Genomic DNA, 202,914 nt, shown 5'->3' on the forward strand with positions numbered 1-202,914 from the left:
GCGCGATGGCGTCAGCAAATCGCAGAACAGGTCACGCTTGGCCTGATAGAAACCCGGCAGCTCTTCGACGTGTTCAGGGTGCTCGGCCATGTAATCGGCCAAGGCGTATTGCAGCGGTGTGACACCACAGAAACTGACGTATTGGTGCACCTTGCGCAGCTCGGCGGTCAACGCCGGCGGCGCGACGACGTAGCCGGTTTTCCAGCCGGTAACGTGGTAAGTCTTGCCGAAGGAGCTGACTACGAAGGCGCGCTGATACAGCTCTTCGTGCGCCAGCACGCTGACGTGCGGCACGCCGTCGAACACCAGGTGTTCGTAGACTTCGTCGCTGATCAGATAGATGTCGCGATCACGGATCAGCGCCGCCAGTTGATCCAGCTCGGCACGGCTGATCAAGGCGCCGCTGGGGTTGTGCGGGGTGTTGATGACGATCATTTTCGTGCGCGGACTCAGGGCCGCGGCGAGCTTGTCGAAATCAATGGAGAAGTCGTCCGGGTTCAACTGCACATGCACGCAACGACCGCCCGCCAATTCCGTCGCCGGTTCGTAGCTGTCGTAACAAGGATCGAACACGATGACTTCGTCGCCGCTGTGGATAACCGCCTGAATCGCACAGAAGATCGCCTGGGTCGCACCCGGCGTGACCGTCACTTCGCTGTCGGCATTGACCTGCACGCCATAACTGCGAGCGATTTTCAGCGCAATCTGTTCGCGCAGCGCCGGCAGGCCAGTCATCGGCGAATACTGGTTATGGCCACTGGCAATATGCCGACCGACCGCGTCACGCAGCGACTGCGGGCCGTCAAAATCAGGGAAACCCTGGGACAGGTTGATGGCTCCGGTTTGCGCCGCGAGCTGAGACATCTGCGTGAAAATAGTGATGCCGACATTCGGCAGCTTACTGGTGATCATCGGGGGTTCCCTGCTCAACACCCGGCTCTGACGACGGCGCGGGAGAGCCCGAGGATAGCCCATCCGGCGCCCATAAAAAAAGGGCGCCGGATGGCACCCTTCTCTCATTCGTACAACACCAAACACTGTGGCGAGGGGATTTATCCCCGTTCGGCTGCGAAGCAGTCGCAAACCCTATCAATGCGGAGTGCCTGTTACACCTTCGCCACAGGTTTTGGGGCCGCTACGCGACCCAACGGGGATAAATCCCCTCGCCACAAAAGCCCGTCAGCAAGCGGCGATTTACTTCTTGTCGCGGCGCTTTTTGTCGGCTTTCTTGCTGTGCGACATCATCCGACGCTTCCTGTTGACCTGGCGGTCGGTCAGCGTGTTTTTGTTGCCTTCGTACGGGTTCTCGCCGCCTTTGAACTCGATGCGGATCGGCGTACCGACCAGCTTGAGCACACGACGGTAAGTGTTCTCCAGATAGCGCACATACGACTTCGGCACTTTCTCGATCTGGTTACCGTGGATCACGATGATCGGCGGGTTGGCACCACCCAAGTGAGCGTAACGCAGCTTGATCCGGCGGTTGTTGACCATCGGTGGCGCGTGCTCGCCAACCGCGTCTTCGAGAATCTGGGTCAGACGGTTGGTCGGCCAGCGGGTGACCGCCGACTTGAACGAGTTCTGTACGGACGCGTAGAGGTTGCCCACGCCGGTACCGTGCAGTGCCGAGATGAAGTGGATGTCGGCGTAATCAACGAAGAACAGACGACGCTGCAGCTCGACCTTGACGAAGTCGCGCTCGCTCGGCGTCATGCCGTCCCACTTGTTGATCGCGATCACCAGCGCACGACCCGACTCGATGGCGAAGCCCAGCAGGTTGAGGTCGTGATCGACCACACCTTCGCGGGCGTCCATCACGAAGATCACCACGTTGGCGTCTTTGATCGCTTGCAGGGTTTTCACCACGGAGAATTTTTCGACTTCTTCGTGGATCTTGCCGCGCTTGCGCACACCGGCGGTGTCGATCAGCGTGTACTTCTCTTCATTCCGTTCGAACGGGATGTAGATACTGTCGCGCGTGGTACCGGGCTGGTCATAAACGATTACCCGGTCTTCACCGAGCATGCGATTGACCAGGGTCGACTTGCCGACGTTCGGACGGCCGATGATGGCGATCTTGATGCCGTCTTTTTCGCTTGGGCCAGGAATGCGCTTGGCTTCCTCGCCTTCGGCAACGATTTCTTCTTCGCCGTCTTCCGGGTCTTCTTCGTCTCTCGGGAAATCACCCAGGGCGATTTCCAGCATCTGGGTGATGCCACGGCCGTGAGCACCGGCGACAGGAATCGCGTGGCCCATGCCCAACGGAGCGAATTCAGCGCGGGCCATTTCCGGGTCGATGTTGTCGACCTTGTTGGCTACCACGTAGGAACGCTTGTTACGTTTGCGCAGGTGTTCGGCGATCATCTGGTCGGCGGCGGTGAAACCGGCCTTGGCATCTACCAGGAACAGCACGACATCTGCTTCTTCAATGGCCAGCAGCGACTGCTCGGCCATTTTTTCGTCCATACCGTGCTCGTCACCGGAGATACCACCGGTGTCGACCAGAATGTAGGAACGCCCTTGCCACTTGGCCTCACCGTACTGGCGATCACGGGTCAGACCGGACAAATCGCCGACGATGGCGTCGCGAGTCCTGGTCAGGCGGTTGAACAAGGTGGACTTGCCGACGTTCGGTCGGCCCACCAGGGCGATTACGGGAACCATGCGGCTCTCCACTTCGTTATTTCAGAAAATACAAAAGCCGCTGCGAGGCAGCGGCTGGTGCTCGGGGCAACACTGTGGGTGTTCTCTGTGGGGCGAGCCTGCTCGCGAAAAACGCCAAGGCACCGAGTTTATTCAGGCCGTCTGCGTAATCGTTGACGCCCATCGCGAGCAGGCTCGCTCCCACATCCACACTCACAAGTGAAGCTGCCTGGGGGTGTTAACCCCAAGCATAGTTGTTACTTGATGGTCAGGGCTTCCAGTTTGCCGCTGTTGCCATATACATAAATCGTGTCACCCACCACCAGCGGACGGGCACGCAGGCCGTCGCTGTCGATGCGCTCACGGCCGACGAAACGACCGTCAACCTGGCTCAGCAAGTGCAGATAACCTTCCAGGTCACCGACTGCAACGTAGCTGGAGAACACTTCCGGAGCCGACAGTTGACGACGAGCCAGCGAATCGTTGCTCCACAATGCTGTGGTGGAACGTTCGTCGACGCCTTCAACGGTGCCCGAGGACAGGCTCACGTAAACGCTGCCGAAACCCTGAGCAATACCGGCGTAGCTCGACGCATCGCGCTGCCAGAGTTGACGACCGCTTTCCAGATCCAGTGCCGCAACGCGACCCTGATAGCTGGCAACGTACAGCGTGCCGCCGGACAACAGCAGACCGCCGTCGATGTCGACCACGCGCTCCAGTTCCGAACGGCCTTGTGGAATCGCGATCCGTTGTTCCCACACCGGCACGCCGTTGGAAATGTCCAGAGCGACCACTTTGCCAGTCGACAGGCCAGCCACCGCGAGGCGGTTGGTGACGAGCGGCGCACTGGTGCCACGCAGGGTCAGGACGGCAGGCGTGCTGTCATAGACCCAGCGCTGAGTACCGGTGGAGGCATCCAGACCGATCAGACGATCGTCCTGAGTCTGCACCACCACGACGTCGCCGTTGTTGGCCGGCGGCGCGAGGACTTCGCTGTTCACACGAGCGCGCCACTTCTCTTCACCGTTGATGGTGTCCAGAGCAACGACTTCGCCACGCAGCGTACCGATCAGAACCAGACCGTAACCCACGCCAACAGCGCCGGAGACTGGCAGATCAAGATCCTTTTTCCACTTCACATCGCCGTTGCCACGATCCATGGCCATCACCACGCCGGTCACATCGGCCGCGTAGATGGTGTCACCGTCGATCGCCGGCACCAGCATGTTGTAGGTTTCGCCCTGACCGTCACCGATCGAACGACTCCACTGCTTCTGCAGAACCACTTCTTCTTTGAAGTCGGTCAGTTCGGCCGGTGGCAATTCTTTCTTGCTGTTGCTGCTGCAACCCGCGGCCAGAAGGGCCAGAGCCAGCAATGCTGCATGCTTCCAACGGATCACGTCACGCATCCCCTTTGGCCAGGTCGTCGAGCTTGATTTGAAGGCCACCGACCGCCGCTTCATCCGACAGTGCCGCCTTGGCTTTTTGATACGCCTTGTTCGCGTCATCGGTGCGGCCCAACTGCACCAGCAGGTCGCCCTTGAGTTCTTCGCGAGTGGCCAGGAACGCTTTGTCGGCGTCGCCGTCGAGCAGTTTCAGGGCATCTTCAGCCTTGTTCTGCGCGCCGAGCACCTGCGCCAGACGCTGACGGGCGATTTCGCCCAGCGCCGGGTTGGCCGGTTTGTCGACGATGGCTTTCAGTTCGGTCGCGGCGTCGTCCAGCTTGCCGCTGTCCACAGCCACTTTGGCCACGAACAGGCTGCCGTATTGCGCGTAGGCAGAACCGCCGAATTCGCTGTTGAGCTTGCCGGCCAGATCAGCCACGCGCGCTGCATCAGGCTTGCCGTCAGGCGTCAGCGTGGTTTCCAGCAGTTGCTGATAGAGCACCGAGGCGCCTTGCGACTGGTTGCTCTGATACTTGTGAAAAGCCTGCCAGCCGAACACGATGACCAGCGCCAACAGGCCGCCGGTGACCAGAGGTTTGCCGTTGCGTGTCCACCAGTCCTTCAAATCCGCCAACTGTTCGTCTTCGGTACTCGACACCCCAATACTCCTTAATCGCTAAATCGGCTGTTTGGACAGCTTCAACCCTGCACGACGCAGGTGGCCAGGTGAGCGGCGAGCGCATCCCAGGCAATGCTTTGTTGTTCGCCCTGGCCACGCAGGGGTTTGAAACCTACCACTTGCTGGGCCATTTCGTCGTCACCGAGGATCAGTGCGTACAGCGCACCGCTCTTGTCGGCCTTCTTGAACTGGCTTTTGAAGCTGCCGGCGCCGGCATTGACTTGCAGGCGCAGGTTTGGAAGTTGATCACGAACACGTTCAGCCAGGGCCAGACCGGCCAATTCAGCCTCTTCACCGAAGGCGCAGAGGTAGACGTCGACCTGACGGGAGATTTCTTCCGGGATCTGCTCAAGGGTTTCGAGCATCAGCACCAGACGCTCGATGCCCATGGCGAAACCGACGCCGGTGGTTGGCTTGCCGCCCATCTGCTCGACCAGACCGTCGTAACGGCCGCCCGCGCAGACAGTGCCCTGAGCGCCGAGCTTGTCGGTGACCCATTCGAAAACGGTTTTGCTGTAGTAGTCGAGGCCGCGCACCAGCTTCGTGTTGAGCACGTAAGGAATGCCGACGGCATCCAGACGCGACTTCAAGCCTTCGAAGTGTGCACGCGACTCCTCATCGAGGTATTCGGCCATTTTCGGCGCATCGACCAGCACCGCTTGAGTCTCGGCATTTTTCGTGTCGAGCACGCGCAGCGGATTGGTTTTCAGGCGACGCTGGCTGTCTTCGTCGAGCTTGTCGTGGTGCGCCGAGAGGTACTCGACCAACGCTTCACGATAACGCCCACGGGATTCGCTGGTGCCCAGGCTGTTGAGTTCGAGCTTGACCGCATCACGGATACCCAGCTCGCCCCACAGGCGCCAGGTCATGATGATCAGTTCGGCGTCGATGTCCGGACCGTCGAGATTGAACACCTCCAGACCGATCTGGTGGAACTGACGATAACGGCCTTTCTGCGGACGCTCGTGGCGGAACATCGGGCCGATGTACCAGAGTTTCTGCACCTGGCCACCGCCAGTGATGCCGTGTTCGAGCACAGCACGCACGCACGCCGCAGTGCCTTCCGGACGCAGGGTCAGGGAATCACCGTTGCGGTCTTCGAAGGTGTACATCTCTTTTTCGACGATGTCGGTCACTTCGCCGATCGAGCGCTTGAACAGCTCGGTGAACTCGACGATCGGCATGCGGATCTGCTTGTAACCGTAGTTATCCAGCAGACGTGCAACGGTGCCCTCGAAATAACGCCATAGCGGGGTTTGTTCGGGCAGGATGTCGTTCATGCCACGAATGGCTTGCAATGACTTGCTCACTTTAAATCCTTAAATTCGTTCGGCTCTTCAGTCAGGGTCAGCCGCGCGCAATTACGGCAGCGTCAGCTTCGACCTTTTCGGCCGCTTTCTGGCGGATCAGCTTTTCCAGGTGATCCACCAGATTTTCATTCGTCAGTTTCTGCGCCGGCTTGCCGTCGATGTAAATCAGGTTTGGCGTGCCGCCGGTCAAGCCGATATGGGCTTCCTTGGCTTCGCCGGGGCCGTTGACCACACAACCGATCACCGCGACATCCAGCGGCACCAGCAGGTCTTCAAGGCGCCCTTCCAGTTCGTTCATGGTTTTCACCACATCGAAGTTCTGCCGCGAGCAGCTCGGGCAGGCGATGAAGTTGATGCCACGGGAACGCAGATGCAAAGATTTGAGAATGTCGTAACCGACCTTCACTTCCTCGACCGGGTCGGCCGCCAGCGAGATGCGAATAGTATCGCCAATCCCTTCGGCGAGCAGCATACCTAGGCCCACGGCGGATTTCACTGTGCCCGAACGCAATCCGCCGGCTTCGGTGATGCCGAGGTGCAGCGGCTGGACGATTTCTTTCGCCAGCAAGCGGTAGGCTTCGACGGCCATGAACACGTCGGACGCCTTCACGCTGACCTTGAAGTCCTGGAAATTCAGGCGTTCGAGGTGTTCAACGTGGCGCAGAGCGGACTCAACCAGAGCAGCCGGGGTCGGCTCGCCGTATTTCTTCTGCAGGTCTTTTTCCAGCGAGCCGGCGTTGACGCCGATGCGGATCGGGATCCCGCGATCACGCGCAGCATCGACCACCGCGCGAACACGGTCTTCACGACCGATGTTGCCCGGGTTGATGCGCAGGCAATCCACGCCCAGTTCGGCCACGCGCAGAGCGATCTTGTAGTCGAAGTGGATGTCGGCAACCAGCGGCACTTTGACCAACTGCTTGATCTTGCCGAATGCCTCGGCGGCGTCCATGTCCGGCACCGAAACACGGACGATGTCGACGCCAGCAGCTTCCAGGCGATTGATTTGCGCGACAGTGGCGGCAACGTCATTGGTGTCGCTGTTGGTCATACTCTGCACAGCGATAGGCGCATCGCCGCCCACCGGCACATTACCGACCCAGATCTTGCGCGAGACGCGACGTTTGATTGGAGATTCGCCGTGCATGACTTATTGACCCAACTTCAGGCGAGCAGTCTCGCCACTGGTGAACGGAGCGATATCGACCGGCTGGCCGTTGTAGCTGACCTGTGCAGCGCGGGCAACACCCAGACGCACGCTGAGCGGTGGCTTGCCGGAAACTGATACGTTGTCGCCTTTATGCTTCAGGCCGCTGAACAACACCTTGCCGCGACCATCGGTAACCTGAGCCCAGCAATCGGCGTTGAACTGCAGTTGCACCTGACCGTCGCCAGCAACCGGAGCGGCCGCTTCTGCGGTGGGTGCAGGCGCAGCAGGAACGACTGGCGCAGTGACAGTTGGCGCTGGCGTAGCAGGAACGTTTGGCGCTGGCGTGGCCGGAGTGGCGACAACCGGCGCTGGCGTATGTACCGGAGCGGTTGGCGTAGCAACCGGTGCAGTTGGTGCGGTTACCGGGGCGACCGCTTCAGCACCGGTCGATTCAGCAGTGGTTTCAGACTGAGGCAGGGCCAGCGCAGTCGACGTATCGGCTTGATTCTCCTCGACAGCCTGGTCTTCCGGCTCATCGATCGGGTGAATCTGCGTCGTGCCGTCGGCACCCTCGACTTCAACGTGTTCAGGCGTCAGGCCGATCAGGTCCTTGGTCCGCAGCGAGGTCTGGTCCTGCCACCAGACGAAACCGCCGCCGATGACTGCAATCAGCAGCAACAAGCTGACGATGCGCAAGATGGTGTGGGAAACCCGCACCGGCTCTTCGATACGGCCGAGGGCGTGGACGTTGCTGCCCTGGGAATCGGTGCCGGTGGACTGGTCGAACTGCTGGACCAGAACGGTCTGGTCCATGCCGAGCAACTTGGCGTAGGCGCGAATGTAACCGCGAGCAAACGTGTGCCCCGGCAGCTTGTCGAAAGCGCCGGTTTCCAGATTGCTCAGGGAGGTCACGGTGAGGTTGAGCTTGAGGGCCACTTCGGCCAGCGACCAGCCATTGCTTTCGCGGGCCTGGCGCAGGGTCTCACCGGGATTAACGCGATTCGCTGCTACAACTTCGGGATGCGCCGCTTTCATCATTGCTCCGACAGGTATTGCTGATATTCCGGCGTACCGGGATAGAGTCGTTTTAATTGCAGGCCGTAACTGGCGGCCTTGTCGCGATCTTCAAACACTTTTGCCAGCCGAACGCCGAGCAATAGACTACGTGCATTTTGTTCGGTTAGCAGGCTGAAACGGTCGTAATAGTCACGTGCGGGCACATAATGCCTGTCTTCGAAGGACAACTCAGCCATTTCCAGCAAGGCACGTGGCTGCTGGCGGTTCAAACGCAGGGCCTTTTCCAGCTGTTGCTGCGCCAGATCACGCTGCCCCAGCTTCGAAGCTGTCATGCCGAGGTTCTCGAACACGCGCGAACGCTCAGGATACAGGGTATCGGCGGCGGCCTGTTCAAAACGCTCGTAGGCTTCCTTGTAACGCTGTTCTTCGTAGAGAAAACTGCCGTAGTTATTGAGGATGCGCGCATCGGCGGGACGGGAAGACAAGGCTTTGCGGAAATGCTCGTCAGCAAGTGCTGGCTCCAATTCGGCCTGAAACACCAGCCCGAGGGCCGCGTTGGCGTCGGGATCGGAGCTGTCCAGCTCCAGCGCTTTCTTCAGTGGAACCTTGGCCCGCTCGGTCATGCCTTGCTGCAAGTATCCCAGCCCCAGCTGCACATAGGCAGCCCGCGCTTCATCGCGGCCCTTGCTGGTCTTCATCGGGTTGTAGTCACCCGACAGGACACAACCAGCACACAGGCTGGCCAACAGCAACAGCAGCGCAAAGCGCAGGGACATAGAGATCCTCTCTTAGTTAGTGTTCGCGGCGTTCTGTGCCAGATCGCTGTCGGCGTTCAACTCACGCACGGCGATGTAACGTTCGCTGCGACGGGTGCGATCCAGCACCTGCCCTACCAATTGACCACATGCGGCGTCGATGTCTTCACCACGGGTAGTGCGGACAGTGACGTTGAAACCGGCCTGATGCAACTGATCCTGGAAACGACGGATCGCGTTGTTGCTCGGACGCTCGTACCCGGAATGCGGGAACGGGTTGAACGGAATCAGGTTGATCTTGCACGGAATGTTCTTCAGCAGCTCGACCATCTCGACGGCGTGTTCAACCTTGTCGTTGATGTCTTTGAGCAAGGTGTACTCGATGGTCAGCACTCGCTTCTCGCCCAAAGACGACATGTAGCGCTGGCACGACTCGAGCAGCATCTTAAGCGGATATTTCTTGTTGATCGGCACCAATTGGTTACGCAATGCGTCATTCGGTGCGTGCAGGGACAACGCCAGCGAGACGTCGATGTGCTTGGCCAGCTCATCGATCATCGGCACCACGCCCGAAGTGGACAGGGTTACGCGGCGCTTGGAAATCCCGTAGCCGAGGTCATCCATCATCAGATGCATGGCGGCGACGACGTTGTCGAAGTTCAGCAGCGGCTCACCCATGCCCATCATCACCACGTTGGTGATGGCACGGTCGACGGTTGCCGGGACACTGCCGAAAGATTTGTTGGCAATCCACACCTGGCCGATGACTTCGGCGGCGGTGAGGTTGCTATTGAAGCCTTGCTTGCCGGTGGAGCAGAAACTGCAATCCAGGGCACAGCCTGCCTGGGACGAAACGCACAAGGTGCCGCGCTTGCCCTGCGGAATGTACACGGTCTCGACGCAGCTGCCGGACGCCACACGCACCACCCACTTACGGGTGCCGTCGGTGGAGATGTCCTCGCTGACCACTTCCGGACCACGGACCTCAGCAATAACCTTGAGCTTGTCGCGCAAGGCCTTGCTGACGTTCGTCATGGCGTCGAAATCATCGACACCAAAGTGGTGAATCCATTTCATTACCTGACCGGCACGGAAACGCTTCTCCCCGATTGAGTCGAAGAATTTTTCCATTTCCTGTTGAGTCAGACCCAGCAGGTTGGTTTTTACAGTCGATGTAGTCATGGATTCACCTTCACTCTTAAGCCAATGCTTAGCGAGTGGTTACTTCAGTAGCTGCGAAGAAGTACGAGATTTCACGAGCAGCTGCGGCTTCGGAGTCCGAACCGTGAACAGCGTTGGCGTCGATGGAATCAGCGAAGTCAGCGCGGATGGTGCCGGCAGCAGCTTCTTTAGGGTTGGTAGCGCCCATCAGCTCACGGTTCAGAGCGATAGCGTTTTCGCCTTCCAGAACCTGAACAACAACAGGACCGGAGATCATGAAAGCAACCAGGTCGCCGAAGAAACCACGAGCGCTGTGCTCAGCGTAGAAGCCTTCAGCTTCAGCTTTGGACAGTTGCTTCAGTTTCGAAGCTACAACGCGCAGGCCGGCTTTTTCGAAACGAGTGGTGATTTCGCCGATGACGTTTTTTGCAACAGCGTCAGGCTTGATGATGGAGAAAGTGCGTTGAACAGCCATGGTGTAACTCCAGAAACGGTAATTTGCGAAAAATTAAACCCGCGAATTATACGCGGGTTCTTGGGTATTGCCTAACCTGCGAGGACGATCAGTCCAATTCTTCAGCCCAGAGCGTCTGAACCGCTTCCAACACCTTCTCGCCAACTCGACCAGAGGTATTGTCAAAATCAGGCAGCTCTTTGATCCATTGCTGCAGATCGACGAAATTGACAGAAAACGGATCTACACCCGGCTTGGCCTCGGCCAACTCTTCTGCAATACGTTGAACATCATTCCAACCGTAGCTCATGACAGTCTTACCAGTCAGTGCGGCGCTTCAGCCGCATGGTTAAGCGAATATTTCGGAATCTCGACGGTGATGTCTTCTTCACCGACGATGGCCTGACAGGCCAGACGCGATTGCGCTTCCAGACCCCAGGCACGATCGAGGAAGTCTTCTTCCAGCTCGTCGGCCTCTTCCATCGAGTCGAAACCCTCGCGGATGATGCAGTGGCAGGTGGTGCAAGCGCAGACGCCGCCGCAGGCGCTTTCCATCTCGATGTGGTGTTCGTGGGCCAGTTCGAGAATCGATGTGCCGGGCGCAGCCTCGACCACCATGCCTTCAGGGCAGAACTTCTCGTGGGGCAGAAAAATGACCTGCGGCATCAGATATCCTCGATTTCATTCAGATTGCGCCCCGACAGAGCGGCTTTCACCGTCAGATCCATGCGGCGGGCAGCAAAAGCATCGGTCACTTGCGACAGACGCTTGGTCTGCTGCTCGATGGCGTAACCATCAGTACCTTTCATCAGTTCAGCCAGTTCCTGCAGCTGCAGGTCGATGACCATGCGCTCTTCGGCGTCGAGCAAACGCTCGCCATCAACCTCCAGAGCACCCTGCACAGCTTCGATCAGGCGCTGGGCATCGACTTGCTGCTCGCGCAGAACGCGGGCGACTTTATCGTCATTGGCATGCTGGAACGAATCTTTGAGCATTTTGGCGATTTCGCCGTCGGTCAGACCGTAGGACGGCTTGACCTGAATGCTCGCCTCAACGCCCGAACCCAGTTCACGGGCAGAAACACTAAGCAGACCGTCGGCATCGACCTGGAAGGTCACGCGAATTTTCGCCGCACCCGCCACCATCGCTGGAATGCCACGCAATTCGAAGCGCGCCAGCGAACGGCAGTCACTGATCAGCTCGCGCTCACCCTGCAGGACGTGGATCGCCATGGCTGACTGGCCGTCTTTGTACGTAGTGAAATCCTGTGCGCGAGCGACGGGGATGGTGGTGTTGCGCGGAATCACCTTTTCCATCAAGCCACCCATGGTTTCCAGCCCCAGGGACAGCGGAATCACGTCGAGCAGCAGCAGTTCGCCGCCATCGCGCTTGTTGCCAGCCAGGGTATCGGCCTGAATCGCGGCACCAATGGCCACCACTTGATCCGGGTCGATTTCAGTCAGAGGTTGACGACCGAAGGCTTCGGCAACGGCTTCGCGAACACGCGGCACGCGCGTCGAACCGCCAACCATGACCACAGCATGTACGTCGTCAAGCTCGATGCCGGAATCGCGAACGGCACGGCGGCAGGCTTTCAGGCTGCGCGCGACCATTGGCTCGATCAGCGTATCGAAGGCTTCACGGGTCAGCGGTGCTTTCCAGTCGCCGTAAGCCACTTCAACGCTGGCCGCATCGGTCAGGGCTTCTTTGGCCGCGCAAGCAGTTTGCAGCAGATTGCGTTGTGCGCCCGGATCGAGATCGGCGGACAGGCCCGCGCTCTCGATGATCCAGCCGGCAATCGCGTGATCGAAGTCATCGCCGCCCAGCGCGCTGTCGCCGCCAGTGGCCAGAACCTCGAAAACACCGCCAGTCAGACGCAAAATCGAAATATCGAAGGTACCGCCGCCGAGGTCATAAATCGCGACCAGGCCTTCAGCGTGCTGATCCAGACCGTACGCCACAGCGGCCGCAGTCGGTTCATTGAGCAGACGCAGCACGTTCAGCCCGGCGAGTTTTGCCGCATCTTTGGTGGCTTGACGCTGAGCATCGTCGAAGTAGGCCGGAACGGTAATCACCGCGCCAACCAGTTCGCCGCCCAACGTCGCTTCAGCGCGCTGACGCAGCACCTTGAGGATATCGGCGGAGACTTCGACCGGGCTTTTCGGGCCTTGCACGGTGTCGATGAACGGCATGTGCGATTCGCCACCGACAAAGCGGTATGGCAGTTGCTCGCCCAATTGCTTGACGTCGGACAGACCACGACCCATCAAGCGCTTGACCGACAGCACGGTGTTCAAGGGATCGGAGGCGGCAGCCAGCTTGGCCGACTCGCCGACTTCAACGCGATCAGCGTGATAACGCACAGCGGACGGCAGGATGACCTGCCCGTTTGCGTCGGCCAACGGCTCGGAAAGACCACTGCGCAACGCAGCGACCAGCGAATTGGTAGTGCCCAAGTCGATACCCACAGCCAGACGACGCTGGTGCGGTTGAGGACTTTGGCCGGGTTCGGCGATCTGCAGTAGGGCCATCGTGATCAGGACTTATCTGTATATCAGGCGTGCGACCGGAGCGGCACTGGGTTAATCGTCGAGGCGCTCTTCTAACTGGCGCACTTCGTAGGTGAGCTTGTCGAGGAACTGCATGCGCCGCATCAGGCGTTCGGCCTGTTCGCGTTGCGCCGCATCATTCCAACAGGCTGCGAAGCTTTCGTTGAGTTCTTCCTGAGCCACTTTCAAGCGCCGCTTGAACACCGCGACACCGTCGAGGTCGGCACTGTCCTGGAGGTCTTCAAGCTCTTCGCGCCATTGCATCTGCTGCAGAAGAAACTCGGGATCATGGACAGTGACTTCCATCGGCACTTCATGCCCGCTGATGGTCAGCAGGTAGCGTGCGCGCTGGGCCGGACTCTTGAGCGTCTGATAGGCGTCGTTGAGACGTGCAGACTGCTCGAGTGCCGTCCGCTGCTCACGCTCGGAAGCGTCGGCAAAGCGGTCAGGATGAACGCCGCGCACCAACTCACGATAGCGCGTGGCCAACTGCTCGAGATCCAGACGGAAACTCGGTTGCAGCTCGAATAAAGCGAAATGACAAGGAATACCCACGACAAGCCTCAGATGTTGAAGCTTTCGCCGCAGCCACACTCACCGCGTACGTTGGGGTTGTTGAACTTGAAGCCTTCGTTCAACCCTTCCTTGACGAAATCGAGCTCGGTGCCGTCCAGGTAGGCGAGGCTTTTCGGGTCGATGATCACTTTTTCGCCGTGACTCTCGAACACCTGATCCTCTGCAACCACCTCGTCGACAAACTCCAGCACGTAGGCAAGGCCGGAACAGCCTGTGGTGCGAACACCCAGACGAATCCCTTCACCTTTGCCGCGCCCGTCGAGGGAGCGCCGCACGTGTCGAGCAGCCGCTTCTGTCATGCTGATAGCCATCGGTGACTCCTTACTCGTCGCCAAATCTTGAAAGTCAGATCAAGCCTTTCTTCTGCTTGTAATCGCGAACTGCCGCTTTGATAGCGTCTTCTGCGAGTACGGAGCAGTGAATTTTCACTGGCGGCAGGGCCAGTTCTTCGGCCAGCTGAGTGTTCTTGATGGTTTCTGCTTCGTCCAGGGTCTTGCCCTTCATCCACTCGGTGGCGAGGGAGCTGGAAGCGATAGCCGAACCGCAGCCGTAGGTCTTGAACTTGGCATCTTCAATGATGCCAGCTTCGTTGACCTTGATCTGCAGGCGCATCACGTCGCCGCACGCCGGAGCGCCGACCATGCCGGTGCCGACATCAGGATCTTCCGCGTTCATCTTGCCGACGTTGCGCGGGTTTTCGTAGTGGTCGATGACCTTTTCGCTGTAAGCCATGATTCTCAATCCTCACTCATCAGGGCCGCTCTTCAGACCCTGCAACTGCGCTGCGTAAATCGCCGCGTCGCTACAGGATCTGTATCCGGCGGCTTCTATATTTAGTGTGCCGCCCACTCGATTTTCGAGATATCGACGCCGTCTTTGTACATGTCCCACAGCGGCGACAGAGCGCGCAGCTTGGTAACGGCCTCGCAGACTTTCTGCGCGGCGTAGTCGATTTCTTCTTCGGTGGTGAAACGGCCGAAGGTGAAGCGGATCGAGCTGTGTGCCAGTTCGTCGTTGCGGCCCAGGGCGCGCAGTACGTACGAAGGCTCCAGCGACGCCGATGTGCAAGCCGAACCGGACGATACCGCCAGATCCTTGAGCGCCATGATCAGCGACTCGCCTTCAACGTAGTTGAAGCTCAGGTTCAGGTTGTGCGGAACGCGGGCGGTCAGGCTGCCGTTGACGTACAGCTCTTCCAGATGCTCGACCTGCTTGTAGAAGCGGTCGCTCAACGCTTTGATACGAACGTTTTCGGCCGCCATGTCTTCTTTGGCGACGCGGAACGCTTCGCCCATGCCGACGATCTGGTGGGTCGCCAGGGTGCCGGAACGCATGCCACGCTCGTGACCGCCGCCGTGCATGGTCGCTTCGATGCGCACACGCGGCTTGCGGCTGACGTACAGCGCGCCGATGCCTTTAGGGCCGTAGGTTTTGTGGGCGGAGAACGACATCATGTCGACTTTCAGTTTCTGCAGGTCGATGTCGACCTTGCCAGTGGACTGAGCAGCGTCGACGTGGAACAGAATGCCCTTGGCGCGGAGCATCTCGCCGATCGCGGCGATGTCGTTGACGGTGCCGATTTCGTTGTTCACGTGCATCACGGAGACCAGAATGGTGTCTTCGCGCAGTGCCGCTTCAATCATCGCCGGAGTGATCAGGCCGTCTTCAGTTGGCTCGAGGTAAGTCACTTCGAAACCTTCACGCTCCAGTTGGCGCATGGTGTCGAGGACAGCCTTGTGCTCAATCTTGGAGGTGATCAGGTGCTTGCCCTTGGAGCCGTAGAAATGCGCCGCGCCCTTGATTGCCAGGTTGTCGGATTCGGTAGCACCGGAGGTCCAGACGATTTCGCGCGGATCGGCGTTGACCAGATCGGCCACCTGACGACGGGCGTTTTCGACGGACTCTTCAGCCTTCCAGCCGAATACGTGGGAACGGGACGCCGGGTTACCGAAGTTTCCGTCAACCAGCAGGCATTCACTCATTTTTTGCGCAACGCGCGGATCGACCGGGGTGGTCGCAGAGTAATCAAGGTAAATCGGCAATTTCATGGACTATCTCCTAAATCAGGGCTGGCGTGCCGCTAGCTCTTTGGCTGTCATTCGACGGCGGACGCTTCAATCTTGTCCAGGCGTGGCGCCTTGCTGTTGCAACGGCGCTGGTCCTGACGCTGGGCTACTTCTTGCACCTCACGGCGAGTTACAAGATCAGCCAAGCTGATACCACTTAGAAATTCGTGAATCTGCAGGCTCAAATCGCACCACAGATGATGGGTCAGGCACGTGTCGCCGGAATGGCAATCGCCCTGGCCCTGGCATTTGGTCGCATCGACCGATTCGTTTACCGCATCGATCACCTGGGCGACCTGGATGCCCTGCATGTCGCGGGACAACTGATAGCCACCACCCGGACCGCGAACGCTGGAAACCAGGTTGCTGCGGCGCAGCTTGGCGAACAGCTGTTCGAGGTAGGACAGGGAGATGCCTTGGCGCTCGGAGATATCGGCCAGGGACACGGGCCCGTGCTGCGCGTGCAACGCCAGGTCAAGCATGGCGGTCACGGCGTATCGGCCTTTTGTAGTCAGTCGCATGGACAGTTACCACGGAGTTCAGAATGGGGCGAGTATGCAATTCCCGAGTATTTAAGTCAACTTTAAGACCTAGTACTTTAGTCAGGATTACCCGCAAAAGAGCGCGCGAATGATAGCAGGCTCTGCGGCCTAATGGCACACCCGCTGACGGATGCCACTGCAGGAGCTGCCGCAGGCTGCGATCTTTTGATTTTGCTCTTTACCAGATCAACAGATCGCAGCCTTCGGCAGCTCCTACAGGGGCGCTAGCTGGCCTTGGATTCGTCTTTGCCTTTGACGCAGGCGAAGTCTTCTTCACGCAGCTCAGGCAGATCTTTCGCACAGTAATTGCTGCCCAGATCCTTCAGCGCGCCACACATGCCTTCCAGACGCCCGTCCACCGCTTGCAGGTGATCGAGCAACTGACCGATGGCGCGCGCCACCGGGTCGGGCATGTCTTCGCTGACCCCGTAGGCATCAAAACCGATCTTCTCGGCCATGGCCTTGCGCTTGGTTTCCTGCTCTTCGTCGGATTTGACGATGATCCGCCCGGGAATGCCCACAACGGTGGCGCCCGGCGGTACTTCTTTGGTCACAACAGCGTTGGAGCCGACCTTGGCACCCGCGCCCACGGTGAACGGGCCGAGTACTTTGGCGCCCGCACCCACGACCACACCATCACCCAGCGTCGGGTGGCGCTTGCCTTTGTTCCAGCTGGTGCCACCGAGGGTCACGCCCTGGTAAATGGTCACGTCATCGCCAATCTCGGCGGTTTCACCGATGACGATGCCCATGCCGTGGTCGATAAAGAAACGACGACCGACTTTGGCGCCCGGATGAATCTCGATGCCGGTCAACCAGCGACCGAAGTTCGACACCAGCCGCGCCAGCCATTTCAACTCGTTGCGCCACAGCATGCCGGCCAATCGATGAATCCAGATCGCATGCATGCCGGGGTAGCAGGTCAGGACTTCAAAAGCGTTACGCGCCGCCGGGTCTCGATGAAAAACGCTCTGGATATCTTCACGCAAACGCTCAAACATCATTTAGTCCTTCCGCTTAAGAAGCTCACCACGGGCCGCTTTTTGGGTTTCCGTGAGGATGCCACGCAAAATATTCATTTCCGCCCGGCTGACCGAGCTGCGTCCGTACAACCGGCGCAGGCGCGCCATCAAGTGCCGTGGCTTTTCCGGATCGAGGAATTCGATGGCGACCAGCGTCTGCTCCAGATGCTCGTAAAAGCGCTCCAGCTCATCCATGGTCGCCAGCTCGGCGCTTTTCACCGAAGCCACTTCTTCTTTCTCGATCTTGCTCGGCTGACCTTGTGCGGCCAGCCAGGCCATGCGCACTTCGTAGCTCAACACCTGCACCGCCGCGCCGAGGTTCAGCGAACTGAACTCAGGGTCGGAGGGGATGTGCACGTGAAAGTGACATCGCTGCAGCTCGTCATTGGTCAGGCCGGAATCTTCACGACCGAACACCAAAGCAATTTCGGCGCCCTGCCCGGCCTCCTCGACCACTTTGGTGCCGCACTCGCGCGGATCCAGCAGTGGCCACGGAATGCGGCGATCACGGGCACTGGTGCCGAGCACCAGATTGCAGCCAACCAAGGCGTCTTCCAGGGTGGCGACGACTTGTGCGTTTTCAAGGATGTCACCGGCACCGGAGGCGCGAGCATCGGCCTCGTGATGCGGAAACAGGCGCGGTTCGACCAGCACCAGTCGCGACAGACCCATGTTTTTCATGGCGCGCGCGGCCCCGCCGATATTGCCGGGGTGGCTGGTATTGACCAGGACGACACGAATGTTCTGCAGCAAGGGAGGCGCTCTCGGACACAGGAAAGGGGTGCAAATCTTACAGAACAGCCTACCGTTAAGCTATGAAAGCGAACAGCGTCCTTCACCTGAAGAAAAGTTCTGATAGAATGCGCGGCTTTCTTTAACAACCTTAGGTGACACATCCATGCAGCCCATGCTGAATATCGCGCTGCGCGCCGCCCGCAGCGCCAGTGAACTGATCTTCCGCTCCATCGAGCGCCTGGATACCATCAAGGTCGACGAAAAAGACGCCAAGGATTATGTATCCGAGGTCGATCGCGCCGCTGAACAGAAAATCATCGACGCGCTGCGCAAGGCTTACCCGAACCACTCGATCCGCGGCGAAGAGACCGGCATGCACGCCGGTACCGGCATCGAAGGCGAAGAGTACCTGTGGATCATCGATCCGCTGGACGGCACCACCAACTTCCTGCGCGGCATTCCTCACTTCGCTGTCAGCATCGCCTGCAAATACCGCGGTCGCCTGGAACACGCAGTGGTTCTGGACCCGGTTCGCCAGGAAGAATTCACCGCCAGCCGTGGTCGCGGCGCTCAACTGAACGGTCGCCGCCTGCGCGTCAGCGGTCGCACCAGCCTCGACGGCGCCCTGCTGGGTACCGGCTTCCCGTTCCGTGACGACCAGATGGACAACCTGGAAAACTACCTGGGCATGTTCCGCGCCCTGGTTGGCCAGACTGCCGGCATCCGTCGCGCTGGCTCGGCGAGCCTGGACCTGGCTTACGTAGCTGCCGGTCGTTTCGATGCATTCTGGGAGTCGGGCCTGTCCGAGTGGGACATGGCTGCAGGCGCCCTGCTGATTCAAGAAGCTGGCGGCCTGGTGAGCGATTTCACCGGCGGTCACGATTTCCTTGAAAAAGGCCACATCGTTGCCGGCAACACCAAATGCTTCAAGGCAGTGCTGACGGCGATCCAGCCGCACCTGCCGGCTTCGCTGAAGCGCTAAGCGTTACGCGAAACAAAAAAGCGCCCTTCGGGGCGCTTTTTTATTGCCTGGAATCCTCCATCACACCCAGTAGGAGCTGTCGAAGGCTGCGATCTTTTGATCTTTGTTTTTTTAAAAACCAACATCAAAAGATCGCAGCCTTCGGCAGCTCCTACACAGGAATCGGGCTTTTGTAAGCACAAAAAAAGCACCCCGCAGGGTGCTTCTTTCTAAACGGTCGGTCTTTTATTGACCTGGCTCATTCTGCGACAGGATCAGCTTGCCTTCCTTGTCGACCGGAATCTGGTTGCCCGGATCACGATCCATACGCACTTTACCTTCCTTGCCATCGAGCGAGTAACGCACATCGTAACCGACGACCTTGTCGCTGATGTCATTCACGGTGTTACAGCGAGTCTGGGTCGTGGTGTAGGTGTCGCGGTTCTGCATACCTTCCTGCACCTTGTTACCGGCATAACCGCCACCGACCGCACCAGCCACCGTGGCAATCTTCTTGCCGGTGCCGCCGCCGATCTGGTTACCCAGCAAACCGCCCGCTACCGCACCGATTGCAGTGCCGAGAATCTGATGCTGATCCTTGACCGGCGCCTGGCGGGTCACGGCTACATCCTTGCACACTTCACGTGGAGTCTTGATCTGTGTTTTAACCGGTTCGACGGCCAACACTTGCGCATACTCAGGGCCGCTTTTAACCAGGCTGTAGGTGGCAACAGCACCCCCGGCAGTCACACCGACAGCACCCAATACCGCACCAACCAGCAACGACTTGTTCACATGAACCTCCTGACCATCACATGCGGGACATGCCCGCGCTTCTCCCAGCCTTGGAGCATAAAAAAAGGCGCGAGTTCAACTCGCGCCTTTGTTGGGCTGACAGCCGGAAAAACGATGGCCGTTATGGACGGTCGTCGACTTCCTTCTCGGTGTTCGCCGGAGGAATCAGATCCTCGGTGCTCAGGTTCAGCCAGATCAGCACCACGTTCGCGATGTAGATCGACGAGTAAGTACCCGCCAGCACACCGATGAACAGGGCGATGGAGAAACCGAACAGGTTGTCGCCACCGAAAAACAGCAGTGCCGAGATTGCCAACAGGGTGGAGATCGAAGTCGCCATGGTCCGCAGCAGGGTCTGAGTGGTCGAGATGTTGATGTTCTCGATCAGCGTTGCCTTGCGCAGCACACGGAAGTTCTCACGCACCCGGTCGAATACGACGATGGTGTCGTTCAGCGAGTAGCCGATGATCGCCAATACCGCCGCCAGCACTGTCAGGTCGAAAGTGATCTGGAAGAACGACAGGATACCGATGGTCACGATCACGTCGTGGATCAGCGAAACGATGGCGCCGACCGCGAACTTCCACTGAAAGCGGAAAGCCAGGTAGATCAGGATGCCGCCGAGCGCCAGCAGCATGCCGAGGCCGCCCTGGTCGCGCAGCTCTTCACCGACCTGCGGGCCGACGAACTCGACACGCTTGACCGTCGCCGGGTTGTCACCGCCGAGTTTCTGCAGCGCTTCCGCGACCTGATGACCCAGTTGCGGGTCTTCACCCGGCATGCGCACCAGCAAATCGGTGGTTGCACCGAAGCTCTGCACGATGGCTTCGTGGTAACCCGAAGTCACCAGCTCTTCACGAACCTTGGTGACATCGGCCGGACGCTCGTAGGTCAGCTCAATGAGCGTACCGCCGGTGAAGTCCAGACCCCAGTTCATGCCCTTGTGGAAGACACTGAAAACAGCCAGTACCGTAAGAAACACTGTGACGCCGAACGCGAAGTTGCGAACGCCCATGAAGTTGATTGTACGTAACATGGCAGCCCCTTAAATCCACAACTTCTTGAAGTCACGTCCGCCAAAGATCAGGTTGACCATTGCGCGGGTCACCATGATGGCCGTGAACATCGAGGTAAAGATCCCGAGGGACATGGTCACTGCGAAACCTTTGACCGGGCCGGTGCCCATGGCAAAGAGAATCCCGCCAACCAGCAAGGTAGTCAGGTTGGCGTCGAGAATCGCGGTGAATGCCCGGCCGAAGCCTTCGTTGATTGCACGCTGCACGGTCATGCCGGCGGCGATCTCTTCACGAATCCGCGAGAAGATCAGCACGTTGGCGTCGACCGCCATACCCATGGTCAGCACGATACCGGCGATACCCGGCAGGGTCAGCGTTGCACCCAGCAGTGACATCAAGGCCAGCAGCAGCACCATGTTCACTGCCAGAGCGACAGTGGCAATGATGCCGAAGAAGCGGTAGATGGCGATGATGAACAGCGACACGAACAGCATGCCCCACAGCGACGCATCGATACCTTTGGTGATGTTGTCAGCACCTAGGCTCGGGCCGATTGTGCGCTCTTCAGCGAAGTACATCGGCGCCGCCAGACCACCGGCACGCAGCAACAGCGCCAGCTCGGAGGACTCGCCCTGACCGTTCAGGCCAGTGATGCGGAACTGAGCACCCAGTGGCGACTGGATAGTCGCCAGACTGATGATCTTTTTCTCTTCCTTGAACGTTTGCACCGCGACGTCTTTCTCGACACCGTCGACCACTTGCTTGACGTAAGTGGTGACCGGACGCTGTTCGATGAAGATCACCGCCATGCTGCGACCGACGTTCGAACGGGTTGCGCGGCTCATCAGCTCACCACCGTGACCATCCAGACGGATGTTCACTTCAGGCGTGCCGTGTTCGCCGAAACCAGCCTTGGCGTCAGTGACTTGGTCACCAGTGATGATCAGACCACGCTCGATCTGTGCCGGCGGACGCTTGCCTTCACGGAACTCGAAAGTTTCGGAGGTAGCTTTAGAAGCGCCAGGCTCTGCAGCCAGACGGAACTCAAGGTTGGCCGTCTTGCCGAGGATACGCTTGGCTTCGGCAGTGTCCTGCACGCCTGGCAGTTCAACCACGATGCGGTTGGCGCCTTGACGCTGAACGATCGGTTCGGCAACACCCAGCTCGTTGACGCGGTTACGTACCGTGGTCAAGTTCTGCTTGATGGAGTATTCACGGATTTCCGCCAGCTTGGCCGGGGTCATCGCCAGACGCAGCACCGGTTGACCGTTGAGGTCGGCCGGAACAATGTCGAAATCGTTGAAGTTCTTGCGGATCAGTGCACGGGCCTGTTCGCGGGAGTCTTCATCGCTGAAGCCCAACTGAATGGCACCGCCCAGTTGCGGCAGGCTGCGATAACGCAGTTTCTCTTTGCGCAGCAGGCTCTTGACGTCGCCTTCGTAGACTTTCAGGCGTGCATCGAGGGCTTTGTCCATGTCCACTTCCAGCAGGAAGTGCACACCACCGGACAAGTCCAGACCCAGCTTCATCGGGTGCGCGCCGAGGTTGCGCAGCCATTGCGGGGTGGTCTGTGCGAGGTTCAGCGCGACGACGTAGTCATCACCCAAGGCCTTGCGTACAACGTCTTTGGCCGGCAACTGATCTTCAGCCTTGCTCAGACGGATCAGACCGCCCTTGCCGTTTGCCGCCAGCGTAGCTGCCTTGACGTTGATGCCGGACTCGTGAAGCGCGGTGCTTACGCGGTCCAGATCGGCTTGATTGACCTGCAGGGCCGTGCTGGCGCCGCTGATCTGAATGGCCGGGTCATCGGGGTATAGATTCGGAGCGGAATAAATCAGACCGATCGCCAGCACCGCCAGGATCAGAATGTATTTCCACAGAGGATATTTGTTCAGCATCACGCCGCCCGTTATGACGCGGGGCGCCTTGCGCGCCCCGTCGATTGAGTAGAAGTTGTTGCCCTTAGATCGCTTTCAGCGTGCCTTTTGGCAGCGTGGCGGCGATGGCGCCTTTCTGGAACTTCATTTCCACGGTGTCGGAAACTTCCAGAACCACGAAGTCATCGGCAACTTTGGTGATCTTGCCGGCGATGCCGCCAGTGGTCACAACTTCGTCGCCCTTCGCAAGGCTGCTCAGCAGGTTCTTCTGCTCTTTGGCGCGCTTGGCCTGTGGACGCCAGATCATCAGGTAGAAGATGACCAGGAAGCCGACCAGGAAAATCCACTCGAAGCCGCCGCCCATTGGGCCGGCAGCAGCCGGTGCAGCCGCGTCAGCCATGGCGTTAGAGATAAAAAAGCTCATTTAGCACTCCAGTTGCAAATGTTGAATCTTGGGGTCAGAAAACTCAGTCCAAAGGCGGAACGGGGAGCCCGCGTTTGGCGTAGAAGGCATCGACAAAGGCGGCCAATGTACCCTGTTGAATAGCCTCGCGCAAACCAGCCATCAGCACCTGATAATGGCGCAAGTTATGGATGGTATTGAGCATGCTTCCCAGCATTTCGCCGCACTTGTCCAGGTGATGCAGATAAGCGCGAGAGAAGTTCTGGCAGGTATAGCAATCGCAGGTCGGATCCAGCGGCGATTCATCATGGCGATGAAACGCGTTACGGATCTTCAGCACGCCTGTATCAATGAACAGATGCCCATTGCGGGCATTACGGGTTGGCATCACGCAATCGAACATGTCCACACCGCGGCGCACACCCTCAACCAGATCTTCCGGTTTGCCAACGCCCATAAGGTAACGAGGTTTGTCAGCCGGCATCATGCCCGGCAGATAATCCAGAACTTTGATCATCTCGTGCTTCGGCTCGCCTACCGACAGACCGCCGATGGCCAGGCCATCGAAGCCGATCTTGTCGAGGCCTTCGAGCGAGCGCTTGCGCAGATCCTGGTGCATGCCGCCCTGCACGATGCCGAACAACGCTGCGGTGTTTTCACCGTGGGCGTTTTTCGAGCGCTGAGCCCAACGCAGCGACAACTCCATCGATACGCGCGCGACGTCTTCGTCAGCCGGGTACGGCGTGCATTCGTCGAAGATCATCACAACGTCCGAGCCGAGATCGCGCTGAACCTGCATCGACTCTTCCGGGCCCATGAACACTTTGGCGCCGTCGACCGGAGAGGCGAAGGTCACGCCCTCCTCCTTGATCTTGCGCATCGCGCCCAGGCTGAATACCTGGAAGCCACCGGAGTCGGTGAGGATCGGGCCTTTCCACTGCATGAAATCGTGCAGGTCACCGTGTTCCTTGATCACTTGGGTGCCGGGACGCAGCCACAGGTGGAAGGTGTTGCCCAGAATCATTTCTGCGCCAGTGGCGACGATGTCTCGCGGCAACATGCCCTTGACCGTGCCGTACGTGCCGACCGGCATGAAAGCCGGGGTCTCGACGGTGCCGCGCGGGAAGGTCAGACGACCACGACGGGCCTTGCCATCGGTGGCAAGGAGCTCAAAGGACATGCGACATTCGCGACTCATTCTGTTTCCTCTGGGCCGGTTTCTTTAGGGGCAGTAGGTGCGGGATTGCGGGTGATGAACATCGCATCACCGTAGCTGAAAAAGCGGTAACCGTTGTCGACGGCAGCCTTGTAGGCAGCCATGGTCTCGGGATAACCGGCAAATGCCGAAACCAGCATCAGCAGCGTGGATTCCGGCAGATGGAAATTGGTCACCAGGGCGTCGACCACATGGAACGGTCGGCCCGGGAAGATAAAGATATCGGTGTCGCCACTGAACGGCTTGAGCACACCATCACGCGCGGCACTCTCCAGCGAACGCACGCTGGTGGTGCCGACCGCAATCACCCGACCACTACGCGCACGGCACGCGGCGACCGCATCAACCACGTCCTGGCCGACTTCCAGCCACTCGGTGTGCATGTGGTGATCTTCAAGCTTCTCGACGCGCACTGGCTGGAATGTACCGGCGCCCACGTGCAGCGTAACGAACGTGGTCTCGACGCCCTTGGCGGCAATCGCCTCCATCAGCGACTGATCGAAATGCAGCCCTGCAGTCGGCGCCGCCACCGCACCGAGGCGCTCGGCGTACACGGTTTGATAACGCTCGCGATCCGAACCTTCGTCCGGGCGATCTATATAAGGAGGCAACGGCATGTGCCCGACGCGATCGAGCAGCGGCAACACTTCTTCAGCGAAGCCCAACTCGAACAACGCATCGTGACGGGCGAGCATTTCTGCCTCACCACCGCCGTCGATAAGGATCTTCGAACCCGGCTTCGGCGACTTGCTGGAGCGCACATGGGCCAGCACGCGGTGCGTATCGAGCACCCGCTCAACGAGGATTTCCAGCTTGCCGCCGGACGCTTTCTGCCCGAACAGCCGCGCCGGAATCACCCGGGTATTGTTGAACACCATCAAATCGCCCGGGCGCAAATGCTCAAGCAAATCAGTGAATTGACGGTGTGCAAGGGCGCCGCTCGGCCCGTCAAGGGTCAGCAGGCGACTACCGCGACGCTCGGCCAAAGGGTGGCGGGCGATCAGCGAATCAGGGAGCTCGAAAGTAAAGTCAGCAACGCGCATGATGGGGTTCGTCTAGCAGGGCCGGAAAGTCTAGCGGAAATATTGAAAATTCTCTATGTACCTGATTGACCGACGGTAATCTCATCTCTATACTTCGCCGCCATTGAGCCCTGATGGCGGAATTGGTAGACGCGGCGGATTCAAAATCCGTTTTCGAAAGGAGTGGGAGTTCGAGTCTCCCTCGGGGCACCAAAATTAAGAAAGGTCTTGCTTAGCAAGGCCTTTTTTTTCGCCTGCAATAAAGCCTCCTATCCATGTAGGAGCTGCCGCAGGCTGCGATCTCTTGATCTTCAGCTTCTCGTCCGACGAAAAACCCAAGGATCAACACCATGGAAACCTCTCTGGAAACAGTCGCCCTTTTCTCCCTCAAGCTCGCTTACGAGGAAGAAGGCCTGAGCCCGATCCTGCGGGACGATATGGTCATGGGTGATTACCAGAAAGACATTTTCGAGTTGTTGGTGAAACGTGGTGATATCGAGACCATTCAATTCAAGATGAATGAATGCCTGGATCTGGCGCTGGATGCACTGGGTGGTATCGATAAACCGCTCGGACGTGAACTGCACAAGTTGTCAGCCGACTTCAGCCAGGCGCAGTCGCTGGAGCAACTCGATCAGCCGCTCCTCGCGCTCAAGGGTTATTTGAAGGACATTCTGTAATCAGACGCGCAATCTTTTGCCCACACTCAGGCTGAAGAAAAAACCCGCAGATCACTTGCGCACTTTTACCACTCGAATGTTGATCGGAAACCCACCCGCGCCCTTCAGTTTCTTCCATCCCACGTACTGGAATATCAAGTCCTCGTCGATGGGGTCGCCCCTCTCTACCATTGCTCCGCCCAGCACCGCGACTTCCTTATAGACGGCGCAGCTGCCCGAATTGGGGCCGACGACGTAGACCACATAGGGTTTGACGTATTGCACGGCGCGCAAATGTCGGCCGCATTGCCAGTCGACCGTAATCATCAACGTCTTCAGATACGCTTCGCCATCCGTTTCCGATTCCTCGGCGAGTTCCTTGAGCTTGCCGATGCCGCCGACGTCGCTAAAGCCCAGAGCGCGGGCGCGTTTGTATTCCGGGGACTTCTCGTGTTCGGCCTGAGCTTTGAAGTATTGCTCCTGAAGCTCTGCGACCAGGACCGGCTCTTCCTTGTTCCGTATCTCGAACGCCTGGGCGATGACGTTTTCGCAACGGGCATATTCGGGAGAGGCAAGGCTTGCCTGGGCGAGGTGATCGCGATGGACGTAAAGCGTGTGATTCAAGCTGTCGACGCGGTTCATCGCTTGTCTGGTCGTCATGGTCGCGCTTTGAACCTTGTTCACTACGTCCTGAAAACTCTGACAATCGGAGAGGTAGCCTTTCCAGGCGACCTCCGGGGTTTCATCCCAGCCGGCAAGCGCCGGAGTCATTACGGTGGCGAAGGTGATTGCGCAGAGCAGGCGCGAGGCTGAAGCGAAAGCGGGCATGTGTATTCCGTTACGTGGATGAGGCAGTGGCGCGACGCTACTATTTTGCTATCTTGCCGTCCACCTGCGCTGGACGGTTTATGTGGCTGTATCGCCGATGCGGTCGCTCTGTTTTTCGCTCTCGACTTTTAGTCTGTTTTGATATCTTGCCGACCATTCTTGCAACTGGCGCGAAAGTGCTGGCCGGTTATCGAAAGTTTAAGGAAAGGATTGAATGGACACGCTGTGGGTATTGATGTTTTTCGTCGTCTGGGCGGGCATGTGGTATTGGGTCGTAAAGAACCGCGGGAGTTGGCCATTATGGTTCGGCCATATTGCCGGAATAGCGGCGGGTTTTATCGTCGCTTTCGTGATCTATATGATCGTGCGCGGGCTCACTCCTGGAGAGCCAACAGCGCCTGCATCCGCGCCCACTGCCAGCAGCGTCAAGGCACCTGAAGCCAAAAACACCGACAGCACCAATAACGGCGAACTGCTGGGATTCGTTGCACACGCACCGGCAAGCCATTCCTCTGGGCCGGACTCACCCCTGCTGCCGAGCGATAGCGAACGCTATCCGCGCCTTTCCACTCCCTTGCTGGCTTCAACGCTTGAGTCTGGCTGGAAAAGTGAATATGCAAAGTTGCGATCCGGTGCGGACATGGCCAAGGGTAACAATGGGCCGCTGGCCAATCTGATATGCCGGTCAGTGGCGAAAACCACACTGCGCTTTCCCGAGTCCGCCATATTCGACGATCTCGAGTACTACCGCTATGACAGCTTCAAGGCCCAGACCTATTCCGTCGTGAATAGAATCAGCGGGCAAAACATGCAAGGTACGCAGGTTAACCTCGGATTCGATTGCGCCGTGCAATTCGTCTCGGGTAATGGGGTGAACGACGATCAATGGCGGTTGCTTGAATTGAACATGCGCGGTCAGCAAAGTCTTCGTCCGCCTTCAGGTAGTGCGCTGGATGAAGATTTGCCGGTGTATGTCGCCAAAAAGCACGACAACCCAACGCCGTCAGCCGACTCTGGACTGCTAAACAATTATCGCGACGCCATACTCAGTTCGCGCTCCGAAACAGCGTTCGTTGAAAAAATGGACACTCAACAGCGCGCGGCGCATGTGCAATTGCGTAAAAACATCGCGGGAGTACCCGACGCCAACAAACGCCTGCTCGCATTTTTAATGTGTCAGCCCTTTGTGCACAGCGCCCTGCAAATTCCCGAATCGGCACTGTTTGCTGACAGCAAATCACTCACGTCGCAACGCTACAAAGATCAAATCTACACCAGCGCTAACTTTATGAAGGTGAAGAACAGCGCCGGCAACTATGTTGGTTACCGCTTTGAATGCACGTTACAGGCATCACCCGACAAAACCGACGGCAATGACGACTGGAAGCTGCTGGACTTGAGATTCGAACAGAACGGCAACTAGGCAGTTTGGGGCAAGGCAGGCCTGCGCATCGCTTTGTCCCGTGGCTCGACGCTTGTATTTTGCTATCTTGCCGAGCGTCGTCAGAATTCATGCTCAAGCGACTCAGCCTTGAGGCTTTTGAAGGGTTAAGGAAAGGATCGAATGGAGTTTTTACGCTTACTGGCTTTTGTCGCAGTCTGGGGTTTCATGTGGCGCTGGGTGGTGAAAAACCGCGGTAACTGGAATATTTTCTACGGCAATATCGTTGGCGCGGCGGGCGGTGTCATTGTGGCCTTGGTGATGCTTTCCATCACGCTGTCGTTGTACCCGATGGCAGACGAACCGGAAAAAAACCAGGCCGAAAAAACCGTGGTGCAGAACCCCTCGCCCAATGCGGTGATGCCTGAAGCCGAGCCCGCTCCTGTTGCAGCACCTGCTCCTGCACCTGTTTCAGTGCCAACACCTGCACCTGCGCCTGCGCCTGCTGCGTCGTCCAGCAACCTGCCGGCCTACGTTGCCAGCAAACCACAGAACGAGCCTTCCCCGCCTGACTCCGCGCTCATGCCTTTCTACAGCCAGCGCATGGCGACTTCGATGTCGGAAAAGAAGCTCGAAGACGGTTTGGGCAAAAACTTCACGACGTTGCGCCAGATGATGGGCACCGACCCAAATGCCGATAAATCGGTGATGGCAGCGGTCATGTGCGTTCCGTTCGTCCAGCGCGCCATGCGTTTTCCGGCAGCGGCGGCCATTACCCAGCAACCGAAAACCAACAGCAAATTGTTCAAGGAGCAGACCTACACCATCACCAATACCGTCACCGGTCGTAATATGCTCGGCGACGATGTTCTCTACCGTTTCGATTGCTCGATACAGCAGCTGCCAATCAACGAGTCGGGATATGCCGACTGGCGCTTGCTGGATCTGAAGCTGCAGAAAGCGGGTTCTTAAGTCTCGTTTAAGAGTTCAAGGCGCCGGCTGCGTTATCATCGCCGACCTCTGCGCCTTGAGCTTTGATCCCGGATGTCCACCCAACCTGATGACCTGAATTCGCTGCCTCCGGTTGTGGCCGGCCCGCTGCTGCGCCGGCTGGAGCCCACGCGACTGGTGCTGTGGCTGGTTGGCACGCGCGAACTGTCGCTGACCTTGCGTCTGCAAGGTGTAGGCGATATCCCTCTTGATGGCGGGAAATGCACGGTCATTGCCGTAGGCCGTCAGGCGTTCATTCATCTCATCGATGTCAGTCTCGAAAGCGCCCTGCCCTTCGACACCTTTATCGACTACGACTTGCTCATCGATAACCAGCAACGCATCGCCGATTGGGCGCCACGCTTGCTGTATGCGAATGCCACTTGCCCGAACTTCGTCCTGCGTTCGCGGATTGATCAACTGCTTCACGGCTCCTGTCGCAAGCCGCATCACCCGGCGGCGGATGGCCTGCTTTGCGTCGATCAACTGTTGGCCGACGAGTCCGATCCGCGCCAGCGCCCAGCCCTGTTGATGATGAGCGGCGATCAGGTTTACGCCGATGACGTCGCCGGCCCGATGCTGCGGGCGATTCATGCCTTGATTGCGCGCCTCGGCCTGTTCGACGAACACCTCGAAGGTGCGGTGGTCAGCGACAGCGCCAAACTCTACGAACACCCGGCCAGCTACTACCACCGTGCGGATTTGTTACCGGCGCTGGAGAGCAACGAGACATTGCGCGAGCGATTTTTCGGCGGTGCGCGTAAGCCGATTTTCACCAGCAGCAGCGCCGACAATCACCTGGTGACCTTCGCCGAAGTCATCGCCATGTACATGCTGGTGTGGTCGCCGATGGCATGGTCGCTGGTCAATCCGACAGCGCCGGCCCTGACACCTGAACGTCTCAAGCGCTACAGTCTTGAACAGACGCGCATTGATGCCTTCAAGTCCGGCCTCGGCAATGTTGCCCGCGCACTGGCGCATCTGCCGAGCCTGATGATTTTCGACGATCACGACATCACCGATGACTGGAATCTTTCCGCGCAATGGGAGGAAACGGCCTACGGTCATCCATTCTCCCGGCGCATCATCGGCAACGCGCTGATCGCCTATATGTTGTGCCAGGGCTGGGGCAACAATCCCGACGTCTTCAAGGAGCTATTGGTGAAAACCCTGGGGCTGAGCGCCAGCGGTGATGACCAGTATCTCGACCGCCCGTTGCAGGACGATTTGATCGACGACCTGCTGCGCTTTCAAAATTGGCATTTCGTTTTGCCGAGCAGTCCGGCGCTGGTGGTCATCGACACCCGCACCCGGCGCTGGCGCAGCGAAATGACGCTCAAACAACCTTCCGGACTTCTCGATTGGGAAGCGCTGAGCGAACTGCAACAGGAACTGCTCGATCATCCGTCAGCGATCATCGTTTCACCGGCGCCGATCTTCGGCGTGAAGCTGATTGAAACGGTGCAAAAGGTGTTCAGTTGGTGCGGTTATCCACTGCTGGTCGATGCTGAAAACTGGATGGCCCATCGCGGCGCAGCGCAGGTGATCCTGAATATTTTCCGCCACTCGCGCACACCTGGTAACTACGTGGTGCTGTCCGGCGATGTGCATTATTCCTTCGTCTACGAAGTCCTTATCCGACACCGCAAGGCCGGCCCACGAATCTGGCAGATCACCAGCAGCGGCATCAAGAACGAGTTTCCGAAAACCCTGCTGGAATGGTTCGACCGCCTCAATCGCTGGCTCTATTCGCCGCGCTCACCGCTGAACTGGTTTACCAAACGCCGACGCATGCGCATCGTGCCGTACACGCCGGAACATGCTGAGGCTGGCGAACGCCTATGGAACTCAGCGGGGATCGGTCAGGTGTTTTTCAATGAGCAGGGGCAGCCGCGCGAGATCGTTCAGCACAATTCGAATGGCAAGGCGAAGACACGGATGCTGGCGCCGGATCTGGCGGATTATCCGGACTAAGGCCTGCACCGAAAATGTGGGAGCGAGCCTGCTTGCGAAAGCGGTCGATCATCCAGCAGAGATGTCGACCGATAGTCCGCCTTCGCGAGCAGGCTCGCTCCCACAGTGCTACCTGCAAACAATCAATGCGCGATCAGTGCTCGCCCCACACCTCTGACAATCATCTCCACCTCCCGCTCATCAATCGTCAGCGGTGGCAGCAGCCGTATAGTCTTGCCGCGCGTGACGTTGATCAACAGCGCATGATCGCGTGCAGCGATCAGAGTCAGATCACGCACTGGTTGTTTCAGCTCGATACCGATCATCAAACCCTGCCCCCGAATCGCCAGCACATTGGGGTTATCCGCCAGTTCTGCATGCAGGCGAGTCAGCAGGCGCTCACCTTGAATCCGCGCGTTTTCCAGCAAACCCTGTTCTTCGATGATATCCAGTACCGTGCAACCGACCCGGCAGGCCAACGGATTACCGCCAAAGGTGCTGCCATGGCTGCCCGGCGTAAACAGATCCGCCGCCCTGCCCCGCGCCAGACACGCGCCGATCGGCACACCATTGCCCAGCCCTTTTGCCAGCGTCATGACGTCCGGCACGATGCCTTCGTGCTGAAACGCAAACCAGCGGCCCGTGCGGCCGATTCCGGTCTGGATTTCATCGAGCATCAAGAGCCAGGCGTGGCGATTGCACAATTCGCGCAGGGCCTTCAGGTAACCGGGTGGCGCCAGTTGCACGCCGCTTTCGCCCTGGATTGGCTCGACCAGAATCGCCACGATGCGCTCGCCATGTTTGTCCTGCAGCTGCTCCAGCGCAGAAAGATCACCGAACGGCACTTTGAGGAAATCCCCCGGCAATTCGTTGAAACCCAGGCGCACCGCCGGGCCATCGCTGGCCGACAAGGTGCCGAGTGTGCGGCCATGGAACGCGTTAGCCATGACCACCACCAGCGGCTGTTCGATGCCTTTGCTCCATCCGTACAAACGCGCGAGTTTCAACGCCGTTTCGTTGGCCTCGGCGCCCGAGTTATTGAAGAACGCACGCTCCATCCCCGACAGCTCCGTCAGCCGTTTGGCCAGTTGTTGCTGCCAGTCGATGCTGTACAGATTCGACGTGTGCAGCAGCAATCCCGCCTGCTCGCTGATCGCCGCAACGATCCGCGGATGCGAGTGACCGACATTGGTCACCGCGACACCGGCGACCGCATCCAGATACTCGCGACCGGCCTGATCCCACAGGCGAGTGCCCAGGCCCTTGATGAAACTCAGGGCCAGCGGTTGGTAGGTGTTCATCAGGGCGGCGGTCATGACTTCAAACTCCAGTGAAGGTCGGTGTGCTGGCAGTATGGTTAGCCACCCGAACTGGATAAACTCGGCAAAACTTCAATCATTTAAAAGCAGAGCTTGATAATGGACCTGTTTCAGTCGATGGGTGTTTACGTCAAAGTCGTCGAAGCCGGGAGCATGACGGCGGCAGCGTTGCAGTGCGACATGTCGACAACCATGGTCGGCAATCACCTGCGGGCGCTCGAACAACGGCTCGGCGTACAACTGCTGCAACGCACCACCCGACGTCAGCGACTGACCGAGTTCGGCAGCGTTTACTACCTGCGTTGCCTGGATGTGCTGGGTCTGGTGGCGGACTCCGAACGCCTCGCCGAACAAGCCCTCGATGAGCCGCGCGGCCTGCTGCGTATCACAGCGCCGCTGACCTTTGGCGTCGAACGCCTGGCCCCTGCGCTCAGCGAGTTTTCCCTGCAGTACCCGCAAGTCAAAATGGACGTGGTACTGACCAATAGTCGCCCGGATCTGCTCGAAAGCGGTCTTGATGTGGCGTTCAGGCTCGGTCATTTCGAGCAATCGAATCTGATCGCTCGTCCGTTGATCGATTACACCCTGACCGTCTGCGCCTCTCCGGAGTACGTGGCGCGACGCGGCATGCCGAAAACCCCGGAAGACCTGCAGCAACATGATTGCCTGTCATTCGCCTATCCGGCCGGCGATGACTGGCAATCGGTGGAAAAACGCTGGCGCCTCGGCGGGCCGGACGGCGAAATCATGGTCGATGTCAGTGGCCCCATGTTGATGAATACCTCAGCCGGTCTGCATCAAGCTGCACGTACCGGAATGGGCATCGTGATGCTGCCCGACGCTCTCGTTGAACAAGACTTGCGCGACGGCAAACTGGTGAAGGTCATCCACGACTACCAACCGCCCAGCCGCCCTCTGCATCTGCTTTATGCACCGGATCGCTATCGCTTGCCGAAGCTGCGCCGATTTGTTGAATTCGCGATGCAGACGTGGGGTCGGTCCTAGCGCGCAATGCACTTGAACTACGATCAGTGAAGGGCCGACAGGGAGTTGGGCGAAGGGGCCGAGGCATTTTTTGCCACCCTGGGTTTCGAGACGTCAGTGATTGCCATGGAGCGACCGAGGCTCAAGTAACGAGCCTTGATCAAGACCCGTCCTTCACCAACACCGGTTTTTCCTGATAACGCTGCGCGAACACCTGCTTCAAGTTCGCCACTTTCGGCATGTCGTTGATCACGATGTAGGGATAGCTCGGATGCTCGGTCAGAAAATCCTGGTGGTAATCCTCCGCAGGATAGAAGCCGTTGTAGCTTTCCAGTTTGGTGACGATGGGTTTGCTGTAGGCATGAGCCGCATCCAGCTGGGCGATGTAGGCCTGCGCGACCTTCTGCTGATCGGCGTTGACCGGGAACAGTGCCGAACGATATTGCGTGCCGCTGTCCGGGCCTTGGCGATTGAGTTCAGTAGGGTTGTGCGCTACCGAAAAGTAGATTTGCAACAGGCTGCCATAGCTCACCTGGGTCGGGTCGAAGGTGACCTGCACTGACTCGGCGTGGCCGGTATCGCCTTCGCTGACGCGCTCATATTCCGCCGTGTTGGCTGCGCCACCAGCGTAACCCGAGACAGCTTTCTGCACCCCTTTGACATGCTGAAAAACACCCTGCACTCCCCAGAAGCAGCCACCGGCGAACACGGCGGTTTCGCTGTGCGCCTGAGTGATTTCGTCGAGGGTCGGTGGCGGGATCACGACGGCATCCTCACCACCAAGCGAGAACGCCGAAACCTGGCCAATCACTCCGGCCACTGCAACTCCCAACAACATGCGACGCCATGTGATTTTCATTTCAATGACTCCTGATCAACCGAAGGTAAAGGCATAGGCCGAGACGCCCGGGTCGAGAAACTCGATGCTGAAGGTTCGATCCTTCACGCCATCGTTCTGTCGCACCAGTTGATACAGGCGTTGTTCGGTGACGCGTCCGGTGCCGTCAGGGGCGACATCGACGCCATGCGCATCGCCCGGCGCCTGACCGTCAATCGTGACTTTGAAGCGCACCGGTTTGCCGTCCGCGCCCGGGCCGAGCACCAAGTGCAGGTCACGGGCATGGAAGCGATAGACGATGCGACTGGCCGGGGCGCTGGCGGTGGCGCGTTCGGCACCGACCGCCCATTGGCCGCCGAGGCTCCAGTCGTTCAGGGCCAGCTTCTGCGGCGGGTTGTAGGCTGCGCTCTTGTCAGGCTCCAGGTTGTTCTGGGCGACGAAATGTTCCGCACGCTGATAGCCGACGTAAGTTTCCGGCGACTGCACTTCGTTCATGTCCGGCGCCAGTTGCACGCCTTTGGCGTCGGCATTGATCAAGCCATCGGCCACGGTTTTCGCCCCGGCTTCGTGCAATAGTTGCTGTATGACACGTTCCGATTCGGCGTAGTCCCCTTCGCCAAAGTGGTGGTAACGAATGCGTCCCTGGGCGTCGGCAAAGTAATGCGCTGGCCAGTACTCGTTGTTGAAGGCGCGCCAGATCTTGTAATCGTTATCGATGGCCACCGGGTAATTGATGCCCAGCTCTTTCATGGCTTTGCTGACGTTGCCGACATCGCGTTCGAAGGCGAATTCCGGCGCGTGCACACCGATGACCACAAGGCCTTGATCGCGATACTTCTCAGCCCAGGCCTTGACATACGGCAAGGTGCGCAGGCAGTTGATGCAGGAGTAAGTCCAGAAATCCACCAGCACCACTTTGCCCTTCAATGCCAGCGCATCCAGCGCTGGCGAGTTGAGCCATTGCACGGCGCCGTCCAGTGACGGCAGCTGGCCTTCTACCGGCAAGGTGCCCGGTGCCTTCGCAGCCATTTTCATCGCTCCGCCAGCCGCCATCATGCTGCCATTTGCGGCGGTGTCAGAGGCTGGAATCTGCGCCATCATCGTGCCGTTGGCATCGGCAGACTTACCCGACAGTTTGCCAACCAGCGCCTGCTCCAGGCCGCCAGTGGACGCCGTCGAAACCCGAGCGAGAATCCCGGTGTCGAGGCCCAGCGCAATCGCAGCAACACCGGCCAGCATCGCCGCGCCCAGCCCCCGGCGAATCCACTCACCGGTACCGATCGAACGTTTCATCAGCGCGAAAACCTTACCGCCCAGCAGCAGTGCCGCGGCCAGCGAGGTAGCGGCGCCCGCCGCATAGGCGAGCAATAACAGCGTGGTGGCGACGCTTGCCCCTTGCAGTGCGGCACCGGTCAGAATCAGCCCGAGAATCGGCCCGGCGCATGGCGCCCAGAGCAGCCCCGTGGCGACGCCGATCAGAAACGAAGCGCCGGGACGCGGGCGATTGTCCTGCCCGGCGGCCTCCGACAAACGACTGCCGGCGGAGACCAGTGGCCGGGTCAGCCGTTCGGCCACACGCGGCAGCAACAAGGTCAGTCCGAACAGGGCAACGAACAGCAACGCGAGCCAGCGCCCGTACTGATTGACTTGCACCACCCAGCCGCCGCCCACCGCCGCCAACGAGGCGACGAGCGCGAAGGTCACGGCCATCCCCGCCAACAGCGGCAAGCCACTCTTGATAAACGGCTGCCCGGTGCGAGCGAAGACAAAAGGCAAAACCGGCAGGATGCACGGGCTGACAATCGTCAGCACACCACCGAGATAAGCGAGAACCAAGAGCCACATAAATTCGTCCTGTCTGAAATGAAGTGCGCTTACGCGTCATGGCTCAAGCCGCCACGGCTTTGAAGGTCATCGCCAGACCGTTCATGCAGTAACGCAGGCCGGTAGGCTTGGGGCCATCATCGAAGACATGGCCCAGATGACCACCGCAGCGTCGACAATGAACCTCGTCGCGGGACATGCCGAAAGAGCGATCCTGGTGTGTCGCCACCGCATGCTCCAGCGGCGCCCAGAAACTCGGCCAGCCGGTGCGGCTATCGAATTTTGTTTCGGAAGAAAACAGCGCCAGATCACACCCGGCGCAGGCAAATGTACCGACGCGATGCTCGTCGTTGAGCGGGCTGGTATAGGCCCGCTCAGTGCCCTCTTCACGCAGGACCTGATACTGCTCGTCACTCAGGAGCGCGTGCCATTGACTGTCGCTGTGAGTCACTTCGAACGCCTCGTCGGCGCGCGCCTCACTGACCAGCGCAGCGTCAGTCGACAATTTTGGCAATACACCCGCCACCAAGGCTGCAACCCCTAGCCCGCCGCCCGCTAACAGAATCTGTCGCCGTGAAAACATGGCCGTCTCCAAAAATTCCAGATGCCTTTCATGGAACACAGCCTAGGCTTGGTTTGATCGCCAAATCCTCACGGGAAGTTAACGAATTCGTGATAACTCACCCGCAGGAAAACCCGCACAATGCGCGTCACTGCGCCGAAGGATTGAGCTTCATGGAACAGACCAAACGCGTTCTCGTGGTCGAGGACGACCTGCACATCGCCGACCTCATTTGCCTGCATTTGCGCGATGAGCAATTCGACGTGACCCACAGCGCCGACGGCGACGAAGGCATGCGCCTGCTACAGCAAGGTCACTGGGACGCACTGATCCTCGACCTGATGTTGCCGGGGGTGGACGGTCTGGAAATCTGCCGCCGGGCCCGCGCCATGGCCCGTTACACACCGATCATCATCACCAGTGCCCGCTCCAGCGAACTGCACCGGATTCTCGGCCTCGAACTGGGGGCCGACGATTACCTCGCCAAACCGTTTTCCATGCTCGAACTGGTGGCGCGGGTCAAAGCCCTGTTGCGCCGGGTCGATGCCATGGCGCGCAATCTGAAGATGGACGCCGGCAGCCTCAGTCTCGATGGCCTGAACATCGATCCGATCACCCGCGACGTCAGCCTCGACGGTCAACGTCTGGACCTGACGCCACGGGAGTTCGACCTGCTGTATTTCTTCGCGCGCCAACCGGGCAAGGTGTTCTCGCGCATGGATCTGCTCAACGCTGTCTGGGGCTACAGCCACGAGGGTTACGAACACACGGTCAACACCCACATCAACCGCCTGCGAGCGAAGATCGAAAAGGATCCGGCACAGCCCTCGCGAATTCTCACGGTGTGGGGCCGTGGTTATAAATTCGGTACCGAGCAGCCATGAAACTGACCCTGACGCAGCGCCTGTCGCTGGTTTTCGCCGTGCTGTTGCTGGTGTGCTGCGGCACGTCGGCATGGCTGCAAGTACGCTCCAGCCAGATGCATGAACTGGAAGTGGTGCAGGGCTTGTCACGGGATCTGGCACAACACATCGCCCACGACACGGTGCTGATGGACAGCAACGGTCTGATGCCCGGTGCCGTGCGCGAACTGTTCAGCCAGTTGATGCTGGTCAACCCGAGTGTCGAGGTGTATCTGCTCGACACCGAGGGGCGCATTGTCGGCAATGCCGCCCCCGAAGGCCGCATGCGTCGTCAGCAGGTCGATCTGGCGCCCATTCGCCAATTGCTCAACGATCAGCCGTTGCCGATTCTCGGTGACGATCCGCGCAGCGTCGACGGGCGCAAGGTGTTCAGCGCCGCCCCGCTGCAGGTCAACGGCAAAGCCGCCGGTTATCTTTACGTGGTGCTGCTCAGCGAAGCACATGACCGCTACGCCGAGCGCGGGGCGACCAGTGCCGCGCTGAACACTGCGCTGCTGTCGATCGGGCTGGTTGCCTTGCTGTGCCTGATTGCCGGCCTCACGGCGTTCAATCTGATTACCCGGCCGTTGCGGCGACTTACCGAAACGGTCAGCCGTTTTGACATCGATGGCGCGCCGCAACCGGTCCCGGCACCTGTGGATAAATCAGCCGACCCGGATGAAATTGCAGTCCTCGACGCGGCGTTCCGGCAAATGCAGAACCGCCTCGGGGAACAATGGCGCTCACTGACCCGCCAGGATCAGGAACGCCGCGAACTGGTGGCGAACATCTCACACGACCTGCGCACGCCAATGGCCTCGCTGCATGGTTATCTGGAAACCCTGTCGCTGAAGGACGCGACGTTGTCGCCGGAAGAGCGTCGGCGCTATCTGGGCATCGCCCTTGATCAAAGCCGCAAGGTCGGCGGGCTGGCGCAATCGCTGCTGGAACTGGTGCGCCTGGAACACGGGTTTGTACAACCGGTGCTGGAGCGTTTTTCGCTAATCGATCTGGTGCAGGACATCTTCCAGAAATTCGAACTGACGGCGGAGGCACGGCAGGTCGAACTCAAGGCCCATTTCGTGCCGAACCTGCCAACGGTCTGCGCCGACCTCGGGCTGATCGAGCGGGTACTGACCAATCTGGTAGACAACGCGTTGCGTCATACACCTCAGGGCGGCGAGATCGAGTTCGATCTGACACCTCACGGCGCCTTGGTTGATGTCACGGTCAGTGACACCGGACCCGGTATCGCTCCCGAGTTGCGCGAAGGTTTGTTCCTGCGCCCGTTCAATATCGGCGGCGCACGGCGTGACGGGGGGTTGGGTCTGCGCATCGTGCACCGCATCCTGCAATTGCATGGCCGAGACATTCAGTTGCTCGACATCAGCGGGCGCGGCGCGACGTTCCGCTTCTCACTGCCAACGGATCAGCAAACCGCCGAACAGTGGATGATGCGTTCAATGAATTTGAACAGCCCAGGCAAATAGTTGAGACCGCCGGCCCGTTGCTCCGTGACAACGCCGCCGCGCTCCCCTAAATTAGTCGGCCTGAAAAAGCCCTCGGGCTTGCTCATCTCAACTCAAGTTAAAAAGTAGTGAAATTTCAATGTCCGATTTCAACACCGCTGAATCCGTAGTCACCGAATCGTCCAAAGCGGAATACGAAAACTCCATCAATCTTTCACAACACCTGCCACAAGCCAAAATCATCAGCGAGATGGTCCTGGATGCGTTCCAGTCGACCCGCGAGAGCGACCAGATCCGCGAACTGCGCGCCGCGATCCGTCAGGCTCACGACAGCTTCGATGACGACAAGGCCTACGAACTGATGGGCGAACTCAAGGCCTTGAAAGACGCCGAAACCGCCGACCTAGCGGCCCTTGAAGACCTCAGCAGCAAGTTCTCGATCGGCCGTATCCTGTCGAGCTTCAAGGACGATCCGGCATTCCATGAAATCGTCTACGGCCTCGCCCTCAAAGTGCTGAACCAGACCCACCAGGCAATCAGCAACCCGAGCGGTGGCAAGAGCAAGATCGCCAAGAAGAAAGAAGTCGAAATCTTCACCATCAGCAAGGACGGCAGCAGCGTGACCCTGCCAATGCGCACACCGCGTTCACGTCTGAACGTTGACCGTGCAGCGCTGGAGTTCCTCGGTTTCACCTTCGTCGGTGAAGGCGAAGAAGCGGAACTGGAAAGCGAAGTTTTCGTTGATAACGCCGGCACCGAGCAGGCGGTAAACCGCAAGAACATCATCACCGCGCTGCAACAGCAGACCGCGTTCGATGGCTACAGCATCGCCGCGCAGTAATTTTCAGCGCTGACGAAAAAGCCCCGCACTGGGATTCAGTGCGGGGCTTTTTTTGTTTTCGACTTTGGTTTAGTGAGATGGCCTACACCGAGGCCCCTCATCGGAACGCCGCCCGCCCAGCCCTCTCCCGAGGGAGAGGGAGCCGATTGGGGGATATTGTAGAAGTACGCCGAAATGAACGTGCTGTGCCGAATCCATAATCGCCTCGATCTGTCAGGTCGGCGTATATTTTGAGAACCCTTCGGTCAGCCCCCTCTCCCTACGGGCGGTCCGACGTTTCGGGAGGGCTAGGGTGAGAGCAATTCGCGAAATCAGACTCAGGCCGATGGATGCAACGCCACAATCATATCCACCTCGATCGCCGCATTCTTCGGCAACTGATACACCCCCACCGTGGTGCGCGTGTGCCGACCGGCATCACCCAGCACATGACTGAACACATCCGAAGCACCATTGGCCACTTCACTCAGGTCAACAAAGTCCGGCGTCGACTTCACATACACCGTCACCCGCAACAACGCCTTGATCTTGTCCAGCGAACCTACCGCATCAACAATCAGCGCCAGACAACGCATCGCACTGATACTCGCGGCGGCTTGAGCATCCTCGAGGTTCAGCTCCAGCCCAACACGACCGGGATACTGAATCTTGCCGTGAGTGCGCGGCACCATCCCGCTGATGTACAACTCATCGTGATGACGGATCAGCGGCGCGTAATTGCCGCCAGCGGTGTTCTCACCATTAATGTCGTAGTTCAGCTCTTGGGCCAAGGCAATAAAGCGCTCGTCGCAGGTCATCCTCTCAGTCATTTCGCCCAGCCTTGTGATCGATGCATGAAGAAACGCAGGTTGAGACAGTGGAGCACTTGCAAATGACAAGGCGCTATCACTGTCATGTTGGATCCAAATCTATGGGGTTTACCGGAAGTCTGCAACCGCCAACCCAGCAAATTCAGTGACGTTGCGATTCGCGAGCAGGCTCGCTCCCACATTTGATCTGCGTCGATCACATATCCCCCTGTGGGAGCGAGCCTGCTCGCGAATGGCAGCACATCAAATCAGCATAATCCACCCAACAAAAAACCCCGCACATCTCTCAATGTGCGGGGTTTTTCTTCAAGCCTTTCAGCCTTACGGCGCGTACGTCAGCAGCAACTCTGCCGGCACCTTGAAGTCCAGGGACATCATGACGCTCAAGGCAGTGATGGTGAAGATCGAGAACACGAACAGCTTGCGTGCCCAGACGGTGTCATCCACTGCTTTGTAGCCGGTCCAGGCCATGTACAACCAGTACATGCCCATGGCCGCGGCGACGGCGAGGTAGCTCATGCCGACGTAGCCGCTGAAGGTCAGCATCAAGGTCGCCACGAGGAACGCCAGGATGTAGAGCAGGATGTGCTTCTTGGCCACTTGAATCCCACGCTTCACTGGCAACACCGGAATCGATGCGGCCAGGTAATCGTTGAAGCGGAAGATTGCGATGGCGTAGGAATGCGGCATCTGCCACAGGCTGAACATCACCAGCAACGTCAGCGCGGCCATGTCGAAGCTATTGGTTACGGCAACGTAACCGATCACTGGCGGCATGGCGCCCGACAGACTGCCCACCAGCGTGCCGTGAACCGACTTGCGCTTGAGGTACAGGCTGTAGAAGCCGACGTAGATAACGAAGCCGATTACCGCGAACAGGGCAGCCAACGGGTTGGCCACCTTGTACAACAAGGCAACGCCGAGAACACCAAGGATGGTCGCGTAGACCAGGGCCAGTTTCAGGGAGATCAAGCCCTGCACCAGCACACGGTTTTTGGTGCGTTCCATCTTCAGGTCGATGTCGCGGTCGATGCAGTTGTTGAACACGCAACCGGAGGCAACTACCAGGGATGTACCGATCATGGCAGCCAGAAACACCGCCAGATCGACATGCCCTTTCGAGGCCAGGAAGAACCCGCCTGCCACAGAAAGCACGTTACCGAAAATGATCCCCGGTTTGGTGATTTGGATAAAGTGCTTGAGCGACATCGGGTCTACCTCACTTCGCCATCATGTACGTGTGGATGCTGAACATGATCCACAGCGACAGGCCAACCAGCAGCACAATCACGATCGCGGCGAACACGAAGGCAATCACGTTGTTACGTTGCGCAGCCGAGCGATCCAGGTGCAGGAAGTACACCAGGTGGACAACCACCTGGATCACGGCGAATGCCAGGACGATCATCAAGGTGATCGACTTTGGCAGCGACGGGTACATGACCAGTGCAAACGGGATAGCTGTCAGGATCACCGACAGGATGAAGCCGATCGCGTAGGACTTGACGCTGCCGTGGCTGGCGTCGTCGTGGCTGTCATGGGAGTGTGCGTTAGCCATTACAGGGTCCCCATCAGGTAAACAACGGTGAATACGCAGATCCACACCACGTCCAGGAAGTGCCAGAACAGGCTCAGGCAGCTCAGACGGGTCTTGTTGGTCGCCGTCAGGCCGTGCTTGTTGACCTGGTACATCATGATGCCCATCCAGATCAGACCCGCCGAAACGTGCAGACCGTGGGTACCGACCAGGGTGAAGAACGCGGACAGGAAGCCCGAGCGGCTAGGACCGAAGCCCTCGGAGATCAGCAGGTGGAACTCGTTGATCTCCATGGCGATAAAGCCAGCGCCCAGCAGGAAGGTCATGAACAACCAACCCAGAACCTGCTGCTTTTTACCCTTGTACAACGCCAGCATGGCGAAGCCGTAGGTGATCGAACTGAACAACAGCAGAGCGGTTTCGCCCAGCACGTATGGCAGTTCGAAGATGTCGTGGCCGGCTGGGCCACCGGCAACGTTGTTTACCAGTACCGCGTATACCGCGAAGATCGACGCAAACAGAATGCAGTCGGTCATCAGGTAGAGCCAGAAACCGTATACGGTCATCTCGCCCGAATCGTGGTGATGGTCATCGTGCCCATGTTCACCATGGGCGTGTCCAGCATTGGTCACTAAATTCGACATGGTTTAAGCCTGTTCCAACGAGGTTTCAACACGGGTGGCGGAGGCCGGGATTTTCCCTGCCGCGACCAGACGCTTGTGCTGCTCGGCTTCGATACGTTCGATCGTTTCAACCGGAACCATATAGCCCTGGTCGTCACGTGCAGCGTGGATCACGAAGTAGACGACGGTGCCTACCAGGCTCGCGATCGCCAGCCACCAGATGTGCCAGATCATCGCGAAACCGAACACGGTCAACAGCGCGCCCATCACAACGCCCGTGGCGGTGTTGTTCGGCATGTGGATCGGCTCGTACTTGGCCGGTTGCTGGTACGCAGTACCGTTTTCCTTGGCTTCGGTGAACGGGTCGATGCAGTCAGCCTTAGGCAGCACAGCGAAGTTGTAGAACGGTGGTGGCGACGAGGTCGACCATTCCAGAGTGTGTGCATTCCACGGGTCACCGTGATCGCAAATGTTCTCTGGCTTGTTGCGGTCACGCACACTGACGTACAGCTGAATCAGTTGGCAGGCGATACCGGCAGCGATCATCACCGCACCGAACATGGCAACGTACAGGTACGGTACCCACTCAGGGTTGGTGGTAGCGTTCAGACGACGGGTCATGCCCATGAAGCCCAGTGCATAGAGCGGCATGAAGGCGACGAAGAAGCCCGAGATCCAGAACCAGAACGCTGCTTTACCCCAGCCTTCGTGCAGCTTGAAGCCGAACGCTTTCGGGAAGTAGAACGCGAAACCTGCGATGTAACCGAATACCGCACCGCCGATGATCACGTTATGGAAGTGCGCGATCACGAACAGGCTGTTGTGCAGCACGAAGTCAGCACCCGGGATGGCCAGCAGTACGCCGGTCATGCCGCCGATGGCGAAGGTCACCATGAAGCCCAGAGTCCACAGCACCTGGCTGGTGAAACGCAGACGACCCTGGTAGATGGTGAACAGCCAGTTGAATAGCTTCACACCCGTCGGGATGGAAATCAGCATCGTCGCCAGACCGAAGAAGGCGTTGACGCTGGCACCCGAACCCATGGTGAAGAAGTGGTGCAGCCAAACCATGAAGCCCAGTACCGAGATCGCGCCCGAGGCGTAGATCATCGAGTGGTGGCCGAACAGTTTCTTGCCGGTGAACGCCGAGATCACTTCCGAGAAGATGCCGAATGCCGGCAGGATCAGGATGTAAACCTCAGGGTGGCCCCACGCCCAGAACAGGTTGACGTACATCATTGGATTGCCACCAAGTTCATTGGTGAAAATGTGGAAATCCATGTAACGGTCAAGGGTCAGCAGTGCCAGGGTAGCGGTCAGGATCGGGAACGAAGCCACGATCAGAACGTTTGCCCAAGTGCAGGTCCAGGTGAAGATCGGCATGTCCATCAGTTTCATGCCAGGGGTACGCATTTTCAGTACGGTCGCGAGGAAGTTGACCCCCGTCAGCGTCGTACCTAACCCGGATAACTGTAGCGCCCAGATGTAGTAGTCCATACCCACGCCAGGGCTGTATTGCAGACCCGACAATGGTGGATAGGCAACCCAGCCGGTCTTGGCGAATTCGCCGACGCCCAGGGACAGGTTGATCAGTACTACGCCGGAAACCAGCAGCCAGAAGCTCAGGGAGTTCAGGAACGGGAACGCAACGTCACGCGCACCGATCTGCAGCGGCACTGCAAGGTTCATCAGGCCGGTGAAGAATGGCATCGCCATGAAGATGATCATGATCACACCGTGAGCGGTGAAGATCTGGTCATAGTGTTCAGGTGGCAGGTAGCCAGGCGAACCCTCGGTGGCCATGGCCAACTGGGTACGCATCATGATGGCGTCGGCAAAACCGCGCAGCAGCATGACCATGGCGACGATGATGTACATCACGCCGATTTTCTTGTGGTCTACCGAGGTCAACCACTCGGTCCACAGGTAGGTCCACTTCTTGAAGTAGGTGATTGCAGCGAACAGCGCCAGACCACCGAGCGCGATCATGGCGATGGTAATCATCACGATCGGTTCGTGGAATGGGACTGCTTCCCAACTTAATTTACCAAACATCGTTTACTCCTCTGCCCCGGCAGCTGAATGCGAACTCGAGTCAATTTCCGTGGCCGCCACTTCTTTCTCTTTCTTCTCGTGCTTCAGTGGCTTGCCCGGCTTCATACCTTCGTACTTGTCGACGATGATCTGGAACTGGTTCGGCGTGACCGAGGAGTAGAGCTCGACTGGGTTGTTCTGGCTTGGCTTGGCAAGGGCTGCGTATTCAGCTTGATCAAGCTGTTTAGGTGACTTCTTGACTTCACTGACCCAGGCGTCGAAATCTTCCTGAGTGGTGGAGATAGCTTTGAACTTCATGCCGGTGAAACCCGCGCCGCTGTAGTTGGCGGAGATACCGTCCATTTCAGCGTTACGGTCAGCGATCAGGTGCAGCTTGGTCTGCATGCCCGCCATCGCGTAGATCTGGCCGCCCAGACCCGGGATGAAGAACGAGTTCATCACAGCGTCAGAGGTGATCTTGAAGTTGATTGGCGTGTGCGCCGGGAACACGATCTTGTTGACCGTGGCGATGCCTTGTTCCGGGTAGATGAACAGCCACTTCCAGTCCAGCGCAACCACTTCAATGGTCACTGGCTTGACGTCGGATTGAATTGGACGATACGGGTCCAGTTCGTGGGTCGAAATGTAAGTGATGTAACCCAGGGCAATGATGATCAGGACGGGGATGGTCCAGACTGCCACTTCGATTTTGGTCGAGTGCGACCATTTCGGGGTGTAGACGGCGTTCGTGTTCGACGCGCGGTATTTCCAGGCGAACAGGAAGGTCATGACGATAACCGGCACAACGACCAACAGCATCAGCAGGGTCGCGGTGATGATCAGGTTTCGCTGTTCCAGGCCAACCTGGCCCGTTGGATTGAGCAAGGTCATGTTGCAGCCTCCCAGCAACAACGTGCCGAGCAGCGGCACTAGGCCTAGTAATCTGGGGTACCTGTTTTTACTCATCTCACGACCTCTAAAGCAGCTTGCGCAATGCAGTTGGGTTTTGATCGCCAACACTTCACCCTGCCAAGGGTTGGCATTTTCTTTGGATTGAATAAGGGCCGCCCGTCGCGCGTCAGACGCTCGACAAATCCTGGGACAGCGGTCAGTTCTTATTCGAATTCGTGGTCAAAGGCCTTGTTACAGACCAATTCCATTTGGTGCGGAAAGTTGGAAGGCACCGACACCTGGGTGTCTTGAAAGCCTCGCGACTCACTCGACACCCGACTTTCTGCACAGCGCCTTATTAAAAAGTGTTCCTTAATAAAGGCTGAACAGTGCCGGGAATTCAGTGCGGGCGATTGTAGATAGGTAGCGCCCTATACACCATGTCTTATCCCGAAATAATTTTTATCCGTTCGAGCAACAATCCATCGCCATTTTTGCAAAAGTGCCGCATGTTATCGAAATCGATTCTCAACAAAAACACCAAAATTTGTAGGTGTACCCGCCTCAGTTCAGACAGCTCTGCAGCTCGTTTCTCTACGCAGGATCAGCGCAAAGCCCGATACCCCAAGGGTTCTGGCCATTTGCCAAGGCTTGTTAAAACTGCCTGATCTGGCACTTGCGTGCAAAAGCCGCAAAACGCCGAAACAGACCAATGTTTTTATGTAACAAGAGACCAATCAGGCCCTTCGCGACACCCTGCGACACAGCGCGTGTGACAACATGTCGCACACTCGCCACACCCTCTATTGCCGTTCGTCACGGTGTTTTCACCAACGCCGTGAAATGCAAAACGCCCCGATTGGCTGATCCGCAAATCGGGGCGTTTTCTGTATCGGCCAGACCGCCGATTAGTTGACTCAGCGCAGCGCTTTGCGATTACGCGAGGTCAGCAGCGGCACCAGAATCACCACCAGCACGAACGCCACCAGCGCCCATTGCGCCAGCGACAGACCGAGAATCGGCGGATACGGCGTCGAGCAGAAACCGTCGACCTGGAAGCCCAACGGGAAGATCTTTGCCAACGGCAAGCCGTCGACAATCGGCTGCAGCACATCAATGCCGCAACTCACTGCCGGATAGAACTGGGTGTACACGTGATGCCCCGCAACGGCAGCACCGGCAATCGCACAAATCACCACCAGCACCTCGAACACGGTGATGCTGCGGCGCGTGCGCATGGCCGCGCCGATAAACGCGAACAGTGCGATCAGCAGCAATGCATAACGCTGCAGGATGCACAGCGGGCATGGCGCCTCGCCCAGTACGATTTGCATATAAAGCGCGCCACCGATCAGCGCCAGACAGATGATCCCCAACAGCACCAGAAAGCGCCGCTCACGGCCCAACCGAATCGTTTCCTCGCTCATCGCGTTTCCCTTTAATGTCCATGGTTCAGCCGGCCGACGGCTGAAAGTTGTCGCAAGTCTACACCGGGGGAATAAACGATAAAGCGGTTAAGGAACCATTAAGTTGTAGGGATGTTTTGCAAATCAGAATGGTGTAACGGCCATCGCGGGCAAGCCCGCTCCCACAGGATTGGCGGCGCACAAAAAATCTGTGAACGACGCCTGACCTGTGGGAGCGGGCTTGCCCGCGATGAAAGCGACTCGGTCTTGGATCATTCCAAAGCCGAAGCCGGCCCGAAGAACTCGTAACGGCTCTGCTTCTCCGGCACACCCAGTGCTTTCAGGTGACGCTTGATCGCGCCCATGAAACCCTTCGGCCCAAGGAAATAAGCGTCTACATCGCGGTGTTCCGGCAGCCATTCGCCCAATTGCTCGAGGCTCAACATGCCGACCTTGTCCGCCGCCGGGCTAACGCCATCGTCCTCGGCGTAGCAGTAGAAACGCTTGAGTTGCGGATGACGTGCCGCCAACCCATCGATCCAGTCACGGAACGCATGCACGCTGCCGTTGCGCGCGCAGTGGATAAAGTGCACCGGACGCTCGGTTTCCAGCGCCGCCTCAAGCATCGCCAGCGTCGGCGTGATGCCGACGCCACCGCTGATCAGCACCAGCGGTTTGTCACTCGCGGTCAACGTGAACTCGCCCGATGGCGGGAACAACTGAATGCTCGCGCCGACGTGCAGTTGATCGTGCAAGTGATTGGACGCACGGCCACCCGGTTCACGCTTGACGCTGATGCGGTACTGACCTTTGTTGGCCAGCGCCGACAGCGAATAGTTGCGGCGGACTTCTTCGCCGTCGAGGATCAGCTTCATGCCGATGTACTGACCCGGTTCGGCCGCCAGGATCGGGCCTTTGTCCGCCGGCTCAAAGTAGAAGGAGATGATTTCCGCACTCTCCTCGACCTTGGCCACAACAATGAACTCACGCGCGCCGCGCCAGCCGCCGACAGCATGCTCCTTCTGGTCATAAATAGCCGTTTCGGCGCCGATCAGGATGTCCGCCAGTTGTCCGTAAGCCGCACCCCAGGCGCTCATCACTTCGGGAGTAGCGATCTCTTCGCCGAGGACTTCGGAGATGGCGCGCAACAGGCACGTACCGACAATCGGGTAGTGTTCCGGGAGGATCTGCAGGGCCACGTGCTTGTTGATGATCTTCGCCACCAGATCACCCAACTGGTCGAGCTGATCGATATGGCGGGCGTACATCAATACCCCGTTGGCGAGGGCACGCGGTTGATCGCCGCTGGCCTGATGCGCCTGGTTGAACAATGGGCGCACTTCAGGGTATTCAGAGAGCATCATGCGGTAGAAGTGCGTGATCAGCGCCTCACCGCCGCTTTCCAGCAGGGGCACGGTGGATTTGACGATGGCACGATCCTGGACGCTAAGCATAAGAGTGACTCCTGAGCTTTGTTGAAAAGTTACCTTAGGCCTATCAGCTTTCGTGCCAACTTTTTAATCCATACAAATCAATAACTTAAGAATTACGTAGTCATATCGACTCAAGTGGCTTTATAGTCATCGCGACTACATCTTGTCTCTTTGACTACAAGACCATGACTGCCAAATCCCTGCTGACCACTTTGCTGCCTCTAGTCTCCGACCTGTCTCGCGAATTGCCCGAGGGCGAGCGTTATCGACGTTTGCTTGAGGCCATGCGCGCGCTGCTACCGTGCGATGCCGCCGCGTTGTTGCGCCTCGACGGCGAATCGCTGGTGCCGCTGGCGGTGGACGGCTTGAGCACCGACACCCTCGGCCGGCGCTTTAAAGTCAGCGAGCATCCGCGTTTCGAAATCCTCCTCGCCGGGGCCGGGCCAACCCGCTTCGCTGCCGACAGCGATTTGCCTGACCCTTATGACGGGCTGGTCGACGGCCTCGACGAACACCTTGAAGTCCACGACTGCCTTGGTTGCCCTCTGTTTGTCGATGAAAAACTCTGGGGCTTGATCACCCTCGACGCGCTTGATCCCGAACGCTTCGAACCGATCGAACTCGATGCTCTGCAAGCCTTCGCCAGCCTTGCGTCAGCCACGGTCAACGCCGCCGAACGCATCGAGCGCCTGGCCATGCGTGCTGAAGACGAGCATCAACGCGCCGAGGTTTACCGTCAGGCCAGCGGCCAGCAGAACCGCGAAATGATCGGCCAGAGCAAAGCACTTAAACGCTTGGTGGAAGAAATAAACCTGGTCGGTGGCAGTGATCTGACCGTGTTGATCACCGGTGAAACCGGGGTCGGCAAAGAGTTGGTGGCGCAGGCAATCCACGCCGCGTCACCGCGCGCCGACCAACCGATCATCAGCCTCAACTGCGCCGCCCTGCCGGACACCTTGGTGGAAAGCGAACTGTTCGGCCACGTGCGCGGCGCGTTCACCGGCGCGACCAGTGATCGTCGCGGCAAGTTCGAACTGGCCAATGGCGGCACGCTGTTTCTCGACGAAGTCGGCGAGCTGTCGCTGACGGTGCAGGCCAAGTTGCTGCGGGTTTTGCAGAGCGGGCAACTGCAGCGTCTGGGCTCGGACAAGGAGCATCAGGTCGACGTGCGCCTGATCGCGGCGACCAACCGTGACCTCGCGGAAGAAGTGCGCAGCGGTCGCTATCGTGCCGACTTCTATCATCGCTTGAGCGTGTACCCGTTAAAGGTGCCGGCGCTGCGTGATCGCGGGCGTGACGTGTTGTTGCTCAGCGGTTTTTTTCTCGAGCAGAACCGCTCGCGCATGGGCCTCAACAGCCTGCGTCTGAACAGCGACGCCCAGGAAGCCCTGCTCGCCTACACTTGGCCGGGCAACGTGCGCGAACTGGAACACTTGATCGGCCGCAGTGCGCTGAAGGCATTGGGAAACTGCAAAGTGCGGCCGAAAATCCTCAGCCTGAGCGCGGCGGATCTGGATTTGCCGCGTGAGGTTGTGGATAACCCGGTTGAGCCGGTTGCTGGCGCTGTGGCCGAGATGCCGCTGATCAACGGTGATTTGCGCAGTGCCACTGAGGAGTATCAGCGCCGCTTGATCAGTGCCGCGCTGGAACGCAACCAGGATAACTGGGCGAGCGCGGCGCGGGAACTGGGGCTGGATCGTGCGAATCTTGGGCGGATGGCCAAGCGTTTGGGGATGAAGGGCTAGAAGCACACCCTCACCCTAGCCCTCTCCCACTGGGAGAGGGGACTGATTGGGGGATATTGAAGAGATCCGCCGACGTGGACCTGCTTTACCGAATCCATGATCGACTCGGTCGTTCAGGTCGATGTACAACGCCAGACACCTCGGTCGGCTCCCTCTACCTCTGAGAGAGGGGACTGATTGGGGGATATTGAAGAGATCCGCCGACGTGGACCTGCTTTACCGAATCCATGATCGACTCGGTCGTTCAGGTCGATGTACAACGCCAGACACCTCGGTCGGCTCCCTCTACCTCTGGGAGAGGGGACTGATTGGGGGATATTGAAGAGATCCGCCGACGTGGACCTGCTTTACCGAATCCATGATCGACTCGGTCGTTCAGGTCGATGTACAACGCCAGACACCTCGGTCGGCTCCCTCTACCTCTGGGAGAGGGGACTGATTGGGGGATATTGAAGAGATCCGCCGACGTGGACCTGCTTTACCGAATCCATAATCGACTCGGTCGTTCAGGTCGATGTACAACGCCAGACACCTCGGTCGGCTCCCTCTACCTCTGGGAGAGGGGACTGATTGGGGGATATTGAAGAGATCCGCCGACGTGGACCTGCTTTACCGAATCCATGATCGACTCGGTCGTTCAGGTCGATGTACAACGCCAGACACCTCGGTCGGCTCCCTCTACCTCTGGGAGAGGGGACTGATTGGGGGATATTGAAGAGATCCGCCGACGTGGACCTGCTTTACCGAATCCATAATCGACTCGGTCGTTCAGGTCGATGTACAACGCCAGACACCTCGGTCGGCTCCCTCTACCTCTGGGAGAGGGGACTGATTGGGGGATATTGAAGAGATCCGCCGACGTGGACCTGCTTTACCGAATCCATGATCGACTCGGTCGTTCAGGTCGATGTACAACGCCAGACACCTCGGTCGGCTCCCTCTACCTCTGGGAGAGGGCTGGGGTGAGGGGCAGTGATCGAGAGAACAGCGATCAACTCAAGCCGACTACCCGACAACTAACCTAAAGCCCCACCCGTTAACGCCGATAACCCGGCATCAATAGTTTCTGGCGATTTCCACCCTCGCCCACCACCTTTTTCCACAGAAGGTTCATATGTCTTCCACCAAAGCCCGCGCAGATTCACTTTCGCTTCTGCTGTTTACCTTGCGCAGCGGCAAGCTGATGGCGATCAACCTGCTGAAAGTCAGTGAAATCATCCCCTGCCCGCCGCTGACCAAGCTGCCGGAGTCGCACCCGCACGTCAAAGGCATCGCCACCCTGCGCGGCGCCTCCTTGTCGGTCATCGACCTCAGCCGCGCCATCGGCGAACGTCCGCTGGAAGACCCGAACGGCGGTTGCCTGATCGTCACCGACGTCAGCCGTTCCAAACAGGGTCTGCACGTTCAAGCGGTAAGCAAAATCGTCCATTGCCTGACCACCGACATCAAACCGCCGCCGTTCGGTTCCGGCGGCTCGCGCGCCTACATCACCGGCGTGACCTCCGTCGACGGCACGCTGGTGCAAGTGCTCGACATCGAAAAAGTCATCCACAGCATCGCCCCGGCTCAGATCGAAATGGCCCCGACCGACCTGACCATGGAAGACGCTGACGTCCTCGGCAACGCGCGGATTCTGGTGGTCGACGACAGCCAGGTGGCGCTGCAGCAATCGGTACACACCCTGCGCAACCTCGGCCTGCAATGCCACACCGCGCGCAGTGCCAAGGAAGCCATCGATTGCCTGCTCGATCTGCAAGGCACCGCACAACAGATCAACCTGATCGTCTCCGACATCGAAATGTCCGAGATGGACGGCTACGCCTTCACCCGCACCCTGCGCGAGACGCCGGATTTCTCCCACCTCTACGTATTGCTGCACACCTCGCTCGACAGCGCGATGAACAGCGAGAAGGCACGTCTGGCCGGAGCGAACGCGGTGCTGACCAAGTTTTCTTCGCCAGAGTTGACCCAGCGCCTGATCGAAGCGGCCAAGCACGTCGCCGCGCAAGGGCACTGAGTCTTGGTCGAGGCGTATTGTTTTTTGATGCGGCGCGACCTCGGCGAGGACGTACCGACCGCCCCATTGCCGCAAGGTATCGAACTGTCTGTTTACCGCGCGGAACTGGCGCCAGCGGTGCATCGACTGATGCAGATCGGTTTCCGCGAAGGTGGCGGCCGGGTGCCAGCACTGGAAGACTGGCAGCAGCGGTTTGAAAACGATCCCGAATACGATCCGACGTTGTGTTTCATCGCTTGCGATGCCGAGGGCGTGGTCGGCGTGGCGCAGTGCTGGACGAGTTCGTATATCAAGAATCTGGTGGTGCATCCGCGCGCTCAGGGCCTGGGATTGGGCCGCGCGCTGCTGCTGAATGCATTCAAGGTGTTTCAACAACGGCGTGAAGGTTTTGTCGATTTGAAGGTGCTGGAAGACAACCTGCGGGCGCAGCGGTTGTATGAAAGTGCCGGGATGTATGTGGTGCGCCGGGAGTTGGTACCGGAACTGTAAGATCAAAAGATCGCAGCCTTCGGCAACTCCTACAGAGGATCACAGGTAGGAGTTGCCGAAGGCTGCGATCTTTTGACTTTAAATCAGGCAACCAAAAACCCTTGGCAGACTCCAACCTTGGCCACTCACGACCAAGGATGCCCAACATGAAAGCCCTCACCGCAAGCCTGCTCTGCCTCTCCGCCCTCGCCTCTCAGGCCCACGCCTCCAGCCCCGACGCCTGGGCCGCTTACGACAAAAATGTACTCGCCAGTTGCACCAAAGCCAGCGGCCTGAAAAACGCCAAACCGGTCGGCACCCCCGCACAATTCGATGACCGCGTTGGCTACACCGCCGTATTGCTGCAAGGCCAATACCCGCAAAAACACATGAAAGGCCAACAGGGCACCGAGCTGTGCCTGTACAACAAACAGTCCAAAACCGCCTTCGTCACCGAGTGGGACTCGATCCGGCCGACCGGCAAAACCCAGTGACTGGCGCACAACTTGCTTCGAACCGGGCCTGTGCGGTGGTTTTCCGCCACCGTCTCACACCCTGATTGAAGACAGATCGCTCAATGAATACGACGTTTTCCTGCGTAGGCTGCGGCAAATGCTGCACCGATCATCATGTCCCGCTGACCTTGGCCGAAGCCCGTATGTGGGCGGCGGATGGCGGCCAGGTGATCGTGCTGGTCGAAGCCTTTCTCGGCAATGGCCTGGGTTTACCGGCGCACCAGCGTGAACATGCCGAACGCCGTTCGGTGGTGGTGCGCAGCGGCGCGACCGCTGCGCACGTGGCGATCACCTTCGCCGCCTACAACGTCGGTCCCTGCCGGAATCTTGACGAAGACAAGCTGTGCCGGATCTATGCACGGCGACCGTTGGTGTGCCGCATTTACCCGGCAGAAATCAATCCGCATATCCCGCTCAACCCTGCGGCCAAGGATTGCCCGCCGGAGTCTTGGGAACAGGGGCCGGTATTGATTGCGGGTGGCGAGTTGGTTGATCAGGAACTGATTGAATTGATCCAGCGATCACGTCAGGCGGATCGTGATGACATCGGTATCAAGGATGCGATTTGCGCAATGCTCGGGATTCGTACCACGGCATTAAAAGGTGACGGGTTTACTGCCTATCTGCCGAACATGAGCGCGTTTGCGTCGGCGATCGATCAGGTGCGCGCGCAACCGCCGGGCGAGGCCCTGAGTGAATGGCTGTTTCATGTGTCCGGGGATGATATCGCCGGGCAGGTGCTGGCGGCCGGGGCGCAAGTGGTGAGCGAGCCGGCGCAGACTTATGCGTTTATCTCGCTGCGCGCGGCCTGATCCAGATTAACGGTGATCGAACGTCCATCGCTGGCAAGCCAGCTCCCACAGGGTTTTGCGTCGTACACAAAATGTGTGAACACCCGAGAAAACTGTAGGAGCTGGCTTGCCAGCGATGAGGCCCGCCCGGTCAACCTTGATCGCGAACTTGCCGCCGCACGCGGCAATAAAACTCAGCGTTTGCCCATAGAACGACGAGTGCCCGGCGGCGCCATGCCCGGGGTCTTGGTGTGACCATTCTTCGCGCCGTTCTTGTACCACGGCTGATTCGATTCTTTGGCGCCAGCCAGCTCACCCGGTTTGAAGGGGAACTTGAAGGCCGGAATCTCGGCTTTGGTTTCTGGGGTGTCGGCCACTTCAGCCGGGACATCGCTCACGGCGTCGTCAACCGGCGGTTGGGTTGGGGAAGTCATAAAAGCTCCGCAAAGCAAAAAGTCGGGCCCGATCAGTGAGCCGCAAAGGCGCGCAGTATACCTGTGCGCCTTCGCTCGGCACCTGAAGATTTGCAGCACACGCCGAACGGCCTACAGGTAGCTGATGGTGACGATGCCTTTGTCGGTCGAAGTCTTCAGAGCTTGATAAGTCATCGACATCGGCAGCGATTGATGGCTGCAAGCATTGCGATAAGTGTCCACATCGATTTTCAGGCCCGGTTTGATTTCGACCTGACGAGACTCCGTTGCGGACAACCCACCGACACGTCCGACCGCACAGCCGGAGTCAACGATTTGCCCGGTAAAACGGATCTCGCCGGATTGACTGCCAGGCGCGGCGAAGGTTGTGAGTGGAAGCAGGAGAAGCACGTACGGCAGAGCGGTTTTCAGCTTCATTTCAAGACACTCCCGGGGTGAGCGGCCCAGAGAACCCGGGCTACACAGAGTTTATCCGCGAGCAGGGACGGATCTTGAGAAGCATAGTTGGCAAACGAGTCCCGAATGGGGAACGATCAGTGCCTTTTTGGGACCGGCTAACGAAATGGACCAATAGAGATGTATCGCCAGTTCAGGCGCCTTCGCGAGCAAGCCCGCTCGCACATTTTGAACGCATCCCCCTGTGGGAGCGGGCTTGCTCGCGAAGAACGATGACGCGGTAGACCTGCAGATCAGGTTTGCGGAGACCCCGCCGTCAGGGCGGAACCCTCAGCCGCCGTTACCGCAGCAACGGATATGTACACAGCGAAACTGACAGCGCTGACAGCCAGCCGTCACCCTCCTGACCCGCAAACAAGTTTATAAAGACACCAACCCTGCCCAAACTCCGTCCGGCGCCCACCCCGCATGCGAATCCAAAAGAACAAAGCCCTGCTCGCTACCCTATTGATCGTTCTCGCAGGCGCAGGTCTGTGGTACGCCCTGAAACCCGCCCCGACCAAACTCGCCACCCCCACCGCCATCCCCGTGCGAGTCATCGCAGTCAGCGCAAAAGACGTCCCCCGCTACACCAGCGGCATCGGCTCCGTACTCTCATTACACAGCGTGGTTGTGCGCCCGCAGATCGACGGCATCCTCACCAAAATCCTCGTCAAAGAAGGCCAACTGGTCAAAGCAGGCGACCTGCTGGCCACCATCGACGACCGCTCCATCCGCGCCAGTCTCGACCAGGCCCGCGCCCAACTGGGCGAAAGCCAGGCACAACTGCAAGTCGCCCTGGTCAACCTCAAACGCTACAAACTGCTCACCGTTGACGACGGCATCTCGAAACAGACCTACGACCAACAACAAGCCCTGGTCAACCAATTGAAGGCCACCGCCCAAGGCAATCAAGCCTCGATTGATGCGGCACAAGTACAACTTTCCTACACGCAGATCCGCTCTCCGGTCACCGGCCGCGTCGGTATTCGTACGGTCGATGAAGGCAACTTCCTGCGCATGACCGACACCGCCGGACTGTTCACCGTCACCCAGATCGACCCGATCGCCGTCGAGTTTTCCCTGCCCCAGCAAATGCTGCCGACCCTGCAAGGTCTGATCAGCGATCCGCAACGCGCCCAGGTCAAGGCCTACATCGGCGCCGACACCGATGGCGAAACCGGTAACCTGCTCGGCGAAGGTCACCTGACCCTGATCGACAACCAGATCAACGCCAACACCGGCACCATTCGCGCCAAGGCCGAATTCGACAACGCCAGCCAGAAGCTCTGGCCCGGCCTGCTGGTCACGGTAAAAATTCAGACAGCCCTCGACAAGGATGCGCTGGTCGTCCCGCCCACCGTCGTACAACGTGGCCTCGACCAACACTTCGTTTACCGGGTAAACGGCGACAAGGTCGAAGCCGTACAAGTGCAGATGGTTTACCAAGGCAGTGGCGAGGACATCATCAAAGGTGTGCAGGCCGGTGATGTACTGGTCACCGATGGCCAGTCGCGGCTCAAACCCGGTTCGACCGTGCAAGTGATGACCGAGCCGGCGCAGGTGGTGCAAGCGGAGCCGAAACCATGAAGGCGCACAAAGGCGTCTCCACGTGGTGCATCGATCACCCGGTCGCCACAATCCTGCTGACCATCGCGCTGGTGCTGGTCGGTTTGATTGCCTTCCCGCGCTTACCCATCGCCCCACTGCCGGAAGCGGAATTTCCTACGATTCAGGTGTCCGCGCAGTTGCCCGGTGCCAGCCCCGACACCATGGCTTCGTCCGTGGCCACGCCGCTGGAGGTGCAATTCAGTGCCATCCCCGGCATGACCCAGATGACGTCGAGCAGTGCGCTGGGCTCAAGCCTTTTGACCTTGCAATTCACCCTCGATAAAAGCATCGACACTGCCGCGCAAGAAGTCCAGGCGGCGATCAACACCGCCGCCGGCAAACTGCCCAAGGACATGCCGACGCTGCCAACGTGGAAGAAGGTCAACCCGGCCGACAGCCCGGTGCTGATCCTCAGCGTCAGCTCGACGCAAATGCCTGGCACCGAACTCAGCGACCTGGTGGAAACCCTGCTCTCGCGTCAGATCAGCCAGATCGACGGCGTAGGACAAATCAACATCACCGGTCAGCAACGTCCGGCTATCCGCGTGCAAGCCTCGGCGGACAAACTCGCGGCGATCGGCCTGACCCTCGCCGACATTCGGCTGGCGATCCAGCAGACCAGCCTCAACCTCGCCAAAGGTGCACTGTACGGCGAATCGAGCATCTCGACGCTGTCGACTAACGACCAGTTGTTCCATCCTGAGGACTACAGCCAACTCATCGTTTCCTACAAGGATGGTGCCCCGGTTCACCTGCGCGATGTCGCCAAAGTCGTCAACGGTTCGGAAGATGCCTACGTGCAAGCGTGGGCCGGCGATCAACCCGGTGTGAACCTGGTGATCTCGCGCCAGCCCGGCGCCAACATCGTCGAAACCGTCGACCGCATTCAAGCCGCCCTCCCCGGCCTCGAAGCAATGTTGCCGGCCTCGGTGCAAGTGAAAACCCTGATCGACCGCACACAAACCATTCGCGCTTCGCTGCATGAAGTCGAAATCACCCTGATGATCGCGATTCTGCTGGTGGTCGCGGTCATGGCGCTGTTCCTGCGCCAGCTGTCGGCGACCCTGATTGTCTCGGCGGTGCTCGGCGTGTCGTTGATCGCCAGTTTCGCCCTGATGTACATCCTCGGTTTCAGCCTGAACAACCTGACGCTGGTGGCGATCGTTGTCGCGGTCGGCTTCGTGGTCGACGATGCGATTGTGGTGGTGGAAAACATCCACCGCCATCTGGAAGCCGGCGACGATATGCGCGAGGCCGCGATCAAAGGCGCGGGCGAGATCGGTTTCACCGTGGTCTCGATCAGCTTCTCGCTGGTGGCAGCGTTCATTCCGCTGCTATTCATGGGCGGCGTGGTCGGGCGACTGTTCAAGGAGTTCGCCCTGACCGCGACCTCGACCATCATGATTTCCGTGGTAGTTTCGCTGACTCTCGCGCCGACGCTGGCGGCGCTGTTCATGCGCAAACCGGTGCACCACGCCCACGACAAACCGGGTTTCAGCGAACGCCTGCTCGGCTGGTACGAAAAAGGCCTGCGCCGCGCCCTCGCCCATCAGAAATTGATGATCGGCGTATTCGGTTTATCGCTGGCAATGGCCATCGGCGGTTACATCTTTATCCCGAAAGGTTTCTTCCCGATTCAGGACACCGGTTTCGTCCTCGGCACCACCGAGGCCGCTGCGGATATTTCCTACGGCGACATGGTAAAAAAACACTTGGCGATGGCCGAAATCGTCGCAGCCGATCCGGCGGTGCAGGCGTTTTCCCACTCGGTCGGCGTGTCCGGCAGTAACCAGACCATCGCCAACGGCCGTTTCTGGATTGCCCTGAAAAAACGCGGCGACCGTGATGTCAGCGCCAGTCAGTTCATCGACCGCATCCGTCCGCAATTGATGAAAGTCCCCGGCATCGTCCTTTATCTACGCGCCGGGCAAGACATCAACCTCAGCTCCGGGCCGAGCCGTGCGCAGTACCAATACGTACTGAAGAGCAACGACGGCGCGACTCTCGCTACCTGGACGCAACGCCTCACGGAAAAACTGCGCAGCAACCCGGCGTTCCGCGACATTTCCAACGACTTGCAACTGGGCGGCAGCATCACCCACATCAGCATCGATCGCAGCGCCGCCGCACGTTTCGGCCTGACCGCGAGCGATGTCGACGAGGCGTTGTACGATGCGTTTGGCCAACGGCAGATCAATGAATTCCAGACCCAGGTCAACCAGTACAACGTGATTCTGGAGCTGGACACCAAGCAGCGCGGCAAAGCCGAAAGCCTCAACTACTTCTACCTGCGCTCGCCGCTGAGTGGCGAGATGGTGCCGCTGTCAGCACTGGCCAAATTCGACGCACCGACCATTGGCCCGTTGTCGATTGCCCACGACGGCATGTTCCCGGCGGCCAACCTGTCGTTCAACCTCGCACCCGGCGTGGCGTTGGGTGATGCGGTGATTTTGCTCAATCAGGCCAAGGCCGAGATCGGCATGCCCACCGCCATCAGTGGCAATTTCCAGGGCGCGGCGCAGGCGTTCCAGAGTTCGCTGGCCAGTCAGCCATGGCTGATTCTTGCGGCGCTGGTGGCGGTGTACATCATTCTCGGTGTGCTTTATGAAAGCTTCGTGCACCCGCTGACGATCATCTCGACGCTGCCGGCGGCAGGCTTGGGTGCGGTGATCATGCTGTGGATCTGCGGCCAGGATTTCTCAATCATGGCGTTGATCGGCCTGGTGTTGCTGATCGGTATCGTCAAGAAGAACGGCATCCTGATGATCGACTTCGCCCTGGAGGCGCAGCGTCATCGAGGCCTGTCGCCGCAGGAGGCGATTTTCGAGGCGTGCATCACGCGGTTCCGGCCAATCATCATGACCACCCTCGCCGCCCTGCTCGGCGCACTGCCGCTGATGCTCGGCTACGGCACCGGCGCCGAACTGCGCCAGCCGCTGGGGATCGCGGTGGTCGGCGGTTTGCTGGTCAGCCAGATGCTGACGTTGTTTACCACTCCGGTCATATACTTGTGGCTTGAGCGGCTGTTCCACAGGCCCAAACCAGCGCCCGCAGCGGCGTTGGCGACCACAGACTGAGGCAGGGTCATGCGCGTTCTGATTATCGAAGACGAGGAAAAAACTGCGGACTATCTGCACCGCGGTCTGACGGAACAGGGTTACACCGTGGATCTGGCCCGCGACGGCGTCGAGGGTCTGCATCTGGCGCTGGAAAGCGACTACGCGGTGATCGTCCTCGACGTCATGTTGCCGGGCCTCGATGGCTTCGGCGTGCTGCGCGCATTGCGTGCGCGCAAGCAGACCCCGGTGATCATGCTCACCGCCCGCGAGCGCGTTGAAGACCGCATCAAAGGCCTGCGCGACGGTGCCGACGACTACCTCGGAAAACCGTTTTCCTTCCTCGAACTGGTCGCACGTTTGCAAGCCCTGACCCGGCGCAGTGGCGGCCATGAACCGGTGCAGGTGAGCATCGCCGATCTGTGGATAGATTTGATCAGCCGCAAGGCCACCCGCGCCGGCACGCGGCTTGACCTGACCGCCAAAGAGTTTTCGCTGCTCAGCGTGCTGGCTCGCCGGCAAGGTGAAATCCTCTCGAAAACCGCGATTGCCGAGATGGTCTGGGACATCAATTTCGACAGTGACGCCAATGTCGTCGAAGTCGCGATCAAACGCCTGCGCGCCAAGCTCGACGGGCCGTTCGACGAAAAACTGCTGCACACCATTCGCGGCATGGGTTATGTGCTGGAGAGCCGTGGTGTCCAGTAATTCGATTGCCCTGCGCTTGAGCGGCATGTTCACGCTGGTGGCGCTGCTGGTGTTTCTGTTGATCGGCGGCGCGTTGTATCAACAGGTCGACAAAGGTTTGGGGTTGCTGCCGGAAGCCGAGCTGGATGCGCGTTACAGCGTGCTCGAATCGGCGCTCAATCGCTTCGGCACGCCGGAGCATTGGCTGAAGATCAACGCCAAGTTGAAGCTGCTCGGCGAAGAGGACAAGCGCATTCGTTTCTGGGTGGTCAGTGGCGATCCGGGTTACGAATACGGTCAGCCGGATGCGGCGATTCGTGCGTTCGCCCAAGGCCCGCCAGGCATGCACGACATGCAGGTGGCCGACCATGCTTATCCGCTGAAAGTGCTGTTGACCGAGTTGCCGGCCAAGGATCAGCGCCCGCCGCTGCGCTTCATGATCGGCATCGATACCGAGACCTTTCACGAGACCCAGCACAACTTGCTGATCGCGCTGATCGGGCTGGCGATTGTCGGTGTGTTGATGGCTTCGGCACTGGGTTATTGGGTGGCGCGGATCGGCCTCAAGCCGCTGATCAAACTGTCCCACGAAGCGCAACGACTGGCACCGCCGCTCAGGGCCGGGCGCTTGCGTTTGTCGCCGCTGCCGCCGGAGCTGGAGCAGTTTGTCGACTCGTTCAATTCGACGCTGGAGCGGGTCGAACAGGCTTACTCGCGGCTGGAATCGTTCAACGCCGACGTCGCTCATGAATTGCGTTCGCCGCTGACCAACCTCATCGGCCAGACGCAAGTGGCTCTGACCCGTGGGCGCTCTGCCGAACATTATTTCGAAGTGCTGCAATCCAATCTTGAGGAGCTGGAACGGCTGCGTTCGATCATCAATGACATGCTGTTTCTCGCCAGTGCGGATCAGGGCAACAAGGCGACCAAACTCACCTCGACTTCGCTGGCCGATGAGGTGGCGACGACGCTGGAGTATCTCGATTTCATCCTCGAAGACGCGCAGGTTGAGGTGCAGGTCAGCGGTGATGCGCAGGTGCAGATCGAGGTCGCGCATTTGCGCCGGGCGTTGATCAATTTGCTCAGCAACGCGGTGCAGCACACCGGGGCGGGTCAGGTGATCGAGGTGCGGATCGAGGTGGAAGAGCATCAAGTCAGCATCGGCGTGGCCAACCCGGGTTCGCCGATTGCCAGCGAGCATTTGCCACGCTTGTTCGAGCGCTTTTATCGGGTTGATGCGTCGCGCAGCAACAGTGGCAATAACCATGGGTTGGGGTTGGCGATCGTTAAGGCGATTGCGCTGATGCATGGCGGGGATGTGTTTGTGCGCAGTGATCGGGGGATGAATACCTTCGGGATTTATTTGCCGGTTTGAAGCAGATCAACAGATCGCAGCCTTCGGCAGCTCCTACAGGTGACGATCGTTCCCAGGCTCTGCGTGGGAATGTATCCAGTGACGCTCTGCGTCACAGGGACGCGGAGCGTCCCGGGCGGCGTTCCCACGCAAAGCGTGGGAACGATCAACTTTCCCCCTGTAGGAGCTGCCGAAGGCTGCGATCTTTGCTTTTGCTGTAACAGTCATTTATGAAAATCGAGCTGTTTCCCATCGCCCGGCAACCTTATCTTTGCCCGCACCAAACAGCACTCGCCAAGCGAGAAGGTTTTCCAGATGTCCAACAGTATGGGTATTGCCAGCGCTTTCGTTTTGTCCTCATTGATCCTGTCGCCGATGGCGATGGCTGAAGAATCGCAGTCGTTCGTGGCGCAAAATGTCGCTCGCGCTCAGGCATTCGATCAGCATCAGGCCGAAGTGATGGCCAAGGCGCAAGACGCCACACAAGCCCCGCAGGCAGCAACTTCCCAGGCTCAAGCATCCGAGAAAGACAGCTGAGTCGCGCTCCGCGCCAACGTTTCCCTCGACGCGGTTGTTTGGCTCTTCCCGTTCAACCGTCGTCATTCCAGGCCGCTGCCTTTCAGCGGCCTTTTTTCGTTGTGGTCTGAAAGCCGTTTGGTTCGTCTGTAACAACAAGAAACATCGAGCGCCTCAAAATATAGAGGCGCCAGTTGACCCAAGGAGCTCCATCGCACGTGCGTTACCCAGTCCGCTTCACCCCGCTGTTCATTGCAATTGCCGCAACGATTGCCCCCGCGGCCCACGCCGACGAACCCGCCAAAGAAGGCTTCGTCGAAGGTTCGAGCCTCAACCTCAACGCCCGTAACTACTACATGAATCGCAACCGCTTGCAGAAAGCGGACGACAACATCGAGTGGGGCCAGGGCTTTCTCGGCATCTTCAAGTCGGGTTACACCGAAGGCACGGTCGGCTTCGGTATCGATGCCCACGCCATGCTCGGGCTGAAACTCGACGGCGGTGGCGGCACGGACGGCTCAAGCATCTTGCCGGTCCGAGAGAATGGCGGCAAAGCACCGGGGGCTTTCTCAACAGCCGGTGGCACGCTGAAAATGCGCGCATTCGATACCGAATTGAAGGCCGGTGATCTGTTCCTCACCAATCCGGTGATTGCCGGCGGTGACAGTCGCATGCTGCCGCAGACTTTTCGCGGCGTCAGCCTGACCAATCACAGCTTCGACGGCTGGCTGATCGAAGGTGGCCAGGCCAGTTTCACCAAGCCGTACAACCAGAGCGGTCACAAACGTATCGGCACGTCCTACGGCACGCTGGCCGATGGCGACGAGAGCCAGCACCTGAACTGGGCCGGTGTCGCATGGAGCGGTGTCGAAGGCTTGACCAGCAGTCTTTATGCCTCCGAGCTCAAGGATATCTGGAACCAGTACTACTACGACCTCGACTACACCTGGCAGTTGAACGATCTGGTCAGCCTCAACCCGGGCCTGCACTTCTATCACACGCAAGATACCGGCGATGCGCTGATCGGCGACATCGACAACAACACCTATAGCCTGCATTTCACCGTGGGTGTCGGTAGCCACAGCGTCACCGCCGCGTATCAGCGGGTCAACGGCAATACGCCGTTCGACTACATCAGTCAGGGCGACAGCGTTTACCTCGACAACTCGCAGCAATACTCGGACTTCAACGGCCCGAACGAACGCTCGTGGAAGCTCAAGTACGCCTATGACTTTGCCGGTGTCGGCGTGCCGGGTCTGACCTCGGCGGTGTCGTACTCGCGCGGCACGGTGGACCTGACCAAGGTTGACCCGGACAGCAAGGGTTACGCCAACTGGTACAGCGCTGAAGGTCGCAACGCCAAGCATTGGGAACGCGATCTGGATCTCAAATATGTCGTGCAAAGCGGCCAGGCCAAAGATCTTGCGGTACGCCTGCAATGGGCGACCAACCGTAGCGGCAACGGCTATGGTGCGATTGATACAGACACCGATGAATACCGCGTAATCATCGACTACCCGATCAACGTCTTCTAAGATCAACGTAGGAGCTGCCGGAGGCTGCGATCTTTGATCTTGATTTTAAAAACAAGATCAAAGATCGCAGCCTCCGGCAGCTCCTACGCTTATAAGATCCTCCCAACCGACGCCCAATCATGATCGCGAGCCGTACCCCACCCGTTGCGGGCAAGACCGGACGCCCCGAACTGCTGCTGATCTGCGGCAGTTCACTGACCGTGATCGCGATTTTATGCATCGTCACTTTCCTGCTGATCCGCGAGCACGCCAACGCTCGGGAATCGGCCACCCGCAGCGCCACCACCATTGCTCAACTGATTGATGCCGACGTACTGCGCACCGTCGAACTGTACGACCTGACCCTGCAAGGCCTGATCGCCGCCGCCCAGCGCGATGACCTGCAAAACGTCTCGCCGCAGATACGCCATCTGGCGCTGTTCGACCGTTCCACCACGGCGCGCTTCAAGGGCGACATCCTCTTGCTCGACAAGCACGGAGACGTGGTCGCCGACTCTTCACGGGTCGAAGCGAAACCGGGCAATTTCGCCGACCGCGACTACTTCCTCGCCCACGCCTTCAACCGCGACATTGGCATGTTCATCAGCCGTCCGTTCAAGACCCGTTGCGATTGTGATGAAGCCAATCAATGGCGAATCAGTTTCAGCCGGCGGATTTCCTCGGACACCGGCGAATTCACCGGGGTGGCCGTGGCGTCGATGAAACTCGACTACTTCGATCAGTTGTTCAACAGCCTCGACATCGGCAAAGGCAGCACGCTGAACATCATCGATAACGACGGCGTGCTGCTGGCGCAGAAGCCTTATCTGCAAAGCGACTCCATCGGCAAGAGCTTCGGCAACCGGCCCAACGTCATACGAATCCTGCGCGACAAGGACGGCAACGGCAGTTTCACCAGTACTTCGAGCATGGATCAGCAGCAGCGCCTTTATACCTATTCACGGGTCGGCAATTTGCCGCTGACGGTGATGGTTGCGCTGTCCAGCGATGAGGTGTTCGCCACCTGGCGCCGTACAGCGATCCTGATCAGCGGCGCTACCGGCGTGTTGTGCATTGGTTTGCTGTGGCTGACCTGGCTGCTGGCTCGCGAGTTGCGTTTGCGCCAACGGGCCGAGCGCGAACTGGCGCAACTGGCCGCGACCGATGCGCTGACCGGTGTCGCCAATCGTCGGATGCTTGATCAATCGCTGCGCCACGAGTGGTTTCGCGCGCAGCGTTCGGGGCAGCCGATGTCAGTGATGATGATCGATGCCGACCACTTCAAGGCGTTCAATGACCGGCATGGGCATCAGTCCGGGGATCAGGCGCTGCGGGAGTTGGCCAAGGTCATTTCGGCGAATGTACGGCGACCGGCGGATCTGGTCGCGCGTTATGGTGGCGAAGAGTTTTCGGTGATTCTGGCCGAGACCGACAGCCATGGCGCGCAGCAGATTGCCGAGCATACTCGTGAGGCGGTTGAGCAGTTGCCGTGGGTTGCAGGGGCTGATCGACCGATGACGGTGAGTATTGGAATCGCGACGTGGACGCCGGCGAGTGAGATGACGCTGGAGCAGTTGTTGTTTGTGGCTGACAAAGCGTTGTATCAGGCCAAGGACAACGGGCGAAATCGTGTCGTCAGTTCTTAAGATCAAAAGATCGCAGCCTGCGGCAGCTCCTACGGGGGTATGTGATCCCATGTAGGAGCTGCCGCAGGCTGCGATCTTTTGCTTTGGAAAGGGCATAAAAAAAGGCCATCCTAGGATGGCCTTCAAAAAACTAGAGAGGTTTTTTACTTACACCGCCGCAACCGGGCGCATGTAAGAGATTGGTGCGGTGCTGGCGTCATCGAACGTCACCACTTCCCAAGCATCTGTTTGCTCAATCAACTTGCGCAACAGCTGGTTGTTCAGTGCATGACCGGACTTGAAGCCTTTGAACTCACCAATCAGGCTGTTACCCAGCAGGTACAGGTCGCCAATTGCATCGAGGATCTTGTGCTTCACGAATTCGTCTTCATAGCGAAGACCGTCTTCGTTCAGTACGCCATCGGCATCGACCACGATTGCGTTTTCAACGCTGCCGCCGAGTGCGAGGTTGTGCTTGCGCAGGTACTCGATATCACTCATGAAACCAAAGGTACGCGCGCGGCTGACTTCTTTTACGAACGAAGTGCTGGAAAAATCCACGCTTGCACTTTGGGTGCGGTCCCGGAATACCGGGTGATCGAAATCGATCTCGAAGCTCACCTTGAACCCTTCGAAAGGGACGAAAGTGGCGCGCTTGTCGCCATCTTCCACTGTCACTTCACGCAGGATGCGGATGAATTTCTTGGCGGCGTCCTGTTCTTCCAGGCCTGCCGATTGAATCAGGAATACGAAGGGTCCAGCGCTGCCATCCATGATCGGGACTTCGGACGCGGAGAGCTCGACGTAGGCGTTATCGATGCCCAGGCCAGCCATGGCCGAGAGCAAGTGCTCTACCGTGTCCACTTTCACGTCGCCGTTAATCAGCGTCGTCGACATAGTGGTTTCACCGACGTTTTCCGCGCGGGCAGGGATCTGCACCACAGGGTCGAGGTCAGCGCGACAAAACACAATGCCAGTGTCGACAGGCGCAGGCTTGAGGGTCAGATAGACCTTCTCACCGGAGTGCAGGCCTACACCTGTGGCACGGATAATATTTTTCAGTGTGCGTTGTTTAATCATGGCTTGGGCCGCTTCAGCGCAAATTGCGAACTGGTATCAACAAAGGCTGGCGATGATAGCAGACCATGCCTTTGCTGAACACCAATCACCTTCATAGCCCTGATACATTCCATCAATCGGCCTGACGACGCAGGAATGCCGGGATGTCCAGGTAGTCCAGATCATCTTGCGGATTCATCTTCGCGGCAGCCGCAGCACCGGCCTGAGCCTGGTTGCGCATGACGGTCGGACGGTCCAGATCACGGTAGTTCACCGCTGGCGCTTCCTGACGGGCCGGAGCCGATTGTTGTACCTGGGAGGCCGCCATGGAGGTGTGAACGGTGTTGTCGATGACCTTTACAGGCTTCTCGATTTTCGCGCCCAGACCGGTGGCAACCACGGTGACGTGCAGTTCGTCGCGCATGTCCGGATCGATAACGGTACCGACCTTGACCATGGCGTGCTCGGAAGCGAAGGCTTCGATGATGCTACCCACGTCGGAGTACTCACCCAGGGACAGGTCAGGACCGGCGGTGATGTTCACCAGGATGCCGCGTGCGCCTTGCAGGTTCACGTCTTCCAGCAACGGGTTGCGGATGGCCGCTTCAGTGGCTTCACGTGCACGGTTCGGACCGCTGGCGCAGCCAGTGCCCATCATCGCCATGCCCATTTCGCTCATCACGGTACGTACGTCGGCGAAGTCGACGTTGATCATGCCCGGACGCTTGATGATGTCGGAGATACCGCGAACGGCACCGGCCAGTACATCGTCAGCCTTGGCGAAAGCCGACAAGAGGCTTGCGTCTTTACCGAGGATGGTCAGCAGCTTCTCGTTGGGAATGGTGATCAACGAGTCGACGCTTTCGGAGAGCATGCGAATGCCTTCGTCGGCGATCTGCATACGCTTGCGGCCTTCGAACGGGAACGGACGCGTTACCACGGCAACGGTCAGAATGCCCATTTCCTTGGCCACTTCGGCGATGATCGGCGCAGCACCGGTACCGGTGCCGCCGCCCATGCCAGTGGTGATGAACACCATGTTGGTGCCCTGCAGGACTTCGGCAATGCGCTCACGGTCTTCGAGAGCGGCCTGACGACCTACTTCAGGGTTGGCGCCGGCGCCCAGACCTTTGGTCACACCGGTACCCAGTTGCAGAATGGTGCGCGCGCCGATGTTTTTCAGCGCTTGAGCATCGGTGTTGGCGCAGATGAATTCAACGCCTTCGATGTTGCTCTTGACCATGTGGTTGACAGCGTTGCCGCCGCCACCGCCGACACCGATAACTTTGATTACCGGGCTTGCGGGGATGTTGTCTACGAGTTCGAACATTTTCCCTCTCCTTACATTCTCTAGTTTTTTCGCCTACTGCATTTTTGTTGCGGTGTTGCGGTAAAGCGTTAGAAGTTGCCTTGAACCCACTTCTTCAATCGGTCCAGCAACGGAGCCTGTGGCTCTTCGTTGCTGTAGCTGTCGCGGCTGCCGATGCCCGAGAACGAGATCCCGTCGGACTGCTTTTGCAGGCCGTACATCAACAAGCCAACGCCAGTGGAATAAATCGGGTTGCGCACCACGTCATCCAGACCTTTGACGCCGTGCGGCACGCCCAGACGAACCGGCATGTGGAAGATTTCTTCGGCCAGTTCAGTAGCGCCTTCCATCTTCGAAGTACCACCGGTGAGGACGATGCCGGCCGGGATCAGGTCTTCGTAGCCGCTGCGACGCAGCTCGGCCTGAATCAGCGTGAACAGTTCGTCGTAACGCGGTTCGACCACTTCGGCCAGGGCCTGGCGCGACAGTTCGCGCGGTGGACGGTCGCCGACGCTTGGCACCTTGATGGTTTCACCGGCACCGGCCAGCTTGGCTAGGGCGCAGGCGTAGCGGATCTTGATTTCTTCGGCGTACTGGGTCGGGGTGCGCAACGCCATGGCGATGTCGTTGGTCACCTGATCACCGGCAATCGGGATCACCGCGGTGTGACGGATCGCGCCTTCGGTGAAGATCGCGATGTCGGTAGTACCGCCGCCGATGTCGACCAGGCACACGCCCAGCTCTTTCTCGTCGTCGGTCAGCACCGAGTAGGCCGAGGCCAGTTGCTCGAGAATGATGTCGTCGATTTCCAGACCGCAGCGGCGCACGCATTTTTCAATGTTCTGCGCGGCGTTGACGGCGCAGGTGACCACGTGAACCTTGGCTTCCAGACGTACGCCGGACATGCCCAGAGGTTCGCGAACACCTTCCTGGTTATCGATCACGTAGTCCTGCGGCAGGGTATGCAGCACGCGCTGGTCAGCCGGGATCGCCACGGCCTGGGCGGCGTCGAGCACGCGCTCAAGGTCGGCCGAGCTGACTTCGCGATCACGGATCGCAACGATGCCGTGGGAGTTCAGGCTGCGGATGTGATTGCCCGCCACGCCGACGAACGCCGAGTGAATGCGGCAGCCCGCCATCAATTGGGCTTCTTCGATCGCGCGCTGGATCGATTGCACGGTGGATTCGATGTTGACCACCACGCCCTTCTTCAGGCCACGGGACGGATGGGTACCGATCCCGACGATTTCCAGCGTGCCGTCGTCGGAGACCTCGCCGACCAGCGCCACCACTTTGGAGGTGCCGATATCGAGACCGACGATCATTTTGCCGCTTTGCACGTTTGCCATGGGTCCTGCCTCTTCTTAATTCTTTGCGACAGCGGGTTGGGCTGTCGTCGGCGCTACAGGTTCCCGCCAGCCAACAGCGAGGCCGTTGGCGTAGCGCAGATCGATGCGCGCAATGTTCGTAATCTGGTCTTTAAGCGTCTTGTCATAGATGGCAATGAAGCGGCGCATCTTTTCCACCAGGTTGCCGCGTCCCAGCAGCAACTCGATGCCGGGGCCGGAGCTGCCGGCACCGGTGGTCAGGAACCAGCTGCCGCGTTCACGCAATTCCAGGCGCGCAATCGAGAAGCCCAACGGCCGCAGCATCTGGCTCAGCACCTGATACTGCTGCATCACTTGCTGCTGGGCCCGTTGTGGACCGAACAGCTGTGGCAGGTGTTCGTAGTTCGCCAATTCCTTGGGCGTAAACGCCTGGCCCTGGTTGTTGAGCAACGACTCGTCGCCCCAACGCGCCACCGGCAGTTGCTCTTCGAGGCGGATCACCACCTGGTCCGGCCACACCCGACGTACTTCGGCGTGGGCGATCCATGGCATCTGCTCAAGCTCGGTGCGCATGCCGGCAAGGTCGATGGTGAAGAAACTCGACGCTACGTACGGAGCGATCCGTTGCTGCACTGCTTGCTGGCTGATGTAGCTCAGGTCACCCTGCACGGCGATCTTGGTGATCGGCCGGTCGGCGTACGGCAGCAAACGCGTTGCACCTTCGTACGTACCAAAGCCCAGCACGACCAGCAGCACCGGCCAGAACAAGCTTTTCAGAAAGCTGAAATTGGCTTTCGGCAGGCGCGCGGACATCGGCTCTTTCGCCACCATACGGCTGGCACCCCGTGGCACCGGCTTGCGGCCGGGTGCGGGAGGCTGATGTCGGAGCTGAGCGCCTTGCATGGTCTTAACCTCGCGCCTCTTGGGTTACCGCGCCTTCAACACTGGCGGCCAGAATGGCCAACACCAGTTGCTGGAAATCCAGACCGGCAGCGCGCGCCGCCATCGGTACCAGGCTGTGATCGGTCATGCCCGGTGCCGTATTCACTTCGAGAAACCAGAACTGCCCGTCGGCGTCCTGCATCACGTCCGCCCTGCCCCAACCGGCAATACCCAGCGCCTCACTGGCCTTGGCCGTGAGATCCATGAGTTCCTTTTCTTTGGCGGCATCCAGCCCGCACGGAATGCGGTACTGGGTATCGTTGGCGATGTACTTGGCGTCGTAGTCGTAGAACGTGTGCGGTGTACCCAGGGCGATAGGAGGCAACACCTGGTCACGCAGGGTGGCGATGGTGAACTCCGGACCTTGAATCCATTGCTCAACCAAGACTTGCGAATCGTAGGTACTGGCCGCTTTCCATGCGTCGATCAACTCGGACGCAGAACTCACTTTGGCCATCCCGATACTTGAACCTTCATGCGCCGGTTTGACGATCAAAGGGAAGCCCAGTTCCGTCGCCGCCGAAATACAATCGGCTTCGCTGCACAGCACGGCGTGACGCGGCGTCGGAATCCCGAGGCTGTGCCAGACCTGCTTGGTGCGCAGCTTGTCCATCGCCAATGCCGAGGCGAGGATGCCGCTGCCGGTGTACGGAATGCCCGCCACTTCGAGCAGGCCCTGCATGGAGCCGTCTTCACCGCCACGACCGTGGAGAATGATGAAGGCGCGGTCGATCTTTTCGCTGAGCAGACGTTGCAAAATGTCGTCGCCAACGTCGATGCCGAACGCGTCCACGCCAGCGCTTTGCAGTGCGTCGAGCACGGCGTTACCGGATTTCAGCGAAACCTCACGCTCGGCACTCAGACCGCCAAAGAGCACGGCGACGCGGCCGAAGTCTTTCGGCGCGATAGTGGAAAACAGCTTGGCGTAGGCAGCAGTCATTTCAACTTCCCCTCGACCGACGCCGCCACGGCGCCAGCGAACAATTCACTTTTCAACAGCTTCGGCGCGAGACCGCCGATATCACCGGCGCCCTGGCACAGCAGGATGTCGCCGGCACGCAGCAGCGGCTTGACCAGCGGCGCCAGATCGACGCCACGCTCGATGTAGATCGGGTCGAGCTGACCGCGCTGGCGGATGCTGTTGCACAACTTGCGGCTGTCAGCACCGGGGATCGGCTCTTCGCCGGCCGGATAGACTTCCATCAGCAGCAGCACGTTGGCATCGGCCAATACATTGACGAAGTCGTCGTACAGATCGCGGGTGCGGCTGTAACGGTGCGGCTGGTAGACCATCACCAGACGGCGCTCCGGCCAACCACCGCGCACGGCTTTGATCACTGCGGCGACTTCGGTCGGGTGGTGACCATAGTCGTCGACCAGCATCACGTGGCCGCCGTCTACCGGCAGTTCGCCGTAGACCTGGAAGCGCCGGCCGACACCCTGGAAACCCGACAGGCCCTGAACGATGGCTTCATCGCTGACGCCCTCGTCGGTGGCGATGCAAATGGTCGCCAGCGAGTTGAGCACGTTGTGGTTGCCCGGCATGTTCACGGAAACATCCAGCGGCTCGCGGTCAGGACGCAGCACGGTGAAGAAGGTCTGCATGCCTTGCTGGCGAACATTGATCGCGCGCACGTCAGCGTCTTCGCTGAAGCCGTAGGTCACGGTCGGACGTTTCACCAGCGGCAGGATTTCGCGCACCACCGGATCGTCCAGGCACATCACCGCCAAACCGTAGAACGGCAGGTTGTGCAGGAACTCGACGAAGGTTTTCTTCAGTTTGTTGAAGTCACCGTCGTAGGTCGCCATGTGGTCGGCGTCGATGTTGGTGACCACGGCCACCAGCGGTTGCAGGTGCAGGAAGCTCGCATCGCTTTCATCGGCTTCGGCGATCAGGTAACGGCTGGTGCCGAGCTGGGCATTGGTGCCTGCGGCATTCAGACGGCCACCGATGACGAATGTCGGATCCAGGCCACCGGCGGCGAACACCGAAGCGATCAGGCTGGTGGTGGTGGTTTTGCCGTGCGTACCGGCGACGGCGATGCCGTGGCGATAGCGCATCAGCTCGGCGAGCATTTCAGCACGCGGTACCACCGGGATACGACGCTCAAGCGCGGTCGCGACTTCCGGGTTGGAGGTGTTCACAGCACTCGACACCACCAATACATCGGCGGTCGCGGCGTTCTCGGCACGGTGGCCGATGAAGATGTGCGCACCGAACGATTCAAGACGCTCGGTCACCGGCGAAGCTTTCAGGTCGGAACCGGACACTTCATAGCCCAGGTTCAACAACACTTCGGCAATACCGCACATGCCCACGCCGCCGATACCGACGAAGTGGATGCGACGGATGCGGCGCATTTCCGGTTGCGGCATGGCTTTCTGATTCTCAACCATGGGCCACCTCCAGACAGGTATCGACCACGCTACGGGTGGCATCGGGTTTCGCCAGACGGCGGGCCGCTTGGGCCATTTCTTCGAGTCGTTGCGGTTGCATCAAGACCTCTGTCAGGCGCGCGGCAAGGTCCGCGGCACCAGTCGTTCTTTGCGGCATCAGGAAGGCAGCGCCTTCGCGGGCCAAATAATCGGCGTTGCGGGTCTGGTGATCGTCGATCGCGTGGGGCAAAGGCACCAGCATCGAGGGCAGACCGGCAGCAGCCAGCTCACTGATGGTCAACGCGCCTGCGCGGCACACCACCAGGTCAGCCCAGCCATAGGCCTGGGCCATGTCTTTGATGAACGGCTGCACCTGCGCATCGACGCCGGCGGCGCGGTAGCGCTCTGCAGTCACTTCATCGTGGTTTTTGCCGGCCTGATGAAACACTTCCGGGCGCAAATCGGCAGCGACTTGGGCCAGGGCTTCAGGCAGCAATTTGTTCAACGGTTCTGCGCCCAGGCTTCCGCCAAGGATCAGCAAACGCGCTTTGCGACCGGCCAGGGCAGGTCGCGGTGTTTCGAGGAACAGCTCGCTGCGCACCGGGTTTCCGGTGGTACGGCGGGTGTCCGACAGAGTAAAGGTGTCGGGGAACGCTTCACACACTCGGGCGGCGAACGGCACCAGCAACCGATTGGCGGTGCCGGCCACGGCGTTCTGCTCGTGAACGATCACCGGCACGCCGGCCAGTTTCGCGGCGAGGCCACCGGGGCCAGTCACATAACCACCGAAGCCAACCGCGCACACTGGCTTCAAGCGACGAATGATCGCCCGCGCCTGCCAGACCGATTTCAGCAACATGAACGGCGCCTTGAGCAGCGACAGCTTGCCCTTGCCGCGCAGGCCGGTAGCGTTGATGCGGTGCAGTTCCAGCCCAGCGGCCGGGACCAGTTCGTTCTCGATTCCGCGTGGCGTGCCGAGCCAGTGCACGCTGTAGCCGCGGGCCTGAAACTCGCGAGCACAAGCCAGCGCCGGGAACACGTGGCCGCCGGTGCCGCCGGCCATGATCAATACGTTAGCGCCCATGATTCGGCTCCTCAGCGAAGTCGCTCTCATGGAATTCCATCTCTTCACTGCCCAGGTGGGTTCGACTCTCCCACTCGATCCTCAATAACAAGCCGAGGCAGGCACAGCAGATCACCAACGAACTGCCACCGTAACTGAGGAACGGCAAGGTCAGTCCCTTGGTTGGCAGCAGGCCGACGTTCACGCCGATGTTGATCAGGAACTGACCAATCCACAGGAACGACAGACCGTAAGCCACGTACGCAGCGAAGAACTGCTTGGCTTTCTCCGCCCACAGGCCGATGTACATGCCGCGAATACACACGAACACGAACAGCGCGACGGTGCACAGCGAACCGACTGCGCCGAGTTCTTCAGCCAGTACCGAGAACACGAAGTCGGTGTGCGCTTCCGGCAGGTAGAACTGCTTCTGCACGCTGTTGCCCAGGCCCACGCCCAGCCATTCACCGCGACCGAAGGCGATCAAGGCTTGCGACAGCTGATAGCCGGCGCCGAACTGGTCAGCCCACGGGTCAGCGAAGTTGGTCAGACGCGCCATTCGATACGGCTGCATCTGAATCAACAGCACCACGGCGCCGACCGCCAACACCACCATCAGCGAGAAACGGAACAGCCCGACCCCGCCAAGGAACAGCATCGCCGCCGCAGCCCCCATCATTACGACGGTGGCACCGAAGTCCGGCTCCATCAGCAACAGACCGGCCATCGGCAGCAGCACGATGAACGGCTTGAAGAAACCCATCCAGCTCTCGCGCACTTCTTTCTGGCGACGCACCAGATAACCGGCGAGGTAGATCACCACGAACACCTTGGCGATTTCCGAAGGCTGCACGTTGAAGAAGCTGAAACCGATCCAGCGCATCGAACCGTTCACTTCGCGCCCGATGCCGGGGATGATCACCATCACCAGCAAACCGAACGCACCGATCAGCATCAACCAGCCGAGGCGCTGCCAGGTAGCGATCGGAATCATCATGGTGACGATGCACGCGCCCAGGCCCAGCACCACATAAATAAGGTGGCGAATCATGTAATACAGCGGACTGCCCGACTGCGCGGCTGCCACTTCAGTGGACGCCGAGGCGATCATGATCAAACCGAGACCGAGCAGCGCCAGGCAACCGGCGAGCATCGGGAAATCGAGATCGATGCCGCGCCCGGTGATGATCGGCGACGGATACGGTTTGATGATATTGCGCAGGCTCATGCCAGTTCCTCCACAGCGCGGACGAACTGGTGACCACGGTCTTCGTAATTTTTGAACATGTCGAAACTGGCGCAGGCCGGCGACAGCAGCACCACGTCACCCGGTTGGGCGGCGGCGCGGCATTGCGCGACGGCGTCGACCAGCGAGGTCGCGCGAATCAATGGCACGGCATCGCCAAGCGCTTCGCCGATCTTGTCGGAGTCACGGCCCATCAGGATCACGGCGCGGCAGTTCGCCGCCACCGGATCACGCAGATCATTGAACTCGGCACCCTTGCCATCGCCACCGGCGATCAGGATGACCTTGCCGTCGATGTCCGCACCGAGGCCTTCGATGGCCGCCAGTGCAGCGCCAACGTTGGTCGCTTTCGAATCGTTGTAGTAAGCCACGCCGTCGAGATCAAGTACCCACTGGCAGCGATGTTCGAGGCCGGCGAAGGTACGCAGTGCCGCGAGCATGGCGTCGAACGGCAGGCCGACGGCATGACCGAGCGCCAGCGCCGCGAGGGCGTTGGACTGATTGTGTGCGCCGCGAATCTTCAATTCACGCACTGGCATCAGGTTCTGGAATTCGAAAGCGAGGTATTTCTCGCCGTCTTCTTCGCGAATACCGAAGGCCTTGAAATCCGGTTTGGTCAGGCCGAAGGTCCAGCACGGCTGGCCCTCGCCCATCAGCGGACGGCTCAGCGCGTCCTGACGGTTGACCACGAACTGCTTCGCACCACGGAAGATCCGGTGCTTGGCCAAGTGGTACGCCGGCAGACCGCTGTAGCGATCCATATGGTCTTCGCTGATGTTCAGCACGGTGGCCACTTCGGCGTTGAGCTGGTCGGTGGTTTCCAGCTGGAAGCTCGACAACTCCATCACGTACAGCTCGACGTCGTCGCTGAGCAGATCCAGCGCCGGGGTGCCGAGATTGCCGCCGACAGCGACACGTTTGCCGGCCGCAGCCGCCATCTCGCCGACCAGGGTAGTGACGGTGCTTTTCGCGTTGGAACCGCTGATGGCCACGATCGGCGCCTGCGCGTTACGCGCGAACAGCTCGATGTCGCCGGACAGTTTCACGCCACGGGCCGCAGCGGCTTGCAGGGCCGGGGTCGCCAGCGCCAGGCCGGGGCTCACGTAGAGCTCGTCGGCACGGCAGAGGAATTCGACGTCCAGCTCGCCACAACGCACTTCCACGTGCGGATAGTCACGCTTGAGCGTGGCCAGTTCCGGTGGATTTTCCCGCGTGTCCGCCACGGCAAACGACGTGCCCCGGTTCGCCAGGAAGCGAACCAGGGACATGCCGCTCTTGCCGAGGCCGACAACGATGCGGAAGTGGTCAGAAGCGATCAGAGACACTCGTTCTACCTCAGCTTCAGGGTGGCAAGGCCGATCAGCACGAGAATCACGGTGATGATCCAGAAACGGACGATCACGCGCGGCTCGGGCCAGCCCTTGAGTTCAAAGTGGTGGTGGATCGGTGCCATGCGGAACACACGGCGACCGGTCAGCTTAAAGGACGCAACCTGAATGACGACTGACAGGGTTTCCATCACGAACACGCCGCCCATGATGAACAGGACGATTTCCTGACGGACGATCACGGCGATGGTGCCCAGTGCCGCGCCAAGTGCCAGGGCACCGACGTCGCCCATGAACACTTGCGCCGGATAGGTGTTGAACCAGAGGAAGCCGAGGCCGGCACCGATCAGCGCACCGCAGAACACAATCAGTTCACCCGCGCCCGGCACATAAGGGATCAACAGGTATTCAGCGAATTTCACGTTACCCGACAGGTAGCAGAAGATGCCGAGGCCACCGCCGACCATCACGGTTGGCATGATCGCCAGACCGTCGAGGCCGTCAGTCAGGTTGACCGCGTTGCTCGAACCGACGATCACGAAGTAAGTCAGCACGATGAAGCCCAGGCCCAGCGGAATGCTGTAGTCCTTGAGCATCGGCAGGATCAGCGTGGTTTCCACCGGCGTGGAAGCGGTCATATAAAGGAAGATCGCTGCGCCGAGGCCGAACACCGACTGCCAGAAATACTTCCAGCGGCTCGGCAGGCCACGCGAATTTTTCTCGATGACTTTGCGGTAATCGTCGACCCAGCCGATGGCGCCGAACAGCAAGGTCACCAGCAGAACAGTCCAGACGTAGCGGTTGCTCAGGTCAGCCCAGAGCAACGTGCTGACGCCGATCGAAGACAGAATCAGCGCGCCGCCCATGGTCGGTGTACCCGACTTGGACAAGTGCGATTGCGGGCCGTCGTTACGAACGGATTGACCGATCTGACGGTTCTGCAGGGTGCGGATCATCCACGGGCCATAGCACAGCGACAAAACCAGCGCGGTCAGCACACCAAGGATCCCGCGCAGGGTCAGGTACTGAAAGACCGCGAAGCCTTTGTAGAACTGTTGCAGATACTCCGCTAGCAGCAGCAGCATTAATGTTTCTCCAGACTGGACCCGCACAGAGCCGCAACGATGTTTTCCATCGCTGCACTGCGCGAACCCTTGATCAAAATGGTGGTGTTTGTGTCCTGCTCGGCGTCGAGGGCCTGGATCAGCTCGGCTTGCGTGCCGAAGTGATGCGCCTGTTCACCGAATGCGTTGACGGCGTGAACCATGTTCGGCCCGACAGCGTAAAGTGCGGATACCTTGCCCCGGGCGTACTCGCCCACGTCGCGGTGCCCCTGCTCCGCCCAATCGCCCAACTCGCCGATATCTCCGAGCACCAGGACGGTGCGGCCGGAAAAGCCGGCGAGTATATCAACGGCCGCGCACATTGAGGTGGGGTTTGCGTTGTAAGTGTCATCGATCACACGCATGCCGTTTTTCGCCAGTTGCGCGACAGTGCGACCTTTGACCGGTTGCACGGAGCCAAGTCCGGTGGCGATGCCGAACAACGACACGCCCAAGGCGTGAGCGGCAGCAGCGGCAGCCATGGAATTGGCGACGTTGTGGGTGCCGAGCAGGTTCAGTTGAACGCGCTCGACACCTTCAGGTGTGTGCAGATTGAAAGCCGGGCAGCCGCGGGCATCGGTGGTCAGGTCGCTGGCGTAGAAATCCGCGTGCGTGTTGCTCAGGGCAAAAGTCAGCACCTTGCGAGCGCCGGCACGGGTCTTCCAGATACCGAAAGCCTTGTCATCGAGGTTGAGCACGGCAACACCATCAGCCGCCAGTCCGTCGATGATTTCGCCTTTGGCTTCGACGATTTTTTCCGGCCCGCCAAACTCACCGACGTGCGCGGTGCCGGCATTGTTCAGGATCGCCACGTGCGGCTTGGTCAGGCCAACGGTGTAAGCGATTTCGCCCAGACGCGAAGCACCCAGTTCGATGACCGCCGAAGTGTGTTCCGGGGCCAGTTCGAGCAGGGTCAGCGGTGCGCCGAGGTCGTTGTTCAGATTGCCACGGGTCGCCAGCACAGGGCCGCGCGTGCGCAGGATGCTCGCGAGCATTTCCTTCACGGTGGTCTTGCCGCTGGAACCGGTGATCGCTGCAACTGGCTGAGTGAACGCGGCGCGGTTCAGCGCGCCCAACTGACCGAGGGCCTGACGGGTGTCCTTGACCAGCAGTTGCGGCAGCGTGCTGTCGGCGACTTCGCGCTCGACCAGCGCAGCCACCGCGCCTTTGGCGGCGACGTCGTTCAAATAGTCATGACCGTCGAAACGCGGACCGGTCAGGGCGATAAACAGTTGCCCAGGCTGGATCGCACGGCTGTCGATGCTGACGCCGTTGAAACTGGCATCGGCAGCGATCAAGCGAGCATCGAGCGCGTTGGTCAGTTCGCTGAGTTTCAGCGCCTTAAGCATGGGCCACCTCCCAAGCGGTCAGGGCGTGATCAGCCTCGACCAGATCGGAGAAGGCATGGCGCTCGCCGTTGATTTCCTGATAGTCCTCGTGACCTTTACCGGCCAGAACAACCACGTCATCGGCGGACGCGCCGGCAATCAGTTGTGCAATCGCCTGGCCACGGCCGGCGACGAAGGTGACTTTATCCACAGCAGTGAATCCGGCGCGGATGTCTTCGAAAATCACCGCTGGATCTTCAGTACGCGGATTGTCGTCGGTGACCACGACCTGATCGGCCAGACGCTCGACCACTTCGGCCATCAACGGACGCTTGCCGCGATCACGATCGCCGCCGCAGCCGAACAGGCACAGCAATTGACCTTTGACGTGCGGGCGCAACGCGGTCAGGACTTTTTCCAGCGCATCCGGGGTGTGCGCGTAATCGACCACCACCAACGGCTGAGTGCCACCGCCAAGACGCTGCATGCGCCCGGCCGGGCCTTCGAGTTTCGGCAGTACCTTGAGAATTTCGTCGAGCGCGTAATCCAGACCGAGCAAGGCGCCGACTGCCGCCAGAACGTTGCTCAGGTTAAAGCGACCGAGCAGCGTGCTGCGCAGATGATGTTCACCCTGCGGCGTCACCAGTGTGGCGCGCACACCGTGGTCGTCGAACTGCGCTTCGCGACAATACAGATACGCGCTGCTGTCGAGCAGACTGTAAGTAATCAGGCGCGACTCACGTTTTTCAGCGGCCAGTTGCCGGCCGAAATCGTCGTCGAGGTTGACCACGCGGCACTTCAGATCATTCCAGGCGAACAGCTTGGCCTTGGCCTCGGCGTACGCCTCCATGGTGCCGTGATAATCCAGATGATCGCGGGACAGGTTGGTCATCACCGACACATCGAACGCCAGCGCGGTCACGCGGCCCTGATCCAGGCCATGAGACGAGACTTCCATGGCCACGGCTTTGGCGCCGGCCTTTTTCAGGTCGCCCAAAGTCGCTTGCACGGCGATCGGATTCGGCGTGGTGTGCAGACCGCTTTCCAGTGCGCCATAGAAGCCGGAACCGAGGGTGCCGACGATGCCGCAGTGCTGGCCGAGCAGATCCAGTGCCTGCGCGACCAATTGGGTCACGCTGGTCTTGCCGTTGGTGCCGGTTACGCCGATCAGGTTCAGGTGATGGCTCGGCTCGCCGTAAAAGCGCCCGGCGATGTCCGACAGCTGTGCCGCTAGACCTTTGACCGGAATCAGCGGCACGTCGGTGATCGGCAGCACGGTGGCGCCTTCCACCTCATAAGCTACAGCCGCCGCACCGCGTTGCAGTGCGTCGGCAATGTGCGCACGACCATCGAATTTGCCGCCAGGCACGGCGAGAAACAAATCGCCTGCGCGCACATTGCGGCTGTCCAGCGCCAATTCACGGATCAACAGATCGTGGCCGGCGTGGGGGAATATCTTGTTCAGACTTAATGACATCAGCCGCGCCCTCCATTGGCTTTCAGCGGAATGACCGGGGTGGCGTTGGCTTGTTGCGTCGTCGGCAGGTTGTCCGGGGTCACGTTCATCAGGCGCAAGGTGCCGGACATCACACGGCTGAACACTGGCGCGGAAACCAGACCACCGAAGTAACCGGCCTTGGACGGTTCATCGATCACCACAACAATCGCGTAACGCGGATCGCTCATCGGGCCGAAACCGGCGAACAACGAGCGGTAAGAGTTTTCTGCGTAGCCTTTGGTCCCGACCGAAGTCTTGCGCGCAGTACCCGACTTGCCGGCCACGTGATACGCCGGCACCTGCGCACGGAATACCCCGCGCGGCGCCTCGATCACTTGGGTGAGCATGCCTTGCATGGTTTTCGCCACGGCTTCCGGCAATACCTGAGTGGTCTGCGGCGGCTTGTCGGTTTTGATCAGGGTCAGCGGCGCGAGACGACCGTTGTTGGCCAGTGCCGAGAACGCGTGCACCAACTGAATCGCGGTCACGGAAATACCGTAGCCGTAAGACAGGGTCGCGGTTTCAGCCTTGCGCCACTCACGGTAGTTCGGCAGGTTGCCGACGCGCTCGCCCGGGAAGCCGAGGCCGGTGTCCTGGCCGAGGCCGACTTTCTGTGCCAAGCGGTAAATGGTTTCGCCGCCGATATCGAACGCGACCTTACTCATGCCGACGTTACTGGAATTGATCAGAATCCCGGTCATGTCCAGCACCGGGCCTTCGGTCCTTGAAACGTCCTTGATGGTGTACTTGCCAATCTGCAAGGTACCCGGGTACACCTCGACGGTGTCCGTCGGTTTCCAGCGACCGGACTCGATCGCGGCGCTCATCGAGATGGCTTTCATGGTCGAACCTGGTTCGAACACGTCGATCATTGCGCGGTTACGCATCATCGCCGGTTGCAGGTTGCGACGGTTGTTCGGGTTATAGGTCGGCTGGTTGACCATGGCGAGAATCTCGCCGGTCTTGACGTCCATGATCACCAGACTGCCGGCCTTGGCGCCGTTCTCGATGATCGCGTTGCGCAGCTCACGGTTGGCCAGGTATTGCAGACGCAGGTCAATGGACAACGCCAAGGGCTTGCCGGCCTTGGCGTTTTTGGTGACCTGGACATCCTTGATCAGCCGACCGCGCCGATCCTTGATGACCTGCCGCTTGCCGGGCACACCGGCGAGCCATTCGTCATAGGCGAGTTCGACACCTTCGCGACCGTGGTCATCGATGTCGGTAAAACCGACCATGTGCGCGGTGACTTCACCGGCCGGGTAGAACCGGCGGAATTCTTCGATGCCGTAGACGCCCGGCACTTTCAGGTCGAGCACAGCCTGGCCCTGCTCGGGAGTCAGCCCGCGCACCAGGTAAATGAATTCCTTGTTGGCCTGGGCTTCGAGGCGTTCGGTCAGGGCTTTCGGGTCCTGCCCCAGCGCGGCAGCGAGTGCCGGCCATTTCTCTTTCGCCGTCTGCATTTCCTTGGCGTTGGCCCACAGCGTGGTGACCGGAGTACTCACGGCCAAAGGCTCGCCGTTACGGTCAGTGATCAGACCACGGTGAGCAGGAATCGGAATGTGCCGCAGACTGCGCGCGTCACCCTGACCTTTGAGGAAGTCACGGTCAACCACTTGCAGGTCGATGATGCGCCAGCAGATCGCCGCGACCATCACGCCGAGCAGCCCGACCATCACGCGGAAACGCCATGGGAACAGTGCGCCTTCGAGTTTCATCATGGCGCCACCATCTTCACGTCAGCCGCGCCCGGAATGTGCATTTTCAGTTGTTCGGTGGCCAGCACTTCGATACGGCTGTGCGCGGTCCAGGTGCTTTGCTCGAGAATCAGCCGCCCCCACTCGGCCTGCGCTTTGTCGCGCACGCTGAGTTCGTTGTAGAGGGTGTTGAGCAACTGCCGGTTCCAGTGCGCGCTGTACGACACGGCGATGGCCGACACGAGCACGCCGATAAACAGCAGCAACATCAGAAAGCTGCCGCCGGGCAGTGGCTTGGCGAAAAGCTTGCTCACCGCAGCTTCTCCGCGACGCGCATGACGGCGCTACGGGAACGTGGGTTGGCTTTGAGTTCGGCGTCGGAGGCCGTCTGCGCTTTGCCATGGACTTTGATTTTCGGTTCGAACGCAACGTGGCGAACCGGCAGGTTGCGCGGCAGGTTGTCGGCTTCGCCTTTCACCAGCTTGCGCATGAACAGTTTGACGATGCGATCTTCCAGCGAATGGAAGCTGATCACCACCAGACGGCCGCCAATTTCCAGAGCATCCAGCGCCGCTTCGAGGCCGGCTTCCAGATCACCCAGTTCGTTGTTGACGTGAATGCGCAAACCCTGGAATGCACGGGTGGCCGGGTTCTTGCCCTTTTCCCACGCCGGGTTGGCAACTTTCAACACTTCGGCCAGATCGGCGGTGCGCTCGAACGGCTTGATGTCACGACGTTCGGCCACAGCACGGGCCATGCGCCCGGAGAAACGTTCTTCGCCGTATTCCTTGAACACCCGGGCGATTTCCTCAGCCGGCGCAGTGTTGACGAATTCGGCGGCGCTGATGCCACGGGACGGGTCCATGCGCATGTCCAGCGGGCCGTCGTTGAGGAAACTGAAGCCGCGCTCAGCGTCGTCGAGCTGCGGCGAAGACACGCCGAGGTCGAGCAGAATACCGCTGACCTTGCCGCTCAGACCTTGCTCGGCAACCACCGAACCGAGTTCGGCAAAGCTGCGCTGCACAACGACAAAGCGGCCGTCTTCGGCCGCTAGCGTTTGCCCGGTGGCAATCGCTTGTGGATCTTTGTCGAACCCGATGAGCCGACCGTCCGTGCCGAGCTGGCTGAGGATCAACCGGCTGTGTCCGCCGCGCCCGAACGTACCGTCCAGATAGCAGCCATCAGGACGTACGGCGAGAGCCTCGACGGCTTCGTCAAGCAGTACGGTGATGTGGTTAAAGCCGCTATCAATAGTCACAGGATCAAATCACGCAGTTCATCAGGCATCGCGCCCGGTTGTTGAATGGCAGCAAGGTCGGCGGCAGATACCGCGTTCCATGCATCCTCGTCCCACAATTGGAACTTGTTCAGTTGGCCCACCAGCATCGCGCGCTTATCGAGCTTGGCGTATTCGCGCAAACGCGGTGGAACCAGAAAACGGCCACTGCCATCGAGCTCGAGGTCGACGGCGTTGCCGATCAATAAACGCTGCAGGCGACGGTTCTCTTCGCGAAGCGAAGGGAGTGCGCGCAACTTGGTTTCAATAATTTCCCACTCGTCGAGCGGATAGACGCACAGACATGGATCAACGGCATCAATGGTGACGATCAATTGGCCGGAACTACGCGAATCGAGCTCGTCACGGTACCGGCTCGGCATAGCGAGACGGCCCTTTGCATCGAGACTGATAGCGTTAGCTCCGCGAAACACGTCTGCGTTTCTCCAATTTTTATCGTTTTGAGCTCAAAAAACCCACTTCATGCCACTTTCCGCCACTTGCGCACACTATAGGAATGCGCCCACCACACCGTCAAGGCGCGGATTAAAGGAAAACCCTTACAGAACGGAGATTTAGGAGCTTAAAAGGAGGAGTAACGACAATCTGGCGCGGAGTTTCGACCCATAACTTGATGCAGCACTGATAGCTGCGCTCGAAAGTTAAAGTAATTTGTTAAGAGTAAGATTTTTTCGGTATTACAAAAGCGCTTCTGCTGTTGATTGAAGCAAGGTGGGAAATGGCTATTACTGCGTTTGCCGCTGCCGAACTTTCAGACCAGGCCTGCTGATATTACACAGCCCTGTCGTCTTTGATTCAAGCAGGGAAAGAAAAAGGTGGAGAGTCGATCTGTAAGCCGGGTTCTGTCTTGAACAGTCATTCGTCTACGATGGCCATCACTGGACATCTTTAGCAACCTACCCGGTCCCAGCGCGGGCCACGCCTTGGGACCCTATTTGGTCTTGCTCCAAGTGGGGTTTACCTAGCCACGAACTGTTGCCAGACGTGCGGTGCGCTCTTACCGCACCTTTTCACCCTTACCGGCGCCGAAGCGCTTAGGCGGTTATTTTCTGTGGCACTTTCCGTAGGCTCACGCCTCCCAGGCATTACCTGGCACTTCGCCCTATGGAGCCCGGACTTTCCTCCCCCCCCTAATTTTCATAGAGGGCAGCGACTGTCCGATCGACTCTCCGCCGCGAAGGTTAACGGCAGAGCGCCTGAAGAACAAGCGCTAAAAGCCTCAAGACCGCTATGGGCGACGGCTTACACGCCTTTCTGTTTATCCAGCGCGACCTGATACAGCACGTTTTTGCGCTCACCGGTGATCTGCGCTGCCAGCGCGGCAGCACGCTTGAGCGGCATTTCTTCGAGCAACAGATCGAGGATGCGCATCGCTTCGCTGCTGACCGCGTCTTCGGACTCCGGCGGCGTCCAGCCTGCCACCAACACCACGCATTCGCCGCGCTGCTGATTACTGTCGGATTCAACGAATGCGCGCAATTCAGCCAGCGGCAAGCCCTTGAGTGTTTCGAACGTCTTGGTTATTTCACGGGCGAGCAATGCCTGACGCTCACCGCCAAACACTTCTTCCATATCCTGCAGGCATTCAAGGATGCGGTGCGGAGCCTCATAGAAAATCAACGTACGCGGCTCTTCTTTAACAGCTTCGAGACGCGCCTTGCGCCCGACCGATTTGGCCGGCAGGAAACCTTCGAAGATAAAACGATCGGACGGCAGCCCCGCCGCCGACAGCGCAGCAATCAATGCACAGGCGCCCGGCACCGGCACGACACTGATGCCGGCAGCACGGGCCTGACGCACCAGGTGATAACCCGGATCGGAAATCAGCGGCGTGCCGGCGTCGGAAATCAGCGCAACGTTGTCGCCCGCCAGCAAACGGGTGATAAAGCGACTACCTTCATCTCGTTCGTTGTGCTCGTGACAGGCAGCCAGCGGCGTGGCAATCCCGAAGTGCTGCATCAGACGCGCCGAATGACGCGTATCTTCGGCAGCGATCAAGGCCACTTCGCGGAGGATCTTCAGAGCCCGGGCGCTGATGTCGTCCAGGTTGCCGATGGGCGTCGCCACCACATAAAGCGAGCCAGCAGCGGAATTCAAAGGACCTGGAGCAGTCAAAGCGCACACCTCATGTTCGGTAAAAGCCGCCATTGTAGCGCGTCACGAGGCTTGCGATGCGCTCTGCCCGCCTGCGGTTTTGCGTGCAGTTGTGCGCCGCTGCAACATTTACTCCAGCTAAATTGTCCGTTTCACGCCACTAACATCGCGCCCCGGCCAGTGCTTGGGTACAATTCGACGCTAATTTGATCGAGTATCAGGAACACTTACATGATCGCTTGCCTGCGGCTGTTCACTGCCCTCTGCCTCGCTGCCTTGTTGGCGGCTTGCGCCAGCTCCCCTTCCTCCAGCCTTGGCGAACTTCCACGGACCCCGGATGCCAGCATCGAGCAACTGCTCGAACAGGCTACCCAGGCGAAAACCCCGGAAAAAGCCGCCCTGTTGCGCTTGAGCGCGGCGGACCTGGCCTATCGCCAAGGCAATGCCGGACAGTCCGCGCAGATCCTGCAACAAGTGCCGATGGAGCAACTGAAGCCAGGCCAGCAGATCTTCGCCAGCACACTGAACGCTGAGCTGGCGATGACCCGCAATCAGCCGAAAGCCGCGCTGACTGCCCTGAGTCATCCAAGCCTGCAACACTTGGGCGAAATGCCTGAAGAGCAGCAAGTGCGTACCGGCACCGTACATGCCCGCGCCCTTGAAGCCGATGGCCAGACACTGGCTGCCGCCCGCGAGCGCGTCTTCATCGCACCGATGTTGCAAGGCGAAGCCGCGAGCAAGAACCACGAAGCGATCTGGACCCTGATCGGCTCGCTGCCAACCGACCAATTGCAACCGAACACCAGCGACGACCTCGGCGGCTGGATGGGCTTGGCGCTGGCGGTGAAATCCGCTGGCACTCTGGAACAACAGCAAGCTGCGATCGATACCTGGCGTGCACAGAATCCAAAACACCCGGCCGCAATCAACCTGCCGCTGCCGCTGACCAAACTCAAGGAGCTGGCCAGCCAGCCGCTGAGCAAGATCGCCCTGCTGCTGCCGCAAGACGGCCCGCTGGCCGCTGTCGGCAAAGCTCTGCGTGAAGGCTTCATGGCTGCGCACTACCAGGCTCAACAGGCCGGACAAAAGCCGCCGGCCATCGAGTTCTACGACAGCTCGAAACTGACCTCGATGGACGAGTTCTACCGCAAGGCTCAGGCGGACGGTGTGCAACTGGTCGTTGGCCCACTGGAAAAACCACTGGTCAAACAACTGAGCACTCGTCCGCAACTGCCGATCACCACCCTTGCGCTGAACTACAGCGAAGGCGATCAAGGCCCGGCGCAGCTGTTCCAGTTTGGTCTGGCTGCCGAAGACGAAGCCCGCGAAGTTTCCCGCCGCGCTCGCGCTGACGGCCTGCATCGTGCCGCAATCATGGTGCCGAAAGGCGAATGGGGCGACCGCGTACTGCGCGCTTTCAGCCAGGACTGGCAGGCCAACGGCGGCAGCATCGTTGCCACCGAACGTGTCGATCAGCCAGTGCAACTGGCCCAGCAGATCGCCGACATGTTCCAGCTGCGCCAGAGCGAAGCCCGCGCCAAAAGCCTGCAGAATGCCGCCGGCACCAACGTCGCCGCCCAGCCTTCGCGTCGCCAGGACATTGAGTTCATCTTCCTTGCCGCCACGCCACAACAGGCGCAGCAGATCAAGCCGACCCTGAACTTCCAGTACGCCGGCGACGTTCCGGTTTACGCGACCTCGCACGTTTACAGCGCCAGTGGCGACGTGAACCAGTACAACGACATGAACGGCATTCGCTTCTGCGAAACCCCGTGGCTGCTGGACAACAGCGATCCACTGCGTCAGCAAGTGGTTGCGCAGTGGCCACAAGCCGCCGGCAGCCTCGGTCGCTTGTACGCAATGGGTGTCGATGCCTATCGCCTGGCGCCGCGCCTGGGCCAACTCAAAGCCCTGCCGGACAGCCGCATTGATGGTGAGTCGGGCAGCCTCGGCATGACCCAGACCCAACGTGTTGTGCGTCAGCTGCCTTGGGCGCAGTTCGTCAGCGGTCAGGTTCAACGCCTGCCGGACACCCCGCGCTGATGCCTGACAGGTCAAGCTCGCAAAGCGGCAAGGATGCCGAGCGCCAGGCGCTCGAACATCTGCAAAACCACGGATTGCAGTTGCTTGCACAGAACTGGTTATGCAAACGCGGCGAGCTTGATCTGGTCATGCTTGATGGCGATACAGTAGTATTCGTTGAAGTTCGCTACAGAAAAAACACCCAATGGGGTGGCGCGCTCGCTAGCATCGATGGGCGCAAGCAGCAGAAACTGATTTTCGCTGCGCAGTATTTTCTTCAGCGCGAGTCGCGTTGGGCCAATTCCCCCTGCCGCTTCGATGTGGTGGCAATCGACAGCCACCCGAATCAGCTGAACTGGTTGCAGAATGCGTTTGACTGCTGATCTGCCTCCGCCCCGGACATTTTCACCCGACAACTTTTGCTCTTTGCTTTGCGGGCTGCACATTCACGTGCCGAACAGCCGCGCCACTTAAGGTCACACAGATGGACATGCAATCCCGAATTCGCCAGCTTTTCCAGGCCAGTATCGACACCAAGCAACAGGCGATGGACGTACTTGCACCGCACATCGAGCAAGCCAGCCAGATCATGGTCAACGCCCTGCTCAACGAGGGCAAAATGCTTTCGTGCGGCAATGGCGGCTCGGCCGGCGATGCCCAGCACTTCTCTTCCGAGCTGCTCAACCGTTTTGAGCGCGAGCGCCCGAGCCTGCCGGCCATCGCCCTGACCACCGACACGTCGACGATCACCTCGATCGCCAACGACTACAGCTACAACGAAGTGTTCTCCAAACAGATCCGCGCACTCGGCCAACCGGGCGATGTCTTGCTGGCGATCTCGACCAGCGGCAACTCGGCGAACATTATTCAAGCGATCCAGGCCGCACATGATCGCGAAATGATTGTCGTAGCTTTGACCGGACGCGATGGCGGCGGCATGGCGTCGCTGCTGTTGCCCGAGGACGTCGAGATTCGCGTACCGGCCAATGTCACTGCACGTATTCAAGAAGTCCACTTGCTGGCGATCCATTGCCTTTGCGATCTGATCGACAGCCAACTGTTCGGGAGTGAAGAATGACCCCTAATCGCCTTGGCCTTCTGGCCTTGACCCTGTGCCTCGGCATCAGCGGCTGCACCTCGGTGGTGAACGCCAGCCGTGAAGCACCGATCGACGACGACCGTGGCACGCGCACCTTCGGCAGCAAGATCGACGATTCGCTGATCGAAACCAAAGTGGGTGTGAACGTGGCTAAGGCCGACCCGGCTCTGGACAACGATTCGCACATCGTCGTCACCAGCTTCAACGGCGTCGTGCTACTGGCCGGTCAAACGCCGCGCGCAGACTTGAAAGCGAAGGCTGAGCAGGCGGCAGCCGCCGTTCAACGGGTAAAAACCGTGCATAACGAACTGCAGGTCATACCGCCGTCCGGCTTCCTGGCGCGCCAGAATGACACCTGGCTGACCTCCAAGATCAAGACGCAGATGCTCACTGACGCCAGCATTCCCGGCTCGCGCATCAAGGTGGTGACCGAGAACGGTATCGTTTATTTGCTGGGCCTGCTGACCAAACAGGAAGCCACTCAGGCAACCAATCTGGTGCAGGGTGTTTCCGGCGTACAGAAGATCGTCAAACTCTTCGAATACATCGACTGATACACATCTCCGTGTAGGAGCTGCCGAAGGCTCGGGCCGCGATGGACGATCTTTTGATCGTGATCTTTTTAAAGCAAGATCAAAAGATCGCAGCCTTCGGCAGCTCCTACAGTTTTGAGATGTGTATGAAATTTTGAGATATGTATGCAGTTTTGAGATGTGTATGCATTTTTGAGACGCGCATGAAAAAGGCGATCCATCTGGATCGCCTTTTTTTATTTCACCACTTTCAGGCTTGGCCGGCCGCTTGGACGCGGTGGCTCACTGTCCGGTGGTGGCAAGTCGTCATCCGACTCGATGTCGTCTTCGTCACCCATTGGCGACTCGAGATCGAACACCATGCCCTGACCGTTCTCCCGGGCGTAGATCCCGAGAATAGCACTGATCGGCACGTACAAGCTGTGCGGAACACCACCGAAGCGACCTTCGAAGGTCACCACGTCGTTGTCCATGTGCAGATGACGCACGGCGCTCGGCGAGATGTTCAGGACAATCTGCCCGTCACTGGCGAAACCCTGTGGCACTTGCACCGCCGGGAATTCGGAATTGACCAGCATGTGCGGGGTGCAATCGTTATCAACAATCCACTCGTAGAGCGCGCGGACCAGATAAGGTCGACTGGAGTTCATAGCGGCTCCTTAAGCCTTAGCGCATATCGCGTTCGACACCAGACAGACTCGCCTGGAAAGCCTCACGCGCAAACGAGCGCTCCATATAATCAAGCAGCGGCTTGGCTGGCCGCGGCAGTTCAATACCCAGAATCGGCAAACGCCAGAGTATTGGCAATAGGCAGCAATCCACCAGACTTTGTTCCTCACTGAGGAAAAATGGCTTGTCGGCAAACAGCGGCGACACGCCCGTCAGGCTTTCACGCAATTCCTTGCGCGCCACGACTCGCGCGGCCTCTTTGCTTTTCGGATCCAGGATCAGATCCACCAGACCACACCAGTCACGCTGAATACGGTGAATCAGCAGACGGCTGTTGGCACGCGCCACCGGATAAACCGGCAGCAATGGCGGGTGCGGGTAACGCTCATCCAGATATTCCATCACCACGGTCGACTCCCACAACGCCAGGTCACGATCGACCAGCGTAGGCAGACTTCCGTAAGGGTTCACCTCAATCAGTTTAGGCGGCTGGCGACCAGCCTCCACATAAATGATTTCGGCGCTGACACCCTTCTCTGCAAGCACGATGCGCACTCGGTGGGAATAGTGGTCGGCGGGGTCGGAGTAACAGGCCAACCGATTGGTCACGCCCATGGCGATCCTCCTCGCTTGTTGAATTTGTCGGAACCGGAAAAACGCGCGCGCCCAGAGGGCGCCTCCCGCAGCACCTGGCGAACCAGACGCTACGTTATTGGAGGCGCCCTTGGGCGCGCGCGATTAACAGCAATGCTTGAAGCGTATCAGTGCACGTCTTTCCAGTATTCACGCTTGAGCAGGTAGGCGAACACAAAGAAGAACGCCAGGTACAGCAAGACATAAGTACCGATGCGCTGATGTTGCAGCTTAACCGGGTTAGCCGAGTAAGCCAGGAAGGTTACCAGATTCTTGACCTTCTCATCGAACTGCTCTGCATTCAGAGTACCGGTCTTCGGCACGATGGTCAGCTGATCACACGCTTCATGCGTCAAAGGCGTACCGGTCAGCGGATCGTATTGCTTCTTGCCGTCCTCGACGATCTGCACCTGCTTGCAGCCGACGACCTGACGACCTTGCAGGCCGACCAGTACGTTAGGCATGCCGACGTTCGGGAAGACCTTGTTGTTCACCCCCCAAGGACGTGCCGGATCTTCGTAGAACGAGTGCAGGTAACCGTAGAGCCAGTCGGTACCACGAACGCGAGCCACCAGGGTCAGGTCCGGTGGCGCCGCGCCGAACCAGGTCTTGGCGTCGGCCGGCTGCATGCCGATGTTCATGTGATCGCCGATCTTCGCGCCGGTGAACACCAGTTTTTCCAGCATCATTTCGTGCGGGATACCGAAGTCATCGGCAACCCGCTCGTAACGCTGGAACTTGGCACTGTGGCAACCCATGCAATAGTTGGCAAAGGTCCGCGCGCCATCCTGCAGGGCAGCCTTGTCGGAGACGTCGATGTCGACTTTTTCCAGTTCCGGACCACCATGCTCGGCAGCGAAAGACAGGACAGGCAAAGCAGCAAAAATCAGAGCAAAAAATAACTTTTTCATCAGCCAGTCACCCTTTCCGGAACCGGTTTGGTCTTCTCGAGCCTGGTGTAGAACGGCATCAGAATGAAGTAGGCGAAGTACAGGAAGGTGCAGACCTGCGATACCAGAGTGCGCTCCGGCGTCGGGGCCAGTACGCCCAGAATGCCGAGGATCACGAACGAAATGCAGAACACCAGCAGCCAGATTTTGCTCATCCAGCCTTTATAGCGCATCGACTTGACCGGACTGCGATCCAGCCATGGCAGCACGAACAGCACCGCAATCGCCGCGCCCATGGCGATGACGCCCATGAGTTTGTCGGGGATCGCCCGCAGGATTGCGTAGAACGGCGTGAAGTACCAGACCGGCGCAATATGCTCTGGCGTCTTGAACGGGTTGGCTTGCTCGAAGTTTGGTTTTTCGAGGAAGTAGCCGCCCATTTCCGGAAAGAAGAACACAATAAAGCAGAAGATAAACAGGAACACTACGACACCGACAATGTCTTTCACGGTGTAGTACGGGTGGAAGGCAATGCCGTCCAGCGGGATGCCGTTTTCGTCTTTGTGCTTCTTGATGTCGACGCCGTCAGGGTTGTTCGAACCGACTTCGTGCAGCGCCAGAATGTGCAGCACCACCAGGCCGAGAATGACGATCGGCAGAGCGACGACGTGCAAGGCGAAGAAGCGGTTGAGGGTAATGCCCGAGATCAGGTAGTCACCACGGATCCACTGAGTCAGGTCGTTACCGATGACCGGTATCGCACCGAACAGCGAGATGATCACCTGGGCACCCCAGTAGGACATCTGACCCCATGGCAGCAGGTAACCCATGAAGGCTTCCGCCATCAGCGCCAGGTAAATCAGCATGCCGAAGACCCAGACCAGCTCGCGCGGTTTCTGGTACGAACCGTAGAGCAAGCCACGGAACATGTGCAGATAAACCACGATGAAGAACGCCGAGGCGCCGGTCGAGTGCAACAAACGCAGGATCGAGCCGTACTCGACGTCGCGCATGATGTATTCGACGGAAGCGAATGCCTCCTCTGCCGACGGCGTGTAGCTCATCGTCAGCCAGACACCGGTGACGATCTGGTTGACCAGCACCAGCAACGCCAGGGAGCCGAAAAAGTAGAAGAAGTTGAAGTTTTTTGGCGCGTAATACTTGCTGAGATGGTCTTCCCACATTTTGGTCGCGGGAAAGCGCGCATCAACCCAATCCATGAACTTGCTCATCACGCTTTCTCCGTATCGACGCCAATGACAATCAGGTCATCGGTCTCATAGGAATGCGGGGGAACTGGCAGGTTCAAAGGCGCAGGTTGCGACTTGTAGACGCGGCCAGCCAGATCGTAGTGGGAACCGTGGCAAGGGCAGAAATAACCGCCTACCCAGTCTTTACCCAGATCCGCAGGTGCCACTTCGGGACGGAAGGTCGGTGAGCAACCCAGGTGTGTGCAGATCCCGATCAGCAGCAGAATTTCCGGCTTGATCGAACGCACTTCAGGATCGACATAGGTGGGTTGCGTGGAGTTTTTGGAATCCGGATCGGAGAGCTGGCCCTCGATCTTTTTCAGATTATCCAGGATTTCCTTGGTACGGCGGACAATGAACACCGGCTGGCCGCGCCACTCAGCAATCATCTGCTGTCCTGGCTCGATCTTGCCGACATTCACTTTCACCGGTGCACCGGCGGCTTTCGCCTTGGCACTGGGAAACCATGACCCCACGAACGGGACCGCAGCCCCCACCGCTCCTGCAGCACCCACCACGGATGTGGCTGCTACCAAGAAGCGACGCCGGCCTGCATTCACGCCGTCATTGCTCATTCAGTCCTCTCCCATCAGCTTTGTGGCCTGTTAAATCAGGCATCTACTAAATAAATCAATGTTACTTATAAAAATTTTGCCGAATGGTAATGAAAAGCCCCAATTCTGACAAGGGAATTACCCGGAGCTCTCACCCTCAAGCCTTGCAGTATAGGGGGTCTACGAATGTGGCAAGTTGTCACAGCGCAATTCTTTTGATAAATCGCAGGCATAAAAAAACGCCCGCTTCCGTGAGGAATCGGGCGTTCTTTTTGAACGTGGAAGCGGAATTAACGCTTCGAGTACTGCGGACGCTTACGCGCTTTACGCAGACCAACTTTCTTACGTTCAACTTCACGGGCGTCGCGAGTAACGAAGCCAGCTTTGCGCAGAGCGCCACGCAGGGTTTCGTCGTAGTCCATCAGAGCGCGAGTGATGCCGTGGCGGATTGCGCCAGCTTGACCACTTACACCACCGCCGATCACGGTGACGTAGATGTCGAACTTCTCGACAGTCTCAGTCAGCTCCAGCGGCTGGCGAACTACCATGCGGGCAGTTTCGCGGCCGAAGAAGTTTTCCAGCGAACGGTTGTTGATGGAGATGTTACCAGTACCCGGACGCAGGAAAACGCGTGCGGTTGCGGTCTTGCGACGGCCAGTGCCGTAATTTTGAGTCGCCGACATAATGTACTATTCCGTTAAAACTTCAGTTCTTGGGGCTGCTGAGCAGTATGTGGGTGTGCAGCGCCCGCATAGACTTTCAGCTTACGGTACATGTCGCGACCCAGTGGGTTTTTAGGCAGCATGCCTTTAACCGCGGTCTCGATCACGCGCTCAGGGGCTTTAGCGATCAGCTTTTCAAAGTTGATCGACTTGATGCCGCCCGGGAAACCGGAGTGGGAGTAGTACATTTTGTCAGTGGTTTTAGCACCGGTAACACGAATCTGCTCAGCGTTGATTACGACGATGTAGTCGCCGGTGTCAACGTGAGGAGTGTACTCAGGCTTGTGCTTGCCACGCAGACGGCTCGCGATTTCGGTGGCCAGACGACCCAGGGTCTGACCAGCAGCGTCGACGACAAACCAGTCGCGCTTTACTGTTTCTGGTTTAGCAGTAAAAGTTTTCATTCTTTATAGCCTCAGGGGCCGCCCTGTAAATTAGACGGCGGATCTTACTGAATAGTGCGTACTTTGACAAGTCAAAGGCAGCCGGATACAGACGCTTTCGGGGGCTCGGGTCGGCGCGTCCGTTCAACGGCAAGATTCTTCGGCGGCGGCGCATCACTTCCACTGCAGAAAGAGGTCGGCAATTATGCAGATTGCGAAAAATATTTCAACCTGCTTTTATGATTGTTTTGCCCAAGGAGCACCCGATGGACTATCGCCAGCTAGGCCGTACCGACCTGAACGTGAGTGCAATCTGCCTCGGCACCATGACCTGGGGCGAGCAAAACACTGAAGCTGAAGCCTTCGCCCAGATCGAACGGGCCAAGGAAGCCGGGATCAATTTCATCGACACCGCCGAGATGTACCCGGTGCCGCCAAAAGCCGAAACCTACGCCACTACCGAGCGCTACATCGGCAATTACTTCAAAAGCCGCGGCGACCGCGCCGACTGGATCCTCGCCAGCAAAATCGCCGGCCCCGGCAACACCATCGACTATATCCGCGACAAAAACCTGCGCCACAATCGCCAGCACATCACCGCTGCGGTGGATGCCAGCCTTGAGCGCCTGCAGACCGACTACATCGACCTGTATCAATTGCACTGGCCGGAGCGCAGCACCAACTTTTTCGGACAGCTGGGCTACAAGCACAAGATCGAAGCCAATCTCACTCCGCTGGAAGACACTCTTGAAGCGCTCGACGAGCAAGTGAAGGCCGGCAAGATTCGTCACATCGGCCTGTCCAACGAAACACCGTGGGGCACCATGCGTTTTCTCGCGCTGGCCGAAGCCCGTGGCTGGCCGCGTGCGGTGTCGATCCAGAACCCGTACAACCTGCTCAACCGCAGCTTTGAAGTCGGCCTGGCGGAAATCGCCATCCGCGAACAATGCGGCCTGCTCGCTTATTCGCCGCTGGCGTTTGGTTTCCTCTCAGGCAAGTACGAAGGTGGCGCGCGTCCGCCGAAAGGCCGCCTGAGCCTCTACAGCCGCTTCAGCCGCTATTTCAACGCGCAATCGGAAGCAGCGTGCAGCCGTTACGTCGCGCTGGCCCGTGAACACGGTCTGGATCCGGCGCAAATGGCGTTGGCGTTTGTGACCCAGCAACCGTTCGTCACCAGCAACATCATCGGGGCAACGACGCTTGAGCAACTGGACAGCAACATTGCCAGTTTCGATCTGCAGCTCTCGGATGAAGTGCTGGCAGGGATCGAGGCGATTCATAAGGATCATCCGAATCCTGCCCCGTAAGTAAAAAGATCGCAGCCTGCGGCAGCTCCTACACGGGTTGGGTGTGAACCCTGTAGGAGCTGCCGCAGGCTGCGATCCTTTCAGCCGTCAAAGCGACCGCGCAATGATCTCCTTCATGATTTCATTGGTGCCGGCATAAATCCGCTGCACCCGCGCATCCGCCCATGCCCGGGCCACCGGGTATTCCCACATGAAGCCGTAACCGCCATGCAACTGCACGCACTCGTCGAGGACCTTGCATTGCAGATCAGTGCCCCAGTATTTCGCCATCGCCGCCGTCGGCACATCCAGCTTGCCTTGCAGATGTAATTCGAGACATTTATCGACGAAGACCCTGCCGATCTGAATCTCGGTGGCCATCTCCGCCAGCTTGAAACGGGTGTTCTGGAAGTCAGCAATCGCTTTGCCGAACGCCTTGCGATCGCGGGTGTAATCCAGCGTCCACTGCAACGCTGCCTCGGCTGAAGCCAGACCACCAATGGCCACGGTCAGACGCTCCTGCGGCAACTCCTGCATCAGATAGGCAAACCCTGCTCCCGCCTGCCCCAGCAGGTTTTCCTTCGGCACACGCACGTCTTGGAAAAACAATTCCGAGGTGTCCTGCGCCTTCATGCCGACCTTCTCCAGGCGCTTGCCCTTCTCGAATCCCGGGCTATTCGCTTCAACTAGAAACAGGCTGGTGCCTTTGGCGCCGGCTTTCGGATCGGTTTTGGCGACGACGATCACCAGATCTGCCAAGAAGCCGTTGGTGATGAAGGTTTTCGAACCGTTGATCACGTACTCGTCACCGTCCAGCACAGCGGTGGTTTTCACGCCTTGCAGGTCGGAGCCCGCACCCGGCTCGGTCATGGCGATGGCTGTGACCATCTCGCCCGAGACCAGTTTCGGCAGGTATTTGTGCTTCAGTGCCTCGCTGCCGTAATGCAGGATGTACGGCGCAACAATGTCCGAATGCAGCGAGAAACCGATGCCGGTCAACCCCAGTCGACCGACCTCTTCGATCACCACGGCGCTGTACAGAAAGTCCGCCCCCAAACCGCCGTACTCTTCCGGCAGGTGCGAGCAAAGCATTCCCGCCTCCCCCGCCTTGTTCCAGAGCTTGCGGTCGATATGGCCTTGTTTCTCCCATTGAGCGTGGAACGGCACAGCCTCTTTTTCGAGGAAGGTTCGTACGCTGTCGCGGAACAATTCGTGCTCGGAGCTGAACAAGGTTCTGGGGATCATGCGGCACCTTTCTTTGTTGTTGGAGGGGGATGACCTTCAGAGACTAAGCGCCACCGGCGATACAGGACACTGGACACATCCGACAAAAAATAAGACGATCCAGCCGTCTGGTGACCACTTTCCCTTATAAAAACAAAACAAAAGTTGAATTATGTCCAAGCAAGTCTCCACGCCCTTGCGGCGCGTCAGCATCCTGGCGATTGACCGGGTTTTCGCATCTACTCTCATGCAGGCCAAGGATTTTTTCCATCTGGCCAGCCTGCGTTACGGCAAGCAACTGGGCCACGGCCTGACTCCGGCGTTTGAAACGCGCCTGGTCAGTCCCGACGGCAAACCAGTGAACAGCTTCAGTGACGTGGTCATGCCGGTCGACGGCGGCCTGGAAAACGCCGACGTCATTATCCTTCCGGCGTTCTGGGACGATTTCGATACGCTTTGCAGCCGTTATCCCCAGGTCTTGCCGTGGTTGCGCGAACAGCATGCGCGTGGCGCAGTGTTGTGCGGCGAAGCCACCGGGGTGTTCTGGCTGGCCGAAGCCGGCCTGCTCAACGGCAAGGAAGCGACCACCTACTGGCGGTTCTTCAATGCGTTCGCCGAGCGTTTTCCGCGGGTGTACCTGAATCAGGACAAACACCTGACCGACGCCGATAACCTCTACTGCGCCGGCGGCACCACTTCAGCCTGCGATCTCTATATCTATCTGATCGAACGCTTCTGCGGGGCAAACGTCGCGCAAGCCGTGGCCCGCGACATCCTCTACGAAGTGCAGCGCAGCTATTCGCCGGGACGCATCGGTTTCGGTGGGCAGAAGCTGCATCAGGATGTGATCATTCTGCAGATCCAGCACTGGCTCGAAGAGCACTTCGCCGACAAGTTCCGCTTCGAAGACGTCGCCCGCGAGCACGGCATGAGCATCCGCAATTTCATGCGGCGCTTCCAGACGGCCACCGGCGACAAACCGTTGCATTACCTGCAAAGGCTGCGGATCGAGACCGCGAAAGGCTTGCTGTCCGGCAGCCGCAAGAGCATCAAGACCATCAGTTATGAGGTCGGCTACGACGATGCAAGCTTCTTTGCGCGGCTATTCCGCCAGCACACCGAGCTGTCGCCGAACCAGTATCGACAGCAGTTCCAACAGGCTGCATAACCCTCCCCCCGATGAGCGTTCCCACGCTCTGCGTGGGAACGCTGCCAATGGACGCTCTGCGTCCGCCCCGGAATGTGACGCAGAGCGTCACGGTATGCATTCCCACGCGGAGCGTGGGAACGATCAGTGTGCGCGGGCCGGTGAATTCGAGATAAAAAAAGGGCCTGCAATTGCAGGCCCTGTTTATTTGGCGAAACTGTTTAAGGCTTGTGCGCCCGCGACAGGAATTCGTGCGATTGCATCTCCAGCAAGCGGCTCAGCGTGCGCTGGAACTCGAAGTTCAAACGGCCGCCGGTGTACAGATCCTTCAGCTCGACTTCCGCCGAAATGATCAGCTTGACGTTACGGTCGTAGAATTCGTCGACCATGTTGATGAAGCGACGGGCGATGTCGTCGGTGGTGACGCTCATCTGCTCGACGCCGCTGAGCAGCACGGCGTGGAAGATCTTGCCCAGCTCGATGTAATCGTTCTGGCTGCGCGGGCCGTCGCAGAGTTCGCGGAAATCGAACCAGGCCACATCGTCACAAGTACGCAGGGCACGGATCTCGCGGTTCTCGATCATCAGCACGTCATTCTCGACCGCTGCGGTGCACTCTGGCGTCAGCGCGCGGAAGCTCTTGCGCAGGCTTTCGTGGGACGCTTCGTCGAGCGGAAAGTGAAACAGCTCCGCTTGTTCGAGGTGACGCAGACGGTAGTCGACGCCGCTGTCAACGTTGACGATCTCGGTGTTCTGCTTGATCAGCGCAATCGCCGGCAGGAAGCGCGCGCGTTGCAGACCGTCCTTGTACAGACCGTCCGGGACGATGTTCGAGGTCGCGACCAGGGTCACGCCATTCTTGAACAATTCTTCCATCAACGTGCCGAGGATCATCGCGTCTGTGATGTCGGAAACGAAGAACTCATCGAAGCAGATTACCCGCGACTCATCGGCAAAACGTTTGGCGATGAGGGTCAGCGGGTTTTTCTCGCCACCGAGGGTTTTCATCTCTTCGTGCACACGCTTCATGAAGCGGTGGAAGTGGGTGCGGGTCTTTTCCTTGAACGGCAGCGCTTCGAAGAAGGTGTCGACCAGGTAAGTTTTTCCGCGACCCACGCCGCCCCAGAAATAAAGGCCCTTGACCGGCGTCTGATCTTTTTTGCCGAACAGCTTGCTCAGCAGACCCGGTTTGTTCTGATCGGCGGCGATCAGATCCTCGTACAAACGCTGTAGATGACGCACAGCAGTTTCCTGCGCGGCGTCATGGAAGAAGTCCGGGCGTTTCAGATCAGCTTGGTATCGTTCTAGGGGCGTCATAATTCGTTAGCAAGGCAACAAAAACGGGCCGTCACTGTAGCGACGGCCCGTGGGAATGGCAATCGGCCCTTGGTCGGACCGTGCCGCCGATTAGTCCTGAACCGGGGTCAGCGCGATGCGCAGCGCCTCGATGGCCGCGTCCCGCGCAACCGTGTCGGCGAACGCCGGGCTATCGCCAACGCAATCACCTTCCAGCCAGACGCTGAAGCTCAGGTCTTCGCTGCGCACGTCCAGCGGCTGGCCGGTTTGCAGCTGTTTGGTCACTTGGCCTGCGGTTTTGCCGTCGGCGAAATTGCGCGACAGCAGCAGTTGCTCGCCATCGGCCGCCAGCAGACGGAAACGGAAGCTACCGTCGTCTTCGCGGAAGCTGACGAAACGTGCGGCTTTCGCGGCTTTCTTCTTGGTCGTCGTTGCGACTTGTACCTGATTGACGAAAGAACGCAGGCCAACGGCTTCGCGCAGTTCGTTGAGAAACGGCGTCGCCACGGCACGGGCCTTTTTCGCACCGATCTGCAGGATGTCTTCAAGATCCGCCGGACGTTCGATCAACTGGTGATACTTGTCGCGCGCCTCGCCGAGATCGTTGTCGAGCAACTGGAACAGACGGTTCTTCGCCTCACCCCAACCCAGACCACCGAGCAGTTCGCTGCGGAACTCACCAGCCTGCGCCGGCGTGGCGAACGCCTGGAACAGGGTGAACAAATGCGAGTTGTCCGGATCTTTCGCTTCGCCTGGCGCTTTCGAATCAGTAACGATCCGCGAAATCGCGTCCTTCATCTCTTTGGCGCTGGAGAACAACGGGATGGTGTTGTCGTAGCTCTTCGACATCTTGCGACCGTCGAGGCCCGGCAACGTCGCCACGCTTTCTTCAATCAGCGCTTCGGGCATGGTGAAGAATTCTTTGCCCTGACCGAACAAGTGGTTGAAGCGCTGGCCGATATCACGCGCCATCTCGACATGCTGGATCTGGTCACGACCGACCGGCACCTTGTGCGCGTTGAACATCAGAATGTCCGCGGCCATCAGCACCGGGTAGCTGTAGAGGCCCATGGTGATGCCGGCGTCCGGGTCTTCACCGGTTTCGACGTTCTTGTCGACCGAGGCCTTATAGGCGTGCGCACGGTTGAGCAGGCCTTTGGCGGCAACGCAGGTCAGCAGCCAGGTCAGCTCGGGGATTTCCGGGATGTCGGACTGGCGGTAGAAGGTCACGCGGTCGACATCGAGGCCACCGGCCAGCCAGGTCGCGGCGATTTCCAGACGCGAGCGCTGGATGCGCAGCGGGTCATCGCATTTGATCAGGGCGTGGTAGTCGGCCAGAAAGTAGAACGAATCGGCATTGCTGTCGCGGCTGGCAAGGATTGCCGGGCGGATCGCGCCGGCGTAGTTGCCCAGGTGCGGCGTGCCGGTGGTGGTGATGCCGGTGAGGATACGGGTACGGTTCGTCATGGGTAATCGCTTGTCAGACTGCAATCAATTCGAGAGACGCGGCAGGATCAGATCCTTGAGATCGGTCAGCTTGCCATGAAAAAAGTGTCCGCATTCTGCCACTTTCAGCAGCTCATGGGGGCGCTGGAGTTTTTCCGACCAGTCGTAGACCAACTGCGGATCGATGACTTCGTCGGTTTCCGGCTGGATCACCGTGAGTTCGCCGTGTTGCGGCAGTTGATCCTGCTCGCCCAGACGCATGACCGCCGGCGCGACCATGAACAGGTGCTTGAGCTGCACGCCTTGCGCTTCAAGACGGCCGCCGAGACTTGCTGCAACAAATCCGCCGAAGGAGAAACCGAACAGGGTCATCGGCAGATCCGGGTGTTTTTCCCGCAGCCACTTGGCAGCCGCCTGAGCGTCATCGACTTCACCGGTGCCCATGTCATGCGAACCTTCGCTGGCGCCGACGCCACGATAGTTGAAACGCAAGGTAATCAGGCCGGCGTCGCGCGCGGTGCGCTGCAGGGTCGAGACAACCTTGTTGAGCATGGTGCCGCCCTGCACCGGGTTCGGGTGGCAGATCAGCGCGATGCCGCGCGGCTGCTCGTTGTCCAAGCTCTTGTTTTCGAGAAGCAGAGCTTCGATTTGGCCGACAGGGCCGGCAATCACTACAGGGGTTTCACGCATCAGCAAGGAAGGAACTCCGTGACCTCGAATCGGGTCGACTCGTCTAGCAAATTGTCTGTGCCAATCTATTGCGAGTGAATCGCGGTATACAGCGCAGGTTCGAGCCGTTAACGTAAAGCAAAGCCGTTTATAGAGGAAGGACTCGTGGAACACTCGCTCTTAGTTTGGTTGTTACCGACTCTTGCCCTGGTTGTGGGTGTCGCCATTGGATTCCTGATCGCGCGCGTTGCGCCGAACGCCGCACCGAGCCGCACGCAGCGTCAACTGGATGATATTCAGGAACGCTTCGACAGTTATCAGAACGAGGTGGTCACCCACTTCAACAGCACCGCGATGCTGGTCAAGAAACTGACCCAGAGCTATCAGGAAGTGCAGGACCATCTCGCCGAGGGTGCCAATCGTCTGGCCCTGGACGAGCAGACCCGCCAGCGCCTGATCGCCGCCCTGCATGCCGACGCGGCAGTGGCACCACGCGAACGCCTGACGCCACCGCGCGATCAGGAGCCGCCACGCGACTACGCACCGAAAACCCCGAACTCGCCGGGCATGCTCGATGAGCATTATGGTCTGAAGAAGTAATCAGCCTTCGCTGAAAACAAAAAGCCCCCGGACAGTGATGTGTCCGGGGGCTTTTTTGTGCCTGATAGTTTTGTGGTGCCGATTTGATCGCCATCGCGAGCAGGCTCACTCCTACATTTTGAAATGCATTCCCCTGTAGGAGTGAGCCTGCTCGCGATGAGGCCATAACCGGCCACACAAAAAAAATGCCCGATCACAGGATCGGGCATTTCTTCATTCAGGCAATCGCTTACGGATACTGCTGAACCGTACCCGGCTGCTGTTGCTGCTGACCACCATACTGCTGGCCCGGGATCGCCTTCAGGTTGACTTCAACCCGACGGTTCTGCGCCCGGCCATTGACGTCACCGTTGCTGGCAATCGGATTATCGGGACCGGCACCACGGGCCGTCAGGTTGGCACCGCCGACACCTTGCGAGGTCAGGTAGGTCGCCACGCTCTGCGCACGACGCTGGGACAGGTCCATGTTGTGCTGACGGCTGCCGGTGCTGTCGGTGTAGCCGACGATTTCGATCTGGTTCTGGTTGAACTCTTTCAGCGAGTTGGCCAGGTTGTTCAGCGGCTGGTAGAAGCTCGATGCAATGTTCGCCGAATCGGTGGCGAAGGTGATGTTGCCCGGCATGATCAGCTTGATCTGGTCGCCCTGACGCTGCACTTCAACTCCGGTGTTGGCCATGCTGGCGCGCAGCTTGGCTTCCTGTTTGTCAGCGTAGTAACCGTAACCGGCCGCTGAAGCACCCACCACAGCGGCGCCGATCAAGGCACCCTTGCCGCGATTGTTATGGTCGATGGCAGCACCGGCCAAAGCACCGGCCAGAGCACCGAGACCACCGTACTTGGCGGTTTTGCTCATGCCTTGAGAGCCACCGTCGGCCTGGCCCTGATTGTCATACGGGTTAGGCGAGGCGCAGCCGGACAGCAAGGCCACGGCAGTAGCGACAATAATCAAACGACGCTTGGTGAACATGGAGAGCTCCTGGTTTTTCGCATTCTGTGATGCAGCGGCCACTGGGTAAAATGGACCTGCGCGGGCGTTGGATCATGACAATGCACAAAAATTCCGCCGGGCACTCGTGACAAAATATTTACGCCCGCACAAACGGGTTTTCGCGCATTTCATCACCCAGTCGCGTATCCGGACCATGCCCGGTCACCACCGTTGCATCTTCGTCCAGGGTATACAACCGCTGCTTGATCGACCGCACGATGGTCGCCTGGTCGCCGCCCCACAAATCCGTGCGCCCTACGCCGCGACGAAACAGCGTGTCGCCGGCAATCAACAGCTTAGCCTCGGAAAACCAAAAGCTCATGGAACCGGGCGTATGACCCGGCGTATGCAGCGCCACGCCGCAGCCACAGGCGAGTTCCTCGTCATCGCTCAACCAGCGATCCGGCGATGGCACCGGGATGTAGGGCACGCCGAACATCTGGCACTGCATCTCAAGGTTGTCCCAGAGGAACTGATCTTCCTTGTGCAAGTGCAGGGTCGCACCGGTTTTCTCTTTCATCTGGCCGGAGGCGAGGAAGTGATCGAGATGGGCATGGGTGTGGATGATGCTGACGACTTTCAGGCCATGCGCATCGAGGCGCGCCATGATCAGGTCAGGATTGCCACCCGGATCGACGACGATCGCCTTTTTGGTGATCGGGTCACCGATGATGGTGCAGTTGCACTGGAGCGGGCCGACGGGAAAGGTTTCGCGGATGAGCTTAGTGGCCGGGACATTCATCGAGAGCTCCTGAATTTCGATTTCCGACAGGATACCAGCCTGCCGATCTTCAGTTTCATGCCGGCGCACCGATATAGGGCTGAGTCATTTTTCTGGCGCCACCGATAAAAAAATAGTGGCGTACTGATATCAATTGACGCTGCTCTTGGTACAAAATTGTTTATTGAAGTGGCCATATTCAGGAAGGCCGCCCCCACTCAGGATCTCGCAATGTCGTCACCAACAGGTTATGTGCTCACCAGGCCTTCGTTTCTTACCGGCAATGCCCAGGCAGACAGCCTGATCTTTGGCACACAGTGGCTGAGCCCGGACTTTGGTGGCAGCGATTTCTTCTCGACCCGACTGACCTACAGCTTTGTCACCCCCGGCCAGTCGTACTTCGCCAAGGGCTACAGTCCGGACAACGAATTTCTCAACAGCTATGCCCTGACCAGTGCACAACAAACCGCCGTGACCAGTGCACTCAATGCCTGGAGCGCCGTAGCGAACATCAAATTCACGCTGATCAGCGACATTAACGACAGCGCTGGCGACCTGCGTTTTGGCGGCTACGCCGGCATGGACCCGAAAACGGCCGCGTGGGCCTACTTTCCTGATGAAAAACCTCTGGCCGGCGACGTCTGGATCGGACCGGTGACGGATAACCCGAACCCTGTCCGAGGCACGTATGACTACATGACATTTGTCCATGAAATCGGTCATGCGCTGGGCCTGAAGCACCCGTTCGAAGCGAGCCCGACCAACAGCACCCTTATTTCGCCGTTGATCGACGATTCGCATTTCACCCTGATGAGCTACAACAACACGTACTCCTATCAGCCAACGACGCCGATGGTTCTGGACATCCTCGTGATCCAGCAGCTCTACGGTGCCAACATGCTCTGGCAGGCTGGCGACAACGTCTACAAATGGGCACCTGACCAATCGGTTTTCGAGACCATCTGGGACGCTGGCGGTAACGACACCATCGACGCAAGCAATCAACTGTCGGCAGTCACACTGAACCTCAATGAGGGGCAGTACAGCCAGATCGGCAAGGCTTTCGTCAACACCACCACTCAGGCGTCGGTCAATGACGGCCTAGCGATCGCGTTCGGTGCCAAGATTGAAAATGCCACCGGCTCTGCCTTCGATGATGTCCTGATCGGCAACGATCTGAACAACTGGCTCAACGGCATGGGCGGTGCGGACACCATGAGCGGTGGCGCCGGTAACGATACCTACGTCGTCGATAACGTTAACGATGTGATCATCGAGACGAACGCATCACTCACTGAATATGACACCGTCATTTCCGTTATCGACTACACACTCGGCGCCAATCTCGAATACCTGTCCCTGGCTGGCACGGCGAACATCAATGCCACCGGTAACGCCCTTGGCAATCGTCTGACCGGTAATGTCGGCAACAACATTCTCGACGGCGGCGCGGGTAACGACCTGCTCACCGGCGGACTCGGCAACGACACTTACATCGTCGACAGCACAGGCGACGTGGTTGTCGAAACTAGCACTTTGAGCACCGAGATCGACACGGTCAAGGCGTCGGTCAGCTACACGCTGAGCGCCAACGTGGAAAATCTGGTCCTCACCGGTACTGCCGACCTCAATGGCAACGGCAACGGCCTGAACAACGTCATCACCGGCAACATCGGCAACAACCTGCTCAACGGCGGCGCGGGTGCCGACACCCTGATCGGCGGCGCTGGCAATGACACCTACATCATCGACAACGCCGGCGACTCCGTTGTCGAACTGGCCAACGAAGGCCAGGATCTGGTCAAGGCCTCCGTCAGTTACGTCTTCAACGCCAACGTTGAAGACGGCGAACTGACCGGCACCGATGCCATCAACATGGTCGGCAACGACCTGAACAACGTGCTCACCGGCAACAGTGCCGCCAACGTTCTCAACGGCATGGCCGGTGCGGACACGATGATCGGCGGCGCCGGCAACGACTACTATTTCGTCGACAACGTCGGCGACCTGGTGGTCGAGACCAGCACGCTGGCCAGTGAGATCGACACCGTGCGTTCCACCATCAGCTACGCCCTGACGTCCAACGTCGAGTACCTGGTGCTGACCGGCAACGCCGACATCAACGCCACCGGCAACGCCTTGGGCAACCGCCTGACCGGTAACGACGGCAACAACATTCTCGACGGCGGCGCGGGTAACGACCTGCTCACCGGCGGCCTCGGCAACGACACTTACATCGTCGACAGCACCGGCGACGTGGTTGTCGAAACCAGCACCCTGAGCACTGAAATCGACACCGTCAAAGCGTCAGTCAACTACGCGCTGGGCGCCAACCTCGAGAATCTGGTTCTGACCGGCACTGCCGACCTCAACGGCAGCGGCAACGGCCTGAACAACGTCATCACCGGCAACATCGGCAATAACCTGCTCGACGGCGGCGTGGGTGCCGACACCTTAATCGGCGGCGCCGGCAATGACACTTATATCGTCGACAACGCCAGTGATACCGTCATTGAACAAGCAGACGAAGGCTACGACCGTGTCAATGCCTCGATCAGCTATACCCTCGGCGCCAATATCGAGGAAGGTCTGCTGACCGGGAACAATGCGATCAATCTGACTGGCAACAATCTGGACAATCGACTCACCGGCAACGCCGCGGCCAACACACTGCAAGGTGGCGCCGGCAACGACACTTTGGATGGCGGCGCGGGTGCCGACACCCTGATCGGCGGCGCTGGCAATGACACCTACATCATCGACAACGCCAACGACTCGGTTGTCGAACTGGCCAACGAAGGCCAGGATCTGGTCAAGGCCTCCGTCAGTTACGTCTTCAACGCCAACGTTGAAGACGGCGAACTGACCGGCACCGATGCCATCAACATGGTCGGCAACGACCTGAACAACGTGCTCACCGGCAACAGTGCCGCCAACGTTCTCAACGGCATGGCCGGTGCGGACACGATGATCGGCGGCGCCGGCAACGACTACTATTTCGTCGACAACGTCGGCGACCTGGTGGTCGAGACCAGCACGCTGGCCAGTGAGATCGACACCGTGCGTTCCACCATCAGCTACGCCCTGACGTCCAACGTCGAGTACCTGGTGCTGACCGGCAACGCCGACATCAACGCCACCGGCAACGCCTTGGGCAACCGCCTGACCGGTAACGACGGCAACAACATTCTCGACGGCGGCGCGGGTAACGACCTGCTCACCGGCGGCCTCGGCAACGACACTTACATCGTCGACAGCACCGGCGACGTGGTTGTCGAAACCAGCACCCTGAGCACTGAAATCGACACCGTCAAAGCGTCAGTCAACTACGCGCTGGGCGCCAACCTCGAGAATCTGGTTCTGACCGGCACTGCCGACCTCAACGGCAGCGGCAACGGCCTGAACAACGTCATCACCGGCAACATCGGCAATAACCTGCTCGACGGCGGCGTGGGTGCCGACACCTTGATCGGCGGCGCCGGCAATGACACTTATATCGTCGACAACGCCGGCGACTCCGTTGTCGAACTGGCCAATGAAGGTATTGATCTGGTCAAGGCCTCCGTCAGCTACTTCTTCACCGCCAACATTGAAAACGGCGAGCTGACCGGTACTGACGCTATCAATATGGTCGGCAACGACCTGAACAACGTGCTCACCGGCAACAGTGCCGCCAACGTCCTCAACGGCATGGAAGGCGCAGACACGATGATCGGCGGCGCCGGCAACGACTACTATTTCGTCGACAACGTCGGCGACCTGGTGGTCGAGACCAGCACGCTGGCCAGTGAGATCGACACCGTGCGTTCCACCATCAGCTACGCCCTGACGTCCAACGTCGAGTACCTGGTGCTGACCGGCAACGCCGACATCAACGCCACCGGCAACGCCTTGGGCAACCGCCTGACCGGTAACGACGGCAACAACATTCTCGACGGCGGCGCGGGTAACGACCTGCTCACCGGCGGTCTCGGCAACGACACTTACATCGTCGACAGCACCGGCGACGTGGTTGTCGAAACCAGCACCCTGAGCACTGAAATCGACACCGTCGTGTCGTCGGTCAACTACACGCTGGGCAACAATCTTGAGAACCTCACACTGACCGGTAGCGCCAGCCTCAACGGCAACGGCAACGCACTGGATAACTTGCTGATCGGCAATGCCGGTGCCAACGTGCTCAACGGCGGCGCTGGCGCTGACACCCTGATCGGTGGATTGGGCACCGATACACTCACGGGAGGCAGCGGTGCGGATCTGTTTGTGTTCAACGCATGGAACGAATCCGCAACCGGCAACGCACGCGACGTCATCACCGACTTCAACAGCCTGCAAGGAGACAAGATCGACCTGACGAAATTTGATGCCAACCTGCTGGATGCCGGTTTCAATGGCTTCTCTTTCATCGGTGCGGCTGATTTCACCGGCGCAGGGCAACTGCGCTTCGTTGACCACGTGCTCTCGGGCAACGTCAGCGGCAACGCCGGTGCGGACTTCGAGATCCAGTTGGTCGGGGTGAACAGTTTCAGCGCCAACGACCTGGTAGCCTGACGGTTATTGCAGTCATTGCGGCTTGCCATACAGGCCGTCATCCATAAAAAACGCCCCGACTGGATCGAGGCGTTTTTTTTGCTTTGGCATTTGTGGCCAGTTAACCCAGGACTCCCAGTTCCTTCGCCCTCGCCACGGCCTGTGTACGCCGCTCGACCCCCAACTTGCTGTTGATATGGCTGGCATGGGTTTTCACCGTATGCAGCGAAATGAACAGTTGCTCGCTGATCTCCTGGTTCGAGCAGCCTTGGGCGATCAGGCGTAGCACCGCAAGCTCCCGGCTGCTGAGTTGCTCCGCCGCTGCGGACTCTGCCGGGCGGCTGGCTGACGGCGGAAAATGCATCAGCAGTTGCTGGCTGACCACCGCCCCGGAGGTCTGCGCCAACTGCCCCCGCAACCAGTCCGCGGATTCTTTCATCAGCGTATCGAAGGGTTGCAGCACGCCCCCGGCAGCGGCTTCCAGCGCCTGACTCAGCGCTTTGCGCGCTTGCGGCTCACGATCTGCGGCCAGCAGCAATGCTACCTTCTGCGTCAACGCCATTACACTGAGCAACTGCCGGCCGGTTTGCTGGCCGTTTTCATGCAACGCGTTCAGTCGTCCTTCGGCGAGCATTGGTTGCCCTTGAATCATCTCCAGCAACGCTTGTTGCAATTCAACATGCAACGGCAGTTGTGGATGAAACTCCGGCGGCGCGGCGGCGCGTTCGCCTGTGTAGGTCTGGCCAAGGCGCGCCAGCCAGGCCTCGGCCAGATCGGTGCGGCCCTGCGCCAGCCACAGTTCACATTTGACCAGGGTGATCATCGCCAGATAGTAGATCGGCGGCACGTCCCAGATGTGCATCAGCCGTTCGGCTTCGGCCAGTTCGGCAAAGGCCTTGGCGAACTCGCCGTTGCTGCCATCCAGTCGAGCGATGACGCAATGGCCGATCAATACGCTGATATCGCGACAGGCCCGTGCCTCGGCGATCCCGGCCAACAAACGCACGCGCGCCGCCTGAGGCTGCAAGCGCATCGCCAACAAAAAACCTTCGTACAGCGTCAGCCGTGCACGCACCGCATACAAGCGTTGCGGCGACAGCCCGCGCAGGCGCTCCAGGCCCTGATGCACTTCATCCAGCGCGCGCAGAATTTCACCGCGCGACTGCAATACGCGCGCGCGGTCGTAATGGGCCAACGCTTCAAACAGCGGATTGCCGACCCGTTGCGCCAGTTCAAGGGATTCGCGGTTAAGACCACGGGCGCGCCATAGATCACCATCGGCAATCGCCAGATTGGACAGGGTCGACAGGCACATCAGCCGCTGGCCGTAGCGTTTGGCGGGCAGGCTTTCCAGAGCTTCGCTGCAATACCTGAGCGTCAGTTCACGGTGGCCGCGACCACGGGCAATGATCCCGCTCAACGCCAGCCATTGCGCCAGCATCGACTTTTGCGCAGTCGCCGAAGGCGCTGGCAGAAAGCGGCTCAAATGGCTGGACAACTCTTCGGCGGCATCGAGCTGGCAAGCCAGCCCCAGCGCCCAACTGTAGAGGACGATCAAACGCGGCGTGCTGATCAGCAGGCTGTCGGGCAAGTCCATTTTCCAGCGCAGCAGCATGCCGACGTTCTGTTCGGCCAGTAGTTGTTCTTCAGAAAGGTTTTGCACCAGATTCGCGGCCACATCAAGGTGGCCGGCACGCAACGCCTGCTCCACGGCCTCATCGAGCAGCCCCTGCGCATTGAACCAGCGACAGGCGCGCAGGTGCAGTGTCGCGGTCGGCACCATCGCCTGCGCGATCGGACGACTGCGCAGCAAATCAGAAAACAGATGGTGATAACGATACCAGTGCCCGTGCTCATCCAGCGGCACCAGAAACACCTGATGCGCCAGCAGGAAACGCAGGATCTCGGCGCTGTCATGGGCCTCGCGGACGGCGTCGCACAGTTCGCTGCAAAAGCGTTCCTGAGGCGCCGTTTCGTAGAGAAACGCCTGCACTTCGGGGGGCAGGCAATCGATGACTTCTTCGAGCAGGTAATCGCGGATCAGCCCTTCCCCGCCGTTCAACGCTTGCGGCAAGGCGGCGTCGCTACCAGCTTCAGCCACTGCCAGCAGCCAGAAACGTAGCCCGGCTACCCAGCCTTCGCTACGTTGGATCAGGCTTTCCAGCGCTTCGCCGCGCAGTGAGCTGCTGTGGCGATCGAGCAAGGTCAAAGCTTCGTCGTGGGTCAGCCGCAGATCCTGTTCGTGCAGTTCGAGCAGTTGCCGAGACAGGCGCAAGCGCGCCAGATGCCAGTCGGGGCGTTGGCGACTGGTGACCATGACCAGCAAGCCGTCCGGTAAATGATTGAGGAAGAATTGCAGGCAGCGATCGAGTACCGGGCCTTGCGCCAGATGATAATCGTCGAGCACCAACAGCAGCGGCGCCGCTGGATCAAGGTGCAGCGCCAGCTCATCGAGCAGACCGTCGAGCCATTCTTCAAACGCAAACGGCTGATGACGCTGACGCATTTTCAGCAGCCCCAATGCACGGCTGCCCAATTGCGGAAAGTAGTCCTGCAAACCTTCCAGCAAACGCTCGAGGAAGCGCCCGGGGTCACTGTCGCGCGGGCTCAGGCCGAGCCACAGACTTTGCCACTGCGCCGGCAGACTCTGGCAGAACTCCACCGCCAGCGAACTCTTGCCAAACCCGGCCGGGGCACTGACCAGCAATAGCCGTCCACCGAGCCCGGCTTGCAGGCGCTCGCACAGGCGCGGTCGCAGCACGTAGCCCTCGGGCAATGGCGGGCGAAAAAAACGCCCGTCGAGTGCCGCGACGGCAACGCTTGCAGGACCCGGAAGTGGGGACAGATCAGTCATGGCCGGCTCTTGTTTGAATGGCTATTGGCGGCATTGCAGATGTCCGCAGACTAGCCTTAAACGAAGAGGTAATGAAGGTTGCTGCTACAAATGGCTACAAAAAAGCTACACAGCGCCGACAAAATCCGCCATCACCGCTACATCGCGCCTTGTGCTGAATCCGTGTAGGAGCTGCCGCAGGCTGCGATCTTTTGACCTTGGTTTTTTACAATCAACAACAGGATCAAAAGATCGCAGCCTGCGGCAGCTCCTGCATGAGCGGTGCGGTGGGAAACGCGCAAAAAAACGCCCCGAACCAGTCGGGGCGTTTTTCACGAGGATGCGGCCTCGGGTTTACAGCGGTTTAGCGAACACCGTCCTGACGCAGAGCGGCTGGAGTGAAGTCGCTGGTGGTGGCGGTGAAACCGAAGTCATACGCCTGTTTCTCTTCGTTCTTCATGCCCAGCGCCAGATAACGGCCAGATTGCAGGTCGTAGAGGGTTTCCAGGGCGTACCACGGCACTTGCTTGTCGTAGTAGTCCTCGGCATGCGCCTCGGCCACACGCCACAGCTGACCACGACCGTCGTAGTGGTCGATCACCGCCGCTTGCCAGGTGTCTTCATCGATATAGAAGTCGCGCTTGGCGTAGATGTGGCGCTGACCTTCCTTCAGGGTTGCAACCACGTGCCAGACGCGACGCAGCTCGTAGCGCGCCAGGTCCTGGTTGATGTGGCCGGCCTTGATGATGTCGGTGTACTTCAGTTTCGGATCGTCGAGCTTGTAGCTGTCCGAAGCGATGTACATCTCTTTCTTGCCTTCGAGCTTCCAGTCGTAACGATCCGGGGCACCGTTGAACATGTCGAGGTTGTCGGAGGTACGCAGGCCATCCGCCGCAGTACCCGGGCCGTCATAGGACACTTGTGGCGCACGGCGCACACGACGCTGACCGGCGTTGTAGACCCACGCCGAACGCGGTTCCTTCACTTGGTCGAGGGTCTCGTGCACCAGCAGCACGCCACCGGCCAGACGTGCCGGCGCAGTCACTTTCTGCTTGAAGTAGAACAGGATGTTGCCTGGGTTTTTCGGGTCGTAGTCCTTCATCTTGTCGCGGAACACGAACTGATCCTGGAAGTACACCAGGCTGAACGAGCCGTTCGGTTGTGGCGTCGCCTGGGTCACCAGACGGGTCACGCTGCCGCCGCGATAGCGGGTGATATGGTTCCAGATGACTTCCACACCGCTTTTTGGAATCGGGAACGGCACAGCGGTTTCGAAGTTTTCCAGACCGTTGCCGCCGGACACCAGATTGGTGGTGGTGGCGTTTTTCTTGATGGCGGCGAACACGTCATCCGGCACGGTCGCGCCGCGATGGGACGGGTAAACCGGCATCTTGAAGGTGTCCGGATAACGCTTGAACATCGCGTACTGGCCCGGTGCAAGTTTGTCCTTGTACTTGTCGACGTCCTTGGCGGTGATGATGAACAGCGGTTTTTCACTGGCGTACGGGTCAGACAGGAAACCCTTGCTGTCGACGGTGCCGGCATTCTTCGGCAGCGGTTTCCACGCCGGAATCGAACCGTCGGCGTTACCAGCCATTTCAGCGCCCATCGGGGTCAGGCTCTTGCCCAACTTGTCGGCTTCAGCAGCAGGCACAGCGGCCATGACACCGGTCGCCAACAGCGACAGGCCCAGTACACCGGCGTGGAACAGACTCTTTGTTATTTTCATATGTGTGTTCGTCCTGAAATGCAGTGCTTAGAAGTTCACGCCGAAGCTGAGCGCAACGAAGTCGCGGTCATCCACGGTGGTGTACTTGCCGTCGAAGAAGTTGGTGTAAGCCAGGCTCGCGGTGTAGGTGTTCTGGTATTCAGCGTCGACACCGAGGCTGACCGCCTTGCGACCTTCCTCGAAGTTGCCGCCAGGGCCTGGCGAGTAACCGCTGACGTCGTGGGACCAGGCCACGTTCGGCTTGAGGTTCACGCCGGCGAAGACGTCGTTGTATTCCCAGATGGCGCGACCGCGGTAGCCCCACGACACTGATGTGGTGAAGCCGTCGTTGTCGCAATTGCGGCTGCGGTTGTTCTGCGGCGACCCAGGTCCTGCACCGTTGATGGTGCTGGCGTTGAGAATGTTGGCGCAGGTATCGATACCGCCAGTGGCTGGCAACTCACCCGGGCCAAACACCGGATCGCGGCCATAACGCATGTCGGAACGGCTTTCCAGCCCGCCGACATAAGTCGCGCCGACTTCGCCAACCAGGGTCAGACGGCTGGCGCCCATGACTTGATCGAAGAAGTGCGTGAACGTTGTCTGGATCTGGGTGATTTCCTTGCGCTCGTAACCATGCAGGTCCTGACCCGGCACACCGTTGAGTATCGAAGCGTTGGTCAGTGCACCGCCGAGCGGACGCACACCGGCGAACAGAATGTCGGTGGAGTTCAGTTGCACCGGCGCGTTCGGACGGTAGCTGATCTCACCGCTCCACGCCGTACCGGTAGGCAGGGTGGTGGAGAAGCTCAAGCCGTAGAGGCGGATGTCTTCAGGGTATTCAATGAAGTATTGCGAGTTACCCGCAACCAGCAGGGGGCCAAGTGCCGCAAAAGGCCCCGGCAGCGCGCGCGCCGTGTTGTAGACCGATTGCGGCGCACCGGTGGCGCTGAAGATCGGCGCGCGGCTGTGGTAGTTCATGAAGTAGGCACCGAACTCGGTGTCCAGCGGTTCGTACATGTACTTGAAGGACGCGCCCCACTGGCCGCTGTCACGGGCATCACGGTCGCCGCCACGGCGCACCAGAACACCTTCTTCGTTGACGTCGACACCGTTGGCAGCCAATGGCCCCAGAGCAACGGCCGGAATTTGCGAACGTTTGTTCAGCACACGCAGGTTGTCGTTGCAACCGTCGGCAACGATGTCCGGCTGCGAGAAGAACGTACCGCAGTTGTCGACAACCGTCTGGTCCCATTCCAGCTGATAGAACGCTTCGGCCGAGAGGTTTTCGGTCAGGCTCTGCGACACGTAGAACATGTTGACCGGAATCAGACCTTCCTTGATCTCGGCACCCGGACGGCGGAACGCGGAGACGTCGATCGGGTTGATCGAGTTGATGCCGCCGCCGATGAAAGTACTTTCACCCCAGCTCACCACCTGCTTGCCGAGACGCACGGAGCCCGGCTCATCGGCAACCGAATAGTTGTGATACACGAAGGCGTCGAGGATCTGCCCGCCGGACGATTTGGCGCCCTCTTTGCGACCCGAATCGCTGATGTCCTTGAACTCGCGGCTTTCATCTTTGAGTTCGAAGTCGTACCAGTATTTGCCACGCACGAACACGCCGGTGTCGCCGTATTTCAATTCAAGGTCGTGGATACCCTTGAAGATCTTCGAGAAGGTTTCGCCGCTCTTGAAGTTGGCGTGACCGTCGTCGGAAGTCTGCGAGAGGCCGTGACCACCATTGTTGACGCCGATGAGGTTCTTGTTCGGTTGCTGAGTAGACCAACTGGCACCGATCGACAGGGACGAGTCGAACTGGCCTTCGATTTCACCGACGTTGAAATTGACGCCGAATGCGGGCCCGGCGAGCGAAGAGGCAATGCTGACCGCCAGAGGCAGTTTCGCCCGGCGCCAGAACTGGTTTACTGAGGTCATCGACGCTACTCCATGTGCATTATTGTTATGGCAGTGAGTACTTTTAAAAACGCTGTGGAGGGACCGGGCGCCAGGGCTGCCCGAAATCACGCCAAAGTTGCTCGCCCCGTTTAGTGCGTGTGCTCCGTTCTTAAAAATCCTTGAGCGGACTATAGCCAGCAGGTAGTACTGCTTGATCCCTCTAAAGTGTGATTTGCAGCTGCCGGCCACTCTGGAACAGTCCTTTCGCCAGTCCGACACATGTCGGCACGGCAAGGATGGCTGAATTTTTCGATTTCACAAGGCAAGCGCTTGCTTGGTGGGTCTGGCGCGCCGTTTTCGGCGCGCCAGCAGACACTTAAAGTGTCGAGAGGAAGGTGCTGTTGTTGGCCTGCCATTCGGTGATGTCGAGGCGGATGCGCTTCTTGTCGAGTTTACCGACGCTGGTCTTGGGAATTTCAGTAACAAGGGCGATCTGGCTTGGAATTGCCCACTTGCTCAGGTGCCCCAATTCCACGAATGGCTTGAGGTGTTCCTTGAGCTCGCGCGCCCCGATCACGTGCCCTTCACGGATGACCAGCAAGGCAAACGGGCGCTCGCCCCACTGCGGATCGGCGATGCCGACCACTGCTACTTCGCGTACCGCGACGTGGCGGCTGATCAGGTCTTCGAGGTCCAGCGAGGAAATCCACTCGCCACCGGTCTTGATCACGTCCTTGATGCGGTCGCGAATATCGATCACGCCCATGCTGTCGAGCGTGGCAACGTCACCGGTGTGCAGCCAGCCGCCGGCCCAGAGCTCAGCGCCCTTCTGCGGTTCGTTGAAATAGCCTTCGGTGAGCCAGGGTGCGCGCAGCACCAGTTCGCCCTGGGTTTCGCCGTCGGCCGGAAGGAAGTTGCCCTCGGCGTCGACGATCGCCGCTTCCACCAGCGGCCCCGGCACACCGGCCTTGATCCGGTAGGTGGTGCGTTCGTCCTCGCTGCCGGCCATCAGTTCATCATTGAGATGCGCACAGGACACCAGCGGCCCGGTTTCCGACATGCCGTACGCCGCGGTGAGTTGAATGCCCTTCGCCTTGGCCGTTTCATACAGCGTGCGATTAAGCGCACTGCCGCCGATGACGATTTTCCAGCCGCCGAAATCGGTGCCCTGCGCGCCTTTGGCGTTGAGCAGCATTTGCAGGATGGTCGGTACGCAGTGGGAGAACGTGACCTTTTCCTTGCGCCACAACTCGACGAGATACTCTGGATCGTAGCGCCCCGGATAAACCTGCTTGAGCCCGAGCATGGTCGCCACGTACGGCAATCCCCAGGCGTGGACGTGGAACATCGGCGTGATCGGCATGTACACATCGTTGGTGCCGAGCAGCCGCACGCTGTCGATGGAGCCCATGATCGTCGCTACGCCCATGGTGTGCAGCACTAGTTGCCGATGGGTGAAATACACACCTTTCGGGTTGCCGGTGGTACCGGTGGTATAGAACGTGGTGGCGACCGAGTTTTCGTCGAAGTCCTGGAAGTCGTATTGCGGACTGGCGGCGGCCAGCAGTTGCTCATACTCGCCGACCAGATTCGGCAGGTCGGCAGTCTTCTCCGGCAGATCCGTCAGCAGCAGGGTTTTCTCGACAGTGGTCAGATGTGGCGCAATCGCTTGATACAGCCCGACGAACTCACTGTTGACCAGCACGAAGCGGTCCTCGGCGTGGTTCATGGTGTAGAGGATCTGCTCGGGTGACAGGCGCACGTTAATGGTGTGAATCACCGCGCCGATCATCGGAATGGCAAACATGCATTCCAGGTAACGATGGCTGTCCCAATCCATCACCGCCACCGTGTCACCGGCCTTCACTCCGGCAGCCGTCAGCACATTGGCCAGCCGCGCGACCCGCTCGATCAGGGTCGGGTAGCTGTAGCGCAACTGGTCACGGTAGACAATCTCGCGGGTTTTCTCGTAACGGGCGCCGGACATCAGCAGCCGCTTGATCAGCAATGGATACTGGTAGGCCCCATCGGCCGGGGGAATGACGCGAGTCTGCAACATATGAATCCCTTTTCTGGCTGCACGGTGTTGGCGTAAAGATTTGTACTGTAGAACCCTTATACGCCAGCCAAATCAGCCAAAGGAATGATTTGCAAAGCCGTACAAATGCTAGCTTTGCGCCAGCATTTGCAATCGCAGGACGAGCCTCAACTCCCTGAGCAAGTGCATCGCACTCGTGTAGGAGCTGCCGAAGGCTGCGATTTGTTGATCCTGTTTTTAAGGACCAGGATCAACAGATCGCAGCCTTCGGCAGCTCCTACTGGGAAGATCAGTGCATTTCGGTGAAGGCGATTTTCACGCCGAGAGCGATCAACACCGCGCCCATGGTGCGATCGAACCAGTGACCCATGCGAGCAAAACCGGCGCGGACACGTTGCTGGCTGAACAGCATCGCCACCAGGCAGAACCAGATAGCGGTCGCCACGGCGAGGTAAACGCCATAACCGGCCTGCACCGCCAGTGGCGTGTGCGGGTTGATCACTACGGTGAACAGCGACAGGAAAAACAGCGTGGCTTTCGGGTTCAAGCCATTGGTCACGAAACCCGACGTGAACGCGCCGCGCGCCGTACGTACACCCGCTTCCTTGTGCAGATCATCCGTCACGGTTTTCGCCGGTTGCGCGCGCAGGGCTTTGAAGCCGATGTACAGCAAGTAAGCGGCAGCCGCCCATTTCAGCGCGTTGAACAACACAATCGACTGCGACACGATCAGGCCGATGCCGAGCAGCGAATAACCGACATGCAGGAAAATCGCCGTGCCCACGCCCAGTGCCGTCCAGGTGCCAGCGCGGCGACCATGGGTCACGCTCTCGCGCACTACCACGGCAAAGTCCGGGCCGGGGCTGGCGACGGCCAGCAAGTGGATCAGTGCAACGGTCAAGAACTCGGTCCAGTACATGGGCGCTCCTTTCAATAGAGTCAAAACAATTGTGGCGAGGGGGCTTGCCCCCTCGCCACAGGGTTATCCGTTCGCATAAGACTTTCGTGCGTTGCGTAACGATTTGTTTCATCTGGTAGGCTCGGCAGATTACGCCCTACGCTCAAAGCCTAAAAGGTACAGTTGATGACGAACACGCGCCGCGCGGTATTCCTTGACCACCCTTCACTGGATCTTGGCGATCTGGATCTCAGTCCCTTGCGTGAATGTTTCAGCGATCTGCAACTGTTCGCCCAGACCTTGCCCGAGCAAGTGGCCGAGCGCCTGCAAGGCGCGACCGTGGCAATCTCCAACAAGATCCTGATCGACGCCGCCGCCATGGCTGCCAACCCTGCGCTGAAACTGATCCTGATCACCGCCACCGGCACCAACAACGTCGACCTCGCCGCCGCTCGCGCCCACGGCATCACCGTGTGCAATTGCCAGGGTTACGGCACACCGTCGGTGGCACAACATACGATCATGCTGCTGCTCAACCTCGCCACACGCCTGGCCGATTATCAGCAAGCCGTAGGCGAAGGTCGCTGGCAGCAGGCGAAACAGTTTTGTCTGCTCGACTACCCGATTGTCGAACTGGAAGGTAAAACCCTTGGTCTGCTCGGCCACGGTGAACTCGGTGGCGCCGTAGCGCGACTGGCCGAAGCGTTCGGCATGCGCGTGCTGCTCGGACAAATTCCGGGCCGCCCTGCCCGCCCGGATCGTCTGCCACTGAACGAACTGCTGCCGCAAATCGACGCGCTCACCCTGCACTGCCCGCTCAACGAACACACCCGCCACTTCATCGGCGCACGCGAACTGGCGTCGATGAAACCCGGCGCGTTCGTAGTCAACACCGCACGTGGCGGCCTCGTCGATGAGCAGGCGCTGGCCGATGCCTTGCGCAGCGGTCATCTCGGCGGCGCGGCCACCGACGTGTTGAGTGTCGAGCCACCGACTCAAGGCAATCCGCTGCTGGCCGCCGACATTCCACGCCTGATCGTCACGCCGCACAACGCTTGGGGCAGTGTTGAAGCGCGGCAGCGCATCGTCGGCCAATTGACCGAAAACGCCGAGGCGTTCTTCAGCGGTAAGGCGCTGCGGGTCGTCAGTTGATAGACTGCGGCACTTTTTTTTGAGGAGCAGTTATGGATCCGCGCAGTGAAGTACTGCTTCGTCAGCCCGAGTTGTTTCAAGGATCGTTGTTGCTCGCCGGTTTGCCCGCCGATGATTTGCTCGGGCGCTTGCCCAATGCGTTCGGCTGGTGCTGGCATGCCGGCGATCAAGCCGCGCTGGACGCCCGTTTCGAAGGCCGCAGCCACTTCGGCGTGAACGTCCCGGAACGCGAGTTTGATAGCGCCGTGGTGTTCCTGCCCAAGTCCAAGGACCTGACCGATTACATCCTCAATGCCGTGGCCTCGCGCCTGGCCGGTCGCGAGGTGTTTCTGGTCGGTGAAAAACGCAGCGGAATCGAAGGCGCCTCCAAGCAGCTCAATCCGTTCGGCAAGCCACGCAAGCTCGACAGCGCGCGTCACTGCCAACTCTGGCAAGTGACCGTGGCCAACGCCCCTGAAGCGAAATCGCTGGAAAGCCTGGCGCAGACCTATGAGTTGCCACTGGCGGAAGGCCCGCTGAAAGTCATCAGCCTGCCGGGCGTGTTCAGCCACGGTCGCCTCGATCGCGGCAGCGCTCTGCTTCTGGAGCATCTGGACAAACTGCCAAGCGGCCATCTTCTCGACTTCGGTTGCGGCGCTGGCGTGTTGGGGGCTGCGGTCAAACGTCGCTATCCGCACAATCAGGTGACGCTGCTCGATGTCGATGCATTCGCCGCCGCCAGCAGCCGTCTGACGCTGGCTGCCAACGGTCTGGAAGCTGAAGTGCTGACCGGGGATGGGATCGACGCTGCGCCGATGGGTTTGAACGCAATCCTGAGCAATCCACCGTTCCATGTCGGCGTGCACACCGATTATTTCGCGACCGAGAACTTGCTGCGAAAAGCAGCAAAACATCTGAAAAACGGCGGCGAACTGCGCTTGGTCGCCAACAGCTTCCTCAAGTATCAGCCGTTGATCGAAGAGCATCTCGGCGTCTGCTCAATCAAGGCCGAAGGCAATGGTTTCCGCATCTACCGGGCCAAGCGCGGCTGAAACTTCTTTTAAAAAAGAGGCTTGCTCAATCGGTTTTGCGAAGGCAGAATCCGCTCCGTCCTAGGGGAGTAGTCTCCCACGAGCGCCAAGCTCGTCCGGCATACGTCAACATACTTGATCCTCAGATCATGGCGTATGCGACCCAAGCGTCCGCAGCAGACGGATCGCAGGGTTTGACAAGACCTATGACACGCACACCTTACCCGGGGCGGGAAGGCTGTACGTGTCATAGCCGTGTCGACCCGCCCCTTAGGAAATCCTGATGCTGGACTCGTTACTCGTTCCCACCGCAATCGTTGCCTTGGCCGAAATTGGCGACAAGACGCAACTGCTCGCGCTGATTCTCGCCGCTCGCTTTCGCAAACCCTGGCCGATCATTGCCGGTATTGTCGCTGCGACCCTGGCCAACCACGCAGCAGCCGGTGCGGTAGGCGCCTGGTTCGGCAGCTTCTTCTCGAATGCAACGCTGCACTGGATCCTCGCCGCGAGCTTCACGGCCACGGCGCTGTGGACGCTGGTCCCGGACAAAATGGACGACGATGAAACCAGTACCGCACGCAAGTTCGGGCCTTTCCTGACCACGCTGATTGCGTTCTTCCTCGCCGAAATGGGCGACAAGACGCAGGTCGCGACAGTGATGCTCGCCGCGCAATACCCGGATCTGTGGCTGGTGATTCTCGGCACCACCGCCGGCATGTTGATTGCCAACGTGCCGGTGGTTCTGGCGGGTAATTTTGCCGCAGACAAACTGCCGCTGACCCTGATCCGTCGCCTCGCGGCTTCGGCGTTCATGATTCTGGCGATCGTTGCGGTGTACAAGGCAATGCAGAGCAGCGGGTGGGTTGGGTAACGCCCACTGCCGATACAAATTACCTATCAATAAAATGCGGTCGATAGCTGTCAGAATTGACAGCTATCGTCACCGTATTAACGGGCATACATTCATGAATTCTGATCTCACTGCACTTCACAAGGATCGTAATCATGACTACGCCCAAGCATTACTCCAAGTTAACCGCGTCCGGCATCATCATTCCCTACACGCCTTTCAGCCACTCTTGTGTGTACACGGCGACCGTGGATAAAACTGATCCGAAACGGGTGCATTTCCTGCTGACAGGGCGCACCGAGAACGGCCTGAAAGAACTGGAATATCTTGATGGAAGAGCCGATTTGCTCGTGCAAAACGTTGGCGGTTACAGCACTCGTGCCGCTCAATACGAGAGCGACTCATCCGACAGTTACTATTGGACGTTTCCTGCCGCAGGCACGCCGACCCACTTCACCATTTCAGACGGTGCGGGAAATCCGTTCAGGATCAACTTCACCAAAAAGGACGCTCGAGAATTCGAGTTTGAGTGCGAGTTCTTCCTCGTGTTCGGGAAAGATCATGACTACAACTCGCGCGGTAATTACATCTTCATCGATTATCTACTGCCCTCACCAGGCTCGGTGCTAAGAGACAACTTTGCCAATGCGCAGCCCGGCAAGTAAAACGGGTCAAGGCGCTCTCGCGGTGAGAGCGCCTTTTTTACTCAGGATTTCGGGGCCTGTTCGTACAGCGGCATGACTTTCGGGATCGCCGCCTGCAACGAGGCAATCCGGCTGGCCGAGGCTGGGTGAGTGCTCATGAACTCCGGCGGCGCACCTTCCGACGCCTTGCTCATCTTGTTCCACAAGGTGATCGCGGCGTTCGGGTTGTAGCCGGCGAGTGCGGCCAACTCCAGACCAATAAGATCCGCTTCGTTTTCGTTGGCGCGGCTGTTCGGCAGGGTCATGCCGTAGTTGGCCACGGTGTCGGCCAGCGCCAGACTGTCCTGACCCAGACCCAGCAATGCACCCGCGCCCTGCTTGGCCATTTCAATCCCGTAGGCCTTGGACATCGCTTCACGACCGTGCTCGCGCAGGGCGTGGGCGATTTCATGGCCCATGACCGCAGCGATTTCATCGTCGGTCAGTTTCAGACTGTCGATCAGCCCGGTGTAGAAAATGATCTTGCCGCCAGGCCCACAGTTGGCATTGAGCTCATCGCTCTTGATCAGATTGACTTCCCACTGCCATTGCGCCGCATCCGGACGGAAATTCGGCGCCTGGGCGATCAAGCGATTGGCAATTGCCTGAACCCGTTTGGCCTCAGGACTGGTCTTGTCCAGCACACCCTTGCTGGAGGCTTCACCGACAGTCTTCTGATACGACTGGGCATACATCTGGTCGACCTCTTGCGAGGACAGCATGCTGAACATGTACTGCTTGCGCTCCACACCCACGGCACCGCCGCTGGTGGTGTTGACCGACTGACAACCGGCCAGCAACAGCGCTGCGCTCAGTGCACTTACAACCAATGTCTTGTTCATTCAAAAGCTCCCTGAAAACCTGCGCGTATCCTAGGCGGGTAATTGTATCGACGCCAGATACAACGGACGTGCTGCAACGACTTTCAGACGTTTCCCACCAGAGCTGTCGTAAAAAATTCACAGCGACTGCCAAGTCCCGTGCTACTGCGTCGCGCACAGATCCATTTGCGACATCGGCTTGTAATTGCACCGGCTTGCACTCATGGCCCAATGCCGCCTGCCGATACATCACCGCAGACGTCCTCTTGCGTGCGGAGCTCCCATGAAGTTCAAGTCGATCCAGTTTTCCGTTGCCGCCCTCGCCGGCGCCATCGTCCTTAGCGTGGTGGCCGCGCTGGTGCTGTACGCGCTGTTTTCCGGTGCGCGCACGCAAGAGATGGTGCAGCAGCGCACCCAGGCGCAATTCGAGCAAGTCATCGAGCAGCGCCTGACTTCGCTGGCACAAACCCAGGTCAGCCAGATCCAGCGCGAACTCGAAGCGCCGCTGTTGATTGCCGGCGGGCTGGTACGGGTCAACGCCCTGCTCGGCACGCCGGGCGCCGATGGCCAGCCGCGCCTGAGCGTCAGCCGCGAGCAGTTGATCAGCCTGATCAAAGAGAACGTCGAAAAGAACCCGAAGATTCTCGGCACCTACATCGGCTGGGAAAAAAACGCGCTGGACCACAATGACGCGGCTTACGTCGGCACCAGCGTGGTTGGCATCGATGCCGCCAACGGGCGCTTTCTGCCGTGGTGGTTCCGCAATGACGACGGCACCCTCGGCCTGGACAAACTGGTCGACGTCGACGACCAGAAAACCCTGTCCACCGGCGTGCGCGCCAGCGAGTACTACCTGTGTTCGAAAGAGAGTAAAAAATCCTGCGTGATCGATCCGGCGCCCTACAAGGTCGGCGACAAGATCGTCATGCTCGCCTCCTTTATTGAACCGATCATGCTCAATGGCACGTTCCAAGGCATCGTCGGCGCCGACCTGTCGGTAAACTTCATTCAGGAAATGCTCCTCGCAGCCAACCAGAAACTCTACAGCGGCGCCGGGCAAATGGCCCTGATCGGCGGCAATGGCCGGATCGTTGCCTACACCAAGGACCCGAGCAAATTCGGCGAGAAAGTCAGCGACATCCTCGATGCCGAACAGACGGCCAACATGGCCAATCTCAAACGCGGCGAAGTCACCTATTCCGTCAACAAGGACAAAGGCCGCATCGAACTGTACCTGCCATTCGGCATCGGCCAGACCGACGCGCGCTGGACGCTGATGCTGCAACTGCCGCTCAACGCGGTGATGGCGGACCTGCAAAAACTGCAGGGTGATCTCGATGCCCAACGCAAGTCCGACACCTTCGGCATGGCCATGGTCGGTCTGCTCATCGCCGGCATTGGTTTGCTGGTGATCTGGCTGGTCGGCCACGGCATTGCCCGGCCGCTGAAGCAGATGGTCGCGATGCTCAATGACATCGCTCAAGGTGAGGGTGATCTGACCCGCCGCCTGAGCAGTGATCGCAGCGATGAACTGGGCTCGATCGCCAAGGGCTTCAACACCTTTCTCGCCAAGTTGCAGGCGATGATCACGCAAGTGGTGACGTCAGTGCAGAGCGTCAGCGATTCTTCGGAACACACCGCCGACATCGCCATTCGCACCAACATCGGCATCCAGAAACAAATGGCCGAGATCGATCAGGTTGCAACAGCGGTGCAGGAAATGACCGCCACCGCCCAGGACGTTGCGCGCAATGCGACGCAGGCGGCGCAAGCGGCCAGCCATGCCGATCAGGCGGCCAGTCAGGGCATGCAGATCGTCCGCGATACATCGAACTCGATCGGCGTACTCGCGCTGGAAATCGGCAAGGCTGTAGGTGTGGTGCAGACGCTGGCCAAGGACAGCGAGAACATCAACGCGATCCTCACGGCGATACGCGGGATTGCCGAGCAGACCAACCTGCTGGCGCTGAACGCGGCGATTGAAGCGGCCCGCGCGGGCGAGCAGGGTCGTGGTTTTGCCGTGGTGGCGGACGAGGTGCGCAATCTGGCGCAGAAGACCCAGAAGGCTACCGAAGAAATCCAGACCATGATCCAGCAACTGCAACAGGGCACTCGCGACGTGGTGCGGGTCATGGAAGACAGTCAGAACCGTACCGACGAAAGCGTGCAGCACGCGGCGAAAGCGGCCGAGGCGCTGGAGACGATTACCCAGGCGGTGTCGGTGATCAACGACATGAACACGCAGATTGCCAGTGCGGCGGAGGAACAGAGTGCGGTGGCCGATGACATTAACCGCAACGTGATCAACATTGGTCAGGTGGCGAACGAAGTGGCGGGCGGTGCGGATGAGTCGAGCTCGGCGAGTGCCGATTTGACCAAGTTGGCGGAGCAGCAGCGGCGGTTGATCAATCAGTTCAAGGTTTAAGGTCAAGACACCCTCACCCTAACCCTCTCCCAGAGGGAGAGGGGACTGACCGAGTTGTCTCCCGTCATACATCGACCTGAAAGAAACCAGTCGATTATGGATTCAAAGCAGAGCGTTCAAGTCGGTGTATTACTTCAATATCCCCCAATCAGTCCCCTCTCCCTACGGGCGGTCCGACGTTTCGGGAGGGCTAGGGTGAGGGGCTTTTGATCTAAATGCTTTAGCCCGGGGTCAGGCACTCGGGGCCATTGAGCTTGGGATCATTGATCAGGTTCGCCAGCACTCGCTCGCGTAATGCGACCGGTTCGCTGGCGAGCAAGCCTTGCAGCACATGCAACGGTGTCTCCGGATCAAGCCATGCCGCCTGCCCTGCCTCATCAAGAATCAACGGCCGGCGCTGACTCGATGCCGCCTGCGTGATCACCGCCGTACTCAACCAGACCTGCTCCTGCACCGGGTAAGCCTCCCAGATCGCCGCGAAGAACAGCGATGAGCCCTCGCCCGGCGTCAGCCAGAACGGGCGCTTGCGCTGGGTTCCGCGCCATTCGTAAAAACCATTCGCCGGTAGCAGGCAGCGACGCTGACGCAGCGCCTCACGGAACATCGGCTGCTCGGCCACGGTTTCCGCGCGGGCATGCGTCGGAGTCTTCGACAGATCGGTCAGCCACGGCGGCGTCAGCCCCCAACGGGCGCGGGCCAGCGTGCGTGCACCGGCTTCACCGGCACGCAGCATCAACACCGAATCATTGGGGGAAATGTTCCACTGCGCCTGCTGATCGGCGGGAAAACCTGGCAGGGCCGCGAAATCGCGGTTCCAGCGAAACAGGGCATAACGTCCACACATGGGGCAACACGACTCTGAAGTAAAACGAAGCTCAGCCTAACAGACCAGCGTCCCCGGAAAGCTCTCCGGTTCATCGCCGGGCAGCGGCAGCGCGGCATTGTACGCGGTGATCAACTCGCGGGCGTACTCGGCCTGGTCATTCTCGACCGACAAGCCCAACAGGCCGAAGATCGGCAGCTCACCGGTACCGCCAAGCAAATCGCGGCCCACCAGGTGCGCCTCGATACCTTCGCTGGCGAGCATGCCCTTGAGCATTTCGCCTTCCATCAGGTTTTCCGGATCGTAGATTCGCTGCATGGGCGCGCCTCACTCGTTTTCGCTGAAGACTTCCAGAAACCAATCCTCGCCATGGACCTGCAATACAAACGTGACCGGCCGACAACACACCTGACAATCTTCGATATAGGTCTGATCGCCACCGGACAGGTCCACTGACGTCTCGACCATTTCCCCACAATAAGGACATTCGTATTCAGCGGCTTCCAGCATCGCGGTCTCCCAAGTGACTTGTGCGTATAATCGCCGGTCTATTTGCAGGGCTATTTTTGTCTGGCTACCTTTTTCAGACCGTGCCCCGTTGGTTTTCGATCAAAACCTTTACTTACCCTAGCCGTTTCCAACAAGAGAGCATGATGGGCGAATTCGATGCCATCCGACCTTACGACGACAGCGAAGTACCTGTGGTACTGGCAAGACTGCTCGCCGACAAGGCGTTTCTAGATATCCTCACCCACTTCCGCTTCCCGCGTTTTGCCGGTGCCTTCGGCTGGATGCTCAAACCACTTATAGCCCATCGGCTGCGTCGTGAGTTCGCCGACGTGACCTCGGTGGCGACGTTGCAGGACAAGGTCGAGTCCTACGTCGACCACACCATCGAGCGCGCCACCGACGGCGTGACCTACACCGGTGTCGAGCAATTCAAGTCGGGCAGCGCCTATCTGTTCATCGCCAACCACCGCGACATCGTCATGGACCCGGCCTTCGTCAACTACGCCGTGTACCACGCGGGCCTGCCGACGCCGCGCATCGCGATCGGCGACAACCTGCTGCAAAAGCCGTTTGTCAGCGATCTGATGCGCTTGAACAAGAGTTTCATCGTTCACCGCTCGATCACCGGCCGCCGCGAAAAAATGGCCGCGTATCAGCTGCTGTCGGCGTACATCAACCACTCGATCCGCAATGATTGCGCGTCGATCTGGATCGCTCAGGCCGAAGGCCGCGCGAAGGATGGCGATGACCGCACCGAGTCGGCGATCCTCAAGATGTTCCACATGAGCCGCAAGGACGAGCCGTTCGGCGAAGTCATTCGTTCGCTGAACGTCACCCCGGTGTCGATCAGCTACGAATACGACCCGTGCGACCAGGCCAAGGCCCGCGAGCTGTACATCCGCGCCACCACCGGCACTTACGCGAAAGCGCCGGGCGAGGATGACGTGAGCATTGCCAAGGGCATCACCGGCTACAAGGGCCGCGTGCACGTCAACTTCGCCGCGCCGATCAGCGAGCTGTTCGAGGACACCAAGCAATTGGCGGTCGAGATGGACAAGCAGATTCTGGGCGGTTACCGGTTATTCCCGGTGCATTACCTGGCGTACGCACAGTGGGCCGATGCGGATGCGCAATTGAATGTGCCGAAAGCTGCCGAGGTGTTTGCGGCGGATGAGCTGGCCAAGGCGCAGGAAGAGTGGCAGAGTCGGCTGGACGCGTGCCCGGTAGAGCATCGTCCGTATCTGGTCCTGCAATATGCGACGCCGGTGCGTAATCAGTACCGGGTGAAGGCTGGGTTGCCGCTGTAAAACAACGGCAAGATCAAAAGATCGCAGCCTGCGGCAGCTCCTACAGGGGATTCATGTAGGAGCTGCCGCAGGCTGCGATCTTTTGCTTTTAGTACCGCGTGCTGATCCACGAGACGATCAGGGCCAGAGCCAGGCAGGCAAACCCGAAACGATAGAAAAACCGGTTCATGCGCAACGTCGCCCAATCGAGGATCGGCTCGGCATTCGGTTGCGCTTGGCGCTGTGCGGCGATACTGGCCATCGCCCGCTGTTCACGGCGGCGGGTTGCATGCAGCAGCCAACTGCCGGGAAACGCCAACAGCAGCGCCAGCAGGTTGATCAATTTGGCGGGATGGGCGGTAAACAGCGTCATCAAGTGCAGCGACATCACAGACCTCTATCTAAACCGGTGTGGCAGGCGCCAGACCGACGACCGCGGCGCGGATTCTACCGAAACCTGACTGCCCTGCCCCAGCCTTTGCGACAAATTACCTGACATTCGACCGATGGCTGCCCTGTGTCACGGCTTCGTCATGTGGATGCAGCACCATGCGCGCCTCGAAACGCACATGGAACGCGACATGCTTCACGCTGAAAACCAGGATCGCCTGTACCTCATCACCCCTTACGACGAGCAACAAAGCCTCGTCGGCAGCCTTGCCTTCAATGTTCAGGATCGCCACTGGCTGGTGTATTGCGCCCTCGGCGGGCATCAGCATGCGGATTTGCCCGAGACGGATTTGCTGACGGGCGTTAGCGTGCTTGACTTTTACTCTCAGGCGGCCTGAATAAGCAAAAACACCCTCACCCTAGCCCTCTCCCAGAGGGAGAGGGGACTGACCGAGGTGTTTGGTCGAAGTACATCGACCTGAAAGTCCGAGGTGAATGTAGATTTCAAGAACAACACAAATCGGCTCCCTTCCCCCTCTACCCCCTGGGGGAGAGGGTTGGGGTGAGGGGGATCGATCTCCCGTACAACACAAATCCCAACCCTGACACCCACAAAAAAGCCCGGAACCATCACTGATCCCGGGCTTTTTCACATCCGCCGACAGCTTACTCAGCCAGAACCTGACCCACAGTCGGATCCTTGAACAGACGCGTCAACGCATCACTCAACACGTCGCTCACAAGCTTGGTATTGGTTTCCTGGTTCGGCGCCATGCCGAAACGCTGGTCCAGCGACGCGCCATAACGGCCGCTATAACGGCGGTTGGCGTTCTGCACGTCGGAGCGGAAGGTCGCGCCGATGGTCGCTTCGGTGACGTACATGCCTTCTTTCGGCGACTGGTACTTCAGTTCGGCGAGGGTCACGGTCAGTTGCGGAGCGTTTGGCGCGTTGTTGGTCGGGGTGAAACCGAGCAGACGCACGGCGGCTTCAGCCTGCGCCTGCAACTTCGGCAGGATCTGCTCGCGCTGCACGGTGATGGCGCTGGTTTCCGGGTACAGACCGCCACGGGTGCCGAGGGTTGGCGACGGACGACCGTCGACCACACGCACCACCACCGGCTGGCCACGACCGACCGGCGCCAGTTGGGTGGTCAGCTTCGGCTCCGGACTCAGTTGTTGCGGGCTGTGGGCGCAGCCGGCCAGGGTCAAACCGGCCACAGTGATCAAACCGAACAACAGGCGTTGCAACATGCTCTTCTCTCCAGAATCAGGCACAAACAGGCCGGCAGTATAGCGGTGGGCCACTGCGGGTCACCAGCGTCACGCGGTGAATACTGCAATGTCTGACCCAGCCGCGTCAGGCCGGTTCCTGTCATGCATCCGTCACCCCACGGACATGTTCACGTCACGGCCTGCTGGCAACCTGCAAATCAGTCCTCCAACAAGGTACTCGCCATGCGTTATCTGATCTCGTTGTTTGCGCCACGCCCGCTGCATCGCAGCTTTGCCCTGCTCGACCGTAACGGCCATTGCCAGGCATTCAAGCAGTGCAGCCTGCAGCCAATGGGCGACGGCTGGGTGGAAATCGAAGAAATCCGCCTCAACTGGTTGCACCAGCCACTGCCCGCCAGCGCCCGCGTCATAGCGTCGCAGCCCCGCGCACGGGTGCAGGCGATGTTGAGCATCTGACCGGATGCCTAATAAAAGTCATTAAACACGAGCAACTGCCCGCATTTCTTCGATACAATCTCCCCCCGATTATAAGGACGTCTCCTGATCGGGCCCCGCAACAGCGTCAATGCGCTTGCATCGACATCAAAATCGCCCACAGAGAGCCGCCCACACAGATCGAGTGAAGTTGGCGCGCTTGCCTGTTCTTCCGGCAAAAACCCGCTTTTCGCGAATCTGCAGAGCTGTCATCAGGCTCGGCCACCGCGTTGTTTTGCCCTTGCGGGCACGGTGCCAGGCTCCGACAGCCCTTTTTGAGGTTCACGTCTTCAAAAGAGCGTGAAAAAAACGGGTTTTCACAACTTCACAAGAGTGTGGCGAGCAAATGAATAGTTTTGCGTCTGAACATGCACCATTAGCGTCTGAAACAGCCCAACGACACAGGACCGGGTATACCTCGAATATCGGAGCCTGAAGCCTGTCCGCTACGGATTTGGTTGCACAAAAACGGATGTCTCGACCATAAGTCGAATTGCCAGCTGCGTGCTGAAATGAGTTCATGGAGCTCTTGAAAGCCAAGCCGCATACATCCGTCGAAGTTGCGAAAAATTGCGAAGATTCGGACATGGCGAACCTGACCACGGATAGCCCGGACATCAATGACCTGTCCCGGAACGCCTGGCAGCCATGCCGACAATTTGGTGCTGCAGATTTTGGAGACGCGTTAAATGGCGCATAACGAAGCAGTCGACGTAGTACTGGTTGGGGCCGGCATCATGAGTGCCACCCTTGCCGTACTGCTCAAAGAGCTCGACCCCGCGATCAAGCTGGAAGTCGTCGAGCTGATGGATTCCGGTGCTGCGGAGAGTTCCAACCCGTGGAACAACGCCGGTACCGGTCACGCTGGCCTGTGCGAGTTGAACTACACGCCGCAAGCCGCCGATGGCACCGTCGACATCAAGAAAGCCGTGCACATCAACACCCAGTTCGAGGTGTCGAAGCAGTTCTGGTCGTACCTGACCAAGAAAGGCACGTTCGGCTCGTGCAAATCCTTCATCAGCCCGGTGCCGCACCTGAGTTTCGTCCAGGGCGACTCAGGCGTGTCCTTCCTCAAGGATCGCTTTGATGTGCTGCACAAGCATCACGCCTTCGCCGACATGGAATACACCGAAGACAAGGCCAAAATGGCCGAGTGGATGCCGCTGATGATGCCGGGCCGCTCGCCGGACGAAGTCCTCGCCGCAACCCGCGTGATGAACGGCACCGACGTCAACTTCGGCGCCCTGACCAATCAGTTGCTCAAGCACCTGACCAGCGCACCCGACACCCAGGTCAAATACTGCAAGCGCGTCACCGGCCTCAAGCGTAACGGCAACGGCTGGACCGTCAGCATCAAGGACGTCAACAGCGGCAGCACTCGTGAAGTCGACGCCAAGTTCGTCTTCCTCGGCGCGGGCGGTGCGGCGCTGCCGTTGTTGCAGGCTTCGGGTATCGAAGAAAGCAAAGGCTTCGGCGGCTTCCCGATCAGCGGCCAGTGGCTGCGTTGCGACAACCCGGAAGTGGTCAAACTGCACCAGGCCAAGGTTTACAGCCAGGCCGCCGTGGGTTCGCCACCGATGTCGGTGCCGCACCTCGACACCCGCGTTGTCGACGGCAAGAAATCCCTGCTGTTCGGGCCATACGCCGGTTTCACCACCAAGTTCCTCAAGCACGGCTCCTTCATGGACCTGCCGCTGTCGGTTCGCGCCGGCAACATCGGGCCGATGCTGGCGGTAGCGAAAAACAACATGGACCTGACCAAATACCTGGTCAGCGAAGTGATGCAATCGATGGAACAGCGTCTGGATTCCCTGCGTCGTTTCTACCCTGAGGCGAAAGCCGAAGACTGGCGCCTGGAAGTGGCCGGCCAACGGGTGCAGATCATCAAGAAAGACCCGAAAAAGGGCGGCATCCTGCAATTCGGTACCGAACTGGTGTCGGCCAAGGACGGCTCCCTCGCCGCCCTGCTCGGTGCTTCGCCAGGCGCGTCGGTGACCGTTTCGATCATGCTGGAACTGATCGAGAAATGCTTCCCGGCCAAGGCCAAGGGTGAATGGGCTGGCAAACTGGCGGAGATCTTCCCGGCCCGTGAAAAGGTTCTGGAAACCGATGCTGCGCTGTATCGCAAGATCAACACGCAGAACAACATCGCGCTGGAGCTGGTTGAAGAAAGCAGCGAGACCCCAAGCTACGCTTGATCACGCCGCATAAAAAACGCCCCGTACTCAGTGAGTGCGGGGCGTTTTTTATGGCCAGGTAAAACCAATACCGCTGGCTCACCTACCTTTGTGGCGAGGGGATTTATCTCCGCTGGGCTGCGAAGCGGCCCCAAAACCTGCTGATAAGGTGTGTCAGGCAAACCGCACTCACTGATTTTGCGACTGCTGCGCAGCCGAACGGGGATAAATCCCCTCGCCACAGTTATTGGGGATACCTCAGGTACGGGACTTTGCGATCAGCTCGATGTATTCCGGGGCATTGCGCTGATCGGCGATCAGCTCAACGAAAGTCTTGCCCTGCTCGTCCTTGCCATCAACGTCATAACCCGCCTCGACGAAGAAGCCCAGAAAGCGCTCGAAGTCATCGATGCGCAAGCCACGGTAAGCCTTGATCAGTTTGTGCAGCGACGGCGAAGTGGCGTCGACCGGCTCAAAATCGAGGAACAGCTTGATCTGCTCATCGCCGATCTCGTCACCAATCACTTGTTTCTTATCTTTACGCATTGCCGACTCCAGCTCGCAGACATGACACGGGGCGGGCAGTTTACCCCTGCCCGACGGCCAGGCTCAACGCGAACGCGTACTGCCGGTGTGCAAATCGGCCCAGATGTGGCCGTTGGCGTAACTGAGGAACTGTACATACACGCTGTCGTTGCGCAGCAAGTCGATGACCACGCGGTATTGGGCCAGTGGATAAAAAAGCGTCAGGGTTTTGCTCTTGTCGTCGTAGATCGGCTTTTTCAGGCTTTTGCTTTCGCCGTCGAAATTGACCAGCACTTGAGTAATGGTCGCGCCTTTGTTCAGGGACTTGCCCTTGAGGCGGATCAGCAGCGGCGAGGTGACCGGAATCGGTTGCTGATTGGACTGGCGTTGCGCGCCCACCACAACGGAATAGTCGGTGACTTGCATGAGTTGCTGCTGCTCAGGCTCGGCATCGCGCAGGGTCAGATCGTCCGGCGGCAGGAACTGGCTGTGCATCGGCGCGGCGGAAAGGGGCAGGCTGAGGGCCAGCAGCAGGGCGGCGAAGCTGCGGATAATGAGGCGCATGACAGGCTCCGGAAGGCGGGGCCGAGCACTCTAGCATGGGATTAAAAGCAAAAGATCGCAGCGTTCCGCAGCTCCTGCAGGGTTTACAGCATTCCCATGTAGGAGCTGCCGAAGGCTGCGATCTTTTGATCTTGCTTACATGCCTTTAACGGCAAAGATCCCGTTGGCGTTGCGCCAGTAGCCTTTGTAATCCATGCCGTAACCGAAGATGTAACGGTCGATGCACGGCAGGCCGACGAAATCGGCTTTCAGGTCAGGACGCGCCTTGCGGTCGTGATCCTTGTCGATCAGCACGGCGGTGTGCACTTTGCGCGCGCCAGCGTGTTTGCAGAAGTCGATGATCGCGCCAAGGGTGTGGCCTTCATCGAGAATGTCGTCGATGATCAGCACGTCGCGGTCGATGAACGAGACTTCCGGCTTGGCTTTCCAGAACAGATCGCCGCCGCTGGTTTCATTGCGATAGCGGGTCGCGTGCAGGTAAGACGCTTCCAGCGGAAATTGCAGATGCGTCAGCAGCTTGCCGGAGAAGATCAGGCCGCCGTTCATCACGCAGAACACCACCGGGTTGCTGTCAGCCAGTTGTTCGTTGATTTGTGCACCGACGCGAGCGATGGCGGCCTCGACTTCAGATTCGGTGTACAGGCAGTCAGCCTCTCGCATGATTTGACGGATATGCTCGAGATCAGCGGACATGGCGCTCTCCAGGGGGTTCGATTTCGGAAAAGCGGGCAAAGGTACGCATCCCGCGAGGTCGAATCAAGCATTTGTGGACTAACGTACAGAATGTCCTATAGGACATCACCCTCGGATAGATTAATCTAGGCCGGTTTTTTTGCCCGCCGCCGGAGTTTTTTCATGCCCATCCTCGAGATCCGCCATCCGCTGATCCGCCATAAACTCGGCCTGATGCGCCGCGCTGACATCAGCACCAAGAATTTCCGTGAGCTTGCTCAGGAAGTCGGCGCCCTGTTGACCTATGAAGCTACAAAAGATTTGCCGCTGGAATCCTACGATATTCAAGGCTGGTGCGGCACCGTGTCGGTCGAGAAGATCGCCGGCAAGAAGATCACCGTCGTGCCGATCCTGCGCGCCGGCATCGGCATGCTCGAAGGCGTGTTGAGCCTGATCCCGGGTGCCAAGGTTTCCGCTGTGGGTGTCGCCCGCAATGAAGAAACCCTGCAAGCGCACACCTATCTGGAAAAACTGGTTCCGGAAATCGACGAACGGTTGGCGATGATCATCGACCCGATGCTCGCCACCGGCAGCTCGATGGTTGCGACCATTGACCTGCTGAAGAAAGCCGGTTGCAAGGACATCCGCGCGATGGTGCTGGTTGCCGCGCCGGAAGGCATTGCAGCAGTGGAAAAAGCTCACCCGGACGTGACCATCTACACCGCGTCCATCGATGAGCGCTTGAACGAGCACGGCTACATCATTCCTGGACTTGGCGACGCCGGTGACAAGATCTTCGGCACCAAGCAGAAGGACGCGTAACCATGCAGCAAGAGTTCAACGATCCGCTCTGGCGCACGGTGCTGTCCGGCGCCCAGATGCTGTTCGTGGCTTTCGGCGCTTTGGTGCTGATGCCGCTGATCACGGGCCTGGACCCGAACGTGGCACTGTTTACCGCAGGTCTAGGGACGATTCTGTTCCAGATCGTCACCGGGCGTCAGGTGCCGGTGTTTCTGGCGTCGAGCTTCGCTTTCATCACCCCGATCATTCTCGCCAAGGGCCAGTTCGGCCTCGCCGCGACCATGGGCGGTGTGATGGCGGCCGGTTTCGTCTACACCTTCCTGGGCCTTGCCGTGAAGATCAAAGGCACGGGCTTCATCGACCGTTTGCTGCCGCCGGTGGTGATTGGTCCGGTGATCATTTCCATCGGTCTGGCCATGGCGCCGATTGCTGCGAATATGGCGATGGGCAAGGCTGGCGACGGTTCTGAACTGATCCACTACCAGACCGCCATGCTGATCTCGATGCCGGCGCTGCTGACCACGTTGATCGTCGCGGTGTTCGGCAAAGGCATCTTCCGTCTGGTGCCGATCATTTCCGGTGTGCTGGTCGGTTTTGGTATGGCGTTCTATTTCGGCGTGGTCGACACCGCGAAGATTGCCGCCGCGCCATGGTTTGCGATTCCGCATTTCACCGCGCCGGAATTCAACTGGCAGGCGATCCTGTTCATCGTTCCGGTGGCGCTGGCTCCGGCCATTGAACACATCGGTGGCGTGATTGCCGTGGGTAGCGTGACCGGTCGCGATTACCTGAAAAAACCAGGCCTGCATCGCACCCTGCTCGGTGACGGCATTGCCACCACCGCCGCCGGCCTGTTCGGCGGCCCGCCAAACACCACCTACGCCGAAGTGACTGGCGCAGTGATGCTGACCAAGAACTACAATCCGAAAATCATGACCTGGGCGGCGGTCTTCGCCATCACCCTGGCGTTTATCGGCAAGTTCGGCGCACTGCTGCAAAGCATTCCGGTGCCGGTGATGGGCGGGATTCTGTGCCTGTTGTTCGGTTCGATTGCGGCGGTGGGCATGAACACCCTGATCCGCCACAAGATCGATCTGGGCGAGGCGCGCAATCTGGTGATTGTCTCGGTGACATTGGTGTTCGGGATTGGCGGTGTGCTGGTCGGTACCGGTACTGGTCCGGACGACTTCGGCCTCAAAGGCATCGCATTGTGCGCGGTGGTGGCGATTGCGCTGAACCTGATTCTGCCGGGCAATGACGGCTGGAAGAACAAGAAGGCGGATGAGCCGCTGATCTAAACCCTTAGATCTGATCGTTCCCACGCTCTGCGTGGGAATGCAGCCCGTGACGCTCCGCGTCACTGGACGCGGAGCGTCCCTAGAGGCATTCCCACGCAGAGCGTGGGAACGATCATGTGGGAGCGGGCTTGCTCGCGAAGCTTCTGGCTCTTAGAGGGCCAGCGGCGCTCGTTCGCAGAGAGTTGCCAACGCCTTCGCCCATTGCCGGTCGTCATTCAGGCATGGCACCAGCACCAACTCCTCGCCCCCCGCTTCGCGGAACTGCTCCTTGCCGCGATCGCCAATCTCTTCCAGCGTCTCGATGCAATCGGCGACAAACGCCGGGCACATCACCAGCAGCTTCTTCACGCCGCTTTTACCCAGCTCATCCAGCCGCGCTTCGGTGTACGGTTCGATCCATTTCGCCCGGCCCAACCGCGACTGAAACGATACCGACCACTTGCCGTCCGGCAGGCCCATGCGCTCAGCGAACAGCGCTGCAGTTCGCAGGCATTGTGCGCGATAACAGGTGGCCATTACCGCCGGTGAAGCGTTCTTGCAGCAGTCGTCATTCTTGAAACAATGATTACCCGTCGGGTCGAGCTTGGTCAGGTGCCGTTCCGGCAACCCGTGGAAACTCAACAGCAAGTGATCGTAATCCTGCTGCAAGTGCGGTCTGGCGCTTGCAACCAGCGCGTCGAGATACTCCGGCTGATCGTAGAACGGTTGCAGCACCGACAGCTGCACATTGAGCTTCTTCTCGCGGATCACTCGCTTGGCTTCTTCGATCACCGTGGTCGTGGTGCTGTCGGCGAACTGTGGATACAGCGGCGCCAGCGTGATGCGCTTGTGTCCCGCGGCCACCAGCTTGAGCAAACAGGTTTCAATCGACGGCTCGCCGTAACGCATGGCCAGTTCCACCGGGCCCTGAGTCCACTGCGCGTGCATCTGCTGTTGCAGGCGACGGCTGAGCACCACCAGTGGCGAGCCCTCCTCCCACCAGATCGACGCGTAGGCGTGGGCCGACTGTTCCGGACGCTTGATCAGGATCAGCGATACCAGCAGACGCCGCACCGGCCATGGCAGGTCGATCACGTACGGGTCCATCAGAAATTGATTGAGGTAGCTGCGCACATCGGCCACAGAGGTTGAGGCCGGGGAACCCAGGTTGACCAGAAGCAAGGCGTGATCGGTCATGCAACGTCCTATTTCAGAGGCGGCTGGAGAGATCATCCAGGGCCGCGCGTAAATCCGTGAACTGGAAAGTGAAACCCGCTTCCAGCAAGCGTTCCGGCAAAGCCTTCTGGCCGCCGAGCAACAACAAAGACATCTCGCCGAGGCCGACCTTCAGGGCCAGGGTCGGCATCGGCATGAACGCCGGGCGGTGCAGCACGCTGCCCAGCGTCTTGGCAAATTCGCGATTGCGCACAGGTTTTGGCGCGCACGCATTATAAGGACCACTGGCCTGATCGCGGTGCAGAAGAAAATCAATCAGGGCGATTTGATCGTTGATATGAATCCACGGCATCCACTGCCGACCATTGCCCAAAGGCCCGCCGAGCCCGAGCTTGAACGGCAGCAGTAACCGCGACAAAAAGCCGCCCTCGGCCGACAGCACCAGCCCGGTGCGCACCAGCACCACACGGATGCCCTGCGCTTCGGCGCGCAGCGCGGTTTCTTCCCAGGCGATGCACAACTGACTGGCGAAGTCGTCGATCACCGGCGGCGAGTCTTCCGTCAGTTCGCGCTCGCCACCATCGCCGTACCAGCCGATCGCCGATCCGGAAATCAGCAACGCCGGTTTTTGCGCGCGGGTTTCCAGCCACGCCAGCAAGGTTTCCGTGAGCTTGATCCGACTGCTCCACAGCAACGCTTTGCGTCGATGGGTCCACGGCCGGTCGGCAATCGGTGCGCCAGCAAGATTGATGATCGCGTCCACGGGTTCCTCGCCGAGGTCTTCGAGATGCGCAATGCCACGCACTTGCGCACCGCAGATTTTCGCGACTTTTTCCGCTTTGCGACTCCACACGGTCAGGCGGTGCCCCTGCCCTGACCAGTGCCGGCAAAGCTGACGTCCGATCAAACCAGTACCGCCGGTCAGCAATATGTGCATGACATCTTCCTCGCGTGGCGTTTTACCCTGATCACTAGTCTATTTTTATAAACAGGGATCTTTTCTAACGGGCAGGCTCTATTGTTTAACCATAGGCCAAGCTGTCAGAACGAGAACGCTAGAAGTTATACCAAAAAACAAAATTGTACAGGTTTCATCCACGGCGTAGTCTGTACAGAAAGGTAAACGAGGCCCCTATGACTGTACCTATCGCAATCATCGGCACCGGCATCGCCGGGCTCTCCGCCGCCCAGGCTCTGACAGAGACCGGGCATACCGTGCAACTGTTCGATAAAAGCCGCGGCAGCGGCGGGCGCATGTCGAGCAAGCGCAGCGACGCCGGCTCGCTGGACATGGGCGCGCAATACTTCACCGCCCGTGACCGCCGCTTCGTCACTGAAGTGCAGCGCTGGCAAAGTCAGGGCTGGGTCGCCGAGTGGACGCCGCAGCTCTACACCTATCAGGGCGGGCAACTGAACCTGTCGCCGGACGAGCAGACCCGTTGGGTTGGCGCGCCGCGTATGAGCGCCATCACCCGTGGCTTGCTTGACGGTCTGGAAGTGCACTTCGCCTGCCGCATTACCGAAGTTTTTCGCGGTGAAGAGCATTGGCATCTGCAGGACGCCGAAGGCTTCACCCACGGTCCGTTCAGTCATGTGGTAATTGCCACGCCAGCACCGCAAGCCACGGCATTGCTGGCCGCCGCACCGAAACTCGCCGGTGCCGCCGCCGGGGTGAAAATGGACCCGACCTGGGCCGTCGCCCTCGCTTTCGATACACCACTGGACACGCCGATTGAGGGCTGCTTCGTGCAGGACAGCCCGCTCGACTGGCTGGCGCGCAACCGCAGCAAACCCGGGCGCGACAACACGCTCGACACGTGGGTGCTACATGCCACCAGCGCGTGGAGCCGGCAACACATCGACCTGTCCAAGGAAGCGGTGATCGAACAACTGCACGGGGCTTTCGCCGAGCTGCTGCACAGCGCCATGCCCGCTCCGACCTTCAGCCTCGCGCATCGTTGGCTCTACGCGCGGCCGGCGATTGGCCACGAATGGGGCACGCTGGCCGATGCCGATCTGGGCTTGTATGCCTGCGGCGACTGGTGCCTGTCAGGACGTGTCGAAGGTGCCTGGCTGAGTGGCCAGGAAGCTGCGCGACGCTTGAACGAACACCTGCAGTGAACCGCATCAATCCGCGTAAATTGCTGCTGTCGAAATGGACAGCAGCTCACCCGCAGAATCGTGAAAAGCATTTTCTGGTCACCGAGCTGTTCCGTGATGAGGACGGCACGGTGCTGGAAGTTGAATTGCAGGCGGTGCTGACCAAGCGCGCCGAACGCCTCGATTGGCAGACTCTGCAAAACAGCACTCACTGGAAAATCGGCTGGCTCATGTAGGAGCTGCCGAAGGCTGCGATCTTTTGATCCTGTTTTTAAAAACAACATCAAAAGATCGCAGCCTTCGGCAGCCCCCTACAGAAACTTGTACAAACAATTTGACTTGTACACCTTTGAATCTATGCTAACCCAATATTGTACAGAGATTGCTCTCTGTACAGGTTTAGATTCGAGGTGCTTATGTCCGTCCTTTCCCCGGCCAAACCGAAAATCGCCATCAGCGCCTGCCTGCTGGGTGCCGAGGTGCGCTTCAACGGTGGGCACAAGGAATCGCGCCTGTGCAGCCGCACCCTTACTGAATATTTCGATTTCACTCCGGTCTGCCCGGAGGTCGCCATCGGCCTGGGTATTCCCCGCGAGCCGATCCGCCTCGTCGGTGATCCAGATCATCCTGAAGCCATCGGCACGGTGAATCCGGCGATCAACGTCACCCGGCCACTGGCCGAGTACGGCGAGAAAATGGCCGCCGAACTCGATGACATCTGCGGCTACATCTTCATGCAGCAATCGCCGTCCTGCGGTCTGGAACGGGTCAAGGTCTATCACGCCAACGGCGCTCCGGTGAATGGCGGCGGACGCGGCATCTACGCCGAAGCCTTCTGTGCGCAACACCCGGACCTGCCGGTGGAAGAAGCCGGGCGTCTCAACGATCCGGTACTGCGCGAAAACTTCATCACCCGCGTGTTCGCCTACAGCGCCTGGCAGCAAGTGCTCGGCGAAGGCCTGAGCCGTCGCGCGCTGACCGAATTCCACTCGCGCTACAAATACCTGCTGATGGCCCACAACCCGCTGCAATACAAAGCACTGGGCAAACTGCTGGGCAATATGGCGCACACCGATCCCGCCGAACTCGGCCCGCGCTACTTCAGCGAACTGATGGCGGCGCTGAAAAAATGCGCCACGCGCGGCACGCACTGCAACGTGTTGCTGCACATCAGCGGATATCTGAAACAGGTCATCAGCGCCGCAGACAAACAGGAAATGGTTCACGTCATCGACCAGTACCGTCAGGGCATCGTGCCGCTGGTGGTGCCGTTGACGCTGCTCAAGCATCACTTTCGCCAACATCCCGATCCGTATATCGCGCAACAGGTTTACCTGCAACCGCACCCGGAAAACCTCAGCCTGCGAAACGCCATCTGATGAACGACAAACCCGACTCCAGCGCCCAGGAAGACCTCGGCGCCGACTTCAAGAAAGCCCTCGACGAAGGCTGGCTGCCGATCCGCGAAGTCGCGCGGCAGACCGGCGTCAACGCGATCACATTGCGTGCGTGGGAGCGCCGTTACGGGCTGATCGTGCCGCAACGCACGCCCAAGGGCCATCGACTCTACAGCGCCGAACATGTGCAACGGGTTCTGGCGATCCTGACCTGGCTCAACCGTGGCGTCGCGGTCAGTCAGGTCAAGCCGCTGCTCGACACCCCGCATGCTTTCAGCGAATCGGTGGAAAACGATTGGCAACGCCTGCGCCAGACCTTGCTGGCCGCCGTTACCCAACTCAATGAACGTGCGCTCGACGACAGCGTCAATCAGGCCATGGCGCTCTACCCGCCGCGCACCCTGTGTGAACAATTGCTGATGCCGCTGCTGGCTGATCTCGAACAGCGCTGGCAGGGCCAGTTCGGTGCGCAGATGGAACGCACGTTCTTTTTTTCCTGGTTACGCAGCAAATTCGGCGCCCGCATCTACCATAACAATCGTCAGTTACACACCGCGCCCTTGCTGTTGATCAATCAATCCGACCTGCCACTGGAACCTCATCTGTGGCTGTGCGCGTGGCTGATCAGCAGCGCCGATTGCCCGGTGCAAGTGTTTGACTGGCCTATACCGGCCGGTGAATTGGCGCTGACCGTCGAACACCTGCAAGCCCGTGGCGTACTGCTGTATTCCAGCAAAGCCATGAACCTTGCGCACTTGCCCAAGCTACTGAACGGAGTCAGTTGCACAAAAATGCTGGTCGGACCAACGGTATGCATCCACCACGCCGAGTTGTCCGTAAGAACTTCCGAGATCGCTGATTTGTACCTGGCTGAAGATCCGCTTTCGGCGCACCAGGCACTCGTTCAGCGTGGGCTGATTTAATGAACTCAGTGAATTCCGACATGCAATTGATCTGGCTGCGCAGCGACTTGCGCCAACACGACAACACCGCCCTTTCGGCTGCCGCAGCGCGCGGCCCGACGGTGGCCGTGTACCTGTTGAGTCCACAGCAATGGCTGGAACACGACGATGCGCCGTGCAAGGTCGACTTCTGGCTGCGCAATCTCAAGGAGCTGAGCAAAAGCCTCGGCGAGCTGAACATTCCCTTGTTGATTCGCACCGCAGCGCATTGGGATCAGGCTCAGGCCGAACTGCTCAAGCTGTGCCAGCAACTGAAGATTGAAGCGCTGCACGTCAATGAAGAATATGGCGTTCACGAGAGCCGTCGCGATGCCGCCGTGGCCGAAACCTTGAAAGCCGAGGGCATCGAGTTTCACAGCTACCTCGATCAGTTGCTGTTCAAGCCCGGCACCGTGCTGACCAAGACCGACACCTACTTCAAGGTCTTCAGCCAGTTCAGAAAGGTCTGTTACGAGCGTCTGCATCGCTCGATGCCGGCGCGGGTCAAGGCACCCGGCAAGCAGGCGAAACTCAAGATCGACAGCGACCCGATTGCTGATTCGGTAGAAGGCTTCACTACCCCGAGCGAATCCCTGCAAGCCCTTTGGCCAGCGGGTGAAAAAGAAGCCCAGCGACGCCTCGACACCTTCGCTGACGCGCAAATCGACTACTACAAAAGCGAACGCGACTTCCCGGCCAAACCCGGTACCAGCCAGCTTTCAGCGTATCTGGCCGCCGGCGTGATCTCGCCGCGCCAATGTCTGCACGCCGCGTTGCAAAGCAATCAGGGCGAATTCGAGAGCGGCAAGGTCGGCGCCGTTACCTGGATCAACGAACTGCTCTGGCGCGAGTTCTACAAGCACATTCTGGTCGGCTACCCGCGCGTCTCCCGCCACCGCGCCTTCCGCCCGGAAACCGAAGCGCTGGCGTGGCGTGATGCGCCGGACGAACTCGCTGCGTGGCAAGAGGCGCGCACCGGTCTGCCGATCATTGACGCTGCAATGCGCCAACTGCTCGAAACCGGCTGGATGCACAACCGCCTGCGCATGGTCGTGGCGATGTTCCTGACCAAGAACCTGCTGATCGACTGGCGCGAAGGCGAACGCTTTTTCATGCGCCACTTGATCGATGGCGACCTGGCGGCGAACAACGGTGGCTGGCAATGGAGTTCATCGACCGGCACTGATTCGGCGCCGTATTTCCGCATCTTCAATCCGTTGAGCCAGTCGGAAAAATTCGACAGCGAAGGCCTGTTCATCAAGCACTGGCTGCCGCAACTCGCAGGTCTAAACAAGAAAGAAGTACATAACCCGGCCAGCGCCGGTCTGTTCGGTGCCGCCGACTACCCGGCGCCGATCGTCAATCTGAGCGCTTCACGGGAACGGGCGCTGACCGCGTTCAAGAACCTGCCCTCGCGTCAGGCTGGCGGAGACGATCATGAGTGAATTCCTGCAGCGCTTCGCCCGGCAATTTTCAGCGTTGAACAAAGACAACCTGCAACGCCTGGGCGAGCTCTACAGCGATGACATTCATTTCACCGACCCGCTGCACGAAGTTCAGGGCCTGGCGCAATTGCGCGATTACTTCAGCGAGCTGTACGCCAACGTCAGCGAACTGCATTTCGACTTTCACGGTTTCGACCAGATCAGCGAGGGCGAAGGCTACTTGCGCTGGGTCATGCGTTATCGCCACCCGCGCCTGGCCAATGGCCGGGAGATCAGAGTCAGCGGCTGCTCGCACCTGCTGTGGCGCGACAAGGTTTATCGCCATCGGGATTATTTCGATGCCGGGGCACTGCTTTATGAACATTTACCCGTATTGGGCCGGGTGATCGCTTGGCTGAAAAGGAGAATGGGATGAGTCGTACAACTCCACGGCGTTATTGGTTGACCGGAGCCAGCAGTGGCATCGGCGCGGCGCTGGCTGAAGAGATATTGAAAACCGGTGCGCACCTGGCAGTCAGTTCACGCCAGATCGCACCGCTCAAAGTGTTGGCGCAACGCTATCCGGGACAGGTATTGGTGGTCCCGGGGGATTTGACCAACAGCCAGACCGTGCGCGAAATCGGCCAGCAGATCGCGGAGGACTGGGGTTCGCTCGACAGCGTCATCCTCAACGCCGGAACCTGCGAATACGTCGATGCCAAGCAGTTCGATGCCTCGATCATCGAACACGTGGTGCGCACCAATCTGCTCGCCAGCAGTTATTGCATCGAGGCCGCCCTGCCGCTGCTACGCCAAGGCACGGCGCCGCATCTGGTCGGCGTGGCCAGTTCGGTGACCTATCTGCCGCTGCCTCGGGCCGAAGCCTACGGGGCATCGAAGGCCGGGTTGCGTTACCTGTTCGAATCGCTGCGCATCGATCTTGCCGACGAAGGTATTGAAGTCACCGTGGTCAGCCCGGGATTTGTCGAGACGCCGCTGACCGCCAAAAACGATTTCCCGATGCCGCTCAGTTGGCCTGTGGATAAAGCCGCACGGCACATCTTTGCCAAGCTCAAGGATCGGCCACTGGAGATCGCTTTTCCGGCCCTGTTCATGGCGGCGCTCTGGCCGTTGTCGAAACTGCCCGCGCGCGTGCAACTGGCCATCGGCAAACGCATGGTGCGCAAACCACCACCACAAACGGATCTGGCATGAAGATCGCCATCGTCGGGAGCGGGATCGCCGGGTTGACCTGCGCCTACCTGCTCAATCGCCGACACGAGATCACGGTGTTCGAGGCCAGCGACTGGGTCGGTGGCCACACGCATACCGTGGAGGTCACCGTCGAGGGCCGGCAGTACGCCGTGGACACCGGTTTCATCGTGTTCAACGACTGGACCTACCCGAACTTCATTCGCTTGCTGGGCCAACTGGGCGTGACGTTCAAACCGACCGAAATGAGCTTCTCGGTGACCGATCCGGACACCGGCCTGGAATACAACGGCAACAACCTCAACAGCCTGTTTGCCCAGCGCAGCAATCTGTTGTCGCCAGGGTTTTGGGGCATGTTGCGTGACATTCTGCGCTTCAACAAAGAAGCCCAGCGCGACCTTCTCGAATTGCGTATCGCCGCCGACATGACGCTCGATGATTACCTCAAGGCTGGCGGTTATGGCGAGCGTTTCATCCTGCATTACATCGTGCCGATGGGCGCGGCGATCTGGTCGATGCCGATGGCCGAAATGCTTGATTTCCCGCTGCAGTTCTTCGTGCGTTTCTTCAAGAACCACGGGCTGCTGTCGGTCAGTGATCGTCCGCAATGGCAAGTTATCGAGGGCGGCTCCAGCGCCTACATCGCGCCATTGACTGCTTCGTTCAAAGACAGGATTCGCCTCAACTGCCCGGTCAACCGGGTCGATCGCGACGTGCACGGCGTGGTTATCCACAGCCCGGCGGGCATCGAACATTTTGACCAGGTGGTATTTGCCTGCCACAGCGATCAGGCCCTGCAATTGCTCGCCAGCCCGAGCGATGCCGAACGCGAAATCCTCGGTGCCCTGCCCTACGCCGACAACGAAGTGGTGCTGCACACCGACACGCGCCTGTTGCCCACACGGAAACTGGCGTGGGCGAGCTGGAATTATCGCCTCGGCGGATCCGGCCATACCCAAGCCGCGGTCACCTACGACATGAACATTCTGCAAGGCATCCAGAGCGACACCACGTTCTGCGTCAGCCTCAACCAGAGCGCCGGCATCAGCCCGTTCAAAGTGCTGGCCAAGTACACCTATGCGCACCCGCAATACAGCCTCGCGGCGGTCGCGGCACAAAATCGCTGGGGCGAACTCGATGGCGCACACCACACGCATTATTGCGGCGCCTATTGGGCCAACGGTTTTCATGAAGACGGCGTGGTCAGCGGTTTACGCGTGGCCGCAGCCTTCGGGGAAACCTTATGAACAGCGCCCTGTACAGCGGCTGGATCGGCCATCGGCGTTTCTCGCCGCGTCGGCATGAGTTCCGCTATCGGATCGGCCTGCTCTATCTCGACCTGAGCGAGCAGGATGCGGTGCTGGCGCTGTCACCGCTGGCGGGGCGCAGCCGCTTTGCGCCGTTCTCGTTTCGCGAGACAGATTACCTGAAGACCTTTACCGGTCGCGGCGTGCGCCTGATCGATGCCGTGCGCCAGCAGGTTGGCGCAGCCATCGGTCATGCGCCGCAAGGCACGGTCTGCCTGCTGACCCAGGCGCGCAGTTGGGGCTTGTCGTTCAATCCGGTGAGTTTCTTTTATTGCCACGAGGCCGACGGTCAACTGGCAGCGATTGTCTGCGAAGTCACCAACACGCCGTGGCGCGAGCGCTATCACTACGTGTTGCCGGCACGCGCACCGATCAATCCGGGCAATGTTCATCAGCACTTTGCCGTGGCAAAGGCGTTTCACGTTTCACCGTTCTTGCCGCGCGATCTCGAATACCGCATGAGCTTCAGCCCTGCCGCGCAAACCCTCGGCGTGCACATGGCTGACTGGCAGGGCGAACACAAACTGTTCGACGCCACCCTCAACCTGCAACGCGAAACGCTCGATCGCCCAAGCTTGCACCGTTACTTGCGGCGTTTCCCGTGGATGACCGCGAAAACCGCTCTGGCGATTTACTGGCAAGCCCTGCGCCTGTTGCTCAAGCGCGCGCCGATCTTTGCTCATCAGGCTGCCGACGGCAGCTTTCAAACCGCCACTGTGCCTCCCAAGGAGCACCGCCATGAAATCCTCTAGCCTGTCGGTCAGTCGGCTCAGCACTAACGGTTTGACCGGTTCGCTGCTGCGCCGGGGCGTCTTGCGCCAACTCGGTCAGCTCAAACACGGGCAATTGATGGTGTTCGAAGACGGCGAACAAATGCTCTTCGGTACGCCCGGCAGTGCGCTGCTGGGGGAAATTCACATCACCGACCCGGCCGTTTGGGGGATGGTTGCCAGCAGTGGCTCGATTGGCGCCGGCGAAGCGTTTATTCATGGCTACTGGAGTTCACCGGATCTGACGGCGGTGGTGCGCGTGTTTGTCAGCAACCTGGAAGTACTCGATGCCATGGAGGGCGGCCTCGCCCGCCTCGGGAGGCCATTGGTGCAAGGCCTGCACTGGCTCAATCGCAATACGCGCAAGGGCTCGCAGAAAAACATCGCCGCGCATTACGACCTCGGTAACGATCTGTTCGAGCAGTTTCTCGACCCGACCATGATGTATTCGGCGGCACAGTTCCTCACGCCCGAAGACAGCCTCGAGCAGGCGCAGTTGAACAAACTCGAACGCATCTGCCAGAAACTCGCGCTCAAGCCCAGCGATCACTTGCTGGAAATCGGTACCGGTTGGGGCAGCATGGCGCTCTATGCCGCGCAGAATTACGGTTGCCGCGTGACCACTACCACGCTGTCGAAAGAGCAGTTCGCCTTTACCGCGCAACGCATCGAACAGCTTGGCTTGCAGCAGCAGGTGACGCTGCTGTTGGAGGATTACCGCGACCTCAGCGGCGAATACGACAAACTGGTCTCGATCGAGATGATCGAAGCGGTCGGCCACCGCTTCCTGCCGACCTACTTCAAACAGTGCGCGCACCTGCTCAAGAGCAACGGACTGATGCTGATCCAGGCCATCACCATCCGCGAGCAACGTTACGAACAGGCCAAGCGCGGCGTCGATTTCATCCAGCGCTACATCTTCCCCGGCGGCGCCCTGCCGTGTGTGCAAAAGATGCTCGAGATCGTCAGTCGCGACACCGACATGAACCTGCTGCACATGGAGGATTTCGGCCTGCATTACGCGAAGACCCTGCGCCTGTGGCACGAGAACTTTCGCCATGCCCACGGTCGCTTGAGCGAACTCGGCTACGACGATTACTTCCTGCGCCTGTGGGAGTTTTACCTGTGCTACTGCGAGGGTGGCTTCCTTGAGCGCACCATCGGCACCGCGCAACTGTTGCTGGCCAAACCCGAGGCAATGCCGGCGCCATTGCTTGGCCGCTTCGATGCTTGAGCGTTGCGCCAATGCGGCATTGTTCCAGATTGGCTGGCTGGCCTGCGTGCTTGGCGGCAACAGCATGTGGTTACTGCTGGCGCTGGCGGTGCTGGTGATTCATCTGTGCTGGATCAGCAGTTGGGCGGCGGAAGGTCGGCTGATTCTCAGCGTGGTAGTTGTCGGCACGGCGCTCGACAGTATTTTGCGCGGTCTGGGTGTGTTCAGGTTCGACGACCTGTCGCCGCTGATTCCACTGTGGTTGATGCTGCTCTGGGCGTTGCTGGCGACCACGCTACGCCATTGTCTGCAATGGAGCGCCCGGCCGTGGTGGCTGGCCAGCGCGCTCGGTGCGCTCGGCGGTGCGTTGTCGTATTACGCTGGCGGGCGACTGGCCGGCGTGCAATTCCCCTATGGTGAACTGCCGACGCTGATCGCGATCGGGCTGATCTGGGCGCTGGTGTTTCCGCTGCTGCACACGATGGCGCGACGCCTGAGTCAGTGAGCGTCTGTCAGGCCTTTCACACAGGGCCCGGCCACTGCCTTACACTGCCGCCATGAAAACCATTCCCCATCATCAAATCGCTGAACCGGCGGTCACTTGCTCGACGTGCGCCGCCTGCTGCTGTCAGCTCGAAGTGATGCTGATCACCGACACCGGCGTGCCTGATCGCTTTATCGATACCGATGAGTGGGGCGGTGAAGTGATGCTGCGTCTGGACGACGGCTGGTGTGCAGCGCTGGATCGCGACACGATGATGTGCACGATCTATGAGAAACGTCCGCTGATCTGCCGCGAGTTCGAAATGGGCGCGCCGGAATGCATCGAAGAACGCCAGGGCATTACGACCGCTTACCGCTGACCTCAAGAACACCCCAAAACAAATGTAGGAGTGAGCCTGCTCGCGATAGCGGTGAGTCAGTCAATATATGTGTGACTGACACACCGCTATCGCGAGCAGGCTCACTCCTACAGGGTTATGCGTACGACTTACAACGGCATCGTGTAGTGCAGCGCGTAACTTTCTACGCCGTCGTTATCACTGGCCAGGCCGGCGTTGGAATAGTGCGTTGCCCGGATCCCGACTTCATGCCCGCCATTGAAGCGCAGACCAAAACCGAGACGGTCTTCGAACTGGAAAGAACCGCCAATGTTGTTGCTTTCATACTTGGTGTTGGAGAACGCAGCCACACCAATGCCCGCTTCGATATACGGCTTGACCGATTGACCGGCAAACTCGTAAACGAATACCGGCGAGAACGACAGGCTGTTGTTGCTGGAGGTCTTGTCACCTTCCCAGTAGGTGTAAGCACCGCTCCAGTAACCGGTCAGGCGACCAACGTCGCTCTGCAGCCAGCTTTTGTCCCAGTCGAAATTCATCCCCAGGCGGTAGGTCATGGTCGAATCGCTGGTGGCCCCCACCGCAAATTCAACACCTGCGGCTTGTGCAGTAAAACTTTGCCCCATCAGTGCGGCCGCAATCGCGGCCAAGCAGAATAGTCGCTTCACTTTGAAACTTCCTTTTCCGGAACGATCGTTTGGTTTTCTAGATAACTCTTCGCTATAGAAGCTAGCGCCTGCTTAGAAGTTCAGCTGATTTTTTAGTTATTTCACATTTTTTTTACAAGCTGAATTTTTGCACTTCGTCCGCTGTTTGCCCCAGTAGCGGCAGGATGTTTTTGAAGTACGCAGGATCGGCGCTGGTCCAGAATCTGACCGGCTGGTTCGGCCCGTCAGCGAGCAGATCGCGCTCAGCCAGCAGACGCTGAAGTTGCCGCGCTACGGCGGCGCCGGTATCGATCAGGCTGATGTCCTCGGGGATCATCGTCTTGAGCATCGGCTTGAGGAAAGGATAATGCGTGCAGCCCAGGATGATCGTGTCGCAACCACTGGCCAACAGTGGCTCGACATAACTCTGCAGCAGCGTGCGCAACGCCGCGCTGTGCAGGTCACCGCTTTCAATCAGCTCGACCAGACCGGGGCATGGCTGGGTAATCACCCGCACATCGGTAGCAAAGCGATCGAGCAACGCGGCGAACTTGGCACTCTGCAATGTGCCGGTGGTAGCGAGCACGCCGACTACACCGCTGCGGGTGGCGGCGGCGGCAGGCTTGACCGCAGGCTCCATGCCGACAATCGGCCAGTCGGGAAAATCGCGGCGCAGATCGGCGACACCGGCAACGGTCGCGGTATTGCAGGCCAGCACCAACGCCTTGGCGCCCTGCTCGCGGAAAAACCCGGCCATCACGCTGCAGCGCTGGCGGATGAATTCCGGGGTTTTCTCACCGTAGGGAATGTGCCCGCAATCGGCGACATAGAGCAGCGACTCATTGGGCAGCAAGCGCTGGATTTCCGCGAGGACCGACAAGCCGCCGACGCCGGAATCGAATACGCCAATGGGCGCTTCACGCATGGCGCGGGCCACAGACGCTGCAACCCGGATCGCGCTTGACCCGCAGTTCACGAAAACGCGAACCCAATGCATCGATCAGCAGCAAGCGACCGACCAGAGGCTCGCCAAAACCGACCAAAACTTTCAACGCTTCCAACGCCTGAAGGCTGCCGACCAGTCCCACCAGCGGCCCGACTACACCGGCCTCGCTGCAAGTCAGTTCAGCTTCGCTGCCGTGGCCGTACAAGCAGTGATAGCACGGGCTCTCGGTGCGACGCGGGTCGAACACCGACAACTGTCCTTCCAGACGAATCGCTGCGCCGCTGACCAGTGGCTTTTGCGCAGCCACGCACGCGGCATTGACCGCTTCGCGGGTGGAGAAATTATCGGAACAATCGAGCACCAGATCCACCGCAGTCACGGCTGCGGCGAGAGAATCCTCGTCCAGCGCCTGACGATGGGCGATCAATTGAATCTCGGGATTGATCGCGGTCAGACGCTTGAGCGCCGAGTCGACCTTGCTCATGCCGACGCTGTCGGTGTCGTGGATGATCTGGCGTTGCAGGTTGGTCAGGTCGACCGTGTCGAAATCCGCCAGATGCAATTCACCGACACCGGCCGCTGCCAGGTACAAGGCCACCGGTGCGCCAAGGCCGCCGAGGCCGACGATCAGCACGCGGCTGTCCTTGAGTTTCAACTGGCCATCGATGTCGATGTGTTGCAGCAGAATCTGCCGGCTATAGCGCAGCAATTCCTGATCATTCAGCACGGCAGGCGCCCCAGACTGATGCGTTGATGGCCGCCCAGATCGGTGCGGCTGTGGACTTCTTCGAAACCGCGCGTCAGCAGCAAGTCACGGACAGCTTCGGCTTGATCATAGCCGTGTTCGAGCATCAACCAGCCAGCGGCCTCCAGATACTCCGGCGCTTGGGCGACGATCAAGCGCAGATCATCGAGGCCGTCTTCACCGGCGATCAGTGCGCTGGCTGGTTCGAAGCGCACGTCACCCTCGACCAGATGCGGATCGGCGGCGGCAATGTAGGGCGGGTTGCTGATGATCAACTGGAAACGCTGACCTTCCAGCGCGCTGAACCAATGGCTGCTCAGCACCGTGGCGTTGTTCAGGTGCAGGCGCTGACGATTGCGCTCGGCCAAGGCTACGGCTTCGAGCACACGATCCACCGCCGTGACCTTCCACGCCGGACGTTCGCTGGCCAAGGCCAATGCAATCGCGCCGCTGCCGGTGCCGAGGTCGAGCACTGTGGCTGGCGTCGCGGGCAGCAATTCCAGCGCCGCTTCCACCAGTAATTCAGTGTCCGGGCGCGGGATCAGCGTGTGCGGTGCGACTTCCAGATCGAGTTTCCAGAAACCCTGCTGACCGAGAATGTAGGCCACCGGCTCACCGCCACGACGACGTTGCAGGTATTCGGCAAACGTCAGCGCGGCTTCACTCGGCACGATGCGCTCGGGCCAGGTGTGCAGAAAACTGCGCGACTTGCCCAGCGCAGCGGCAAGAAGCAATTCAGCGTCCAGGCGAGCGGTGGGCGAGTCCGGCAGTTCGGCGGCGCGCAACAGGCTGGCAATGATGGTCATTTATTCACCTATCGCTGCGAGTTGGTCAGCCTGGTATTCGGCCAGCAACGGCTCGATGACCGCTTCAACGCCACCGGCGAGAATTTCATCCAGAGAGTACAGAGTCAGGTTGACGCGATGGTCAGTGACTCGCCCCTGAGCAAAGTTGTACGTGCGAATGCGCTCGGAACGGTCGCCGGAACCGACGAGCAATTTACGCTCGCTGGCGATGGCATTGGCCGCCGCTGCGGTTTGCTGATCGTTGAGCTTGGCCGACAACCAGGCCATCGCCCGGGCACGGTTTTTGTGCTGGGATCGCTCTTCCTGACACTCGACGACGGTGCCGGTCGGAATGTGCGTGATGCGGATCGCCGAGTCAGTGGTGTTGACGTGCTGACCACCGGCCCCGGAGGAGCGGAACGTGTCGACACGCAGATCCGCCGGGTTGATCTCGATGGCTTCGCGCTCGTCCGGCTCAGGCAACACCGCCACGGTGCAGGCCGAGGTGTGGATACGGCCCTGGGATTCGGTAGCGGGTACACGCTGTACGCGGTGCGCGCCGGATTCGAATTTCAGCTTGCCGTAAACGTTGTCGCCTTCAATGCGGGCGATGACTTCTTTATAGCCACCGTGTTCGCCTACGTTTTCCGAGAGGATCTCGACGCGCCAGCCACGGCGCTCGGCATAACGCGAGTACATGCGGAACAGGTCGCCGGAGAAGATCGCCGCCTCATCGCCACCAGTGCCAGCACGAATTTCGAGGAAGACGTTGCGGCCGTCATTCGGGTCCTTGGGCAGCAGCATGCGTTGCAGGTCGGCTTCCAGAGTGATCAGCAATTCCTTGGCTTCGCGGACTTCTTCCACGGCCATTTCGCGCATGTCCGGGTCGCTGTCCTTGAGCAACGCCTGCGCGCCTTCGAGATCGCTTTGTACGCCGAGGAGCTTTTTATAGCCTTGGACGATCGGCTCGAGTTCAGCGTATTCCTTGGAATAACCGCGAAATTTGGCCTGATCGGCAATGACTTCGCCGTCGCCGAGCAGCGCGGTCAGTTCCTCGAAACGGTCCTGGAGGATGTCCAGCTTATTGAGCAGTGACGCTTTCATTGCGGTTTTTTATCCGAAAAGCTATCCGGTGAGCCCTCGAGGGCAAAGAGTTCCTGGGCCATGGCCAGCGCATCGAGGCGGCCTTCGGCAGAAAGCTTTTTCAGTTGCACGCTCGGGGCATGCAACAGTTTATTGGTCAGGCCACGGGCCAGTTGCCCGAGCACGTCTTCGGCGTTGCCGCCGTTGGCCAGCAGGCGCAGGGCTTTTTGCAGCTCTTCGTCGCGCAGGCGTTCGCTCTGTTGACGATAGGCCTTGAGCACATCGACCGCCGCCAGCTCGCGCAGGCGCACCATGAAATCATCGGCGCCGACCGAGACCATCTCTTCGGCCGCTTGCGCAGCGCCCTGACGGCTCTTGAGATTTTCGGCAACCACTTCGTGGAGATCGTCGACGCTATACAGGTAAACGTCGTCCAGTTCGCCGACTTCCGGTTCGATATCCCGGGGAACAGCGATGTCGACCATGAAGATCGGCTTGTGCTTGCGCAACTTCAATGCGCTTTCCACCGCGCCCTTACCGAGAATCGGCAACTGACTGGCGGTCGAACTGATGACGATGTCGCTGCGCACCAGTTCTGCCGGAATGTCCGACAGCAGCACCGCGTGGGCGCCGAACTGTTCGGCGAGCAGACTGGCGCGCTCCAGCGTGCGGTTGGCAACGACAATGCGCTTGACGCCCAGCTCGTGCAAATGGCGGGCGACTAAAGTGATGGTCTCGCCGGCGCCGATCAGCAGGGCCTGGCTGCGTTGCAAATCACTGAAAATCTGTTTCGCCAGGCTGACGGCAGCAAACGCCACGGACACCGGATTTTCACCGATTGCAGTGTCGGTACGCACCTGCTTGGCGGCATTGAACGTCGCCTGGAACAGTCGCCCCAGCAGCGGACCGATGGTGCCGGCCTCGCGGGCCACGGCGTAGGCCGATTTCATCTGGCCGAGAATCTGTGGTTCGCCAAGCACCAGCGAGTCGAGCCCGGAGGCGACGCGCATCATGTGACGAACTGCCGCATCATCTTCGTGCACATAAGCACTCGCGCGCAGCTCATCGAGGCTTAAATGGTGATAGTCGGCCAGCCAGCGCAGCACGATATCGGCAGAAAGCTGATCCTGTTCTATATAAAGCTCACTGCGATTACAGGTCGAGAGGATCGCAGCTTCGCGGCTGTCGGTCAGTCGGCAGAGCTGCTGCAAGGCTTCCACCAGCTGCTCAGGCGTAAAGGCCACGCGCTCGCGGACGTCTACTGAAGCAGTCTTGTGGTTGATACCGAGTGCAAGGAAGGCCATTCAAAGTCGCTGGTGGTGACGTGAAGCCGGCAATTGTCCTACTTCGCCAGATTCAGAACAACTATTGGATATCTATCGCCCTTATTGTATGCACCTTGTGCTGCGATCCATTCTCGTTCATGTACACACCACCCCCTGTGAGCTGCCGCAGGCTGCGATCTTTTGATTGATCGTTCCCACGCTCGGCGTGGGAATGCAGCCCGGGACGCTCCGCGTCTCAAACAACGTCAAAAGATCGCAGCCTGCGGCAGCTCCCACAGGGGCATCAGCGTAAATTGCCTGAGCGGTTATGTTTGGCCGAAAGCTTGTGTCATGATGATCCGACCGCAGGTTAGTCGTCCTCTTCCTATATGAATAGATCTTCCGCGTTGCTCCTCGCTTTTGTCTTCCTCAGCGGCTGCCAGGCCTTGGCACCCGTTTCGCCGGACGGTACGCCGCCGGTCGAAGACACCACGCCCGCGCCTGAAAAGCCCAAGGTTTACAGCTCGTTCAGCGAGGAAACCGTTTTCAGTCTGTTGAGCGCCGAACTCGCCGGCCAGCGCAATCGTTTCGACATTGCGCTGGATAACTACGTGACCCAGGCCATCAACACCCAGGATCCAGGCGTCTCCGAGCGGGCATTCCGTATCGCCGAATATCTGGGCGCCGATCAACCGGCCCTCGATACCGCGCTGATCTGGGCAAAAAATGCCCCGGACGATCTCGAAGCGCAACGCGCCGCCGCCGTGCAACTGGCGCGTGCCGGGCGTTATGACGACTCGATGGTCTATATGGAGAAAGTCCTGCAAGGCAAGGGCGACACCCATTTCGACTTCCTCGCGCTGTCGGCCGCCGATACCGATCAGGAAACCCGCAACGGTCTGATGAAAAGTTTTGACCGGTTGTTGCAGCGTCATCCGAACAACAGTCAGCTGATTTTCGGCAAGGCGCTGCTCCTGCAACAGGACGGCGACAACAAAGCCGCTTTGACCCTGCTCGAAGACCATCCGCCGGAAGAAGGCGAAATCGCCCCGATCCTGCTGCGCGCGCGTCTGTTGCAAGTGATGAACCGTGGTGACGAAGCGCTGCCACTGCTGCAGAAAAGCATCAAGAAGTACCCGGACGACAAGCGCCTGCGCCTGACTTACGCGCGCATGCTGGTTGAGCAAGACCGCATGGACGATGCCAAGGCCGAGTTCTCCAGCCTCGTTCAGCAGTACCCGGAAGACGACGAACTGCGCTACTCGCTGGCGCTGGTGTGCCTCGAAGCCAAGGCGTGGGATGAAGCCAAGGGTTATCTGGAAGACTTGATTGCCCGCGAAAGCCACGTCGATTCGGCGCACCTGAACCTCGGTCGCATCGCCGAAGAACGTAATGACCCGCAAGGCGCCCTCATCGAGTACGCCCAGGTCGGCCCGGGCAACGACTATCTGCCGGCGCAATTGCGTCAGGCCGATATTCTGATGAACAACGGCAAGACTGCTGAAGCGCAAAGCAAACTCGCCGCCCAGCGCGACGAGCAGCCAGATTACGCGATTCAGCTGTACCTGATCGAATCGGAAACCCTGTCGGCCAACAAACAGGACGACAAGGCCTGGAAAGTCTTGCAGCAAGCCTTGCTGCAATACCCGGACGATCTGAATCTGCTGTACACCCGGGCGATGCTCGCGGAAAAACGCAATGACCTGGCGCAGATGGAAAAAGACCTGCGCCTGATCATCAAGCGCGATCCGGACAATGCCATGGCGCTGAACGCTTTGGGCTATACCTTGTCCGACCGTACGACCCGCTACGCTGAAGCGAAAGCGCTGATCGAACAGGCGCACCAGATCAATCCGGAAGATCCAGCAGTACTCGACAGCCTTGGCTGGGTGAATTACCGCATGGGCAATCTGGACGACGCCGAGAAATATCTGCGTCAGGCGCTCGAGCGTTTCCCTGACCACGAAGTCGCCGCGCACCTCGGCGAGGTGTTGTGGACCAAGGGCAAGCAGCGTGAAGCCAAACAAATCTGGGGCAAATTCCTCAAGGATCAGCCCGACAGCACCATTCTGCGCAGCACCATCAAGCGCCTGACCGGATCCGAGACTCTTTAACTCATGTTTTTGCGCCACGTTATCGTTTTCAGCTTCATCGCCTTGCTCGCCGGCTGCTCGGGTTTTGGTACTCGCGAATCGGTCGAGGGCCACGGCAGCCCGGCTCAATGGGCGGCGAACAAACAGCAACTGAGCGGCCTCGATGGCTGGCAGATCGACGGCAAGATCGGCATCCGCGCGCCGAAAGATTCCGGTAGCGGCACGTTGTTCTGGCTGCAACGTCAGGATTACTACGACATTCGTTTGTCCGGCCCGCTGGGTCGTGGCGCGGCACGTCTGACCGGGCGTCCGGGCAAGGTGTCGCTGGAAGTCGCCAACCAGGGTCGCTATGAATCGCAGTCCCCGGAAGCTTTGCTCGAAGAGCAGCTTGGCTGGAAATTGCCGGTATCGAATCTGGCCTGGTGGGTGCGTGGCCTGCCGGCCCCAGACAGCAAAAGCCGCCTGAATCTGGATGCCGACAGCCGTCTGGCCAGCCTGGAACAGGATGGCTGGAAGGTTGAATACACCGCTTACACCGAACAAAACGGTTACTGGCTGCCTGAGCGTATCAAGCTGCACGGCACCGACCTCGACGTGACGCTGGTGATCAAGACCTGGCAACCGCGCAAGTTGGGGCAATAACGCATGACCGCTGCACGCCTGACCCTGCCCTCGCCGGCCAAACTCAACCTGATGCTGCACATTCTCGGTCGCCGTGAAGACGGTTATCACGAGTTGCAGACGCTGTTTCAGTTTGTCGACTACGGCGACGAAATCACTTTTGCCGTGCGCGATGACGGCGTGATTCAACTGCACACCGAATTTGCCGGCGTGCCGCATGACAGCAACCTGATCGTGCGCGCGGCAAAAATGCTTCAACAACAGTCCGGTTGTACGCTCGGTATCGACATCTGGATCGATAAAGTACTGCCCATGGGCGGCGGCATTGGCGGTGGCAGCTCAAATGCGGCGACGACTTTGCTCGGTCTCAATCATTTGTGGCAGCTGGGTTGGGATGAAGATCGCCTGGCCGCGCTGGGTCTGTCGCTCGGCGCCGACGTACCGGTTTTCGTCCGTGGCCACGCGGCTTTCGCCGAGGGCGTGGGCGAGAAACTCACCCCGGTGGATCCCGAAGAACCGTGGTATCTGGTGCTCGTACCGCAAGTCTCTGTTAGTACGGCAGAAATTTTTTCCGATCCTTTGTTGACACGTAACACGCCGCCCATTAAAGTGCGCCCCGTTCCCGAGGGAAACAGTCGAAATGACTGCTTGCCGGTGGTTGCAAGGCGTTATCCAGAAGTACGTAACGCATTGGATTTGTTAGGTAAATTTACCGAAGCAAAACTCACCGGAACTGGAAGTTGTGTGTTTGGGGGCTTCCCAAGCAAAGCTGAAGCTGATAAAGTCTCGGCCCTTCTGACAGAGACCCTTACAGGGTTTGTAGCGAAAGGCAGCAACGTTTCGATGTTGCACCGCAAGCTGCAAAGTCTGCTCTAAAGGAACCAAGTGCTCGGCACTTGATGCAACAGATACAGGGGCGTCGCCAAGCGGTAAGGCAGCAGGTTTTGATCCTGCCATGCGTTGGTTCGAATCCAGCCGCCCCTGCCATTTTCTATACTCATCCAGGTTACCCTCAGCCTCTAGGTACTGCGCGTGTCCAAGATGATGGTCTTTACGGGGAACGCTAACCCCGATCTGGCTCGGCGTGTTGTACGTCAGCTGCATATCCCTCTCGGTGACATCTCTGTCGGTAAATTTTCCGACGGCGAAATTACCGCCGAGATCAATGAAAACGTTCGCGGTAAAGACGTTTTCATTATTCAGCCGACTTGCGCTCCGACCAACGATAACCTGATGGAACTGGTAGTGATGGCTGATGCCTTCCGCCGCTCCTCGGCTACTCGTATCACTGCTGTTATTCCTTATTTTGGTTATGCCCGTCAGGATCGCCGTCCGCGTTCCGCACGTGTGGCTATCAGCGCGAAAGTCGTCGCTGACATGCTTACCGTAGTCGGCATCGACCGTGTTCTCACGGTTGATCTGCATGCTGACCAGATTCAGGGTTTCTTCGATATTCCGGTAGATAACATCTACGGCTCCCCGGTTCTGGTGGATGACATTGAAGATCAGCGCTTCGAAAACCTGATGATCGTTTCCCCGGACATTGGTGGCGTCGTGCGTGCACGTGCCGTTGCCAAATCCCTGGGCGTGGATCTCGGGATCATCGACAAACGCCGTGAGAAAGCCAATCACTCTGAAGTGATGCATATCATCGGTGATGTCGAAGGGCGTACCTGTATTCTGGTCGATGACATGGTCGATACCGCCGGCACTCTGTGCCACGCGGCGAAGGCCTTGAAAGAGCATGGCGCAGCCAAGGTCTTTGCCTACTGCACACACCCTGTGCTGTCGGGTCGGGCCATCGAGAATATCGAAAATTCCGTGCTGGACGAGCTGGTGGTGACCAACACCATCCCGCTGTCCGCGGCTGCACAAGCCTGTGCACGTATCCGTCAACTGGATATCGCACCGGTTGTTGCCGAAGCGGTTCGCCGCATCAGCAATGAAGAATCGATCAGCGCGATGTTCCGTTAAGGGCCCTGCCCTTCTCGAAATGTCTCGTTGACGAAAAGCGCCCCGCCCCGGCATTCCTGCCGGGGCGGGGCTTTTTTGCCCATACCGTGTTTGGCGCTGGTCGCAAACGCCACTCCGGTCATGGCTATATTGGAGATACACAATGAACGATTTTACTCTGAATGCTGAAGTGCGTTCCGACCTGGGGAAAGGTGCGAGCCGCCGCCTGCGTCGTCTCGCAAGCCTGGTTCCAGCTGTAGTTTACGGTGGCGAAAAAGCCCCTGAATCCATCAGCATGCTGGCTAAAGAAGTTGCCAAACTGCTCGAAAACGAAGCGGCTTACAGCCACATCATCGAGCTGAACGTTGGCGGCACCAAGCAGAACGTAATCATCAAAGCTCTGCAACGTCACCCGGCTAAAGGCCACGTGCTGCACGCTGACTTCGTACGCGTTGTCGCTGGCCAGAAACTGACCGCTATCGTTCCTGTGCACTTCATCAACGAAGCTGCTCCAGTGAAGAAAGGCGGCGAGATTTCGCACGTTGTTGCTGAAATCGAAGTGACCTGCCTGCCGAAAGATCTGCCTGAGTTCATCGAAGTCGATCTGGCTGACGCTGAAATCGGTTCGATCATTCACCTGTCGGACCTCAAAGCTCCTAAAGGCGTTGAGTTCGTTGCTCTGGCACACGGCGATGACAAGGCTGTTGCCAACGTCCACGCTCCACGTGTTGCTCCAGAAGCTACCGAAGAAGGCGCAGCAGAGTAATTCACTCTGTCATGCCTGAGTGAGCAAGTAACATCGCGGACTGGAACGTAGCGAGAAAGCGGGCGGGAACGCGGAGTTTACATCATGGTAAATGAGCAATTTTCGTCCACTTTCGCCGCTTTCCCTGATCGCGGCGATGTTACTCACCACTCAAAGGAAGGGCCCCTATCGTGACTGCCATCAAACTGATCGTTGGCCTGGGAAATCCAGGCGCTGAATACGACCAGACCCGGCATAACGCAGGGGCCCTTTTTGTTGAGCGCATCGCCCAAGCACAGAATGTGAATCTTGTGGCCGATCGCAAATATTTCGGCCTGACCGGGCGCTATTCGCACCAGGGTCAGGATGTTCGTCTGCTGATTCCCACCACCTACATGAACCGCAGCGGCCAGGCCGTGGCGGCACTCGCCGGTTTCTTCCGCATCAAGCCTGAAGAAATCCTCGTGGCGCATGACGAACTCGATCTGCCTCCGGGCGTCGCCAAGCTCAAGCAGGGCGGCGGCCATGGCGGTCACAACGGGTTGCGCGACATCATTGCGCAACTGGGCAATCAGAATACGTTCTACCGCCTGCGGCTTGGCATCGGCCACCCGGGCGTCGCCAGTATGGTTTCAAATTTCGTCCTGGGTCGTGCGCCACGCGCCGAACAGGAAAAACTCGATGCCAGCATCGACTTTGCCCTCGGCGTGCTGCCGGATATCCTCGCCGGTGAATGGAACCGCGCGATGAAAAACCTGCACAGCCAGAAGGCCTGACTCTTATCCGAGGGGAAACACCATGGGATTCAATTGCGGCATCGTCGGCCTGCCTAACGTCGGCAAGTCCACCCTGTTCAACGCCCTGACCAAATCCGGTATCGCGGCCGAGAACTTCCCCTTCTGCACCATCGAGCCGAACAGCGGCATCGTGCCGATGCCGGATCCGCGTCTGGACGCTTTGGCGGCCATCGTCAATCCGAAGCGCATCCTGCCGACCACCATGGAATTCGTCGACATCGCAGGCCTCGTTGCCGGCGCCTCGAAAGGTGAAGGTCTGGGCAACAAGTTCCTCGCCAACATCCGTGAGACCGACGCCATCGCTCACGTGGTGCGCTGCTTCGAAGACGAAAACGTGATCCACGTTTCCAATAGCGTCGATCCGAAGCGCGACATCGAAATCATCGACCTGGAACTGATCTTCGCCGACCTCGACAGCTGCGAGAAGCAACTGCAGAAAGTCGCGCGTAACGCCAAGGGCGGTGACAAGGACGCCGTGGTTCAGAAAGCTCTGCTGGAGCAACTGATCGCGCACTTCACCGAAGGCAAGCCGGCACGCAGCCTGATGAAGAACATGAGCGCTGACGAAAAGGCAGTGATCAAGGGCTTCCACCTGCTGACCACCAAACCGGTCATGTACATCGCCAACGTCGCTGAAGACGGTTTCGAGAACAACCCGCACCTGGACGTGGTTCGCGCCATCGCCGAAGAAGAAGGCGCGATGGTCGTTCCGGTCTGCAACAAGATCGAAGCGGAAATTGCCGAGCTCGATGACGGTGAAGAGAAGGACATGTTCCTCGAGGCCCTGGGCCTGGAAGAGCCTGGCCTGAACCGCGTGATCCGCGCTGGCTACGAAATGCTGCACTTGCAGACCTACTTCACCGCCGGTGTCGAAGAAGTCCGCGCCTGGACCGTCAAAGTCGGTGCCACCGCACCTCAGGCTGCCGGCGTGATCCACACCGACTTCGAGAAAGGCTTCATCCGCGCCGAAGTGATCGCCTACAACGACTTCATCCAGTACAAGGGCGAAGCCGGTACCAAAGAAGCCGGTAAATGGCGTCTGGAAGGCAAGGATTACATCGTCAAGGACGGCGACGTAATGCACTTCCGCTTCAACGTGTAAGCGACACGCCCAAGAAAAAGCCGCGTTTGATACGCGGCTTTTTTGTGCCTGACATTTACTGCCGAAACTATTCCACCTGTGGGAGCGAGCCTGCTCGCGAAGAGGGAGTGTCAGCCACATCTCTGCGGATGACACACCGCATTCGCGAGCAGGCTCGCTCCCACAGTTGGGATTGTGTGGCGTCAGGCCTTTTTGGTGCGTGGCAGGAAAATCGCCAACACGCCAAACAACGGCAGGAACGAGCACAGGAAATACACGTACTCAATCCCGTGCACATCCGCCAGATGCCCCAACAGCGCCGCGCCAATCCCGCCAAAACCAAACATCAAACCGAAGAACACCCCGGCAATCATCCCGACATTGCCCGGCACCAGTTCCTGTGCATAAACCACAATCGCCGAGAACGCCGAAGCCAGAATGAAGCCGATCACCACGCTGAGGACCGTGGTCCAGAACAGATCAACGTGGGGCATCAGCAACGTAAACGGCGCCACGCCGAGGATCGAGAACCAGATCACCGCCTTACGCCCGATCTTGTCGCCAATCGGCCCGCCGAAAAACGTCCCCGCCGCTACAGCGCCCAAGAACAGGAACAAGTGCAGCTGCGAACTGGCCACCGACAGGTCGAACTTCTCGATCAGGTAGAACGTGAAGTAGCTGGTCAGGCTGGCCATGTAGAAATACTTCGAGAACACCAACAGCCCGAGTACCACCAGCGCACTGGTCACCCGCCCTTTCGACAGCCCGTGAGTCGCTGCCTGGCCGGCCTTGAGCTTGAACAGGTTCAAGTGATGGGCGTACCAGCGGCTGATGCGGTACAGCACGAACAACGCAAACACTGCGAACAAACCGAACCACGCCACATTGCCCTGACCGAACGGAATGATGATCGCCGCCGCCAGCAACGGGCCGAACGCGGAACCGGCGTTACCACCGACCTGGAAGGTCGATTGCGCCAGACCAAAGCGTCCGCCGGAAGCCAGCCGCGCAATTCGCGAGGCTTCTGGGTGAAACGTCGAGGAGCCGATACCGATGAGCGCCGCAGCCAGCAGGATCAAGGGAAAACTGCCGACCATCGACATCATCACGATGCCAATCAGCGTGCAAATCGAACCCGCCGGCAACAGCCACGGTTTCGGATGCCGGTCGGTGTGATAACCGACCCACGGCTGCAACAGCGAAGCCGTCAGTTGAAAGGTCAAAGTAATCAGACCGACCTGAGTAAACGTCAGGCCGTAATTGGCCTTGAGCATCGGGTAGATCGACGGCAGCACCGACTGGATCAAGTCGTTGATCAAATGCGCCAGCGCTACCGCGCCGATGATGCGCATCACCAGTGGACTGCTTTGGGGAGCAGCGGGCGCCGAGGCAGCGGCGGTCTGAACGTTGCTGATAGCCATGGAAGTTTCCGGACAGCAGATGGGTGCACACAGGCAGGTGCGTCAATGTGCCATTTTTCAGTGCGTGAGCGCCATCCCCTTAGCCAGCTAACTAACCACCCTGACCGGAATCACACAATCATGTAGGAGCTGCCGAAGGCTGCGATCTTTTGATGTTGTTTTTTAAAAGATCAAAAGATCGCAGCCTTCGGCAGCTCCTACAGGGGGCCGTATTGTTCCGGAAGGTGATAGCGCAACGCCATGGTCTGAATCTTGCCTTGCTTCATCCCTTGAACGCGGCGCCCTTACAAAGGGCACCGACAATGGGAAGTTTCGCTACAGAGCCGGCCTACAGAGCGGGCGAGAGTGAACTTTCGAGGCCTTTTAGCAGGGCACAACATCAACGTCGAACGACCGCGATGCACGCCGTTGGTGCGTGGTGTCCAGAGGAGTCATGGGGCATGCAGGCTTTCCTTTCACCGGGGATCAAATTGCTGGGGCGGTTTGGCTTCGCAGGTAAATTCCAGTTGTTGTTTCTGCTGTTCATTCTGCCGTTGGCCGGCAGCCTGTTGATGATCGGCCAGGATTATCGTGACAAGCTCAATCTGATTTCCGGCGAGCGTGCCGGCGTGCGGCAGTTGCTCGCGCTGGATGCGCTGGACAACCTGCTCGCCGCGCAACGTGACCGTGCCGCCCGTTGGCGCGCCACCGAAACCAATCGCCAACCGACGCCGGCCACCCTCGCCGCCATGGCCGCGTTCGATGCGGTGCAACCGGCCGTGCAGCAAGCCACCACAGATTTGGGCAACGCGCTGAAAAACGAAGGCGCGGAAGGCGAAACCCTCACCCGCTACCAAGCGCTGCAAACTGCATTGAACGGTCTGGATTCGAAAAGCCTCAGCGGTGTCGGTTGGTGGCCGGACGGTTACGACCGTTTCACCAACGCCCTCAGCGCCCTGCAAGCGCTGCGCGAGCAGATCGTCATGGACAATCGCCTGACCCTCGCGCCGTGGCTGGAAACCTATTTGCTGACGCAGATTTCCACGCAGCACGCGCCGGACCTGATCGAACGGGTCGGCCGCCTCGCCGCTGTCGGTCAGGCCTCAGTCGTATCGGGTCAATTCACCCTGCAAAGCCGTCTGCAATTGCGTGACCTGCGCAGCCGCATCGGCGATGCCCGCGAACAACTGGTCAAAACCGCCACACTGCTCGAAGCACGCCTGCCGAAAGATCAACAGAGCTGGGCCAGCCAATACCACGACAGCCTGAAACACCTCGACAGCGGTCTGAAGGTGCTGGATGACGGCGTGTTCGGCGGCAGCATCAATCTCAAACCAGAAGACTTCGAACGCAGCCTCGACGCCTTGCTCAGCGACCTCGCCGCCCTGCGCCAGCAATCACTGGTATCGCTGGACCAACGACTCGATGCCTACCACAGCTCGGCGATCCGTCAGTTCATCCTCGTCGCGGCAATCTTCGGCTGCCTGTTGCTGGCGGCGCTGTATTTGTTCGTCTGCCTGCAAGCCTCGATTCGTCGCAGCGCCAGCGGCATCACCTTACTTGCTGAAGCCCTGCGCGACGGCAACCTCAGCCTGCAAGTGCCGGTGGTAGGCCGAGATGAGTTGGCGGCGATCAGCACCGCACTCAACGTCGCCGTGGTGCAATTACGCACGAGCATGCTCGGCGTCGATCACGAGACCTCGCAGTTGAGCCATGCCGTGCGCAGCCTCAACGAACACTCCAGCGGTGCTCTCGGCGAAGTCGAAGCGCAACAGTTGCAGATCAGCCAGATCGCCGCAGCCGCCACGCAATTGGCCGCGACCTCGCAAGGCGTGGCGCAAAGCTGCGAACAGGCCTCCGGCAGCGCTCAGCACACCCGACGCATCGCCGCCGACAGCAGCCGCGACAGCCAACGCACCACGGCGAGTATTCAGCAGCTCAACCAACGCTTGAACGACACCGCAGCGGCACTGGGCCGGGTCAGTGAGCAAGGCCAGCAGATTCAATTGGTGGTCGACACCATTCGTGGCGTCGCCGAACAGACCAATCTGCTCGCGCTCAATGCGGCCATCGAAGCTGCGCGCGCCGGTGAACAAGGTCGCGGGTTTGCCGTAGTGGCGGACGAAGTGCGCAGCCTGTCGCAACGCACGCAATCGTCGACCGCGCAGATTGCCGGCACGGTCGACAGCTTGCGCGCGACGGTCAACGAAGCCGTGAGTTTGATGGAAGCTGCCTGCGGCCAGGCGCAAACCGATGCCGAGTCGGTCACCGGTCTCGGTGAACGCCTGGGCGAAATCGCCAGCGCCGTGCAGAGCGTCACCGACACCCTCGCACAGATCGCCACAGCAGTTGAAGAACAGGCAAGCACCGCCGATGAAGTCAGCAGCAATATCCAGCAAGTCGATCAGGCCGCCGTACGTTTGCTTGAAGGCGCACGCGCAGTGAATCTGGCCGCAGACACCCTGAGCCAAGGCAGCAAGGCGCTGAGCGACAACACCGCGCGCTTCCGCCTCAGTTGATCACAGCCTCGGGGAAGTCCGTTTCCAGTTCGGCCTTGAGCCATTGAATGAACCACGCCACATCCGCCGAGAGTTCGGCGGACGGCGTCAGCACCCGATAGCTCTCCAGCTTCACCTGAGCGTCGACCGCACGCACCAGTTTGCCGCTGGCGAGTTCATGGCGCACCAACACCTCGTTGGCCAGCGCGATGCCCTGCCCGCTCTCGGCGACTGACAGCGCGTGGTCATTGTTGACGTAGAGCATGTCGGAATTGAGATGGATATCGAGGTCGTGCGCGGCGAACCACAGGTTCCACCATTCGCCGTCATCGACGTGGATCAGTTCGTGGCTGACCAGATCGGCCGGGCTGTTGATCGGTGCAATGCTGGCCAGATACGTCGGCGTGCAGATCGGGAAAACTCGCGGGCAAATCAGCGCCTCCCGTGAGTCGGCATATTGCCCGTCGAGGCCGTAGACGATACCGAGGTCAGCGCTTTTCCCGTCCACTTCGGTGAAGGTCGAGTTCGGCTCGATCGCCAGTTTCAATCCCGGGCGAAGATGCCGCAGCGCTTCGATCCGTGGCATCAACCAGCGCTTGGCAAACCCCGGCACCACCATGATCCGCAACCAGCGCTCGGCATCCCTGGGCTGCGCCTCTTTGCCAGCCTCAATGATCAACTGCAACGCGGCGCTGATCTTGCGGTAGTACTTCTCCCCCGCCGGCGTCAGGTTGACCCCGCGCGAGGTGCGCTCGAACAATTGAATGCCCAACCAGTCCTCGAGCAATTTCACATGCCGGCCAATCGCAGGCTGGGTCACGTGCAGGGCTTTCGAGGCTTCGACGTAGCTGCCCAAACGGGCGGCGGCATCAAAGGCACGCACCGCGTTGAGCGGCGGCAAACGGTGGTCGGGCATGATTCCTGGCACCTTCGGCTGTTAAATTAACTAACACCTGCCATGTTTAAATTGAAGTGTCGCGCCGCGCAACCCCTGGCTGATAATCGAGCCACAGCAGAACAATAAAACAGCTGGTTTCACACCCGAACGCAATCTCGATCCTGCCCAAAAAAATAATATCCATGGCCCGACGACCACGCTTTGCAAAGCGAGTCGCAGGCGATGGGGGAATCGGAGGTAACGCATGAATGCCCTGCATTCGCTGCAAACGCTGGCGGTCTCGATCCGCTCAGTGCGCAAGGTTTACGGTGATCCGCAGACCGGTCCGGTGGCGCTGAAAAGCATCGACCTGGATATCCGCGACAACGAATTCTTCACCCTTCTCGGCCCGTCCGGCTGCGGCAAGACCACGCTGCTGCGGATGATTGCCGGTTTCGAATTTCCCACCGAAGGCGAGATCCTGCTCTACGGCGAGAACATCGCTGATCGCCCGCCGTTCCAGCGTCCGGTCAACACGGTGTTTCAGCATTACGCGCTGTTCCCGCACATGACCATCGCCGAGAACCTGGCCTTCGGCCTCGAATCACAGCCGATGGGCAAAGTCCTGACCAAGGCGCAAATCGCCGAGCGCGTCCGCGAAATGCTGGCGCTGGTGCAGATGGAGCGCTTCGCCAACCGCAAGCCGGCGCAACTGTCGGGCGGTCAGCAGCAACGTGTCGCCCTCGCCCGCGCTTTGGCACCGCATCCGAAAGTGCTGTTGCTCGATGAGCCGCTTTCCGCGCTCGACCTGAAGCTGCGTCAGGCGATGCGCGAAGAGTTGAAAACCATCCAGGCCAAGACGGGCATTACCTTCATCTTCGTCACCCATGACCAGGAAGAAGCGCTGACCATGTCCGACCGCATCGCCGTGCTCTCCGAAGGCGAAGTGCAACAGGTCGGACGGCCAGAGGATATTTACGAACGGCCGCGCAATCGCTTTGTCGCCGACTTCATCGGCGAAACCAATTTCATCGAAGGCACCGTCACTCGTGTCGAGGACGGTTTGGCGTGGTTCGCCGGGCCGGCGGGTCATCCATTGCCGGCGCAACCGTGCAGCGACGTGGCAGTCGGCGCCAGCGTGACCTTGTCGGTGCGACCTGAGCGTCTGCATCTGGTACCAGCGGCTACCGAAACCGCGCTGCCGTGCCGGATCGAAGCGCAGATTTATCTCGGCACTGACCTGCAATATCAGGTCAGCCTCAGCGATGGTTCGCGCCTCACCGTGCGTACGCCCAACTGCGTCGACCAGAGCCTGCGCTTTGCCGTCGGCGCCCAGGCCGGTCTGTTGTTCGACCAGGGCAGCGCCAGCGTCCTGCACGATTGAGCCGGAGGAATTGCCATGCACGCCTTACCGATTGCCAACACGCTGGAGCGGCGCAAAGCCTTTCAGAGTTTTCTCGGGGTCAGCCCGGCGCTGATCGCTATCTGTTTGTTTCTGGTGGTGCCGATTCTGATCGTCATCGGTTATTCGCTGATGGAAGCCAACCCCTACGGCGGGGTCAATAAAGTCTTCAGCAGCGACGCCTACACCTCGCTGCTGTTCGAGCGGCAACTGGACGATAGCCTCGCCTTTGCCGACTCGTATTTGATCATCGCCCTGCGCTCGATCGGCATTGCCGGACTGACCACGATCATCACGTTGCTGATCGGTTTTCCGGTGGCGGTGTGGCTGGCCATGCAGCCGGCGCATCGACGCGGCTTGCTGATCTTTCTGATCACCGTGCCGTTCTGGGCCAACCTGCTGATCCGCACTTACGCGTGGATTCTGCTGCTGCGTAACACCGGGGTGATCAACAACAGCCTGATGGGCATGGGCGTGATCCATGAGCCGTTGCAGTTGCTCTACACCGACGGCGCGGTGCTGCTGGGGCTGGTTTACACCTATGCGCCGTTCGTGGTGTTGCCGATCTACGCGACGCTGGAAAAGATGGATATCCGCCTGCTCGAAGCGGCGCAGGATCTGTACGCCGGACGCATACGCACGTTACGCAAAGTGGTTTTGCCGATCGCCAAGCCGGGCATTCTCGCCGGCGCCATCCTCACTTTCGTACCGTGCCTGGGCGCGATGATCGCCCCGGAACTGCTCGGTGGCGGCACGCGGATGATGCTCGGCAACCTGATCTTCCGGCAGTTCAGCGATGCGCGTAACTGGCCGTTTGGCGCAGCGCTGTCGCTGGTACTGATGGCCGCAGTGATGCTGGTGCTGACCGTTTATGCCCTGCGCGCCGAGCGCCAGCGCATCGCCAAAGGAGCTGTGTGATGATCGGAATTTTCAAACGCAAAGGGCTGGGTGTGCAGGACTTTCCCGGCTTCGGCGGCTTCAGTTTTCTGTTCTATCTGTACCTCTACGCGCCGATCGTGGTGCTGGTGGTGTTCTCGTTCAACGCCAACCAATCGGCAACGGTGTGGACCGGTTTCAGCTTCGACTGGTATCGCGCCGCGTTCGCCAATCAGGCCTTGCGCCAGGCCGCCGGCAACAGCCTGTTGATCGCCGTCTGCGCGAGCATGATCGCCACGGCGATTGCCACTCTCGCCGCCCTCGGCACCTCGCGCGGCGCCAAGTTCAAGGGCCTGCACTTGTCGATGGGCGCGATCATGTTGCCGCTGGTGTTGCCGGAAATTGTCGTCGGTGTCGCGACGCTGGCGCTGTTCTCGACCATCGGTCTGTCGCTGGGCTACGGCAACCTGATCATCGCGCACACGGTGTTCTGCATTCCCTTCGCCTACCTGCCGATTCGTGCACGGCTGAACGATATGGACCTGTCGCTGGAACAAGCCTCGGCCGACCTCTACGCCGGCCCATGGCGAACCTTTCGCAAAGTGACTTTGCCGCTGCTGATGCCGGGGATTTTCTCCGGGCTGATGCTGGCCTTCATCGTCTCGCTGGATAACTTCGTGATCTCGATGATGGTCTCGCAGGCCGGCACCACGACCTTGCCGATTTTCATCTTCGGCCTGCTAAGGATGGGCGTGACACCCGACGTCAACGCCGTGTCGACGCTGATCCTCGGCGTCTCGGTGCTGTTCGTCAGCCTCTCTTACCTGTTGGGCAAAAAGAACGCCTGAACCTTCTACGACCTGTGGGGAAATAGCATGAGCAAGTGGATAAAAAGCATTGGCACTTCGTTGTTCCTGACTGTGCCGCTGGTGATGGCAGGCAGCGTTCAGGCCGCCGAAAATCTCAATGTGGTGAGCTGGAGCGGCTATTTTTCGCCGGAGATTCTCGCCAAGTTCCAGAAGCAGACCGGCATCGAAGTCACCGTCGATTCCTACGATTCCAACGAGACGCTGCTGGCGAAATTGAAACAGGGCGGCGCCGGTTACGACGTGGCGATTCCGTCGCACCAGTTCGTGCCGATCCTGATCAAGGAAAACCTGCTGGAGCGCTTCGACCCGGTCAAAGAGCCGTACTACGCCAGCGTTGTGGATAACCTGAAAAAACCGAGTTGGGATCCGGAAGGCGCGTATTCGGTACCGTTCATCTGGGGCACCACCAGCGTCGTGCTCGACAGCGCCCGCTACAAAGGCCCGGCTGACAGCTACAAGGTTTTGTATGAGCCGCCAGCCGAGTTGCAGGGGCGCATCAACATGTTCGATTCGGTCAGCGACATGGTCGACATGGCCAGCCTCTACCTGAACATTCCGCTGTGCAGCGAAGACCCGAAACAGATGCAGCAAGTGCTGACTTTGCTCAAGGTGCAGAAGCCGTTCGTGAAGACCTATAGCTCCAAGGCCGGCTCGATTCGCGAGAACCTCGCCTCGGGTGAAATCGACATGTCGATGTTCTGGGGCGGTTCGTCGATGCGTGCCCGTGAGATGAAACCGACGCTGAAATACCTCTACCCGAAAGAAGGCGTGCTGGCCTGGGTCGACAACATGGTCATCCCTACCGGCAGCAAAAATCCGGCGAATGCCAAGGCGTTCATCGCCTTCCTCAGCCAACCAGAAAACTCGGCGATGACGCAGAATTTTCTCAAGCACCAGAGCCCGATCAAAGGCGTCGAACCGTTCCTCGACGCGGCGCTCAAGGACGCGCCGGAACTGCACATTCCCGAAGGCACTAACGTGGTGTTCAGCAAGACTTGCGGCGAAGGCGCGATCCGCCTCGCCGACCGTCTCTGGACCAACCTGATGCGTTGATCTCTACCGCCCCGACGCATTGGCGGGGCGTTTTTCCAGCCGTCTGAAAGGCGCTTGCAATGAACTCTAATAACATCAGCGAACTGGTCCTGTTGCAGGCCCATGAGCTCGCCGAACGCATCCGCCTGCGTCAGGTTTCCTGCCGGGAAGTGATGCAGACTTACCTTGCCCATATCGAACGTTTCAACCCGTTGGTCAATGCGTTGATCAGCCTGCAATCACCAGAAAATTTATTGGCCCAGGCCGATGAGCGCGACGCCGAACTGACGCGTGGCGAATACCGGGGCTGGATGCATGGTTTGCCTCATGCGATCAAGGATCTGTCGCTGACCCAAGGCATCCGCACCACGCTGGGGTCGCCGCTGTACAAGGACTTTGTGCCTGAGCGCGATGGGATCATGGTCGAGCGGATCAAGGCTGCTGGGGCGATCATTATTGGCAAGACCAACACCCCGGAATTCGGTCTCGGTTCGCAAAGCTACAACCCGTTGTTTGGCGCCACCGCTTGCGCGTATGACCCGAGCAAAACCGCCGGCGGCAGCAGTGGCGGCGCGGCAGCGGCACTGGCGATGCATCTGGTGCCGGTGGCGGATGGCAGCGACATGATGGGGTCGCTGCGCAATCCGGCGGCGTTCAACAACATTTTTGGCTTTCGTCCGTCGCAGGGTCGCGTGCCGTTTGATGACAGTGCGGATCTGTTTTTTGACCAGCTCGGTTATGAGGGGCCGATGGCACGCAGCGTGAGGGATGCGGCGTTGCTGTTGTCGGTGCAGGCTGGCGGTGATGCTCGGGCGCCGTTGTCCATCGCGGAGTCCGGTGAGGCGTTTGCGGCGCCGCTGGGGCGTGATTTCAAGGGTACGCGTTTGGGTTGGCTGGGCGATTTCAACGGTTATCTGCCGATGGAGCAAGGCTTGCTGTCGCTTTGCGAGAAGACCTTTGGCGACTTTGAAAGCCTTGGCTGCCACGTTGAGTCGGTTGAACCGGGTTTCGCGCCTGAGCGGCTGTGGAGCAGTTGGAGGACGTTGCGGCACTGGATGGTCGCCGGATCCTTGGGCGCCACCTATGCCGATCCGCAGAAACGCGCGTTGCTGAAACCGGAAGCGATCTGGGAAGTGGAAAATGGCTTGAAGCTGTCAGCCAGCGAAGTGTTTGCCGCCTCGGTGGTGCGCAGCGATTGGTATCGGGCTATCTCTCGTCTGTTCGAAAAATACGATTACCTGCTGCTGCCGAGTGCCCAAGTGTTCCCGTTCGACAAAAGCCAACCGTGGCCGACGTCTATCGAAGGCGTGGCGATGGACACGTATCACCGCTGGATGGAGGTGGTCATTCCCGGCACGTTGTCGGGTTGCCCAGTGGCCAACGTCCAGGCCGGATTCAATTCGCAGGGTTTACCGATGGGCCTGCAAATCATCGGCAAGCACCAGGCCGACTTCGCTGTCCTGCAACTGGCGCACGCGTATGAGCAGGCCAGCCGCTGGTTCCAACGCTGCCCTTCGCCGCTGCTCGGCCAGTGATTTTGATAAACGGTTGAAAGCGTAGAAAAATTTTTTAAATTTACGCTTGACGCTTTTCCATTTCAGGGGAATAATGCGCGCCACTTGGCTACATAGCTCAGTTGGTTAGAGCATAGCATTCATAATGCTGGGGTCCGGGGTTCAAGTCCCTGTGTAGCCACCAAGTACTAAAAACGGCTTACCGAAAGGTAGGCCGTTTTTTTATGCCTCGAGAAAAGTCTCGGTGATCTGTTATTCCGCCGTGATCACCAGACACCCTTTCATCACACGCACTCTGACGTTTTCGTTTACCTCGAATCCCGCCTGCCGCAACCACAACCCGCGAAGCCTGATCCAGGGCACCGGTTTGGCGGGGCTGTAGGATTTTTCCTTGGTGTGGACGGGGTAAAAATCAGCGGCGATTTTCAGCCGGCGTTCAGTGATGGGGGTTGATGTCGTATGATTGGTTTTAGCCATGGTTCAGCTCCTTTTAAGCTGCTTTGTGGTTAGCGGGGCCAGGGTGTTTGCGCACCTTGGTTCCGCGTTCTTTGGGTTACTTCAAATTTCTTTTTTCTTCGTCGCTCGCTTTGGTCGCTGCCTGTGCGATCAGGGCGTCGAGCATCTGCGCAACGACCTTCTGTTGGACCTTCGAAAGCTCATTGATGGACTGCAGTCGTCGATACCACGTCGAGGTCAGGCTGCGTCTGGGCGTCTCCGTGTACGAGGGAACCCCGAGCAGGTCTTCAACAGGCACGCGAAGCGCAAACGCCATCTTCACCAGCGTCGTGACCGGCATACTGCGCGTGCCCTCCTCGTAACCCTGAAAGGTTTGCCGGGAAAGACCTAAGGCCCGTGCAAACCGAGTCTGTGTGATCTCGTGCACTGTGCGTAAGTGAGCAATACGACTGCCCATCGCCACCAGAAAATCGCGATCCTCATTGGAAACACTCATGACAATGGCCGACTGAAAATAGAGTTGAATGGCAACGGACTCATCCTTTTCATCTGAAATCCATCCTGGAAAAAACGATAGAAACCATCCTCAGGTAAAGGCGCGTAAGTTGTCGACCTGAAAAGTCTGTAGGAGAAATGCACACTACCCCGCCATCCAAACCGAAGGACTACAAGCGCGAAACACCGCTGGTTAATCTGTATCAATCGCCAAATCAACAGACCGAGAGAGCGCTGTAGGAAACGGATTCGATCCAGGTACGAATTGGATTTTTCGTAAATCCAGGCGCATAAAACTCACCCCTGCGGTTTGCCCGAAATCCCCACTGACCGACAAGCTTCCCTGGCTCGATTCAAGGCCATACAGGGAGTTGTCGTGGCTCGATTCAAATCTATCTTCGATGAAGACTGGCCTTGGAAACGTCCGAGATGGAGCGGCTCGTGGGCCGCATGGAGTCCGCCTCCCCACCGGAGCCGGTTTACATCGAAAAGGATGAATGGCCAACGCCCAAGCCCCGCGAAAGTCAGGTGTTCGCCAAGTCCTGCACGCCGGGTAACTGGTGCCGAACGGACGCCGGCACGCTGCCCGAATCTGCCGCCAACTTCGGCAAGATCATGGTCGCGGGGGCCATGCTCTTTCCGTCAGCCAGCACCGCTGTCGCGACGGCGATAGGTGCCGATCTGGCCTTGGGCCGTTTAGCCGGCGGCGGGATTCTGCAACAACGCCTCAACTGGGCCATTCGCGGCGCGGGCGGGCCGGCCAGCGTGTTCATCCTCGGGATGCTGCCGACCAGGATGGGCGACGGCACGCTGCACACCGATGACGAATTACGCCGCATGACCCGCGCCACCACCCGCGTTCGCTTCCAGTTCCGGCGTGACGTCGAAGGGGTCATGCAGGTCTACGGCATCCACACCGGCGCCTCGGGCGATGACTCGGTGCGTACCGTCAAAGTCGCGTGGAACAGCGACAAGACCGCCATGGAGGCCAAGCTCAACGGCATCACGATTTTGTGGACGCCGCAACGCGGGCCACTCGGTGCAATGCCGCCGCTGGTCTATCCCGATCACGGCGAGCAACTGAACACGATCCTTGTTCATCCGATTCCCGAGAACACGGATACCCAGATAGAAGGCCTGCCCGGCGAGGACATGACTGCCGAGGATTGTATTCTGGTGTTCCCGGCGGACACTGGGCTGAAGTCGCTGTATGTAGTGTTTTCGAGGCCGGCCAGACTGACGCCGGGTATGGTGACTGGGATTGGTGAGGATGTTCCGGGGATATGGCTTGCTGGGGCGGGAACGGGGATCGGCGCGCCGATTCCGACACGGATTGCGGACAGGCTGAGGGGACGGGAGTTTTCAAGCTTCGATGCATTTCGGAAAGCATTCTGGCAGGCCGTGCGGGATGATCCAGCGTTGTTTGATCAGTTCAACGTGGATGCCCAAGATCGTCTAATGTCAGGCAACGCACCCGCGGTTCGGGATAGCGAAGCTGTAGGTACGCGCGGTGTATTTGAAATACACCATATCGAGCGGGTCGTAGACGGCGGCGCTGTCTACGGCATAGATAACCTCCGCATCAACACCCCTAGAAATCACATCAGCCAACACAAGAAACAGTGAACGCACATGGTAAAAATATCTGAATACACTGAAGCCGAATTTATCCGCTTCATCGAAAAAATACGGGAAACCAACAAAGGTGGATCGGATACGGAGCTTGGTGAACTGCTGGCACGGTTCAGGACGCTTACCGGTCACCCGGATGGAACCGACCTGATTTTTTATCCAGAGCCTGGAGCAAACAACTCTGCTGAGGGCATTGCGAAGACTGTAAAAGAGTGGCGCACAGCGAATGGACTGCCTAGTTTCAAGCAGTGAGCCCTCTGCAAAATGATCAGGGCCCAAGGTGAGTTTTCCCGTAATCAGTGGTTTTTACCCAGACTCAAATCCAGACAACTCTTTGCAGTAGTCCTATAGAGTATTCCAAGTCATGATTGAGGGGGTCATTGAGTAACCTCAAAACAACCAGAAATTGATCTTGGGTTAGCTGGTTTTCGCCCATCGGAACGTCCGCTAATGATGCCCATCTCATAGCGGTGAGTACTGCCGACTCTAGAGACCAGCTAGCCTTCCATCGATGCCGAGCCGTTAGCATCGATGGTCATGGAGCCCCCCTAGCTGAGGCTGGACCTATTCAGAGTCCTCTGTGACCAACGATGCCAACCCCTTCGCCCAAATCTGCCGAGTCCGCAGCCCCACCATCGCCCGCCAATCCGGATCGGCCGGATAAAACTGCTCCAGCAAATTCACTTTGATCCCCCTCCCCGTCGCGTCCAGCGGATCGCCATGCAGATGCAGCCAATGGTCATCGCGCAAATGCCGATGCACATCCGGCCCCGGATACGTCCCGCACTCGATCACGAACGGCATTAACCGCACGTCCGGTAGAGCATTGAGCAACGCCTGCGAGGTGTACCCCGTAGCCGTCGCTGCCACACCGGTTTCGCTCAAGGTGTCGGCGCCAGTGTGCAGCGTGTAAAGCCATGGGCCATAAATTGCCTGGGCCTGCGCGAGTGCCGGGTACGGCGCCTGGGTAATCGTCAGCAACATCGGATGGCCGTACTCACCAGCGCCAGTGTGCAGGTCAAAACACATCACGGTTTCAGCGCCAGCCAGATGCGTTTCGATGATTTGATGCAGCGTGCGGTACGACCAACTCGGCGCACGGCCACCGTAAAACAGCCCATCGGGATGACTGTGCTGACCGCCCTCGACAATCGACATCACCGCTGGCCAGCCGTGTTCGTTGATCTGCGCATCGAGCAAGGCATCGGCGCGTTGGCGCTCGGGGCCATGCAGATCGGTGCAGGCGTAGATGTCATGCAGTGCGGCGTAAGCGCGGTTATCAGGTAGCGGCCCGGTGAAATCCAGGTGATTGCGGTTGAGGTCGATGTTGTCTTCGTTGACCCGGCGTAACCACGCAGTACCCCATGGGTTGATCAGGTGAACCATCACCACCGCGACATCCTTGGGCAGCGAACCAGGTTCGAATGCCTTCAGCCACTCGATCTGACAGTCCGAGCCGTAGTAGCCCTCGACTCCGTGCGTGCCGCTGAGCGCTACCAGTCGGCGTTTGGCCTGCGGATCGCCGAGCACGGCGACGTCGGTGCTCAGGGGTTCACCAAAGGGGCCGCAACGTGGATGTGCGTAGGAGGTGAGCGTGGCGCCGGCGGCATGGGCGGCGGCGAGGAACTGTTCGCGTTGATCGCGGTAGCTGGATTCAGTGGGGAACTCGCTGTGCATATCGGTCTCTTGTTGATCTTGTAATTGTAGGCCTTCGCCTGCTCGCGATAGCGGTGGTTCAGTCAGCAATGATGTTGAATGTGATGACGCTATCGCGAGCAGGCTCACTCCTACAAGGGGACGTGTGCGGTCGATCGATTGCGGTTGACCCTAGCGAACATCCGACCTGAAAAGAAAGACAAAAATGCCCACCGGTTTGCGTCGCGACCGAGCGGTCGATAAAGTCCCTGAGACTTTTATCCCACGGACGGAGAGCCCGCGTGTTTTCAGCCTTGCCCTTGAGCCGCTTTCGCCTGCCTGCCCTGACGCTGATCATCAGCGCCCTGACCCTCACCGCGTGCAACGCCCCGCCCTCCTCGACTTTACCGCTGGCACCAGAAGCCGCGTCCGGTTTCCGCACCGATCTGCAAACCCGTCACGCCAGCCAACACATGGCTGCGGCTGCCAATCCATTGGCCGCTGAAGCAGGTCGCGAGATGCTGCGTCAGGGCGGTTCGGCGATTGATGCGGCGATTGCGATGCAAGCGGTGCTGACCCTGGTGGAGCCGCAATCGTCCGGGATCGGCGGCGGCGCGATGATCGTGTTGTGGGACGGCAAACAGGTGCGCACGTATGACGGTCGCGAAACTGCACCGGCCGGCGCCACCGAGAAGCTGTTCTTGCGCGCGGACGGCCAGCCGATGTCGTTCCCGCAGGCGCAGATCGGTGGTCGCTCAGTCGGTACGCCGGGTGTATTGCGCGCACTGGAGATGGCACATCAACAACACGGTCGCCTGCCATGGGCGAAGCTGTTTGAACCGGCGATCAAACTGTCGGAGCAAGGTTTTGCGATTTCGCCGCGTTTGCATTCGTTGCTGGAAGCAGACCCGGTGATCCGCCAGTCGCCGGACATGGCCAAATACTTCCTCAACGCTGATGGCAGCGTCAAAGCCGTCGGCACGCGCCTGCAAAACCCGGCGCTGGCCGCCGTGCTCAAACGCATCGCCAACGAAGGCTCCGATGCGTTGTACAAAGGCCCGATCGCCGATGAAATCGTCGCCAAGGTGCAAGGCCACGCCAACCCCGGCAGCCTGACGCTGAACGATCTGCAGCGCTATCAGGCCAAAGAACGTCCGCCGCTGTGCACCGATTACAAACGCTGGCAGGTTTGCGGCATGCCGCCACCGTCGTCGGGCGGGATCGCCGTGGCGCAGATTCTCGGTACGTTGCAAGCGCTGGAAACCCGCGACCCACGCCTTTCCCTGACACCGCTCAAACCAGTGAAAACCGACAAGCCGGCCGGCATTGAACCGGATCCGCAAGCCGTGCATTTGATCGCTGAAGCGGAACGTCTGGCCTACGCCGACCGCGCGCAATACGTCGCCGACACCGACTTCGTGCCGGTGCCGGTCAAAGGCCTGGTCGACCCGGGTTATCTCACCAGCCGCGCCAGCCTGATCGGCGAACGCAGCATGGGCAGCGCCAAACCGGGCACACCGCCGGGCGTACAGGTTGCCTACGCGCCGGACCGCTCGCCGCTGCGCATTTCCACCTCGCAAGTGGTCGCGGTAGATGACCTCGGCGGCGCCGTGTCGATGACCACCACCATCGAAGCCGCGTTCGGTTCGCACCTGATGGTTCAGGGCTTTCTGCTCAACAACCAGATGACCGACTTCTCGTTCATCCCCGAAGAGAACGGCCAGAAAGTCGCCAACCGCGTCGAGCCGGGCAAACGTCCGCGCTCGTCGATGGCGCCCACGCTGATCTTCGATCGCCACAGCGGCGAATTCGTCGCCACGGTCGGCTCGCCGGGCGGTTCGCAAATCATCGAATACGTAGCGAAAACCACCGTCGGCCTGCTCGACTGGAACCTCGACCCGCAAAGCGCCATCAGCCTGCCCAACTTCGGCAGCCGCAATGGACCGACCGAACTGGAACAAGGCCAGTTCAGCCCGGCGCTGATTCAGGCGCTAAAAGACAAAGGGCATGCGGTGAATGAAATCGACATGACCAGCGGCACCCAGGCCATCGTGCGGGTCAAGGATGCGCAGGGGACAGCGTCGCTGGAAGGTGGCGCGGATCCACGGCGTGAAGGGGAAGCGTTGGGGGATTGAGGTTACGAGACAAAAAGAAAAGGCTTACCGCGAGGTAGGCCTTTTTTCATGTAAGCCGGTCCGCTCTTCAAACCGACAACGTCTTGCCATCCACCGCATCACCAATCTTCAGGAAATGCCCACCCGCCACGTGGTGCAAGGTGCGCAAACCGTCATGCCCTTCGAAATGCCAGTGCCCTTCGCTGAACACGCGTTCATCGGCGTGGGCGGCGATGACTTCGGCGAGGAACAGGTCGTATTGCTCGTGATTGCGCGGCTCTGGCAGCAAGCGGCATTCGAGCCAGGCAACGCAGCCGTCGAGCAGCGGCGCTTCGACTTTTTCGCCATTGAAGGTCTGTAAGCCGTACGCCTGAAACTTGTCTTGTCCTTGGGTTTGGGTGATTTCGAGGCCCGAGGTATTGCCGACGGTTTGCACGATGTCGGCCTGATTGACGCAAGGGACGTTGAGCACGAAGGTGCCGGAGGCTTCGAGCAGTTGCCGGGTCCAGGTGGATTTATCGAGGACGACGGCAACTTTCGGTGGTTCGAAGTCCAATGGCATTGCCCAGGCGGCGGCCATGATGTTGCGCTGGCCGTCGTGGGCGGCGCTGACCAGTACGGTCGGCCCGTGATTGAGCAAACGGTAGGCTTTGTTCAGGGGCACCGGGCGGCGGTGGGAATCGCTCATGGGATCTGCTCCGGGGGAAAAGGAGCAGATTGTAGCGCCAGCACCGAAACACCGGCAGGTGAAAACTCTGTAGGAGCTGCGGCACGCTGCGATCTTTTGATCTTGATGTTGCTTCTCGGAGTCAACATCAAAAGATCGCAGCCTCGTTGCACTCGACAGCTCCTACAGGGGTTGGGTGGAGATTAGTGGGAGAGTTGGTTGGCGAACTGGCCGACGGCGTTGACGACTTTCTGCGCACCGTCCTGAATCTCGACGATTACCGTGCCCGCCTCTGCCGCCAGCGCGAGGCCTTGTTCGGCCTGGAGCTTGCCGTCGGTCATCAGCGCCACAGCGTTGCGCGCCATTTCCTGGTTCTGCCGCACCACGGTGACGATCTCTTCGGTCGCCTGACTCGTGCGCGACGCCAGTTGTCGCACTTCGTCGGCCACCACGGCAAAACCACGGCCCTGCTCACCGGCGCGCGCCGCCTCAATGGCAGCGTTGAGCGCCAGCAGGTTGGTCTGTTCGGCGATGCCACTGATGGTTTTGACGATCGTGCCGATCACCTGCGACTGCTCGTTCAGTGCCTCGATGCCCTCACCCGCCGCCTGCATGTGCCGCGACAGATCACGCATCACATTCACCGCCTCAGTGACCACGGTGGTGCCACGTTGCGCGGTGCTGTCGGTTTGCTGCGAGGTGCTGTAGGCAATGCTCGCGGCGTCGGCGACGGCTTGCTCGCGGTTGACCTGATCGGTGATCACCGTGGCGAATTTCACCACTTTGTAGAGTTTGTCGTTGGCATCGACCACAGGATTGTACGAAGCCTCCAGCCACACCGTACGACCATGGCTGTCGACACGCTTGAAGCGGTCAGCGACGAACTCGCCGTTGTTCAAACGCCGCCAGAAGTTCTGATACTCGGCGCTGTTGTATTCCTCCGGAGCGCAGAACGTGCGGTGATGTTTGCCCTTGATCTGCGCCAGGCTGTAACCCATGCCGCTGAGGAAGCGATCGTTGGCGTTCAGCACATTGCCGTTGAGGTCGAACTCGATCACCGCAGTCGAACGCACCAACGCACCGATCAGGTTTTCGTGTTCACGGGAGGCTTCGATGGTGCGGGTCAAGTCGCTGGCAAAGATCGAGATGTGTTTGATTCGCCCGTCCGATGAGCGCACCGGTTGCACGATCGAACGCAACCACGCTTCGTCACCATTGCCGCGCAGCAGGCGGATGGCACCGGCAAAATGTTCGCCGCGGGTCATGGCATTCCGAAAGCGGTGGTGGAATTCGTCGGACTTCACGTGTGGCGGAACGATGTCCTCAATCAGTCGACCGACCAGGTCCTGACTCTTGTAGAGCATCTCGGTGAGGAAGTTCTGGTTGACCGACTGAATGCGCCCGTCGGGCTCAAGGTTCAGCACCAGCATCTCGCTTTCCAGGCTTTCCTTCACTTGCACAAGGCTGGAGAGTTCTTCACGAAGAGCGGCCAGCTCTTGCTTCAGGCGTTTGTTGAACATGGGGAAGTACCGATGGGCAGGAGAGAAAGCGGGATGCAGCCTAACCATCGGCCTTGAAAATCTTTTCTGAAGAGCGCTTGCGACCGGTCAGTCAAAAATAATCGCAATAGGCCACTGGTCTCATTCGTAACCTGCTCAGCCGATACAAAACCCAGCGCTCTGGCCCGGCCATATCAGGTATTCTCAAAACAAATTGCAACAACATGTTGCCGGTATTCGCCCGATAAGGAGTTCCGTTTTGGATTTATCGACCGCTGCCTGGATGTTTCATGACACCCGCCTGATTCTCTGCTGCCTGCTGGCCATTGCGACGATCATCGTGTTGATCAGCGCGACTAAACTGCCGCCCTTTCTTTCAATCCTGATCGGCACTTTCATCGCGGGTGTCGGCGCCGGTTTACCGCCCGAAGACGTGGCCAAGGCGTTCAGCAAAGGCGCCGGGGCGATTCTCGGTGAAGCGGGGATCATCATTGCGCTGGGTTCGATGCTCGGTGCGCTCATGGCCGAATCCGGCGCCGCCGACCGCATTGCCTCGACCTTGCTCGGGCTGGGCAAAGGCAAGTCTTTGCCGTGGGTCATGGCGCTGGTGGCGATGGTGATTGGCCTGCCGCTGTTTTTTGAAGTGGGGCTGGTGATGATGGTGCCGATCATCTTCGTCATGGCTCGCCGTTCGGGGCAGCCGCTGTTGAAAATCGCGATTCCGGCGCTGGCCGGGATGACCACGCTGCATGCGCTGATGCCGCCGCATCCCGGGCCGTTGATCGCCGTCAGCGCTTTGCATGCCGACCTTGGGCTGACCATGTTGCTGGGTTTCAGTATCGCCATCCCGGCGGTGATTCTGGCCGGGCCGCTGTACGGCAATTGGCTGTCGAAACGCATGCACGTCGATGAGCCGGCTGAGCTTGGCGCCCTGTTCAGTGCGCCGCCGAAAGCACTGCGCCAACCGAGTTTCGGCATGTCGCTGCTGATCATTCTGCTGCCGGTGCTGCTGATGCTCGGCAGCACTTTGGCGAAAGTCGCGATGAGTCCCGAAAGCAGCGTCGCCCTGACCCTGAAATTTCTTGGTGAACCGTTGGTGGCGCTGGGCATTGCCGTAATGGCGGCGGTGATCTGCCTCGGCTGGGCCAATGGCATGCCGCGTGAAGACGTCGGCGGCACACTGCGCAAAAGCCTCGCGCCGATTGCCGTGTTGTTGCTGACGATTGGCGCCGGCGGTGGCTTGAAGCAGACTTTGCTGGATGCTGGCGTCAGTCAGACCATCAGCAAAGTCGCTGAAGGCGCGCACATGCCGTACCTGCTGCTGGCCTGGCTGATTGCCGTGGCCTTGCGTCAGGCCACAGGCTCGGCGACGGTGGCCACGACCACGACGGCGGGGATTCTGGCGCCGATGATGGCGGGCCTCGCCGCAACGCAGAGTTCGTTGGTGGCGTTGGCGATTGGCGCCGGCTCCGTGTTCTTCTGCCACGTCAACGACGCCGGCTTCTGGATGGTTCGCGAGTATTTTGGTTTGCAGCTGAAACAGACGATCTGGGTCTGGTCGATCCTGCAAACCATTGTCTCGGTGGTGGGCTTGATCGGGACGTTGCTGTGGTGGCACTGGTTAACCTGACGGCCTCGGCGGGTTGGCGCCGAAGCCGCTGACCCGCTTCAGGAACAGGGCGCCACGGACCGGCTGCCGACACGCGGCATGCGCGAACCGAAATACGCCGCGCTGACAATGCCGACCACCCCCATCACCGCGCAGAACATCACACAGATCCACGGACTCCACGGCATCAGACCGATCAGCAACAGCGGCGTGATACTCGCCCAGATCGCGTAGGCAATGTTGTAGGTAAAGGAGATGCCTGAGACGCGAATACGCGCCGGGAACAAACCGACCATCACCGACGGCACCGCGCCGACCACGCCGCATGCGAGGCCCGCTATGGCGTAAGCGAGACCAATCCACTCGCCACCGCTGATCAGGCAACCGTAAAGCACACCAATCCCCAATGGCAGCAACAGGCTGTACAGCATGACCGTGCGCCAGGCGCCGAGACGATCGACCAGCAACCCCGCGATCATGCAGCCTACGTTGAGGAAGACAATGCCCAGCGCGCTGAGGGCGAAGGTGTGGCTGGCAGTCATGCCGAAGGTTTTCTGCATCATGGTCGGCGTGATGACCACAAACACCACCACTGCCGAAGTCAGCACGCAGGTCAGCAACATCGCCGGCAGCATCGCCAGGCGATGCTCGCGCAGCACCGTGCGCAGCGGCAATTCAACGCGCGCCTCGCGCTGCGCCTCCATCGCCATGAACACCGGAGTTTCGCTCAACCAGCGACGCAGATAGACGCCGATCACACCGAACACGCCGCCGAGCAGGAAGGGATAGCGCCAAGCGTAATCGAGGATTTCAGCAGGCGTGAAGACTTGTGCGAGAAAGGTCGCGGTCAATGCGCCAATCAGATAACCAAAGGTCAGCCCGGCCTGCAAAAAACCCAAGGCATAACCGCGATGCCCGGTTGGCGCATGCTCGGCGACGAACACCCAGGCGCTCGGCACTTCACCGCCGACCGCCGCACCCTGGAGGATGCGCAGCGCCAGCAGCAACAGCGGCGCGAAGTAACCGATCTGTGCGTAGGTCGGCATGATGCCGATCAGCAGGCACGGCAGCGCCATCATCAGGATGCTCAGGCTGAAGACCTTTTTACGTCCCAGCCGATCAGCGAAATGCGCCATCAGGATCCCGCCCAGCGGCCGCGCCAGATAGCCGGTGACGAAAATCCCGAAGCTTTGCAGCAAGCGCAACCACTCGGGCATTTCCGGCGGGAAGAACAACTGGCTGAGGGTCAGGGCGAAGAAGACGAAAATGATGAAATCGTAGATTTCCAGCGCACCGCCAAGGGCCGCAAGGCCGAGGGTCTTGTAGTCGGAGCGGCTGAACGGCGCAGGTTTGGCCGGGGATTGGGCAGTCATGGCAAAGAACTCTGAATCAGGCAAAAAACCAAGGCGCCCATGGTCTACGCAAATGCGCGGATGGACAACCCGTTAGACCATAGTCCCGGTTTTGCAAAAGCTGCTCACAAATCGTCTTCGCTTGATTTACTGTTGAAGCCTGTCCAGCCAGGTGAAACCCACCGACCTCGAGCCGAGCCGGGAACCTTGTAGGAGTGAGCCTGCTGGATCAAAAAATAACCATAAAAATCCGAGGTACTCCCTGTGGCCGTTGATATCGAAGATAGCCGCTCTGCGCGCTTTGCCCTGCGCTGTTCAAGTTTTGCCGAACGCTGGTTTCCCGATTCCTGGGTATTCGCCGCGCTGGCGGTGATCATCGTGGCAGTCGCCACACTGGCCATGGGTGCGAAACCCACCGATGCCGCGATGGCCTTCGGTGACGGCTTCTGGAGCCTGATCCCGTTCACCATGCAGATGGCTTTCGTGGTGATTGGCGGCTACGTGGTCGCCAGCTCGCCACCCGCGGTGAAGCTGATCGACCGGTTGGCACGCATCCCCAAGAACGGCCGTTCCGCCGTGGCCTGGGTGGCGCTGATCTCGATGGTCGCGTCCCTGCTCAACTGGGGCCTGTCGCTGGTGTTCGGCGGTTTGCTGGTCCGCGCCCTCGCCCGCCGCACCGATCTGAAAATGGACTATCGCGCCGCCGGGGCCGCTGCTTACCTGGGCCTCGGCGCGGTATGGGCGCTGGGCCTGTCGTCGTCGGCCGCGCAGTTACAGGCCAACCCGGCCAGCCTGCCGCCATCGATCCTGTCGATCACCGGGGTGATTCCGTTCACCGAAACGATTTTCCTCTGGCAGTCCGGGGTGATGTTGCTGGCGCTGATCGTGGTCTCGATCATCATCGCCTACGCCACCGCTCCCGGCCCGAATTCAGCGCGTGACGCCAAGGCCTGCGGTATCGACCCGGCTTTCAACCTGCCGCCACTGCAACCGCGCACCCGCCCCGGTGAATGGCTGGAACACAGCCCGCTGCTGATCATCGTGCTGGTGCTGCTGGCGGCGGGATGGCTGTTTCACGAGTTCTCGACCAAACCGGCGATCACCGCGATTTCCGGGCTGAACACCTACAACTTCCTGTTCATCATGCTCGGCGCGCTACTGCACTGGCGCCCGCGCAGCTTCCTCGATGCCGTGGCTCGCGCCGTGCCGACCACCACTGGAGTGCTGATCCAGTTCCCGTTGTACGGTTCGATTGCCGCGCTGATGACCACGGTCAAAGGTGGCGATGCGCAGACGCTGGCGCACCACATCTCGACCTTCTTTGTCAGCATCGCTTCGCACGATACTTACGCGCTGTTGATGGGTGTGTACTCGGCGATTCTCGGTTTCTTCATTCCATCCGGTGGCGGCAAGTGGATCATCGAAGCGCCGTATGTGATGCAGGTCGCCAATGATCTGCAGTATCACCTCGGCTGGGCGGTGCAGATCTACAACGCCGCCGAAGCGCTGCCGAACCTGATCAACCCGTTCTACATGCTGCCGCTGCTGGGTGTACTGGGGTTGAAAGCGCGGGACCTGATCGGTTTCTCGTTCGTGCAACTGCTGGTGCACACGCCGCTGGTGCTGCTGTTGCTGTGGGCATTGGGGACGACACTGGCATATACGCCGCCGGTGATGCCGTAACCAATAAAACTTTCCGACAGCCTGTTAACCCTCTTCTTACAAAGTCCGTTGCACTGTCCCACGCCTCCCGTGGAACAGTGCTGACTTTGCCAACCCTCATCTTCGTTTAGCTTGTCTCGGCTCAATCACCCCTGTTTAAGGAAGAACCGATGACCCCGATATCCAAGACGCTGGAACAGCTGATCAACGACATTTATCAGGATGGCAGCGTTTCCGTAGTCGAGTATAAAACCCTGCGAGATGATGCCGACCGCCGCATGGATGCCGTCGTGCGTGAGTTTGGTCAGCACAACAACCTGACGGCTTTTCAGAAAGCTATGGATGTAGCCATGCAACTGCTGCAGACCGCTGTCATCGATGCGAAGAAAGCCAAACTGACCGATACCGGCGAAGCCATTGTCAGGGACGCAGTAACCGCTCAGGTCGAATACCTGCGGGCTGGCAGCGAGCTTTCGTTGCGTCTCCTTTAACCCGCGCGCCCATCATGCGTCGTGTGAGCCAGCCTCTGGCTCACACACTCTTTGACCCTTCCTCGCAGCTGTCACCTAACCGTCATATTCCCTTGCTAGCGTCCGCCCGAAACATACTGAAACATTTAAGTAAAAACGGGCTGAGACATGATCGACGATACAGACGGCACCGACACATCTTCCCTTGATTCCGATAATCCCACCGACACCAGTCGCCGCCGCTTCCTCGGCGGCGTCGCGGTGCTCGGTGTCGGTGCGACTCTGGCCGGGTGTGGCAACGCCAGCGATCAACCCGGCACACCGGTCGAGCGCCCGCTAACGCCAACCGAGCTGGACAAGGCCCTGCGCGATCAGGTGAAAACCGTGGTGGTGATTTACGCCGAGAACCGCAGTTTCAATAACCTGTTCGGCGATTTTCCCGGCGTCGAAAAACCGCTGTCAGCACTCAAGCCTGCCGAATACCAGCAACGTGATCGCGACGGCTCGCTGCTGCAAACCCTGCCACCCGTCTGGGGCGGTACGTTGCAGATCGGCCCGCAAATGCTCGATGGCGTGACTTACCCCAGCGCCACGCAGTTTCAGGAAAACCTGCCCAACGCACCGTTCGCCCTCAAAGGCCCGAACGGTGAGGACTTGCCGTTCGGTCTGGTAACGCGCGACCTGTGGCATGTGTTTTATCAAAACCAGATGCAGATCAATGGCGGCAAGAACGATGGTTTCGTCGCGTGGGCCGACTCCGGTGGCCTGACCATGGGCCATTACGCGCAGAGCCGATATTCCCTGCGCCTGTGGGACGTCGCGCAGGAATTCGTGCTGTGCGATAACTTCTTCCAGGGCGCTTTCGGTGGCTCGTTCCTCAACCACCAATACCTGATCAGCGCCACCGCGCCGTTTTATCCGGATGTGGCCAGTTCGGTGGCCAAGTCGCAGATTGCTGCGTTGCAGAGTGACGATCCGAAAGATTCGCGCCTCAAACCGCTGGAACCATCCCCTGCCAGCGCCATGACCGGCCCACCGCAGTTCGGCCCGAGTGCGTTGACTCCGGACGGTTTCGGCGTCAACACCCTCGCCCCGCCTTACTGGCCGACGTGGATTCGCGACCCTGAGCATCCGGCCTATTCCAAGCCCGATCTGCCCAACGTCATGGTGCCGCAGACTCACGAACACATTGGCGACAAGCTGTCGAAAAAGAACATCGATTGGGCGTGGTATGCCGGCGCGTGGCAAGCGACGCTGGAGCAGTTCAAGGATTCCGGCGGCATCCCGAAAATCCCCAATTTTCAGTATCACCACCAGCCGTTCAACTACTTCAAACAGCAAGGCCCGGAAAACCCGGACGAGCGTAACAAGCGCCTGCGCGATGCCGGTCTGGGCGACGAGTCGAGCAGCAATAAATTCTTTGCCGATGCCGAGGCTGGCAAATTGCCGGCCGTCAGCTTCTACAAGCCTCAGGGCAACCTGAACATGCACGCCGGTTATGCCGACGTGGCGTCCGGGGATCGACACATCGTCCGCGCATTGAAAGTGCTGCGCGAAAGCCCGCAGTGGCAAAACATGGTGGTGATCGTCACCGTTGACGAGAACGGCGGCTGGTGGGATCACGTTGCGCCGCCCAAGGGTGACCGCTGGGGGCCGGGTTCACGCGTGCCGGCGCTGGTGGTGTCACCGTTTGCGCGCAAGGGCACGGTGGATCACACGGTCTACGACACCGCGTCGATCCTGCGGCTGATTACCCGGGTATTCCAACTGGAAACGCTCGATGGTCTCAAGCAGCGCGATGACGCGATGATCGCCCGTGGTCAGAAACCGCTGGGCGATCTGACCAACGCCCTGCATTTTCACGCCTGAAATCGAGTCCTGCACAGCGCTGAAAAAAACTCCCGATGACGGCTTCTCTGCGCCACACGGCTGATCCACTATGAGGCGCCCCCGACCGACGGGGAACCCACGCTGAAAAGGATCTGAGCATGTTCAAACTCGCAGGACTCATCCCCGCCACACTGGCCCCTACCGCACTGGCCCTCGCCGCGCTCACACTGAGCGCGGCCGTCCACGCCGATGTCGATTTGAAACTGGGCAGCACCGAACGCGTCACCCGCCTCTTCGCTTACCCCAACAACTGCAATGTGATCTGCTTCCGTAACTGGACGCTGGAGCAGACCGTCGCCCATTACCTGACCCAGAGCGTACAGCGCGACGGTTATGCCGCAGCAAAAGTCCTGGTGAAAACCGATAACGGCCAGCTCTACGCTGAAATCAGTGGCGTGCCGAAAGGCTATGACAAACCGTTGTCGGCGTTGCTCGACGCCGGTGATCTGGCCTACACCGGCGCCAGCAAGCTCAACGCCGACGGCAAGTGGGCGTACAGCTGGTACTTGTTCCTGCCGCTGGGCATGGCCCTGGAAAATCGCAAAAGCGTCGAGTTGCTGCACTTCCCGCCGGACTATTCATTGACTCAAGCGCAGGATTATCTGCGCTCCAACACCACCGATCGCTGGGCCGCGCTGCTCACCGACAACGGTATTCCGGCTGACCAGACGCCAGCGTTCCAGACCATCATCGACATCGCCCCGATCGCCGCGCCGTCCAGTGCAGGCAAGGATCTGGAAGGCGTCTATGACTACTTCAAGGACTACCAGACCACGCTGGTCAAACAGTTCAGCCAGACTAACGCCGGCACAACTTTGCCGATGGTCGCGTTCGGTGCGCCGGTGCGCAACTGGATCAAGCAGCAATACGGGCCGACGGTAAACGTACTGGGCCTGGCGACCATCAGCCCGAGCGAAGGCGTGAAAGTGCCGGTATTGGGTTCCAACCACCCGAGCTACATCTGGTACGCCGCCGACCCGGCGAGCTACGACGGTGACGAGGCCAAGGCCGATGCAGCCGGTCTGAAGGTCATGGGCCAGGATCTGAGCGCCGCCTGCTGGCAGGCCGGCATGGGAGGTAAACCGGGGAGCAATGCACAAACCACGCTCAACAACTGCATGCAAACCTGGCAGGTGACGCAGAAAGTCAAAACCTGCGAGCTGTTCTACACCTCGATCCGCGACCTGAGCGCAGATCAGGCGGCTGCCAAATGTGCAACGCCACCGATCAAGGCGCAGTTGCAGCAACTCAAGAGCGCATTACCCGCCGCCGCCATTCCCGCCCCACATCTGTAACCGGCGATAGCTCTTTCCCGTGTCAGCCTTTGCTGACGCGGGAATACGCCCATTTCGCCTGTCAGATCTGACAGTAGACCCGTGCTGGCGCATACACGAAAATTGGATCCACAACCCGTTGCAGGACTGACATGACGTCAGCCAAAGGAAGTCGCAGCCCCTGACAACAAGGATCGTTATGAACAGCCACGCAATCGCCAGCGAGCCTCGCGATACCGAAGGGATTTACCCGTTCGCCGGCCTGCCGGTGCGCCTCGGCTTTCCGTCTAGCAACGACTTCGAAATTGTTCACGATATCCACGGCCATGCCATGGCCATCGCGGCGCGCCGGGATTTTCTGCGTAGCCGGCGCCTGTGCCGGGTGTCCGGGCAACTGCTGCCCTATCGGTGTCGCCAGACGCGACAACTGCTCTCAGGCATCCACGTCTACGATCCGCGCTTTTGCGGGCTGCTGGAACACGTCTGCGACCCGAACGTATTTCTCGACATGAGCGAGCTGTGGCTGTGGGCGTTGAAAGATATCCACAGGGGCGAACGGCTGACCATCGATTACGCCGCCACCGAAGACAAACTGCTGCAGCAGTTCGCCTGCGGTTGCGGCTCGAAACAGTGTCGCGGGTGGATCACCGGTTACGACGAACCACCCAGTATCGAAGGCCACGCCTATCTACATCGCTGGCGGAGCCACTAGCGTCGAATCGCAGTTTACGGCGCGCCGACCGGACGCAAACGATATTGCGGCGGCAATTGTTCGAAACCGCTGATGGTGGTGTTCAGACTTTTCCAGCGACCGTCCTTGATGCCGTAGATGCACCCGTGGATCGACAGGCTCTGCCCGCGATGCCAAGCGTTCTGGATGATGCTGGTGTGGGCGACATTGGCCACCTGCTGGATCACGTTGAGCTCGCACATGCGATCAACCTGCTCCTCTTCGGTCGGCAACTTGGCCAGCTCTTCGCGTTTTTCGTAGTACAGATCGCGGATCGAACGCAGCCAGCCGTCGATCAGGCCGAACTGGCGATCCTGCATCGATGCGCGCACACCGCCGCAGCCGTAGTGGCCGGTGACGAGGATGTGTTTGACCTTGAGCACGTCGACCGCGTACTGGATCACCGACAGGCAGTTGAGGTCAGTGTGCAGCACCACATTGGCGACGTTGCGGTGTACGAACAGATCGCCCGGCAGCATGCCGACGATTTCGTTGGCCGGCACACGTGCGTCGGAACAGCCGATCCACAGATATTCCGGCGTTTGCTGGCGCGCCAGCTTGGCGAAGAAATCCGGGTCTTCCTTGGTGATCGCGTCAGCCCAACGCTCGTTGTTATCAATCAGGTCTTGTAAGTCATGCATGCTGTAAGGCCTCAAGAAAGATGCGCTGGTATGACAGTCGACCGCCCGTCGGGGTCACGCTTGAGCCGAAAGTGATTTCGTGGGAATTCTCGTGTGCCCGGTGAGTCCACCTAAGTAAGGCCCACAGTATGAGGATTTGCCATGACTGATTCACGACGCCCTTACGATGCGGTGCAACCGGAGCCCATCGATGATAACGAAGACCGCATGGGTTCGGTGCATGAGCTGGATTTCGATGAAGACGAGCCCAGCGCGAAAATCGGTGATGAAATCCCGCAGCGTGAACGCGAGCAGTTGATGCCCAATGAGCGCGTGCGTGAGGCGGGCATGACCGGGGCTTCGGTCAGTGATCATGAGCCGACGGACGATGACATGAGCCCGGAAACGCTGATTCATGAAGATGGCGCGCGGGATGCCGAAGAGGCCGGTGAAGGTAATCCGGCAGATTGGGACTTGAGCCTGGTCGATGAAGACGACATCGGCGGTGGTAACGGGCTGGATGAAGCGGAGCTGGCGCGGCGCGATCCGCTGGACGGTAACCGCTAACAGCCCTGATCCCTGTAGGAGCTGCCGCAGGCTGCGATCTTTTGATCTGTTTTTGCATGAGCCGAAACAGGATCAAAAGATCGCAGCCTGCGGCAGCTCCTACAGGGGGATGTTGTATCCGCAGAATGAGTCAGGGGATCAGTCGACCAGGGTGCAGGCCATGACCACGGCATCTTCGCGCCCGCCCACCGCCGGATAATAATCCCGACGCCGGCCAATCTCGTTGAAGCCATAGCGCTCGTACAGGCGAAACGCCGAACGATTGCTGTCGCGCACTTCCAGGAAACACTCCCGCGCCTGCGCCGCATACGCGCGCGACATCAGGTGCTCAAGCAGCGTCAGGCCCAAGCCGCGCCCCTGATTCTCCGGTTTGACGGTGATGTTGAGCAGGTGCGCTTCATCGAGAATGATCTGCACCACACCGTGGCCAACCTGTTGCTCGCCTTCGAACATCAGCCAGATCTGGTACTTGCCGAGGCCGTCGAGAAAAATCCCGCGGGTCCACGGATGGCTGTACGCAGCGAATTCAATCTTCAGCACAGCGTCCAGATCCGCCTCGATCATCGGGCGGAAGGTTACAGCGTCACTCATTGATTTCTTTCCAGCGCGCCATCAGCCGACGCATGGCTTGCCACACAGCGGCTTTGCGCTGTGGCTCTTCCATTAACAACTCCAGACCGGGAACGGCCCAGGCCGAGCCCAGACCCTCGATCTGCAATTCACGATTGAATGCTTCAGCATCCGCCTCACCGGCAAAGCGCACCGCCGGCAGGCCGATCAGCCAGAGACAGGCGCACGGCGCCGCTTCCATTTGCACCGAGAGGAACCCTTGGACGAAGTCGCGCGCCGCTTCCGGCCCCTGATCCATGGTGCCGCGATTGAGCCACGGCCAACGCACCGGCTCGCCGACGATCTGCGGCGCATCCGGCAGACCAGCGGCGCGCAGCATGTCTTTCAGCAGCAAATACGCCGGATCACGGCTCTGGAACGGTTCGCCTGTGGGTAACTCGACCAATAGCAGGCAGCGCCCGGCACGCAGCAATTGCAAAGCGAAACGTGGCGGTGGCACCGGCGCAGGTTTGGCGACGACTGGCGTGTCGTCAGCCTCTTGCGCGGGTTTGGCGTTGGTTCGCGTGCTGGCCAGCGAAGGGCGCGGCACTTCGATTTTCGGCCGTTCGCTCGGACGGGCGGTCGGTTGCACCGGCGCCTCGGCCTGCGGTGCAAGCACCATCGGCGCCTCTACCTCTGGCTCGGGCATGTCCAGCAGCTCGGGCCGCGACGGTGCGGCGAAAGGCAATTCGGTGCGCGGCAGCCAGTTGACCACCTGCATGGCGTTCAAATAGGCGCGGCGGCGGGACTCGATTAGCAAAGGGTCGGCCACTTGTGGATAACTGAAGTGGGCTGATTCTACCGCCCTTCGTTCAAGATCGCTTGCTGTTGATCGATAGCCTTTACCGAAGCTCTCTCCCTTAGAAAATGCGACAGCCCGTCCCGAGAGTGAATCGCATCCTTCATGATGCAGTACAATCGCCGCTTTTCATTGCCAACCAGCCGGGCATTCCGATGATCGAACCCAAGCGCGTCTTGCGCGCCCTCGCTGAACACTGGGCACTTCTGGAGCCTTTGTGCGAGCACTTCGACCAAGGCACATTGAGCCTCAACGAACTGCGTACGCAACTGGCCGCCCAACAACTGGACAGCACGCCACAGGACATCACCAGCCTGCTCGACGTGTGGATTCGCCTCGATATTCTGATTCCGGTGGCGAAAAGCCCGAACCGTTTCGAGCTGAACGCGCAGATCCACGACTTCCTCGCTTACCTGCGGCGTGAACATCGCTTGGGCCTGTGCCTGGAAATCGAAGCCTATCTGCGCCACCTCGAGCGTCTGGCCGGTTACATCCAGGACGCGTTCGACATCCGCGACGGCCACGACCTCGCCCGCCAGTTGCGCTTGCTCGACATGCGCGTACGCGACGTGCTGAAGAAGCTCGACAACGACGAACAGGCGCTGGTGGCTGTGGCCGAACGCGCGAAGACCAGCGATCGACAGATTCCGCTGCGTCAGCGTTACGCCGAAGTGTTGGCGACGTGGGACGAATACGTCGAGCCGATGATCGATCTGGTGAACGCCGACGGCGCTTTCGAGCAAGGCGTACGCAAGGTCGAAACCGTGCTGCTGAAAATGCTCAGCGAACAGCAACGCCTCGGCCATCTGGTCGATGACGACATGCTGCTGCGCACCCACGCGCGCATCCTCGAAATGCAGACCAGCGCGCAACTGACCCTGCGTCATGCCCGCGAACTGCTGCTGCCGCTGCGTGAAGAAGCGCGCCGGCACAACGCCGTGACCCGTGGCGCCGCGCTCGCATTGGCCGCGATTCGCCGCAAAGGCATCGACGCCGTGCCGCAAGCGGCGATGCCGCTGTTCACCCGCCCGCAAAGTACCTTCCTCGGCAGCGCCAGTCAGGTCGAAGCCTACGTGTATGCGTTGGCGCGTTTCGAGCCGAAACCGGCACGCTTCCCGAAAGCGCACAAGACCCAGAAAGGTGAAGCCCCACGTGCCCCGCGCACCGTGCGCGAGATGCTCGACCGTTGCGAAGAAGCCCTGCCGATGCCGGATCTGATGACCTGGCTGCTGGAGCAGGAACCGGACGGCGCCACCGACGAATTGCTCTATTGGTTCTCGCGCCTGTCGCGGGAAAAACGCTTCAAGCGCGAGCGTCTGGAACGCCGCGAATACCACACTCATGAGCACCAGGTCAGCCTGCGCTCCTTCGCCCTGCTCTCGGCCAGCGATAGCGCCGCCGAGAATTCTGCGAGCATCCCCAATGCATCTTGATCTTTCCGAACTGTCGCAACTCGCGCCGATCTTCCGCGAGCTGTTCAAGGGTTACCACGTCAGCCGCCGCGATCCGGAGCTGTACGCGCAACTGTCGAACTTCCAGGATCAGTACCGCACGCTGTTCAAGGCGTTGGGGTTTGAACTGGTCTGCGACACCCGTGGTTTCTACTACTTCGTACCGGACATGGCCGCTGCGGCGGTGAACAAGACTGCCCAGCGTCTGGCGTTGTTCACCTTCATCCTCGTCGAGCATCTGGCCGATCAGGGCCGTGACCCGATTGCCGTGCTCGATGGCGGCAGCCTCGGCCGCGAAGAGTTGCCGTCGCTGCTGGAGAAATACCGCGACCTGTTCATTCAGGCCGAAGTGCAGACCGTTGAAGAGCTCGAAGAAAAGATCATGCGCCGCATGACTCAACTGGGTTTCGCCGGCGAAGAAAACGGCGTGTATCGCTTCCTGCCGCCGATGCACCGTTTCCTCGACGTGTGCTTGTCGGTACAGCAAGACCGCGATCTGGCGGCCAGCGTGCACAGTGTATTGCCACTGCCGGCGCCGGTGCTGATCGACGAAGCGGCGGAAGCCAAATTCCTCGAAACCGACGATCCGCTCGATCTCACCGAATTCGATGAAGAGAGCGAAGAAGACGCACTGGCCCGCGCCATTGCCGAAGAACAGGAGTCCGACGCATGAGCCAGGAACGCTACGGCATCCGCCGCTTTGCCCTTTTGAACACCGCCGGTTACAGCCTCGGCCTGTTTCCGCTGGAAGAACCGTTGTCGGTCTACGGCGCAAACAACCTCGGTAAATCGGCGTCGATCAACGCCTTGCAGTTCCCGATCCTGGCGCGCATGTCGGACATGAGTTTCGGCAAGTACAGCCTCGAACAATCGCGGCGCTTCTACTTCGCTTCCGACACCAGTTACATCCTTGTCGAAGTGAATCTGCCGCACGGCCCGCACGTGATCGGCGTGGTCGGTCGTGGCCCGGGCGGTGGTTTCGGTCACCAGTTCTTCGCGTATGCCGGCAAGCTCGATCTGGCTCATTACCAGAAGAACGACACCTGCCTGCGTCAGAAAGAGCTGTTCAGCAATCTTGAGAAAGAAGGCCTGAAAGCCTACGAACTCAAGCCTGATGAGCTGCGTCGTTTGCTGGTGGGCGGTCACACCTCGATCCCGCTCGACCTGACGCTGATCCCGCTGCGCTCCACCAGCGAGCAGAGCCTGAAGACTTTCCGCGCGCTGTTCATCAACCTGCTGCACATGCGCGAAATCACCGCAGCCAAATTGAAGCAGTTGTTCCTCGATGCGTTCGAACACAGCCTGCGTTCCGGCAGCGTCGATTACATCGCCGCGTGCGAAGAAGCCTTCCGCGACGTGCGCCGCATGGAGCAGGACTATAACTCGCTGGTCGCGGCCGGCCCGTTGGTTGAGGCTTTGGCCAACGGCGTGAAACAGCGCGACGTGCTGCGCGGCAAACTGCATCGCCTGTCGCCGCTGCTCGATTCGTTGCTCGGTACCTGGTCGGATTACGCCAGTGCACGCAAAGAAGAGCTGACGATTCAGGCTGACCACTACCGTGGCGAGCAAGACAGTCTGCAAAACAATCAGCGCGGCGGTACTCAGGAACTGATGCGTCTGGAGCGGGAAATTTCCGGCATCCAGCGTTGGCTCGGCGAGCTGTCAGTGTTGAAAAATCGCTTCGCCCTGGTCGATGACGTCAAAGTACTCGAGCAACAATTGCTCGCAGCCAAAGACGCGCACGACGAACTGGCCGGTGCCCTGGCGCAATCGCGTCAGTTCAGCGCCGAAGATCTGGAAGAGCGCCTGCGCGATCTGGAAAAACGCCTGAAGTCGGTGAAGCAACAACTCGATCACGCCGACAACAACAGCTATGCCCGCCTGCGCGAAGAGTTCTCGCAACCCGACGTCGAACGGTTGATGCGTCTGTTCAACAGCGCACTGTTCAGCCTGCCGCTGGGCGAACACGGCATCACCCTCGACGAGGGTGGCGAATGGGTCAAATCCGTTGAGCTGATCCTCGACGGTTTCAAGGGCGAGCGCTTCGAAGTGCCGGGCCTGTCCATCGACATCTCGCACATCGAGCCACCGGCGCTGCAAGCACTGGCCGACCGTGCTGCGTTGCGCGATCAGAAAGAACGTCTGGACAAAGAGCTGAAACAGCTCAAGACCCAGCAGGCCGTTGCCGCTGACCGCGCCGCGAGCAAGACTCAGACTGAGGCGCTGTACCAGCAAGTGCTGGATGCGCAAAAGGCGTTGGAAGATTTCCGTCGCACGCAGACGTTGAGCGCCGAAGAAGGCGACAAGCTCGAGCAACTGGCGCAAATGGAAGGCGCGCAGGACGAACTCAAGCGTTCCAGCGATGCGTTCACCGAGCGCGTCCAGCAACTGTCGGCCAAGCTGCAACTGGTCGGCCGGCAGATCGCCGACATGGAGGCCAAGCAACGTACTCTCGACGATGCGCTGCGCCGTCGTCAGTTGCTGCCAGCGGATCTGCCGTTCGGTACGCCGTTCATGGATCCGGTCGACGATTCGATGGACAACCTGCTGCCGCTGCTCAACGACTATCAGGACAGCTGGCAAGGCTTGTTGCGCGCCGATGGCCAGATCGAAGCGCTGTACGCACAGGTGCGTCTGAAAGGCGTGGCCAAGTTCGACAGCGAAGACGACATGGAACGCCGTCTGTCGCTGCTGATCAACGCTTACGCGCACCGTACCGATGAGGCGCTGACGCTGGGCAAGGCACGTCGTGCGGCGGTGACCGACATCGCCCGGACCCTGCGCAACATCCGCAGCGACTACGACAGCCTTGAGCACCAACTGGCGCTGTTCAACCGCGAGATCAACAAGCGTCAGGTCTCCAACCTGCAGAGTTTCCGTATTGTCCTTGCGCCGAACAAGGAAGCGCTCAAGCACATCGACCAGATCATCCACAGCGCCGGTCAGTACGAAGAAGGCGAAACCCTGTCGGTGTTCGACCTCAGCCAAAGCGCCGAGCAGGACAACAAGAACGAAGAGGCCAAGGAATACCTGGCGCGGTTGGTTGCGGCAAACCACAACCAGCTCGGCCTCAAAGACTTGTTCGAACTGGCATTCGAGATCACCAAGGTCAACGGCCAACCAGTTATCCACACCGACATCGATGGCGCGGCGTCCAACGGTACGACCATGACTATCAAGGCGCTGACCAACATGTACTTGTTGCTGCACTTGATGGATCGCGATCTGGCCGGGCGCGTACGCCTGCCGTACTACCTCGACGAGGCGGCGGACATCGACGAGAAGAACCAGGCAGCGCTGCTGGAAACCAGCCTGCAACTGGGCTTCGTGCCGATTCTGGCGAGTGTGAAGCCGCAGGTCTGTGCCAGTGTCGCCATCGACCTGGAAGGTGGCAGCGGCCCGGCGGGGATCTACATTGATGAGGCGGACTGGAAGTACATCCGTCGCCATGATGTGGTGAAGGCTACGGTGAATGTTGAAGCGGATGAACCGGAGCTGGATGCGGTTTGATCGGCGTTGACTGAAAGGCAATAAAAAGGGCCGCGATCTGTCTGGATCGCGGCCCTTTTTTTATGGCTTGAGATTTGTACTGAATTGGCTGGCCCTATCGCGAGCAGGCTCACTCCTACAGTTGGAATGCGTTCCCCTGTAGGAGTGAGCCTGCTCGCGATGGCGCCACTTCAGACACCGCAGGATTTACTTACCGAGCGAAATCTTCGGCGCCCACGTCAGCCACTCATCCTCAAACTTGTCGAACAACGGGAACGTCTGCTCCGCCCGCGCCTGGCTGCCCATGCGCTCGCCATCCGGCGTGGCAAAGGCAATGCCGCCCTGAATCGCCGTCTCCAGCGACTCGGTTCGCACCGTCAGCCCGTTGAACAAACCAATATCAAACCCTACGCCACTGGTGTTCCAGAACCGGCTACCGCTGCGCACCAACGGCGCATATTTCGGCTCGATCAAAATGTGCACCAACACACGATCCGCCGTCTGCCCCAGTTCATACCCCGTCACTTTACCCACAGTGATTTCGCGGTAAGTCACCGGCACACCCGGCTTCAGCGAACCACGACGGGCTGCGCTCAATACCAGACTCAGTCCCGCCTCTTGTTTGGTCACTTCCGGCGCATTAGCCAGGGCAACGAAGTTCTTCTGCGGCCCGAGGCTCTTCGCCGCTGGCTGCACTTCGATGTATTGCCCGGTCACCAGGGTTTCCAGGTTAGCTGTCTTGATCAGGCCCAATTCCGGTTTGACCACCCAGAACTGGCTGCCGACGCGGGCAATCTTCTCTGGCACTTCGGTGATGCGCGCGGTGAGGATGACCGATTGCAGATCGTCAGTCAGATCAACACTTTCAATCTTGCCGACATCCAGGCCTTTGAAACGAACCGGGGTGCCGCTGCGCAGACCGTCGGCGCGATCGACCTTGATCGTGACCACGGCGCCTTTCTGATTGGCGTCGTCATGGTTGGCAAACAAGCGGAAGCGCGGGATGCGTTTTTGCAATGGCGCCTTGGCTTGCGGCGTTTCGAAGGCGATGCCGCCGGCCATCAGGGTTTGCAGCGATTCGCTCTTCACCTGAATCCCGCCAGTCAAACCGCCGGTCAGGGTGACACCGCTGACATTCCAGAATCGCGTCGAGGCGTTGACCAGGTTTTCGTATTCCTTCTCGATGTGCACACCGACGATGATCTGCTTGCGCGTCTTCGAGAACTGGTAGCTCTGCACCGAACCGACCTTGACCTGCTTGTACAGAATCGGACTGCCGACATCGATCGAGCCGAGGGTGTCGGTGAACAGCACCAAGTGCAGGCCCGGTGAACGCAGATCCAGCGGCGGCGCTTTTGGTCGTGCTTCGAACTCACGCTTCGGCGCAGCGCCTTTGTCACCTGGGCGTACGGCGATGTAGTTACCCTTAACCAGCGCTTCGAGCCCGGTGATGCCCGCCAAAGAAATCGACGGTTTGACCACCCAGAACTGCGTGCCATCGACCAGATAATCTTCGGCGAGTGGATCAAGAGTCAGCTCGGCCGTGGCGCTGTTCAGATCGGGATCGACCTTCAGTGCTTTCAGGTTGCCGACCTGAATGCCTTTGTACATCACCGGCGTGCGTCCGGCTTGCAGGCCTTCGAAATCGCTGAGTTTGACCTTCACGCGAATCCCGGCAGCGGCGGCGTCGAAGTCTTCATAGAGACGGAACGGCAGGCTCGGATCGGTCGGCGGGCTGTCTTTGCGATTCTCCGGCGTGGCGAAGGCGATACCGCCCGCTACGATGCTGGCCAGCGATTCGCTGCGCACTTTCACACCGGACAGGTTGGCGTCGATGCTGATGCCGCTGGCGTTCCAGAAACGCGTGTGTTTACGCACGAGTTTGGCGTAGGTCGGTTCGATGAAGACCTTGAGTTCAACGGTACTTTGGTCTTCCGAGAGCAGGTAGCTTTTAACCTGACCGACCTTGATCTGCTTGTAGAACACCGGGCTGCCACGGCTCAATGAGCCGAGACGATCAGCCTTGATGGTCAGGTGCAGGCCAGGCTTGGCGTCAGACAGCGGTGGCTCTTCGGAGAGCGCCTTGAACTTGCGCACAGGCTCGCCTTCGCCGGGACTGATGGCGACATAGTTACCGGACACCAGCGTTTCCAGCCCGGTGATCCCGGCCAGAGTCACGCTCGGTTTGACCAGCCAGAAACGCGTGCTGGTCTTGAGGTATTGCTCGACGTCCTTGTTCATCTCGACGGTGGCAATCACGCCTTTGGAGTTGCCCTCGTCATCGAGCTTGAGTGCCTTGACCTTACCGACCGACATGCCTTTGTACATGACCTCGGTCTTGTTGGCCTGGATGCCTTCGCCACTCTCGAAGCGGATCTGGATCTCGATACCGGTTTCGGAATAGGCACGCCAGCCGAGCCACCCGCCGATGATCAGCGCGATCAGAGGCAGTACCCAAATGGCAGACCAGTTCGAGGCCGGTCGGGTTTTCGCTACGGGCAAATCAGTCATGGTCGTCGTCCGACTCCGTGTTATCCCAAATCAGTCGGGGATCGAAAGTTACTGCGGCGAGCATCGTCAGAATCACCACACTGGCGAAGGCGATGGCGCCAAGATTGGCTTCGACACTGGCAAGCCGGCCGAAGTTGACGACCGCCACGAGAATGGCGATCACAAAAATATCGAGCATCGACCAGCGACCGATGAACTCGATGAAGCGGTACATCCAGATGCGCTGACGGGCCGACAATGGCTGGCGTCGTTGCACCGAAAACAGCAGCAGCGCGATGCCCACCAGTTTGAAGGTCGGCACCAGGATACTGGCGATGAACACCACGGCGGCAATGGGAATCATGCCGTGCTGCACCAACTGGATCACGCCGGACATGATCGTGCTCGGATCGCCCTGCCCCAAAGAACTGACAGTCATGATCGGCAAGACGTTGGCCGGAATATAGATGATCGCCGCGGTGATCAGCAGCGCCCATGTGCGCACCAGACTGTTCGGACGCCGGGCGTGAACCAGCGCTCCGCAGCGCGTGCAAGTCTGCTCGTCGGTACCCGCTTCCTGTTTATTCAGTTCGTGACATTCGGTACACACCAGAATGCCCGCATCAATCGCCCGCATGAGCGTCCTCTCCTGATAACGCCTGCCAGATCTGATGCGGTGACATCACCACTTCCAGCCAGACCTGCACCAACAACAATCCGAGGAAACATGCCAAGCCCAGACCTACGGTAATGGCGGCCATGTCCGCCAGTTTGACGATCGCCACCAACACGCCCATGAGGTAAACCTCAAGCATTCCCCAGTCTTTGAGGTGGTGATAGATACGGTAAAGCAGCAGGCCGTAGCTGCGGCCGACATTGAAGCGAATCGTCAGCAAAACGAACAACTGGCACAGCAACTTGAGCAGCGGTATGGCCATGCTGCACAGGAATACGACAATCGAAACGCCCTGCATGTCAGTGTTGAACAGGCCGAGAACGCCGCTCCAGACCGTATCCTGCGAGGATTGTCCGAGGATATTGAGTTGCATGATGGGTAAAAAGTTTGCCGGGATGTACAACAATAACGCTGCAATTACCAAGGCAAGGCTGCGCTGCACCACGTTATGGCGGTGGGCATACAACTCGTAACCGCAGCGAGGGCAGAGGGCTTTCTCGCCGTGGGCAAGCGTTGGCTTGCGCATCAGCAGGTCGCACTCGTGACAGGCCACCAAGTCTTCCAGCGGTAAATCTGACAGCCCTGGGGCGTCAACCGACTCTGACATAAAGGCTCTGGCTCCGAATAAGGTGGGGCTATTCTAGTGTTCTGATTCGAAAATAACTGTGCAAATTTGTTCGCTGTCGCGAGCAAAACTTTTTCGCAGGCAAAACAAAACCCCAACTGCTTTCGCAATTGGGGTTTTGGAATTTAATCTTGACGATGACCTACTCTCACATGGGGAAACCCCACACTACCATCGGCGATGCATCGTTTCACTGCTGAGTTCGGGATGGGATCAGGTGGTTCCAACGCTCTATGGTCGTCAAGAAATTCGGGTACCGAGTCGTGGCCAGACGGCCTCGCTTCAGCAAATTGGGTATGTGACAGCTTTCGGTGTTTTGTGAACATCGAACTTTCGGTTCGTTTCGTCTTCACACACCGCAATCTGGTCTCTCTCGCTTTTCAGCGCGGAGCATGCAAATTGCTTGGGTGTTATATGGTCAAGCCTCACGGGCAATTAGTATTGGTTAGCTCAACGCCTCACAGCGCTTACACACCCAACCTATCAACGTCGTAGTCTTCGACGGCCCTTCAGGGAACTCAAGGTTCCAGTGAGATCTCATCTTGAGGCAAGTTTCCCGCTTAGATGCTTTCAGCGGTTATCTTTCCCGAACATAGCTACCCGGCAATGCCACTGGCGTGACAACCGGAACACCAGAGGTTCGTCCACTCCGGTCCTCTCGTACTAGGAGCAGCCCCTCTCAAATCTCAAACGTCCACGGCAGATAGGGACCGAACTGTCTCACGACGTTCTAAACCCAGCTCGCGTACCACTTTAAATGGCGAACAGCCATACCCTTGGGACCGGCTTCAGCCCCAGGATGTGATGAGCCGACATCGAGGTGCCAAACACCGCCGTCGATATGAACTCTTGGGCGGTATCAGCCTGTTATCCCCGGAGTACCTTTTATCCGTTGAGCGATGGCCCTTCCATACAGAACCACCGGATCACTAAGACCTACTTTCGTACCTGCTCGACGTGTCTGTCTCGCAGTCAAGCGCGCTTTTGCCTTTATACTCTACGACCGATTTCCGACCGGTCTGAGCGCACCTTCGTACTCCTCCGTTACTCTTTAGGAGGAGACCGCCCCAGTCAAACTACCCACCATACACTGTCCTCGATCCGGATAACGGACCTGAGTTAGAACCTCAAAGTTGCCAGGGTGGTATTTCAAGGTTGGCTCCACGCGAACTGGCGTCCACGCTTCAAAGCCTCCCACCTATCCTACACAAGCAAATTCAAAGTCCAGTGCAAAGCTATAGTAAAGGTTCACGGGGTCTTTCCGTCTAGCCGCGGATACACTGCATCTTCACAGCGATTTCAATTTCACTGAGTCTCGGGTGGAGACAGCGCCGCCATCGTTACGCCATTCGTGCAGGTCGGAACTTACCCGACAAGGAATTTCGCTACCTTAGGACCGTTATAGTTACGGCCGCCGTTTACCGGGGCTTCGATCAAGAGCTTCGCGTTAGCTAACCCCATCAATTAACCTTCCGGCACCGGGCAGGCGTCACACCCTATACGTCCACTTTCGTGTTTGCAGAGTGCTGTGTTTTTAATAAACAGTCGCAGCGGCCTGGTATCTTCGACCGGCATGAGCTTACGGAGCAAGTCCTTCACCCTCACCGGCGCACCTTCTCCCGAAGTTACGGTGCCATTTTGCCTAGTTCCTTCACCCGAGTTCTCTCAAGCGCCTTGGTATTCTCTACCCAACCACCTGTGTCGGTTTGGGGTACGGTTCCTGGTTACCTGAAGCTTAGAAGCTTTTCTTGGAAGCATGGCATCAACCACTTCGTGTTCTAAAAGAACACTCGTCATCAGCTCTCGGCCTTAAGATCCCGGATTTACCTAAGATCTCAGCCTACCACCTTAAACTTGGACAACCAACGCCAAGCTGGCCTAGCCTTCTCCGTCCCTCCATCGCAATAACCAGAAGTACAGGAATATTAACCTGTTTTCCATCGACTACGCTTTTCAGCCTCGCCTTAGGGACCGACTAACCCTGCGTCGATTAACGTTGCGCAGGAAACCTTGGTCTTTCGGCGTGGGTGTTTTTCACACCCATTGTCGTTACTCATGTCAGCATTCGCACTTCTGATACCTCCAGCAAGCTTCTCAACTCACCTTCACAGGCTTACAGAACGCTCCTCTACCGCATCACCCGAAGGTGATACCCGTAGCTTCGGTGTATGGTTTGAGCCCCGTTACATCTTCCGCGCAGGCCGACTCGACTAGTGAGCTATTACGCTTTCTTTAAAGGGTGGCTGCTTCTAAGCCAACCTCCTAGCTGTCTAAGCCTTCCCACATCGTTTCCCACTTAACCATAACTTTGGGACCTTAGCTGACGGTCTGGGTTGTTTCCCTTTTCACGACGGACGTTAGCACCCGCCGTGTGTCTCCCATGCTCGGCACTTGTAGGTATTCGGAGTTTGCATCGGTTTGGTAAGTCGGGATGACCCCCTAGCCGAAACAGTGCTCTACCCCCTACAGTGATACATGAGGCGCTACCTAAATAGCTTTCGAGGAGAACCAGCTATCTCCGAGCTTGATTAGCCTTTCACTCCGATCCACAGGTCATCCGCTAACTTTTCAACGGTAGTCGGTTCGGTCCTCCAGTTAGTGTTACCCAACCTTCAACCTGCCCATGGATAGATCGCCCGGTTTCGGGTCTATTCCCAGCGACTAGACGCCCTATTAAGACTCGCTTTCGCTACGCCTCCCCTATTCGGTTAAGCTCGCCACTGAAAATAAGTCGCTGACCCATTATACAAAAGGTACGCAGTCACCCAACAAAGTGGGCTCCCACTGCTTGTACGCATACGGTTTCAGGATCTATTTCACTCCCCTCTCCGGGGTTCTTTTCGCCTTTCCCTCACGGTACTAGTTCACTATCGGTCAGTCAGTAGTATTTAGCCTTGGAGGATGGTCCCCCCATATTCAGACAAAGTTTCTCGTGCTCCGTCCTACTCGATTTCATGACTAAGAGATTTTCGCGTACAGGGCTATCACCCACTATGGCCGCACTTTCCAGAGCGTTCCGCTAATCTCAAAGCCACTTAAGGGCTAGTCCCCGTTCGCTCGCCACTACTAAGGGAATCTCGGTTGATTTCTTTTCCTCAGGGTACTTAGATGTTTCAGTTCCCCTGGTTCGCCTCTTGCACCTATGTATTCAGTACAAGATAACCATCTTATGATGGCTGGGTTCCCCCATTCAGACATCTCCGGATCAAAGTCTGTTTGCCGACTCCCCGAAGCTTTTCGCAGGCTACCACGTCTTTCATCGCCTCTGACTGCCAAGGCATCCACCGTATGCGCTTCTTCACTTGACCATATAACCCCAAGCAATCTGGTTATACTGTGAAGACGACATTCGCCGAAAATTCGAATTTCTCAATTAAGAGAACTCACAAATTTTACCTTAGCCTGATCCGTTACCAGTGAAAGTAACGTTCAGTCTATCTTTCTATCACATACCCAAATTTTTAAAGAACGATCTAATCAAAAGACTAGAAATCAATATTCTCAAGGGAATACTCATTTCTAAACTTTCAGAAGCAGTTATATGGTGGAGCCAAACGGGATCGAACCGTTGACCTCCTGCGTGCAAGGCAGGCGCTCTCCCAGCTGAGCTATGGCCCCATAACAAAATTGGTGGGTCTGGGCAGATTCGAACTGCCGACCTCACCCTTATCAGGGGTGCGCTCTAACCAACTGAGCTACAGACCCAATTTCGAGCGCGTAACTGTTAGC

General features: G+C 59.2%; 186 protein-coding genes, 5 tRNA genes, 2 rRNA genes, 1 other RNA gene, 2 pseudogenes and 1 riboswitch (1 of these 197 cut by a window edge). Of the genes and pseudogenes, 82 read left to right on the plus strand and 114 right to left on the minus strand.

Going from position 1 to position 202,914, the window contains the following annotated elements:
* The 20 genes from QOL84_RS28400 to trmJ form a co-directional block, all read right to left on the minus strand.
* A protein-coding gene (locus tag QOL84_RS28400; protein WP_283439373.1) for a pyridoxal phosphate-dependent aminotransferase crosses the window boundary here: on the minus strand, window positions 1-912 show its 5' portion. The gene continues 237 nt to the left of window position 1, outside the view; the window shows 912 of its 1,149 coding nt (coding positions 1-912); its start codon is at window positions 910-912; its stop codon lies off the left edge, out of view.
* 282 nt (window positions 913-1,194) lie between these two features.
* Window positions 1,195-2,664, minus strand: a complete 1,470-nt coding sequence (der, locus tag QOL84_RS28405; protein WP_129395380.1) for a ribosome biogenesis GTPase Der — start codon at window positions 2,662-2,664, stop codon at window positions 1,195-1,197.
* A gap of 236 nt (window positions 2,665-2,900) precedes the next feature.
* Complete coding sequence (gene bamB / locus QOL84_RS28410; RefSeq protein WP_129395382.1) at window positions 2,901-4,052, minus strand: outer membrane protein assembly factor BamB; 1,152 nt, start codon at window positions 4,050-4,052, stop codon at window positions 2,901-2,903.
* Window positions 4,045-4,686, minus strand: coding sequence for a YfgM family protein (locus QOL84_RS28415; RefSeq protein WP_283439374.1), 642 nt, complete (start codon window positions 4,684-4,686; stop codon window positions 4,045-4,047). The genes bamB and QOL84_RS28415 overlap by 8 nt, the downstream gene beginning before the upstream one ends.
* Window positions 4,687-4,727: 41 nt before the next feature.
* Window positions 4,728-6,017: a histidine--tRNA ligase gene (gene hisS, locus QOL84_RS28420; protein WP_283439375.1), complete on the minus strand. Its 1,290-nt coding sequence runs from the start codon at window positions 6,015-6,017 to the stop codon at window positions 4,728-4,730.
* 37 nt (window positions 6,018-6,054) lie between these two features.
* Window positions 6,055-7,164 carry a flavodoxin-dependent (E)-4-hydroxy-3-methylbut-2-enyl-diphosphate synthase gene (gene ispG / locus QOL84_RS28425; RefSeq protein ID WP_042560922.1) on the minus strand — a complete coding sequence of 370 codons (1,110 nt, stop codon included), beginning with the start codon at window positions 7,162-7,164 and terminating at the stop codon, window positions 6,055-6,057.
* 3 nt (window positions 7,165-7,167) lie between these two features.
* Window positions 7,168-8,202 (minus strand): RodZ domain-containing protein, encoded by a 1,035-nt coding sequence (locus tag QOL84_RS28430; RefSeq protein WP_283439376.1) that lies wholly within the window; start codon window positions 8,200-8,202, stop codon window positions 7,168-7,170.
* On the minus strand, window positions 8,202-8,960 hold the full coding sequence (gene pilW / locus QOL84_RS28435) for a type IV pilus biogenesis/stability protein PilW (RefSeq protein WP_283439377.1): 759 nt from the start codon (window positions 8,958-8,960) through the stop codon (window positions 8,202-8,204). The genes QOL84_RS28430 and pilW overlap by 1 nt, the downstream gene beginning before the upstream one ends.
* Before the next feature lie 12 nt (window positions 8,961-8,972).
* Window positions 8,973-10,121: a dual-specificity RNA methyltransferase RlmN gene (rlmN, locus tag QOL84_RS28440; RefSeq protein WP_008084652.1), complete on the minus strand. Its 1,149-nt coding sequence runs from the start codon at window positions 10,119-10,121 to the stop codon at window positions 8,973-8,975.
* Between the two features lie 28 nt (window positions 10,122-10,149).
* Entirely contained in the window at window positions 10,150-10,575 is a 426-nt protein-coding gene (ndk, locus tag QOL84_RS28445) for a nucleoside-diphosphate kinase (protein ID WP_007916882.1), read from the minus strand.
* A gap of 88 nt (window positions 10,576-10,663) precedes the next feature.
* Entirely contained in the window at window positions 10,664-10,864 is a 201-nt protein-coding gene (iscX, locus tag QOL84_RS28450) for a Fe-S cluster assembly protein IscX (protein WP_008084655.1), read from the minus strand.
* 14 nt (window positions 10,865-10,878) lie between these two features.
* A complete protein-coding gene (fdx, locus tag QOL84_RS28455; protein ID WP_007916885.1) occupies window positions 10,879-11,220 on the minus strand; it encodes an ISC system 2Fe-2S type ferredoxin in 342 nt (113 codons plus the stop codon).
* Complete coding sequence (gene hscA, locus QOL84_RS28460) at window positions 11,220-13,085, minus strand: Fe-S protein assembly chaperone HscA (RefSeq protein ID WP_283439378.1); 1,866 nt, start codon at window positions 13,083-13,085, stop codon at window positions 11,220-11,222. Before hscA ends, fdx begins: the two co-directional genes overlap by 1 nt.
* Window positions 13,086-13,136: 51 nt before the next feature.
* A complete protein-coding gene (gene hscB / locus QOL84_RS28465) occupies window positions 13,137-13,658 on the minus strand; it encodes a co-chaperone HscB (protein ID WP_283439379.1) in 522 nt (173 codons plus the stop codon).
* Between the two features lie 8 nt (window positions 13,659-13,666).
* On the minus strand, window positions 13,667-13,990 hold the full coding sequence (gene iscA / locus QOL84_RS28470; protein ID WP_003227904.1) for an iron-sulfur cluster assembly protein IscA: 324 nt from the start codon (window positions 13,988-13,990) through the stop codon (window positions 13,667-13,669).
* Window positions 13,991-14,024: 34 nt separating this feature from the next.
* Complete coding sequence (gene iscU, locus QOL84_RS28475) at window positions 14,025-14,411, minus strand: Fe-S cluster assembly scaffold IscU (protein WP_046820395.1); 387 nt, start codon at window positions 14,409-14,411, stop codon at window positions 14,025-14,027.
* Between the two features lie 101 nt (window positions 14,412-14,512).
* Window positions 14,513-15,727 carry an IscS subfamily cysteine desulfurase gene (locus tag QOL84_RS28480; protein ID WP_064118924.1) on the minus strand — a complete coding sequence of 405 codons (1,215 nt, stop codon included), beginning with the start codon at window positions 15,725-15,727 and terminating at the stop codon, window positions 14,513-14,515.
* A 47-nt stretch (window positions 15,728-15,774) separates the two neighbouring features.
* On the minus strand, window positions 15,775-16,266 hold the full coding sequence (gene iscR, locus QOL84_RS28485; RefSeq protein WP_003227911.1) for a Fe-S cluster assembly transcriptional regulator IscR: 492 nt from the start codon (window positions 16,264-16,266) through the stop codon (window positions 15,775-15,777).
* 245 nt (window positions 16,267-16,511) lie between these two features.
* Window positions 16,512-17,288: a serine O-acetyltransferase gene (gene cysE, locus QOL84_RS28490; protein ID WP_129395389.1), complete on the minus strand. Its 777-nt coding sequence runs from the start codon at window positions 17,286-17,288 to the stop codon at window positions 16,512-16,514.
* 3 nt (window positions 17,289-17,291) lie between these two features.
* On the minus strand, window positions 17,292-18,062 hold the full coding sequence (gene trmJ / locus QOL84_RS28495) for a tRNA (cytosine(32)/uridine(32)-2'-O)-methyltransferase TrmJ (protein ID WP_008084663.1): 771 nt from the start codon (window positions 18,060-18,062) through the stop codon (window positions 17,292-17,294).
* Window positions 18,063-18,207: 145 nt separating this feature from the next.
* Here trmJ and suhB point away from each other — a divergent pair, with 145 nt between their 5' ends.
* The gene (suhB, locus tag QOL84_RS28500) at window positions 18,208-19,026 is read left to right on the plus strand and encodes a type III secretion system regulator SuhB (protein WP_008084666.1); all 819 of its coding nucleotides are present in this window, start codon (window positions 18,208-18,210) and stop codon (window positions 19,024-19,026) included.
* A 225-nt stretch (window positions 19,027-19,251) separates the two neighbouring features.
* Here suhB and QOL84_RS28505 read toward each other — a convergent pair whose 3' ends face one another.
* The 6 genes from QOL84_RS28505 to queA form a co-directional block, all read right to left on the minus strand.
* Window positions 19,252-19,800: a glycine zipper 2TM domain-containing protein gene (locus QOL84_RS28505; RefSeq protein WP_064118923.1), complete on the minus strand. Its 549-nt coding sequence runs from the start codon at window positions 19,798-19,800 to the stop codon at window positions 19,252-19,254.
* A gap of 121 nt (window positions 19,801-19,921) precedes the next feature.
* Window positions 19,922-20,836 carry a protein translocase subunit SecF gene (gene secF / locus QOL84_RS28510; RefSeq protein ID WP_129395390.1) on the minus strand — a complete coding sequence of 305 codons (915 nt, stop codon included), beginning with the start codon at window positions 20,834-20,836 and terminating at the stop codon, window positions 19,922-19,924.
* Window positions 20,837-20,845: 9 nt separating this feature from the next.
* The gene (gene secD / locus QOL84_RS28515; protein WP_283439380.1) at window positions 20,846-22,714 is read right to left on the minus strand and encodes a protein translocase subunit SecD; all 1,869 of its coding nucleotides are present in this window, start codon (window positions 22,712-22,714) and stop codon (window positions 20,846-20,848) included.
* A 64-nt stretch (window positions 22,715-22,778) separates the two neighbouring features.
* Window positions 22,779-23,117, minus strand: coding sequence for a preprotein translocase subunit YajC (yajC, locus tag QOL84_RS28520; protein WP_003227923.1), 339 nt, complete (start codon window positions 23,115-23,117; stop codon window positions 22,779-22,781).
* 43 nt (window positions 23,118-23,160) lie between these two features.
* Window positions 23,161-24,276, minus strand: a complete 1,116-nt coding sequence (tgt, locus tag QOL84_RS28525; RefSeq protein ID WP_164979451.1) for a tRNA guanosine(34) transglycosylase Tgt — start codon at window positions 24,274-24,276, stop codon at window positions 23,161-23,163.
* A 14-nt stretch (window positions 24,277-24,290) separates the two neighbouring features.
* Complete coding sequence (gene queA / locus QOL84_RS28530; RefSeq protein WP_283439381.1) at window positions 24,291-25,355, minus strand: tRNA preQ1(34) S-adenosylmethionine ribosyltransferase-isomerase QueA; 1,065 nt, start codon at window positions 25,353-25,355, stop codon at window positions 24,291-24,293.
* A 107-nt stretch (window positions 25,356-25,462) separates the two neighbouring features.
* Here queA and QOL84_RS28535 point away from each other — a divergent pair.
* Window positions 25,463-25,547, plus strand: a tRNA-Leu gene (locus tag QOL84_RS28535).
* Between the two features lie 137 nt (window positions 25,548-25,684).
* Complete coding sequence (locus tag QOL84_RS28540; protein ID WP_283439382.1) at window positions 25,685-26,014, plus strand: hypothetical protein; 330 nt, start codon at window positions 25,685-25,687, stop codon at window positions 26,012-26,014.
* A gap of 51 nt (window positions 26,015-26,065) precedes the next feature.
* On the opposite strand, the gene QOL84_RS28545 is transcribed toward QOL84_RS28540, so the two are convergent.
* The gene (locus tag QOL84_RS28545) at window positions 26,066-26,821 is read right to left on the minus strand and encodes a hypothetical protein (RefSeq protein WP_283439383.1); all 756 of its coding nucleotides are present in this window, start codon (window positions 26,819-26,821) and stop codon (window positions 26,066-26,068) included.
* Window positions 26,822-27,035: 214 nt separating this feature from the next.
* Between QOL84_RS28545 and QOL84_RS28550 the strand changes: the two genes are divergently transcribed.
* The 3 genes from QOL84_RS28550 (at window position 27,036) to QOL84_RS28560 (ending at window position 31,166) form a co-directional block, all read left to right on the plus strand.
* Window positions 27,036-28,244 (plus strand): hypothetical protein, encoded by a 1,209-nt coding sequence (locus QOL84_RS28550; RefSeq protein ID WP_283439384.1) that lies wholly within the window; start codon window positions 27,036-27,038, stop codon window positions 28,242-28,244.
* A 141-nt stretch (window positions 28,245-28,385) separates the two neighbouring features.
* Window positions 28,386-29,174 (plus strand): hypothetical protein, encoded by a 789-nt coding sequence (locus tag QOL84_RS28555; RefSeq protein ID WP_283439385.1) that lies wholly within the window; start codon window positions 28,386-28,388, stop codon window positions 29,172-29,174.
* Between the two features lie 72 nt (window positions 29,175-29,246).
* On the plus strand, window positions 29,247-31,166 hold the full coding sequence (locus tag QOL84_RS28560; RefSeq protein ID WP_283439386.1) for an alkaline phosphatase D family protein: 1,920 nt from the start codon (window positions 29,247-29,249) through the stop codon (window positions 31,164-31,166).
* A 122-nt stretch (window positions 31,167-31,288) separates the two neighbouring features.
* On the opposite strand, the gene QOL84_RS28565 is transcribed toward QOL84_RS28560, so the two are convergent.
* Entirely contained in the window at window positions 31,289-32,461 is a 1,173-nt protein-coding gene (locus tag QOL84_RS28565) for an aspartate aminotransferase family protein (RefSeq protein ID WP_283439387.1), read from the minus strand.
* Between the two features lie 102 nt (window positions 32,462-32,563).
* Here QOL84_RS28565 and QOL84_RS28570 point away from each other — a divergent pair, with 102 nt between their 5' ends.
* Both QOL84_RS28570 and QOL84_RS29435 read left to right on the plus strand, forming a co-directional pair.
* Window positions 32,564-33,469, plus strand: coding sequence for a LysR family transcriptional regulator (locus QOL84_RS28570; protein WP_129395399.1), 906 nt, complete (start codon window positions 32,564-32,566; stop codon window positions 33,467-33,469).
* 51 nt (window positions 33,470-33,520) lie between these two features.
* Window positions 33,521-33,598: pseudogene (locus QOL84_RS29435) on the plus strand (GNAT family N-acetyltransferase); the annotation flags it as partial.
* Window positions 33,599-33,608: 10 nt separating this feature from the next.
* On the opposite strand, the gene msrA reads toward QOL84_RS29435, so the two are convergent.
* The 3 genes from msrA to msrB are packed head-to-tail and all read right to left on the minus strand — an operon-like array spanning window position 33,609 to window position 36,693.
* A complete protein-coding gene (gene msrA / locus QOL84_RS28575; RefSeq protein ID WP_283439388.1) occupies window positions 33,609-34,307 on the minus strand; it encodes a peptide-methionine (S)-S-oxide reductase MsrA in 699 nt (232 codons plus the stop codon).
* 15 nt (window positions 34,308-34,322) lie between these two features.
* Window positions 34,323-36,131 carry a cytochrome c biogenesis protein DipZ gene (locus tag QOL84_RS28580; protein ID WP_283439389.1) on the minus strand — a complete coding sequence of 603 codons (1,809 nt, stop codon included), beginning with the start codon at window positions 36,129-36,131 and terminating at the stop codon, window positions 34,323-34,325.
* Window positions 36,132-36,174: 43 nt separating this feature from the next.
* A complete protein-coding gene (gene msrB, locus QOL84_RS28585) occupies window positions 36,175-36,693 on the minus strand; it encodes a peptide-methionine (R)-S-oxide reductase MsrB (protein ID WP_283439390.1) in 519 nt (172 codons plus the stop codon).
* Window positions 36,694-36,845: 152 nt separating this feature from the next.
* Here msrB and QOL84_RS28590 point away from each other — a divergent pair, with 152 nt between their 5' ends.
* From QOL84_RS28590 to QOL84_RS28600, 3 genes are all read left to right on the plus strand, one after another.
* On the plus strand, window positions 36,846-37,556 hold the full coding sequence (locus tag QOL84_RS28590; RefSeq protein WP_283439391.1) for a response regulator transcription factor: 711 nt from the start codon (window positions 36,846-36,848) through the stop codon (window positions 37,554-37,556).
* Entirely contained in the window at window positions 37,553-39,064 is a 1,512-nt protein-coding gene (locus QOL84_RS28595) for a sensor histidine kinase (protein ID WP_283439392.1), read from the plus strand. Before QOL84_RS28590 ends, QOL84_RS28595 begins: the two co-directional genes overlap by 4 nt.
* 118 nt (window positions 39,065-39,182) lie before the next feature.
* Complete coding sequence (locus tag QOL84_RS28600; protein ID WP_283439393.1) at window positions 39,183-39,884, plus strand: hypothetical protein; 702 nt, start codon at window positions 39,183-39,185, stop codon at window positions 39,882-39,884.
* Window positions 39,885-40,201: 317 nt separating this feature from the next.
* Here QOL84_RS28600 and QOL84_RS28605 read toward each other — a convergent pair whose 3' ends face one another.
* The 8 genes from QOL84_RS28605 to hmpA form a co-directional block, all read right to left on the minus strand.
* Window positions 40,202-40,693: a RidA family protein gene (locus tag QOL84_RS28605; protein WP_283439394.1), complete on the minus strand. Its 492-nt coding sequence runs from the start codon at window positions 40,691-40,693 to the stop codon at window positions 40,202-40,204.
* 321 nt (window positions 40,694-41,014) lie between these two features.
* Window positions 41,015-41,902, minus strand: coding sequence for a heme o synthase (gene cyoE, locus QOL84_RS28610; protein ID WP_283439395.1), 888 nt, complete (start codon window positions 41,900-41,902; stop codon window positions 41,015-41,017).
* 10 nt (window positions 41,903-41,912) lie between these two features.
* Window positions 41,913-42,251, minus strand: a complete 339-nt coding sequence (gene cyoD, locus QOL84_RS28615; RefSeq protein ID WP_129395409.1) for a cytochrome o ubiquinol oxidase subunit IV — start codon at window positions 42,249-42,251, stop codon at window positions 41,913-41,915.
* Entirely contained in the window at window positions 42,251-42,874 is a 624-nt protein-coding gene (cyoC, locus tag QOL84_RS28620; RefSeq protein ID WP_129395410.1) for a cytochrome o ubiquinol oxidase subunit III, read from the minus strand. The genes cyoD and cyoC overlap by 1 nt, the downstream gene beginning before the upstream one ends.
* 3 nt (window positions 42,875-42,877) lie before the next feature.
* Complete coding sequence (cyoB, locus tag QOL84_RS28625; RefSeq protein ID WP_158829258.1) at window positions 42,878-44,908, minus strand: cytochrome o ubiquinol oxidase subunit I; 2,031 nt, start codon at window positions 44,906-44,908, stop codon at window positions 42,878-42,880.
* A gap of 3 nt (window positions 44,909-44,911) precedes the next feature.
* A complete protein-coding gene (gene cyoA, locus QOL84_RS28630; RefSeq protein WP_129395412.1) occupies window positions 44,912-45,853 on the minus strand; it encodes a ubiquinol oxidase subunit II in 942 nt (313 codons plus the stop codon).
* Between the two features lie 842 nt (window positions 45,854-46,695).
* Window positions 46,696-47,205, minus strand: a complete 510-nt coding sequence (locus QOL84_RS28635) for a disulfide bond formation protein B (protein WP_129395413.1) — start codon at window positions 47,203-47,205, stop codon at window positions 46,696-46,698.
* Window positions 47,206-47,456: 251 nt separating this feature from the next.
* Window positions 47,457-48,638, minus strand: coding sequence for an NO-inducible flavohemoprotein (gene hmpA, locus QOL84_RS28640; protein WP_283439396.1), 1,182 nt, complete (start codon window positions 48,636-48,638; stop codon window positions 47,457-47,459).
* A gap of 164 nt (window positions 48,639-48,802) precedes the next feature.
* Here hmpA and norR point away from each other — a divergent pair, with 164 nt between their 5' ends.
* The 5 genes from norR (at window position 48,803) to QOL84_RS28665 (ending at window position 54,174) form a co-directional block, all read left to right on the plus strand.
* Window positions 48,803-50,362: a nitric oxide reductase transcriptional regulator NorR gene (gene norR, locus QOL84_RS28645; RefSeq protein ID WP_283439397.1), complete on the plus strand. Its 1,560-nt coding sequence runs from the start codon at window positions 48,803-48,805 to the stop codon at window positions 50,360-50,362.
* Between the two features lie 1,114 nt (window positions 50,363-51,476).
* Complete coding sequence (locus QOL84_RS28650; protein ID WP_102356610.1) at window positions 51,477-52,379, plus strand: chemotaxis protein CheV; 903 nt, start codon at window positions 51,477-51,479, stop codon at window positions 52,377-52,379.
* A gap of 27 nt (window positions 52,380-52,406) precedes the next feature.
* Entirely contained in the window at window positions 52,407-52,868 is a 462-nt protein-coding gene (locus tag QOL84_RS28655; RefSeq protein ID WP_283439398.1) for a GNAT family N-acetyltransferase, read from the plus strand.
* A 146-nt stretch (window positions 52,869-53,014) separates the two neighbouring features.
* Complete coding sequence (locus QOL84_RS28660) at window positions 53,015-53,341, plus strand: hypothetical protein (protein ID WP_129395418.1); 327 nt, start codon at window positions 53,015-53,017, stop codon at window positions 53,339-53,341.
* 83 nt (window positions 53,342-53,424) lie between these two features.
* The gene (locus QOL84_RS28665) at window positions 53,425-54,174 is read left to right on the plus strand and encodes a YkgJ family cysteine cluster protein (protein WP_283439399.1); all 750 of its coding nucleotides are present in this window, start codon (window positions 53,425-53,427) and stop codon (window positions 54,172-54,174) included.
* A gap of 173 nt (window positions 54,175-54,347) precedes the next feature.
* On the opposite strand, the gene QOL84_RS28670 is transcribed toward QOL84_RS28665, so the two are convergent.
* Window positions 54,348-54,587 (minus strand): hypothetical protein, encoded by a 240-nt coding sequence (locus QOL84_RS28670; protein ID WP_129395420.1) that lies wholly within the window; start codon window positions 54,585-54,587, stop codon window positions 54,348-54,350.
* Window positions 54,588-54,698: 111 nt separating this feature from the next.
* The gene (locus tag QOL84_RS28675) at window positions 54,699-55,004 is read right to left on the minus strand and encodes a type 1 fimbrial protein (protein ID WP_129395421.1); all 306 of its coding nucleotides are present in this window, start codon (window positions 55,002-55,004) and stop codon (window positions 54,699-54,701) included.
* A 447-nt stretch (window positions 55,005-55,451) separates the two neighbouring features.
* Here QOL84_RS28675 and QOL84_RS28680 point away from each other — a divergent pair, with 447 nt between their 5' ends.
* The 7 genes from QOL84_RS28680 to QOL84_RS28710 all read left to right on the plus strand — a co-directional run bounded on the left by QOL84_RS28680 (window position 55,452) and on the right by QOL84_RS28710 (window position 65,406).
* Entirely contained in the window at window positions 55,452-56,612 is a 1,161-nt protein-coding gene (locus QOL84_RS28680; protein WP_283439400.1) for an efflux RND transporter periplasmic adaptor subunit, read from the plus strand.
* A complete protein-coding gene (locus tag QOL84_RS28685; protein ID WP_283439401.1) occupies window positions 56,609-59,710 on the plus strand; it encodes a multidrug efflux RND transporter permease subunit in 3,102 nt (1,033 codons plus the stop codon). Before QOL84_RS28680 ends, QOL84_RS28685 begins: the two co-directional genes overlap by 4 nt.
* 9 nt (window positions 59,711-59,719) lie before the next feature.
* On the plus strand, window positions 59,720-60,397 hold the full coding sequence (locus QOL84_RS28690) for a heavy metal response regulator transcription factor (protein ID WP_007916978.1): 678 nt from the start codon (window positions 59,720-59,722) through the stop codon (window positions 60,395-60,397).
* Window positions 60,387-61,751 carry a heavy metal sensor histidine kinase gene (locus QOL84_RS28695; RefSeq protein ID WP_283439402.1) on the plus strand — a complete coding sequence of 455 codons (1,365 nt, stop codon included), beginning with the start codon at window positions 60,387-60,389 and terminating at the stop codon, window positions 61,749-61,751. Before QOL84_RS28690 ends, QOL84_RS28695 begins: the two co-directional genes overlap by 11 nt.
* 294 nt (window positions 61,752-62,045) lie before the next feature.
* Window positions 62,046-62,267 (plus strand): hypothetical protein, encoded by a 222-nt coding sequence (locus QOL84_RS28700; protein WP_129395425.1) that lies wholly within the window; start codon window positions 62,046-62,048, stop codon window positions 62,265-62,267.
* Between the two features lie 197 nt (window positions 62,268-62,464).
* Complete coding sequence (locus QOL84_RS28705; protein WP_283439403.1) at window positions 62,465-63,781, plus strand: OprD family porin; 1,317 nt, start codon at window positions 62,465-62,467, stop codon at window positions 63,779-63,781.
* A gap of 119 nt (window positions 63,782-63,900) precedes the next feature.
* Complete coding sequence (locus tag QOL84_RS28710; protein ID WP_283439404.1) at window positions 63,901-65,406, plus strand: sensor domain-containing diguanylate cyclase; 1,506 nt, start codon at window positions 63,901-63,903, stop codon at window positions 65,404-65,406.
* A 147-nt stretch (window positions 65,407-65,553) separates the two neighbouring features.
* Here the strand turns inward: QOL84_RS28710 and lpxC are convergent, their stop codons facing one another.
* From lpxC to rsmI, 18 genes are all read right to left on the minus strand, one after another.
* Window positions 65,554-66,465, minus strand: coding sequence for a UDP-3-O-acyl-N-acetylglucosamine deacetylase (gene lpxC, locus QOL84_RS28715; RefSeq protein ID WP_008082763.1), 912 nt, complete (start codon window positions 66,463-66,465; stop codon window positions 65,554-65,556).
* 112 nt (window positions 66,466-66,577) lie between these two features.
* Window positions 66,578-67,774 carry a cell division protein FtsZ gene (gene ftsZ, locus QOL84_RS28720; RefSeq protein WP_129395428.1) on the minus strand — a complete coding sequence of 399 codons (1,197 nt, stop codon included), beginning with the start codon at window positions 67,772-67,774 and terminating at the stop codon, window positions 66,578-66,580.
* A gap of 68 nt (window positions 67,775-67,842) precedes the next feature.
* Window positions 67,843-69,102 (minus strand): cell division protein FtsA, encoded by a 1,260-nt coding sequence (ftsA, locus tag QOL84_RS28725; protein ID WP_053123630.1) that lies wholly within the window; start codon window positions 69,100-69,102, stop codon window positions 67,843-67,845.
* Between the two features lie 15 nt (window positions 69,103-69,117).
* Window positions 69,118-69,984, minus strand: coding sequence for a cell division protein FtsQ/DivIB (locus tag QOL84_RS28730; protein WP_007916989.1), 867 nt, complete (start codon window positions 69,982-69,984; stop codon window positions 69,118-69,120).
* Between the two features lie 4 nt (window positions 69,985-69,988).
* Complete coding sequence (locus QOL84_RS28735; protein WP_129395429.1) at window positions 69,989-70,963, minus strand: D-alanine--D-alanine ligase; 975 nt, start codon at window positions 70,961-70,963, stop codon at window positions 69,989-69,991.
* Window positions 70,960-72,420, minus strand: coding sequence for a UDP-N-acetylmuramate--L-alanine ligase (murC, locus tag QOL84_RS28740; protein WP_129395430.1), 1,461 nt, complete (start codon window positions 72,418-72,420; stop codon window positions 70,960-70,962). The genes QOL84_RS28735 and murC overlap by 4 nt, the downstream gene beginning before the upstream one ends.
* Window positions 72,413-73,483, minus strand: a complete 1,071-nt coding sequence (murG, locus tag QOL84_RS28745; RefSeq protein WP_129395431.1) for an undecaprenyldiphospho-muramoylpentapeptide beta-N-acetylglucosaminyltransferase — start codon at window positions 73,481-73,483, stop codon at window positions 72,413-72,415. Before murG ends, murC begins: the two co-directional genes overlap by 8 nt.
* Complete coding sequence (ftsW, locus tag QOL84_RS28750; protein WP_007916996.1) at window positions 73,473-74,690, minus strand: putative lipid II flippase FtsW; 1,218 nt, start codon at window positions 74,688-74,690, stop codon at window positions 73,473-73,475. Before ftsW ends, murG begins: the two co-directional genes overlap by 11 nt.
* Window positions 74,687-76,033 (minus strand): UDP-N-acetylmuramoyl-L-alanine--D-glutamate ligase, encoded by a 1,347-nt coding sequence (gene murD, locus QOL84_RS28755; protein WP_283439405.1) that lies wholly within the window; start codon window positions 76,031-76,033, stop codon window positions 74,687-74,689. Before murD ends, ftsW begins: the two co-directional genes overlap by 4 nt.
* Before the next feature lie 5 nt (window positions 76,034-76,038).
* Window positions 76,039-77,121, minus strand: a complete 1,083-nt coding sequence (gene mraY, locus QOL84_RS28760; RefSeq protein ID WP_007917000.1) for a phospho-N-acetylmuramoyl-pentapeptide-transferase — start codon at window positions 77,119-77,121, stop codon at window positions 76,039-76,041.
* The gene (locus tag QOL84_RS28765; RefSeq protein WP_283439406.1) at window positions 77,121-78,488 is read right to left on the minus strand and encodes a UDP-N-acetylmuramoyl-tripeptide--D-alanyl-D-alanine ligase; all 1,368 of its coding nucleotides are present in this window, start codon (window positions 78,486-78,488) and stop codon (window positions 77,121-77,123) included. The genes mraY and QOL84_RS28765 overlap by 1 nt, the downstream gene beginning before the upstream one ends.
* Window positions 78,481-79,944, minus strand: coding sequence for a UDP-N-acetylmuramoyl-L-alanyl-D-glutamate--2,6-diaminopimelate ligase (locus QOL84_RS28770; RefSeq protein ID WP_283439407.1), 1,464 nt, complete (start codon window positions 79,942-79,944; stop codon window positions 78,481-78,483). The genes QOL84_RS28765 and QOL84_RS28770 overlap by 8 nt, the downstream gene beginning before the upstream one ends.
* Window positions 79,944-81,683, minus strand: coding sequence for a peptidoglycan D,D-transpeptidase FtsI family protein (locus tag QOL84_RS28775; protein WP_174823980.1), 1,740 nt, complete (start codon window positions 81,681-81,683; stop codon window positions 79,944-79,946). Before QOL84_RS28775 ends, QOL84_RS28770 begins: the two co-directional genes overlap by 1 nt.
* On the minus strand, window positions 81,683-81,976 hold the full coding sequence (gene ftsL / locus QOL84_RS28780) for a cell division protein FtsL (RefSeq protein ID WP_007917008.1): 294 nt from the start codon (window positions 81,974-81,976) through the stop codon (window positions 81,683-81,685). The genes QOL84_RS28775 and ftsL overlap by 1 nt, the downstream gene beginning before the upstream one ends.
* A complete protein-coding gene (rsmH, locus tag QOL84_RS28785) occupies window positions 81,973-82,920 on the minus strand; it encodes a 16S rRNA (cytosine(1402)-N(4))-methyltransferase RsmH (protein ID WP_008082779.1) in 948 nt (315 codons plus the stop codon). Before rsmH ends, ftsL begins: the two co-directional genes overlap by 4 nt.
* Window positions 82,917-83,372, minus strand: coding sequence for a division/cell wall cluster transcriptional repressor MraZ (gene mraZ, locus QOL84_RS28790; protein WP_007917012.1), 456 nt, complete (start codon window positions 83,370-83,372; stop codon window positions 82,917-82,919). Before mraZ ends, rsmH begins: the two co-directional genes overlap by 4 nt.
* 402 nt (window positions 83,373-83,774) lie before the next feature.
* Window positions 83,775-84,128, minus strand: an RNA gene (gene rnpB / locus QOL84_RS28795) — RNase P RNA component class A.
* Between the two features lie 73 nt (window positions 84,129-84,201).
* Window positions 84,202-85,107, minus strand: a complete 906-nt coding sequence (gene rsmI / locus QOL84_RS28800) for a 16S rRNA (cytidine(1402)-2'-O)-methyltransferase (RefSeq protein WP_283439408.1) — start codon at window positions 85,105-85,107, stop codon at window positions 84,202-84,204.
* 177 nt (window positions 85,108-85,284) lie between these two features.
* On the opposite strand from rsmI, the gene QOL84_RS28805 reads away from it, so the two are divergent.
* The 4 genes from QOL84_RS28805 (at window position 85,285) to QOL84_RS28820 (ending at window position 88,728) form a co-directional block, all read left to right on the plus strand.
* Entirely contained in the window at window positions 85,285-87,096 is a 1,812-nt protein-coding gene (locus QOL84_RS28805; protein WP_064120491.1) for a penicillin-binding protein activator, read from the plus strand.
* Complete coding sequence (locus QOL84_RS28810) at window positions 87,096-87,458, plus strand: YraN family protein (RefSeq protein WP_129395439.1); 363 nt, start codon at window positions 87,096-87,098, stop codon at window positions 87,456-87,458. Before QOL84_RS28805 ends, QOL84_RS28810 begins: the two co-directional genes overlap by 1 nt.
* Before the next feature lie 101 nt (window positions 87,459-87,559).
* Window positions 87,560-88,153 (plus strand): phosphoheptose isomerase, encoded by a 594-nt coding sequence (locus QOL84_RS28815; RefSeq protein ID WP_008082788.1) that lies wholly within the window; start codon window positions 87,560-87,562, stop codon window positions 88,151-88,153.
* Complete coding sequence (locus tag QOL84_RS28820) at window positions 88,150-88,728, plus strand: BON domain-containing protein (RefSeq protein ID WP_007917023.1); 579 nt, start codon at window positions 88,150-88,152, stop codon at window positions 88,726-88,728. The genes QOL84_RS28815 and QOL84_RS28820 overlap by 4 nt, the downstream gene beginning before the upstream one ends.
* 215 nt (window positions 88,729-88,943) lie before the next feature.
* On the opposite strand, the gene QOL84_RS28825 is transcribed toward QOL84_RS28820, so the two are convergent.
* The 7 genes from QOL84_RS28825 to rplM all read right to left on the minus strand — a co-directional run bounded on the left by QOL84_RS28825 (window position 88,944) and on the right by rplM (window position 93,829).
* A complete protein-coding gene (locus QOL84_RS28825; RefSeq protein WP_283439409.1) occupies window positions 88,944-89,357 on the minus strand; it encodes a ClpXP protease specificity-enhancing factor in 414 nt (137 codons plus the stop codon).
* A 16-nt stretch (window positions 89,358-89,373) separates the two neighbouring features.
* Window positions 89,374-89,991, minus strand: a complete 618-nt coding sequence (locus QOL84_RS28830; protein ID WP_047303097.1) for a glutathione S-transferase N-terminal domain-containing protein — start codon at window positions 89,989-89,991, stop codon at window positions 89,374-89,376.
* Between the two features lie 146 nt (window positions 89,992-90,137).
* A complete protein-coding gene (locus tag QOL84_RS28835; RefSeq protein WP_129395441.1) occupies window positions 90,138-90,920 on the minus strand; it encodes a cytochrome c1 in 783 nt (260 codons plus the stop codon).
* Window positions 90,920-92,131, minus strand: a complete 1,212-nt coding sequence (locus QOL84_RS28840; protein ID WP_129395442.1) for a cytochrome b — start codon at window positions 92,129-92,131, stop codon at window positions 90,920-90,922. Before QOL84_RS28840 ends, QOL84_RS28835 begins: the two co-directional genes overlap by 1 nt.
* Window positions 92,131-92,724, minus strand: a complete 594-nt coding sequence (gene petA, locus QOL84_RS28845; RefSeq protein WP_129395443.1) for a ubiquinol-cytochrome c reductase iron-sulfur subunit — start codon at window positions 92,722-92,724, stop codon at window positions 92,131-92,133. The genes QOL84_RS28840 and petA overlap by 1 nt, the downstream gene beginning before the upstream one ends.
* Window positions 92,725-92,993: 269 nt before the next feature.
* Window positions 92,994-93,386 (minus strand): 30S ribosomal protein S9, encoded by a 393-nt coding sequence (rpsI, locus tag QOL84_RS28850; protein ID WP_008080273.1) that lies wholly within the window; start codon window positions 93,384-93,386, stop codon window positions 92,994-92,996.
* A 14-nt stretch (window positions 93,387-93,400) separates the two neighbouring features.
* Window positions 93,401-93,829 (minus strand): 50S ribosomal protein L13, encoded by a 429-nt coding sequence (gene rplM / locus QOL84_RS28855; RefSeq protein WP_007917032.1) that lies wholly within the window; start codon window positions 93,827-93,829, stop codon window positions 93,401-93,403.
* 245 nt (window positions 93,830-94,074) lie between these two features.
* Between rplM and QOL84_RS28860 the strand changes: the two genes are divergently transcribed.
* Window positions 94,075-95,115 carry an NADP(H)-dependent aldo-keto reductase gene (locus QOL84_RS28860; RefSeq protein ID WP_129395444.1) on the plus strand — a complete coding sequence of 347 codons (1,041 nt, stop codon included), beginning with the start codon at window positions 94,075-94,077 and terminating at the stop codon, window positions 95,113-95,115.
* Window positions 95,116-95,202: 87 nt separating this feature from the next.
* Here QOL84_RS28860 and QOL84_RS28865 read toward each other — a convergent pair whose 3' ends face one another.
* Complete coding sequence (locus QOL84_RS28865; protein ID WP_283439410.1) at window positions 95,203-96,339, minus strand: acyl-CoA dehydrogenase family protein; 1,137 nt, start codon at window positions 96,337-96,339, stop codon at window positions 95,203-95,205.
* 250 nt (window positions 96,340-96,589) lie between these two features.
* Here QOL84_RS28865 and QOL84_RS28870 point away from each other — a divergent pair, with 250 nt between their 5' ends.
* On the plus strand, window positions 96,590-97,486 hold the full coding sequence (locus QOL84_RS28870; protein WP_174823981.1) for a GlxA family transcriptional regulator: 897 nt from the start codon (window positions 96,590-96,592) through the stop codon (window positions 97,484-97,486).
* A gap of 200 nt (window positions 97,487-97,686) precedes the next feature.
* On the opposite strand, the gene zapE is transcribed toward QOL84_RS28870, so the two are convergent.
* The 3 genes from zapE to QOL84_RS28885 all read right to left on the minus strand — a co-directional run bounded on the left by zapE (window position 97,687) and on the right by QOL84_RS28885 (window position 100,896).
* Window positions 97,687-98,781, minus strand: a complete 1,095-nt coding sequence (zapE, locus tag QOL84_RS28875; RefSeq protein WP_129395447.1) for a cell division protein ZapE — start codon at window positions 98,779-98,781, stop codon at window positions 97,687-97,689.
* 90 nt (window positions 98,782-98,871) lie between these two features.
* Complete coding sequence (locus QOL84_RS28880; RefSeq protein ID WP_283439411.1) at window positions 98,872-100,227, minus strand: tryptophan--tRNA ligase; 1,356 nt, start codon at window positions 100,225-100,227, stop codon at window positions 98,872-98,874.
* Window positions 100,228-100,251: 24 nt separating this feature from the next.
* Window positions 100,252-100,896: an alpha/beta hydrolase gene (locus tag QOL84_RS28885; protein ID WP_283439412.1), complete on the minus strand. Its 645-nt coding sequence runs from the start codon at window positions 100,894-100,896 to the stop codon at window positions 100,252-100,254.
* Between the two features lie 144 nt (window positions 100,897-101,040).
* On the opposite strand from QOL84_RS28885, the gene QOL84_RS28890 reads away from it, so the two are divergent.
* Complete coding sequence (locus tag QOL84_RS28890) at window positions 101,041-101,475, plus strand: Z-ring associated ZapG family protein (RefSeq protein WP_007917055.1); 435 nt, start codon at window positions 101,041-101,043, stop codon at window positions 101,473-101,475.
* Between the two features lie 229 nt (window positions 101,476-101,704).
* On the opposite strand, the gene QOL84_RS28895 is transcribed toward QOL84_RS28890, so the two are convergent.
* Both QOL84_RS28895 and QOL84_RS28900 read right to left on the minus strand, forming a co-directional pair.
* A complete protein-coding gene (locus QOL84_RS28895; RefSeq protein WP_129395450.1) occupies window positions 101,705-102,442 on the minus strand; it encodes a YiaD family glycine zipper/OmpA-like lipoprotein in 738 nt (245 codons plus the stop codon).
* 118 nt (window positions 102,443-102,560) lie between these two features.
* Entirely contained in the window at window positions 102,561-103,205 is a 645-nt protein-coding gene (locus QOL84_RS28900) for an MBL fold metallo-hydrolase (protein WP_283439413.1), read from the minus strand.
* Between the two features lie 210 nt (window positions 103,206-103,415).
* Here QOL84_RS28900 and QOL84_RS28905 point away from each other — a divergent pair, with 210 nt between their 5' ends.
* Complete coding sequence (locus QOL84_RS28905) at window positions 103,416-107,735, plus strand: M10 family metallopeptidase C-terminal domain-containing protein (RefSeq protein WP_283439414.1); 4,320 nt, start codon at window positions 103,416-103,418, stop codon at window positions 107,733-107,735.
* A 100-nt stretch (window positions 107,736-107,835) separates the two neighbouring features.
* On the opposite strand, the gene QOL84_RS28910 is transcribed toward QOL84_RS28905, so the two are convergent.
* The 5 genes from QOL84_RS28910 to QOL84_RS28930 form a co-directional block, all read right to left on the minus strand.
* A complete protein-coding gene (locus QOL84_RS28910; protein WP_283439415.1) occupies window positions 107,836-110,568 on the minus strand; it encodes a winged helix-turn-helix domain-containing protein in 2,733 nt (910 codons plus the stop codon).
* Window positions 110,569-110,911: 343 nt separating this feature from the next.
* On the minus strand, window positions 110,912-112,276 hold the full coding sequence (locus QOL84_RS28915; RefSeq protein ID WP_129395453.1) for a DUF1329 domain-containing protein: 1,365 nt from the start codon (window positions 112,274-112,276) through the stop codon (window positions 110,912-110,914).
* Between the two features lie 27 nt (window positions 112,277-112,303).
* Window positions 112,304-114,193 carry a DUF1302 domain-containing protein gene (locus QOL84_RS28920; protein WP_283439416.1) on the minus strand — a complete coding sequence of 630 codons (1,890 nt, stop codon included), beginning with the start codon at window positions 114,191-114,193 and terminating at the stop codon, window positions 112,304-112,306.
* Between the two features lie 337 nt (window positions 114,194-114,530).
* Window positions 114,531-116,213, minus strand: a complete 1,683-nt coding sequence (locus tag QOL84_RS28925) for a fatty acid--CoA ligase (protein WP_283439417.1) — start codon at window positions 116,211-116,213, stop codon at window positions 114,531-114,533.
* A 268-nt stretch (window positions 116,214-116,481) separates the two neighbouring features.
* Window positions 116,482-117,111 (minus strand): LysE family translocator, encoded by a 630-nt coding sequence (locus tag QOL84_RS28930; protein ID WP_129395456.1) that lies wholly within the window; start codon window positions 117,109-117,111, stop codon window positions 116,482-116,484.
* A 165-nt stretch (window positions 117,112-117,276) separates the two neighbouring features.
* Here QOL84_RS28930 and QOL84_RS28935 point away from each other — a divergent pair, with 165 nt between their 5' ends.
* The 4 genes from QOL84_RS28935 (at window position 117,277) to QOL84_RS28950 (ending at window position 120,767) form a co-directional block, all read left to right on the plus strand.
* Window positions 117,277-118,242, plus strand: a complete 966-nt coding sequence (locus tag QOL84_RS28935) for a 2-hydroxyacid dehydrogenase (protein WP_283439418.1) — start codon at window positions 117,277-117,279, stop codon at window positions 118,240-118,242.
* A gap of 32 nt (window positions 118,243-118,274) precedes the next feature.
* A complete protein-coding gene (locus QOL84_RS28940) occupies window positions 118,275-119,273 on the plus strand; it encodes a methyltransferase (protein WP_283439419.1) in 999 nt (332 codons plus the stop codon).
* 50 nt (window positions 119,274-119,323) lie between these two features.
* Window positions 119,324-119,448, plus strand: a riboswitch (yybP-ykoY riboswitch).
* An 87-nt stretch (window positions 119,449-119,535) separates the two neighbouring features.
* Entirely contained in the window at window positions 119,536-120,123 is a 588-nt protein-coding gene (locus tag QOL84_RS28945; RefSeq protein WP_283439420.1) for a TMEM165/GDT1 family protein, read from the plus strand.
* Window positions 120,124-120,257: 134 nt separating this feature from the next.
* Window positions 120,258-120,767, plus strand: coding sequence for a hypothetical protein (locus QOL84_RS28950; RefSeq protein WP_283439421.1), 510 nt, complete (start codon window positions 120,258-120,260; stop codon window positions 120,765-120,767).
* A gap of 41 nt (window positions 120,768-120,808) precedes the next feature.
* On the opposite strand, the gene QOL84_RS28955 is transcribed toward QOL84_RS28950, so the two are convergent.
* Window positions 120,809-121,627 (minus strand): M48 family metallopeptidase, encoded by an 819-nt coding sequence (locus QOL84_RS28955; RefSeq protein WP_283439422.1) that lies wholly within the window; start codon window positions 121,625-121,627, stop codon window positions 120,809-120,811.
* A 262-nt stretch (window positions 121,628-121,889) separates the two neighbouring features.
* Between QOL84_RS28955 and QOL84_RS28960 the strand changes: the two genes are divergently transcribed.
* A complete protein-coding gene (locus tag QOL84_RS28960; protein WP_283439423.1) occupies window positions 121,890-124,031 on the plus strand; it encodes a methyl-accepting chemotaxis protein in 2,142 nt (713 codons plus the stop codon).
* A gap of 220 nt (window positions 124,032-124,251) precedes the next feature.
* On the opposite strand, the gene QOL84_RS28965 is transcribed toward QOL84_RS28960, so the two are convergent.
* Genes QOL84_RS28965 through QOL84_RS28975 form a run of 3 tightly spaced genes read right to left on the minus strand, consistent with a single transcriptional unit; the run spans window position 124,252 to window position 125,364 of the window.
* Window positions 124,252-124,875, minus strand: coding sequence for an SOS response-associated peptidase (locus tag QOL84_RS28965; protein ID WP_283439424.1), 624 nt, complete (start codon window positions 124,873-124,875; stop codon window positions 124,252-124,254).
* A 36-nt stretch (window positions 124,876-124,911) separates the two neighbouring features.
* Window positions 124,912-125,172, minus strand: coding sequence for a putative signal transducing protein (locus QOL84_RS28970; protein ID WP_129395463.1), 261 nt, complete (start codon window positions 125,170-125,172; stop codon window positions 124,912-124,914).
* A 9-nt stretch (window positions 125,173-125,181) separates the two neighbouring features.
* The gene (locus QOL84_RS28975; protein WP_283439425.1) at window positions 125,182-125,364 is read right to left on the minus strand and encodes a CPXCG motif-containing cysteine-rich protein; all 183 of its coding nucleotides are present in this window, start codon (window positions 125,362-125,364) and stop codon (window positions 125,182-125,184) included.
* Window positions 125,365-125,507: 143 nt separating this feature from the next.
* On the opposite strand from QOL84_RS28975, the gene QOL84_RS28980 reads away from it, so the two are divergent.
* Window positions 125,508-126,671, plus strand: a complete 1,164-nt coding sequence (locus QOL84_RS28980) for a 1-acyl-sn-glycerol-3-phosphate acyltransferase (protein ID WP_174823951.1) — start codon at window positions 125,508-125,510, stop codon at window positions 126,669-126,671.
* A gap of 88 nt (window positions 126,672-126,759) precedes the next feature.
* On the opposite strand, the gene QOL84_RS28985 is transcribed toward QOL84_RS28980, so the two are convergent.
* Entirely contained in the window at window positions 126,760-127,038 is a 279-nt protein-coding gene (locus tag QOL84_RS28985) for a hypothetical protein (protein WP_034154337.1), read from the minus strand.
* Window positions 127,039-127,231: 193 nt separating this feature from the next.
* Between QOL84_RS28985 and QOL84_RS28990 the strand changes: the two genes are divergently transcribed.
* Window positions 127,232-127,438 carry a hypothetical protein gene (locus QOL84_RS28990; protein ID WP_008083982.1) on the plus strand — a complete coding sequence of 69 codons (207 nt, stop codon included), beginning with the start codon at window positions 127,232-127,234 and terminating at the stop codon, window positions 127,436-127,438.
* 268 nt (window positions 127,439-127,706) lie between these two features.
* Here QOL84_RS28990 and QOL84_RS28995 read toward each other — a convergent pair whose 3' ends face one another.
* Window positions 127,707-128,291, minus strand: a complete 585-nt coding sequence (locus tag QOL84_RS28995; RefSeq protein ID WP_034154336.1) for a YajG family lipoprotein — start codon at window positions 128,289-128,291, stop codon at window positions 127,707-127,709.
* Between the two features lie 204 nt (window positions 128,292-128,495).
* On the opposite strand from QOL84_RS28995, the gene QOL84_RS29000 reads away from it, so the two are divergent.
* Together QOL84_RS29000 and mqo are read left to right on the plus strand one after the other, a co-directional pair.
* Complete coding sequence (locus QOL84_RS29000; RefSeq protein ID WP_007912834.1) at window positions 128,496-128,729, plus strand: hypothetical protein; 234 nt, start codon at window positions 128,496-128,498, stop codon at window positions 128,727-128,729.
* 707 nt (window positions 128,730-129,436) lie between these two features.
* Window positions 129,437-130,945, plus strand: coding sequence for a malate dehydrogenase (quinone) (gene mqo / locus QOL84_RS29005; protein ID WP_129395467.1), 1,509 nt, complete (start codon window positions 129,437-129,439; stop codon window positions 130,943-130,945).
* Between the two features lie 237 nt (window positions 130,946-131,182).
* Here mqo and QOL84_RS29010 read toward each other — a convergent pair whose 3' ends face one another.
* The 3 genes from QOL84_RS29010 to QOL84_RS29020 form a co-directional block, all read right to left on the minus strand.
* The gene (locus QOL84_RS29010; protein WP_283439426.1) at window positions 131,183-131,470 is read right to left on the minus strand and encodes a PA4642 family protein; all 288 of its coding nucleotides are present in this window, start codon (window positions 131,468-131,470) and stop codon (window positions 131,183-131,185) included.
* Between the two features lie 63 nt (window positions 131,471-131,533).
* A complete protein-coding gene (locus tag QOL84_RS29015; RefSeq protein ID WP_283439427.1) occupies window positions 131,534-132,013 on the minus strand; it encodes a hypothetical protein in 480 nt (159 codons plus the stop codon).
* 135 nt (window positions 132,014-132,148) lie between these two features.
* Complete coding sequence (locus tag QOL84_RS29020; RefSeq protein ID WP_016987197.1) at window positions 132,149-132,706, minus strand: hypoxanthine-guanine phosphoribosyltransferase; 558 nt, start codon at window positions 132,704-132,706, stop codon at window positions 132,149-132,151.
* A 162-nt stretch (window positions 132,707-132,868) separates the two neighbouring features.
* On the opposite strand from QOL84_RS29020, the gene upp reads away from it, so the two are divergent.
* Window positions 132,869-133,507 carry a uracil phosphoribosyltransferase gene (gene upp / locus QOL84_RS29025; RefSeq protein WP_283439428.1) on the plus strand — a complete coding sequence of 213 codons (639 nt, stop codon included), beginning with the start codon at window positions 132,869-132,871 and terminating at the stop codon, window positions 133,505-133,507.
* Window positions 133,508-133,509: 2 nt separating this feature from the next.
* The gene (locus tag QOL84_RS29030; RefSeq protein ID WP_283439429.1) at window positions 133,510-134,784 is read left to right on the plus strand and encodes a uracil-xanthine permease family protein; all 1,275 of its coding nucleotides are present in this window, start codon (window positions 133,510-133,512) and stop codon (window positions 134,782-134,784) included.
* Window positions 134,785-134,934: 150 nt separating this feature from the next.
* On the opposite strand, the gene hemH is transcribed toward QOL84_RS29030, so the two are convergent.
* Window positions 134,935-135,960, minus strand: coding sequence for a ferrochelatase (hemH, locus tag QOL84_RS29035; protein WP_283439430.1), 1,026 nt, complete (start codon window positions 135,958-135,960; stop codon window positions 134,935-134,937).
* A 13-nt stretch (window positions 135,961-135,973) separates the two neighbouring features.
* Window positions 135,974-136,876, minus strand: a complete 903-nt coding sequence (locus QOL84_RS29040) for a TIGR01777 family oxidoreductase (RefSeq protein ID WP_283439431.1) — start codon at window positions 136,874-136,876, stop codon at window positions 135,974-135,976.
* Between the two features lie 197 nt (window positions 136,877-137,073).
* Here QOL84_RS29040 and QOL84_RS29045 point away from each other — a divergent pair, with 197 nt between their 5' ends.
* From QOL84_RS29045 to QOL84_RS29100, 12 genes are all read left to right on the plus strand, one after another.
* On the plus strand, window positions 137,074-138,060 hold the full coding sequence (locus QOL84_RS29045; protein ID WP_283439432.1) for an NAD(P)/FAD-dependent oxidoreductase: 987 nt from the start codon (window positions 137,074-137,076) through the stop codon (window positions 138,058-138,060).
* A complete protein-coding gene (locus QOL84_RS29050; RefSeq protein WP_129395475.1) occupies window positions 138,057-138,275 on the plus strand; it encodes a TIGR02450 family Trp-rich protein in 219 nt (72 codons plus the stop codon). The genes QOL84_RS29045 and QOL84_RS29050 overlap by 4 nt, the downstream gene beginning before the upstream one ends.
* Before the next feature lie 180 nt (window positions 138,276-138,455).
* A complete protein-coding gene (locus QOL84_RS29055; protein ID WP_283439433.1) occupies window positions 138,456-139,418 on the plus strand; it encodes a YbgA family protein in 963 nt (320 codons plus the stop codon).
* Window positions 139,418-140,359 carry a MerR family transcriptional regulator gene (locus tag QOL84_RS29060; protein WP_283439434.1) on the plus strand — a complete coding sequence of 314 codons (942 nt, stop codon included), beginning with the start codon at window positions 139,418-139,420 and terminating at the stop codon, window positions 140,357-140,359. Before QOL84_RS29055 ends, QOL84_RS29060 begins: the two co-directional genes overlap by 1 nt.
* A 20-nt stretch (window positions 140,360-140,379) precedes the next feature.
* Entirely contained in the window at window positions 140,380-141,822 is a 1,443-nt protein-coding gene (phrB, locus tag QOL84_RS29065; protein WP_283439435.1) for a deoxyribodipyrimidine photo-lyase, read from the plus strand.
* On the plus strand, window positions 141,815-142,237 hold the full coding sequence (locus tag QOL84_RS29070) for a nuclear transport factor 2 family protein (RefSeq protein WP_283439436.1): 423 nt from the start codon (window positions 141,815-141,817) through the stop codon (window positions 142,235-142,237). The genes phrB and QOL84_RS29070 overlap by 8 nt, the downstream gene beginning before the upstream one ends.
* Window positions 142,234-143,016: an SDR family NAD(P)-dependent oxidoreductase gene (locus QOL84_RS29075; protein ID WP_129395480.1), complete on the plus strand. Its 783-nt coding sequence runs from the start codon at window positions 142,234-142,236 to the stop codon at window positions 143,014-143,016. Before QOL84_RS29070 ends, QOL84_RS29075 begins: the two co-directional genes overlap by 4 nt.
* Window positions 143,013-144,260, plus strand: coding sequence for an NAD(P)/FAD-dependent oxidoreductase (locus tag QOL84_RS29080; protein ID WP_283439437.1), 1,248 nt, complete (start codon window positions 143,013-143,015; stop codon window positions 144,258-144,260). Before QOL84_RS29075 ends, QOL84_RS29080 begins: the two co-directional genes overlap by 4 nt.
* Window positions 144,257-145,072: a DUF1365 domain-containing protein gene (locus QOL84_RS29085; RefSeq protein WP_283439438.1), complete on the plus strand. Its 816-nt coding sequence runs from the start codon at window positions 144,257-144,259 to the stop codon at window positions 145,070-145,072. The genes QOL84_RS29080 and QOL84_RS29085 overlap by 4 nt, the downstream gene beginning before the upstream one ends.
* Window positions 145,059-146,324 carry an SAM-dependent methyltransferase gene (locus QOL84_RS29090; protein ID WP_283439439.1) on the plus strand — a complete coding sequence of 422 codons (1,266 nt, stop codon included), beginning with the start codon at window positions 145,059-145,061 and terminating at the stop codon, window positions 146,322-146,324. Before QOL84_RS29085 ends, QOL84_RS29090 begins: the two co-directional genes overlap by 14 nt.
* Window positions 146,317-146,808 (plus strand): DUF2878 domain-containing protein, encoded by a 492-nt coding sequence (locus tag QOL84_RS29095; protein WP_283439493.1) that lies wholly within the window; start codon window positions 146,317-146,319, stop codon window positions 146,806-146,808. Before QOL84_RS29090 ends, QOL84_RS29095 begins: the two co-directional genes overlap by 8 nt.
* Before the next feature lie 52 nt (window positions 146,809-146,860).
* On the plus strand, window positions 146,861-147,166 hold the full coding sequence (locus QOL84_RS29100; RefSeq protein ID WP_283439440.1) for a YkgJ family cysteine cluster protein: 306 nt from the start codon (window positions 146,861-146,863) through the stop codon (window positions 147,164-147,166).
* Between the two features lie 128 nt (window positions 147,167-147,294).
* On the opposite strand, the gene QOL84_RS29105 is transcribed toward QOL84_RS29100, so the two are convergent.
* The 6 genes from QOL84_RS29105 to hemA form a co-directional block, all read right to left on the minus strand.
* Entirely contained in the window at window positions 147,295-147,813 is a 519-nt protein-coding gene (locus QOL84_RS29105; protein ID WP_283439441.1) for an acyloxyacyl hydrolase, read from the minus strand.
* 112 nt (window positions 147,814-147,925) lie between these two features.
* Window positions 147,926-148,717 (minus strand): glutamate racemase, encoded by a 792-nt coding sequence (gene murI / locus QOL84_RS29110; RefSeq protein ID WP_283439442.1) that lies wholly within the window; start codon window positions 148,715-148,717, stop codon window positions 147,926-147,928.
* On the minus strand, window positions 148,710-149,465 hold the full coding sequence (locus tag QOL84_RS29115; protein WP_283439443.1) for a molybdopterin-synthase adenylyltransferase MoeB: 756 nt from the start codon (window positions 149,463-149,465) through the stop codon (window positions 148,710-148,712). Before QOL84_RS29115 ends, murI begins: the two co-directional genes overlap by 8 nt.
* The gene (gene prmC / locus QOL84_RS29120) at window positions 149,459-150,289 is read right to left on the minus strand and encodes a peptide chain release factor N(5)-glutamine methyltransferase (protein WP_283439444.1); all 831 of its coding nucleotides are present in this window, start codon (window positions 150,287-150,289) and stop codon (window positions 149,459-149,461) included. Before prmC ends, QOL84_RS29115 begins: the two co-directional genes overlap by 7 nt.
* On the minus strand, window positions 150,290-151,372 hold the full coding sequence (gene prfA / locus QOL84_RS29125) for a peptide chain release factor 1 (RefSeq protein WP_129395489.1): 1,083 nt from the start codon (window positions 151,370-151,372) through the stop codon (window positions 150,290-150,292). It lies immediately after the preceding gene.
* On the minus strand, window positions 151,369-152,655 hold the full coding sequence (gene hemA / locus QOL84_RS29130; protein ID WP_007951716.1) for a glutamyl-tRNA reductase: 1,287 nt from the start codon (window positions 152,653-152,655) through the stop codon (window positions 151,369-151,371). Before hemA ends, prfA begins: the two co-directional genes overlap by 4 nt.
* Window positions 152,656-153,005: 350 nt before the next feature.
* Between hemA and QOL84_RS29135 the strand changes: the two genes are divergently transcribed.
* From QOL84_RS29135 to ychF, 8 genes are all read left to right on the plus strand, one after another.
* Entirely contained in the window at window positions 153,006-154,730 is a 1,725-nt protein-coding gene (locus QOL84_RS29135; RefSeq protein ID WP_129395490.1) for a tetratricopeptide repeat protein, read from the plus strand.
* A gap of 3 nt (window positions 154,731-154,733) precedes the next feature.
* Complete coding sequence (gene lolB / locus QOL84_RS29140) at window positions 154,734-155,351, plus strand: lipoprotein insertase outer membrane protein LolB (protein WP_212621055.1); 618 nt, start codon at window positions 154,734-154,736, stop codon at window positions 155,349-155,351.
* Between the two features lie 3 nt (window positions 155,352-155,354).
* Window positions 155,355-156,206: a 4-(cytidine 5'-diphospho)-2-C-methyl-D-erythritol kinase gene (gene ispE / locus QOL84_RS29145; RefSeq protein WP_122844635.1), complete on the plus strand. Its 852-nt coding sequence runs from the start codon at window positions 155,355-155,357 to the stop codon at window positions 156,204-156,206.
* Between the two features lie 36 nt (window positions 156,207-156,242).
* Window positions 156,243-156,317, plus strand: a tRNA-Gln gene (locus tag QOL84_RS29150).
* Window positions 156,318-156,362: 45 nt separating this feature from the next.
* Window positions 156,363-157,304: a ribose-phosphate pyrophosphokinase gene (locus QOL84_RS29155; RefSeq protein WP_003171603.1), complete on the plus strand. Its 942-nt coding sequence runs from the start codon at window positions 156,363-156,365 to the stop codon at window positions 157,302-157,304.
* Window positions 157,305-157,446: 142 nt separating this feature from the next.
* A complete protein-coding gene (locus QOL84_RS29160) occupies window positions 157,447-158,049 on the plus strand; it encodes a 50S ribosomal protein L25/general stress protein Ctc (RefSeq protein WP_129395493.1) in 603 nt (200 codons plus the stop codon).
* A gap of 170 nt (window positions 158,050-158,219) precedes the next feature.
* The gene (gene pth / locus QOL84_RS29165; protein WP_129395494.1) at window positions 158,220-158,804 is read left to right on the plus strand and encodes an aminoacyl-tRNA hydrolase; all 585 of its coding nucleotides are present in this window, start codon (window positions 158,220-158,222) and stop codon (window positions 158,802-158,804) included.
* Window positions 158,805-158,826: 22 nt separating this feature from the next.
* Window positions 158,827-159,927 (plus strand): redox-regulated ATPase YchF, encoded by a 1,101-nt coding sequence (ychF, locus tag QOL84_RS29170; protein ID WP_102356840.1) that lies wholly within the window; start codon window positions 158,827-158,829, stop codon window positions 159,925-159,927.
* A 182-nt stretch (window positions 159,928-160,109) separates the two neighbouring features.
* Here the strand turns inward: ychF and QOL84_RS29175 are convergent, their stop codons facing one another.
* The gene (locus QOL84_RS29175) at window positions 160,110-161,327 is read right to left on the minus strand and encodes an MFS transporter (protein ID WP_122599155.1); all 1,218 of its coding nucleotides are present in this window, start codon (window positions 161,325-161,327) and stop codon (window positions 160,110-160,112) included.
* A 440-nt stretch (window positions 161,328-161,767) separates the two neighbouring features.
* Here QOL84_RS29175 and QOL84_RS29180 point away from each other — a divergent pair, with 440 nt between their 5' ends.
* Window positions 161,768-163,825 carry a methyl-accepting chemotaxis protein gene (locus QOL84_RS29180; protein WP_283439445.1) on the plus strand — a complete coding sequence of 686 codons (2,058 nt, stop codon included), beginning with the start codon at window positions 161,768-161,770 and terminating at the stop codon, window positions 163,823-163,825.
* On the opposite strand, the gene QOL84_RS29185 is transcribed toward QOL84_RS29180, so the two are convergent.
* The gene (locus QOL84_RS29185; protein WP_283439446.1) at window positions 163,818-164,720 is read right to left on the minus strand and encodes a LysR substrate-binding domain-containing protein; all 903 of its coding nucleotides are present in this window, start codon (window positions 164,718-164,720) and stop codon (window positions 163,818-163,820) included. The genes QOL84_RS29180 and QOL84_RS29185 overlap by 8 nt on opposite strands.
* 226 nt (window positions 164,721-164,946) lie before the next feature.
* Here QOL84_RS29185 and QOL84_RS29190 point away from each other — a divergent pair, with 226 nt between their 5' ends.
* The 6 genes from QOL84_RS29190 (at window position 164,947) to QOL84_RS29215 (ending at window position 170,558) form a co-directional block, all read left to right on the plus strand.
* Window positions 164,947-166,065, plus strand: a complete 1,119-nt coding sequence (locus tag QOL84_RS29190; protein ID WP_283439447.1) for an ABC transporter ATP-binding protein — start codon at window positions 164,947-164,949, stop codon at window positions 166,063-166,065.
* Window positions 166,066-166,080: 15 nt separating this feature from the next.
* A complete protein-coding gene (locus QOL84_RS29195; RefSeq protein WP_283439448.1) occupies window positions 166,081-167,001 on the plus strand; it encodes an ABC transporter permease in 921 nt (306 codons plus the stop codon).
* Window positions 167,001-167,807: an ABC transporter permease gene (locus QOL84_RS29200; protein ID WP_129395501.1), complete on the plus strand. Its 807-nt coding sequence runs from the start codon at window positions 167,001-167,003 to the stop codon at window positions 167,805-167,807. The genes QOL84_RS29195 and QOL84_RS29200 overlap by 1 nt, the downstream gene beginning before the upstream one ends.
* 27 nt (window positions 167,808-167,834) lie before the next feature.
* Window positions 167,835-168,881, plus strand: a complete 1,047-nt coding sequence (locus QOL84_RS29205; RefSeq protein WP_283439449.1) for an ABC transporter substrate-binding protein — start codon at window positions 167,835-167,837, stop codon at window positions 168,879-168,881.
* A gap of 59 nt (window positions 168,882-168,940) precedes the next feature.
* Entirely contained in the window at window positions 168,941-170,395 is a 1,455-nt protein-coding gene (locus tag QOL84_RS29210; protein WP_283439450.1) for an amidase, read from the plus strand.
* 86 nt (window positions 170,396-170,481) lie between these two features.
* Window positions 170,482-170,558: transfer RNA gene (locus QOL84_RS29215), tRNA-Met, on the plus strand.
* 68 nt (window positions 170,559-170,626) lie between these two features.
* On the opposite strand, the gene QOL84_RS29220 is transcribed toward QOL84_RS29215, so the two are convergent.
* Together QOL84_RS29220 and QOL84_RS29225 are read right to left on the minus strand one after the other, a co-directional pair.
* The gene (locus tag QOL84_RS29220; protein WP_283439451.1) at window positions 170,627-170,851 is read right to left on the minus strand and encodes a SymE family type I addiction module toxin; all 225 of its coding nucleotides are present in this window, start codon (window positions 170,849-170,851) and stop codon (window positions 170,627-170,629) included.
* A gap of 76 nt (window positions 170,852-170,927) precedes the next feature.
* Window positions 170,928-171,326 (minus strand): helix-turn-helix domain-containing protein, encoded by a 399-nt coding sequence (locus QOL84_RS29225; protein WP_283439452.1) that lies wholly within the window; start codon window positions 171,324-171,326, stop codon window positions 170,928-170,930.
* A gap of 413 nt (window positions 171,327-171,739) precedes the next feature.
* Between QOL84_RS29225 and QOL84_RS29230 the strand changes: the two genes are divergently transcribed.
* Together QOL84_RS29230 and QOL84_RS29235 are read left to right on the plus strand one after the other, a co-directional pair.
* On the plus strand, window positions 171,740-172,951 hold the full coding sequence (locus QOL84_RS29230) for an S-type pyocin domain-containing protein (protein ID WP_283439453.1): 1,212 nt from the start codon (window positions 171,740-171,742) through the stop codon (window positions 172,949-172,951).
* A 6-nt stretch (window positions 172,952-172,957) separates the two neighbouring features.
* Entirely contained in the window at window positions 172,958-173,209 is a 252-nt protein-coding gene (locus tag QOL84_RS29235; protein ID WP_283439454.1) for a bacteriocin immunity protein, read from the plus strand.
* Window positions 173,210-173,273: 64 nt separating this feature from the next.
* Here the strand turns inward: QOL84_RS29235 and QOL84_RS29640 are convergent, their stop codons facing one another.
* Both QOL84_RS29640 and QOL84_RS29240 read right to left on the minus strand, forming a co-directional pair.
* Window positions 173,274-173,486: a pyocin S6 family toxin immunity protein gene (locus QOL84_RS29640; protein ID WP_430458740.1), complete on the minus strand. Its 213-nt coding sequence runs from the start codon at window positions 173,484-173,486 to the stop codon at window positions 173,274-173,276.
* A 35-nt stretch (window positions 173,487-173,521) separates the two neighbouring features.
* The gene (locus QOL84_RS29240) at window positions 173,522-174,634 is read right to left on the minus strand and encodes a DUF2817 domain-containing protein (protein ID WP_283439455.1); all 1,113 of its coding nucleotides are present in this window, start codon (window positions 174,632-174,634) and stop codon (window positions 173,522-173,524) included.
* A 260-nt stretch (window positions 174,635-174,894) separates the two neighbouring features.
* On the opposite strand from QOL84_RS29240, the gene ggt reads away from it, so the two are divergent.
* Complete coding sequence (ggt, locus tag QOL84_RS29245) at window positions 174,895-176,727, plus strand: gamma-glutamyltransferase (RefSeq protein WP_283439456.1); 1,833 nt, start codon at window positions 174,895-174,897, stop codon at window positions 176,725-176,727.
* 67 nt (window positions 176,728-176,794) lie between these two features.
* On the opposite strand, the gene QOL84_RS29250 is transcribed toward ggt, so the two are convergent.
* From QOL84_RS29250 to QOL84_RS29650, 3 genes and pseudogenes are all read right to left on the minus strand, one after another.
* Window positions 176,795-177,394: a flavin reductase family protein gene (locus QOL84_RS29250; protein WP_283439457.1), complete on the minus strand. Its 600-nt coding sequence runs from the start codon at window positions 177,392-177,394 to the stop codon at window positions 176,795-176,797.
* Window positions 177,395-177,576: 182 nt separating this feature from the next.
* Window positions 177,577-178,137: a methyl-accepting chemotaxis protein gene (locus QOL84_RS29645; RefSeq protein ID WP_371748318.1), complete on the minus strand. Its 561-nt coding sequence runs from the start codon at window positions 178,135-178,137 to the stop codon at window positions 177,577-177,579.
* A pseudogene (locus QOL84_RS29650) lies at window positions 178,117-178,941 on the minus strand (PAS domain-containing protein); the annotation flags it as partial. The gene QOL84_RS29645 and the pseudogene QOL84_RS29650, both read right to left, overlap by 21 nt.
* 190 nt (window positions 178,942-179,131) lie before the next feature.
* Between QOL84_RS29650 and QOL84_RS29260 the strand changes: the two are divergent.
* On the plus strand, window positions 179,132-180,502 hold the full coding sequence (locus QOL84_RS29260; RefSeq protein ID WP_283439458.1) for a GntT/GntP/DsdX family permease: 1,371 nt from the start codon (window positions 179,132-179,134) through the stop codon (window positions 180,500-180,502).
* 38 nt (window positions 180,503-180,540) lie between these two features.
* On the opposite strand, the gene QOL84_RS29265 is transcribed toward QOL84_RS29260, so the two are convergent.
* The gene (locus tag QOL84_RS29265) at window positions 180,541-181,854 is read right to left on the minus strand and encodes an MFS transporter (protein ID WP_283439459.1); all 1,314 of its coding nucleotides are present in this window, start codon (window positions 181,852-181,854) and stop codon (window positions 180,541-180,543) included.
* A 243-nt stretch (window positions 181,855-182,097) separates the two neighbouring features.
* Here QOL84_RS29265 and QOL84_RS29270 point away from each other — a divergent pair, with 243 nt between their 5' ends.
* From QOL84_RS29270 to QOL84_RS29290, 5 genes are all read left to right on the plus strand, one after another.
* Complete coding sequence (locus QOL84_RS29270) at window positions 182,098-183,516, plus strand: short-chain fatty acid transporter (RefSeq protein WP_129395511.1); 1,419 nt, start codon at window positions 182,098-182,100, stop codon at window positions 183,514-183,516.
* 149 nt (window positions 183,517-183,665) lie between these two features.
* On the plus strand, window positions 183,666-183,986 hold the full coding sequence (locus tag QOL84_RS29275) for a hypothetical protein (RefSeq protein WP_129395512.1): 321 nt from the start codon (window positions 183,666-183,668) through the stop codon (window positions 183,984-183,986).
* A gap of 147 nt (window positions 183,987-184,133) precedes the next feature.
* A complete protein-coding gene (locus QOL84_RS29280; protein ID WP_283439460.1) occupies window positions 184,134-185,834 on the plus strand; it encodes an acid phosphatase in 1,701 nt (566 codons plus the stop codon).
* Between the two features lie 119 nt (window positions 185,835-185,953).
* Window positions 185,954-187,150 carry a hypothetical protein gene (locus QOL84_RS29285; RefSeq protein WP_283439461.1) on the plus strand — a complete coding sequence of 399 codons (1,197 nt, stop codon included), beginning with the start codon at window positions 185,954-185,956 and terminating at the stop codon, window positions 187,148-187,150.
* Window positions 187,151-187,328: 178 nt separating this feature from the next.
* Window positions 187,329-187,841, plus strand: coding sequence for an SET domain-containing protein (locus tag QOL84_RS29290; RefSeq protein WP_283439462.1), 513 nt, complete (start codon window positions 187,329-187,331; stop codon window positions 187,839-187,841).
* Window positions 187,842-187,855: 14 nt separating this feature from the next.
* On the opposite strand, the gene can is transcribed toward QOL84_RS29290, so the two are convergent.
* Window positions 187,856-188,500, minus strand: a complete 645-nt coding sequence (can, locus tag QOL84_RS29295) for a carbonate dehydratase (protein WP_053123831.1) — start codon at window positions 188,498-188,500, stop codon at window positions 187,856-187,858.
* 141 nt (window positions 188,501-188,641) lie between these two features.
* Between can and QOL84_RS29300 the strand changes: the two genes are divergently transcribed.
* Window positions 188,642-189,046, plus strand: coding sequence for a serine kinase/phosphatase (locus QOL84_RS29300; protein ID WP_283439463.1), 405 nt, complete (start codon window positions 188,642-188,644; stop codon window positions 189,044-189,046).
* A gap of 138 nt (window positions 189,047-189,184) precedes the next feature.
* Here QOL84_RS29300 and rimI read toward each other — a convergent pair whose 3' ends face one another.
* Both rimI and QOL84_RS29310 read right to left on the minus strand, forming a co-directional pair.
* Entirely contained in the window at window positions 189,185-189,637 is a 453-nt protein-coding gene (gene rimI / locus QOL84_RS29305; protein WP_129395517.1) for a ribosomal protein S18-alanine N-acetyltransferase, read from the minus strand.
* Complete coding sequence (locus QOL84_RS29310; protein WP_283439494.1) at window positions 189,630-190,376, minus strand: energy transducer TonB; 747 nt, start codon at window positions 190,374-190,376, stop codon at window positions 189,630-189,632. Before QOL84_RS29310 ends, rimI begins: the two co-directional genes overlap by 8 nt.
* A 233-nt stretch (window positions 190,377-190,609) precedes the next feature.
* Here QOL84_RS29310 and mksB point away from each other — a divergent pair, with 233 nt between their 5' ends.
* The 3 genes from mksB to mksF are packed head-to-tail and all read left to right on the plus strand — an operon-like array spanning window position 190,610 to window position 195,415.
* On the plus strand, window positions 190,610-191,887 hold the full coding sequence (mksB, locus tag QOL84_RS29315) for an Mks condensin complex protein MksB (protein WP_164979453.1): 1,278 nt from the start codon (window positions 190,610-190,612) through the stop codon (window positions 191,885-191,887).
* Window positions 191,877-192,578, plus strand: a complete 702-nt coding sequence (gene mksE, locus QOL84_RS29320) for an Mks condensin complex protein MksE (protein ID WP_034156067.1) — start codon at window positions 191,877-191,879, stop codon at window positions 192,576-192,578. The genes mksB and mksE overlap by 11 nt, the downstream gene beginning before the upstream one ends.
* Window positions 192,575-195,415 (plus strand): Mks condensin complex protein MksF, encoded by a 2,841-nt coding sequence (gene mksF / locus QOL84_RS29325; RefSeq protein WP_129395519.1) that lies wholly within the window; start codon window positions 192,575-192,577, stop codon window positions 195,413-195,415. The genes mksE and mksF overlap by 4 nt, the downstream gene beginning before the upstream one ends.
* Window positions 195,416-195,601: 186 nt before the next feature.
* Here the strand turns inward: mksF and QOL84_RS29330 are convergent, their stop codons facing one another.
* The 7 genes from QOL84_RS29330 to QOL84_RS29360 all read right to left on the minus strand — a co-directional run bounded on the left by QOL84_RS29330 (window position 195,602) and on the right by QOL84_RS29360 (window position 202,890).
* Window positions 195,602-197,905, minus strand: a complete 2,304-nt coding sequence (locus QOL84_RS29330; protein ID WP_283439464.1) for a PqiB family protein — start codon at window positions 197,903-197,905, stop codon at window positions 195,602-195,604.
* Entirely contained in the window at window positions 197,898-198,521 is a 624-nt protein-coding gene (locus tag QOL84_RS29335; RefSeq protein ID WP_283439465.1) for a paraquat-inducible protein A, read from the minus strand. Before QOL84_RS29335 ends, QOL84_RS29330 begins: the two co-directional genes overlap by 8 nt.
* Window positions 198,508-199,167, minus strand: coding sequence for a paraquat-inducible protein A (locus QOL84_RS29340; protein WP_283439466.1), 660 nt, complete (start codon window positions 199,165-199,167; stop codon window positions 198,508-198,510). The genes QOL84_RS29335 and QOL84_RS29340 overlap by 14 nt, the downstream gene beginning before the upstream one ends.
* Before the next feature lie 147 nt (window positions 199,168-199,314).
* Window positions 199,315-199,430 (minus strand): 5S ribosomal RNA (gene rrf / locus QOL84_RS29345).
* 169 nt (window positions 199,431-199,599) lie between these two features.
* Window positions 199,600-202,493 (minus strand): 23S ribosomal RNA (locus tag QOL84_RS29350).
* 234 nt (window positions 202,494-202,727) lie between these two features.
* Window positions 202,728-202,803: transfer RNA gene (locus QOL84_RS29355), tRNA-Ala, on the minus strand.
* Between the two features lie 10 nt (window positions 202,804-202,813).
* A tRNA-Ile gene (locus tag QOL84_RS29360) sits at window positions 202,814-202,890 on the minus strand.
* Window positions 202,891-202,914 lie beyond the last annotated feature (24 nt).

The organism is Pseudomonas helmanticensis, assembly GCF_900182985.1.
In the GTDB taxonomy this organism is placed as follows: domain Bacteria; phylum Pseudomonadota; class Gammaproteobacteria; order Pseudomonadales; family Pseudomonadaceae; genus Aquipseudomonas; species Aquipseudomonas helmanticensis.

Excerpts from the sequence above, each read along its gene's own strand:
- der (WP_129395380.1), bottom strand. The coding sequence starts at position 2,664 with ATGGTTCCCGTAATCGCCCTGGTGGGCCGACCGAACGTCGGCAAGTCC.
- bamB (WP_129395382.1), bottom strand. The coding sequence starts at position 4,052 with ATGCGTGACGTGATCCGTTGGAAGCATGCAGCATTGCTGGCTCTGGCC.
- ispG (WP_042560922.1), bottom strand. The coding sequence starts at position 7,164 with ATGCACGGCGAATCTCCAATCAAACGTCGCGTCTCGCGCAAGATCTGG.
- QOL84_RS28430 (WP_283439376.1), bottom strand. The coding sequence starts at position 8,202 with ATGAAAGCGGCGCATCCCGAAGTTGTAGCAGCGAATCGCGTTAATCCC.
- pilW (WP_283439377.1), bottom strand. The coding sequence starts at position 8,960 with ATGTCCCTGCGCTTTGCGCTGCTGTTGCTGTTGGCCAGCCTGTGTGCT.
- rlmN (WP_008084652.1), bottom strand. The coding sequence starts at position 10,121 with ATGACTACATCGACTGTAAAAACCAACCTGCTGGGTCTGACTCAACAG.
- ndk (WP_007916882.1), bottom strand. The coding sequence starts at position 10,575 with ATGGCTGTTCAACGCACTTTCTCCATCATCAAGCCTGACGCTGTTGCA.
- iscX (WP_008084655.1), bottom strand. The coding sequence starts at position 10,864 with ATGAGCTACGGTTGGAATGATGTTCAACGTATTGCAGAAGAGTTGGCC.
- fdx (WP_007916885.1), bottom strand. The coding sequence starts at position 11,220 with ATGCCGCAGGTCATTTTTCTGCCCCACGAGAAGTTCTGCCCTGAAGGC.
- hscA (WP_283439378.1), bottom strand. The coding sequence starts at position 13,085 with ATGGCCCTACTGCAGATCGCCGAACCCGGCCAAAGTCCTCAACCGCAC.
- iscA (WP_003227904.1), bottom strand. The coding sequence starts at position 13,990 with ATGGCTATCAGCATGACAGAAGCGGCTGCTCGACACGTGCGGCGCTCC.
- iscU (WP_046820395.1), bottom strand. The coding sequence starts at position 14,411 with ATGGCTTACAGCGAAAAGGTCATCGACCACTACGAAAACCCGCGCAAC.
- QOL84_RS28480 (WP_064118924.1), bottom strand. The coding sequence starts at position 15,727 with ATGAAATTGCCGATTTACCTTGATTACTCTGCGACCACCCCGGTCGAT.
- iscR (WP_003227911.1), bottom strand. The coding sequence starts at position 16,266 with ATGCGACTGACTACAAAAGGCCGATACGCCGTGACCGCCATGCTTGAC.
- cysE (WP_129395389.1), bottom strand. The coding sequence starts at position 17,288 with ATGTTTGAGCGTTTGCGTGAAGATATCCAGAGCGTTTTTCATCGAGAC.
- suhB (WP_008084666.1), top strand. The coding sequence starts at position 18,208 with ATGCAGCCCATGCTGAATATCGCGCTGCGCGCCGCCCGCAGCGCCAGT.
- secF (WP_129395390.1), bottom strand. The coding sequence starts at position 20,836 with ATGTTACGTACAATCAACTTCATGGGCGTTCGCAACTTCGCGTTCGGC.
- secD (WP_283439380.1), bottom strand. The coding sequence starts at position 22,714 with ATGCTGAACAAATATCCTCTGTGGAAATACATTCTGATCCTGGCGGTG.
- yajC (WP_003227923.1), bottom strand. The coding sequence starts at position 23,117 with ATGAGCTTTTTTATCTCTAACGCCATGGCTGACGCGGCTGCACCGGCT.
- tgt (WP_164979451.1), bottom strand. The coding sequence starts at position 24,276 with ATGTCCTTTGAGCTCCTTGCCACCGATGGCAAGGCCCGTCGTGGTCGT.
- queA (WP_283439381.1), bottom strand. The coding sequence starts at position 25,355 with ATGCGCGTTGCTGACTTTACTTTCGAGCTCCCTGATTCGCTGATCGCC.
- QOL84_RS28540 (WP_283439382.1), top strand. The coding sequence starts at position 25,685 with ATGGAAACCTCTCTGGAAACAGTCGCCCTTTTCTCCCTCAAGCTCGCT.
- QOL84_RS28545 (WP_283439383.1), bottom strand. The coding sequence starts at position 26,821 with ATGCCCGCTTTCGCTTCAGCCTCGCGCCTGCTCTGCGCAATCACCTTC.
- QOL84_RS28550 (WP_283439384.1), top strand. The coding sequence starts at position 27,036 with ATGGACACGCTGTGGGTATTGATGTTTTTCGTCGTCTGGGCGGGCATG.
- QOL84_RS28555 (WP_283439385.1), top strand. The coding sequence starts at position 28,386 with ATGGAGTTTTTACGCTTACTGGCTTTTGTCGCAGTCTGGGGTTTCATG.
- QOL84_RS28560 (WP_283439386.1), top strand. The coding sequence starts at position 29,247 with ATGTCCACCCAACCTGATGACCTGAATTCGCTGCCTCCGGTTGTGGCC.
- QOL84_RS28565 (WP_283439387.1), bottom strand. The coding sequence starts at position 32,461 with ATGACCGCCGCCCTGATGAACACCTACCAACCGCTGGCCCTGAGTTTC.
- QOL84_RS28570 (WP_129395399.1), top strand. The coding sequence starts at position 32,564 with ATGGACCTGTTTCAGTCGATGGGTGTTTACGTCAAAGTCGTCGAAGCC.
- msrA (WP_283439388.1), bottom strand. The coding sequence starts at position 34,307 with ATGAAAATCACATGGCGTCGCATGTTGTTGGGAGTTGCAGTGGCCGGA.
- QOL84_RS28580 (WP_283439389.1), bottom strand. The coding sequence starts at position 36,131 with ATGTGGCTCTTGGTTCTCGCTTATCTCGGTGGTGTGCTGACGATTGTC.
- msrB (WP_283439390.1), bottom strand. The coding sequence starts at position 36,693 with ATGTTTTCACGGCGACAGATTCTGTTAGCGGGCGGCGGGCTAGGGGTT.
- QOL84_RS28590 (WP_283439391.1), top strand. The coding sequence starts at position 36,846 with ATGGAACAGACCAAACGCGTTCTCGTGGTCGAGGACGACCTGCACATC.
- QOL84_RS28595 (WP_283439392.1), top strand. The coding sequence starts at position 37,553 with ATGAAACTGACCCTGACGCAGCGCCTGTCGCTGGTTTTCGCCGTGCTG.
- QOL84_RS28600 (WP_283439393.1), top strand. The coding sequence starts at position 39,183 with ATGTCCGATTTCAACACCGCTGAATCCGTAGTCACCGAATCGTCCAAA.
- QOL84_RS28605 (WP_283439394.1), bottom strand. The coding sequence starts at position 40,693 with ATGACTGAGAGGATGACCTGCGACGAGCGCTTTATTGCCTTGGCCCAA.
- cyoE (WP_283439395.1), bottom strand. The coding sequence starts at position 41,902 with ATGTCGCTCAAGCACTTTATCCAAATCACCAAACCGGGGATCATTTTC.
- cyoD (WP_129395409.1), bottom strand. The coding sequence starts at position 42,251 with ATGGCTAACGCACACTCCCATGACAGCCACGACGACGCCAGCCACGGC.
- cyoC (WP_129395410.1), bottom strand. The coding sequence starts at position 42,874 with ATGTCGAATTTAGTGACCAATGCTGGACACGCCCATGGTGAACATGGG.
- cyoB (WP_158829258.1), bottom strand. The coding sequence starts at position 44,908 with ATGTTTGGTAAATTAAGTTGGGAAGCAGTCCCATTCCACGAACCGATC.
- cyoA (WP_129395412.1), bottom strand. The coding sequence starts at position 45,853 with ATGAGTAAAAACAGGTACCCCAGATTACTAGGCCTAGTGCCGCTGCTC.
- QOL84_RS28635 (WP_129395413.1), bottom strand. The coding sequence starts at position 47,205 with ATGAGCGAGGAAACGATTCGGTTGGGCCGTGAGCGGCGCTTTCTGGTG.
- hmpA (WP_283439396.1), bottom strand. The coding sequence starts at position 48,638 with ATGCTTAGCGTCCAGGATCGTGCCATCGTCAAATCCACCGTGCCCCTG.
- norR (WP_283439397.1), top strand. The coding sequence starts at position 48,803 with ATGACTGCCAAATCCCTGCTGACCACTTTGCTGCCTCTAGTCTCCGAC.
- QOL84_RS28650 (WP_102356610.1), top strand. The coding sequence starts at position 51,477 with ATGTCTTCCACCAAAGCCCGCGCAGATTCACTTTCGCTTCTGCTGTTT.
- QOL84_RS28655 (WP_283439398.1), top strand. The coding sequence starts at position 52,407 with ATGCGGCGCGACCTCGGCGAGGACGTACCGACCGCCCCATTGCCGCAA.
- QOL84_RS28660 (WP_129395418.1), top strand. The coding sequence starts at position 53,015 with ATGAAAGCCCTCACCGCAAGCCTGCTCTGCCTCTCCGCCCTCGCCTCT.
- QOL84_RS28665 (WP_283439399.1), top strand. The coding sequence starts at position 53,425 with ATGAATACGACGTTTTCCTGCGTAGGCTGCGGCAAATGCTGCACCGAT.
- QOL84_RS28670 (WP_129395420.1), bottom strand. The coding sequence starts at position 54,587 with ATGACTTCCCCAACCCAACCGCCGGTTGACGACGCCGTGAGCGATGTC.
- QOL84_RS28675 (WP_129395421.1), bottom strand. The coding sequence starts at position 55,004 with ATGAAGCTGAAAACCGCTCTGCCGTACGTGCTTCTCCTGCTTCCACTC.
- QOL84_RS28680 (WP_283439400.1), top strand. The coding sequence starts at position 55,452 with ATGCGAATCCAAAAGAACAAAGCCCTGCTCGCTACCCTATTGATCGTT.
- QOL84_RS28685 (WP_283439401.1), top strand. The coding sequence starts at position 56,609 with ATGAAGGCGCACAAAGGCGTCTCCACGTGGTGCATCGATCACCCGGTC.
- QOL84_RS28690 (WP_007916978.1), top strand. The coding sequence starts at position 59,720 with ATGCGCGTTCTGATTATCGAAGACGAGGAAAAAACTGCGGACTATCTG.
- QOL84_RS28700 (WP_129395425.1), top strand. The coding sequence starts at position 62,046 with ATGTCCAACAGTATGGGTATTGCCAGCGCTTTCGTTTTGTCCTCATTG.
- QOL84_RS28710 (WP_283439404.1), top strand. The coding sequence starts at position 63,901 with ATGATCGCGAGCCGTACCCCACCCGTTGCGGGCAAGACCGGACGCCCC.
- lpxC (WP_008082763.1), bottom strand. The coding sequence starts at position 66,465 with ATGATTAAACAACGCACACTGAAAAATATTATCCGTGCCACAGGTGTA.
- ftsZ (WP_129395428.1), bottom strand. The coding sequence starts at position 67,774 with ATGTTCGAACTCGTAGACAACATCCCCGCAAGCCCGGTAATCAAAGTT.
- ftsA (WP_053123630.1), bottom strand. The coding sequence starts at position 69,102 with ATGGCAAACGTGCAAAGCGGCAAAATGATCGTCGGTCTCGATATCGGC.
- QOL84_RS28730 (WP_007916989.1), bottom strand. The coding sequence starts at position 69,984 with ATGCAAGGCGCTCAGCTCCGACATCAGCCTCCCGCACCCGGCCGCAAG.
- QOL84_RS28735 (WP_129395429.1), bottom strand. The coding sequence starts at position 70,963 with ATGACTGCTGCCTACGCCAAGCTGTTTTCCACTATCGCGCCGAAAGAC.
- murC (WP_129395430.1), bottom strand. The coding sequence starts at position 72,420 with ATGGTTGAGAATCAGAAAGCCATGCCGCAACCGGAAATGCGCCGCATC.
- murG (WP_129395431.1), bottom strand. The coding sequence starts at position 73,483 with ATGGGCGCTAACGTATTGATCATGGCCGGCGGCACCGGCGGCCACGTG.
- ftsW (WP_007916996.1), bottom strand. The coding sequence starts at position 74,690 with ATGAGCCTGCGCAATATCATCAAACCGTATCCGTCGCCGATCATCACC.
- mraY (WP_007917000.1), bottom strand. The coding sequence starts at position 77,121 with ATGCTGCTGCTGCTAGCGGAGTATCTGCAACAGTTCTACAAAGGCTTC.
- QOL84_RS28765 (WP_283439406.1), bottom strand. The coding sequence starts at position 78,488 with ATGCTTAAGGCGCTGAAACTCAGCGAACTGACCAACGCGCTCGATGCT.
- QOL84_RS28770 (WP_283439407.1), bottom strand. The coding sequence starts at position 79,944 with ATGTCATTAAGTCTGAACAAGATATTCCCCCACGCCGGCCACGATCTG.
- QOL84_RS28775 (WP_174823980.1), bottom strand. The coding sequence starts at position 81,683 with ATGAAACTCGAAGGCGCACTGTTCCCATGGCGTTTCCGCGTGATGGTC.
- rsmI (WP_283439408.1), bottom strand. The coding sequence starts at position 85,107 with ATGGCGGCTTTTACCGAACATGAGGTGTGCGCTTTGACTGCTCCAGGT.
- QOL84_RS28805 (WP_064120491.1), top strand. The coding sequence starts at position 85,285 with ATGATCGCTTGCCTGCGGCTGTTCACTGCCCTCTGCCTCGCTGCCTTG.
- QOL84_RS28810 (WP_129395439.1), top strand. The coding sequence starts at position 87,096 with ATGCCTGACAGGTCAAGCTCGCAAAGCGGCAAGGATGCCGAGCGCCAG.
- QOL84_RS28815 (WP_008082788.1), top strand. The coding sequence starts at position 87,560 with ATGGACATGCAATCCCGAATTCGCCAGCTTTTCCAGGCCAGTATCGAC.
- QOL84_RS28820 (WP_007917023.1), top strand. The coding sequence starts at position 88,150 with ATGACCCCTAATCGCCTTGGCCTTCTGGCCTTGACCCTGTGCCTCGGC.
- QOL84_RS28825 (WP_283439409.1), bottom strand. The coding sequence starts at position 89,357 with ATGAACTCCAGTCGACCTTATCTGGTCCGCGCGCTCTACGAGTGGATT.
- QOL84_RS28830 (WP_047303097.1), bottom strand. The coding sequence starts at position 89,991 with ATGGGCGTGACCAATCGGTTGGCCTGTTACTCCGACCCCGCCGACCAC.
- QOL84_RS28835 (WP_129395441.1), bottom strand. The coding sequence starts at position 90,920 with ATGAAAAAGTTATTTTTTGCTCTGATTTTTGCTGCTTTGCCTGTCCTG.
- QOL84_RS28840 (WP_129395442.1), bottom strand. The coding sequence starts at position 92,131 with ATGAGCAAGTTCATGGATTGGGTTGATGCGCGCTTTCCCGCGACCAAA.
- petA (WP_129395443.1), bottom strand. The coding sequence starts at position 92,724 with ATGAGCAATGACGGCGTGAATGCAGGCCGGCGTCGCTTCTTGGTAGCA.
- rpsI (WP_008080273.1), bottom strand. The coding sequence starts at position 93,386 with ATGTCGGCGACTCAAAATTACGGCACTGGCCGTCGCAAGACCGCAACC.
- rplM (WP_007917032.1), bottom strand. The coding sequence starts at position 93,829 with ATGAAAACTTTTACTGCTAAACCAGAAACAGTAAAGCGCGACTGGTTT.
- QOL84_RS28860 (WP_129395444.1), top strand. The coding sequence starts at position 94,075 with ATGGACTATCGCCAGCTAGGCCGTACCGACCTGAACGTGAGTGCAATC.
- QOL84_RS28865 (WP_283439410.1), bottom strand. The coding sequence starts at position 96,339 with ATGATCCCCAGAACCTTGTTCAGCTCCGAGCACGAATTGTTCCGCGAC.
- zapE (WP_129395447.1), bottom strand. The coding sequence starts at position 98,781 with ATGACGCCCCTAGAACGATACCAAGCTGATCTGAAACGCCCGGACTTC.
- QOL84_RS28880 (WP_283439411.1), bottom strand. The coding sequence starts at position 100,227 with ATGACGAACCGTACCCGTATCCTCACCGGCATCACCACCACCGGCACG.
- QOL84_RS28885 (WP_283439412.1), bottom strand. The coding sequence starts at position 100,896 with ATGCGTGAAACCCCTGTAGTGATTGCCGGCCCTGTCGGCCAAATCGAA.
- QOL84_RS28895 (WP_129395450.1), bottom strand. The coding sequence starts at position 102,442 with ATGTTCACCAAGCGTCGTTTGATTATTGTCGCTACTGCCGTGGCCTTG.
- QOL84_RS28900 (WP_283439413.1), bottom strand. The coding sequence starts at position 103,205 with ATGAATGTCCCGGCCACTAAGCTCATCCGCGAAACCTTTCCCGTCGGC.
- QOL84_RS28905 (WP_283439414.1), top strand. The coding sequence starts at position 103,416 with ATGTCGTCACCAACAGGTTATGTGCTCACCAGGCCTTCGTTTCTTACC.
- QOL84_RS28910 (WP_283439415.1), bottom strand. The coding sequence starts at position 110,568 with ATGACTGATCTGTCCCCACTTCCGGGTCCTGCAAGCGTTGCCGTCGCG.
- QOL84_RS28915 (WP_129395453.1), bottom strand. The coding sequence starts at position 112,276 with ATGAAAATAACAAAGAGTCTGTTCCACGCCGGTGTACTGGGCCTGTCG.
- QOL84_RS28920 (WP_283439416.1), bottom strand. The coding sequence starts at position 114,193 with ATGACCTCAGTAAACCAGTTCTGGCGCCGGGCGAAACTGCCTCTGGCG.
- QOL84_RS28925 (WP_283439417.1), bottom strand. The coding sequence starts at position 116,213 with ATGTTGCAGACTCGCGTCATTCCCCCGGCCGATGGGGCCTACCAGTAT.
- QOL84_RS28930 (WP_129395456.1), bottom strand. The coding sequence starts at position 117,111 with ATGTACTGGACCGAGTTCTTGACCGTTGCACTGATCCACTTGCTGGCC.
- QOL84_RS28935 (WP_283439418.1), top strand. The coding sequence starts at position 117,277 with ATGACGAACACGCGCCGCGCGGTATTCCTTGACCACCCTTCACTGGAT.
- QOL84_RS28940 (WP_283439419.1), top strand. The coding sequence starts at position 118,275 with ATGGATCCGCGCAGTGAAGTACTGCTTCGTCAGCCCGAGTTGTTTCAA.
- QOL84_RS28945 (WP_283439420.1), top strand. The coding sequence starts at position 119,536 with ATGCTGGACTCGTTACTCGTTCCCACCGCAATCGTTGCCTTGGCCGAA.
- QOL84_RS28950 (WP_283439421.1), top strand. The coding sequence starts at position 120,258 with ATGACTACGCCCAAGCATTACTCCAAGTTAACCGCGTCCGGCATCATC.
- QOL84_RS28955 (WP_283439422.1), bottom strand. The coding sequence starts at position 121,627 with ATGAACAAGACATTGGTTGTAAGTGCACTGAGCGCAGCGCTGTTGCTG.
- QOL84_RS28960 (WP_283439423.1), top strand. The coding sequence starts at position 121,890 with ATGAAGTTCAAGTCGATCCAGTTTTCCGTTGCCGCCCTCGCCGGCGCC.
- QOL84_RS28965 (WP_283439424.1), bottom strand. The coding sequence starts at position 124,875 with ATGTGTGGACGTTATGCCCTGTTTCGCTGGAACCGCGATTTCGCGGCC.
- QOL84_RS28970 (WP_129395463.1), bottom strand. The coding sequence starts at position 125,172 with ATGCAGCGAATCTACGATCCGGAAAACCTGATGGAAGGCGAAATGCTC.
- QOL84_RS28975 (WP_283439425.1), bottom strand. The coding sequence starts at position 125,364 with ATGCTGGAAGCCGCTGAATACGAATGTCCTTATTGTGGGGAAATGGTC.
- QOL84_RS28980 (WP_174823951.1), top strand. The coding sequence starts at position 125,508 with ATGGGCGAATTCGATGCCATCCGACCTTACGACGACAGCGAAGTACCT.
- QOL84_RS28985 (WP_034154337.1), bottom strand. The coding sequence starts at position 127,038 with ATGTCGCTGCACTTGATGACGCTGTTTACCGCCCATCCCGCCAAATTG.
- QOL84_RS28990 (WP_008083982.1), top strand. The coding sequence starts at position 127,232 with ATGCTTCACGCTGAAAACCAGGATCGCCTGTACCTCATCACCCCTTAC.
- QOL84_RS28995 (WP_034154336.1), bottom strand. The coding sequence starts at position 128,291 with ATGTTGCAACGCCTGTTGTTCGGTTTGATCACTGTGGCCGGTTTGACC.
- QOL84_RS29000 (WP_007912834.1), top strand. The coding sequence starts at position 128,496 with ATGCGTTATCTGATCTCGTTGTTTGCGCCACGCCCGCTGCATCGCAGC.
- mqo (WP_129395467.1), top strand. The coding sequence starts at position 129,437 with ATGGCGCATAACGAAGCAGTCGACGTAGTACTGGTTGGGGCCGGCATC.
- QOL84_RS29010 (WP_283439426.1), bottom strand. The coding sequence starts at position 131,470 with ATGCGTAAAGATAAGAAACAAGTGATTGGTGACGAGATCGGCGATGAG.
- QOL84_RS29015 (WP_283439427.1), bottom strand. The coding sequence starts at position 132,013 with ATGCGCCTCATTATCCGCAGCTTCGCCGCCCTGCTGCTGGCCCTCAGC.
- QOL84_RS29020 (WP_016987197.1), bottom strand. The coding sequence starts at position 132,706 with ATGTCCGCTGATCTCGAGCATATCCGTCAAATCATGCGAGAGGCTGAC.
- upp (WP_283439428.1), top strand. The coding sequence starts at position 132,869 with ATGCCCATCCTCGAGATCCGCCATCCGCTGATCCGCCATAAACTCGGC.
- QOL84_RS29030 (WP_283439429.1), top strand. The coding sequence starts at position 133,510 with ATGCAGCAAGAGTTCAACGATCCGCTCTGGCGCACGGTGCTGTCCGGC.
- hemH (WP_283439430.1), bottom strand. The coding sequence starts at position 135,960 with ATGACCGATCACGCCTTGCTTCTGGTCAACCTGGGTTCCCCGGCCTCA.
- QOL84_RS29040 (WP_283439431.1), bottom strand. The coding sequence starts at position 136,876 with ATGCACATATTGCTGACCGGCGGTACTGGTTTGATCGGACGTCAGCTT.
- QOL84_RS29045 (WP_283439432.1), top strand. The coding sequence starts at position 137,074 with ATGACTGTACCTATCGCAATCATCGGCACCGGCATCGCCGGGCTCTCC.
- QOL84_RS29055 (WP_283439433.1), top strand. The coding sequence starts at position 138,456 with ATGTCCGTCCTTTCCCCGGCCAAACCGAAAATCGCCATCAGCGCCTGC.
- QOL84_RS29060 (WP_283439434.1), top strand. The coding sequence starts at position 139,418 with ATGAACGACAAACCCGACTCCAGCGCCCAGGAAGACCTCGGCGCCGAC.
- phrB (WP_283439435.1), top strand. The coding sequence starts at position 140,380 with ATGCAATTGATCTGGCTGCGCAGCGACTTGCGCCAACACGACAACACC.
- QOL84_RS29070 (WP_283439436.1), top strand. The coding sequence starts at position 141,815 with ATGAGTGAATTCCTGCAGCGCTTCGCCCGGCAATTTTCAGCGTTGAAC.
- QOL84_RS29075 (WP_129395480.1), top strand. The coding sequence starts at position 142,234 with ATGAGTCGTACAACTCCACGGCGTTATTGGTTGACCGGAGCCAGCAGT.
- QOL84_RS29080 (WP_283439437.1), top strand. The coding sequence starts at position 143,013 with ATGAAGATCGCCATCGTCGGGAGCGGGATCGCCGGGTTGACCTGCGCC.
- QOL84_RS29085 (WP_283439438.1), top strand. The coding sequence starts at position 144,257 with ATGAACAGCGCCCTGTACAGCGGCTGGATCGGCCATCGGCGTTTCTCG.
- QOL84_RS29090 (WP_283439439.1), top strand. The coding sequence starts at position 145,059 with ATGAAATCCTCTAGCCTGTCGGTCAGTCGGCTCAGCACTAACGGTTTG.
- QOL84_RS29095 (WP_283439493.1), top strand. The coding sequence starts at position 146,317 with ATGCTTGAGCGTTGCGCCAATGCGGCATTGTTCCAGATTGGCTGGCTG.
- QOL84_RS29100 (WP_283439440.1), top strand. The coding sequence starts at position 146,861 with ATGAAAACCATTCCCCATCATCAAATCGCTGAACCGGCGGTCACTTGC.
- murI (WP_283439442.1), bottom strand. The coding sequence starts at position 148,717 with ATGCGTGAAGCGCCCATTGGCGTATTCGATTCCGGCGTCGGCGGCTTG.
- prmC (WP_283439444.1), bottom strand. The coding sequence starts at position 150,289 with ATGACCATCATTGCCAGCCTGTTGCGCGCCGCCGAACTGCCGGACTCG.
- prfA (WP_129395489.1), bottom strand. The coding sequence starts at position 151,372 with ATGAAAGCGTCACTGCTCAATAAGCTGGACATCCTCCAGGACCGTTTC.
- hemA (WP_007951716.1), bottom strand. The coding sequence starts at position 152,655 with ATGGCCTTCCTTGCACTCGGTATCAACCACAAGACTGCTTCAGTAGAC.
- QOL84_RS29135 (WP_129395490.1), top strand. The coding sequence starts at position 153,006 with ATGAATAGATCTTCCGCGTTGCTCCTCGCTTTTGTCTTCCTCAGCGGC.
- lolB (WP_212621055.1), top strand. The coding sequence starts at position 154,734 with ATGTTTTTGCGCCACGTTATCGTTTTCAGCTTCATCGCCTTGCTCGCC.
- ispE (WP_122844635.1), top strand. The coding sequence starts at position 155,355 with ATGACCGCTGCACGCCTGACCCTGCCCTCGCCGGCCAAACTCAACCTG.
- QOL84_RS29160 (WP_129395493.1), top strand. The coding sequence starts at position 157,447 with ATGAACGATTTTACTCTGAATGCTGAAGTGCGTTCCGACCTGGGGAAA.
- ychF (WP_102356840.1), top strand. The coding sequence starts at position 158,827 with ATGGGATTCAATTGCGGCATCGTCGGCCTGCCTAACGTCGGCAAGTCC.
- QOL84_RS29175 (WP_122599155.1), bottom strand. The coding sequence starts at position 161,327 with ATGGCTATCAGCAACGTTCAGACCGCCGCTGCCTCGGCGCCCGCTGCT.
- QOL84_RS29180 (WP_283439445.1), top strand. The coding sequence starts at position 161,768 with ATGCAGGCTTTCCTTTCACCGGGGATCAAATTGCTGGGGCGGTTTGGC.
- QOL84_RS29185 (WP_283439446.1), bottom strand. The coding sequence starts at position 164,720 with ATGCCCGACCACCGTTTGCCGCCGCTCAACGCGGTGCGTGCCTTTGAT.
- QOL84_RS29190 (WP_283439447.1), top strand. The coding sequence starts at position 164,947 with ATGAATGCCCTGCATTCGCTGCAAACGCTGGCGGTCTCGATCCGCTCA.
- QOL84_RS29195 (WP_283439448.1), top strand. The coding sequence starts at position 166,081 with ATGCACGCCTTACCGATTGCCAACACGCTGGAGCGGCGCAAAGCCTTT.
- QOL84_RS29200 (WP_129395501.1), top strand. The coding sequence starts at position 167,001 with ATGATCGGAATTTTCAAACGCAAAGGGCTGGGTGTGCAGGACTTTCCC.
- QOL84_RS29205 (WP_283439449.1), top strand. The coding sequence starts at position 167,835 with ATGAGCAAGTGGATAAAAAGCATTGGCACTTCGTTGTTCCTGACTGTG.
- QOL84_RS29210 (WP_283439450.1), top strand. The coding sequence starts at position 168,941 with ATGAACTCTAATAACATCAGCGAACTGGTCCTGTTGCAGGCCCATGAG.
- QOL84_RS29220 (WP_283439451.1), bottom strand. The coding sequence starts at position 170,851 with ATGGCTAAAACCAATCATACGACATCAACCCCCATCACTGAACGCCGG.
- QOL84_RS29225 (WP_283439452.1), bottom strand. The coding sequence starts at position 171,326 with ATGAGTGTTTCCAATGAGGATCGCGATTTTCTGGTGGCGATGGGCAGT.
- QOL84_RS29235 (WP_283439454.1), top strand. The coding sequence starts at position 172,958 with ATGGTAAAAATATCTGAATACACTGAAGCCGAATTTATCCGCTTCATC.
- QOL84_RS29640 (WP_430458740.1), bottom strand. The coding sequence starts at position 173,486 with ATGCTAACGGCTCGGCATCGATGGAAGGCTAGCTGGTCTCTAGAGTCG.
- QOL84_RS29240 (WP_283439455.1), bottom strand. The coding sequence starts at position 174,634 with ATGCACAGCGAGTTCCCCACTGAATCCAGCTACCGCGATCAACGCGAA.
- QOL84_RS29250 (WP_283439457.1), bottom strand. The coding sequence starts at position 177,394 with ATGAGCGATTCCCACCGCCGCCCGGTGCCCCTGAACAAAGCCTACCGT.
- QOL84_RS29265 (WP_283439459.1), bottom strand. The coding sequence starts at position 181,854 with ATGACTGCCCAATCCCCGGCCAAACCTGCGCCGTTCAGCCGCTCCGAC.
- QOL84_RS29275 (WP_129395512.1), top strand. The coding sequence starts at position 183,666 with ATGACCCCGATATCCAAGACGCTGGAACAGCTGATCAACGACATTTAT.
- QOL84_RS29280 (WP_283439460.1), top strand. The coding sequence starts at position 184,134 with ATGATCGACGATACAGACGGCACCGACACATCTTCCCTTGATTCCGAT.
- QOL84_RS29285 (WP_283439461.1), top strand. The coding sequence starts at position 185,954 with ATGTTCAAACTCGCAGGACTCATCCCCGCCACACTGGCCCCTACCGCA.
- QOL84_RS29290 (WP_283439462.1), top strand. The coding sequence starts at position 187,329 with ATGAACAGCCACGCAATCGCCAGCGAGCCTCGCGATACCGAAGGGATT.
- can (WP_053123831.1), bottom strand. The coding sequence starts at position 188,500 with ATGCATGACTTACAAGACCTGATTGATAACAACGAGCGTTGGGCTGAC.
- QOL84_RS29300 (WP_283439463.1), top strand. The coding sequence starts at position 188,642 with ATGACTGATTCACGACGCCCTTACGATGCGGTGCAACCGGAGCCCATC.
- rimI (WP_129395517.1), bottom strand. The coding sequence starts at position 189,637 with ATGAGTGACGCTGTAACCTTCCGCCCGATGATCGAGGCGGATCTGGAC.
- QOL84_RS29310 (WP_283439494.1), bottom strand. The coding sequence starts at position 190,376 with ATGCAGGTGGTCAACTGGCTGCCGCGCACCGAATTGCCTTTCGCCGCA.
- mksB (WP_164979453.1), top strand. The coding sequence starts at position 190,610 with ATGATCGAACCCAAGCGCGTCTTGCGCGCCCTCGCTGAACACTGGGCA.
- mksE (WP_034156067.1), top strand. The coding sequence starts at position 191,877 with ATGCATCTTGATCTTTCCGAACTGTCGCAACTCGCGCCGATCTTCCGC.
- mksF (WP_129395519.1), top strand. The coding sequence starts at position 192,575 with ATGAGCCAGGAACGCTACGGCATCCGCCGCTTTGCCCTTTTGAACACC.
- QOL84_RS29330 (WP_283439464.1), bottom strand. The coding sequence starts at position 197,905 with ATGACTGATTTGCCCGTAGCGAAAACCCGACCGGCCTCGAACTGGTCT.
- QOL84_RS29335 (WP_283439465.1), bottom strand. The coding sequence starts at position 198,521 with ATGCGGGCGATTGATGCGGGCATTCTGGTGTGTACCGAATGTCACGAA.
- QOL84_RS29340 (WP_283439466.1), bottom strand. The coding sequence starts at position 199,167 with ATGTCAGAGTCGGTTGACGCCCCAGGGCTGTCAGATTTACCGCTGGAA.